The organism is Pseudomonas sp. TE3899 (assembly GCF_056279105.1).
The window spans coordinates 1,534,728-1,765,413 of sequence record NZ_JBWBQR010000001.1 but is presented as its reverse complement, the minus strand read 5'-3'; the positions used below and the strand labels follow the sequence as shown (position 1 = coordinate 1,765,413).

Below are 230,686 nucleotides of genomic sequence, written 5' to 3'. Positions count from 1 at the left end.
GGCCATATCATCACCATCGAAGACCCGGTGGAGTATATCCATCGGCACAAAAAGTCGATCATCAACCAGCGGGAGGTCGGCGTTGATACCCGAAGTTTTCATGCCGCGTTGAAAAACACCCTGCGCCAGGCGCCGGATGTGGTGCTGATCGGCGAAATTCGTGACCGCGAGACCATGGAGCACGCCCTGGCCTTTGCCGATACCGGCCATCTGGTCATCTCCACCTTGCATGCCCACAACGCCAACCAGGCGCTGGACCGCATCATCAACTTCTTCCCGCAAGAGCGCCGGGAACAACTGCTGCATGACCTGGGCAACAACCTCAAGGCGTTCGTGTCCCAACGGCTGGTGCGCACCCTGGATGGGCAGCGGCGGGCGGCGGTGGAGGTGATGCTGGGGACGCCGACCATTGGCGACCTGATCCGGCGCAATGAGTTTGATGAGGCGAAAGGGATCATGGAGAAGTCGGCGGAACTTGGGATGCAGACGTTCGACGGTGCGCTGTATGGGTTGGTCGTGGAGGGGGCGATCAGCGAGGATGAGGCGTTGAAGCATGCCGACTCGGTGAATAATTTGCGGTTGCGGCTGAAGCTGCACGCCGATACATCGCCCAAAACCCAGCCACCGCCCGGTGAATGGGGCCTCATGGATTAACACCAGCCCCTACGGGGGCTTGGGTTCAGTCATTGAGTTCGGGGCGATTGCGAAATTGCTCCAACGCCTCGGGATTGGCCAGTGCATCAGTGTTTTTCACGGGTTGTCCGTGCACCACATTCCTCACCGCCAACTCCACAATCTTGCCGCTGATCGTCCGAGGAATATCGCTGACCGCGACGATCTTCGCCGGCACATGCCGGGGCGTGGTGTTGGCGCGGATGACCTGGCGGATCTGCTGTTGCAGGGTCTCATCGAGCGTGACGCCGTCCTGGAGGCGCACAAACAGCACCACCCGCACGTCATCCTGCCATTGCTGGCCGATGGCGACGCTGTCCAGCACCTGCGGCACTTTCTCCACCTGGCGATAAATCTCCGCCGTGCCAATGCGCACGCCGCCGGGGTTGAGCACCGCGTCGGAGCGACCGTGAATCATCATCGCGCCGTGGTGCAGCTGTTCGGCGTAGTCGCCCTGGGCCCAGACCCCGGGAAAAAGGCTGAAATAGGATTTGCGCAGCTGTTCGCCGTCCGGGTCATGCCACAGGCCGACGGGCATCGCCGGGAAGTGGCGAGTGCAGACCAGCTCACCTTTCTCGCCGATCACCGGTTGGCCGGCGTCATTCCAGACCTCGACCGCCATGCCCAGGCTTTTGCCCATGATCTCGCCACGGCGGACCGGCGACAGCGGATTGCCATTGACGAAGCACGAAACGATATCAGTGCCGCCGGACATCGAGGCCAGGCACACGTCCGCCTTGAGGTCGCGATAGACAAAATCGTAGCTCTGCGGTGACAGCGCCGAGCCGGTGCAGAGCAGGGTTTGCAGGCTGCTCAGATCGTGACTCTGCCGCGGTTTCAATCCACTGCTTTCCAGGGTCGCGAGGAACTTGGGGCTGGTGCCGAAGACGTTGATGCGCTCGTCGTCGATCAGGTCGATCAAGCGCTCCGGGCCGGGGTGGAACGGTGAGCCGTCGTACAACACCACGGCACTGCCGACCGCCAGGGCCGAGACCAGCCAGTTCCACATCATCCAGCCGCAGGTGGTGTAGTAGAACAAACGGCTGCCGGGGCCGAGATCGCCATGCAGCCCATGCTCCTTGGCGTGTTGCAACAACACGCCGCCGGTGCTGTGGATGATGCATTTGGGCACGCCGGTGGTGCCGCTGGAGTAGAGGATGTACAGCGGATGGGCGAACGGCACGGGGACAAAATCCGGTTCGCCGCCGATGTCGTAGAAATCGTCCCAGAGCGAGATGTTGGCCTGGGTGTGGAATTCGTCGATGTGCGTATGGGGTCGGGCGTAAGGCACGACGATCAACTGCTCCAGGGTGGGCAACCGTGCAAGGATCTCGTTGACCTTGGCGCGCTGGTCGATCTCCTTGCCGGCGTAGCGATAACCGGCGCAGGTAATCAGCACTTTGGGTTCGATCTGGCCGAAACGGTCGATCACCCCTTGGGTGCCGAAGTCCGGCGAGGAACAGGACCAGATCGCCCCGAGGCTGGTGGTCGCGAGCATCGCCACCAGGGTTTGCCAGGTGTTGGGCATGCACGCCGCCACCCGGTCACCCACGCCGACTCCGGCGGCTTTCAAGCTGTTCTGGAGGCCGGCGACATGGCTGGCCAGTTCGGCCCAGGTCAGTTGTTCACGCTGACCGTTTTCAGCCACGGCGACCACTGCCACGGCATCGTCGCGACGGCGCAGCAGGTGCTCGGCAAAGTTCAGGGTCGCGCCGGGGAACCACTCGGCACTGGACATGTGCGGGCCTTCGCGCAGCACGGCGTCGGGCTGGTCGTGGAAGCGGACATCGAAGCAATCGACGATCGCCTGCCAGAAGGCTTCCCGCTGATCGATGGACCATTGGTGCAGGGCAGGGTAGTCGTCGATCTTGAGGTGATGGCGCTGATTGACGAAGCGCCGAAAGGCCTCCATGCGGGTCTTGCCGATGCGCTGGGCGCTGGGTTGCCAGAGGATGTCGGACATGGCTTGCCTCTCTTTTAGTCAGATCGTTCCCACGCTCTGCGTGGGAATGCAGCCCGGGACGCTCCGCGTCCCAAAATCGGACGCAGGGCGTCCATTGAGGCATTCCCACGCAGAGCGTGGGAACGATCCGGGTGGCGGATTACTGCGCCAACCACCCACCATCAATATTCCACGCCGCGCCCCGCACCTGACTGCCGGCCTCGCTGCACAAGAACAGCACCAGCTCACCCAGTTGCGGCGGGGTCACGAATTCCAGGGACGGCTGCTTCTCGGCCAACAAATCATGCTGCGCCTGTTGCGGGTCAATCCCGGTGGCGGCGCGATCGTCAATCTGCTTCTGCACCAGCGGCGTCAACACCCAGCCCGGGCAAATGGCGTTGCAGGTCACCTGGGTGGTCGCAGTTTCCAGACCGACTACCTTGGTCAAGCCGATCACTCCATGCTTGGCCGCCACATAAGCGGCTTTGCCTACCGACCCCACCTGGCCATGAACCGAGGCGATGTTGATGATCCGCCCCCAATTCTTTGCACGCATACGCGGCAGGCACAGCCGGGTGCTGTGAAACACCGAGGACAAATTGATCGCGATAATCGAATCCCAGCGCTCCAGCGGAAAGTCTTCCACCGCCGCCACATGCTGGATCCCGGCGTTGTTCACTAGAATGTCGACGCCGCCGAACTCGCGCTCGGCGTAGGCGATCATCTCGGCGATGTCCTCGGGTTTGCTGACGTCCGCCGGGTGATGCCCGACCTTGCCGCCAAATTGCTGGACTTCGGCAATCACCTTCGCGGCATCGCCGAAGCCGTTGAGCACCACGTTGGCGCCGGACTTGGCCAGGCTCAGGGCGATGCCCAGGCCGATGCCGCTGGTGGAGCCGGTGACCAATGCGGTCTTGCCAGTCAGATTCGTCATGAATACCTCACACAATGCCAGTGGCGTAGAAAGTGCCGATCACCACAAAAACCGCCAGGGTCTTGATCAGCGTAATACAGAAAATGTCTTTGTAGGCTTCGCGGTGGGTCAGGCCGGTGACCGCGAGCAGGGTAATCACCGCGCCGTTGTGCGGCAGGGTGTCCATGCCGCCGCTGGCCATCGCCGCCACCCGGTGCAGCACTTCCAGCGGAATGTTTGCGGCGTGGGCGGCGGCGATGAAGTCATTGGCCATCGCCGCGAGAGCGATGCTCATGCCGCCCGAGGCGGAACCGGTGATACCGGCCAGCAGCGTCACGGTAATCGCTTCGTTGACCAGCGGGTTGGGAATGCTTTTCAGCCAGTCGGCCAGCACCAGGAAGCCCGGCAACGAGGCAATCACCGCGCCGAAACCGTATTCCGATGCGGTGTTCATCGCCGCCAGCAGTGCGCCGCTGACCGCACTTTTGCTGCCTTCGGCCAGTTTGCTTTTGATCGCGCGGAAACCGAACGCCAGCACCATGAGGATGCCGATCAGCAGTGCCGCTTGAACCGCCCAGATGGCGGTGAGCTTGGCGATTTCGGTGGTCACCGGCGTGGCCATGCCTGGCAGCGCGAGGCTGTGGGTCTTGCCGTACCACTGCGGGATCCACTGGGTGAACAGCAGGTTCATGATGCCCACCGCCAGCAGTGGCGACAGGGCGATCCACGGGTTCGGCAGCTTGATGTCTTCGGCGGTTTCCGGCTCGTTGCGCAGTTCGGTGCCGTAACCTTCACCGGCGCGCTGAGCCTTGTTGCGTTGGCGCTGGAGGAACAGCATGCCGGTGCAGAATACGAAAATCGTCCCGATCAAACCCAGCCACGGCGCCGCCCAGGCGGTGGTGTTGAAGAAGGTGCTGGGGATGATGTTCTGGATTTGCGGGGTGCCGGGCAGGGCGTCCATGGTGAAGGAAAACGCGCCGAGGGCGATGGTCGCCGGGATCAGGCGTTTTGGGATATTGCTCTGGCGGAACATCTCGGCGGCAAACGGATACACCGCGAACACCACCACAAACAGCGACACGCCGCCGTAGGTCAGCAACGCGCAGACCAGCACGATCACCAGCATCGCCTGGCGGGTGCCGAGCAGTTTGATCGCGGCCGCCACAATGGAGCGCGAAAAGCCCGACAACTCAATCAGCTTGCCGAACACCGCACCAAGCAGGAACACCGGGAAATACAGTTTGATGAAGCCGACCATTTTCTCCATGAACACCCCGGTAAACGCAGGGGCGACGGCGGAAGGGTCGGTGAGCAGGACGGCGCCGAGGGCGGCAATCGGGGCAAAGAGGATAACGCTGTAGCCACGGTAAGCAGCCAGCATCAACAGCGCGAGGGCTGCCAAGGCAATGATCACACTCATGGGTGTGTCTCTCCTGAATTGTTATTTTTGTAAGGTGGATCTTTTGTAGAGGAGGGCTTTAGCGGGAATCGTGCCAGGTGGTTAAGGTGTTGAAATATAAGGGGATATTGGTTTTACCTGGTGATTTTTTCAGACTTTTGTCTCTGTTTTGAGATGGATGGTGATCTGGCGGGCGCTTTCGCGGGCAAGCCTCGCTCCTACAAGTGCGAGGTGTAGGCATAATCCGCGAACGCCACAAAGCCCTGTAGGAGCAAGGCTTGCCCGCGATGGCGTACTTTCTACCAACAGAGATCAATGTCTCGTTATTGAGACTCTGCAATCCCCAACGCCACCATCTTCTTGTACAACGTCGACCGCCCAAGCCCCAACCGCGCCGCCGCTTCAATCACCTTGCCGCCACAGTGCGCGAGCGCCGATTCAATCAACTGCCGATCAAACCGCTCCCGAGCCTCACTGAACGTCTCATGGCCGACGGATTCAATCGCCTGCGCCGACACCCGCGTCACCGGGGTCAATGTGCCGATCGCCGCCCGAATATCCGTCGCAGTCAACATCAAGTCATCGCTAAGCAACGCCGCGCGTTCCAACACATTGCGCAGTTCGCGGATGTTCCCCGGCCAGGCGTGTTGGCCCAGCAGGTCCAGTGCCTCGCGGTTCAACTCGTGCTGACTGCGCAGCTCTTCGAGAATCGCTTCGCTCAGGGCCGGGATGTCGTCGAGGCGGTCACGCAATGGCGGGACCTGGATGGGCAGCACGTTGAGGCGGTAATACAGATCGGCACGAAACTCGCCGCGCTTGATCGCCGCTTCCAGATCCGTGGAGGTCGCCGCAATCACCCGCACATCGCTCTGGATCACTTCGTTGGAGCCTACAGGCTCGAATTCTTTTTCCTGCAACACCCGCAGCAATTTGCTTTGCAGAGGCAAGGGCATGTCGCCGATCTCATCGAGGAACAGGGTGCCGCCCTGGGCGATCTGTAACTTGCCGACCCGGCCCTTGCGGTCCGCGCCGGTAAACGCGCCGGGGGCGGTGCCGAAGAACTCGGCTTCCAGCAATGCCTCGGGAATTGCCGCGCTGTTGATGCTGACAAACGCCTTGTGCGCCCGGGGCGATGCCCCGTGGATGGCTTGGGCCAGCAACTCCTTGCCGGTGCCGGTTTCGCCGAGCAGCAACACCGGCGACTCGGCGCTGGCACTGCGCCGGGCACGGCGTTTGACTTCCAGGCTGGCGGCGCTGGTGCCGATGAAATGGGCGAAGTTGTACTTGGTTTGCCGCGCCCGTAGCAGCGAGCGGGTGGAAGCCAGTTCTTCCTGCATGCTCAGGTAGCGCTTGAGCATCGGCGACAGGCTGCGCAATTCGTCGAACAGCGCAAAGCCGATGGCGCCGATGACCGCGCCGGCATCGTCGTGAATTGGCAGGCGCATCACCACCAGCGGTTCCTTGGGCGTGTCCTGCATGTCCAGCAGGATCGGGCGGCCGGTGCGCACCACGTCACGCAGCAAACTGCCGGGGATCACGCTTTCACAGGCTTTGCCGATCGCGACCTCCGCTGATTCCAGGCCGAAGCGCCGGGCGTAGCGTTCGTTCATCCAGACGATATTGGCGTCGCGATCGACAATCACCGTGCCTTCGCTCGATTGCTCGATGATCTCGAACAGCGAGCGGATCGCCAGCAGGCGCACGCGCTGGTAGTCCTTGAGGCTTTCGGTGGTGTTCATGTTTGTCATGTCCGGAATGTGTGTTGTTTGTCAGGGCCTCTTCGCGGGCAAGCCTCGCTCCTACAGGGGAGGTGGCGTTCACGGGTGGCGCGTTTACCTCGTACCTGTAGGAGCGAGGCTTGCCCGCGAAGGCCGCGCCGCAGTTTCGAGATTCAGCCCGGATGCGCCGCCGCCAACAGCTCTTTGGTATACGGATGCTGCGGTGAATCGAACACGTCATGGCTGGCACCGCTTTCCACAACCTTGCCGTCCTTGATCACGATCATGTCATGGGCCAAAGCGCGCACCACCGCCAGGTCATGGCTGATAAACAGATAGGTCAGGCCATGCTTTTTCTGCAGGTCGCGCAGCAGGGCGACCACCTGCTTTTGCACGGTGCGGTCCAGGGCCGAGGTCGGTTCGTCCAGCAGGATCAGCGCTGGCTTGAGCACCAGCGCCCGGGCGATGGCAATGCGTTGCCGCTGACCACCGGAAAACTCGTGGGGATATCGATCACGGCTTTGCGGGTCGAGGCCAACTTCTTCCAGGGTCCGAATCACTTCGGCCTTACATTGCTCGGCGGTCAACTGGCTATGCACTTCCAGGCCTTCGCTGATGATCTGCGCCACCGACATCCGCGGGCTCAAACTGCCAAACGGGTCCTGGAACACCACCTGCATTTTCTTGCGCCACGGTCGCAGCTGCTTTTGCGTCAAGCCGTCCAGTGCCTCGCCCTGAAAGCGAATGCTGCCTTCGGAGTCGAGCAAACGCAGGATCGCCTGGCCGAGGGTGGACTTGCCCGAGCCGGACTCGCCCACAATGCCCAGGGTCTTGCCACGCTGGATGTTGAGGCTGATGCCATCCACTGCGTGCAACCAGGTCTTGCGCTGGAACAGACCGCCGCCGAGAGCGAATTTGACCCGCAGGTTGTCGACCTCCAGCACGTTCTCGCGTTCGTCCCGGGGCAGGGCTTCGCCTTCCGGTTCGGCGTTCAGCAACACGCAGCTGTAAGGGTGCTTCGGTTCGTTAAACAACGTCTCGCAAGGGGCTTGCTCGACGATTTCCCCGGCCTTCATCACGCACACGCGCTGGGCGATGCTGCGCACCAGATTCAGGTCATGGCTGATCAGCAACAGCGACATGCCGAGCCGTTGTTGCAGGGATTTGAGCAGCAGCAGGATTTTGCGTTGCACCGTCACATCCAGGGCGGTGGTCGGCTCGTCGGCGATCAGCAACTCGGGCTCGCAGGCCAGGGCCATCGCGATCATCACCCGTTGCCGCTGGCCACCGGACAGTTGATGTGGATACGCTTTGAGGCGTTCCTTGGGGTGCTTGATGCCGACCAGTTCCAGCAATTCGAGAATCCGCGCCTGCGCCGCTTTGCCGGCCAGGCCTTTGTGCACCAGCAGGGTTTCGCCGATCTGCTTTTCGATGCTGTGCAGCGGGTTCAGCGAGGTCATCGGCTCCTGGAAAATCATCGCGATCCGGTCGCCGCGCAGCTTGCGCAGGGCCTTGGTATCGGCGCCGACCAGTTCCTGGCCGCGATAGCGAATACTGCCGGTCGTTTCAGTGCCGATTTCCGGCAGCAATTGCAGGATCGAATGGGCCGTCACCGATTTGCCCGAACCCGACTCGCCCACCAGTGCCAGGCATTCGCCGGGGCGGATATCCAGGCACAGGTTGCGCACCACGGTCTGGCCACTGAAGGTCACGCTCAGGTCACGGATTTCGATCAGGTTGTCGCTCATGTCATCGGTCCGCTTCATGATCTGGGGTCAAAGGCATCACGCAACGCCTCGCCAATGAACACCAGCAAAGAAAGAATCAGCGCCAGGGTGAAAAACGCCGTCAACCCCAGCCACGGTGCTTGCAGATTCTGCTTGCCCTGGCCGATCAGCTCGCCCAGTGAGGCGCTGCCGGCCGGCATGCCGAAGCCGAGAAAGTCCAGGGCCGTGAGGGTCGAGATCGCGCCGGTCAGAATGAACGGCAAGTAACTCAAGGTCGCGTTCATCGCATTGGGCAGGATGTGCCGCACGATCACTTTGCGGTCGGTCAGGCCCAGCGCCCGGGCAGCCTTGACGTATTCCAGGTTGCGCCCGCGCAGGAATTCGGCGCGCACCACGTCCACCAGGGCCAGCCAGGAAAACAGCGCCATGATCCCCAGTAGCCACCAGAAATTGGGCTCGACGAACCCCGACAGGATGATCAGCAGGTACAGCACCGGCAGCCCCGACCAGACTTCCAGCAAACGTTGCCCCAACAAATCGACCCAGCCGCCGTAATAGCCTTGCAGCGCACCGGCGGCAATGCCGATCAGCGCACTGACAAAGGTCAGCATCAGGGCAAACAGAATCGACACCCGGGCGCCGAAAATCACCCGGGCCAGCACATCCCGCGCCTGGTCGTCAGTGCCCAGCCAGTTGACCTTCGACGGTGGGCTCGGCGCCGGTTTGTTCAGGTCGTAATTGGGCGTGTCATCGCTGAACGGGATCGGCGGGAACAACAGCCAGCCGCCATCCTGCTTGATCAGCTTCTGCACATAGTCGCTGCGGTAGTCGGCCTGGAACGGCAGTTGCCCGCCGAATTCCTGCTCGGTGTGGCGCTTGAACGCCGGGAAATACAACGAGCCCTGGTAACTGACGATCAGCGGCTTGTCGTTGGCGATCAGTTCGCCACCGAGGGTCAGCAAAAACAAGCCGATAAACAGCCACAGCGACCACCAGCCCCGGCGATTTTTCTTGAAGCGTTCGAAACGACGACGGCCCAAGGGCGAGAGCTTGAACATCAGGCGTTCCTCGCGGCGAAGTCGATACGCGGGTCGACCAGGGTGTAGCACAGGTCGCCGACCAGTTTTATCAAGAGGCCGAACAGGGTGAAGATGAACAGCGAACCGAAGACCACCGGATAGTCCCGTGATACGGCAGCTTCGTAGCTCATGCGGCCCAGGCCATCGAGGGAGAAAATCACCTCGATCAGCAACGAACCGGCAAAAAACACGCTGATGAAGGCCTGGGGGATCCCCGATACCACCAGCAGCATGGCGTTGCGAAACACGTGGCCGTACAGCACCCGGCGCTCGCTCAAGCCTTTGGCGCGGGCAGTCACCACGTATTGGCGCGTGATTTCATTGAGGAAGGAGTTCTTGGTCAGGATCGTCAGCGTGGCGAAGCCGCCGATCACCAGCGCGGTAACCGGCAACACCAGGTGCCAGAAGTAATCGGCGATCTTGCCCACGGTGGACAGCGACTCGAAGTTGTCCGAGACCAGGCCGCGCACCGGGAACCAGTTCAACGATGTGCCGCCGGCAAACACCACGATCAGGAACATAGCGAACAGGAACGCCGGCATGGCGTAGCCGATGATGATGGCGGTGCTGCTCCAGATATCGAAGTGGCTGCCGTGATGCACCGCTTTGCGGATGCCCAAGGGGATCGACACCAGGTAAGTGATCAGCGTCGCCCAGAGCCCGAGGGAAATGGTCACTGGCATTTTTTCGAGGATCAGGTCGGTCACCGTGGCGCCGCGGAAGAAACTCTTGCCAAAATCCAGCCGCGCGTAGCTTTTGAGCATCAGCCACAGGCGTTCCGGGGCCGGCTTGTCGAAACCGTATTGTTTTTCGATCTCTTTGATCAGTTGCGGGTCGAGGCCTCGGCTGGCTCGGGAGCTGTTGTGCATCGTCTCGCTGGAACCGCCGCCGACCTGGGCGCCGCCGATGCCTTGCAGGTGCGCGATGGCCTGTTCCACCGGACCACCGGGCGCGGCCTGGACGATCACGAAGTTAACCAGAAGAATGATCACCAGCGTCGGGATGATCAGCAGCAAACGCCGTACTATGTACGCCCACATCAGCGCGGCCCTCCGGATTTGCCGCGCTTGATCAGTTCGGCGGTCATCTGTTCGTTGGTCAGCGGGGTGGAACTCACTTCCCACCAGCTCTCGATGGCTTCGTCATTGCTCGCTTGCACGCTGGGAATGCCGAAGCGATTCCACCACACCGTCGAACTGCCGGGCGGGTAATAGTTGGGAATCCAGTAGTAATTCCATTGCAGCACCCGATCCAGGGCGTGGGCATAGTGCAACATGTCGGCCTGGGTGTTGGCGCGGATCAGGCCGCTGATCAACGTATCCACCGCCGGGTTCTTCAGCACCATGTAATTGTTGGCGCCGGGATCGTTGGCGGAGGCCGAGCCGAAGTAGTTGACCAGTTCGCCGCCGGGGGAGGTGGTCACCGGGTAGCCGGTGATGATCATGTCGTAGTCCCTGGACATCAGGCGGTTGACGTATTGGGACGAGTCGATGCGACGGATGTTGAGGTCGATACCGATCTGTTTCAGCGTGCGCTTGTAAGGCAGCAGCAACCGGTCGATACCGTTCTGGCTGGTGAGGAAGGTAAAGCTCAGCGGCTCGCCCTGGGCATTCACCAGCTGATCGCCATCGGGTTTCCAGCCGGCCTGTTCGAGCAGCTCCAGGGCCTGCAATTGCTTGTCGCGGATCACGCCGCTGCCATCGGTCTTGGGCGCTTCGAAGACCTGGGTGAACACTTCATCGGGAATCTGCCCGCGCAAGGGCTCGAGAATCGCCAGCTCAGCGGCATCCGGGAGCTTGCGCGCCGCCAGGTCGGTGTTGGAAAAGAAGCTCTGCTGGCGGATGTAAAGGCCGCGCATCATCTGCCGGTTGCTCCATTCGAAATCCCAGAGCATGGCCAGGGCCTGGCGCACACGGCGGTCCTGGAATATCGGGTTTTGCAGGTTGAAGACGAATCCCTGGGCTGTTTGCGGTGCGTCGGTGGCCAGGTGGGCCTTGCGCAGGCGACCGTCGCTCAGGGCCGGACCTTCGTAGCCGATGGAGTAACCGGTGGCGGAGAACTCGCGGTTGTAGTCGTAGGCGCCGCCGCGCAGCACCTGGCGGGCGACGTCGGTGTCGCCGAAGTACTCGATGCTGAAATGGTCGAAGTTATAGAGGCCGCGGCTGACTGGCAGGTCCTTGCCCCACCAGTCGGCGTTGCGCTCGAAGGTAATGCTGCGCCCGGAGTCGACCTTGCTGACCCGATACGGGCCACTGCCCAGCGGGGGTTCGTAACCGCCGCCGCTGGCGAAATCGCGGGTCTTCCACCAATGCTCGGGGAATACCGGCAAGGTTGCGATGTCCAGGGGCAGGGTGCGGTTTTCGTTGCTTTTGAAGTCGAACCGGACGGTCAGCGGTGACTCGACTTCAACGCCTTTGACGTCGGCGAACTGGGTGCGGTAGCGCAGGCTGCCCTGGGTCATCAGCAGATCGAAGGTGTAGCGCACATCTTCGGCAGTGATGGGCTGGCCATCGGTGAAGCGTGCCTTGGGGTTCAGGTAGAAACGCAGGGACAGACCGTCCTCGGAACGCTCCATCTTCTGCGCCACCAGACCGTACACCGTATAGGGCTCATCCTGCGAACGCTGGGCCAGGGGTGAGTAGAGCAGGCCATCGATCTGGTTCACGCCGATGCCCTTGTCGATGTAGGGCAGCACATGGTCGAAGTGACCGATCTCAATGGCCGAACGGCGCATCGTGCCGCCCTTGGGTGCTTGCGGGTTGGTGTAGGCGAAATGACTGAAGCCCGGGGGATATTTCGCCGGTTCGCCATACACGGTCAACGCGTGTTGCGGTGCTGCATTCACACCAGCGGCACTCAGCAGCAGGGCCACGGCAGTGAATATCAAAGTGGGGAAAGCCAGTCGCATTGTCAGCCTTAGAGCCGGGTGATCGATAACCACAATTTGTACGCTAGCAGCGCGTCACTCGCCAGTCGAAACACGTAACCAAAACACAACGGCCCACCAAAAGGCGGGCCGTTGCGCAGAAAACACAGGCGTCAGATCAATCCTGGCGGCTGGTCACTTCCAGCAGGTGATAACCGAACTGGGTTTTGACCGGGCCTTGCACCACGTTGATCGGTGCGCTGAAGACCACGGTGTCGAATTCCTTGACCATCTGGCCTGGACCGAACGAACCCAGGTCACCGCCCTGGCGGCTGGACGGGCAAGTGGAGTTAGCCTTGGCAACTTCGGCGAAATCAGCGCCGCCTTCAATCTGGGCCTTGAGTTCGTTGCACTTGGCTTCGCTGGCAACAAGGATGTGACGGGCAGTGGCTTTAGCCATGGGAAAATTCTCCTTTCAATGTTCAGTAAAGTGCTGAGCCTACCGGATTCAGTGGCCTATTTCTTCTCAAAGTTCCATCTGAAGCCGGTCGGGCATTGGGGCATTAATATAAGGAAGGGTTTACAGGCCGGCATTTCTCAAGCGCTCGGCGTGCTGCACGTACAGCTCGATCGGGTTGACACCTTTGCGACCTCGTCCGGCTGTCTGACCTAGGCTGTCCATGTGATCCATTGGATAGTCGGAGCGGATCACTTTGCCCAAGTGAGAGCTGTAGCGTCCGACCAGTCCGTCGTTTTGTCCGGCCTCGGTGATGAAGTACTCGGAAAACGCCCGGCAAAAAGCGTGTGCCGGATCGAAACCACTGAGCCCTTCATCAAGGATGCTGCCTTGCAGGGTGCCGCTCCAGGAGTAATACCGCACGCCGTTGACCAACTCTCGACCCTTGCCGCCCCAGGTTTTCGGCAGCCCCTGTGGGTACTTGTCATTGAAGGCACCCACGCCTTCGGTGGTCAGTGCGTTAAGCGCGGCGATTGCGTTTTGAGGCAACTGCTGGTTACCGCTCAGCAACGACAGGAAGTCTGCAAACGCGGTGGCGACTTTTCTCGCCACATGCTCCGGCAAGCGTCCTGGCGTAAGGGCCTTGCGCAGAAAGTCAGCCAGTTCCGAGCCGTGATTCGGGCCGCTGACGGACGTCACCGAGGCTACCCGCTCCGGAGCGATGGCGGCGGCGTAACGTGCGGCCAGTGCGCCCTGGCTGTGACCGATCAGGTTGACCTGGCTTGCGCCGGTCCCTTCCAGTACCCGTTCGATCTGTGCCAAAAGCTGGTCGCCGCGCAGTTCGTTGCTATGGGTAGCCGACAGGTGGGGAACGAAGACTCTGGCGCCATAGCTTCTCAGTGCCTGCTTGACGTCATGGAACAGTTCGAACTGACCGATGCGATCGAAACCGAAGAGCCCATGTACCAGCAGGATTGGATGCTGAGTTGTTGCATTCCGTTGCATGTTCGTACCTTTTTCGCGGAAGTTCGTAGATGTGGCAGGGGCTCCACTCTAAAACACTCCCGTAGCCGGGCGATGTATGAAAAATCCGCTGTGCTCGAAGGAAAGCGGTATAGGAAAGGTATGAAAATTCGGAACAGGACGAAGCCTACGTCGGAACATTTCGACATCTTTTTAAGCAGCCAAGAGAAATTCTCATCAACGGCCTACTAGGTAATCAGCATTTGCCCCGGTCCTCTGACGTGATCGCCTGACATCGCCGAACGCAGCGATGGGTTTCAATAGGCTTCGTTCGACGCCGGCCTGCGGGTCGGTTCATATGTCCAAGGACTGGAGTAAATGAATGAGCCTATTTGAAGTAGAAGCAGCGAAGCTGGCGTTGTCCGCCCCGCAGTTGGTGCAGGCCGACAATGCCGTTCTCGACCCTTCGAGCAAAAAAGCGGTCGTCAATGTCTTGCCTTATTCAGGCATGGCGAGCGGAGACAGGCTGGTGTTGCACTGGTCCGGGATTGACGCCGAGGGGTTGGTCTATCGGCACGAGGTCACGCACTTTGTCAGCCAGAGGCAGGTTGGCAAGGACGTTGTGTTTGTCGTCGCCAGTCCTCATATCGTTGCGCTGGATGGCGGTTACCTGGAGATCTACTACACGCTCACCAGCCGTTGTTTGCCCGAGCCCGTGCAGTCCCGACGTTTGCAATTGAATGTTGGTGATACATCTTCCGGAGTGTTGCCGTTGTTCGTGAATGATGCCGTGGGCGGCAAGCTTGATCCGGCCCGGGTGGGTGAGGGCGCACGCATCACGATTCGACCTTACGCCCGGATGGCGGCCGGCGATCGGGTTGTGCTGTTCTGGGAAGGTGCTACAGCGGAAACGAGCTTCAACGACAGGTTGAGTATCGAATCCTTCGCGGTAGGGCACGAAGTATCGTTCTGGGTAAATCCGGAGTTCATCGTCTCAGGCCTCGGATCGTCGGTGATCCTGCGTTACTGCATTGAACAGCATGGGCAGGCGCCGCTTTATTCGGACCCGATGCCGTTGTCCATCGGGCCTCTGGAACGAGCGCCGCTGTTGGCCCCCATCGTCCTGGAGGCCGATGAAGGCTGGCTGGATCTGCAGGACTCGATCGATGGCGTCACTGTCGTGATTGATGGTGCACGAACCGAGGAAGGCGAACTGGTGTACCTGAAGTGTGACGGCACTGAATTCAGTCATCGGGACGAGCGTGAAATCTCCCAGGAGATGGCCGGTGAACCACTGGTGTTCATTGTTCCTTACCGGTTCTGGAGAGAGCATCAAGGCTCGACGGTTCGGGTCGGTTATTCGGTCGAACGGCTCGATGATGTGAGCCAGCAATCAGAAGTGGTACTGGTTCAGGTGCAGGAGTAAGTCGTTCGCGACTTTCCAGTCTTCGCTTGAAGACTGGAAGGAAGCCATGAGTCATGCCGGTTGACGTGCGTGGTGCTGTGTCCGCAGACGGTCGGCAGCCTGGCGCAGCAAGTGTTCCGTGCCAGTCCAGCCGAGGCAGCCGTCTGTTATCGAGACCCCGTATTGCAAGGATGAACCCAGCGCTTGGCAGCCTTCGAAGAGATGACTCTCAATCATCATGCCAATTAGCGAGCGATCACCTTGCAGGCGTTGTTCGAGCACATCGTTGAATACGGCGGGTTGGCGCAACGGGTCTTTACCGCTGTTGGCGTGACTGCAATCGACCATGATCCGCGCGGGGATCTTAAGCCTGCTCAAGTCGTGGTTGATCCGGGAAACGCTATCGCGGTCGTAGTTGGGCCCGTGATGTCCTCCGCGCAATACCAGGTGGGTATCCGGATTGCCGGGGGTTTGAATGATTGCGGGATGCCCTTGGCTATCGACACCGAAATGTCGGTGGGGATGAGCTGCCGAGCGCATGGCGTCACTGGCGACCGTGACGCCGCCATCGGTGCCGTTCTTGAAACCTACTGGCATGCTCAGGCCACTGGCCATTTCCCGGTGGATCTGCGATTCGGTGGTGCGCGCACCGATGGCGACCCAACTGAGCAAGTCGTCGAAGTATCCGGCCGCCATCGGTTGCAGCAGTTCGGTAGCAATCGGCAAGCCGAGGCGGAGCATTTCACGCATCAGCTCCCGGGACAGGGTCAGGCCACCGGCCATGTCATCGCTGCCATCCAGTTGCGGGTCGTAGGCCAGGCCTTTCCAGCCGATGGTGGTGCGGGGTTTTTCGACGTAGGCGCGCATCACCAGGAGCATTTCATCGCTGACTTCAGCGGCCAGGCGAGCAAGGTTGCCGGCATATTCGAGTGCTGACTTCGGATCATGGAGGGAGCAGGGACCGACGATAACCAACAGGCGGGAGTCTTCACCGTTGAGGATCGATCGGACCGCGTGGCGGTGGGCGGCGACTTGCTGGGTCAGGGCATTGTTGAGCGGCAGTTGCTGTTTGAGTTGCAACGAGCTGGGCAGGCGCAGGCTCAGCGCTTCATTGGCCGGGCTCAAGGTGGACAGTGGCAAGGCAGAGACGGACGAGTTCATATTCGGGCTTCCTGGGCTGGCAGCGGGTTCGTTCCCGCGTACTCGGCCCTACTGGGGTGTTCGACAATTGGCCGGATTGGCTGCGTGTGTGTGCTTGCCACCTGTGGGTGACCGATCGGAGGCGGCAGGCTGTCCCGAGCGGAGGCTGGTAAATCGCCAGGCGGTAAAGCTGTCGTGACGGTAATAAGTGGCGTAGTTCATGTCGTGAATCCTCAAGTTGTCTGGGGTGTTGCTAAAAATGTAGGTAGCTGATGGCAGGACGCTGAAAAAACAAAACCCCCGGTCGGGGAGCCGACCGGGGGTTGAGAATTCTCTGGTGGCGACCCGTTTAAAGTGGGCGCCGTGTGGGTATCAGGCGCGCCAGTGGCTAAACCAATACCCAAAATAAAAGCTGACCGGAGCACAAACGTCATTCACCCGGGCAGCCGCCACCGAGCGCAGGGCGCTGACGGTAAGAAGCTGAGAAGGGGTGTTGAACATGGTCTGTCTCCGATGAATGCGCCGAGCTTACTAGAGGGCGGTAGGCGGATTCAATCAGAAAATGCTATCGGGCACCGGCGGCGTTTTCTATCGCTTGAGTGCCGGGAGGGTTGTGACACACTCGATGCTTCGCTACATGCAGTCATCATCGCGGGGCTTGAATGATTTACCAATTACGTCCGGCGACATCCCGGGATCTGGATTTCGCTCGGGGCCTGACCTGTCAAAACATGTTGCCTTACTACATCCAGTACGAACTGCCCTGGCTGGATGAGGCCTTTGATGTGGCGTGGGCGGGAAGAGAAAACTGGTTGATTGTGCGGGGCGACGTTTCGCTGGGTTATGTCAGCCTGAGCCGTGATGCCAGGGCCTTGTACATTCGCGAACTGCACATATCCGACGCCTTCCGGGGGCAGGGAGCCGGTTCCTGGGCGATCGATCAGGTATTGGCAATGGTCCGGACGGAACGACGGCCGGCCTTGCGCCTGACGGTCTTTAAAAATAATCCGGCGCAGGCGCTGTATCGGCGAATGGGGCTGGAGGTGGTCGGCGAGGATGAGTGTTTCCTGAGAATGCAGCGTGAAGTCGATGCCCCTCGTCGCTGAAACACACAGAGGGCAAGCCTCGAAAGATGAATTGAAACTTTTTATATGATGCTTGCCGCTAGGTCTGCCAGTCGCTTTTTGCTAAGGTGTCGGCAACCCAATACGACCATATCGCGAGGTGTCTGCTTGATTAGGGTGCTAGTAGTCGATGACCATGATCTCGTTCGTACAGGCATTACACGAATGCTGGCTGACATCGATGGCCTGCAAGTAGTCGGCCAGGCCGAGTCAGGGGAGGAATCCCTGCTCAAGGCGCGTGAGTTGAAACCTGATGTGGTACTGATGGACGTCAAGATGCCCGGGATCGGCGGTCTTGAGGCCACGCGAAAACTGCTGCGCAGTCATCCGGACATCAAAGTCGTCGCGGTCACTGTGTGCGAGGAGGATCCGTTTCCTACACGGCTGTTGCAGGCCGGGGCGGCGGGTTATCTGACCAAGGGCGCAGGCTTGCCGGAAATGGTCCAGGCCATCCGCCTGGTATTTGCCGGGCAACGCTACATCAGCCCGCAGATCGCCCAGCAATTGGCAATCAAGTCGTTCCAGCCGACCAACGATTCGCCTTTCGACGCGTTGTCGGAGCGGGAAATCCAGATCGCCTTGATGATTGTCGGCTGCCAGAAGGTCCAGATCATTTCCGACAAACTCTGCCTGTCGCCGAAAACCGTGAATACCTACCGTTACCGCATTTTCGAAAAGCTTTCGATCAGCAGCGACGTTGAACTGACGCTGTTGGCGGTTCGTCACGGCATGGTCGATGCCAATCTCTGAAAATGAATGAAGTCTTCGATCCGAGTGCATTTCTGTCGACGGTGAGTGGGCGCCCTGGCGTCTATCGCATGTTCGACAGCGACGCGCGCCTGCTTTACGTCGGCAAGGCCAAGAATCTCAAGAAACGCCTGGCGAGCTATTTCCGCAAAACCGGCCTGGCACCCAAGACGGCTGCGCTGGTGGGTCGTATCGCTCAGGTCGAAACCACGATCACGTCCAACGAAACCGAAGCCCTGTTGCTTGAGCAGACGCTGATCAAGGAATGGCGTCCGCCCTACAACATCCTGCTGCGCGACGACAAATCCTACCCGTATGTCTTCCTCTCCGATGGCCAGTTCCCTCGGCTGAGCATCCACCGTGGCGCGAAAAAGGCCAAGGGCAAGTATTTCGGTCCCTATCCCAGTGCCGGCGCCATCCGTGAAAGCTTGAGCCTGCTGCAAAAAACCTTCTTCGTTCGTCAGTGCGAAGACAGCTACTACAAGAACCGCACGCGACCTTGCCTGCAATACCAGATCAAACGCTGCAAGGCGCCGTGTGTCGGGCTCGTGGAGCCGCAAGTGTATGCCGAGGACGTTCGTCACTCGGTGATGTTCCTTGAAGGGCGCAGCAATGCACTGACGGACGAGCTGTCTGCTGGAATGGAGGAGGCGGCAATCAACCTCGAATTTGAGCGCGCAGCCGAATTGCGCGATCAAATTTCATTGCTGCGTCGGGTCCAGGACCAGCAAAGCATGGAAGGCGGGACGGGCGACATCGATGTGATCGCCGCGTTCATCAATCCGGGCGGTGCCTGTGTTCATTTGATCAGCGTGCGTGGCGGTCGGGTGCTGGGCAGCAAGAACTTCTTCCCGCAAGTGGGGATTGAAGAGGACGTTTCCGAAGTCATGGCGGCGTTTCTGGGCCAGTACTACATCAGCAGTCCCGAACGGGATTTACCGAGCGAGTTGATCGTCAACGTGGTTCACGATGATTTCCCGGTCCTGATCTCGGCCATCGACGAGTTGCGCGGTCGCGAATTGTCCATCAGTCACCGGGTCCGCGGTACGCGTGCGCGCTGGCAACAGTTGGCCGTCACTAATGCCGAGCAGGCGTTGAGTGCGCGACTGGCCAATCGTCAGCACGTCGCGGCCCGTTTCGACGCACTGGCCGAGGTCCTGAACCTGGATGAACCACCGCAGCGCCTGGAGTGCTATGACATCAGTCACTCCAGCGGTGAAGCCACCGTGGCATCCTGCGTGGTGTTCGGTCCGGAAGGCCCGATCAAGTCCGACTACCGTCGTTACAACATCGAAGGCGTGACGCCGGGCGATGACTATGCTGCGATGCACCAGGCCCTGACCCGGCGCTTCAGCAAGCTGAAGGACGGCGAGGGCAAGCTTCCGGACATCCTGCTGGTGGACGGCGGTAAAGGTCAGCTGTCCATGGCCCGCGACGTGCTCAATGAACTGGCAGTGCCCGACCTGATTCTGTTGGGCGTGGCCAAAGGCGCGACGCGCAAGGCCGGTTTTGAAACCTTGTACCTGAATGACGCTGCACACGAATTCACATTGCGCGGTGATTCCCCCGCGCTGCATTTGATCCAGCAGATTCGCGACGAAGCCCACCGTTTTGCCATCACCGGGCACCGGGCACGGCGGGGCAAAACCCGCCGCACCTCCACGCTTGAAGGCGTTGCAGGTGTCGGGCCGACACGTCGGCGCGATTTGTTGAAACATTTTGGTGGATTGCAGGAGCTGTCTCGTGCCAGCATCGAAGAGATCGCCAAAGCACCCGGGATCAGTAAAAAGCTCGCAGAGTCGATTTATGCAAATCTGCACAGCGAGTAGAATGCCAACTCACCTCGTAGCCAGTTGTGCCGATGAATATCCCTAATCTGATTACCGTTCTACGCGTCCTGCTCATCCCTATCTTCATTTTGCTGTTTTACCTGCCTTACCAATGGAGCTACCTGGCCTCCAGTTCGGTCTTCGCGTTCGCCGCCGCCACTGACTGGCTCGACGGATACCTGGCCCGCCGCCTGGAACAAAGCACACCATTCGGGGCTTTCCTCGATCCGGTGGCCGACAAATTGATGGTAGCCGTCGCGCTGGTGTTGCTGGTGCAAGAACACGGCAACCTGTGGCTTACGCTGCCGGCTGCGGTCATTATCGGTCGCGAGATTGTCGTCTCGGCGCTGCGAGAGTGGATGGCCGAACTCGGCGCCCGCGCTCACGTCGCAGTGTCGAACCTGGGCAAATGGAAAACCGCCGCGCAAATGCTCGCGTTGGTCATCCTGCTGGCCAATCCGTCGGACTTCTCGTTCTGGGTGCTGTTCGGCTACGCTTTGTTGCTGGTATCTGCAGGCCTGACATTGTGGTCCATGGTCCAGTATCTACGGGCTGCCTGGCCGCATCTGAAGACCGACGTTGAAAAGAAATAAAACTTTTTTGAATCAAAGGGTTGACGGGGCTTCTGGATTCTATAGAATGCGCCACACCAAGACGCGGGAATAGCTCAGTTGGTAGAGCACGACCTTGCCAAGGTCGGGGTCGCGAGTTCGAGTCTCGTTTCCCGCTCCAAATATTGATCCACAGATGTCCACTGGACGCTGGGGGTTAGCGAAATAGACGCTTCGGCGTCTTTTTTCGTTCCAGTGCGATCCGCCGAAACCCGGCCCCAGCCACGTTTTTTAAGTACATTGTTGAGTACATAGAATCCGGGTAGCAGGCATAGTGGTTTTTGGGTGGAACGTCCCGGTCCGGCATCGATATACATCTCCTCGACCCTACGAGACGGGAGATGTACTCATGGCCTTGACCGATACCGCCGTTCGCCAGGCGAAACCTTCCGGTAAAAATTACACCCTCAAAGACTCGGGCGGGCTTGCGCTGTTCGTGGGCCCCAAGGGTGCCAAGCAATGGCACTTCCGCTTCTACTGGCTGGGTAAGCAATCGCGCATTTCACTGGGTGTTTACCCGGCAGTCAGCCTTAAAGAAGCGCGCACGGCGCGGGACGAGGCGAGTGCGCTGGTCGCTCAGGGCGTCGATCCACGTTCAAATCGACGCGAAGCCCGACTGGCAGCCAGTGCCTCGACGGAAAACTCTTTTCGTAGCGTTTATACAGACTGGCGCGCGTTCAGGGGCTTGAGCCTGAAGGTCGGGCGTCAGAGCACCTTGTCGCAGATAGATCGTCACTTCAACAAAGACATCCTGCCTTGGTTGGGTGATCTGCCGATCGTCCAGATTACGCGCCAGCATGTGCTGGAAGTGCTGCGCAAGATTGAACGGCGCAAAGCCATGACCACCGCAGAAAAGTGCCGCACCTGGCTCAACCAGTTGTTTCGCTATGCCATGGTTGAGAAGGGGGTTGGCGCCGTCTGCGCGCACCGATTGAGGGCGTTGTGCGGGAACTTCGAAGCGTTGCCATTGATACTGCCGAGTCGCGCCACTGGGCAGCGTGTGGCTGTCGAGGTAGCCATTCGCCGTGTAGGTGAAGCTACGCAAGACCTGGCCGGTGGTATCGAGCACGTCCTGCAGCTGGCCGCTTAGGGTGTAGCGATAGCTGGCAAGGACTTCGGTGTGTTCGATATGCGGATTATCGCCAAGCTTGATGTAGAGTCGGGCCACTTGGCTGACCCGTTTCGGGTGCTGCGTGTCATAGCTCAGCCGAACGGTGGTTTTGCTTAAATCGTCGCACATGTAGTGCAGTCGGCCCGCTTGATCGTAGAGCAAGCCCAAGGTGTTGAGATTACGGTCACCCAGCTTGATCAAGCGAGAGCGTTTCGGGTTGTGCGGGTCGGTCTGGAAGACTTGGTAGAGGCCGGTGTAGATGTCCTCGACCACGGTCTGCCCGTCTTCCAGTTGAAAGAACGCCAGTCCGTCCAGCACGCTGACGAAGGCATCACCTGCCTTTAGCCGACCCAGTTCCAGGCGGGTGCCTTCTTCGTCGACATAGATCCACAATTCGCCACCCTCGGGATGAGGCACGCGCAGGATTTCCACTTCATAGGGCACGCTCCAGCCCATGCCGAACAGGCCGTCGCGGCGCAGGTCGTTGCTGTCGTAACCTCTGGCCCATTCGATGGGAAGCAGGCCCGGCAAGGTGAAGTCGAGGTCTTCGGGGCCTCCAAGAATTTTGCCGCCGGTTGAGACAAACACAGGGTTGCCCTTGCATCCCCCAATGCGCCACCACGGTTTGGGGCTACCTTTCGGTCGCGGCCGAAGCTTGATTTTGCGCGAAATCAACATGCCGGCCAACATGCCGGTGAATTGCGCGATCTTGCTTTTGCCATTGCGGATATCCCGCATGGTCAGTGGTTCACCCCCGATGCGCACGTGGGGATGATGTTGCAGCGGCGTAAGTGGTTCGGCGCTGCCCTTACCGTCCAGCTCAGGCTCGGCCAGCGGCGCAGGAATATGGTGAATGCCGGTGACATTCCCCAATGGGTCGTACTGGTAGATACGCCCGCTGCCGTCGAGATCCTGCTGGGCCAGCAGGCGGTCCAGCGCATCCCATTCGAAGCGGTAGCGTTAGTGGTTTTCATTGCTCAGGTGCAGCAGGCGGCCATAGGCGTCGTAGCCAAATTCGACGGTATGGCCGAGGGCGTCAACCCGCTTGATCAGCCGGCCACTGCGGTCATAGCGCAAGCGGGTGATGCGCTGGGCCGGATCGGTGTAGGCGGTCAACTGGCCGGCGGCATCGACGTCGTAGCTGTCAATAAAGTGTGGCGGACGCCGTTCTACGGTTTAACTATTCAAGATTAATACGTATTTATTTCGTCCATTTTTTATATTTATCAGGGTTTGCATGGATTAGGTCCTTTATATTATTGATTGTGGTGGTAATTGCATCTGTGTCTGCGTGATTATTTTTGAAGGTTAGATGAAGCCCTTCTCCGATAAAATCAAGTGCATAATCCATTTCCTCAGTAAAATTACTGAATTTTTTGTATGGAATGTGCAGCACGAATTCTATGGATTTGTCTTTTCTGAAAATTGTGGGGCCATCAATTGTAAGAGTGTCATTTTTTTTAGTTGCTGAAACTATAAAAATTGTGGAGAAATCCCTTGTCTTGAATGCGCTTTCGTAAGTTCGGAAGCTTTGGTTGATCTTGTTTATTTTGGTTTTTAATTCTATGAGTATGGTGTTTGTGAGATTGAAATCAGTGTCGATTTCAGGATATATCTGTCCAAAGCTAATATTCATATTGGGCACCCTGTATTTGATTTTGGTTTGTAGCTTTTTTTATTTCCTTCTGGAATCTCATTGGTTTTTTTGTAGTGATCATCCAGTCGGGCGGTTTCCGCTTTTTTTGCTGCAGCTGTAGTGGGGTGGTCTATCTCAATAACTCTGCCTGCCACGTTTTCAATTCCGTGTAATTTTTGGTGCGCTCGGACTTGCTGGTGAAGGCGAGTTGGAAGACCAGAAGACTGTGTGACTCGATTCAAGTCTGCTTTGCCGTATTTGTAAAGTTCTCCATTTATTTCAATTTTATAGACGCCGAAATTTCCTGTTGAGGTGTTTGAGTTCAGGTTTGCTAAGCCCCACGGATCAATCCACCCAATCGGGTTCGGCGCATACTGATAAAGGTTCAACCCACCCGCCAACCCAATCGGATCCGGCTGGGTGAACCGCCCCACATCCGGATCAAAAAACCTGAAAGTGTTGTAGTGCAGCCCGGTTTCGCGGTCAAGGTACTGCCCCTGAAAGCGAAGGTTTTGCTCACGCCCCGGCTGTTGATCATGCCACTCATCCCGCGTCCTGCCCCATGCCTGGTACTCGCTGTGCCACACCGTGTTGCCGGCGGTGTCAGTCAACTGTTCCGGTATCCCTGCCAGGTTGGTGTGGAAGTAGAAGATCGCCTCGCTGCCGGGTTTGCCGTCAATGCGCGCCAGCGGTTCATAGCTGTTCGGGGCCGCGTAGACATAAAGGCTGGGCCGGCCATCCTGTACCTCTTCAAGCAGTCGCAAGCCTTGCCAATGGAACAGGGTGCGATGACTCGGTTCGCTGGCGCTGTCGTGATACACCTGCTTGCTGATGCGCCGGCCCAGCGGGTCGTAGCCGAACACCACGTGTTGGCGTAGCGCGCCGTTCTGTTGATGCACGCCAATCAGCCGGTGCTCGGCGTCATACTCGAAACGCTGGACGTGGTTGCTGCCACTGCGCTTCTCGCTCAGTCGCCCAAAGCGGTCATAGCGATAACGCTTGTCCTGGTACACATGCACCCGGTTGTGCTTGATCAGGCCGTTGACCCGATAGCCATCGAACAGGTTGCCGGCCGCGTCGTAATTGAGGCTCTCGATAGACGGGCCCCGATGCACGCTCTGGACTTGCTCGACCGGGTTGTAGCCGTAGCGGGCGCTGCCTTGGTAGGACTTGCCGGTTGTTGTCTGGTCGTGAAAGCGCCCAATCAGGCTGTCGTCATTGGCTGCCGTGGTCGGGCGGCTAGCGCTCGGGCGTTGGGTCTGAGTGAGTATCTCGGCCACCAGATTATCGCTGGCGTCGTACTGATAGTCCTTCTGCAACAGCGGCAGCACCTCGCGGGCGACCTGCTGGTAATGCAGCGCCTTCTGGCTAAGGCGACCGTTGCGGTCGTAGCGGGTGCGGGTGTGCAGAGCGCCTTGGGTGCGCAGCACTTCCTCGTGCAATGCGTCGCGCTCGAAGTCGCTGATCACCCGACCATTGAGGTTGAGCTGGTGCAGGTGGCCGCTGCCGTAGTACAGGTGTTTGAGTTGTTGCTGGTCGGGCAGGGTCAGGGTTTGCAGGTTGCCCAGTTCGTCGTAAGCGTATTTCAGTTCTCCGGCGCTATTGGTCTCGCAGAGCAGTTGGCCGAGGGCGTCGTAACTGTAGTCGAGCCGCTGCTGGCCACCCTGATTGTCGATAAAACTGATCGACAGCAGGTTGTCGGCATTGTCGTAGGCATACTCGGTGACGCCATCGTCGGTACGTTTGCAGATCAAGCGGCCAAGGGCATCACGCTCGAAATGATACTCCAGCGGGGTGTGCGGTTCGGCGCTGTCCTTGCCGTCCAGATCGGGCTCTGCGAGCGGCGCAGGCACATGGCAGATGCCGGTGACTTCGCCCTGCGGGTTGTACTGGTAAATACGCCCGCTGCCATCCAGATCCTGCTGGGCCAACAAGCGGTCCAGTGTGTCCCACTCTAAGCGGTAGCGTTCGTGGTTTTCATTGCTCAGGTGCTGTAAGCGACCATAGGCGTCGTAGCCAAACTCGACGCTGTGGCCGAGGGCGTCAACCCGCTGGGTCAGCCGGCCACTGCGGTCATAATGCAAGCGGGTGATGCGCTGGGCCGGGTCGGTGTAGGCGGTCAACTGGCCGGCGGCGTCGATGTCGTAGCGGTCGATGCGTCCATCGGGGCGCAGGCTTTCGATCAGATAACCACGGGCGTCGTAGCGGTAATGAGTGTGTTCGCCGCGGGCGTTGACGGTTTCGCTGAGCAGGCCACGCCGGTCATAGCGGTAGTGGGTCTCGGTGTTGGAGCAGTCGCGGTAGCTGAGCAATTGCCCGTGGGCGTTCCAGCGCAGGTATTTGTGCTTGTCCAGCGGGTCGGTGATGCATTCGACCTGGCCCTGGGCGTTATACCGGTAGTGGGTCTTTCGGCCGAGGGGGTCTTGTTCCCAAAGTAGATTGCCCTGGCGGTCGTAACCGAAGCGTTGGGTGCGTCCAGCACCATCGGTGACGCTCAGTGGCAACGCCCAGTGGCGGGTGTAGCGGATCCGTTCGCAGCGGCCCAGTGGGTCGCGGGTCTCGATCAGTCGGCCGAATTCGTCGTAGCCGTACTGCCATTCGCCGCCTTGCGGGTCGATGCTCTTGAGCAGTTGGCCACTGAGCACATCATCCTGCCAACAGTGACCCATGGGGTCGATGTGTTTGTAGATCTCATAGAAGGGCCCCCAGTAGTAGTGATCCTGGCGACCGAGGCTGTCGGTGACCCGCGTCTCGCCTTTTTCCAGGTCGTAGTCGAAACGGTAGTCCTCGCCATCGCTGCCCCAATGGCGGATGACTCGCCATTCGTGGTCAGGCTGAGGCTCGAGCAGGGGCGGAAGTTTGCAGGCGCTGCCGTCCGCACGCACTGATTGCGGACGTTGTGCGGGAACTACGAAGCGTTGCCATTGATACTGCCGAGTCGCCCCGCTGGGTAGGGTGTGGCTGTCGAGGTAGCCTTGCGCCGTGTAGGTGAAGCTACGCAAGACCTGGCCGGTGGTATCGAGCACGTCCTGCAGCTGGCCGCTTAGGGTGTAGCGATAGCTGGCAAGGACTTCGGTGTGTTCGATCTGCGGATTATCGCCAAGCTTGATGTAGAGTCGGGCCACTTGGCTGACCCGTTTCGGGTGCTGGGTGTCATAGCTCAGCCGAACGGTGGTTTTGCTCAAATCGTCGCACACGTAGTGCAGCCGCCCTATTTGATCGTAGAGAAGCCCCAACGTATTCAGGTTGCGATCACCGAGCCTGGTCAGGCGTGAACGTTTCGCATTGTGCGGGTCGGTCTGGAAGACCTGGTAAAGACCGGTGTAGATGTCCTCGACCACGGTCTGCCCGTCTTCCAACTGAAAGAACGCCAGCCCGTCCAGCACGCTGACGAAGGCATCACCTGCCTTTAGCCGACCTAGTTCCAGGCGGGTACCTTCTTCGTCGACATAGATCCACAACTCGCCGCCCTCGGGATGAGGCACGCGCAGGATCTCCACTTCATAGGGCACGCTCCAGCCCATGCCGAACAGGCCGTCATTGCGTAGATCGTTACTGTCGTAGCCTCTGGCCCATTCAATGGGAAGCAAGCCAGGCAATGTGAAATCTTGATCCTCTGGACCCCCCAGGACTTTACTTCCGGTTGAAACAATAACCGGATTACCTTTGCACGGGCGTATGCGCGGCAGCGGTTTTGGACTGCCCTTCGGTCGCGGCCGAAGCTTGATTTTGCGCGAAATCAACATGCCGGCCACCATGCCGGTGAATTGCGCGATCTTGCTTTTGCCATTGCGGATTTCCCGCACGGTCAGCGGTTCACCACCAATGCGAACGTTCGGAGACACATTGGCATCGCTGTCGATAGTGGCATCGCAGGTGGTCTTGTCACCGGCTCGTGCTGCGGGCTGCCCGTTGATGAACACCTTCCCGGACCCTTGCGCGACATAGGCTTCAGGCAGGGGAGGATGGCGTTCGCAGGTGACTTTATCCTGGTCTGCTGGTTCCGTTCCCGGGGCTGCTGGTGTTGTGACCGGTGGGTTGAAAATATCGTAGATCGCCATGCCCAGCCCGAGCACAGGTAAGAGCATGGGCGCGGCGGACATCGCCATTGCGCCGACATTGTCCAGAAATGACGGCTCTGCCTCTTCTTCGGCAGCGTCCGCGCTGCCACCTCCTGAGCTACGCCCTGCGGCCCGAGCAGCGGCCTTTCCGTTGACGTGGGTATTTTTCGAGCCGCTTTCAATTTTCCCAAAAGGCTCAGCCGGGAACACACTATTGGCGAGGGAATCACACCCGTCGGTGATGGCTTCACCGATGCTCTTATCACCTATGGGAATCATGCTGGCACCGCCTACCAGTGCGCCAGCAATCACAGGGACAAGCACTGCCGCCGCACCACCCGTGCCCACAACCGCGACAACGGTGCCGGCGATAGCTGCCGCAACGAGAGCGGTAGCGGCGGCGTAGACAACTGCTTCCGCCACTGCGCTCATCAGTTCGGCAGCCAGTGGTGGGTGAAGGATTGCGTCTCCTTCCCTGGCAGCATGTACGTTCTGCGCCATCTGTATGTGCTCCTTGCTGAACGGGCGTGTATGCAAATGGTTGAGTGCCTGGTCAGGCAAAGTGCAGGCTGTCTTTGATCGCGCGCCAATGGCTGATATCTGCTTCGGTAAGTGCGCCGTGTTTGCTGTAGTTCAGGACCAGCAAGCGTTGTTGGCCAGGCAGCTGGCAGGCCAACTGGATCTGGTACATCGGCTGATTTCCATGCGTGAACTGGAGTGCAGCTTCACGACCTTCGACTTGCTCGTCTTTCCCAATGAAAACGGTTACGGGGTCAGTGCAGGTCAACGCGGTGAGCCGCTTGTGCAGCAAGTCCAGTTGCATTGTGTAAGCGTCATCCAAGGTCTGGTGGTCTGGTAGCACGCTACGAGCTATGACCAAGGTGGTTTGGCGCCCGCGAAACTGGAGCATGTTCAGTGTTGTGTCTTCGGGCATCTCATCGCCGAGATCGGCATTGAGTTCCTGAGTCAGGTATCTGGCCATCAGGTGTTCCTTATTTAGGGAAATACAGGTCCTTCATCAACAGTCTCAGTCCTGCTGAAAATGACCGTTGGCGTCGTTTTGAAGCGCGCTGGCATCTCGCCCGTCAGCGGTAACGGCGGCAGTACCACCCTCCACATTGAGGTCGAGCATGCCATCGGGGGTGTTGATTTGGCCGGACTTCAGCCCGGTGATATTGAAGTTTTCGCAAGTGATGTTCAGCGTGCCGTTGGCATGCAACTCGATTGCCGTCTTGCCGCATTTCAGGCGTAAGGTATTGCCCACTTCGACGGTGTACTCGTTGGCTACTGAATCACTCTTTCTGCCCCCCACCTTCAAGGTGTCATTGGCCTTCACCACCCGCATGCGGGTGCGGCCGACGGTGATGGTTTCGTCCTGGCCGACCTGGCTGCTTCGGTCCGCGCCAATCGATTGGGTCTGGTTGTTTTTGACCACGGTGTTCTGGTCTTTCTGGGCATGGATGAATACTTCCTCCTGGCCCCGTTCATCCTCAAAGCGCAGTTCATTGAAGCCCGAGCCCTTATGGGTTCGGCTTTTGATGGTCATGCGCGTTTTGTGCTTGGGCAGCTCATACGGCGGCAGGTTGGTCTCGCGGTAAGTGCGGCCCGTGGCGATGGGTTGGTCAGGGTCGCCGTCCAGATAGCTGATGATCAGCTCCTGGCCGACTCGCGGTACGGCCATCGAACCCCAGGTCGCGCCGGCCCAGCCCTGCGCCACACGAATCCAGCACGAACTCTGATCGTTGTTTTTATCAGCGCGATCCCACGGGAACTGCATCTTGACCCGGCCCCATTCATCGCAATAGATCTCCTCACCGGGCGGGCCGACCACCGTGGCGATCTGCGGGCCGTCGATGCAGGGTTTGTCGCGCAGCGGGGCTTTCCAGTCGGAGGTCCAGCGGATGGCGCTGGCCTTCAACGTGTAAGAGGTGCCGAGGCCGCTACCAAACGATTCTTCCTGAAGACTGGTGTGCTGTTTGCCTTCGTGGGTGAGGGCGATGGTGCGCCAGCGGTCATTGAAGTCCTCGCGCGGGTGGTCGTTGAGGTCGAACGCCAACCCCGGTTGCAGGCGTGCATCGTCCCCCTCCAGATGCGCCAGCTTGGCGTCGTTGCGCAGGGCGGCCAGGCGGGTTTTGGTGAAGGGCTTGCCGGCGATGTCACGTTTGTAGCGGCCAGGGTAGTCGTAGCGTTCGTAATCTTTATGTTGATTGTTCAGGTCCTGATCGCCAGTGGCGGTGTGCTGCTGGTTGTAGCGCGGGTGGGTGAAGGTGTAGTCGCGCTGCACCTGTACGGCGGTGCGCACTTGCTCGGTGTAGTGGAAGCGGTTCAAGGCCGGCTCTTTGGAATCACCGCCACCCATGGGCTGGTAAATCACCGGGCAATCGCTGTGGGTGCCGATGGTGCCCAGGCCGCCGACGCGGTCGGTGAGGACGAGGGTGTGGCCGTCGGCGCGGTGTTCGAAGGTGTAGAGCAGGCCTTCCTCGGCGGCGAGGCGGGCGATGAAATCGAGGTCGGTTTCGCCGGCCTGTACGCAGTATTCGCGGGGTTGGTGTTCGAAGCAGATTTCGCTGCGCAGGTCGGTCAGCTTTTGCTCGGTGAGGACGCTAGTGATGATGTCGGGCACAGTCTGGCCCTGGAAGATGCGCCAGTTGGAGCGCAGATCGAAACGCGCCAGGGTCGGCTCGACCACGGCGGTGTAGCGGGTGCGGCGAAAGCCGGTGTCGCCCTGCTGGAACAGACTTACCAGACCGTGGACATAACGCACCGGAGTCTCGCCGCGCCAGAGGGTGAACAGCGCAGCCAGGTCGAGCAGGCGATTGAAGTCGATGGCGGCGTTGTGGCTGACCAGCTCCAGCTCAAGCTTGAAGGGTTGAGAGAGACCTTCTTCGAGGGTGAACGAGACCACTTCGAAGGGATCGCCCTTCAAGGGCTCAAAGGTGAAACGCAGGTCGCTTTGGCGGGGCATGGAGCCTCCCAGTCGAGTGTGTGGGTGTCAGTCGATCAACCAACTGCTATCACCGTTTTCCAGTTCGCCATCGTGGTCGGTGGTGTCGCCGACGCGGGCTACAGGTTGTCCGTTGATGGTCATGGAGGGCGCGCCGCTGGTGATCACAGCACCGCAGCCGAGGGTGTCGCCGACACGGGCGACGGCGCTGCCGTTGACGTTGAAACTCGGCGATCCACTGTCCACGGTGGTCGGTCCACACAAGGGGCAATCATGGTCGTGTCCGACCAGAACGACGGCGGGCATAGCGCCTCCTGATTCAATTCAAATGAGTAAACATTCCGCCGCGCAGCGACCTGCACGGCGGAACGTCCCGGTTGCTGGTTAAGCCGGTTTACGCCAGTCATCCGAAGCTTCGGTGCCGGCCACTACATGGCTCCAGCTGACCTTGCGATAAGCCAGGCTGGTCTTGATCAACTGGGTGTAGTTGGCGTTGTCGCTGTCCTGAGAGTGGGGCAGCACGGTGTGGATATCGACGACGGTGGCGTCCTCAAGCTTGGTGGTGAAGAAGTGCTCCTGCTTGCCGTCGCCCGAGGTACGGAACCACTTGACCTCGACGGTCGGCAGCATCTCGCCGGTGGCCAGGGCCTGGTAGAGCATGGGCGAGGCTTTGCTCAGGGCGCTGGTGAAGGTCAGCGGTTTATGCACGCGCTGACCGGCCGGCTGGCCACTTTGCGGGTCAGTGGGCGTGGTGATCTGATGATCGATTTCCTGTGCAAGGATTTCGTCCTCGTGGCCTTCCACATAGACGTTGCCCACCGAATCAGAGGTGAATGCACCCTTGGTGATATGGCCCTGGTTTTGGCCGTGGATGCTGATGTACGCAGGTGTTGGCATGACATGCTCCTTGTCGTGAGTGTTTGAGCGACCCGTGGGGGCGCGGGTTATGGCCGACATAGCCATGGCTTTGCAGGTGCTCGGGATGAGCACGCTGAAAATCGGTTACAGGTTGAGAATCCGCTCCAGGGACACCAGCACTTCCTGAGTGATGGCGTTCAGGCGGATCGAGTAGATCGTGTAGGCGCAGGCCAGCACAGCGGCGGCCAATGCCCAAGGCGTCCATAACGGCCAGGCGCGTTTGATCCGGTAGTTGCGCGGCGCGACGTTGCTCAGCGGGTCGGTCAGGCGTTTGGGCGTTTCACCGCGTAGCGGGCGAAGCACGCTGTGCAGTTGGTTGATGATCTTTTGTATTTCGTCATCGCCCTTGGCCTGGTTACCGTACTTGCCCCTGAGGCCGGAGATCAGGCATTGGTACATGAACTCCAACGCGTGCTGGTATTTGGCGGCTTCAGTGCTCATGCGGGTCAGCACCGTGAAGAATTTTTCGCCACCCCAGGTTTCTTCATGAAATTGGCTAAGTAATGAGCGCGCACTCCAGGTTGAGGATTTGCCCCAGGAGGTGCTCATGACCACCTCATCCAACAACAGGCACAGGCTGTAGGAGTAGGCCTTGAGCGTGCCGGGGTCGTAGTCGAGCTGACTGACTTCTTCCATGATCGTGGTGATCTGGTTGCTGACGCTTTGGTACAGCGCGGGCACGTCGTTGTGTCGGTCCAAACGACGCAGGCGGATGACCAGACCAATCAGCGGGGTGGCGGCATCGCACAGAGGGTTCCAGGCGAGGCCGCGCATGTCGAATTCGGGGTCTGCGAGTAGTGTTTCGGGTTTGGGCGCGGTCTGTTCCTCAACCCCATCTGCTCCCTTGCTACTTGTGGTCTGTTGCAAATAGCTGAAGATCCGGCTGCTGTCGTCCGCTGTGGTTTGGGTGTTCAGGGGGTCACTCATCTTTCTCACTCCTGATCGCCCAGAACTGCAACTCCAGCTCGGGGAATTCACCCGCGATATGGAAGCCAAACCCGCTGCCGCTGCTCAGGCTCTCCCAGGTGGGGTGATGGCGGTCGAGTTCGAAGTAGCTGAAGCCGGCATGGAACGGCAGATGCCGTGGCGCCACCGGCAGCGGCATCAGTGGAATGCCCGGCAATTGCAGGCTGACCAGTTGCTCCAAGCCTTCGGTGGAGCTGATCTTGATCTGCTTTGGCAGTTGCTGACGCAGGCTCTCCGCTGGCAGTTCGGCCCGCACGGCGAGGATGAATTCGGCGTTGTCCAGCAGGCGTCTGTCGTTCAACGCAGCGGTGCGTACGCCGTACAGCTGCTCGACGATCGGCAGCGACACCGCACGCGGTTGCAGCACGGTGCCCAGGGCGCGGCGCAGGGTGTGCTCCAAAAGTTGGAAGGACTCGCGCAGGTTGTCGTGCTGGTAGGCCGGGTATTCCTGGGGCAGGTGACCTTCGTCGGTAAAGGTCACCAGTTCGCCGCAGGCCTGGGCCAGTGCGATGTAAAGCCGTTCCGGGTGGACTTGGCGTTGGCGGGCCAGGTGCTGGAACAACGGGAACAAACGATTGAGGGTTTGCAGCAGGTTGAAGTCGGTGACATCGGCCACGCCCGACTGCCCTGGTGAGCCAATACGCTGAGCCAGGTTCTTGGCCCGCTCGCGCATCAGCCCGGCCACTTCACCCAGGTAGCGGTGCAATGCCGGCACGGCTTGCAAGGACAGGCTGGTGGGGTAGAAATGCTCGTCCATCACCAGGCTGCCATCCGGGCGCTTGTCTTTGATCCTGCCGATGGCGATGCCGGTGAAGGCGCTGCGGTCACTGCGTTCGAGCATCAGTTGCAGGTTGGGCACGGCCAAGTCCATGCCCACTTGGTCGCCGTCATCACTGTGGGTATCACGGATTTCTTCGCGCCGGACGATGTAGCGGCTGTTGCCGTAGCGGTCGGGCCAACGCACTTCGAGGGCGCCGTTGGACCGCAACGGCAGGGCCAGGTAGACGATCTGGTTGACCGCGCTGCTGTCGGCGATCTCCAGTGGGGCGGGCGGCGCCAGGTCACGGGGAATATCAAAGACACTGCCGTCGGGCATGATTCCACACGCCTTGGTAAGGGCGACCTTGCCGAAGCTCAAATATTCGCTGTTCAACTCCAGCTCGCTGAAGCCATAGAGGGCGTCGTTCAGGCTGTGCAGGCGCTGGTGCACAGCGGCTTCGGCGGCGCGGGTCTGTTGCTGGAAGTGTTGGGGTTTGACAAACAAACCTTCATGCCAGATGACGGGGTTGCGTGAACTCATCAGTAATTACTCTGCGCAAAAGCGGCTGAAAATGACGTCATCGGGTTTCCCCTTTGAGGCTGACCTGCTCGGCGTCCAACTGGACCAGCACGGCGTACTGCCGGCCCTTGGGCTCGACGCGCAGACGCTGTTTCCACTGGCCGACGTCGGTGCTGTGGTAGTTGGCGATCACCGCGATAAATCGGGTGTCCTCGTCCAGAGGGCGCAGGTCGACGAACTTGAATTGGCCGGGCAGGAGCAGGTAGTCGTCGGCGCGGATATAGGTACTGCCCAAGGTCTTTTTCATGTCTTCAGCCATGGCCTGGGGGCTGGCGTTGACCAGCAGCGAGTCGTCGGTCAGTTGCAAGACCTTGAAGGCGATCGGCGTGGCGACGTGCTGCAGCGCCGGGTTGCCCCATGGCGTGGTCAGGCTGACGCCTTGGGCGTCGTATTGGCCCAACAGCGTGTCTTCGAGGGGTGACATCGGCACCACAGGCTCGGGTTCCAATGTCAGCGGCGACTGGGCGGGTACGTTTTCGTAAAGGTGGTTGAGCAGGGTTTGCACTTTGTCCGTCAGTGCTTGCGGGTTGCTCGCCTGAACGTTGAGGTTGTAGGGCGAGCGGCTCGCGTCTTCATCCGGTGCTGTGCCGGTGCTGATCAGGCGCGGGTTAACGTGGTCGCTGGCGTGCAGGCTCAGGGAGTAGCGGCTGGGCTGATCGTCGGGGCCGCCGACCGTGATCGATGGGTCCCAGATCACTTGGCCGACTTTGCCGAGCATGGTGCAGCCGCCGAGGGTGAGGCAGGCCAGCAATAAGGTGCCCAGGCGCAGGTTGCTGAGCAGGCTGACGGGGTTCTTGGGTGCAGCCGTGCAAATGTCGGCCAGAGGTTTTGGTGGTTCCACCTCATTCATCGCTCGCAGCGGGTCGCCTTGCTCCGTCAAATTCACGGGTTGGCAAAGGCGTTCGAACTCGGGGCAAGTGGCAGGTCGTGGTTCGGGCAGGGGCCGGCTCGGCAAAACCTCCAAATGCCAGGATTGCATACCTTCCGGGTGACCGCTGAACAGCTCATCGAGCGAACGCTGACCTGGGGCGTGTTCACCCAGCTGCACCGCGACCCGATACGCACCAATCTGCAACAGGTCGCCATCGTTCAGGCTCACCGCAACGTTGTGCCCCAACGGCAAATCATGGCCATTGGCGTAGGTGCTGCCACTGCGGTCGATCACGCAGAAGCGCCCTTCGACAACCCGGATTTCGCAGTGGTTGGGCTGCACACTATTGTGGCGATCTTCCAGGCACCAGTCCGCTGCAGCACTGCCGATGCTGCCACCCCGTGGGCCAAAGCGATGACTGGGCAGATACCCATGCAACAACTGCGCAGGATTGCTGATAACCAGAGTCAACTTCATGCGCGCCCCCGAATTCGCACCACGGCGGGATGACGTTGTTCCTGATGTTCGATAAAACTGGTCCAGCCCAAGTGGGTGCCGCTGTCGCGTTGCAAGTTGAACGGCGGTACATCCTCTTCTTGCAACCCAAGTTCCAGGTCGTAGGCGGTGACGTCGCGCAGCAAAAAATCCATCAACTGGCGCAGTCGTCCAAATTGCTCACCACTGGGCAAGAACTGCCGAAAGCGCGCTTGGCTCAGGTTGGGAATCACCAAGGTGAACTTGCTGGCGCGGGTCATGCTGCGGTCACCCACCACAAAATCGCTGCCCAAGGTGCCGTTGGCTTTGCCCAACACCATGCGATGACGCTGCGGCAAACTCACCGAACGCACCTCGAATTCACGGATGTGAACGCCGTGCAGGTCGAAGCAGTGTTCGACAATGCCGGACACCAACGAAGGCGAACGGCTGCGACTGGCGATCAACCCGGCAAAGCTCAGCAGCCGCCCCCAGGGCAGCGGCGTGGCGCCGCGCAGGTCGTTGTCATTCAACCCGATCAGGGAAAACACATGGCGCGAAAAGCGGTCGCTGGCTTCTGCCTGAAAGCGGATGTAGTAGCGGTACTTGCGCCAACTGTGGTGCAGCAGGGTCAGCAAACGATGATTGAAAAAGTCCATGAACGCCGGGCGAATCCCTCGCTCCTGGGCCTGTTCGTAGGCCAGGCGATCGAGGTAGTAGCCGGGCAGGGGCGAGTCGGTACCGTGCAGGCCAAAGAAGCTGGTCTGCAAGCGATAGCGCACTTCTTCGCGGTCCTCTTCCACACGTGCGGCCAGGACCACGTCGGAGGCAGGAAAGCCCAGCCCCGCATGGCTTTGCAGGCGCACACGGCGGCGCGCCGCCGCACTCAAGGGCTGCGCCTCCAGGTCATCGCCATGCAAAGCGTGCAGATGCTCCAGCAGACGGTGAAACGAGTAGTTCCGCGCGTCGGCCAGCAGCACGTCGGCTAGATCACGGGTTGTCTGCCGGTCAACAGTGGCCATTCGTAACGCTCGTTGTTGGTGGTATTGATCACTTCCAGGCGATGGAAGGAATTGATGCTCGCGTACAGGGCGAAGAAGTGCGAAAGCACGCTGGCGAACAGGTACAGATCGCCCTCGCAGAGGAAGGCGTTCTGGTCCAGTTGCAAACGGGTCTGCAAGCCGCGCACCGGCAGGCCTTTCATCAGCCAGTCGATGGGGGTGGTCACGGCCTCGTGGATGCCATTGAGGCGTTTGCGGGTGGCGCGTGCCTGTTGCAGGTCGTGCAAGGCGGCGAAGTCATAGGCACGGATCACCGCCTTGAGCGGCTCGGCCGACAGCAGCGACAGGTAGTTCAGTGACAGGTTGGAAATCAGCGTCCAGTGCAGGCTGCTGTCCAGCACCGGCCTGTAGCTACGAGTGGGGGCAATCAGGTTGGTGTAGGTGGCGAACGACGGCGTAACCTCGGTGGACAGCGATACATCTCCCACGCCCAGCAACTGCGGCAGGTCGCGGTTGCTGCAAGTCAATTCGATGGACGCCGCTTCATGTTCGCCGATGTACAGGCTTTCATCGCCGCGCACAAAGGCGATGCGATGGCGCAAGCCCTCACGCCCGTGTGACTCCTCGATATGCGTGCGGAAATACAGTGCTGTACGGCCTCGCGCGTGCTCGATCTCATGCTGGAACGACTCGAACGGGGTAAAGCGCCGCAACGGATCGCCCTTGCGCTCCTTGTCCGCGGCGTCCCAACCGGCCACCTGGTCGACACTGAAAATTTCGTAGGCTTCGGGGCAGTTGCCACTGGGGCTGATACGCCGTTCCAGGCTGCGCCCGTCCAGCGCGATGGGGTTGGCATCATGTCGAAACAGGTTGACTGCCGGTGCGCAATACAGGTGGAGGTCACTGGTGCGCAGGCGGATGTCGGGCGGCATGGGCCGGGTGAACTGAAATTCGAAGCGCAGCGTGGTGGCACTGATATCCGGCCAATTGTGGGCCAGACGGGTCAGGCTGAAAAAATGGAACCGCTGCGGAAATACAAAGTATTCCTGCAGGATGCGGTAGCCATCGAACACATTGCGCGGGTAGGGCAGCAACGCCTCGTCGGCGGTGAAGCCAGGGAAGCCAATATCCTTGGTCGACAGACGATGGCTTTGTCCATTGATCTGTAGGGTGATGCTGTCCAGGTAATGGGCGAGCCACAGGTACAAAGTCAGTGCGGTGGCGTTGTCGCCGCCCAGGTGAAAGTCCAGCTGGTCGCAGGCCATGCTGGTGAGGGGTTGCTCGGTCAACACCTTGAGGTCGATGCGCATCACCGACGCTTCACGGCTGTGGGCGTCGCTGACTTCCTGCAAGGCCAGCGGGTACAGGTTGACGTCAGTGCAGGTGCGAAACTGGCAGGAGATACCGTTCACCGGTTTGGCAAACAGTGGCGTGCCCTTGGGAATCACCTGCCGTTGGCTGATTGCATCGGGCAGCGGTGCAAAACGGATGATGGTCGCGCTGGGCAGGGAGCGCAGGTAGTTGGGCCAGAGCATCTGCAATAGCGGATGGGTCAGCTCCGGCAAGTCGTCGTCGATCTTCATCCCCAACTTGGCGGTGAGGAAGGCAAAGCCCTCCAGCAGCCGCTCCACGTCCGGGTCGCCGGCCTGATCGCCGAGAAATAGCGCCAGCTGCGGGTTGTCCTCGGCAAACTCGCGGCCGAGTTCGCGCAGGTAGCGCAACTCCTCGGCAAAGCGTTGTTTCAAGTCCATCGCATCCTCATTTCACGCGGGTGTAGCCGTCGCGGCCATGCATGGCCACTTCGATCTGCACCTGTTCTTCCTTGTGGTTGACCCGCACCTGGCAATCCAGGCGAAAGTTCAGTTCCAGCGGCAAGTCCGGGTTGGGTTGATAGCGCACGCCCGTCACCTGGATGCGCGGTTCAAAGGCCTCCACCGAGCGCCGGATGTCGGTGCTGATGGCGACCACCAGATCACTGCTGGCCTGGGTGACCCCGTTGAAGTCGCGCAGGCCCAGTTCAGGGCTGCTTTGCGAGCAGCCCTGACGTGAGTTGAGCACCTGTTCCAGGTGGCGTTTGATCGCCTCGACACGCTGGCGCGCCTGCTCATCCGCGCTGCTTGGGCGGTAGCGCGGTGCGTCGGGTTCGAGGCGTTCGAACAGGCTGCCGCCCACTTATTGAGTGTCCAGCCGACCAACCAATGAGATCTCGAAGTTGGCGCCCATGTACTTGAAGTGCGGACGTACCGCCAAGGACACCTGGTACCAACCCGGATTGCCGTCCACGTCCTGAACTTCAATTTTCGCGGCACGCAAAGGGCGACGGCTGCGCACGTCGGTCGACGGGTTCTCCTGATCGGCGATGTACTGCTTGAGCCACATGTTCAGCTCGCGCTCCAGGTCCTGGCGTTCCTTCCAGCTGCCGATCTGTTCGCGTTGCAGCACCTTGATGTAATGGGCCAGGCGATTGACGATAAACAGGTACGGCAACTGGGTGCCGAGCTTGTAGTTCGTCTGGGCTTCCTGGCCTTCTCGAGTCTTGGGGAAGTTCTTCGGCTTCTGCACCGAGTTGGCGGAGAAGAACGCCGCGTTGTCGCTGTCCTTGCGCATGGTCAGCGGGATGAACCCGGCTTCGGCCAGCTCAAACTCTTTGCGGTCGGAAATCAGCACTTCGGTGGGGATCTTCGCCTGCAACTGGCCGAGGGATTCGTACAGATGCACGGGCAGATCGTCCACTGCGCCGCCGGATTGTGGGCCGATAATGTTCGGACACCAGCGGTAGCGGGCGAAACTTTCGGTGATCCGCGATGCCATCAGAAAGGCAGTGTTGCCCCAAAGGAAGTTGTCGTGGTTGCCGTCGACGGTTTCGTCATAGCCGAAGCTGCGGGTGGCGTTGTCGTCGGTGCTGTACGGCGTGCGCAGCAGGAAGCGCGGCAGGGTCAGGGCCAGATGGCGGGCATCTTCGGATTCACGAAGGCTGCGCCATTTGGTGTGGCGTGGGCCGTCAAAAATATCGCTGATTTCCTTGAGATCGGGCAGGCCCTGGAAACCTTCCAGGTTGAACAACTCTGGGCCTGCCGCCGAGACGAACGGCGCGTGGGACATGGCGCCGATGGAGGCCACATAACTGAGTAACTTGATGTCTGGCGAACTAGGGCCAAAGGTGTAGTTGCCGACGATGGCGCCAACGGGCTCACCACCAAACTGGCCGTAGCCAGCGGTGTAGACGTGCTTGTACAAGCCGCTGCGGGTAATGTCGCCGGCGTTGTCGAAGTCGTCCAGCAGCTCTTCTTTGGTGACATGCAGCATTTCCAGCTTGATGTTTTCGCGAAAATCCGTGCGATCCACCAGCAGCTTCAGCCCACGCCACGATGACTCCAGTTGCTGGAACTGCGGTTGATGCAGAATCACGTCCATCTGTTTGCTAAGAGCGCGGTCGATCTCGGCGATCATCTGGTCGACCCGATGTTTGTTGACCGGCTGCTGGTGATCGCCGCTTTGCAGGATCTCGCTGATGAACGCAGCCACGCCTTGGCGAGCTACCGCGTAGCCTTCCTGAGATGGGCGCATGGTGGTGTTGGCCAGCAGTTGATCAAGTAGCGACGGCTGTTCGTCAGCCACCAACACTTGGGCGGCGGCGCTTTCCATAGGCATGGGGAGTACTCCGTTGAGAAGGGCGTTCAAGTCAGTTGTTTGGCGCGTCGAGCACCAGATTCAGCTCGCTGGCCAGGCGTTGGCGGGCGGTTTCATCGGTCAGCAGGTTTTGCAGATGTTTGCGAAAGGCCGGGACGTTGCCCATAGGGCCTTTGAGCGCAACCAGGGCTTCCCGAAGTTCCAGCAACTTGTTCAATTCAGGTACTTGCCGGGCAACGGCGTCGGGGCCGAAGTCATTGATGCTTTTGAATTGAAGCTGCACATTCAGATCGGTGTCGTGGTCGTTGTTCAGAACGGACGGTACTGCCATGTCCAAGGTAACTTCGGCTTTGGTCAGTACTTCGTTGAAAGTGTCTTTGTCGATGCGAATGGACTGTCGGTCTTCCAGGGCGGTAATTTCGCCGTGGCCTTTGAAGTCACCCGTAACCAACAGTTTCAGGGGGAGCTCTACTTCAGCTTGTTGGTCGCCCGTTGCCGGGACGTACTTGATGTTGATGCGTTCTTTGGGCGCGACAGAGCCGTGAGTTTTCGACATGGGAAGAATCCTTTTCGTAAGGTCGGCGTATTAGAAACAGCTGTTGCAACATTTGTCATGTAGGACGATGTCGACGCGATTCGTGAGTTTTAGATGTAGGAAATTGCGCTTAAAAAAATGCTGTTATTTTTCCTACGCTTGTTGTGGATGCGTCTGAAGGAAGTCTCTTTTTATTCTGGTTTAACGTCATGTCGTTCGTCTTTTACTTGCCTGTCCATTGAACTGCGGTGAAGCTCTGAAAGTTAATTAGTTGAGCTTAAAGCTGAATGGCGTTAGTTCGAAAGTTTAAGGTGGCCTATCAGGAGGCGTTGATGCGCGACGGATGGCGAGGATGGAAGTGGGGCCTTTGTGTGGCGGTCTTGGCCGTAATGGATGTGCAGGCGGCGACACAAGATTGCCCTTCCATCGTCTCGCCCTTGAAGCGCCTGGAGTGTTTTGATTTGGCCGCGGGTACGCCCATCCATCACGCACCAGCGGCGCCACGCGCCCTTGGCAGTGTCCTGCCAATTGTCGATCTGGTGCAACGCAATGAACTCAAGCGCCCACCCGAGGATCAGCGTTTCCTGCTGTCGTCGTTTCCAGAACCGGACAACGACCAGCAACAACGGCTAGTGATCTCAGCCCCGGCCTTGGGGGCGTTGCCGCCTCGGCCCTATCTGGCCATCAGTTGCGAATCGAAAATCTCTCGCCTGCAACTGGTGCTGGATGAGCCGGCCAAGCCCAACAAGATTCGCATTCAGCTGTTCAAGGACGAGCGCCCGGTTTCCGAGGCCTATCAGTGGCAAGTGCTGGACGATGCAGGCCTGGTAGTGGATGCCGGACGTGGGCTACAGGCCATTGCCTTGTTGCGCAACATGGGCGGCGGCCAGCGACTGCGACTGGAGAGCGATTACCCACGGCTGCACGGCCTGGTGTTTGACGCTGAAGGGCTGGGCGAACTGATCGAGCAGGAGCGCCAAGTATGTCGCTGGTGATCGACGTGCCGGCGGACAGTGTCAAGCTGCTGCTGACACCTATTGACCCAGAGCAACTCGCCGGCCATTTCGATGTGGAGGATGAAACCTATCAGGCCATTGATCAGGAAATGGTCAAGCTCGGCGGCCTGCGTGAAAGCGATATCGATTGGCCGTATATCGACGAAGCCTCCCGCGAATACCTGGCCACTCAGTGCAAGCACTGGCGCATCCTCGGTCATCTGCAAGTGGTGTGGCTGCGCACCCGGCAATGGGCACGCTGGGCGGATGCGTTGGGTTTGGTGGCCGGTATGGTCGAACTGTATTGGGACAGTGCCCACCCCAAGCCCGGCCCGACGGGCTATCTGAACAAGCGTCAGCAGGTGCAGCGCCTGTTGGAGAACCTGGGGCAGGAGTTGCCGTCTCTGGATCGCAGTAGCTTTACCCCGGCTTGCCAAGCGGCTGCGGAATTGGCCGTGGCTACCCTGCAACGATGCGTGGAAAACGCCAGGTTCGATCCCGCCCCGTTGGATGCACTGCAACGACAGTTGGGTAAATACAGCGAGCCGGTTGTTGCGACCGAAACCACCCGTGCAGTCACCTCTGGCAGCGTTCTGGATTCAGCGTTTTTCACCAGCCCCAAACCACAGGCGCCGGGCAATGAGCGTGAACAACGCCGCGCCGTGTTGAGCATGGCCGAGCAGATCAATCAGCAGGATCCCTACGACCCCACCGGCTATCAATTGCGACGCTTCGGCCTGTGGTCACATTTGCGCACAGCGCCTCCCATCACCCGCGACCGTCGCACTGAATTGACCGCCGTGCCCAAGGATATCGTCGACGGCTATCAGGACGCGCTGAACCACAATGCGCTGGACCCGAACCTGCTGCTGCGTCTCGAAAAAAGCGTCTGCGCTTCACCGTACTGGTTGCGCGGCAGCTACCTGGCCGCCCAGGTCGCCTCGCGCCTGGCAATGGAGGAAGTGGCCGCTGCCATCCGCCAGACCTGCGAACGTTTCGTCTGCCGCCTGCCGGCCCTGTTGGAGTTGTGTTTCAGCGACGGCACGCCGTTCGTTGATACACAAACCCAGGCATGGATCACCGGTGCCGATCAGGCGCAAACCACCGGCAGCCCGGTGCAGGAATACGCAGCCCTGCGCGATGAGCTGACCACCCAACTCAATACCGAAGGCGTCGAAGTGGTGCTGCTGCGCCTGCAGGATCTGCACGCCAACCATGACGCACCGCGCCAGCGCAGCTACGCCACGGTGATTGCCGCCGACCTGCTGGCCTCGCGTGGGTTGGCATGGCTGGCGGACGACCTGTACGCCAACGTTGCACGGCTAATGCGCGATACCACGGCGCAGGGGTGGGAGCCGGAGTTGTATCGGAAGGTGGCGCAACCCATCGACGAAAGTCATTTGATTAAAGCGGTCAAGGAGTAGGAGCGATTCATGAAGACAGTCTGGGGTTACCTCAAACGCTGGGGCCTGCCGGTACTGCGTCAGTTCAACCAGGCATTGCCGATACTGGTGCTGCTGGGCGTGTTGTTTTTATTGATCGCCATCTGGTGGCTGGGCCCGCAGTGGGTTTGGCGTGAGCATCAGCCGCTGAGCGAGTTGGCGATGCGCGTCTCGGCCAGCGTCGTGGTGTTGGTGGTGCCGTTGCTGATCTGGGCATGGCGGGTGCGTAATCGTTACCAGCGGCTGCAGCTTGAACGCCAACATGAGGCCGCGGTGCAAGCCGACCCTTGTCTGCCCTATGTCGAGGCGCAGGAACGGGCGCTGGACCGCAGCCTGGGCAATTTGCTGAACAACATGGAGCGCCGCCGTTCTCTCTACCAACTGCCGTGGTACCTGGTGTTGGGCGAGGAAAATGCCGGCAAAACCAGCCTGATCACCCGCTCCAACCAGAGCTTTGCCTTGTCCCATGTGACCAAGGCCGGTGTCAGGGCGCATCAGGAAGAGCAACTGGCCTACCCGGTGGATTGGTGGATTGGTGACGAGGCGGTGTTGATCGACCCGCCGGGTGAGTTCCTCAGTCACCCGGAGCCAACGGCAGATAACACCGAGTACCAGGGCGCGACCCAAGGCAAGGTCAAACCGGTATTGCCCGAAGGCACTCACCCACGGCTATGGCAGCACCTGCTCGACTGGCTGGCGCGCAACCGCAGCCGTCGGGCACTCAACGGGGTTGTGTTGGTGGTCGATGTGCAGGCCTTGTTGGCGCAACGTCCCGAACAACGCAAGGCCCACGCCAACCTGCTGCGCACCCGGCTGTTTGAGTTGACACGGCAATTGGGCACGCGCTTGCCGGTGTACGTGACGCTGAGCAAGTTAGACCTGCTGGAAGGCTTCGAAGAGTTCTTCGCCCGGTTGTCGCGCAGTGGGCGCGAAGACCTGCTGGGCTTCACCTTCAGCCTGGACGCGGTGGATGACTTTGATGCCTGGTTGGCGGAACTGACGCGCCAATACCAAACCTTTGTCGTCTGCCTCAACGAGCAGATTTTCGACGGTGTCAGGACGTCATCTGGTCTGACCGAACGCGATCGCTTGCAGGCGCTGGTGCATCAGATGGCAGGCCTGCGCCCGGCACTGTTCGGCTTCCTGAGCGAAATGCTCGGCAGCGATTGTTTCACCACCCCGGCGCTGGTGCGCGGGCTGTATTTCGCCTCGGTCTTGCAGCAAGGCACCCTGAGTAATGCCTTCGTCAAAGAAGCGGGGCAGGCGTATCAACTTCCGCCACCGCCGCCGGAGGTCAAGCCTACCGGTGGCTCGGCGATCTACTTTGCCCAGCAACTGTTCCAGCGAGTGATCTACCCCGAAGCGGGCCTGGCCGGCGACAACATCAAGGTGGCCCGCAACAAGCGGCGGCTGCTGATCGCGGGGTTCAGTGTCGCGTCCTTGGGCGTTTTGGTGGTCATCGGGACTTGGCAGTTTTACTTCAACATCAACCGCGACAAAGCAGCCAGCGTCCTGGCCAAGAGTCAGGAGTTCAGTGGGCGGGACATCGATGCCAAGGTCGACACCACCGGCCGTAACCTGCTGGTACCGCTGGACCAGATCCGCGATGCGGTGCTGGTGTACGGTGACTATCGCGAGGCGTGGCCGTTGCTGTCGGATATGGGGCTGTATCAGGGGAGGGCAATTGGCCCGACGGTGGATGAGGCCTATCTGAATCTACTGTCCAAACGCTTTCTGCCGGCGATTGCCAGCGGTGTGCTGGACGTCATCAACGCCGCGCCCGCCGGCAGTAATCAGCAACTGGCGGCCTTGCGCGTTTACCGCATGCTTGAAGAACGGCAAAACCGCCGCCCGGCCATCGTCGAGGAGTGGGTTGCCAAACAGTGGCAGCGGGCCTATCCGGGGCAGGGCCAATTACAGGCCGATCTGATGGGGCACCTGGGCTACGCGCTGAAATACGCCGACGCCGATTTGCCGCACTACCGTGAGCGCATTGCCCAAATGCAACAACAATTACGCCAGTTGCCTATGTCTGAACGGGTCTACATGAGCCTGAAACAGGATGCCCAAGAGCGTTTGCCCCGCCCGCTGGACCTGCGCACCGAGGTCGGTCCGGCGTTCGACATCGTCTACAGTTCGTTGAGCACCGATCAAGAGGGGAGCGGCTTGAGGGTGGCACCGCTGCTCACCGCCAAGGGCTTCAGGGACTATTTCGAGCCTGGCACCAAGGGCATCATCGAACTGGCGATGATCGACCAGTGGGTGCTCGGCGAGCGACAACGTCTGGACTACTCTGACGAAGATCGCAAAGTACTGACCCAGCGGGTCCGCGCGTTATACAGCGCCGACTACGTCGACAGCTGGCGACGTGCGCTGAATCAGTTCGCGATCACCGACTTCGACGACCTCAGCCACGGCGTGGCCGTGCTGGAGCAAATCACTGGCCCGGCCGCCCCTCTGCGGCGTCTGCTGGAAACTCTGCGCGACAATAGCGTGATCTACCCGTCGGTGCCCTTGGTCGAAGGGCAGGCACCGCTGACGTTGGACAAGGTGTCGGACGGTCAGCAACAAGCAGTTGGCATCCGGCGGGCGTTCGCCAGCCTGGCCGAGCTGATCACCGCGCGAGGCGAACAGCCGTCCTATTACGAAGAAACCCTGCGCTCGGTGAGTGCCGTCTACGACTACGCCAAAGCAGTGCACGACAATCCCGACCCCGGCAAGGCGGCGCTGAAAACCGTACTTAACCGCTTCTCCCTGGGCGGTGCCGACCCGATTGCCAACCTGCAACGTGTCGCCGTGGGCCTGCCCGAACCACTGAGCCAGCAGGTCAAAAAACTCGCCGACCAGACCTCGCAGGTACTGGTGATTGCCGCTTTGCGCGAGCTGGAAAAACGCTGGGACAGTGAAATTTATAGCTTCTATCGCGACCGCCTGGCAGGCCGTTACCCGTTCAAGGTCAGCGGCGAGGACGCCTCGCTGGAAGACTTCGAAGCCTTCTTCGGCCCGCAGGGGCGTCTGCAGCAGTTCCACGATCAATACCTGAACGTGTTTCTCAAGGACAACCTCGACGCGCTGTACTCCGACAGCCTCGGCGGCTACTTGGTACGTAGCGACGTACTGGAACAACTCAAGAAGGTCGAGCGTATCCGCGACACCTTCTTCAATCATCGCGGCCACCTGGCCGTACAACTCACCATCGAACCCTTGGCCCTGAGCGCGACCCGCCTGAGCAGCATGCTCAGCGTCGACGGCCAATTGATCCCTTACCAGCACGGCGCGCCGCAACGCACGGGACTGGTGTGGCCCAACAGCCTGAGCAACACCAATGGCAGCCAACTGACGCTGGTGCACAGCACCGGCAACACCGCCAGCCTGAGCTATCGCGGGCCGTGGTCGTTGTTCCGGCTACTTAGTCGCGGGCATCTCAATGGCAGGACCGACACCAGTGTGGACCTGACCTTTGCCGTCGCCGATGGGTTGATGCGTTATCGGATTGGGGCGGAGAAGGCTAACAACCCGATTACCCAGCGCAGTTTTGAAGGGTTTGTGTTGCCCAGGACGTTGTTAGAGGAACGTCGATCAAAGAAAACCATAAATAAGGTTGAGGGTGTTGCCGCAACAGCGTTCAGCGAAGAGCGTAACTAATTCAGCGAATGCCGGACACAAAGTAACCACCAGCAAAACAGGAGCGTTTAAATGGCAATCAAGCTACAAATGTTGACTGAAGACCCACAGGAAATTGAGTTGATTGAGCGTTACTGGGCAGTCGATGAGTTAGGGCGATACCTCGAAAAAGTGAGTGATCTTGGGGGCCTGATTGAAATGCCTCAGGGCGTTTCACTGGCCAGCTTTATAAGGCAACGTTGCAACGCGTTCGATGAAAATCAGGTCTGTCCCAAATGCGCAGAACTGATCGAAATCAGAAATCGCTCCGAGGCAAAGAAGGTCCCTCCGCGATCCCCTAAACTTTGTACCCTCTGTCAGAAAGACCAGGACGCAGTTGCGCTTGAGGCTGAAAAGACGAAAGCCGCAGAACTTGAACGGCAGTTGGCCGAATACGCCCGTAAACAGTCAACCCGAACGGTGGACTACTCAGAGATACCGGACAATCAGGTGCTCCTTCTGTTGGCGTTAGACAGGGCTATTACGCCGAGACTGACCAATGGCGGCTTCACAGTAGGTGACTGCCGAGGACTTGCGCCTCGGTACGTCGGTGATTTTGTGCTGCAATTGCGTGAGGCTGGATTGGTTCTTGAGGATCCCGGTAAAGCAAGGCCGGGCACCTACTATTGGGAGGGCGATGAGATCTGGATGTTGAGGGAACAGGTGGTCTATCGTTTGGCTCCAGATGCCGCGTCAAGGAGTGCGGACGAGATCATCCGTAGCCTGTTGGATAGGGTGTACACAGATGCTGAAGGGATTTTCAACCTGTGGCTTGATTACTCAGTCGCAGATGTCATGCGCTATCTGGGTACCCAATGCGAGCTCTACAACCATGATTTGTCGGAACAAGAACTGGAGGAAATTAAAAGTACGATGCGCTCTGCATTGGAAACCTACAGCGTTTCACAACTCTGGTCGGTGGTCTGGAAGGTCGTCAGAGACGCCGCAAGTTTAGCCAATCGCGAGTACTACAACCGTCCCAAAGCGGCTGCGACCATTCCTGGGAAGATTCGGCGGAACCTTGAGAAGGTGCAGCGCGAGTCGATTGAGCTCAAGGCATGGAGCCGCCCGGAGCAGCATCCCGCAGGTACATTGGGTATGGTGTTGGGAGAAATTTTGGGTGTTGATGAAAATACCTCAGGCCATCTGGTGTCCTCCGTTGTGACCTGGTTCACCGGACAGGCATGTTCACCAACGGTCGAAGCAGAGCTTCACGAGCCTGTGCGAGAGCTGATGACCATCGCGCTGGCGCATGACGTAGGGTCCACAGTTATGCTTCGGTTTGCGGAACTGATTCGAGCGGGTCATGACGTTGGTTTCGCTATTGAGGAAATTGGTGACGCGCTTCGGTCGTGACGGTGGTAGGGCAACTTCAGGGAATGAAGAGTTGGGGAGCAGGCGTCAGCCTACATACGGCCATGTCCAGCAGCATGGTCGGTTGGCCGGCGGCTCAAGCTGAACGAGCCTTCTTCAAGATGAGGAGGCGGGGTCGGCGTTTTGGTATCGATGGTCATCGTGGTCTTTGGGGGGGCGGGAGACGCCAAGCGTTCGGCGAACATTGTCCCCTCATCGGCAGAAGGCCGCACATTGAAACGACGATGGCTCAATCCGGCACGCTTATTCTCTCTCCCGTCGCCGGTTGTTCACTGCCCGGGTTGTCGGCCAGTTCCAGTGGAATCTCCAGGCTGAACACGGCGCCCAGGTCCGGCCCGTCGCTCTGGACATTCAGGTGTCCATTCATCTCAACCGCCGCGAGTGCGCAGCTGTGCAGGCCAAAGCCATGGCCTTCCTTGCGTGTGGTGAAACCGTGATTAAAGATGCGCGACAGGTTCTCGGCGACGATGCCTTCGCCCTGATCCTTGACGCTGAAGCGCAGTGTTGAATGCTCGGTAACACTGACGCTCAAGGTCATTTCCCGCTGCTGCTCGGTGACCGTGGACATCGCGTATTTGGCGTTGCTGATCAGGTTGATCAGGATCAACAGCAGCCGGTGTTTGTCGCCAATGATGGTCGGGACATCCTGGTAGTCCTTGATCACCGTGACATGGTGGCGGCTCAAGGCGCCGGAGTTCATGCGCAGCGCATCTTCGAACAGATTGATCACGTTCAGCGGCTCGACCACGCGGGCCGCGCCGGCGTAGGCCTGCTGGGTGGACACGATGTCCTTGATGTGATCGATGCTCTTGGTCAGTTGCTCCAGCTCTTCGACGATGTCCGATTGTTCGACCGCAATGGAATCGACCAGTTGGTTGAAATACAGGGGCAGCAGTTTGCCTTTTTCATCGTGAGTGATGAACTGTCCCAGGTCTTCGGGATGATCGTTCATCATTTTCACTGCTTTACCCAAGCCCAGTGTCTTGCTGGTCGACAGCCGGCGTGCGATCACATCGGCGGAGACGTTGACGCTGTTCAACACGTTGCCGACGTTGTGCAGCACGTTGGTGGCGATCTCCGCCATGCCGGCCATTCGGGCGGCATCCACCAGTTCGCGCTCGGCCTCGATCAGCTCTCGTGTCCGTTCCTCGACCCGTTGTTCAAGTCGCTCGTTTGCCGTTTGCAGCTCGCCGTTGATTTTATTGATCACGGTATAACTGCGAATCAAGCGCGCGGTCAGGTACACCAACAGTAAAGCCAGGATGCTGGCGCAGATGGCCAGGTAGATATGGTATTGGCGGTCCTGGGCTTCTGTTCTTCGCTGGGTTTCGTTCAGCAACTCATTGATGCTGTCTAACTGCTGGGCGACGGGGATCACATTAATTCGGTCGAGCAAGTCATTGACGATGGGTTGCTCGCGCATGATTGCGTTCACATGAGCGACGAAGGTGTTGAAAGGCGGCAGGCGTTCAGAAGGGAGCTGACTCATGTATTGGTTGAGTACGCCCAATTGGTCGTCAATTTCCTTGGCTTTATCACTGGAGGCATACAGGGCGTATTCGAGGGTGCTTAATGAGAGATTCAATATATTTGAAGAGCGGGTCAGGAATTCCAACGGTTGTTGGGCATTGATATCTTTGAGCAAGCCTTGAATGGTGTTTTCGACATCGGGCAAGGCGTCAAGGGCCGCACGCAGTACCGTATTGTGCTGTTTAAATTGATCAACCAGCAGCGTCTTGTTTTGCACCGCGTCCAGGTAGCCCTGGCGGCGTACTTTCCATAAAGCCGCCAGCGGGCCGGAATTGTTCAGTTTGTCCAGTTGGTCCCACCGGCTGCCGGATTCGGCGGGCGCTCCCAGCAGCAAGCTGCTATTGATGCCGATTTTTGCCCTGAGGATCTTGACCCCCCAATTGGCATCCAACTGCTTTAATTGACGAACGAAGTCGCGGGATTCGAAATAGGTCGACGTTTCATAGGAGTACGACTTGAACAGCAGGAATATCAACGCCGCAAACGTGGTGAGGGCGATGGCCGAAAAAGTGATCCATTTATAACTACTGCGAATTTGCATAATGTTCTTCCGCTCCCTGAAAGTTGAAACACAGACATCATGCAAATATCAACGTACCCGGATTCTAGTCGTACGCTGGAAAACTGCTTACAAAAACGCCACTCAATGGAGTGGCGTTTTTATTGGCGTGGAACCTGTGTGCAATGAGGTTCAGCCGGCAACTTGTTGCTGCAATTGCAGATTCCCGTCCACGTCCTTGACCAGCCCACTGGCCAGGAACAGCGGCTGCAAGCGTTTGTGCAGTTGCGGCTCGACAAACTCCTTGACGGTCGCCAGCGCCAGGCTGCCGTAAACCTCCAGCTCCACTTTGGTATACGACAGCCAGGCCTTCTTCAGCGCCATCAGCACATCGCTACCGGCGGTGGAGGCGAAGCGGCGGTTGAGCACTTGTCCTTCCAGGTTGAAGGTGTGTTGGTACTCATAACCGGTCTCGTCACCTTTGCTGTCGACGCAGCGGATGCAGGTGCATTGACCCTCGCCGAAGGCTGCGAGCAGATAAGCGTTGAAGTCCACGACAGGCTTGAGCCCCAGGCGTTTATCGACTTCGAACAGATCCCCGGTCATTTTTTCTTCAGTACTCAACGTTCATTCCCTCACAGTCATACGGTGTATTTCACAGCGCTGCACAATACGCGAAAAGACGATGCCAGGCTCAATTAGCGCCACTCGCGGTGAGTCCTCAACTCATCCAATTGCCGCCATCCACGTTATAGGTCTGCGCCACGATGTAGTCGCTCTCGGCCGATGCCAGAAAAATCGCCATTCCCACCAAGTCTTCCGCGGTCGCCATGCGCCCAAGCGGCACTGCCTCGCCCACCCGTCTTTTCTTTTCACCGATCGGTCGATTTTCATACTTGGCAAACAGCGCATCGACGCCGTCCCAATGCTCGCCGTCAACCACGCCGGGGGCGATGGCATTCACATTGATCTTGTGTTTGATCAGGTCAAGGCCGGCCGATTGCGTGAGGCTGATCACCGCAGCTTTGGTCGCGCAGTAAATCGCGACCAGCGCTTCACCCCGACGACCCGCCTGGCTGGCCATGTTGATGATCTTGCCGCCATGGCCCTGGGCGATCATTTGCCGCGCGGCGGCTTGCAGGGTAAACAGCGTGCCGGCCACATTGATCGAGAACAGGCGTTCGTAGCTGTCGCGGGAGATCTCGGTGATCGGCGCGAGATCGAACAGCGCCGCGTTGTTGATCAGGATATCGAGCTTGCCGACTTTCGCGACCACCGCTGCGATGGCATCGTCTATCGAGGCCTGATTGGTAACGTCCATCTCGACCGCATAGGCCTGCGGGCCCAGCTCGGCGGCCGTGGCTTGCGCCCGTTCCAGGTTGATGTCGGCAATTGCCACGGTCGCGCCTTCGTGGATATAGGCTTGGGCGAAGGCCCGGCCGATGCCTCTGGCCGAACCGGTAATGAGGGTGCTTTTTCCTTCCAGACGTTTCATTTTTTTCATCCGTTCGTTAAGGCTGAGTGTCGTGGCGTTATTTGGGATACCCGGCGCGCTTCATTTCACGCTCGGTGCTCTGCTGGGCGTTGGCCAACGCTTGCTCCACCGACATCTGCCCGGTCAGCGCCGCGGACAATTGCTTGCCGACCGAGGTGCCGATGGCCTGGAACTCGGGAATGGTCACGTACTGGATGCCGACGTAGGGCACCGGCTGCATGGACGGGTGCGCGGGGTCGGCGTTCTGCATCATTTGCAACGTGACTTTGGCGAAGGGGGCGGCCTGCAAATAGGCATCGCTGTAGGTGGACATCCGCGTACCCGGCGGCACGTTGCTGATGCCGTCCTTCTGCGCGACCAGCTGGATGTATTCCTTGGAAGTGGCCCAGGTCACAAAGGCCTTGGCGGCGTCTTTGTGTTTGGAACTGGTGGGAATCGCCAGTGACCAGGCATACAGCCAGGACGAGCCCTTGTCCGTGACTTGCGTCGGTGCTGCAACGAAGCCAACCTTGTCCGCGACATTGCTCTGGGTCTTGTCCGTGATAAAGGAGCCAGCGACGCTGGCATCGACCCACATCGCGCACTTGCCGCTGTTGAACAGCGCCAGGGTTTCGTTGAAGCCGTTGCTCGACACGCCGGGCGGGCCGTAGCGCTTGAGCGTATCGACGTAGAAATTGGCGGCGGCAGACCACTCGGGAGCGGTGAGTTGCGGTTGCCACTTCTCGTCGAACCAACGCGCGCCAAAGGCATTGGCCATGGTCGACAGCAGCGCGATGTTCTCCCCCCAACCGGCCTTGCCCCGCAGGCACATGCCGTATTGCTCTTTGTCAGGATGGTGCAGCTTGCCGGCGAACTCACCGAGCTGGGTCCAGGTCGGGTGCTCGGGCATGCTCAGCCCGGCGTCCTTGAACAGGTCGCTGCGGTAATAAGTGACGGTGCTTTCGCCATAGAACGGCAGGGCGTAGAGCGTGTCGTTGAGCGAAAGGCCCTGGCGCACCGAAGGGAAGATGTCCTCGACGTCATAGCCGGCGGGCAGGTCATTCATTGGCTCTAGCCAGTTTTTCGCGGCCCATAACGGCGTTTCGTAAGTGCCGATGGTCAGCACGTCGAACTGCCCACCTTGCGTGGCGATGTCGGTGGTCAGGCGCTGGCGCAGGACATTTTCTTCCAGCACCACCCAATTGAGCTTGATCTGCGGATGCGCAGCCTCGAAGGTTTTCGACAGCTTTTGCATGCGGATCATGTCGCTGTTGTTGACGGTGGCGATGGTGACGGTATCGGCAGCCTGGGCGAGCAGGGCGCAGGAAAAACCGGCGGACAGCAACAGCGCGTGGGGCAATAGCTTCATGGTGTTCTCCGCTCTGCGGCGTGGGCAGCAGAATCTTTTATTGTTGTAATCCGGGATGGCGCAGCGATTACACCAGCTCCCCAAGGCCCTCACAAATCAACGGCACACGCCCCACTGATACTTTTTTAACCGCACGCGCCGGCGGCAAAAAAGTATCAGTGGTCGCCGATCATTGCGCTAGGCAACCCACACGCCTTAGTGTGAATCTTGCTTGACCGACAAGAATAAGAAGGACGCGATAGTGATGAGCCAGTACGCCACCGCGGACAAACAGCCCGCGCTCGAAGTCATCCTCAACGAGCCGCAGCACAGTTTTCGCTGGTATCAGCATGACTATCCGTTCGACCTGGCGCGCTGGAACCATCATCCCGAGTTCGAGATTCACTTGATCCGCGAAGGCAGTGGTCGGCTGTTGGCGGGTGATTACATCGGCCTGTTCGAAGCCGGGCATGTGGCGCTGATCGGACCGGGCCTGCCCCACGACTGGATCAGCGATCTGGGCAAAGGCGAGGTGATCGAGGGGCGTGACGTGGTGTTGCAGTTCGATGGTCAGGCACTGATGCAACTGCGCAACCTGGTACCTGAACTCAATGAGCTGCAAGGCCTGTTCCGGCAAGCAGCCCGGGGGATCGAGTTCAGCGGCGGGACCCGCAAGAAGGCCGCCGAGCTTCTGGAACAGATCGGCCAGAGCCAGGGGTTTGAACGGTTGTGCCTGTTCCTGTCGCTACTGCAACTGCTGGCCTCGGCGCCCGACAGCCAACGAAAAAACCTCGCCAGCCTGCAATATGCGCCGATGCTTGATGCCCTGACGGCCCAGCGCATGAGCATCGTGTTCGACTACATCCTCAACGACCTCGCCGACGAACTGCGCCTGTCCGTCATCGCCCAGCGCCTGGACATGAGCGAACCGGCGTTCTCCAAATTCTTCAAACGGGCGACCGGCCACACCTTCGTCGACCTGACCCGCAAACTGCGGGTCCAGCGGGCCTGTCGCTTGCTAGCGCAGAGCAGCCTCAGCGTTGCCAACATCTGCTTCGAAGTGGGTTATGCCAACCTGTCGAATTTCAATCGGCACTTCCGCCATGAAATGCAGGAGACGCCGAGTGAGTATCGGCAGCGGTTGCAAAGGGCGGTGGTGGTTGGTTAAAAGCCCGGCATGACAACCATGCAGCACTTTTGGAACGCTTTATTTTTTCTTGCAGGATGCACGTACGACTCTCAACCAGCCGCCGCTTTGCGCCGATGCACTGGCATCCGATTCCTGCTCCACTACTTCGACGCATTCATTGGGAGGCAGTATCCCTACAGCGCCAGAAGTGCGGCTGGCATCCGTTCTGAGATAGACCTCAGAAGCCGCGACCAGAACATCGCCTTTCTTGAGATTAGCGTAGCTCGGAAGTTTAGTGGTTTTCTGCCCTAACGGTTTTAACTGCCCAGCGTTTGTTAACCAGCCATCCTTACCGACTTCGTAGTACACCGAAACGCGCATATTTTTGAGAGCTTTATCCAGACTCGACTTGAGCGTAGGGTCTTCGGTGTTCAGCTGTGCGTATTTAAGTATGTCTCGAGAAACCGACTCGTTGGTCTGCCAGCCTGAGTCTGTGTTAGCCAGACTTTCTGCGATGCCTATGTTGTATCGATAGGAGCCGGTAGGCATTGAACGTATCAATTCTGCTGTGGCGTCAGGGTTTTCATCCAGCAGGTTTGCAAGGTTTTTTCTGGCGGCTCTCCGAACAGGAGTGTTCTCTGAAGTTAATCCGATAACGACGTTGTCAATCTTTTTGTTGGTTTCGGATGATTGGTTTTTGGGTGGGGCGATGACTGATAAGTGGTTAACGTCAACTGAGAGCAGTTCATTGTTTTCATTGTTAACAACAAGTGCGGTTTTTTCGGTGGATGCAGGGGCTAGTATTCTTGCAGAAAAGTGCCACACCGCCGACTTTTCCCAAGACGAAATAGTCGCCTTGGCCGATTTACCGTTTTGGTTTAGCTCAGGGCCGGAGTTGACCATGAAGTCCGTTGAGCAGCCTTGGCAGGTTAACGTCGGCTCGGAAAGTATTGCGTCTGATGGAAGGTTGGTTGGGATTTCGATCATCAAGTCAATGATGGACGCTTTATTTTTTGGATCACATCCATCGTCACAGTTTGAAAGTGATGATGAGACGATTTGTTCAATTATGTACTCCTGGCCGACGGTGATACCGTTCTTTCCTGGTGTTCCACGAAAAATCGGGCGCAGGATAGTTTGTTGGCTACCGGGCGATGCCACGGTAATCGCTTGAGGGCGACCTGGAAGTTTAAATACAATTTCACCGAGATTGAGTTCAGCGTCCTGGATTTTTCCCATTGAGGGGTTTTGCTCTGGCACCATTAAAGGTACTGTGTTTTGTAGGAAATTAGCCAGCTCAGTGCCGGTTAAAAATCCGTCTCGGTTAGAGTCGGCTTCACTTCTAAGCCCTAAGAGTGCTTGGGTAAGAAGTACCGAAAATTGACTTTGAGCAGGAACTTCCTGATTCCCCGTTCCCGCGGTTAGAAATGCGCGGAGCGGCTTTTGTGCGATGTCTGAAAAGATAAATGTATAGGGTTGCGGCTCAGAAGATTCCGTACCACGAAGCGTCAAAATTGCGCCAGAGAAGCAACTGTCGAAGATGAATAATGCATGCTTGACTTCCAGGTCCTTGGCCCATGTTATGAATTGATTGAAACCCAGCGCTTTTGAGAAAAAAGAAGAGTCTTCAATTGAAGCTGGCGCATCTGTTGGCAGAATGTACCCTGTGTCGACACCCCTGACTTTTCTTGTTGCGCCATGTCCCGCGTAGTAAATGATAACTCTAGCGTTAGGATCTATATTTTGGACGGAGTGGACGAAACAATCGATGGTTGACCTTAGATTGGAACTATTCAGGTTGTAGTAAACCTGTGTCATGAATCCGTTTACTTCCAAGGCCGCCCGAAGATTGCGCATTTCAGGAGCAACACCGTCTAGCTTGGGAAGCTTTTCATACTCGGATTGGCCGATTATGAGGGCGTAGCTGTTGCTGTAAAGCTCGACTGCACGATCTTTATTGTCAAGTACGGATAGCTCAGATGGTTTAGGCGGTGGCGCTGTGACTTCATCGGGTGTGGGGCAGGCATGAGCAAGTGAAGCCACCACGCTTAATAGAATACCTATTGAAATTGGAATGGCATGAGGCGGATGGATGACCATTTCTATAATCCAATTAGAAGTCAGTGGTGACGTTGGGCAGTTCATAGGCGGGGCCAAGTTTCATAGTGTCAATAGTCTCGATATTTTTCTGGAACTCCTCTTTGCTTATATCTTTCGGAAAGCCGATAAAGGCGCCACCAATAGCCCGCGTTTGTTTGTAAAGTCCTTTTTCTATCGATGCAATATTTTTGTCTCGAACGTCTTTTTTCCACTTGCCTGGAGGGAGCATATAGCCAGTGTTGAGCATTTTCTGACCAGTGCTCCAGATGATTCCACAATCGCGTTTTCCTGCGGAAATTACGGGGCAGTTTTTAACTCCGCCGTATGAAAAAAAAGCATATCTATAAGCAAATCCCGAGTCGCCGGTAGTTCCTTTCCCTTGTGACGAAAAATATTTGAATCCGCGAACTTCGTCTGTGTAATGAGGCAGTATCTTCCCTTGCTCATCAATAAAGCCTAAAAACACGACTGCATGACCACTGCGATTAAGTCTGTTTATATTTACGAATGACCCTGGTTGCAAATCTTTGAACGGGACCCTTTTTCCGATTCCGAAGGTTTCAAACGCATCAGCAGTGCCATAGGAGTCAAGCTTCGGATCTACCCATATATGCGATCGAATATCCATTGGGCGCATTTTGTTCCAACCATCCACAGGGAGATAATCATATGGCGTTTTATCTTTCGTATCGTCAACGTACAGGTTGAGCGCAGTGATCATTATCTCGGCTACGGCGGCAACACACATGGTCATGGGGGCGGCAGACGCTTTGGCAAAACCATTCCCGTAAGGAATGTTATGCGTATAGGCTTTGTTGGCGTAACCCTGGCTTGGGTGCTCTTTGCTGATTTTCTCGACTGCTTTTAAGATGTAGGCATTGAAGTTTTCATCTTCTGCGTAGGCGCTCTCAAGAAAGAATAATATGCCGAGCGCGGCGGGGATGATGGCGATGGCTTTTATGTTGTTTTTCATGATATGCCTCCTGCATTTTATTCCAGATGCCGTCATGCGCTAACGTGGCTACCTTTGTGCCGGGGCTGCACATCACGACAGATTTCTGGATTGATAATAGCTTTGTGAAGCAGGTAGTATGAAAATTTTGATAATTTAATGCGATTAGCGTATCTGTTTATATAGTGTTTTATTTGTTGGGCTGCTGAGTGTTAAATTGGTAATACAATATGTGTAACTTGAGTGTTACAGCGCTTTGGCTATGGCCAGCAGTGTTAAAAATCAGAGGAGCAGGCCATGGCATCGCGGCGCGAATAATAGTCCGCGACACGCCCGTAGCCTGTCAGGTAGCTGATAGAAATATGGAAAAGCACTCTCAAGTATCAGTTGATGCTCGCCACCCTATGGGTTTGATTCCATTCGTCCAAGCACTGCTTGACGCCTTGTTTGTTTTCATAGTCTTGATCAATGGATTTACTTATTGATAAATTTTCTATTTTTGATAGCTTTCCAGTTCTGGCTTCTTTAAGGGTAAATTCCCGGTCTACTGAGGCAGTAATAAAATACGGACGTTTATCAATTATTTGCATATATCCAACTTGCTTGTAACCAACGTAGGTATGGCATATGGCCGAAGAGCTGTCTTTTAGCTTTAGATATCCCGAAACCGTCGAGACGCGAAAATCCCCATCTTGATCGTGAAAGGTTGCATTGGATGTAAGCACTTTTGATGATTGGCCTGTCGTAAGGTATCTCAAAAAATGCGTGTCCAGGTCGATAGCAGGCTGTATCTCGTCAACCAGTGACTTGAATGTCAACTGCTCTGCAGGCTTCTTCATGGCATAACCGAAACATTGTTCCAGCGTGCCTTGGCTGATTTTCCCAGGGTGGTTATTGAGTAGATAGGCTTCCTGGAGGCGCTGCATATCCGTGCCGTTGAGCTTGGATTGGTAAGAGCTTCTAAGATATGAACACTCATTTTTTATAACGCTGAAATCCCCACTGCTGAAGTTGATACCCTCTCTCGCGCGGCGATTCAAGAGGGTTTCTTGCGCACTCACCAAACTGTCCAGCTTGGTGTTCATGATGGCGCTGTAACTCTTTCCGTCGAGCAGAGAGTCCTTTACATCAAGGTATAGCTCCATGAGAACGAACCGCTTGGCGCCAATGGTCCCTTTTAGGGTAAGTTTGGTTTCCTGATTGCTGTCAGGTATCTGAAACGCCAAAGTATGATCATCATGGGTATTCATGGAAGATTCGAATACTTTATCAAAATAATCGCTTGCCTGTTTTGCAGCAGGCAAGACCAGCAGCGCACCAGTTGTAGCAGTAGCAGCAAAGAGTGACTTTCCAACCGTTAGCGCATTAGCAAGGGCGTCGACCTCGTTATCTGAGGCATATACAAGATTAAGTCTGTGTTCGTTACTTGCGCTGGCAGTCAGTTCGTAGCCTGCAATGTCTTTCTTTATAATATAGTCTTTTTTGCAGGTTCTGGTTTTTTGGTCATATTCCATTTTTAATACGGGTATGGAGTCATATGTTAAAACGACAAGTGTTTTGCCGTTCACTCCGACAACATTTCTCGCAAATGCATGTGCAAAGCTGTCTTCGCAAGCTCCTGGTAAATCTGATGTCAAAACGGTTATTTTTTGGTAGGACTCATTATTTATAGTCTGCCTGACGCTAAGTTCCGGGGTCAGCACCACTTCCTCGCGCTTATCCCAAAAAGCTGGAAATGCTATCGACGGAAAAGCGCATAAACCCATTGTTAGAGCTGCCACTGATCGCTTCATATAGCTTCCTACCTTGGAGGTTTAAAAGACAGTGATTCATCGTCCTGAATTCTATAGACGAGGGTGGCCATTTCAGCAAGTCAGCCCGCCATAAGAAGATTGGAATGCCAGCCCTCAAATTGAGTTTTTTATCGCCGGCTGATAGCACCCCTACGAATAGGGCATCTATGATTCACATAAAAACGCCACTCAATGAGTGGCGTTTTTATGCGCATTCGTTTTATTGGCCCGGCGCTGCCAACCACTCACTCACCACTTTCTGATAATTCCCAGTCACCTTGCTCAGATGCAACCACTGATCAACATACTGCTTCCACGCTACGTCATCCCGCGGCAGCAGATAAGCCTTCTCGCCATACTGGAAATACTGGCTCGGGTTCACCGCACACAACCCAGGCTTGAGTTTCTGCTGATACAGCGCCTCGGACGCATCGGTAATCATCACGTCGGCTTTCTTGTCCAGCAGCGCCTGGAACAGCGTCACATTGTCGTGCAGCAGCAACTGCGCCTTGGGCAGGAAGGCATGGACAAACGCTTCATTGGTGCCACCGGCCGGTTCAATCAGCCGCACTGCCGGCTGGTTGATCTGCTCGATGGTCTGGTAACGCGCCTGATCTTCGCAGCGCACCAACGGGACCTTGCCATCGACATCCAACGTGCTGCTGAAGAACGCTTTTTTCTGCCGCTCCAGCGTGACCGAAATCCCGCCCATCGCGATGTCGCATTTGCCCGCGAGCAGGTCGGGCATCAGGGTCTTCCAGGTGGTTTGCTCCCATTTCACCTTCGCGCCCAGGCTGTCAGCCAGCGAGCGGGCCATCGCGATGTCGATGCCTTCGTACTCGCCGTTTTCAGCCTTGTAGGTGTAGGGCTTGTAGTCCCCGGTGGTACAGACCGTCAGCACGCCTTGCTGCATGACGCTGTCCAGGTGCGAAGGGGTTTCCTGTGCCTGCGCGCCCAATGGCAAGGCGAGCAGTCCACAGAGGATCAGCGTGGTTTTTTTGTTGTTCATCGGTTCGGCGCTCACTTTCAAATCCTATGAGAGGTGCGCCGAGTATCGCTGAAAATTTCAATGGTTGGGGAGGGAAAGGCAGCCCAGACCTTGCAGGGTGGCTTCGACCGCTTGCTCCAACGGTGTGTGCGGCTCGGTTCCGAGCACCGCCAGCAAACGGCTGTTGTCCATGCGCAGCGGGGTTTGCCACAGGTAGCGCATCTCCAACAGTTCACGCAGGGTGGTCATGAACGGCGAGACCAGCCGCGCCAGCCACCACGGAAAGGGGCGCAGTTTCGCCTGCCCGCCATTACGTTCGACACAGCGCGCGATGGCGCTGGCGATCTGCGTGCCATCGGCGTCCCAATGCCCGTCCATATGGAAGGTAGAGAAGGGCGCCAATTGCCCCCGACGGTTGAGCAATTGCACGACGGTCTGCGCGACATCCGGCAAATACGACCACTGATGGCCAACGCCGGGATCGCTCGGCAAATTGATGCGTTTCACCGCTTGCCCAGGCTTGATCATCCCTTGGGAAAACCAACTGTTGCCGGCCTGCGGACCAAAGAAATCGCCAGCGCGCAGCACAATCGCCCGCGCGCCTTTTTGCGTTGCGGCGAGCAAACGTTGTTCGAGCTGGACGCGGATCTGGCCTTTGCGGGTCAGTGGGTGCTGCGGTGAATCTTCGGTCAACAGCGGGAAGGCGTCCGGGCCGAAGTTGTAGACCGTGCCGGGCAACACCACCGTGGCGCCTTCCTTCAGCGCGGCGGCGATGGTGTTGTCGATCATCGGCAGCACCCATTCATTCCAGCGACGATAGCCGGGTGGATTGACCCCGTGGATCAGCACGCTGCACCCCTGCGCGGCGCGCATCACGTCCTCGCGGTTCAGCGCATCGCCACGCAGATAGAGAATGCCCTCGCGGGTTTCGCTGCTTTGCGCGAGGCCGCGTTGCAGCGCCTGGACCTGCCATCCCGCGTCGCGCAACTGACGCGCCACTTCACCGCCGATGCCGCCCGTTGCACCCAGTACCAGAACTTTCTGCGCCATATCACGTTCTCCACAATTGAAATCCATTTTGGCGCCAGGCGCGGAATGAAAGAAATTGCGGAATATCAACCACTATCTATACATTTATGTATGACTAAAAATATCGGTTGGGAACTCTATCGAAGCTTTCTGGCGGTGCTGAGCCATGGCTCGCTGTCGGCGGCTGCGCGGGCGCTGGGCATTACCCAGCCCACGGTGGGTCGCCACGTTGCCGAACTGGAAGCCTCGTTTAAACAGACGTTATTCACGCGCTCAAGGACCGGCTTGATGCCGACCGAAGCCGCGTTGACCTTGCGCAGTTACGCCGAGGCCATGCACAGCAACGCGGCGGCGCTGGAGCGAGCAATGGCCGGGCAGGGCCAAACCACTGGCGGCACCGTGCGCATTACCGCCAGCGAAGTGATTGCCGTGGAAGTGCTGCCGCCCGCGATGGCACGACTGCGTCAGGCGCATCCGCAACTCACTATTGAACTGGTGGCCACCAACCGCGTGCAGGATTTGTTGCAACGCGAGGCCGACATCGCGGTGCGCATGACCGCGCCGAAACAGGAGCAACTCATCGCCCGCAGCGTCGGCAACGTCAAGATCGGGCTCCACGCCCGGGTCGACTATCTGCAGCAGTTCGGCACGCCGGCACTGCCGGCCGATCTGGTTGGGCACACCATGATCGGCTTCGACACGGAGACACCGTTCCTGCGCGCCGCCAGCAAACAAGTGCCCGGCTGGAGCCGTGAAGGCTTTGCCCTGCGCAGCGACAGCGACCTGGCGCAACTGGCCCTGATTCGGGCGGGCGCTGGCATTGGTTTTTGCCAGTCGGCCGTGGCCAGGCGCGACGCGAATCTGGTGCAGGTATTACCCGAACACCTGACCTTCCAGCTGGACGCCTGGGTCACCATGCACGAAGACCTGCGCAACAGCCCGCGCTGCAAGGTGGTGTTTGACGCCTTGGTCCAGTGTCTGCTGGCGCATACCGCTATTTGACCGCATATACCTTGCGCACATAGCGCGAGCTTTTCCACGCGCAGGGCGCACCTTGCGGCACGAACACGCTGTCGCCGGGGTTGACTGTCACGCTTGCGCCGTCGGGCGCGAGTAAAGTCACGCTGCCTTCGAGCAAGTGCATCAGTTCATTGAGCTTGTGCGCACGGCCATGGCGTTCGTAAGGCGTGGAGTCCCAGACGCCGACGCGCAGATCGGTCGCCTCGTCTTCAAAGGCATTGCGTGACCGGCATTGCGGTGTCGGGCCGATCAGGATTTGCGCTTGCGGTGCTGCCGAAGGCGAGAGCATTGCCAGTGGATCAAGCAGGGTCAGGCCGGGCGTCGGCACGGCGGTGGTCATGGCACAAAAGGCCCATTGCGTAGCCGCGTGCGCTTCGATCCGCAGCGTGGTCCCGCGACCGATCACCGCGCTGGCTCCCACGCCCAGTTCCAGCGTCTGGTCCGGGGTTTTCAGCTGCACATGGCCGGCGTGGACCACGAGCACTTCGGTGTGCGGAAAATCCTCGATATCCAGTACTTCGCCGGTATCCACAAGGCCCGCAGATACGCCGTCATTACCGGACCAGGCGACCCGGCGAGTCTCCATAAACGGATCGGTCGCACTCAACGGCAGCGTTTTGAACGGCGTGACAACGCGGCTGCCGTCGGCGCGCGCCAACAGCAGAACGGTAGGTTGGGACATACGAGTGACGCTCCATACAAATAAAGGTGTGGGGTGACGTGGGTTCGATCAGGCCGAGCGATCAGCCGATGGCTTGGGTGATCACGGCAAACTGGAGCACGCCGTCGGCTGCTTGCGGCGGGGTGCCACGGGCCATTTGTGCGACGGTGTCGATCTGTTTGAGGCCGGCGGTTTCCAGCCAGTCGCTCAGGCCGTTGTCCGCCGGAATGTCGATGCGTACGAAGGTGTCCGGGACCTGGGCCAACAACGTTGCGATCAGGTGTTGGGCCTGCTCCAGGTTTTCGGCAACCACCGGGCCGACGCCGCGACCACGGCCGTAGGGACGCAGCATGGCGAAGGCGCGCACCTGGCTGTCACGCTCGATGACCACGGCGTGCTCGATGACATCGAACAGGTCGCTGAGCACGGCGTGTCGATCCATTCCGGTGCTGGTGTTGGCCAGTTTCAGCACTCGGGCCTTATCGGCGTCACGCAGTGAGCGACAGGTTTCACCGTCAGCCAGCGGCGCAGGAGCGGGTGCTTGCGCCAGTCCTTGATGTTGCTGAATCCGCCCGAATTCCACAAAGCCCTGACTGACATACAGCGGCGCACCGGCGAGGGTCGCGTTCAATACTGGCGTGCGATTCTGGCAAGCATCCAGTGCCTGCTCCATCAACTGGCGACCGATGCCTTTGCCTTGATAGTCGTCGCTGACAATCACCAGGCCAATGGTGGCGAAATCCCCTTGAGGGCAGGTGAACGCCGTGCCGATCAGACGCTCGCCATCCAGCGCGACAAAGCCGTCGCTGATGCGCAGCACCATGGCCCAATCGTCCAGCCGATGGGGCCATTTCAGTTGCACGGACAAGGCATGGGCCGCCGGGAGATCGGCAGCAGTCATCGGGCGATAAACATAAGGGGCGGGCATGGCGAGTCTCCGTTAGCGGCCGGTTTCCCGGCGTGATGGTGCCTGTATCCCATCTGCGTAAACGCCTGACAAGAGGGCTCGGAACATTCGGCAGATTCCGCGAGGCTGAGGCCACAAGACCACACTTACTACTTAATTGCACGGCAAGGTCGGCAGCAAATGCTTGGGCTTTTTTTCTACGATGGAAGCCTGAATCAACGACTCGCCAGCCCTATTTTGGAGTGCTCCATGGATAGCTTCGATCCTCGTCTTATCGCTGTGCGCAGCGCTCACTTTATCGGCGGCCAATACCGCGACGCTCAACCCGGACTGGAGGTCGTGCGACCGTCAGACGGTCAGGTGTATGCCGAGTTGCCGATTGCCGATACCGACCTGGTGGATGAAGCCGTCAACAACGCGTGGCAGGCGTTCAACCGCAGCGATTGGGCCAGCCGGCCGCCCCGGGAGCGGGCGCGGGTCATGCGCCGTTGGGCTGACCTGATCGAAGCGGATGCCGAAATCCTCGCGCCACTGGAAGCCGTCGGTTCGACCCGCCCGCATAAAGATGTGATCGCCTGGGACATTCCTTATGTCGCCGAAGGCATTCGCTTTTTTGCTGAACTGGCGGACAAGCACGGCGGCCAGGTCGCGGCAACCCAGACCGACCGATTGGGCATGCAGATCGCCGAACCCTATGGCGTGATCGCAGCCATTGCGCCGTGGAATTTCCCGCTGAGCATGGCCTCCTGGAAAGTCGCCCCGGCGTTGGCCGCAGGCAATGCCGTGGTGCTCAAGCCTTCGGAACTGACACCATTCTCCAGTTTGCGCTTTGCCGAACTGGCATTGCAGGCCGGTGTTCCGGCGGGGATTTTCAACGTGGTGCAGGGCGATGGTCGCGTCACGGGTGACGCCTTGTGCCGTCATCCGCGAGTCGGCAAGGTGACCTTTACCGGGTCCACCGCGACCGGGTCGAGCATCATGTCCACGTGTGCGTTGGTGGGGCCGAAACCGGTAACGCTGGAACTCGGCGGCAAGAGTCCGCAACTGGTGTTCGCTGATGTACCGGACATCGCGAAAACCGCGCGCACCGTGGCGCTGGCCATCACCGGGAATGCCGGGCAGGTTTGCGTGTCCGGTTCGCGGCTGTTGATCCAGCGTTCGATCATGGAGCCGTTTATTGCGCAGTTGCAGGCGTACTTCGAAGCGCTGCGCCCCGGCCCGACCTGGTCGCCCGAGAGCACGCTGTCGCCGATCATTTCCCGGCTCCAGGCCAATCGCATCGACGGCATTGTCCAGCGCTCGCGCCAGGCCGGGGCCGAAGTGCTGACCGGCGGCGGATTGTTCGATGGGTTGGGCGGTGCTTACTACCAACCGACGTTGCTGGCCGGCCTCGACAACCAGAATCCGGCGGTCTGCGAAGAAATCTTCGGCCCGGTGCTGACGGTGCAGGCGTTCGATGACGAAGAGCAGGCGCTGAGCCTGGCCGCCCACGCCACCTATGGCCTGGCGGCGGGTGTGCACACCGCCGACATCAATCGCGCCTTGCGACTGGTGCGCAAGCTGGAGGCGGGGACGGTGTGGGTCAACCGTTACGGGCGCAGTAACGACTATATCCTGCCGACGGGCGGCTACAAGCGCTCGGGCATCGGCAAGGATTTGGGGCGTGAAGCGTTTGAAGCCAATTTGCGCTTCAAGAGCGTGCTGATCGATATCGTCCAATAACACCACATCCCCTGTGGCGAGGGAGCTTGCTCCCGCTGGGGTGCGAAGCGCCCCCAAAACCAGTCACCACATTTTTTCAGGTAATACGCATTCGCGGGTTTTGCGACCGCTTCGCAGTCGAACGGGAGCAAGCTCCCTCGCCACAGGTTATCGGTCAGCCATCTAACCGCATCTAAACGGGCGCCTTCTCAGGGAAGCGCCCGTTTTCATTCCGCCCGACGCAGTTTCTGCGGCCAATCGCGGCACAGGCCGGCCGCACAGGGCTATAAAGGTCCATAAGAGCGCACAAATACGGGGTTTGCCCAAGGCTGGAGCGGGCCGCAAAGTCTGCTGAGGGGGGTGGCTAAAACGGTGGTTTGTATCGAGCAGAGGTCGCTTTTAACGCCATCTGCTGATTTCACGGTGTTGTAATGACGGTGTGCTGCAGCGTTGCATCTGAGCCTTACCCACGACGCGAATGCCAGTCACGCCATGACCTCAACGAACTTCAGGACCGCACTCAATGAGCTTTCTTCGCCCCAAATTCATTACGTTCGACTGCTACGGTACGCTGACCAATTTCCACATGGGCACGATGACTCGCGAGCTTTTCGCCGATCGCGTCAAACCCGAGCAGATGGATCAGTTCGTCAAGGATTTCTCGGCCTATCGCCTGGACCAGGTCATGGGCGACTGGATGCCGTACGACGAAATTCTCAAGACCGCCCTGGCCCGGACCTGCAAGCGCTGGGGCATCGCCTACCGCGACGAAGGCCAGCTGTATTACGACGCCGTGCCGACCTGGGGTCCGCACCCGGACGTCCCGGCCGGCCTGTCGAAAATCGCCGACAAAATCCCCCTGGTGATTTTCTCCAACGCCAGCGACAGCCAGATCATGTCCAACGTCGACAAACTCGGCGCGCCGTTCCACAAGGTCTTCACCGCCGAGCAGGCCCAGGCCTACAAGCCGCGTCTGGCCGCGTTTGAGTACATGCTCGACAACCTCAACTGCGGCCCGGAAGACATCTTGCATGTGTCTTCCAGCTTCCGTTACGACCTGATGCCGGCCCATGACATGAAGATCAAGAACAAGGCCTTCGTCGCCCGTGGCCATGAAGTGCCGGGCAACGCGTTCTACGGCTACCAGCAGATCACCGATATCGGTGGGCTGGCTGCGTTGGTTGGTCTCTGAGTCTCTTAAGGCACAAGGGGTTAGACAATGGGCAGTGAATCCTACTGGCTCGACACCGCACCGGCCTTCACTGGTGCCCAGCTCGGCGGGTTGCCCGGGCAGGTCGACGTGGCCATCGTCGGTGGCGGTTTCACCGGTTTGGCGGCGGCTCGGGCGTTGGCCTTGAAGGGCGCCAGTGTGGTGGTGCTCGAAGCCGGGCGGGTGATCGGCGAAGCCTCGGGGCGCAACGGTGGCCAGTGCAACACCGGGGTGGCCCAGGATTACGCCGGGCTCAGCGCCAGCCTCGGTGCCGACAAGGCGCGAGCTTATTACCAGGCCTACGAAAGCGCGGTGCAGAGCGTGGTGTCGCTGGTGGAACAGGAGCAGATCGCCTGCGACCTGATCCGCAACGGCAAGCTCAAATTGGCCGCCAAGCCGCTGCACTACGAAGGCCTGGCGCGCACCTGCGAATTGATTCGCAAGGAAGTCGATGCCGAGGTCGAGTTGCTGTCCGCCGAGCAGACTCGTGCTGAAGTGAATTCGGCGCAGTTCCACGGTGGCTTGCTGCAACGCAACGGCGTGCAGATGCACGTCGGGCGCTTCGGTGTCGGGCTGGCCGAGGCTGCGGCGAGGCATGGCGCGCTGATCCACCAAGGCACGTCGGTGCTGGACTGGAAAGCCCGGGCGGGCGGCTATCAGGTCAACACCAGCAAGGGTTCGCTGCACGCGGGGCAGGTGTTGCTGGCGACCGGCGCCTGTCAGCACGGCGGTTTGGGCTGGTATCGGCGGCGGATCGTGCCGGTGGGCAGTTTCGTCATCGCTACCGAAGTGCTCTCAAAAGAGTTGATCGATCAACTGCTGCCAGGCCGCCGCGCCTATGTCACCAGCCGCATGATCGGCAACTACTTCCGCTTGACCCCGGACAACCGCCTGCTGTTCGGCGGCCGTGCCCGGTTTGCCATGTCCGACAGCGTCAATGACGCCAAAAGCGGCAAGGTGCTGCAAGCGGCGATGGTGCAGATGTTCCCGCAGTTGGCCAACGTGAAGATCGATTACTGCTGGGGCGGACTGGTGGACATGACCTCCGACCGACTCCCCCGGGCCGGCCAGCACGGCGGCATTTATCACTCCATGGGCTATAGCGGCCATGGGGTGCAGATGTCGGTACACATGGGCCAGGTCATGGCCCAGGTGATGGCTGGCAAGGTCGAGGCCAACCCCTGGCGCGAACTCGACTGGCCGGCGATCCCCGGGCATTTCGGCAAGCCGTGGTTCCTGCCGTTCGTGGGCGCTTATTACCGCTTCCAGGACTATTTGCATTGAGTTGATGTTGTGGCGTCACCGTCGTTTGCGTTTCAACGCCCCGGACAACCGGAGCCTTCTCCTTCTCGACAGGTACAACTGATATGACTGACAACAAGATCGACTCACCCCTGATTTCCGGCCAGGACAGCCTGCGCGTGTTCGAAGGCCTCAATCGTGGCATGTCGCGCCGTCACGCCCTGCAAATGCTCGGCGTGGCGGGTGTGGCCGCTGCGGGCGCCGGCAGCCTGTTCGGCGCGGCGGGCAAGCTGTTTGCCGAAGAGGCTGCGGCACCGGGCAAAGGCAAACCGGGCGGACGAATTCGCGTCGCCGGCATGTCCAGTTCCACCGCCGACACCCTCGACCCGGCCAAAGGCGCGCTGTCCACCGACTACGTGCGCCACTTCATGTTCTACAACGGCCTGACCCGTTTCGACACGCACCTGGTGCCGCAACTGGAACTGGCTGAACGCATCGACAACACCGACGCGACGCTGTGGACCATCACCCTGCGCAAGGACGTGACCTTCCACAACGGCAAGACCCTGAGCGCTGCGGATGTAGTGTTCTCACTGTCGCGGCACAAGGATCCGTTGACCGGCTCCAAAGTCATGCCATTGATGGAACAGTTCGCCGAGATCAAGGCCACCGGCACCAACGAAGTGCAGATCCGCCTCAGTGCGCCGAACGCCGAGCTGCCGTCGATCCTCGCTGTGTCGCACCTGCTGATCGTTCCCGAAGGCACCACCGACTTCAACGCCGGTATCGGCACCGGGCCGTTCAAGGTCAAGGAATTCAAACCGGGCGTGCGCTCGATTGCCGCGCGCAACACCGGCTACTGGAAACCGGGCCTGCCGTACCTCGACGAGATCGAGTTCATCGCCATTGGTGACGAAGCGTCGCGAGTCAACGCGCTGCTGTCCGGCGACGTGCACATGATCAACGAGGTCAACCCGCGTTCCACCACCCGGATCAAGGCCAGCGCCAAGCACCGGGTCGTCGATGCACCGTCGGGCAACTACACTGACTTGATCATTCGCCAGGATCAGATGCCGGGCAAAAGCGCGGAATTCACCCAGGCCATGAAGCACCTGATGGACCGCGAACAGATCAAATCCGCCGTATTCCGTGGCTTTGCCGTGGTCGGTAACGACCATCCGATTGCCCCCGGTTCGCGTTATTACAACGCCGACCTGCCGCAAACCGTCTACGACCCGGAAAAAGCCAAGTTCCTGCTGAAGAAGGCCGGTATGGAAAGCATCAGCATGCCGCTGGTGGCTTCCCCGGCAGCCACCGGATCGGTGGACATCGCCGTGCTGTTGCAGCAATCGGCGAAACAGGCCGGGCTCAAGCTCGACGTCAATCGCTTGCCGAGCGACGGCTACTGGTCCAACCACTGGATGAAGCACCCGCTGAGCTTCGGTAACATCAACCCGCGACCGAACGCCGACGTGATGTTCTCGCAGTTCTTCCAGTCGAAGGCGCCATGGAACGAGTCCGGTTGGCAGAACGACCAGTTCGACCAGCTGCTGATGCTCGCTCGCGGTGAAACCGACGACGCCAAGCGCAGCAAGATGTACGCGGACATGCAAACCCTGGTGCATGACCACTGCGGCATCGGCGTGCCGGTGTTCATCAGCAACATCGACGGCGTCGACCAGCGCATCAAAGGCTACGGCAGCAACCCGCTGGGCGGTTTCATGGGCTACATGTTCGCCGAACAGGTCTGGCTGGACGCTTGATGGATGGTCGAGTGGTACGTCAGGGACAGTGCAGGAGGGTAGGCGATGAATAGCAACACACTGTGGTTGATCGGCCGGCGCCTGGGCGCCGCGATCGTGACTTTGTTGATCGTGTCCATGGTCGTGTTTGCGATCACGGCGGTCTTGCCGGGGGACGCGGCGCAACAATCCCTCGGGCAGTTCGCCACGCCGGAACAGGTGGCGGCACTGCGCCTGAAACTGGGGCTCGACCAGCCCGGTGTGCTGCGTTACCTGCACTGGTTGATGAGCCTGCTCAGCGGCGACATGGGGTTGTCGGTGTCCAACGCGATGCCGGTCACCGACTTGATGGCGGGCCGGGTGCCGAACACCCTGATGCTGGCGGCCGCCACGGCGCTGGTGTCGGTGCCGGTGGCGTTGATTCTGGGCATCGGTTCGGCGATGGGCCGGGGCGGGCGCATCGACAGCTTCCTGAGCTTCTTCACCCTGGCCATGGTCGCCGTGCCGGAGTTTCTGGTGGCGACCCTGGCGGTGCTGATTTTCGCGGTGAACCTGGGCTGGTTGTCGGCGCTGTCCTACGCCAGCGACATCACCTCGCCGTGGCAATTCATGCGCACTTACGCCTTGCCGGTGATGACCCTGTGCTGCGTGATCGTCGCGCAAATGGCGCGCATGACCCGCGCCGCCGTCATCGATCAACTCGACAGCCCCTACGTGGAAATGGCCCGGCTCAAAGGCGTCAGCCCGATGCGCATCGTGCTGCGCCACGCCTTGCCCAACGCGATCGGGCCGATTGCCAACGCCATCGCCCTGAGCCTGTCGTACTTGCTGGGCGGGGTGGTGATTGTCGAGACGATCTTCAACTACCCCGGCATCGCCAGCCTGATGGTCGATGCCGTGACTAACCGCGACATGGCGCTGGTCCAGGCCTGCACCATGTTGTTTTGTACCGCGTACCTGGGGTTGGTGCTGATTGCCGACCTGTGCGCGATTCTGTCCAATCCGAGGCTGAGAAACCAATGAACAATCTCATTGTGAAATCGACGCCTGCGACCCCCGACCTGTCGGTTGGCAAGGTGTCCCATGGCCCGGCCTGGCTGGGTCTGATCGGGGCCGCGATGTGCGTGATCTGGTTGCTGGTGGCGATCTTCGGCCCGTGGCTGGCACCGCACCCGGTCGGTGAAGTGGTCTCCGACAATGTTTTCGACAGCATCAGTGCCCTTTACCCGTTTGGCACCGATTACCTTGGGCGCGACATGCTCAGCCGCGTTCTGGTCGGCGCGAAGTTTACTGTCGGCCTGGCGTTGATCGCCGCCGTGTTGGCCAGTGGTTTGGGCACCAGTTGTGCGCTGCTTTCAGTGGTGTCGCCGAAGTGGCTGGACGAAGTGATCAGTCGCTTGATGGACGCGTTTATCTCGATCCCGAGCAAGATGCTGGCGCTGATCATGGTCTCGGCCTTCGGCTCTTCGGTGACCTTGCTGATCTGCACCGCCGTGCTGAGTTTCACCCCCGGCGCCTTCCGCATCGCCCGCAGCATGGCGGTGAACATCGAAGCCCTGGAATACGTGCAAGTCGCCCGTACTCGTGGTGAACGCCGCTTGTACATCGCCTGCGTGGAAATCCTGCCGAACATGCTCAACCCGGTGCTGACCGACCTCGGCCTGCGCTTCGGTTTTATCGTGTTGCTGCTCAGCGGCATGAGCTTCCTGGGCCTGGGCGTGCAACCGCCGGACGCCGACCTCGGTTCGCTGGTGCGGGAAAACATCGGCGGCCTCAACCAGGGCGCGCCGGCCATCGTGATTCCGGCGCTGGCCATCGGCACGCTCACCATTGGTGTGAATCTGTTTATCGACAGACTGTCGTCCCGACGTAGTCGCCGTACGGGAGGTCATTGAGATGAGTGAATTGATTCGAGTCGAAGACCTGCGCGTAGTCGCCTGTGGCGAGCGTGGCGAGGTGGAAATCGTCAAGGGCGTGAGCTTCGCCCTGGAAAAAGGTGAAGTGCTGGCGTTGATCGGCGAGTCCGGTTCCGGCAAGACCACCATCGCCCTGGCACTGCTGGGCTATGCGCGGCGCGGTTGCCGGTTGTCTGGCGGCGTGGTGCAGGTGGGCGAGCACGACATGCTGGCACTCAGCGAAAAGGAATTGCAGGGCCTGCGCGGCAACCGGGTGTCGTACATCGCGCAAAGCGCGGCGGCGGCGTTCAACCCGGCGAAGAAGTTGATCGATCAAGTGGTGGAGGGCGCGTTGATCCACGGCCTCGGCAGCCGTGCGGTGCTCGAAGCCAAAGCCATTGAACTGTTTCGCGACCTGGCCTTGCCGGACCCGGACCGCATTGGCCAGCGATACCCGCACCAAGTTTCCGGCGGGCAACTGCAACGGGTGATGGCGGCCATGGCGCTGATCAGCGATCCATTGCTGGTGGTGCTCGACGAACCGACCACCGCCCTTGATGTCACCACCCAGATCGACGTGCTTCGCGCCTTTAAACGCGTGGTCCGGGAGCGTGGGGCGACGGCGGTCTACGTGTCCCATGACCTCGCCGTAGTGGCGCAGATGGCCGATCAAATCGTCGTGCTCAACGGCGGCCAGATCTTCGAGCAAAGCGCCACCGCGCCGCTGCTCAAAGGCCCGGCCCACGAATACACCCGCAGCCTGCTGGCCGCCGCGCGGCCCGACACGACGATTCGCCCACCCTGCGGCGTGGCGGAAGATACGCCGTTGCTGAACATCCAGGGCCTGACCGCCGGTTATGGCAACAAGAACATGCAAGGCATGCCGGCGATCCGCGTGCTGGAAGACATCGACCTGACCGTGCGCCGGGGCCAGGCCATCGGCGTGATTGGTGAGTCGGGTTCTGGCAAATCGACTCTGGCGCGGGTGGTGGCGGGATTGCTGACCCCGGCGTTGGGCGGACTGACCTTCGATGGTCAGCCGCTGGGCGGCAGCCTTTCCGAGCGCACCGACGAACAATTCCGCCGCATCCAGATGGTGTTCCAGAACGCCGACACCGCGCTCAACCCGATGCACAGCGTCAGCACCATTCTCAGCCGGCCGTTGAAGATGTATTTCGGCCTCAAGGGCGCTGCGTTGCGCGAGCGTATCGGCGAGTTGCTGGACCTGGTGCGCTTACCCCGAACCATGGCCGAACGTCGGCCGAATGAACTGTCCGGCGGGCAAAAGCAACGAGTCAACCTGGCCCGTGCCTTGGCGGCCAAACCGGATCTGATCCTCTGCGATGAAGTGACCTCGGCGCTGGACACGGTGGTGGGGGCGGCGATTCTCGAACTGCTACGTGACCTGCGCCAGGAGCTGGGGGTTTCCTATCTGTTTATCAGCCACGACATCTCCACGGTGCGGGCGCTGTGCGACGACATTGTGGTGATGTACAGCGGCCACAAGATCCAGGCCGGCACTCGGCAATCGTTTGCCCAGGCACCGTTCCATCCGTACACCGATTTGTTGATTCACTCGGTACCGGAGTTGCGTCAAGGCTGGCTGGAAAACTGCGGCACCACCTGCGGTGAGCTGCCGCCGATTGGTCCCAAAGCGAACGTGCCGGAACTCTGCACCTTCCTCAGCCGTTGCCCGGTGCGGGTCGATGGCCTGTGCAATCGCACCGCGCCAAACCGCCGGATCATCGACGGTGGCAGTGAAATCCTCTGCCACCACGACAGCGCCGAACTGCTGAAAACCCAGCAGGACTTGATCACCATGAGCCAGGGAGCCTATGCATGAAGGGGCGTTTTGTGAGGCTGGCCGAGCAGGGCCGGCCGACCGTCAGCTTAAAGGTGGACGGCGCCGCCATCGAGGCGTTGCAGGGCGACACCTTGATGGTGGCGTTGCTGACCCAGGGCAACGCGTTGCGCCAATCGGAGTTCGATTCCGGCCGGCGCGCCGGGTTTTGCCTGATGGGCGCGTGCCAGGATTGCTGGGTCTGGACTCGCAGCGGCGAGCGTTTGCGCGCCTGTTCGAATGAAGTCCGCGAAGGCCTGGACATCGTCACCACACAACCGGAGGCGATATGGCCACTGCACGGATAGTCATCGTTGGCGCCGGGCCGGCGGGTATTCGCTGTGCCGAGACGTTGCTGGCGGCGGGTTTCAAACCGATTTTGATCGATGAAAATCGCCGGGATGGCGGGCAGATTTATCGTCGACAGCCGCAAGGGTTTACCCGTAATTACGCCACGCTGTATGGCACCGAAGCGCATAAGGCCCGGGACCTGCACGACAGTTTTGATCGACTGCGCGGTGCTATTGATTACCGCCCGGACACGCTGGTGTGGAACCTGACGCCGGGGCAGTTGTGCTGCGTCAAGCAGGGCAAGCACACGACGGTGGATTACGACGCGCTGATCCTCTGCACCGGCGCCACTGACCGCTTGATGCCGATTGAAGGCTGGCAGTTGGCAGGCACCTACAGCCTCGGTGGGGCGCAGATTGCGCTCAAGTCCCAGGCGGTTTCCATTGGTCATCGCGTGGTGTTTATGGGCAGCGGGCCGTTGCTGTATCTGGTCGCCAGCCAGTATGTGAAGGCCGGTGCGAACGTGGCGGGGGTGCTCGATACGTCGCCGCTGAGCAAGCGCATCGGTGCCTTGCCGAAACTGTTGGCACGTCCCGGATTGTTGTTCACTGGAATGAAACTGTTGGCGCAGTTGTATCGGGCGAAGATTCCAGTGCACTTGGGTATTCAGCCTTTGCAAGTACTTGGCGACGCGAGCAGCGGCGTAAGCGGCGTGCGCGTACGAACCGCAAAAGGTGAAACGTTGAATGTGGAATGCGATGCCGTGGCGCTGGGGTATCACCTGCGCCCGGAAACCCAACTGGCGGACCTGGCCGGTTGCCGCATGCGCTTCGACGAAGCGTCCGGCCAATGGTGGCTGGCGGTGGATGAGGAAGGCCGGACCTCGGTCAGCGGTGTCTACGCCGCCGGTGACGGTTCGAAGATTCGCGGCGCGGATGCCGCTGAACACGCCGGTCGCCTGGTGGCCATGGCGCTGCTGGAAGACCTGCACCAGCCAGTGAACGCCGGATTACGCGACGAAACACGCCAGGCGTTGGCGGTGATGGACCAGTTCCGCCTCGGCCTGGCCCAGGCCTTTCCCTGGCCTGCCGAACAAGCCAAAGCCTTGCCCGACACCGCCATCGTTTGTCGTTGCGAGATGATCAGCGCCGGTGAGTTACGTGCGGTCGTCAGCGAGAAGGGCGCCTGCGAAGTCAATCGGGCCAAGGCCTTCAGCCGGGTCGGCATGGGTCGCTGCCAGGGTCGTTATTGCTCCCAGGCCGGGGCTGAAGTGATCGCGGCAGCGGCAGGTGTCAGCGTGCAACAGGTCGGCCGTCAACGCGGACAAGCACCGGTCAAACCGCTTTCGATGCTCACCGAGGAGGTGTCGCCATGACCGTACAGAAAGCCGATGTGGTGATTGTCGGTGGCGGCCTGATGGGCTCGGCGGCGGCGTTTTTCCTGCGCAAGCGCGGGCAGTCAGTGATCCTGCTGGAGCGCGACCAGATTGGTCAGTACGCCAGCGGCGTGAACTTCGGCAACGTCCGGCGTCAGGGGCGTTATCTCGGGCAACTGGAATTGGCGAATCGCTCCTGGGCGTTGTGGAAGCGCTTGCCGGAATTGATCGACGATGACCTGGAATTCATCGCCAGCGGGCACATGCGTGTGTGTTATCGCGAAGATGAAATTGCCGAGCTTGAGGCTTACGCCGCTGCTCCCGAAGCCGCGCAATTGGACCTGAAAATTTATCGCGGCGCCGAGTTGCGCCAGCGTTTCCCGTTTCTGGGGCCGGATGTGAAGGGCGGCTCCTACGCGCCTCACGATGGCCACGCGAATCCGCGTCTGGCGGCCCCGGCATTTGCCCGCGCGGCACGGCGACTCGGCGCGCAGATCGAGGAACAGACTGAAGTGGCCGAGGTGCAGAAGGTGGGGGGCGAGTTCAGCGTCACCACCACTGACGGTCGCCAGTTCAGCGCCGCACAACTATTGATTACCGCTGGAGCCTGGGGGCAGAAGCTGTCCCGACAATTCGGCGAACCGGTGCCGCTGGACACCCACGGCCCGCAAATGGCCGTGACCGAACCGGTGCCCTACGCCTTGCCGACGGTGATCGGCGTCTACACCAAGATCCCAGAAGAAGTGATCTACTTCCGCCAGATCCCCCGAGGCAACATCGTTATCGGCGGCGGCTATCGCAGCAAACCGGACATGCTCAATCGCCGGGCCTATGTCGAGCCGCGCAGCATCCTTAACCAGATGGATCAGATGCGCCGTCTGCTGCCGGGTGTCGGTAACCTCAACATCATCCGCGTCTGGAGTGGCATCGAAGGTTATCTGCCGGATTCCTTGCCGATCATGGGCCCGAGCGGTACGGTCGATGGCTTGTTCTACGCGTTCGGCTTCTGCGGCCATGGCTTCCAACTCGGCCCCGGCGTCGGCGATGTCATGGCAGAACTGATCAGCACCGGCAGCACCAGCACTTCGATTGAGCCGTTCTCCATTCGCCGGTTCGCCCATTTAGCCGAGCAACGGAGCAAGGCCTCATGAAACCCCGTGTACTGGACATTCTCAAACGCCTGATGGCCTTCGACACCGTCTCTTCGGAGTCGAACATGGCCCTCATTGAATACGTGCGCGACCTGCTGCTGAGCAAGGGCATTGAGTCGCTGATCGTCAAGGATGAAACCGGCAAGAAAGCCAACCTGTTCGCCAGCACCGGCCCGAAAGAGCTGCCGGGGATTCTGCTATCCGGGCATACCGACGTGGTGCCGGCGGCGGGGCAGGCCTGGACTGTGCCACCGTTCCAGGCGACGGTGCAGGACGGCAAGATCTACGGGCGCGGCAGTTGCGACATGAAAGGCTTCATCGCCCTGGCCATCGACGCGATGCTCGACGCCGCCGACCATTCCCTGAGCCGACCGCTGCAACTGGCGCTATCCCATGACGAAGAGACCGGTTGTGTCGGCGTGCGCCGCTTGCTCGACGTGCTGCACTTGACGCCGGTGCGGCCGTTTTTGTGCCTGATCGGCGAACCGACCAACATGCAGTTCGTGCTCGGGCACAAGGGCAAGGGCTCGTATCGCACCTATTGCCGGGGCCTGGAGGCGCATTCTTCGTTGGCGCCACGTTCGGTCAATGCAATTCACGTGGCCTGCGACTTCATCGCGGCGCTGCGGCAGAGCCAGCAGCAACTGCAAGAGCAGGGCGCCCAGGATGCCGACTACGACGTGCCTTACAGCACCGTGCATGTCGGGCAGATCGGCGGCGGCCGGGCGCTGAACATCGTGCCGAACCTCTGCACCCTGGACTTCGAAGTGCGCAATCTGCCGGCGGACAATCTGGATCAGTTCCTGGAGCAGATGCAGGAACGCGCCGAACTGATCGTGCGCGAGGCGCGGTTGTTGTCGAGCGTGGCGGCGATCGAGATTGAAACCCTCAACGTCTATCCCGGCCTCGATACCCATCCGAGTGTTGAAGCGGTGCGTTTTCTTAAAAACTTCGCTGCACCGGATACCGGCACCGCCAAGGTGTCGTTCGGCACTGAGGGCGGTTTGTTCAAGCAACGTCTGGATGTGCCGGTGGTGGTCTGCGGACCCGGCTCGATTGAACAGGCGCACAAGCCGGACGAATTTATCGAGATCAGCCAGATGGAGGCCGGGGAGCGGTTTCTTGAAGGTTTGCTCGGTTCCCTGAAGTTGTGATCATCATTCCCACGCTGCGCGTGGGAACGATCATCTGCCGTTCCACCGCCAATTTCAGCATCCGACACTGTCCTCAAATCGCTTTCAGCATCCTCCGCCGCCACACCGCCATAGACTTGAGCATGTCTCGGATCAGGACTCGACCATGCTCAAGAATCGTTTGAAAGACCCCAGCCTGTTGGCAGAACTCGCTTATGTGGACGGGCAGTGGATCGGCGCCGACAACGCCGCAACCCTGGACGTCATCGACCCCGCCAGCGGCCAATTGCTCGCCCGCGTCCCGGCCATGCAAGGGGCGCAAACCCGGCGCGCCATCGAGGCCGCCGACAAAGCCTGGCCAGCCTGGCGCGCACGTCCGGCGGCGGAACGTGCGGCGCTGCTGGAACGTTGGTATCAGGCCATGATCGACAACCTCGACGACCTGGCGCTGATCATGACTTGTGAACAGGGCAAGCCGCTGAACGAGGCCAAAGGTGAAATCCGCTACGGTGCCGGTTTCGTCAAATGGTTCGCTGAAGAAGCCCGGCGGGTCTACGGCGAAACCATGCCGGCCCCCAGTGGCGACCGCCGATTGCTGACGCTCAAACAACCGGTGGGCGTCTGCGCCGCGATCACCCCGTGGAACTTCCCCAACGCGATGATCACCCGAAAATGCGCGCCGGCATTGGCGGCGGGTTGCCCGATCATCGTCAAGCCCTCGGACCTGACGCCGCTCTCGGCCCTCGCTCTGGCGGTACTGGCGGAGCGAGTGGGTATTCCGCCCGGTGTCTTCAACGTGCTGACCGGTATGCCCGCCGGCATCGGTGAAGAGCTGACCAGCAACCCGACCGTGCGCAAGATTTCCTTCACCGGATCAACCGCTGTCGGCCGCTTGCTGATGCGCCAGAGCGCCGAGCACATCAAGCGCTTGAGCCTGGAGCTGGGTGGCAACGCGCCATTCATTGTCTTCGACGATGCAGACCTGGAGCAGGCCGTAGCCGGGATCATGCTCAGCAAATTCCGTAACGCCGGGCAAACCTGCGTCTGCGCCAACCGGATTCTGGTGCAGGACGGCATCTATGAACGCTTTGCCCAACGTTTGGTGGAGGAGGTCGGCAAGCTCAAGGTCGGCAACGGCCTCGACGCTGACGTCACCATTGGCCCGCTGATCAATCCGGCAGCGGTCAACAAAGTCGCCCGACACATCGACGATGCCCTGAGCCAGGGCGCGACACTGCTCTGTGGCGGTATTCCCGAGGGCGACAACCAGTTCGTGCAGCCCACGGTGCTCGGCGATACCCACGCCGGCATGCTGCTGGCCAACGAAGAAACCTTCGGCCCGGTCGCGCCATTGATGCGTTTTACCTCTGAGGCCGAAGCCCTCGCGCTGGCCAATGCCACGCCTTACGGTCTGGGCGCCTACTATTTCACCCAGGACCTGCGCCGCTCATGGCGTTTTGGCGAGGCGCTGGAGTTCGGCATGGTCGGCCTCAACACCGGGATCATTTCCATGGAAGTCGCGCCGTTCGGCGGTATCAAGCAATCGGGCCTGGGCCGCGAAGGCAGCAAATACGGTCTGGATGAATACCTTGAAGTCAAAGCCTTCCACATCGGCGGGCTGTAATTCACAGACATTGGGGAGGCACGATTGATGAGCAAGACATTCAGAATCGCCGCGATTGCCGGCGATGGTATTGGCAAGGAAGTGCTGCCGGAAGGCCTGCGGGTGCTGGAGCAGGCGGCGAAGAAATGGCAGCTCGATTTGCACATCGAAGTGCTCGACTGGGCGCACTGCGATTACTACCTGGAACACGGGCAGATGATGCCCGACGACTGGTTCGAACAGCTCAAGGGTTTTGATGCGATCTACTTCGGCGCCGTGGGCTGGCCGGACAAGGTGCCGGACCACATTTCCCTGTGGGGCTCGCTGCTGAAATTCCGCCGCGACTTCGACCAGTACGTGAACATCCGCCCGGTGCGGCTGTTTCCGGGTGTGCCGTGCCCGTTGGCCGGACGCAAGCCGGGAGACATCGATTTCGTGGTGATTCGCGAGAACACCGAGGGCGAGTATTCCTCGGTCGGCGGCAAAATGTTCGAAGGCACCGAACATGAGTTCGTGCTGCAAGAGTCGGTGTTCACCCGCCGTGGCGTCGACCGGATTCTAAAATTCGCCTTCGAACTGGCCCAGACCCGGCCGCGCAAACGGCTCACGGCAGCGACCAAATCCAACGGAATTTCCATCAGCATGCCGTACTGGGACGAGCGCACGGCGTTGATGGCGGCGAACTACCCGCAGATCACTTGGGACAAGCAGCACATCGACATTCTGTGCGCGCGGTTTGTGCTGCAACCGGATCGGTTTGATGTGGTGGTGGCGTCGAATCTGTTTGGCGACATTCTTTCCGACCTGGGGCCAGCGTGTGCCGGGACTATCGGGATTGCGCCTTCGGCCAACCTTGATCCGGAGCGGCGCTTTCCGTCGCTGTTTGAGCCGGTGCATGGCTCGGCGCCGGATATCTATGGGCAGAACATCGCCAACCCGATTGCGATGATCTGGTCCGGGGCGTTGATGCTCGACTTCCTCGGCAATGGCGACGAGCGCTATCGCGCGGCCCACGATGGAATTCTGCAAGCCATCGAACGTGTGATTGCCGATGGGCCGATCACACCGGATCTGGGCGGGAAGGGCTCGACCCAAGACGTCGGCAAAGCCATCGCCGAGCGCCTTTGAATGATCGTTCCCACGCGGAGCGTGGGAACGATCTATCTACCTCTAATAACCCTGGGTGCGGTCGATCTGGCCCACCATCGGCGCCCCCCGCTCAAACCGCCGAATATTCTCCAACAACACCCCAAACGCACTCTCCGGCTGAGTCATCGCGGCAATATGCGGCGTCAGCAAAATCTGCGGATGCACCCAGAACGGATGATCCGCCGGCGCCGGTTCTTCCTGCAGCACATCCAGCACCGCGCCACTAAGTTGCCCACTGTCCAACGCTTGCAGCAGATCACCTTCCACCAGATGCCCGCCACGACCCATATTGATCAATGCCGCGCCATGGGGCAGTTGCCGAAACAGCTCACGATCAAGAATCCCCTGAGTCTGTTCAGTCAGCGGCAACACGCACAACAAAATATCGCACTGGCTGAGAAACGCCGGCAGTTGCTCGCGGCCGGCAAAGCAATCCACGCCCGCCACCTGATGCGCACTGCGCGCCCAACCCTTCAGCGCAAACCCCAACGGCTGCAATGTCGCCAGAATCTGCTGCGCTTGCGCACCCAGTCCCATCACACCCACCCGACGTTTGCTCGCCGGTTGCAGCAGATGCGCCTGCCAACACCGCGCCATCTGCTGCTGCCGATAACGCAGCATGTCGCGATGCAGGCTCAGCACGGCAAAACTGGCGTACTCACACATGCCACGGGTGATGCCCGGATCGAGCAAACGCACCACCGGCAAACTTTCAGGCAAACGGCTGTGATCCAGTTGATCAACCCCGGCAGACAGCGCAAACAGCACCTTCAGATTCGGGAGCAAAGCCTCCAAATCATCCGGCGCCTGCCATGCAGCCAGGTATTCAATCTCGGACGGATCGCCTATGTCCGGCCAGGCGCGCCATTCGATATCCGGGGCGTGTTCGGCGAACAGCGCTTGCCACTGTTCGCCGCGCACAGGGTCAGCTTTATAAAGCAGGGCCATGGGCAATTCCTGAATGGGTAAAGGTACTTTCATCATCGCCCAACGCCAGCGCAGGATCTGTCGAAAGGGCCGGGTTAAACGGCTTGCGTCATGTTGTATCGGTGAAGTGGCGGCAGATTCGGCGGGCTGAAGGAATCTGCCGTTTGGCAGGGTGAAAACAGTCGATCCGAATTTCTCAGGGGCCAAGTTCGGCGTAGTTCGTTTCGCCCAAGCCTTAATCTGGACAGCATCGCAACCACCTCCCGGTTGCCGGACTCACGATGGGAAATGCCATGAATAGCAAAGTCGACGACACCCCTCATTTGCTCCGTCAGCGCGATCAATTCGTGCCGCGTGGCCTGGTTACCGCTCACCCGTTGGTGATCGATCGCGCCCAAGGTGCCGAGTTGTGGGACGTGGACGGCAAGCGTTACCTGGATTTTGTCGGCGGCATCGGTGTGTTGAACATCGGTCACAACCATCCGAAAGTGGTTGCGGCGGTGCAGGCGCAATTGCAGAAGGTTTCCCACGCCTGTTTCCAGGTGGTGGCCTACCAACCTTATCTGGATCTGGCCCAGCGCCTGTGCGAAATGATCGGCGGTAAAGAAGCCTATAAAGCGGCGTTCTTCACCTCCGGCGCCGAGGCCGTGGAGAACGCGGTGAAGATCGCCCGGGCGCACACCAATCGTTCGGCAGTGATTGCCTTTCGCGGTGGCTTCCACGGTCGTACCTTGCTTGGCACTACGCTGACCGGCATGAGCCAACCGTACAAGCAGAACTTCGGGCCGTTCGCGCCGGAGGTGTTTCACACGCCGTATCCGAATGCTTATCGCGGGGTTACCAGCGACATGGCGCTCAAGGCGCTGGACGAATTGCTCGCAACCCAAGTTGCGCCAGAGCGGGTCGCCGCGATCATTATCGAACCCGTGCAAGGCGACGGCGGTTTCCTTTCGGCACCTGTCGAGTTCCTCAAGGGCCTGCGCGTACTGACTGAGAAGCACGGCATTGTGCTGATTCTGGATGAAATCCAGACCGGCTTCGGCCGCACCGGCAAGTGGTTCGGTTTCCAGCACGCCGGCATCCAGCCTGACCTGGTGACGGTCGCCAAGAGCCTGGCCGGTGGCCTGCCGCTGTCGGGTGTGGTCGGCAAGGCCGGGATCATGGATGCACCGTTGCCCGGTGGCCTCGGCGGCACCTATGGCGGCAATGCGTTGTCTTGCGCGGCAGCACTGGCGGTCATCGATGCCTTCGAGGAAGAACAGCTGCTGGCGCGGGGCGAAGCCTTGGGCGAGCGACTGCGCCAGGGACTGTTGCGCTTGCAAGCCCGTCACCCACAAATCGGCGACGTGCGCGGCACCGGGTTCATGCTCGCCATCGAGCTGATCAAGCACGACGAAGCCCGCACCCCGGACGCAGACCTGAATCAGCGGCTGATCGACGAGGCGCGCAAGGGCGGTTTGCTGGTGATCAAGTGCGGTGTGTACCGCAACGTGTTGCGCTTCCTCGCACCGCTCGTGGCCACCGAAGCACAGGTCGACGAAGCGCTGCAGATTCTCGAAGCCGCTTTGGCACGCGTCTTGAACTGAGCTCCAGTCAGCTCGTGGCTATGCTGCAAGGCATCGTCCGTGAGCGTTTATGGAGCATGGATGGATGAAATGCATCATCGGAGGCTTTGCACACCATGGGGCTGACTGATTATCGAGCGCTGCTCATCGATTGCGATGAAGTCCTGGTCGACCGCGACTCGGGGGTCTGGGCTGCGTTGCAACCGCTGCTCGACAGCCGGGGCGGGCACCCGGATAAGGAACAGGTGCTGGGCGAATACAGCGAGGTGGTGCGCGCACTGTATCCGCGCTTCGGTGAGCTAGGCTTCAGTGGACTGCTGTGTTTCGCCCATCGGCAGTTGGCCGAACGCTGGGGCTTGAAAGCCAGTTGGGAGGAGGGCATGAGCTTCGCCCGTTCGGTGGCGAGCTGGTCGCTGTTCGAGGACGCGCCGGGGGCGATGTTGTACCTGCGCAAGTTCTATCGCTTGTTGGTGCAGGGGGATCGGGATGCTGAGGATCGCGGGTTACTCTGCGAGCGGTTGGGGATCATGGCCGACGATTTCGTCTCGCTGGCCAGCGACCCGTTGCAGGACCCGGATTGGCTGCTGGCGAACGCGCTTAAACCCGGCGAAATCCTGCAAGTGACCCGACCTTCAGCCAGTCCTCAGACGAGCAGCGATGTGTGCTTGATCTGCCGTGGTCGGGCCAAACACCCGACACCGTGCGCAGCGGATTACTGCATCAACAGCATGGCGGATCTGGTGGCACAGCATCAGCTGTCTTTACGGCGCTGATTTTGCTAGAAGATTGTCTTACAAACGGCAGTCACGAGGTACGCAATGGAAGGTTTAGTCAAACTGGACCGGATCGACATCAGTATTTTGGTCGAGCTGCAAAAGGACGGGCGCATGACCAACGTCAGCCTCGCCGATGCCGTGGGATTGTCGGCCAGCCCTTGCCTGCAACGGGTCAAGCGGCTGGAATCGGCCGGGTATATTTCCAGCTACAAGGCGCACCTGAACCTGGCGAAAATCACCGATTCGGTGACCGTCTTCACCGAAATCACCCTGAGCGACCACAAGCGCGAAGACTTCGCCAAGTTCGAGTCCAACATTCGCCTGGTGGATGAAGTGCTCGAATGCCACTTGATCAGCGGTGGCTACGACTACCTGGTGCGCTTCATGACCCGCAGCATCCAGCACTATCAGGAAGTGATCGAAAGTCTGCTGGACAAGAACATCGGCATCTCCAAGTACTTCAGCTATATCGTGATCAAATCTCCCGTGCTCAAGGACGGCGTGCCGCTGCGCAAGCTGTTGCGGCACTGAAACCTCCCCCAATACAAACCTGTGGCGAGGGGGCAAACCCCCTCGCCACAGGGTATTGATGCACCGCGTTTGGACATTCCCCCGCTGGATCCCCGCAACCCGCCTCATCCTGGCGCAAGCCGCATAAACCGCTGTTTCCCCCCACAAAAACAGTCACCGATGGCCCTGCATGCGCTGATTTCAGAGAAAAGCGCAAAAGTCTCTGCGCTGTAATGCGTACAGAGAGAGGGGCGCGGTTTGTGAAGTCGCTGGTTTCCAGGCAGCTTTTGCGAATCGCTGAAAAACACCAATCGGAGCCAAAAAAATGCGAATGAGCAACGCAAAAGCACTGTTGGGTTACGGCGCCTTCCTGCTGGCTGGCAGCAGCGAGGCGCATCAGATCTGGTACGAACAGCCACCGGGGCAACCCTTGGCGTTGTACTACGGGGAATATGACAAGAACATACTGGAAGTCACGCCGGGCGGGATGGACCGGTTCCAGCAACTCAAGGCTTGGTCGATTGGCAACAATTCGAAACCATTGAATCTGACCTTGCAGCGCCAGGCTTTTTCGGTAGCCCATCATGCGGCGGGCGATGACTCGCTTCTCGCCCAAGATCCGCATTATCCGATCTTCGACCTGCATGAAGCCGACAAATCCCTGAAAACGTATTGGACGCCAGCGACCCGTTGGGTCGGCGATTTGCGTGCCCGAACCCCGGAACTGACCCTGGACATCGTGCCGACCGGCCTCGTCGATGGCAACAAGGCGCAATTCCAAGTGTACTATTCGCAAAAACCGCTGGCGGGTCAGGACGTTATGCTGGAAACCGGTTCCGGTGAAGTCTTCACCCAGCGCACCGATGCGGCGGGCAGAGTCAGCTTCGAGTTGCCCTGGCAGGGCACGTATGTGGTGGCCGTCGAATACAAGGACCGCACGCCGGGTGAACGGGTCAGTCCGCAAGGCAAGACCGAGCCCTACGACCTGAAGAGCTTCAGCTCGACGCTGTCGTTCTATCGAGCCCAGGGCACGCCGCCATTGCCGCGGGCACCGTCGCAGCTGCCGGCCTCCGAAGTCGCCCGGTTGAAGAAACAGGCCTGATCCACCGCCCCCACAGGAGTCACCACTATGTCCCAATCTTCAGGATTGGCCGGGCAGGCGGGAAGTGTTTCCGCTGCGCTGGCCGCCCCCGCTGTAAAAGCCAACACCCGGATGCTGGCGATCGATGCCCTGCGCGGTTTCGTCATGCTGTTGATGCTGATCGACCACGTGCGCGAAACCTTTCTGCTGCACCGTCAGGTCACCGACCCCATCGACGCCTTGAGCGTCACGCCGGACCTGTACTTCACCCGCATGCTCAGCGAAATCTGTGCCCCGGTGTTCATCTTCCTCACCGGCCTGTCGGCCTGGCTCTACAGCCAGAAACACACCGCCAGCGAAACCTCGGTGTTCCTGCTCAAGCGTGGATTCTTCCTGGTGTTTCTGGAGATCACCTTCGTCTGCTTCGCCTGGAACGCCGAGTTCCCGCCCAAGACCCTGTGGCTGCAAGTGATCTGGTGCATCGGCATCTGCATGATCGTGCTCGCCGGGTTGCTGCACTTCAAACGCGGCTGGTTGATTGTGTTGGGGCTGGTCATCGTCGCCGGGCACAACCTGTTCGATAACGTCGTCGTCGGGCCGGAGTCGCCGTTCTATGTGCCGTGGTCGATCCTGCATCAGAAGGTGTTTATCGACATCACCGAGTTCACCCGGGCGCGCACGACCTATCCGGTACTGCCGTGGATTGGTGTGATTCTGCTGGGCTGGGGGATCGGGCCGTGGTTCGGCAAGGACATGGAACCGGCGGAGCGGATTTCCCGCCTGGTCAAACTCGGCGCCGGTCTGCTGGTGGCGTTCGTGTTCATCCGTTACCTGAACGTCTACGGCGAGAAGCCGTGGGTGCAGACCGGTGATTCGTTGCGCACCTTCATGAGCTTCATGAGCGCGAAAAAGTATCCGCCGTCGTTGATGTTCCTGATGCCGACCCTTGGTCTCGGGCTGCTGTTGCTGGCGTTGTTCGAGAAGCTGCAGGATCGCTGGTCCACCGCGACACTGGCGATCTACGGTGGGGCGCCGATGTTTTTCTATTTGCTGCACCTATACGTGCTCAAAGCCATGTACCTGGTGGCTGTCGCGATTTGGGGTGCCAATCAGGGCGCGTATTACGGTTTCGACAACCTGCCCACGGTGTGGCTGTGGAGCGTGATCCTCGGCGTGTTGCTGTTCTTCCCGACGCGCTGGTTCGCCAGCCTCAAACAGCGCCGTCGCGACATCGCGATCCTCAAATACCTCTGAGTTGCCCAATGGTGTCCCCCGTTTGGCGGGACACCTTGCAGACCCCGAATGCTGTGGAGTTGCCCTGTGAAAACCCTATCGACACACACCCTGCTATTGGCATTGGGTGGGCAGTCCTTGCTCGCCCTGGCTTCGGAACAAGACAACGCCAAAGGCTTTGTCGAAGACAGCCAGTGGAGCCTGCTCAACCGTAGCGTCTACGACCGCCGCGACTATGAACACGGCGCGCTGAGCAACGGCGCACGCAATGCCTACAAACCCCGCGCCCAACGTAGCGACCTCGCCGAGGAATGGGCCTACGGCCTGATGGCCGATTTCACCTCCGGCTACACCCCTGGTACCGTGGGTTTTGGCCTCGACGCCCATGTGTATTCCGGCTGGAAACTGGACAGCGGAGGCGGGCGGGCCGGCAAGGCGCGGTTGCTCGGCGTGGACAACGACGGTCACCCCAAGGATGAATTCAGTCGTGGGGGCGCCGTGGCCAAGCTGCGCTTTTCTTCCACCGAACTGCGTTACGGCGAGCAACGGGTGAAAACCCCGGTGTTCGGCTCATCCGACAGCCGCCTGCTGCCGGAAACCGCCACCGGTTGGCTGCTGACCAGCCGCGAACTGCCCGCCACCACCCTGTACGGCGGACATTTCAACGAAAGCACCGACCGCAACGCTACCAGTCATGACCAAGGATTCGTGGTCAATTATTCCAACGGCAAGCAGGGAGACAGCTTCGATCTGGTGGGGGTGCGCAACACCGCTGTCAAAGGGCTCAATGCCAGCCTGTTCAGCGCGGTCTATGCCGACACTTGGCGTCAGCATTACCTGGGTGCGGTCTACACCCAGCCGATAGCGGACGGCCAGGACCTGACCTTCGACCTCAATCTGTATCGCACCCAGGACACTGGCAAAGCCTTGTCCGGCCGGATCGACAACACCACCTGGAGTTTTCTGACGACCTACAAGGCCGGTTCCCACAGCTTCGGCCTGGGCTATCAGAAAGTCGACGGCGACACGCCCTACGACTACGTCACCCGCGGCGCGATCTACTTGAGTAACGCCGTGGCTCTGTCCGACTTCAACGCGCCGCAAGAGGCGTCCTGGCAGGCGCGCTACGACCTGAACCTGGCTGGCTACGGCATCCCCGGTCTAACCTTCGGCGCTCTGTATGTTCGCGGCAGCGGCATCGACGGCAGCCACATGGACCCGAACGGCGGTTACAAATGGCTGGGTTACGGCCAGGGCGGCAAACACTGGGAGCGCGATCTACAGGCCAAATACGTGGTGCAATCCGGCGCGGCGAAAAACCTCGCGTTCACCTTGCGCCATGCCGTGCACCGGGGGAACGCGGCCCAGGCGGAACTGGATGCCAACCAGATTCGCCTGGCGGTGGAATATCCATTGGGTGGGAAATTCTGAATCGCGAACGTGACGTAGCGTGAAACCGGGCGCGATCAACCGGGCAGAATTTTTTTTGAAATCAAGGGGTTGCCAGCCTCGGGAAATCAGTACATAATTCACGCCATCGAAAGCACTGACGGCTGAAAAAGCTCAATGTTTTCAATGAGTTAGAGAATGATTCAATTAACTCTCGAAGCTCAGCGTTTGTATGCGTTTGGTGTCGTGCTACTGACATCAGATGTTTGAGGCCGAGTAGCAAAATGGTTATGCAGTGGATTGCAAATCCACCTACGCCGGTTCGATTCCGACCTCGGCCTCCACTTTAAACGAGCTCCGTAGATCCTTGATCTACGGAGCTTTTTTATTTTCGCAGCCCTGCAAGATTTAGTCTTGAAAAGGCCATATGCGAACTTGCTTCACGGGGGAGGGATGTATATATTTCCACCTCTGCTGCATAAGCGTCAGAACGGCCAGGTTGTTACATGGCAGTATTCAGACCGCTTCACCGCGCTACCGCCCGAATGGCGAAACTGGTAGACGCATGGGACTTAAAATCCCCCGCTCGTAAGGGCGTGCCGGTTCGATTCCGGCTTCGGGCACCATTTAAAATCAAGGGTTTGCGGGCGAAAGCTGATGCAAACCCTTGTTTGTTTCTGGTCCATTCATTTGGATCATTCCCGCCTAAAGTACTCAAGAAACCAACCTGTTTGGCCGATACGCTTTGCTCCAGGCATTGATGCCAATCAAGTGAGTAACGGAGTTTCAAATGGTTTTGCATAAAATGTTCGCACGTCTAGGCATTGTGATGATTGTCGGTGGGTACGTTGTTTCAGCCGCGGCTGCCGGTGACGCTGCCAAGGACCACAACGTGGCCATTTCGCTGGTCGCTATGACCCAAGCGTGTGCGGAGCAACACCCCGACGCGGGAATATCTCTGGAAAAAAACATGCTGAAGGAGAAGGCTAGCCTGACTCCCGAGATGGAGAAAATCATCAAAGAGGCGGCGACAAACCCCGTGTACGCCAGTGAAGTGAAGGAATCCTACGACTTCTTCACTACCCCCGATGGCCTGGGCCTTCTGAAAAGCATCTGCAAAGAAATGATCGCTACGAATTAATAGTTTTTTAAGTTATATATCAAAGGCCTGCATGAGGTTTCTCATGCAGGCCTTGTTGTTTCTGCTGCATTATTTTTGACAGGCATGGAGCTTGGGTTTTGATTTCATTGATGAAAAAAACAGCCATCGTATTCAGCGTTGGGCTGGCGGGCTTGGGTAGTATTGCGGCGTCAGTGGCCCAGGAGCCGTCCAATCGCGAGGCCGCGGTGATGACCGTAGCGATGAAGAGGACGTGCTCACACTTGAACCCTGCCGGGAAATATTCCCTTCGCAACGTCATGGACGACCCAGAGTCGGGGCTGACGGAAGAGATGAAGGAAGAAATTCTCATCGCCGACACATCACCCGACTACCAACAGGAAATTCAGCTAGCCAGGGATAAAACCGAGAGCGACATTACTGGCCGGGCCGCAATTGCCCTGATCTGCAGAAATTTCGAACCGCCCAAGGGCTTTAGTTTCTGGCCCTGGTAAGGCGACGCTGCGCTAATCGCCTAGCCTCATCACGGTCTTGCATCGGATGCATTGAGCTTCGCACTCTGTGTAAACCTGATAGGCCAGAAGGCGGCGGCTGTTGAGTGATTCGTCGCCAGGCCGGTAAAGGAATTCCATGCACTTTCTGCACTTTGGGCAACGCACAAAGCAGGACAGCAGAAAGAACAAACAAACGGCGATGATTTGCAGGACAGCGAAGATTTCAAAATGACGCTTGGCTGAGTGATCGAACCAAAACCAGGCCATGTAGATAAGGCTGCCCCAGAAACTGGCGGAGCATAGCAGCGCCGCCACGAAGGCTATCCAGCGATTTTTTAGTGTTTTCAAGTAAGAGTCCATTCTGAAAGTGCCGCGCCAGTATGCGGGGACGGGCGGTACTTTTCAGCTTTGGCGTGCTCTTGGAGTTTGCCTCAGGAATAAGTTGGGCCGATCAGATCGGCCCGAGGGGAATATCTAAACGAAGGCCTGACCGCGAAATCCGCGAGGCAGTCTTTGTCGCCCAGGCATGGCCGATAGCCGCTGAACCCATTCTGCCCGCCAATCACTAGCGGTATGAGTCACCTTGGCCTTGCGCGCCGCGCGACGTGTCGCGTTGCGTTCTTCTTTGCGCGCGTCCTTGAACGCATCGGTGTTGCGGCAGCTTCTGCATTTCACCTGGTTCAGTATTTTGCTCGAAACCAGATTGGTACCGGTATGACCGCAGGCTAGATGCCCGCCAACTTTGAAGTGAGTGACCATGTGGAACGTCTCCTTCGTGACGTGTGTTCGTTGGACCTCTCGTCAGCGACGGCGTTCGTCATTGGAACCAACAGGCAAAAAAAAGCCCGCATGCGGGCGGGCCAAGGGATTCTTCAAAGGAGTGGTTCCACAGTAGGGCGTTGGTTGTGAACAGGATGTGAAAGGATTTGGGCAAAAAAAAGCCCAGCGCATGGCCGGGTTGCGGGTATTGCAGGAGGCTATCAGGCAGGCAGGGTCTCGGTGACACGGTGGTCGCCGTTCATGCTTCCTGATTCAGGCCTGTCCTTGAGTCGGATATCTATCTGAACCGTGGCAGTGGTGGTTCGACGGGGTGGAGCGACGACAGCGTGCTGCGAATCAGCGGTGCGTCTTTCTCGATGTCGTTCAGCCGGTCACGGATTTTCAGGGCCGTAGGGTGACCGCCTTGGTGATCGACCCAGTCGGCGATTTCCTTGCAGGCGGCCGCGAGGCGAGCCTGACGGGAGTCGAGTAGGGTGAGCAGGGTGGTGATGGACTCTTTTTCGGACATGACAAACACCTCCTTGAAGGAATCTGACAAGTGGCAGCAAAAAGCCCGCTGGTGCGAGCTTTCTGCCGATGGGGTCGCTGGTCCTTCAGCTTTTTTCAGTATAGACCCGGTTAGAAATCATGAACCTTTTCAGCTTTGCCGGGCTGTCACTTGTGAGCGGGCATTGAGCTGGTGGCACTCACGTCGTGCGTCTTCTTCAAGATCGAAGCCGTCACCGATGAAGCCGCGGGTGCGGGTATCGGCGATGCGGTACCAGACGGCAGCGTCAGGTGGTGCGTGGTCGACTTCTCCGGCTCGGCGGCCATGAATGATGATCTTGTTGCAACGTTTCACAACGAAAATGTCTTCCATGGCACCACCGTAGCTGATTCGTGTTCAGATCAACTATAGAAGCCCTTTGCGATCGTGCAAAAAATAGACAGGTCAGTTCGTCGGTTGTCTGCTTGATCAATCGCCGAAAGGTTGTAGCTGCCAGCCCGCCGGGCGCCATTTCAAGGTGTGGGTCGGGGCCAGCGCCCTGAGAAACGCCTGGTCGTGGGATACCGCGATGATCGCTCCCGGGAAATCTCGCAGCGCGTATTCGAATGCCTCGATGGACTCAAGGTCCAGGTGGTTGGTGGGCTCGTCGAGCAGCAACAGCTGCGCCGGTATTTTGCGCCAGAGCGCAATGGCGATGGCCGCTTTGAGGCGTTCGCCTCCGCTGAGCAAGCCACTCGGCCGAGTAACCCGGCTGACGTCCAGTTGCAGGTGAGCCAAATGACTGCGCAGCGTACCTTCGGTCAACGGCGTGTCGAGCAAGCCCAATTGCTCGACGACGGAGCGCTGGTCGTCCAGTAAGGCCAGCTGCTGATCGAGAAAGGCGCTGGGTACATGGGTGATGCACTGGCCCGTATGCGGTGGAAACTCGCCGGCGAGCATACGCAGCAAGGTGGATTTTCCACAGCCATTCGGCCCACTGACGGCGATGCGCACCGGGCCTGCCATGGATAACGTCAGTCGGGATGCAGACCAGGGCGGTTGCGCGTCTACCAGCGTCAACACCTGTCGAGTTGCCGGCACGGCGGTGCCTGGCAGGCTCACCACCACACAATCCTCGGGCAACACCTTGGCGCTGGCTTCCCGCAGTTGAGCGTCGAGTCCGCTTTTGCGAGTTTGATGCGCCTGGCGTACCGGCCCCATGGCGTCTCTGGCAGCGCCTTTCATCTTGGCTTTTTCGAAGCCGGAGACATTGGCGCTGTCAGCCTTTTTCAGTGTGCCGGCGACATGGCGCTGGATCGTATCGTGCTCCCGTTGCAAGCGGTGGCGTTCGCGATTGCGCTCGGTCCGGGCCTGATTGAGGACCCTGTGCGCGGCGGCCCGATCGATGTCCCGTTGTGCCTGGAACGCCTGGTAATGACCGCCAAAGACCTTCGCTTCGAGCGGTGTCAGTTCGACGATTCGTTGCATACGGTTCAGTAGTTGTCGGTCATGACTGATCACGATCAACCCGCCGCGCCACTGGTCAAGCTTGTGCAGCAGCCAGCGACGCCCGTCGGCGTCCAGGTGGTTGGTGGGTTCATCCAGCATCAAAAGCTGAGCCTGGCCGAGTAGGGCGCCGATCAGGGCAATACGCGCTTGTTGGCCGCCGCTTAAGTGTTGCGTCAGATCCTCGGGACCGATGTCTGCCAGCCCCGCCTCATCCAGCAGCAGGCGCAAGCGTTCGGACAGGTCCCAACGGTCGGCCAAGGTGTCGAAATCTTCGCTTGAGCCATGGCCGAGATTCAGCCGGGCAAGGGCCTGCAAGGCCGGTGCGCAACCGGTGGCGTGGGCGACGGTTTGCCCTTCAATGATTGGAAACGTTTGCGGGACATACGCAACATGTCCCTGGCAGATCAGGCTGCCAGCGGTGGGGTTGAGTTGCCCGGCAATCAATCGCCCAAGCACGCTCTTGCCGACGCCATTACGGCCGACGATAGCGGTGGGGATGCGGTCGAAACTGAGGTTCAGGGACTCGAAAATCGTCTCGCCATTGGCGAAGTGAAAACACAGTTGGTTCAGGGAAACGAGTGCAGGCAGACGCGTGACGTGAGTCATCGGCACCTCCGAAAAATGTCGAAAAACCAACAAGCGCCGTGGGCGGCTTGTCGCGCAAACATTTTGGAAGGCTTAGTTGTTCACGTTAGCGGTCGTCCAGGGGAAATGAGATTGGTCAGGCTAGACGAGGATTCGGATTCGATCAAGGCCTGCGTAGGCGCTCAGGGTTTTTCAGTGGCGGCGACCATTTGTTCGAGAAAAATCGCCAACCCGACTTCTTCGGCCCTGAGGCCTTTTCGCACCCTCGGCCGCGGCAATTGAGCCAATGCCCCCAGCATGAATCCATCCAGCACCGCCGGGTGGATGTAGCACTTGCGGCATACCGCCGGGGTGTTGCCCAACTGTTTGGCGACGTTCTTCACCATATCCACCACATGCCGCTTGGCGTCGGATTCCGGTTCCCATTGCAGCTCGCGCAACACCGCCAACGCCAACGCGCTGCCGGCCCAGGTGCGGTAATCCTTGGCGGTGAAGTCGGCGCCGGTAAGGGTTTGCAGGTAAGCGTTGACGTCGGAGGAGCTGACGGTGTGGCGCTCGCCGTTTTCATCGAGGTACTGAAACAGGTTTTGCCCCGGAATTTCCAGGCAGCGCTTGATGATCCGTGCCAGGCGCCGGTCTTTCACGGTGATCTGGTGCTCGACGCCGCTTTTGCCACGAAACTGGAAACAGGATCGCACTGCCATTGACCTCAACGTGTCGGCTGCGCAGGGTGGTCAGGCCGTAGGAGCGGTTGTCCCGGGCATATTGGGTATTGCCGACGCGGATCAGCGTCGCATCGAGCAAGGTGATGACCGTGGCCATAACCTTGTCGCGGCTGAATCCGGGCGCCGCCAACAGGGCTTCCAGTTGTTTGCGCAGTTTTGGCAGGGCCAGGCCGAAATCCCTGAGACGTGAATACTTGTCGGCGTCGCGCACTTCGCGCCAGCGCGTGTGATAACGGTATTGCTTGCGGCCCCGGGCATCGCGGCCGGTGGCTTGCAGATGGCCGCGCGGGTCGGCGCTGATCCACACGTCGACGTAGGCCGGTGGCACCGCCAGGGCGTTGATGCGCTTGATTTCGTCGGGATCGGTGATGCGCTGGCCCGCCGGATCGAAATAACAGAACTTGCCGCGCAGTTTCCTGCGGGTGATACCGGGCTGGGTGTCATCGACGTAATGCAGGTCGGGCGGCAACACATCGGTCAGCGCGGTATCGGGCATGGCGGTAGTCCTTGGCAATGAAATCGAGGGCTTGTACAGCCATTGACCGCGCGACTTCGCCGTGGTGCCAAGAGATTCAGGCCAGTACGGCCACCGCTTTGATCTGCGCCCACAGCGACTGGCCGGGATGAATGCCCAGTTGATCCCGGGAGTAGCGGGTGATCCGCGCCAGCAGCGGCGTGCCGCCGGCGTCCAGCCGGACCAGAACGTGGGCGGCATTGTCGGCACCCAATTCATGGATGACCGTGACCGGAAGGCGATTGAGTATGCTGCTTTGCTCGATGCTGTGCAGGCTCAAGCTGACATCCCGCGCCTGCACCTTGCAGCGTAAGGCCTGACCTTCGGTCATCGGCGAATGGGTCACGCGGATGCTCAGGCCGGTGTTTGGCAGTTGCAAGGTGAGCAGTTGATAGTCGGAGTCGTAGGCGCTGACATGTCCTTCAATCACCACGCCGGCATCGTCACCCAGCGCCAAAGGAAGGTCGAGACGGGCCAGAGTTTCGCCGATCGGGCCGCTCGCCAGGGCTTTGCCGTCGCTGAGCAGGACAATATGGTCGGCCAGTCGCGCCACTTCATCCTGGGAGTGACTGACGTACAACACCGGAATATCCAGTTCATCGTGCAGCCGTTGCAGGTACGGCAGGATTTCGTTTTTGCGTTGGCTGTCGAGTGCCGCCAGCGGTTCGTCCATCAGCAACAGTTTCGGGCTGGTGAGCAGGGCGCGAGCGATGCCGATGCGCTGGCGCTCACCGCCGGACAAGTGCTGCGGATGCCGGTCCAGCAGATGGCCGATGCCCAGCAGCTCGGTGGCATGGGCCATGTCGACCCGGCGCTGTTGTTTCGGGATGCGCTTGAGGCCGAACTCAAGGTTGGCCAGCACCGACAGGTGTGGAAACAGGCTCGCCTCTTGAAAGACGTAACCGATGGCGCGTTTGTGCGGCGGGACGAAGATTTTCTTGCTGCTGTCCTGCCAGACTTCATCGTTGACCTGGATGAAACCTTCTTCGGCTTGCTCCAGCCCGGCAATGCAGCGCAGGCAGGTGGTCTTGCCCGAGCCGGAATGGCCAAATAGCGCGGTGACGCCGCTACCGGGCAATTGCAGGTCGACATCCAGGGCGAACCCCGAGTAATGCAGTTTCAGACGGGTTTGAATCATCAATCAGCTCCAGCCCGCTTTGGTTTTACGGCTGGAGTACAGCGCCAGCAACACCAGGAAAGAAAACACCAGCATCGCCCCGGCCAGCCAATGGGCCTGGGCGTATTCCATGGCTTCGACGTGATCGTAGATCTGCACCGAGACCACCCGGGTCTTGTCCGGAATATTGCCGCCGATCATCAGCACCACGCCAAATTCGCCGACCGTGTGGGCGAAACCGAGTATCGCGGCGGTGATGAAACCGGGGCGGGCCAGGGGCAGAATCACGCTGAAAAACGTGTCCCAGGGATTGGCGCGCAACGTGGCGGCCACTTCCAATGGGCGAGTGCCGATGGCGGAAAAGGCGTTTTGCAGCGGCTGTACCACGAACGGCATCGAATAGAGCACCGAACCGATCACCAACCCTGCAAAACTGAATGTGAGGGTGCCCAGCCCCAGTGATTGAGTGAACTGCCCGATGAAGCCGTGAGGCCCGAGCGCCAGTAGCAAATAGAAGCCAATCACCGTGGGTGGCAGCACCAGGGGCAGGGCGACGATCGCCCCGACCGGGCCGCGCAACCAGGAACGGGTGCGCGACAGCCATAACGCAATCGGAGTGCCGATAATCAACAGGATGACAGTCGTCAGGGACGCCAGTTTCAGGGTCAGCCAGATGGCGGAAAAATCGGCACTCGTCAGCGTCATTTAGAGTTGATAACCGTAGGACTTGATGACAGCAGCGGCTTTCGGCCCTTTGAGGTATTCAACCAGTGCCTTGGCGGCCGGGTTGTCTTTGCCTTTGTTGAGGATCACCGCGTCTTGTTTGATCGTGGTCGTGCAGGCTGGCAGGAACGATCCAGGCCGAACCGCTGGTGACTTTGCCGTCTTTGTAGATCTGCGACAAGGCCACGAAGCCCAATTCCGCGTTGCCGGTGGAGACAAACTGGTAGGCCTGGGTGATGTTCTGGCCTTCAACGATCTTGTCCTTGACCTTGTCGGTCAGGCCTTCTTTGGCCAATACCTGCGTGGCCGCCAGGCCATACGGCGCGGCTTTCGGGTTGGCAATGGACAGGTGCTGGTATTCGTTCTTTTTCAGCACTTCGCCCTTGGCGTCGACATAACCTTCCTTGGCCGACCACAGCGCGAGGGTGCCGATGGCGTAGGTGAAGCGCGAGCCTTTGACGGTATCGCCTTCGGTTTCAAGTTTTTGCGGGGTAGTGTCGTCGGCCGAGAGGAACACTTCGAACGGTGCGCCGTTTTTGATCTGGGTGTAGAACTGACCGGTCGCGCCATAAGCCGCTACTAGTTTATGCCCGGTGTCTTTTTCGAAATCGGCGGCGATCGCCTGGATCGGTGCGGTGAAGTTGGCGGCGACCGCCACCTGGACTTCATCGGCCTGGGCCGAGCCGAAAGCGAAGACAGCGAGCACACTCGCCAGGCAAGTAGGGGCAAAACGTGAGGCACGAATGGTCATGGAACGGCTCCGTGGTAGGCAAGTGCAGTGGGCAGTTTTTATAGGGGGAACTGCGCCGATGCGAGGGGTGAAACGCTATATATCGGAATATATAGCGAAATGCCTGTAAACGGAACTTGTTGGGCTTTCCTCTGTGGTGAGGGAGCTATTTGTGGCGAGGGAGCTTGCTCCCGCTGGGTCGCGAAGCGGCCCCGCTTTACAGGGGACTGCTGCGCAGTCCAGCGGGAGCAAGCCCCCTCGCCACAGGGGTTTTGTAGTGTTCTGGGATTAGCGGTGAGTCAGCTTCGCCAACGCTTCTTCAGCCAATCGCCGGGTCAATTCAGCGGCTGGCATCTCGATGCCCAGCCTGAACGCCTGTCCGGCCCAAAGATTGGCGAAATCCGCCGGGTCTTTGTCCCGCAACGGCATCAGTGCACCACCGGCCAGTGGAAAGGCCGGGGCTTTGTCGCTCATGGGGCCGATTTCACGCATCACCCGATTCAGAATCCCCCGCGCCGGGCGCCCGGTGAACAGGTTGGTGAGCGCGGTTTCGCTGTCCTTGGCCGTGCGCAACGCCTTGTGGTGCGCCGCGCTGATCTTGGCTTCCGCTGTAAACAAATACGCCGTGCCCACCTGTACCGCCGAGGCGCCCAAGTGAAACGCGGCGGCAATCCCTCGTGCGTCAGCGATCCCGCCCGCGGCAATCACCGGTAGTTTCACCGCATCGACGATCTGCGGCACCAGCGCGAAAGTCCCCACCTGACTGTTCAAGTCATCGCTGAGAAACATCCCGCGATGACCACCGGCCTCGTAGCCCATGGCGATGATTGCGTCGCAGCCATGTTGTTCCAGCCAGACCGCTTCTTCTACGGTGGTGGCCGAAGACAGGATTCTTGCCCCGGTGGCTTTCACCCGATCCAGCAGCGATTTCTCCGGCAGCCCGAAGTGAAAACTCACGACCTCGGGGCGAAATGCTTCGACCAGTGCGCAGGTTGCGTCATCGAACGGCGCACGATTGGACACGGGCGTTGGCGCATCAAAATCGGCACCCAGTTCACGGTAGTAAGGCTCCAGCAAATCCTTCCAGTCCCGCGCCTTTTGCTCATCCGGCAGCGGTGGCTGGTGGCAGAAGAAATTGACGTTGAACGGACGTTGGCTGTGTTGGCGGATGGTTTTCAGTTCTTCGCGCAGTTGATCGAGGCTCAGCAACGCCGCAGGCAACGAGCCCAGGCCGCCGGCGTTGCTCGTCGCAATCACCATGGCCGAATCGTGAGCGCCGGCCATGGGCGCCTGGATGATCGGCAACTCGATGCCGAGCAGGTCAAGAATGCGGGTGTCTGGCCATTGGCTCATTTGAATGCTTCTCCGACGTCGACGGTAATGCCCGTTTTGTAACAGCAATGACAGGTGGCGGACCAGTTTGTTTTTCTGAATGACCAGCGTCGGTTTTACTGAAAGGTGTTTATGCCTGCGGCAGCCAGGGGGCCGCGAGTGCCAAGGCACCGTGGCCACCTCGGCGCACGCAGGCCAGAACCTGCAGCCAGGTCAGTTCGGTCAGGCGAACCTGGGAGGCAGGCACCACGCGAACTTCCCCCGACGTGCCGCTCGCCGGGCCGGCGTCCAGGATAAACACCGAAAACCAGGCATCCTGCTGTTCAAGCACCAGACAAAACAACCAGCCATCGTCCTCGTTGATCAACCCGACCTTGGCGCCCTGGACATTTTCCAGGCCGGTCAGACGCGCCGTCGCATCCTTGAGCAGGGCATAGCCGGGTACTTTGCCGAGCACATTGTCTTCCAGCGTATTAAATACAGCGGTCCCGAACCGGGTTTTGGCGAGCAACCCGGCGAAAAAGCAGATCAGCACCAACACCACCAGCGCCACCAGGGTGAACAGCGTCACTCCGGCGACGCTGTACTCGGCAAACATGGGCAGCAGTGTGTGGATCGGTTCGCGGAGCAGATGAACTCCTTTTTCCAGCAACATGAAGACCAACAACAACGGCAGGATGAACAGCAGCCCCCCAGCCACTGTGGTTTTGATAAAACGAAACATGGCAGCCCCTTCAACGATGATTCAGCAGTCAACTCAACGGCGATGCAGTCCGCCGCCACCTCCGCCAAATGAGCGATTCATGACCCGGGACGAATCGTGAAAATTGTTGAAGCGTTCATTGCCGAACGAACGCGCCGCCGATTCACGATTGAGGTTCTGCAGTTGGGCGGTGTTCGCCGGGTTGACCCGTGTCCCGCCGCCCTTGACCATCGACTGCCAGCCATCGTCGGTCTTCTTGTAGACATTGCCGTCATGCCCGGCGTAAACGTTGTCACCCACACGAGCGGCGCCGCTGTTGCGTCCGCGTACGCCGCCGTACTGAGTGGTGTTACCGGTGTTGGGGTTGTAGACGGCGCCACGATTGGCGGTGACCTGAGTGCCGTTGCGCACGTTGCCTGCCGTCACTTTCCCGCCTGCAATCGCGCCGCCATTGGGGCCGACAATCTCGCCGCTGCGCCCGGCGGCGTAGTTGCCGGTGTAGACGTTATGCACCGCGCCACGCTGGCCGGCCGTAGCGATGCCGGTACGCGAGTTGTAGGAATTACCCACCTGGCCGGCCCAGCGATTGCCGGTCCAGGCGTTATAGCCGGCACCGTAACGACTGACCGAAGCGCGATCACCCCATTGCCGGTAGATGTTGCCGGTACTGCCAGCCCAACCGCCGGGCCCCCAGGCCACCGCGCCGCCGTGATAACCATAGGCCGCGCCGCCCCACGGCATCGGCGCCGGGTAAAGGTGAGGACCCCAGGCGTAACCCCAGCCGTAATTGCCCCACCAAGGGTAGGCGCCCCAGCCCCAGCCCATGGCCACGGTGCTGCCGCCCCAACTCCAGCCGAAACCGAAGCCGAAGGTCCAACCGGTCCACGGTGTGTAGCGAATGGCGACGCCAAACCCATAGGTGACCGGCGGCCCGTACCAGACATTGCCGACCCACGGCGTATACGGATAACCGGTGCCATACACCACCACACCGCTGGCCGGGTCCACCGTCGAGCCTTGATAGCCCGGCGTATAACCCACCACCACCGTATCGCCGTTGGCTTCATAGACTTTCACGTAGGTGATGTAGTGCATCGGCGAGCTGGGCGGTATCGAATAAATCACCGCCGGCACCGAAGTGGCAACCGTCCACGGTCCCCGGACCGACGTGGCGCTGAACCAGATACCGTTCTCCACCGCGTACCAACTCTTGGCATCAACCATGATGATCGGCGTCGGCGTGTTCACCACGTATTGCAGCGGCGTCCCGCTGATGGCCTTGAGCTGCGGCTGGCCGTCGAACTGCGGCGCAGTCATTTTCACCTGGCTTTTCTTGATCGCCGAAGTCTGTGGGATGGTTGCCGCAATCGCCGCTTCACGGGCTTGGGGTGTGCCGGCCACCGAGGCCTTGACGTTTTCTTTGGCACTGTCATCGGGAATGTTGGCAAAGTCTGCGGGCAATTTATCTGCCGGTACGAATGTCCAGGGGCCCTTCATGTCAGTCGCTTTGAACCAGCGCCCGGAGATCAGCACGTAGCTGTCCTGGTCGCCGATTTCCTTGAAGATATGCCCGGTGGTGTTGGTCACATACAGCAGCTGCGTGCCCTGGATCGGCTGCCACTGGGGCGCACCATCGGTCACGATCAGCTCGGTGGGCGTCGTGGCGATGTGGATCTGTGGAACCGGTGGCTTGGCCAGCGTCGGGATTTTATCCTTCGGGTCGTTCTGGCCGGTCAGCAAGTCGACTTGGCGGCTCTGGATCGCGGCCTTCCTGGCTTTTTCCAGATCGGCTGAAGGCGAGGGCAGCGGGGCGTACTGGCCGCCCAGTTGATCGGCGATCATCCAGCCATCGAACACATGCAGATAGTGTTTGCCCTGGGCATCCTTGAGCAGCAACGGCCGGGTGTTGATGACCCGTTGCAATGCCGTGCCATCCACCGGCCGATAAGCCGGCTCGCCGTCGATGTACACCAGCAGCGCCGGTACGTCGGAGGTGATGATGATCGGCGGGGTGTTTTCGATCGGGTCGCTGCTGGATTTCTGCTCGGCCGCGAGCACACCAACGGCGGCTTCGAGCTGGTCCAGGGAAATGGTTTTCTTGCGGCTCGCTGCGTCTTTTTTCAGCGCGGCGACCCAGGTATCGGCCTGAGCCGCACTGGAGGGGAAATCCGCTTTGGTCAGGGTGTATTGATCCAGAGCTACCCAGCGCGTGGCCTTGTCCACGAGGGTATGGGCGCTGAATTGCACGATGCCGTAAGTGGATTTTCCGTCCGCTCCAGTGGCCTCGACCGCGGCCCGGGCTTGCAGGGTGTAGCCGTCCCAACTGTCGAGTTGCGGCTGATAGATCGTCAGTTTGGTGTCACCGGCGGTCAGCACTTGGGGCCACGTCGGGGCCGTTGCGGTTTGAACGGCGGGGGCTGTCGGCTGCGCGGCCTGGACGTTGCTGAGCGCCATCAGGCACAGCATCAGCAAAACGGTAAATGAGCGAAGCTCGGGCATTGTCAGCTCCATCGACAGGGCGGTTTTTCAGGCATTTCAGGGCCGTGAAAAAAAGCATAGCCTCCGGTCGTGGAAACGCTCGCTGGAAATCGGGATTGGATGAAAGTCGGGTAGGGCAATGTGTTGCTTTGTGTTATTTCAATGACACCCCCCCTCAGCGAACCCAATGGGAGACAGCAATGTTCAAAGGTATTTTGATCGACAAAGACGACAGCGGTTACCGGGCCACACTGCAAGAGATCAATGACGAACAACTGCCCGAGGGCGACGTGACGGTGCGCGTGGCGTACAGCACGCTGAATTTCAAGGATGGCCTGGCGATCACCGGCAGCAGCCCGGTGGTGCGAAAATTCCCCATGGTGCCGGGGATCGATCTGGCAGGCACTGTCGAAGTCAGCGGGCATCCGGACTACAAGGTCGGTGACCTTGTCGTACTGAATGGCTGGGGCGTGGGGGAAGGGCATTGGGGCGGATTGGCGCAGAAAACGCGGCTCAATGGCGACTGGCTGATTCCACTGCCCAAGGCGTTCACGACAGCTCAGGCCATGGCCATCGGCACCGCCGGTTACACGGCGATGCTGTGCATCCTGGCGCTGGAGCACAACGGTGTCACCCCGGAACAAGGCGAAGTGTTGGTCACTGGCGCTAATGGCGGGGTTGGCAGTTTTGCCATCGCACTGTTAAGCAAGCTCGGCTATCGCGTGGTGGCGTCGACCGGACGCACCTCGGAACACGACTACCTTAAACAGTTGGGTGCCAGTGAAATCATCGACCGCGCGACTCTGTCCGAGCCGGGCAAACCATTGGCCAAGGAACGTTGGGCCGCGGTGATCGACTCGGTCGGCAGCCACACCCTGGCCAACGCCTGTGCCAGCACCAAGGCCAACGGTACGGTCGCTGCCTGTGGTTTGGCCCAAGGCATGGACTTCCCGGCCTCCGTCGCACCGTTCATTTTGCGCGGTGTGACCCTCGCCGGGATTAACAGCGTGACCCAGCCCAAAGCCAAGCGTGTGCTGGCCTGGAATCGCCTGGCCGAGGATCTGGACTTCGCCCTGTTGCCGCTGATCAGCCACGAAATCGGCTTGAGCGAAGCGATCGAGGCGGCTCCGCGTTTGCTTGCCGGGCAACTGCGGGGAAGGGTTGTCGTCGACGTCAATCGCTGACAAGGTAGGCGCCGTTGCGGCTCGTCAGGGCCGCAGATCTCAATCAAGGGAATGGCGCCGCAATGGAAGTCAAACAAGTCTACGTAGCCCCGTTCATTGTGTCCGGGCTGCAAGTGCGCACTCGCAACAGCGCGGAACAAACCGCTGAAACGGCGAAGATTGGTCCGATGTGGGGGCGTTTTTTACAGCGAAGGGTTGATGGAACGGATCGCGCCGCAGCCTGCCGGCTCGCCGGTCTATGGTGTGTATTCCGGGTATGAGTCCGATGCCTCGGGGGCGTTCGACGTCACCGCCGGGATGGGGGCACAAGAGTCTGCGCCAGGTTACGAAAGCATCTCTATCGAAGACGGCCGCTATCTGGTCTTTGAGGGCAGCGGACCCATGCCGGATGCCGTGATCAGTGCCTGGCAATTCATCTGGAATTATTTCGAGTCCAACCCGCAAATCGAGCGCCGGTTTGCGACTGACTTTGAAGCCTATACCGGCCCCGAGTCAGTCTCGGTGCACATCGGCATCGTCTAAGGCTGGGTTTCGCGCTCCAGCAACTGCCGCTTGCGCTCCACGCCCCAGCGATAACCCGACAGGTTGCCGTCGCTGCGCACCACCCGGTGACAGGGAATCGCGACGGCGAGGCTGTTTGCGCCGCAGGCCTGGGCCACGGCGCGCACCGCTTTCGGCGAACCGATGCGCAGGGCGATATCGGCGTAGCTGGCCGTGCAGCCTGCCGGAATCTCCCGCAGGGCTTGCCAGACGCGCTCTTGAAACGCCGTGCCGCGCACGTCCAGGGGCAAGTCCAGGCCGATGGCCGGCGCTTCGATAAAGCCGACGACCTGGGCGATCAACTGCTCGAAGCCATGATCGGCGCCAATCAGGTTGGCGCGCCGGAATTTATCCTGCAGATCACACACCAGTTGGTGCGGATCGTCCCCCAACAGAATTGCGCAAATACCCCGTTCACTCTGCGCCACCAGAATTGCGCCCAATGAGCACTGGCCAACGGCAAAGCGAATGTCGTTGTTCTGGCCTTCGGCGCGGTAATCGCCGGGTTTCATGCCCAACAACTGATCAGCCGCTTCATAAAACCGACTGTTGGAATTGAAGCCCGCGTCATACAGCGCGTCGGTCACCGAGCCGCCATCGCTCAAACGCTCGCGAACCCGACGTGAGCGGTGGGCGCTGGCGTAACCCTTGGGCGTCAGGCCGGTCACGGCTTTGAACACGCGGTGGAAATGGAAACTGCTCAAACCCGCGGCGTCGGCCAGTTCGTTCAACGCCGGCAGAGTCTCGGCGGATTCAATTTGACGGCAGGCGGCCGCTACGGTCGCGGCATGTTGGGCGGCGACGTCGCTTTGATCCTTCGCTGCCCGTTTGCTGGGGCGGTAACCGGCGGCCTGAGCTTGTTCCGCGGTGTCGAAGAATTCGACGTTCTGCGGTTTCGGCAGGCGCGCCAGGCTGCTGGGGCGGCAATAGATGCCAGTGGTTTTCACTGCATAGACGAACTGCCCGTCAGCCTTGGGGTCGCGGGCGACGACGGCGGCCCAGCGAGGGTCGTTCTCGGTGGCGGTCTTGGTCGAAGAGAGGGTCATGGCTTCAGGTCCGTTGACGGGTTTCATGCAGATTAAGCAACTGGCCGGGCTGTGGCACTCCGGGTCTTGCGGTCAAACTAAGCCAGCCTTACGAAACGTAAAATTGATCCGCTGTTCGCCCAGTCGTGGATGCTGCCCCTCCTTGATCGGCAATACGCCGTGATAACGCAAGCGATCAACACCGCCCCAGACCACGATGTCACCATGAAACAACGGCACTCGCTGGCTCTTGTCGCTGCGTTCGAAACCACCAAACAGAAACATTGCCGGCAACCCCAAGGACACCGAAACGATAGGTGCCGCGTAGGAACCTTCGTCTTTATCCTGATGCAAAGACATCTTGGCCCCTGGGACATAGCGGTTGATCAGGCAGGAATCCGGCACGAAGTCGGCAAATCCTGCTTCCCGCGCCGCCGTTTGCGCCAGCTCGAAAAACACCTCGGGCATCGCCGGCCAGGGTTGCCCGGTTTGCGGATCGTTGCGGGTGTAGCGGTAACCGCTGCGGTCGGTGGTCCAGCCCAGCGTGCCGCAACTGCTCAGCGCCACCGACATGGTGAAACCGCCGGGTGTGACCATTTGCCGAAACGGTGCGGTCAGGAGAACAGCCTCTAATGCCGGCAACAACCGGTCGAGCAGGGGCAGGGCAAAGCCCCGGAGGACGTAGGACTGTTCGCCGAGCTGCTCGCGCCGGGGCGGTTGCTCGGGTTCGACGTCGGCGAACAGATCGAGGGTGGTCGGGGTCATGGTTTCATAACGCATCGTGAAAGATGATTCCAAGGGTATGCCGTTTTCCGCTGTGCAGGCGACTGACGCCGTGGCGCAGGGTCACGCGGTAATAGCCGCGAACGCCTTTGACCGGGCGCTGGTTGACGGCAAAAATCAGCCCATCGCCTTTCTTCAGTCCGATCACCTGGGGCCGCGACTGCATTCGCGGACGCTGTTCGGTGAGCACGAACTCGCCGCCAGTGAAGTCTTCGTTCGGTTCTGATAGCAAAATCGCCACTTGCAGTGGGAAAACGTGTTCGCCGTACAAATCCTGATGCAGGCAGTTGTAATCCTGCGGGCCGTATTGCAGCAACAACGGTGTCGGTCGCTCCTGACCGGCGGCATGGCAACGTTCAAGGAAGGCGTCGTGAGTGTCGGGGAAACGGATCGGCAGGTCCATGTGCTCATACCAGCGATTGGCGATGGGCACCAATCGCGGATAGAGCCTGGTTCGCAACCGGCCCACCACCTCTGGCAACGGGTACTTGAAGTACTTGTACTCGCCGCGCCCGAAACCATGACGGGCCATCATGACTTGTGAGCGGAAGGGCTCGGGCTGGGCGTACAACGCGCTGACTTGGTCGCACGTCTCGTGGCTCAACAACGACCGGATAATGGCGCAACCGTCCTGATCGAGCTGTTGTTCCAACAACGCCCAGTCCAACGAGCTCATGGTTGCGCCTCGCGATCGAGCAACTGCCGTTTGCGTTCCAGCCCCCAGCGATAACCACCCAGACCGCCATCCTGACGCAGCACCCGATGGCACGGCACGATCACCGCCACCGGGTTGGCGCCACACGCATTGGCCACCGCACGAAATGCATGGGGCTGATCGTGACGTCGCGCGATATCGCGATAGCTGGCGGTTTGGCCGACCGGGATTTGCCGCAGGGCTTCCCAGACCTGCCGTTGAAAGGTACTACCGGCCAGATCAAGCGGCAGATCAAAGGCCATGCGCGGATTATCGAGGTGACGCAGGGTTTGCTCCAGCCAAGGGGCCAAGCCCTCATCGCGCCGCAACGTGCCGCAAAAGCGCCGCGCCAGATCCTGCTCCAGGCTGGCCAGGTCATCACCCAGCAGCAACGCACACAGGCCCTTGTCGCTGAACGCCAGCAACAACTCGCCCAGCGCACACGTGCCATTGATATAGCGAATCGAGGAAGTAGACATGTTCTGACTCCTGAACCTAAGGTTGAGGTGGCCAGACTAGGGCGCGTTGATCGAGCGAACACTCCGGCGCTTGCGGTCAAACTTTTACAGGCGGGGGAGCTGACGTCCCTGTTGTCGCTCCCGATCGCGTTACAGCGCTTTGCTGACGGCGATGTCGCTGATCACGTCGTCGCTCTGGCCATGAATGGCGTCCAGGGCGGCCTTGGCTTCGGCTTCGGTGCCGTTTTCAAGCTGGGCGAACTCGAAACGACGTTCGCCGTTGAGTTTGTATTTGATGACGTACTTGGTCGTTTGGGCCACGGTCATGATTGCCTCTTTACGTGTAGGGCGTTGCTCAGCTCAGTTTTGTGCTGGAGCGGCGGACGATCTTGATCGAATGGGTCAGGGTCGGCTTGCGCGTAACGCTGATAGCCTTGCGGCTGTTGACCATGTCGATGGTGATGTTCCAGAAACCGGTGCTCGGTGCGGTGATGCGCGCCGGGAAGGTGTCGAATGCGCCGCCGTGGTAAGTGTGACGGCCGCCATTCTTGAAGCTGCGGAAGTTGGCGTCGTTCATCAAGCGGATGTTGCACATTTGGGAGCACTGGATGACGACAATGTCGTCCTCATTGAGGTGCTCGCGCTGGTGGATAAATTTCATGAGGCGCCTCCAGAAGGGCTTTTTCTACAAAATCAAAACGATAGCAGGGCAATTGGCAGAGTTTATCAGCCCGAACGGGTTATTATCTGGCTGTCAGCGTCGTGTTTGACAATTAAAAACAGTTATTCGGAATTCTATGAGCGATAAATGCAACGAGCCTCGGAGAAAAACAGTATTTACGCTGTCGGAGGGTCTTTATCGGAGGTTTTGTATGAAATGGGGTGTCCTGGTCCTGCCGCTAGCGCTGGCGGTGAGTGGTTGTGCCAATGTCGCAGAAATCAACGAGACACTGCCGACCATGAACGTGATCTCAGGTAAAAAACCTCATGAGTACGCGCAATGCCTGGTCGAGAAACTGGCCTCCAGCCGCGGTGCCTTGCAGCTTGAACCGCATAAGGAAGGCGTGCGGGTGATTGTTCCAGGGAAACTGTCCTCGGGGCCGGCTGCCGTATTTGATATCGAAGATCGCTCCGGCGGCAGCAGTATCAAATTGCATGAGCGCATGTCCAACGTGCCGGTACGTCCAAAGGATGTGCAGCGTGCCGCCACGGTGTGCATATCCGGCTGATAGACTGTCGACCGTCCGCCTGATGCCGCCAAAGCGATGCTTTGGCGGCATCGTCATTTCTGGAGCCGCGCATGAAGCGAGAGCAAGTTCGGGAGCGCCATGCAGAGGGCCATATCTCTGCCACCCACGTGATTCAGAACCCGGCGAATCCGGGGGAGTGGATCGTATTTTTCAAGAAAAGCGCCGGGCGCAGTTATTTCCTGGTGGATGACAACGATGAAGTCGAATCCTTCAGTCGCCTGGACGATTTGATCGAGACCGTGCGCGGTCTCGGGATCAAGTTTGCCGAAATCCACATGTAGGGCAGGGCACCTTACTTGCAGACCACCACCACGCTGCGGTTCTTGAAGTTGCCTACGTCGACGCCCAGGGTCTTGTCGCTTTCCTTGGTCGACGGTGTGCCGTCGGTGCCAACGATCCGGTAGCCGGTGCCGGCACACGAGTCATCAGCCTTTTCGTAGCAGGTGGCCCAGGAGTTGGCTTCCCCGGAGCAGTCGATGGTCAAGCCTTGCTCGCCGTTATTCAGATAGATTTTTTCAGAGGTGGCGCAGCCAGTGAGCGCCAGTACCGCAATCAGTGCCAGAAGTTTGTTCATGTCGTTGTCGTCGTCAGATGATGGGGCTAAGCCTGTGACAGCAGCGGTGTCAAAAGGTTATAGCGATTGGCCACTTTGTTGCGGGCAAACATAAAAAAGCCCTGCGCAATGGCAGGGCTGGTCGAATCAGCTGCGTGTCAGGACTTGTCCTTGCCGCGCCGTTTCGGGCCTGCGGGTTGATCTTGCAACACCGATGCCACCTCGATCGCCAACGCTTCGGTCGGGAAAGGTCCGGCGATATTCTCGCCCGCGACGCTGTCTACCCACCATTGGCCGTCTTTCGCCTGATTGATCAGGTACCCGTTGACGCTTTTTGCTACCGACATCTATCTGCCTCGTTGGCTTGGTTCAATCGCGCCATGATACCGCCAAATGCACTCAACGGGTGCTGATGGGCGTATGGTGGTGCGATTGCCGGTCGGCGCAAAGCCGGTGGTCTGTGCTATCAATAAAAGCTTATGGGAACTATCCGCCAGAATATTTCTCTATGATGGCATCGGTTAGCCAGTGCGGGGCATTGTAAGGTGCACGCCGCCTGATTAGACTGCGCCGAAACTCGTACACACAGCCCTTTCAAGGACTTATATGATCAAGAAATGCTTGTTCCCAGCAGCCGGTTACGGTACTCGCTTCCTGCCAGCGACTAAAGCCATGCCCAAAGAAATGCTGCCGGTGGTAAACAAGCCACTGATCCAGTACGGCGTCGAAGAAGCACTGGACGCTGGGTTGACCGAAATCTCCATCGTGACCGGTCGCGGCAAACGCGCTCTGGAAGACCACTTCGACATCAGCTACGAGCTGGAAAACCAGATCAAGGGCACCGACAAGGAAAAATACCTCGTCGGCATCCGTAAACTGCTCGACGAGTGCTCGTTCTCCTACACTCGCCAGACCGAAATGAAAGGCCTGGGCCATGCAATCCTGACTGGCCGTCCGCTGATCGGCGACGAACCTTTCGCCGTGGTGCTGGCGGATGACTTGTGCGTCAACCTCGACGGCGACGGCGTGCTGACCCAGATGGTCAAGCTGTACAAACAGTACCGCTGCTCGATCATCGCGATCCAGGAAGTCGATCCGCTGGAAACCAACAAGTACGGCGTGATCGCCGGTGACTTGATCGGTGACGACCTGTACCGCGTGCGCAACATGGTTGAGAAACCAGCGCCGGAAGATGCACCGTCGAACCTGGCGATCATCGGCCGTTACATCCTGACGCCGGACATCTTCGACCTGATCAAGCAAACCGAGCCAGGCAAGGGCGGCGAGATCCAGATCACCGACGCCTTGATGAAGCAGGCGCAAAACGGTTGCGTGATTGCCTACAAGTTCAAAGGCAAGCGTTTCGACTGCGGTGGCGCTGAAGGCTACATCGAAGCGACCAACTTCTGCTTCGAGAACTTCTACAAGACTGGCAAGGCTTACTAATAGCGCTTGACCCACTTGTACTGAGAAAACCACCTTCGGGTGGTTTTTTCGTTTTCCAGCCCCATATTGTTCGCAGCGCTTGCCCAATGGGCGTCTGCGGGTATGCTGATGGCCTGCCGAGGAGATAGAAATGGCCTACGATTTTGACCTTTATGTGATTGGCGCCGGTTCCGGCGGTGTGCGGGCTGCGCGATTCGCGGCCGGTTTTGGCGCGAAAGTGGCCGTGGCCGAAAGCCGCTACCTGGGCGGTACGTGCGTGAACGTCGGTTGCGTGCCGAAAAAACTGCTGGTCTACGGGGCCCACTTCGCCGAAGACTTCGAACAGTCTTCCGGTTTCGGCTGGACTCTGGGTGAGGCGAAGTTCGATTGGGCGACGCTGATCGCCAACAAGGACCGCGAGATCAATCGCCTGAACGGCATTTATCGCAACCTGCTGGTCAACAGCGGCGTGACCCTGCATGAAGGCCACGCCAAGATCGTCGACCCGCACACGGTCGAGATCAATGGCCAACGCCACAGCGCCAAAAATATTCTGATTGCTACCGGCGGCTGGCCGCAGATCCCGGAAATTCCGGGGCACGAACACGCGATCAGCTCCAACCAGGCGTTCTTCCTCAAAGAATTGCCGAAACGCGTTCTGGTGGTTGGTGGCGGTTACATCGCGGTGGAATTCGCCGGGATCTTCCACGGCCTGGGCGCCGAGACCACGTTGCTGTATCGCGGCGATCTGTTCCTGCGCGGCTTCGATGGCGCGGTGCGCAAACACTTGCAGGAAGAGCTGACCAAGCGCGGCATGGATCTGCAATTCAACGCGGACATCGAGCGTATCGAGAAACTGGCCGATGGCAGTCTGAAAGCCACCCTCAAGGATGGCCGCGAGCTGGAAGCCGATTGCGTGTTCTACGCCACCGGACGGCGTCCTATGCTGGACAACCTGGGGTTGGAAAACACCAGCGTCAAACTCGACAAGAAAGGTTTCGTCGAGGTGGATGAGCAGTACCAGACTGCCGAGCCGTCGATTCTGGCGCTGGGTGATGTAATCGGTCGGGTCCAGCTCACGCCGGTTGCATTGGCTGAAGGCATGGCTGTTGCCCGGCGCCTGTTCAAGCCCGAGCAATACCGTCCGGTGGATTACAAGATGATCCCGACCGCCGTGTTCAGCCTGCCAAATATCGGCACCGTCGGCCTGAGCGAAGAAGAGGCCCGGGAAGCCGGGCACGAAGTGGTGATCTACGAAAGCCGTTTCCGGCCGATGAAGCTGACCCTGACTGAATGCCAGGAACGCACGCTGATGAAGCTGGTGGTGGATGCCAAGACCGACAAGGTCCTGGGTTGCCACATGGTCGGCCCGGACGCCGGGGAAATCGTCCAAGGCTTGGCGATTGCCTTGAAGGCTGGCGCCACCAAGCGCGATTTCGACGACACCATCGGCGTGCACCCGACGGCCGCTGAAGAGTTCGTCACCATGCGCACACCTGTCGCGGGTTAATCGTCCTGCGCGGCGTCTGGCGCGGTTGCAACGACCGCCGCCAGGCGCACGCTTTCATCCAGGCTGGCCTGGGTCTTCGCCAATTCGATTTCCAGCGACTGATTGATCTGCGACTGTTCGTCAACGTTCTGTTTGAGCGCCTGGCTTTCCAGTAACGCAATACGCAGGCGTTCCTGGAGGAGGGTGCGTTCGCTGTCGACGCGATTGGCTTGCTCCAGCAACTGATCCTGGCGAGTGTTGGCCTGCTTGAGCTGCTCCTGTAACAGGCTCAATTCCCGCAGCGTCCCACGGTTTTCAGTCAGCAGACGTTCATTGTCGCGGTGCAATTGGGTGATTTCATCCTGGCGGACGAGGGCGCTTTGCTGGGCTTGGCGCAATTCCATCTGAATCTGTTGTACCTGGCCTTCGTGGCGGCGCTGATCCTGATCGCGCTGTTCCTTGACCGAGTTGCGGTAGTGCTCAAGGGCATCCCGGGCGTGCAGGTGCTTTTCTTCAAGGGAGCGGATCTGCTCATCCTTGTCTTTCAAGCGCAATTCGAAATCTGACAGTGCCTGGTTCAGCCCGGCGTTGCGGGTTTGCTCGGTCTGCAGCATCGAGCGGGTTTCCAGCAGTGTGTCGGACTCCTGTGTCAGTGCCAGGCTTTGAATCTCGTATTGCTGATGCAGTTCGGTGTTGGCCTCATGGGCTTCTTCGAGCTGAGATTCCAGTTCCTTGCGCTGGCGATCGAACTGCTCACGCGCCTGATCAATGGGCTCTTGCGCCTGCTCCTTGAGGCGTTGTGCCAGGCGCGCCACCAAGCCTGCCAGCTCATCATCAATCGGTTCGGCCGTTTCTTCGACGCGTGCCGGGCCGCCATCCAGCTCCTTCAAATAGCGATGAATCGTGGTTTTCGAGCCGGTATTGCCCATCTCGATCCGTACCGCATCGATGCTGGGGTTTTCGCCACGGGCGAGGATCGCCAACCGTGCCGCTTGTACGACCGCTTTATTTACGCCGCCACGAGCCATGAGTTCTCCTACGATTTCGTACTGTGGTACATATTATCAATTAGACAGTGTACCACTGCCAAATAAAAGTTAAATAATTTACGTTTTTAACACGGGATATACTGGTATTACCCCGTGTGATACGTCATAAACGCGGTTTACACCCGCCAAAGCGGTACGTTTTCGAGAGCTGAGCCCATGACCGATCTGGATCGCTACCTGCAAGCCGCCACCCGCGACAACACCCGTCGCAGCTACCGGGCGGCCATCGAGCACTTCGAAGTCAGTTGGGGAGGGTTTTTGCCGGCGACCAGCGACAGCGTTGCGCGCTATCTGGTCGCGCATGCGGGCGTGCTGTCGATCAACACCTTGAAGCTGCGCCTGTCGGCATTGGCGCAATGGCACAACAGCCAGGGCTTTGCCGATCCGACCAAAGCGCCGGTGGTGCGCCAGGTGTTCAAGGGGATTCGCGCGTTGCACCCGGCGCAGGAGAAGCAGGCTGAGCCGTTGCAACTTCAGCATTTGGAGCAAGTGGTGGCCTGGCTTGAGCAGGAAGCGCAAACCGCCCGGGCTGCGGGTGATCAGCCGGGATTATTGAGGGCGCGACGTGACACGGCGCTGATCCTGCTGGGATTCTGGCGCGGCTTTCGTAGCGATGAGTTGTGCCGCTTGCAGATCGAGCACGTGAAGGCCATCGCTCAATCGGGGATAACGCTCTATTTGCCCCGTAGCAAAAGTGACCGCGAAAACCTCGGCAAGACCTATCAGACGCCCGCATTGCAGCGCTTATGCCCGGTGCAGGCCTACATCGCCTGGATTACCGAAGCGGCATTGGTTCGCGGGCCGGTGTTCCGCGGCATCGACCGTTGGGGGCATCTGAGCGAGGAGGGCTTGCACGCCAACAGCGTAATTCCCTTGCTGCGCCAGGCGCTGGAGCGTGCCGGTATCCCGGCCGAGCAGTACACCAGTCACTCCTTGCGTCGCGGTTTTGCAACATGGGCCCATCAGAGTGGTTGGGACTTGAAGTCGTTGATGAGTTACGTGGGCTGGAAGGATATGAAATCCGCCATGCGCTATGTTGAAGCGAGCCCGTTTCTCGGGATGACGCCCCTCGAGGAAAAGGCCATTGGCGCTGCTCAGTAGGTTTTCTTCTATTAATACGTTGCGCTAATAGCGAAAACCAATGAGCAGCATGAGCTTTGCCAATGAGCCATCCGTCCATCGAGTGGGTAGGATTCACCCCATCAACTTCTTAACCAAACTTTTCAACCCTGACGGAGAGTCACCGATGCCTATCATCAACAGCCAAGTAAAACCGTTCAAAGCTACCGCTTACAAAAATGGCGACTTCGTACAAGTGTCTGACGCTGACCTGAAAGGCAAATGGTCGGTCGTGTTCTTCTACCCAGCCGACTTCACCTTCGTTTGCCCAACCGAACTGGAAGACCTGGCTGACAACTACAGCGCATTCCAGAAACTGGGCGTCGAGATCTACAGCGTTTCCACCGATACCCACTTTGCACACGCTGCCTGGCACAACACTTCGCCAGCCATCGGCAAAATCGAATACACCATGATCGGCGACCCGACCCACGCCATCTCCCGCAACTTCGACGTGCTGATCGAAGAAGTTGGCCTGGCTGACCGTGGCACCTTCGTGATCAACCCTGAAGGCCAGATCAAAATTGTTGAGCTGAACGACGGCGGTGTTGGCCGTGACGCTTCCGAGCTGCTGCGCAAAATCAAGGCTGCTCAGTACGTCGCTGCTCACCCGGGCGAAGTATGCCCAGCCAAGTGGAAAGAAGGCGAAGCCACCCTGGCTCCGTCCTTGGACCTAGTCGGCAAGATCTAAGTCTGTGACACCAGCAATATCAGGGCGGGTTTCCGCACCTCAGTAAGCTGCAACCGCCCAATAAAAACGCCCGGGCGAGATTCGCTCGGGCGTTTTTTTTCGCCTCAAATAAAGTAAAGGAAATCGCCCGTATGTTGGACGCCAATCTTAAAGCCCAGTTGAAATCGTACCTGGAACGGGTCACCCAACCGATCGAGATCGTTGCCTCCCTCGACGACGGTGCGAAATCCCAGGAAATGCTTGAACTGCTGAAAGACGTTACCAGTCTTTCCAACCAAATTACCTTGCTCGACAACGGTGATGATGCACGCAAGCCATCGTTCTCGATCAACCGCCCGGGTGCCGACATCAGCCTGCGTTTCGCCGGCATTCCCATGGGCCACGAATTCACTTCGTTGGTGCTGGCCTTGCTGCAAGTCGGCGGCCACCCTTCGAAAGCCAGCGTTGAAGTGATCGAGCAGATCCGCTCGCTCAAAGGCCAGTTCAGCTTCGAGACGTACTTCTCGCTGTCCTGCCAGAACTGCCCGGACGTGGTTCAGGCGCTGAACCTGATGGCGGTCCTGAACCCTAACATTCGCCACGTCGCCATTGACGGCGCGTTGTTCCAGGCTGAAGTCGATGACCGCAAGATCATGGCCGTGCCGAGCATCTACCTGAACGGCGAACTCTTCGGCCAAGGCCGCATGGGCCTGGAAGAAATCCTCGCCAAGATCGACACCAGCGGTGCCGAACGCCAGGCCGAGAAGATCAGCGCCAAAGAAGCCTTTGATGTGTTGATCGTCGGCGGTGGCCCGGCCGGTGCTTCGGCGGCGATCTACGCGGCTCGTAAAGGCATCCGCACCGGTGTGGCCGCTGAGCGTTTTGGTGGGCAGGTGCTGGACACCATGGCCATCGAAAACTTCATTTCCGTGCAGGAAACCGAAGGGCCGAAACTGGCCAGCGCCTTGGAAGAACACGTCAAGCAGTACGACGTTGACATCATGAACCTGCAACGCGCCACCGCGCTGATCCCTGCGAAGAATGTCGGCGAGTTGCACGAAGTTCGCTTTGAAAGCGGTGCCAGCCTGAAAACCAAGGCACTGATCCTTGCTACCGGCGCCCGCTGGCGCGAAATGGGTGTGCCGGGCGAGCAGGAATATAAAGCCAAGGGCGTGTGCTTCTGCCCGCACTGCGACGGCCCGCTGTTCAAGGGCAAGCGCGTGGCGGTGATCGGCGGCGGTAACTCCGGCGTTGAAGCGGCCATCGACCTGGCCGGTATCGTCAGCCACGTTACGTTGCTGGAATTCGACAGCAAGTTGCGCGCCGATGCCGTATTGCAGCGCAAGTTGTACAGCCTGTCGAATGTCACTGTCATCACCAGCGCGTTGACCAGCGAAGTGAAAGGCGATGAGCAGAAGGTGACCGGTCTGGTCTACAAGGATCGTGATTCGGGTGAGTTCAACACGGTCGAGCTGGAAGGGATCTTCGTGCAAATCGGTCTGTTGCCTAACACCGATTGGCTCAAAGGCACCGTCGAGCTGACGCCTCGTGGCGAGATCATTGTCGATGCGCGCGGTGAAACTTCATTGCCGGGTGTGTTCGCCGCTGGCGACGTCACCACCGTGCCGTACAAGCAGATCGTGATTGCGGTGGGCGAGGGTGCCAAGGCATCCCTGAGCGCATTCGACCACCTGATCCGGACCTCGGCTCCGGCTTAAACGCCAACGCCAACGCTGAAAACACAAAACCCCATGAGCGATCATGGGGTTTTTGTGCTTGATGCTGATCGTTACTGCGCAGCGTGGGAACGATCGGCGGTGGTGTATTTTTACATCGGTGCCGGCTGAATGATCTCGACCCAGTAAGCATCCGGGTCCTTGATAAACGCCAGGCTCTTCATGCGGCCATCGTTCAAACGCTTCTGGAAATCACAGCCCAGCGCTTCGAATCGCTCGCACGCGGCGCGGATGTCCGGCACGGAAATACAGATATGACCAAAGCCCCGCGGGTCGGTGTTGCCGTTGTGGTAGGCAAACGCCGGATCGTTTTCGGTGCCGTGGTTGTGGGTCAGTTCCAGAATACCGGGGATCGACTTCATCCACTCGGTACGCGCCGCGGCATCGGCCGGGATCTGGTTTTTGTCGACCAGCGCCAGGAAGTACAGGCTGAATTCGGCTTCCGGGAAATCGCGCTTTTCAACCAGCGAGAAACCGAGGATGCGCGTGTAGAAATCCAGGGACTTGGTGATGTCCTTGACTCGCAGCATGGTGTGGTTGAAGACGAACTTCTGGGTGCTGCTGTCAGGCTGGGCAGTGACGCCGGGAAAGTTGTTCAATTCGTGCAGGCTCATGGGCCCTCCGGAAAATATGTGGGGCTGGCGATGGTCGCAATGATACGCAAGCGACCCGGCATCGCCAAACCAAAACGCCCGGCTATTGCCTGGCGGCCGGGTGAGGCTCAGACTTTGTGGTTCAATCTATGAGTGCCTCTCGTAATGATCCGACCGTTTGCATCGCTATTCGTTTTCATGGGTTTGTTGGCGCTGGCCACGGCGGCGCAGGCCGATACCCCGAGCATTACCTGGCCCAGTGGCTGGGAGGTGGAAGTCATTGCTGCAAATGAGGCCGCGCCGCAGGTGTCCCGCCAGCGCGCAGTGAAAAACGACGCCGATGGCAACCAGGTGCTGGTGATGGAGCTGACGATGACGCCAGTGGAAAGCGACCATCAGGTGAACTTGCAGGGTGTGTTGCTGGAAATGCGCAAGTCGGTGCAAAAAGACTTTTTTCAGGGGGGATATCAAAGTGTCTGCAACCGGATTCACCCGACGACATTAAGCCGGCTGTCAGCCCTTGAAACCACTTGTACGGTCACTCAGAACGGTCGACACGTGCTGTCTCAAACATTGGTCGCGGCTGTGGAGGCGGACAGGGCCTATGTTCTTTCCTACGCGGGACAGGCCGAGGTTTATAAGGCAAGTCAGGACGAAATAGCGGCTGCCCGCAACAGCTTGAAACTTTAGATGAAGAATTGAGCGGCGATGGGTTTCGGCAACCTCGGGTTTTACTTACCCAAAGGGATTAAACACAAAGTTGCCCGCCAAGTACCGAGCGTCGGTTCAGGTGGCAGCCTCCTTTACAAGGAGTTTCCAACTTGATCGGCGGTCAATCGTTGTATTTGTTAGATATTGTCCATAAAAAAACCCTGCATTAGCAGGGCTTTTTTTGTTGCCGCGAAGGGTTAGCCGCGCAACCAGGAATCGACGGTAGCAGCGCCGTACTGTTCTTTCCAGGCTTTCAGGCCGCGGTGGTTACCGCCCTTGGTTTCAATCAGTTCACCGGTGTGCGGGTTGTGATAGACCTTGACGACGCGGGCGCGACGGGTTTTAGGCGCTGCGGCCTGTTGCAGGCCCGATTTAGCAGGGTTCGGATCGAGAATGGCGATGATGTCGCGCAGGCTTTTGCCGTAAGTTTTCATCAGCCCCTGGAGCTTTTCTTCGAATTCGATTTCTTTCTTGAGCCCGGCATCGTTCTTCAAGGATTCGAGCTGCTTGAGCTGTTCTTGAAGGGCCTTTTCAGCTGCACGAAATTCAGCGAGTCTGGACAATATCTTTACTCCAATAGTGTGTTTGGCTGATACCAACCGCAAACAAAGCTATAAGCCAAGAGCCTTGAAGCGACTCGGTGATAATGGCTCACCTGCCAATCTTGCGCAGGCAAGAAAAATTGTAGTAGTTAATCGTCCAAGAGTAAATCCTGTCTTTTTCTTCATGTAACAACAGCAGTCTTTTGATTCAATTTGGTGCAACATTTTGTTATTTGCCCAGCCAGTTAATGGTGACTTAATGCATTAATGAAGTCCGCGCCGGGCATTGGCCGACCGAACAGGTAGCCTTGCAGGAAGTTCACGTTGTGCGCTGTCAGGTAATCGCTTTGCTCTTGGGTTTCCACACCTTCGGCAACAATTCCCAGGTCCAGCTTGGCCGAGAGTTCGATGATGCTGTCCAGAATATGCCGGGAAAGCGCATCGGCACCGATCATGGCGACGAAGCTCTGATCGATTTTCAGGAAGTCCACGTTGAATTGGCGCAAGTACCCCAGACTTGAATGGCCGGTGCCGAAATCATCGATCGCGATCATCACGCCCAACCCGTGAAGTTGCTCGAACAACTGATGAGTCAGGGCCGTCGGTTCGATCAGTTCGCGCTCGGTCAGCTCCAGCACCAGGCTGATGCTATCCGGCGCAAAAGCACCGAGAAACGTTCGGCAATCCTCCACCAGTTCCAGGTCTTGGCAATGGCTGGCGGTAATGTTGATGCCAATATGAAACGGGCTGTCGAAGGAGGCCGATATCGGTGCCAACAGTGCGGCGGTCTGCTGCATCAATGAACGGGTCATGGGTACGATCAACCCCGAGTGTTCGGCAAACGGGATAAACAGATCCGGCCGCACCAAACCTTCCTTGGGATGACTCCAACGCATCAGCACCTCGGCGCCGCTCCATTTTTTAGTGTCGCCATGCACCACCGGTTGAAAATACGGAATGAACTCACCGGCCTCCAGTGCGCGCTGCAACTCAACGCTCGGCGACGAAGCACGCTTTTGCAGGATGTGCCCGATCGAGCCCGACACCACGCCAAAAAAAATCAGCAGGCTGAACAGCGGCGGGTACTCGCTGCGCATATAACGCCAGGTCTCACCCTCGGGAAAACCGGCGGCCACGGTAAACGCATACTGCTTGGAAACCCGCACGCTTTGCGCCACCGGCAAGACGGGCAGGGCGCCGTCCCGGACTTTGCCGTCGGCGGCCAACCAGTGATTGCCCACTTGCAGCAACAGCGACGTCTGGCGGCCGATCAACCGCAGCACGTTACTCAGGTGATAACCGTCGAGGGTGGTCAGCGCGCCCTTTTTTTCATCACTGAGGCGATAGACCAGCAGCGCGGTGTTGGGCGTGACCGGGTTGCCATTCATCAACCACAACTGGCCTTGGGTGTAGTCGCCGGGGTTGACCTTCTCCTGATGTTCGCCGAACAACGAACTGCAATAAAGGTTGTTGTCGTACACCAGATTCGTGGAGCGCACGAAGGGGCGGCGGGTCACCTGTTCGCGCAGCGCCAGTGTGGCGTCGTTGCAACTACTGCCAGCCAGGGGCAGCAACACCCGCGCGGCCTCGGCAGTGTTGTCGAGCATCAGATTGAATTGGCGCAAGGCTTCATCGGCGGTTTGTTCGGTGCTTTGCTGCAACGCGCGCCCGGCTTGCATATAAAGGATGGCGAAGCCCAGCAGAACCGGGAGCACCCCGCTCAACACGGTCACAGCAATCCGGGTGCTGCGCTTGCGGCGGGATTTGACGGTTAGTGGCATCTGCGAAACCTGTGGCGATGAAACTAGGAGGATAGATGGCCGTTCGCGCTTTGGCTCAGGCCGGATGCCAGCGAAATAAAAGCCAGAGTCGCCGGCGAAGACTGACGCTGGTCCAGCACCGCCAATCCGACCTGGCGCCTGACCGGTGGCGACAGCGGACGTTTCACATAGCGGCGATCGGCGTCCTGCGGCAATGAGCTTTCGGCGACGACAGTCAGTGCATCGCCACGGCCCACGGTGTCGAGGGTGCTGAGCAACTGTGAGCAGCGGTAACGGATGTTCGGCGTCAGCCTGGCGGCGTTGAACAGCCGGGAAACCAGCTCCGAAGAACCGGCCTCGGTCAACACGAAGGGGTCATGGCACAAGTCGCGCAAACTCAAGCTTTTGCGCGCCGTCAGCGGATGATCGGCGGGCAGCAGCGCGACCATCTGATCTTCCATCAGCGCAAACGTGTCGAAACGGTCCTCGGGCAATACCACGAAACCAATGTCGATGCGCCGCTCTTCAAGCCACTGAATCACCTGGCGATCCGGGCCTTCATCGACGTGCACTTCGATGCCGGGATGCGCTGCGCGGTACTGCTGCAAGATCAGCGGCAGTAACTTGATCGATGACGTCGGGCCGAACGAACCGATGCGCAACGTGCCGCGTTTCATACCACGAGCATCGGCGGCTTCCTGGCGCAGGGTGTTGGCCAACCCGAGCATGGCCCGGGCGCGCAGCAACAGTTGCTGGCCGATGTCGCTGAGTTCGACCTGGGACTGATGCCGGCGCAGCAACTCGACGCCCAGTTCCTGTTCCAGCGCCTTGAGCGCATGGGACACCGCCGATTGCGAGATGCCCAGGCGATTGGCGGCGGCGGTGAAGCCGTGCAGTTCGGCCACCAGGGAGAAGATTTCCAGTTGGGTCAGGGTCATGAGTGTTTACTCATTTTACGATGATCAGGTATTAGCCGGATCATACGGCATCTGTGCTTCGGGTGACCTATGAGTAGCTATGAGCAAAACTGGACGAAACCGTCGGACGTGCCGGTGTATCTGAAGCTGGCGGCAGTGACGATGATCTGGGGCGGGACTTTCGTGGCCGGGCGTTTCCTCGCCGACAGCCTCAGCCCGTTGTTTGCCGCGAGCCTGCGGTTTTTGCTGGCCAGCGTGGCGTTGTTGCTGTTTGTGCTACTGGCCCGGATGCCGCTGGTGCGGCCCAGCGCCAGGCAGTGGCTGCAATTGGCGATGCTGGGGTTCTTCGGGATCTTCTTCTACAACCTGTGCTTCTTTTACGGGCTGCATTACATCAACGCCTCACGGGCGTCGTTGATCGTGGCGTTGAACCCGGCGGTGATTGGCCTGGCATCCTGGCTGTTATTCAAGGAACGCCTGAAGCGGGCGAAAGTGGCAGGGATTGCGATCTGCATCGCCGGGGCAGGGCTGGTGATTGTCAGCCGCAACCCGCAACTGCTGGCGGCTAATGCCGACGCGTGGATTGGCGATCTGCTGATCTTCGGCTGCGTGCTGAGTTGGGGGGTCTACTCGTTGTTTTCCAAGGGCCTGAATCAAACGCTGGGGCCGGTGCAAACGGTGACCTATTCGATCCTGTTGGGCACGGCGATGCTTTGGCTCACCAGTGCGGTGCGCGGCGAGTTGAGTGTCGAGGCGCTCATCCGCCTGGGGCCGCAACAATGGCTGAGCCTGATGTACCAGGGCGTACTCGGCTCGGCGCTGGCCTACATCGGCTATTACGACGGCATTCGCAAAATCGGCGCGACCCGTTCCGGCGTGTTCATTGCCTTGAATCCGTTGACCGCCGTCATCCTGGGCGCATTGCTGTTGGGCGAACAACTGACCTTGCCGATGGGCCTGGGCGGCGGGCTGATCCTGGCGGGGATTTACCTGTGCAACAAACCGCTTGCGCAGCCTGTGAAAAAGGGGATTTGATACAGAAGGCGGACAAACCGTTTTACGCTGTGTAGAATCGGGTTACGCATACAATAATAAACGACTTCTGACACCAGAAGCCTCGCCCGCAAGAGCCTTGGGTCGACAATGAAGAGTTTTGGGTTTCAACTGATCTACGGTGACTTCCTCGCCCGCAGCGTGCGCGGCATCTCCTGCGCGCCGCCCGCCAGTCTCAGCATTGCTAGCAACTAACGATCCGTTAATTCTAAAAATGATGATGAGGCGCCAACCATGGCAGATTTATACGAAAACCCAATGGGCCTGATGGGCTTTGAATTCATTGAGTTCGCATCGCCGACCCCGAACACCCTGGAGCCGATCTTCGAGATCATGGGCTTCACCAAGGTCGCGACCCACCGTTCCAAAGACGTGCATCTGTATCGCCAGGGCCAGATCAACCTGATCCTCAACAACGAACCCCACAGCGTCGCTTCGTACTTCGCGGCCGAGCATGGTCCGTCGGTGTGCGGCATGGCGTTCCGCGTCAAGAACGCCCAACAAGCGTTTGCCCGTGCCCTGGAACTCGGCGCCCAGCCGATTCATATCGAAACCGGCCCGATGGAACTGAACCTGCCGGCGATCAAAGGCATCGGCGGTGCACCGCTGTACCTGATCGACCGTTTCGGCGAAGGCAGCTCGATCTACGACATCGACTTCGTGTTCATCGACGGCGTGGACCGCAATCCGGAAGGGGCGGGCCTGAAGATTATCGATCACCTGACCCACAACGTGTATCGCGGGCGTATGGCCTACTGGGCCAACTTCTACGAGAAGCTGTTCAACTTCCGCGAAATCCGTTACTTCGACATCAAGGGCGAATACACCGGCCTGACTTCCAAGGCCATGACCGCGCCGGATGGCATGATCCGCATCCCGTTGAACGAAGAATCGTCCAAGGGCGCCGGGCAGATCGAAGAGTTCCTGATGCAGTTCAATGGCGAAGGCATCCAGCACGTCGCGTTCCTCAGCGATAACCTGATCGACACCTGGGATCGCCTGAAGAAAATCGGCATGCGCTTCATGACCGCGCCACCGGAAACCTATTACGAAATGCTCGAAGGCCGTTTGCCGAACCATGGCGAGCCGGTTGATCAACTGCAATCGCGCGGGATTTTGCTGGACGGCTCGTCCGAGTCGGGCGACCGCCGCCTGCTGCTGCAGATCTTCTCGGAAACCCTGATGGGCCCGGTGTTCTTCGAATTCATCCAGCGTAAAGGCGACGATGGTTTCGGCGAGGGTAACTTCAAGGCGTTGTTCGAATCGATCGAGCGCGATCAGGTTCGTCGTGGCGTACTGTCCACCGAGTAAGCCACCGCAGATGTAAAAAAGCCCGGTCAGCAGCAATGCTGGCCGGGCTTTTCTTTGGCTGATACATCCCCCTGTAGGAGCGAGGCTTGCCCGCGAAGCTTTTTGGCGCCTTCAAGGACGCCTTCGCGGGCAAGCCTCGCTCCTACATTATTTACATAGGCTTGCGGCGCTGCCGGACCAGATGCTTGAACCCTTCAAACACCAACACCACCACCGCCAGCCAGATCGGAATGTAGGTCAGCCATTCCCCAGGCTTGATACTTTCCCCCAACAGCAACGCCACCCCCAGCAACAGCACCGGTTCGACATAGCTCAGCAAGCCGAAAAGACTGAACGGCAACAAGCGGCTGGCGATGATGTACACCACCAGCGCCGAAGCACTGATCAACCCGAGTACAGGGATCAGCAGCGATAGCCATGGGTATTGATCGAACACGACGAAACCCTGCTCACCGCCCCAGACGAACCAGAATGCCACCGGCAGCATCAAGGTCATGTCCAGCCACAAACCGCCGAGGTTGTCGGTGGTCAGCCATTTGCGCAACACGAAGTACAGGGGATAACCGACGACCACCAGCAGCGTCGCCCAGGAGAAACCGCCGACCTGATACAACTCGTTGAGCACGCCGAGGGAGGCGAAAAACACGGCGACTTTTTGCAAGTAGGACAAACGCTCGCCATAAGCGATGCGCCCGGTCAGCACCATCGCCAGCGGCAACAGGAAATAGCCCAGCGACACGTCGAGGCTGTAGCCGTTAAGCGGTGCCCACATGAACAGCCAGAGTTGCAGGCCAAGTAGCGTCGCCGAGACGACCAGACCGGCGAACAACTTGGGTTTACCGCCCAGGCGCTTGAGGATGTCGAGCGAGCGCCGCCATTCACCGGACACCAGCATGAACACTGTCATGCAGGGCACGGTCAGCAGCATCCGCCAGCCGAAGATTTCTACGCCGCTCAAGGGCGTGAGCAGCGAGGTGTAGTAATACATGACGGCAAACAGCACCGAGGCTGTGACCGATAAAGCGATACCTTTAGACAAACTGTCCTCGCGGGGTTGAACGTGAAACGGGGGGCGGAGGATACGTGGTTTTAGCTTAGAACATTGTCTGATTGATCAAGATCGTTCACAGATGATCGTTCCCACGCTCTGCGTAGGAACGATCAAACCGGGATTTGGCGAACGCCACAGTTCCCTTGTAGGAGCGAAGCTTGCTCGCGAAAGCGGACTTCCAGCCAACATCGATGTTGGATATGAAGACGTCTTCGCGAGCAAGCTTCGCTCCCACAGGGTGTGTGTCAGCTGTTGCGGGGTTTACGGCCCGAGACGAAATGGCTCACGTCATTGAAGCCCGGTGTCGAGGAGTGGCCCGGTGTCACCAGCGAGTCAATGAACGCCTCATCTTCCGCCGTGATCTTCACCGTCTGCGCCTTGGTGTAGGCGTCCCACTGTTCCTCGGTGCGCGGCCCGACGATGGCTGAGGTGACGGCGCTGTTATTGATCACCCAGGCAATGGCGAATTCGACGATGCCCACGCCACGGCCCTGGGTGTATTGCTGGATCTGCTGGGCGATGCGCAGCGACTCGACGCGCCATTCGGTTTCGAGGATGCGTTTGTCTTGGCGCCCGGCGCGGCTGTTGGCGTCCGGCGTGACGTCCGGTGCGTATTTGCCGCTGAGCACGCCGCGCGCCAATGGGCTGTAAGGCACCACGCCGAGGCCATAGGCGTGGGCGGCGGTGATCTGTTCGGTTTCAGCCTGGCGATTGACGATGTTGTACAACGGCTGGCTGATCACCGGCCGGTCGACGCCAAGCTTGTCGGCCACGCGAATGACTTCGGCGATGCGCCAGCCACGGTAGTTGGACAGGCCCCAATAGCGGATCTTGCCTTGGCGGATCAGGTCGCCGATGGCCGAGATCGTCACTTCGAGCGGCGTGTTGTGGTCTTCGCGGTGCAGGTAATAGATGTCGACATAGTCGGTGCCCAGGCGGGTCAGGCTGGCATCGATGCCGTTGAAAATGTGCTTGCGGCTGAGGCCGCTGCGGTTCGGCACGCCGTCCACCGGGCCGAAACCGACCTTGGTGGCGAGCACCCATTCGTGACGGTTGCCGGCAATCGCCTCACCGACGATCTCTTCGGAGCGGCCGCCGGTATAGACGTCCGCGGTGTCGATGAAGTTGATGCCCTGGTCCCAGGCCTTGTCGATGATCCGCAGGGAATCTTCGGTGCTGGTCTGTTCGCCGAACATCATGGTGCCCAGGGTCAATGTAGAGACTTGCAGACCCGAATGACCCAACGTGCGGTAACTCATGACGAAATCCTTTTGCCGATGGAAAGGCGTCAATCAAATACCAGAACGGTGGCCGGGAGCAACCGGATTTATCGACACAACTCCATTTTGGCCAGGGGCAATAATCGGCCATTGTGGCGAGGGAGCTCGCTCCCGCTGGGCTGCGTAGCAGCCCCAAATTCTGCAAATATTCACGATTTTGCGAGTGCTGCGCACTCGAGCGGGAGCAAGCTCCCTCGCCACAAAAGCACCTTGCTTGCTCGTTAAACCTTCAACGTACGCGTCATCCGCAACGCCAGCACACTGCCGCAGACAATCACGCCCGCCAGCAGATACAACGCCGCATCGGTCGACCCGGTGCTGTCCTTGACCCAACCCACCAGATACGGGCTGAGGAAACCGGCCATTTGGCCCATGGAGTTGATCAACGCCAAACCGCCCGCCGCCGCACCGGCACTCAGCAGCGCGGTCGGCACTGGCCAGAACATCGGCAGGCCGGTGAGGGCGCCCATGGTCGCGATGGTTAAACCAAGAATCGCAATCGCCGGCGTCGTGGCGAAGTTCACCGCGATCAGCAGACCGACCGCGCCCATCAACATCGGCACCACCAAATGCCAGCGCCGCTCTTTGCGCAAGTCCGCCGAACGACCGACCAGCAACATGAACATCGCCGCCAGCAGGTAGGGAATCGCACTCAACCAGCCAATCACCAGGTTATCGCTGAATCCCAGGTTCTTGATGATCGACGGCAGCCAGAAGTTGATCGCATAAACACCGCTCTGGATGCAGAAATAGATCAAGCCGAACGCCCAGATCGCCGGGTTCTTGAACACCGCCAGCAGCGAATCGGTGGTGGTTTTCGGCTTGTTGGCCAGGTCTTGCGCGTGGTCCGCTTCCAGTACCGAACGCTCGAACGGCGTCAACCACTTGGCATTGGCGTAACTGTCGCTGAGCAGGAAGTAGGCGAGGGCGCCGAGGATTACGGTTGGGATCCCTTGCAGTAAAAACATCCACTGCCAGCCGGCCAAACCCGCCTGGCCCGCGCCGAAGTGATTGAGGATCCAGCCGGAAAACGGGCTGCCAAGCAGACCGGACACCGGGATCGCCGACATGAACAGCGCCATGATGCGGCCACGGCGGAAGGTCGGGAACCACTGCGAGAGATAGAGCACCACGCCCGGGAAGAACCCGGCTTCGGCCGCGCCGGTGAACAGACGCAAGGTGTAGAACTCGGTGGGCGTGGTGACGAACAGCAGGCAGGTCGAGAGCGAACCCCAGACAATCATCATCAGCGCAATCCAGCGCCGTGGGCCGAATTTGGTCAGGGCCAGGTTGCTCGGTACGCCACACAATACGTAGCCGATAAAGAAGATCCCGGCGCCGAGGCCGTACACGGTTTCACTGAATTTCAGGGCGTCGAGCATCTGCAGCTTGGCGAATCCAACGTTGACCCGGTCGAGGTAGTTGAACAAGTAGCAGATGAAGATGAAGGGGATCAATCGAAGGGTAATACGTTTGTAGACGGCGTTTTTTTCGTCAGCAATGGTCTGGGTAACGGCTGCGCTCTGTGACATGGCGGGCTCTCTCTTTATTATGATTTTTTGCGATGCAAAGGGTAACGTTGATCGCCCTGTGAGTCTCGGCCACCGCTTGGGTGGTTGTCTTTGTGCCTGAGCACAGGGTTTGCCCACAAGGCCTGTGCGGGTGAACAACCCGTCCCTCCACGCTTTCAAGGATCTGCCCAATGTTTGAACTCGATCACGACCTGGCCCAGGACATCGTCGACCGGGCCATGGCCATCCTGCCGTACAACGTCAACGTCATGGACAGCCAGGGGCTGATCCTCGGCAGCGGCGAGCCCGAGCGGATCAACACCCGCCACGAAGGCGCGCAACTGGTGCTGGCCAACGGGCGCGTGGTGGAGATCGACGCGCAAACCGCGATTCACCTCAAAGGCGTGCAGCCGGGGATCAACCTGCCGTTGTTGCTCGATCAGCGGCTGATCGGCGTGCTCGGCATCACCGGCGAACCCGAGCAGTTGCGCACCTACGCCGAGCTGGTGCGCATGACCGCCGAGATGCTGGTGGGCCAGCGCAATCAGCAGGCGGAACAGCAATGGCGACGCCAGCGTTGCGATGATTTGCTCGCCTTGTTGTTGACCGACGCGGGGGATTCGCCGCGTCTGGTGGATGAGGCGCAACAATTGGGCCTCAAGCCGCAGCTATCGCGGGTGCCGTATCTGTTCGAGTTGGGCCTGGAACACGGGCCGGGGCAGACCGTCGAAGCCCTCAGCGCCTGGCTGATCAGCCGTTATCCCGACAGTTGGTGTGTCAGCTCCGCCAAGTCCTCGCTGCTGTGGTGCCGGCCGGCGAGCCAGGCGATCGAGCATGAACGGTTGCTGGAAAAACTCGATGGCCTGGGCTGGAACATTTTGCGCATCGCCGTGGGCGGGCAGGCCGATGGGTTGCCGGGGTTGCGCCGCTGCTATCGCCGGGTCGGTGATCTGCTGGCCTATGGACGCGATGTGTTGCCGCGCTCGCGGTTGCTGAGGCTGAACCGTTATCGGCTGCCAGTGATGCTCTGGCGGCATCGCAACGACGACGCGCTGGACGAGTTGCTCAAGCCGTTGCGCAAAGTCATCGCCAAGGACAATAACGGTCAATTGCTGGCGACCCTGCGTTGCTGGTGCGACCACGATGGGCAAAGCCAGGCGTGTGCGGATGCGTTGGGGATTCATCGCAACAGTCTGCGTTATCGCATGGAAAGGATTGCCGAGTTGAGTGGGGTTGATCCGTTGCGGCTGGACGGGATGCTGGCGTTGTACCTTGGGGTGCAGTTGCTGCCGCAAACGGAGTGAAAGATGTGGCGACTATATGGACGCCTTCGCGGGCAAGCCTCGCTCCTACAGGGATCGCGGCGCTCGCTCTTGTAGGAGCGAGGCTTGCCCGCGAAGAGGCCCTCCCAGCCACCACAATCTCGGGTTTGTAGAAATGAACAATAAACGCCCCCCGCGCTTGTGCAGCGGACCGGCGTCATCCCTCCGGGCAACTGGCAGCATGGATGCATTGAAAACGGAGAATTCTCATGAAAATCGTCATCGCCCCCGATTCGTTCAAGGACAGCCTGAGTGCCCAAGGCGTCGCCGATGCTATCGCGCTGGGATTGGCCGAGGTCTGGCCGCAGGCGCAGTTGGTCAAGTGCCCGATGGCCGACGGCGGGGAAGGGACGGTCGAATCGATTCTGGCGGCGTGTGCGGGTGAATTGCGCCGCACAGCCGTGCGCGGCCCGTTGGGGGCAACGGTTGACGCCGCGTGGGGCTGGCTGCCGCACAACCACATCGCGATCATCGAAATGGCCGAGGCCAGCGGTTTGCAATTGGTGCCGACGGCGCAGCGCGATGCCTGCGTCAGCAGCACTTTCGGCACCGGCGAACTGATCCGCGCCGCGCTGGATGCCGGGGCGCAGCGGGTGATCCTGGCGATTGGCGGTAGCGCCACCAACGACGCTGGCGCCGGGGCGATGCAGGCCCTGGGCGTCAAACTGTTCGATGCCCAGGGCCAAATCCTCGCGCCCGGTGGCCTGGCGCTGGCGCAACTGGCCCGCATTGACCTGAGCGACATCGATCCGCGCTTGAACGCGGTGCGCTTTGACATCGCTGCCGACGTCAACAATCCCCTGTGCGGACCCCACGGTGCCTCGGTGATTTTTGGCCCGCAGAAAGGTGCATCGCCGGCGCAGGTCCAGCAACTGGATCAGGCCCTTGGGCTGTTTGCTGATGTGTGCGCGCAAGTCTTGGACAAAGACGTGCGCGATGAACCGGGCAGCGGCGCGGCGGGTGGCCTGGGGTTCGCGGCCAAGGCGTTCCTGGGCGCGCAATTTCAGGCTGGTGTGGAAGTGGTCGCGGAACTGGTTGGCCTGGCCGAGGCGGTGGAGGGCGCGGACCTGGTGATTACCGGTGAAGGCCGATTCGATGCCCAGACCTTGCGCGGCAAGACGCCGTTTGGCGTGGCGCGGATTGCCTGCCGGCAAGGCGTGCCGGTCATCGTGATCGCAGGGACCTTGGGTGAGGGTTATCAGGAACTCTACGAGCACGGCATCGACGCCGCGTTTGCCCTGGCGAGCGGGCCGATGACGCTGGAGCAGGCGTGTGCCGAGGCGCCTCGGTTGTTGCGGGAGCGGGCGAGCGATATTGCGCGGGTTTGGCAGATCGCTTCCCAAAAGACCTGAACGCGATCCTCAGGGTAGAGCGTTTTTGTGGCGAGGGGGCTTGCCCCCGTTGGGGCGCGTAGCGGCCCCTGGCATTCTTTCAGTCATTCCGTGCAAGCAGGTTTAGCGCCTGCTTCGCAGGCGAACGGGGTAGAGCCCCCCTCGCCACAATGGACTCGCCTCTGCAGCACAGGTGTTTCGCCGCTGAAACACCCCTAACCCCCTTGAAATATTTTTCCACTTCCCCCGTAAAAATCCTCAAGCCCGGCCGATAACCCTCATAGGCGCGCACAAACCAACCATAACAGTGGCGCCAAGCTGATCCCGCCGGCCCCACGCCCGCCCGACAGCGACCACGGCACGGATGCTTCGACGCTCACCCCCCGAGAATCATCCTATGTCCCTGCGTAATCTGAATATCGCGCCTCGAGCGTTCCTCGGTTTTGCCTTCATCGCCTTGCTGGTGATCGTGCTGGGTGTGTTTGCGGTCAATCGCATGTCGATCATCCGCCAGTCCTCGGTCGACATGGGCAGCACCCAACTGCCCAGCGTCACCTTCCTGGGCAATGTCACCGAAAACATCCTGCGCATGCGCATTCTCTCGTTCCGCATTCTGGTTAACCGCGAGCCGGCCAGTCTGCAGGAAGCCGAAACGCGCATTGGCGTACTGACCGACAAGGCCCGCAAGGCGCAGGTCGCTTATGCCGCACTGCCGATGGGTCCTGACGAAGCGGCACTGTATAAAGTGTTCAGCACCACCCTCGACAATTACATGCAAGCCCAGCGGGAAATGCTCGACCTGTCGCGTCAGAACAAAGTCGATGAGATGCGCAGCCTGATCAATACGCGGATCAAGGAAGGCACCGACCTGATGGGCGAACAGCTCAATAAACTGGTGGCTTACAACATCGACGGCGCCAAAGCGGCGGGGACGGTTGCCGAAGACAACTACAACACCGCCGTGAACGGCATCATTGTCGTGTCAGTGGTGGCGGCGCTGATGACTGTGCTGCTGGCCTGGTTGTTAACCCGCAGCATCGTTACACCGTTGAACCGCGCGGTGCAGGCTGCCGAAACCATCGCCGGCGGTAACTTGACCAAAGCCATCGAAGTCGATGGCAAGGACGAACCGGCCCGCCTGCTCGGTGCCTTGTCCGTCATGCAGACCAACCTGCGCCAAACCATCGAGCAGATCGCCGGTTCCGCCACTCAATTGGGCGCCGCCGCCGAAGAGCTCAGCACCGTCACCGAAGAAGCCTCGCGCGGCCTGCAACAGCAGAACAACGAAATCGAACAAGCGGCCACCGCCGTCAATGAGATGACCGCCGCCGTGGAAGAAGTGGCGCGCAATGCGGTGTCGACTTCCGAAGCGTCGAACCAGTCGACCCAGGCCGCTCGCGAAGGCCGCAACCGCGTGGTGGAAACCGTCGACGCGATCCAGACCATGACCCACGACGTGCAAAACACCGCGACCATGATCGAAGGCCTGGCCGCACAAGGTCGCGACATCGGCAAGGTGCTGGACGTGATCCGCGCCATCGCCGAGCAAACCAACCTGCTGGCGCTCAACGCCGCCATCGAAGCCGCCCGTGCCGGTGAAGCCGGGCGTGGTTTTGCGGTGGTGGCAGACGAGGTCCGGGCCTTGGCCCATCGCACCGCGCAATCGACCCAGGAAATCGAAAAAATGGTCGCCGGCATCCAGAACGGCACCGGTGAAGCGGTGTCCTCGATGCAGCAAAGCAACCAGCGCACCCAAAGCACCCTGGAAATGGCCCGCGCCGCCGGTGTGGCCCTGGAGCAGATCACACAATCGATCCACCTGATCAACGAACGCAACCTGGTGATCGCCAGCGCCTCGGAAGAACAGGCCCAGGTGTCCCGCGAAGTCGACCGCAACCTGGTCAACATCCGCGACCTCGCCACTCAGTCCGCCGCCGGTGCCAACCAGACCAGCGCTGCCACCCACGAACTGTCGCGTCTGGCCGTGGATTTGAATGCGATGGTGGCGCGTTTTGTAATTTGAGATAGGGTTGAGTCTGGAGCACGCGCGACAGGAGACGTACATGCGCTATTCAGCCCTGACTCAACGTATTGCCGGTGACGGAGCGGCAGCCTGGAACATTCATGATCGAGCGCTGGAGATGCGCGAGCAGGGCATTGATGTGTTGCTGCTGACGGTGGGCGATCCGGATTTCGACACGCCCAGGCCCATCGTCCAGGCCGCCATCGACAGCCTCTTGGCCGGCGATACCCATTACTCGGATGTGCGTGGCACCCGGGCGTTGCGCAACAGCATCGCCAGTCGGCATCGACGCCGCAGCGGTCAGGCGGTGGATGCCGGGCATGTGATCGTGTTGCCGGGGGCGCAATGTGCGGTGTACTCGGTGGCGCAATGTTTGCTCGATCCGGGCGATGAAGTGATCGTCGCCGAACCGATGTACGTCACCTACGAAGGTGTCTTCGGCGCTTGCGGGGCGAAAGTGGTGCCGGTGGCGGTACGGCCGCAGAACGGTTTTCGCGTGGACCCGGCAGATGTCGCGGCGCTGATCACGGCCAAGACCCGGGTCATTTTGCTGAACAGTCCAAACAATCCTTCCGGCGCCAGCCTTTCATTGAAGCTCTGGCAGGAACTGGCGCTGCTCTGCGTTCGCCACGACTTGTGGCTGATCAGCGACGAGGTCTACAGCGACTTGCTGTACGAAGGCGAGCACGTCAGCCCCGCCAGTCTGCCCGGCATGGCCGAGCGCACGGCGATCATTAACAGCCTGTCCAAATCCCACGCCATGAGCGGTTGGCGCGTCGGTTGGGTGATCGGCCCCAAACCCTTGGCCGAACACTTGATGCACCTGTCGTTGTGCATGCTGTTTGGCATTCCGGATTTCGTGCAGAAAGCCGCGCAAGTGGCGCTGGATGGGGACCTGCCGGAGGTGGCGCAGATGCGCGAAGAGTATCGCCAGCGCCGGGACCTGGTGTGCGCGCGGTTGAGCGCGTGCCCGGGTATCCGGCCGATCGTGCCCGATGGCGGGATGTTCGTGATGGTCGATATACGCCCGACCGGGCTCTGCGCCCAGGGGTTTGCCGAGCGGCTGCTGGAGGGGTATGGCGTGTCGGTGCTGGCGGGCGAAGCCTTCGGGCCGAGTGCGGCGGGGCATATTCGCCTGGGGCTGGTGGTGGACCAGGTGAAACTGGCGGACGCGTGTCGGCGGATTGCGCGGTGTGCGGCGGATCTTCTGGAAGCGCGGCGGGCTTGACGGCCTCTTCGCGGGCAAGCCTCGCTCCTACAGGATCTGCGTAATTGATCGTTCCCACGCTCTGCGTGGGAATACCGCCTGGGACGCTCCGCGTTCCGCTTTTAGATGTGACGCGGAGCGTGGGAACGATCATCTTCAGCCTTTCCAGGCCAACCCATTCACAAGATTCACCGGCCGTTCTCCGGCCAACGCCATCAGCAGATTGTCCACCGCGCACTTGGCCATCGCCTCGCGCGTCTCATGGGTCGCCGAGCCAATGTGCGGCGTGGCCACCACGTTATCCAGCCGCAACAACGGCGACGCCGAATCCAGCGGCTCGCGCTCAAACACATCCAGCCCCGCCGCACGAATCTGCCCCTTGCGCAGGGCGTCAATCAGCGCAGCTTCGTCCACCACTTTGCCCCGGGAAATATTGATGAAGATCGTCTCCGGGCCCATCAAGGCAAACTGCTCAGCCCCGATCAACCCTTCGGTTTCAGCAGTCAGCGGCAAGGTCACGCACACGAAATCCGCCTCTTGCAACAGTTGCGGCAGACTGCGGTATTGCGCGTTGAAACGCTGTTCCACCGCCGGTTTCGGCGTGTGGCTGTGATAAATGACCGGCATGCCGAAGCCGAAATGCCCACGCTGGGCCAACGCCTCGCCGATGCGGCCCATGCCGATGATGCCCAAGGTCTTGCCATGCACATCGGTGCCGAACTGTGCCGGGCCAACGTTGCGCTTCCAGTGGCCGGCACGAACCATGTTCGCCAGTTCCACCACGCGGCGGGCACTGGCCAGGATCAACGCAAAACCGGTGTCAGCCGTGGTTTCGGTGAGCACGTCCGGGGTGTTGCTGAGCAGGATCCGGCGCTCGGTCAAATAATCGATGTCGTAGTTGTCGACACCCACCGAAACGCTGGCGATGGCTTCGAGATCGGGGGCCAGATCGAGTAATGCAGCGTCCAGCTTCAGACTGGCGCCGAGCAAGCCCTGGGCCTTGGGCAGGGCCTCGCGCATTTTGGCCAGGCCCTCGGCGTCGAGGCTGTCGATCAGGGTCACTTCAGTCTGCTCATGCAAGCGGGCCATCAGCAACGGCGAGAGTTTCTTGTACAGCACGACCTGCTTTTTCATCGTCATCGTCTCAACTTCAATTCAAGGGTGAGCAGGCACCGGCCGTTTCGCAACGGCCTTGGCCACGACCCGGTCACTGGCGCCGGGCTTGAGGAAAATTGTCAGTACTACCGAGAGCATCAACGCGCCGCTCATCAACAGATACGAAGCACCCGGCGAACCGGTGCTGCTGTTCAGGTAACCGACCAGATAGGAACCGCCAAACGAACCGAGGGCACCCATGCTGTTGATCAGCGCCATGGCGCCACCGGCGACGTTGGCGGGAAGGATTTCCGGGACGATCGCAAAGAACGGCCCATAAGGCGCATACATGCAGGCCCCTGCGATCACCAGCAAGGTGTAGGACCACCAGAAGTGTTCCGCACCCAAAGCGTATGAACCGTAGAACGCAATCGAGGCGATCAGCAACGGCGGCCACACAAAGCGTTTGCGCTTCTGCAACTTGTCCGAGCCCCAGGACACCGCGAGCATCCCAATCACCGCCGCCAGGTACGGCAGCGCCGAGAGCCAGCCGGCCTCGACCATGTCCATCTGCAAACCGGCCTTGAGGATCGACGGCAGCCACAGCACGAAGCCGTAGACGCCGATGCTCCAGCAGAAAAACTGCAGGGCCAGCACGATGACTTTCGGCGAGCGGAAGGCTTCGGCGTAGTTTTTCACCGCTTTGATCCCGACTTGTTCGGCCGCCAGGGCGCTTTCCAGGTCCTGTTTTTCCTGGTCGCTGAGCCACTTGGCCTGGGCTGGACGCTCGTCCGCCAGGCGCCACCAGATAAAGGCCCAGATCACCGCGGGCAAGCCTTCGATGATGAACATCCAGCGCCAGCTGAAATGCTGCACCAGATACCCCGATACCACCGACATCCACAGCATGGTCACCGGGTTGCCGAGGATCAGGAAGGTGTTGGCGCGCGAACGTTCGGCACGGGTGAACCAGTGGCACAGGTACACCAGCATCGCCGGCATCACCGCGGCTTCGACCACGCCGAGCATGAAGCGAATGACGATCAGCCAATAGGCACTGGATACGATCCCGGTCAGGGTCGCGAGGCCGCCCCAGAGGATCAGGCTGACGAAAATCAGCTTCTTCACGCTGTGTTTCTGCGCGTAGATCGCGCCCGGCACCTGGAAGAAAAAGTAGCCGAGGAAGAACAGTGCGCCGAGCATCGAGGACAGGCCCGGGGTGATCATCAGGTCTTCGGCCATCCCGGAGGCGGCGGCGAACCCGTAATTGGCGCGGTCCAGATACGCCAGGCTGTAGGTGATGAAGACGATGGGCATGATGTACCACCAGCGGCGGGTGGCGAGTGTTGCGGTTTTCATGATGGTGCTCCTGAGCTTGTTGTTTTTGTCGCAGCAGGTAACGGTGTTCGGTGATCGTTCCCACGCTCTGCGTGGGAATGCCTCTACGGACGCTCCGCGTCCACGGTGACGCAGAGCGTCACGGGCTGCATTCCCACGCAGGAGCGTGGGAACGATCAGGTATGTGGCTTGGCAATTCGGCGCGGGTCGGCAACCCCTCCATATCCCCCCGACTCTGCACCGCACGGCTGCCAATCCAGTTGGCGCGCTGCACGGCGTCGGCGAAGCTGTGGTTTTCCAGCAGGGCGCTGATCATGCCGACAGCAAAGCCATCGCCGGCGCCCACGGTGTCGACCACGTTTTGCACCGGCACACCGGCGACGAAGCCCTGGTCCAGGTGCGTGCGGTAATACGCACCGTGTGGCCCCAGTTTGATCGCCACCGCTTCAACCCCTTGGTCGAGGTAAAACGCCGCGATGTCCGCCGGATCCTCAAACCCGGTGAGCAAACGACCTTCGCTCAACCCCGGCAGTACCCAATGGGCGAGGGCGGCGAGGCGATTGATCTCGGTGATCATCTGTTGCTCGCTGGCCCACAGGCTCGGGCGCAGGTTCGGGTCGAAAGACACACTGCGCCCGGCCTCGCGCATGCGGGTCATCAATTCGAAGGACATTTCCCGAGCGCTGACGGAAAGCGCCGGAGGAATCCCGGTGGCGTGCAAGTGCCGGGCGCTCAACAGCTCAGGCTGGATCGACTGCACCGACAAGTGACTGGCCGCCGAACCACGGCGGAAATACTCGACCACCGGATCGCTGCCGTCATCAGCGCGGGACTTGAGTTGAAAACCGGTCGGCTGCGCCGGGTCGATATCGACGTGACTGCAATCCAGGCCTTCTTTGGCCAACGTATCGATCACGAAACGACCCAGCGAATCAGCACCCACCCGGCTTAGCCACGTGACGTTGAACCCCAGCCGCGACAATCCGATGGCGACGTTACTGTCCGCCCCGGCAATGCGCTTATGAAACTGGCCGACCGCCGCCAGGTCACCGCTCTGCTCGGCGACGAACATCGCCATGGTTTCGCCGAACGACAGGATATCGATCTCAGACATGGGCGCTCTCCAACCGTGATTGACCGAGGCGGGCGAGGGTGGCGACGTGTTCGGTGGTCAGTTGCACCAGGTCGTCGCCCTGCAACGGATACTCCGCCGCTCGCATGATGCCTTGGGCCATGTGCCGCAGCAGTTGTTCCCACAGATGCAGGTCGGCGGCGCTCGGTGGTATCGCCACCAGTTTGCCGTCGGCCCGGCGCGCCACAGCCTTGCAATGCACGTAGCCGACATGCCGCCCGAGCAACCGCGCGGCGCTGGCGGCGGACTGGTCCTGCCATTGCCAGTTGCCGATGTCGAAGGTCATCTTGATCGGCAGGTTGTGCTGCTCGACCTCAGTGAAAAAGCGCTGGAATGGCTCAATGCGCCCGCCGTGCAAGGTCTGGTCGTTTTCTACCAAAAGGTGCACGGGGCTTTGGCTCAACTGTCGAGCCAACGCCTGCAAGTCGTTGTTGTCGGTGAAATAGCCGAGGGACACTTTCAGCCACTTGGCGCCAAACAGCTCAGCGCGTTGCAGGGTCTTGAACAATTCAGGATTGGGCTTCGATTGACCGGCCAGCCACAGCTCCATCGGCGAGGAATAGACGCTTTCGAGGCCGCGAGCCTGGGTGTCATCCGCCAGTTGCGCGGGGTCTTCGTGGGTCAACAGTTCTTCGCGCCATTCGATGCGCGTGGCGCCGGCGGCGGCCAGTACCTCGATGAAACTGCCTTGGCCGAGCTGGCGGACAAGGTCGGCGCCGTAGCTCGACAAGCTGATGGAAACGGGTGGTTTATTCATTGTTATTTACCTCTGAAACCGGTTTCATTTTTGTTCAAAAAAAAGGTTTGGAATTTGCGTTGTTCTTTCAGGCGTCTTCGCGGGCAAGTCGGATCGCCGCACCGCTCGCTCCTACAGGTTTCGCTGCGTTTGAATAACGTGTGATTCAACGCAAATCCCCACGGGTCGACCCACGCACCTCCAACCGCGCCGCAAAATCCATCGTCCGCACTGGCCCGACATCCCCGCGCAAACGCTTGAGCAAACACTCAAACGCACTCGCGCCAATCTCCGCCGTCGGCTGGGCGAGGGCGGTAATGCCGCTGCCCACCAACGGATACCAATCCAGATCATCCAACGCAATCAGCCCGACATCCCCAAACAGGTCACAGCCAAGCTCACGCAACGCATGGGTGCCGGCCAACGCCGCAATCCCGTTGGCACAGAACAGCGCTTTTGGCCCGGGGCCGGGTGTATCAAGGAAGGTTTGCAAGCGTGAGGTCAGGTCGCTGCCGGTTTCGACCACAGCCCCTTGCAGCGTCGAACGCTGCTCAATCTGCGCCTTGAAACTGCCCACCCGTTCAATCCGCGAGCTGGTGCCGTCAAACGGTTCAGTCACCAACAGCACATCGCGATAACCGCGTTCTTCAAGGTGGGCGAGGGCCATCGCGACGGCGGCGGGATTATCCAGCCCGACCAAGTCGCTTTCGAGCTGCTCGACCTTGCGATCCACCAGCACCAGTGGCATCTCCCGGTGCAGCTCGCGCAGTTCATCGCGGTGATGGCCCAGGGTGTTCACGATCAAGCCTTCGATGTTGTACGAACGCAGCAGCGCCAGGTGCTGACGTTCCTGCTCGTCATCGCGGTCGGTGTTGCACACCACCAGGCTGTAGCCATGCTGACGGCAGGCGGTTTCCACGCCATGCATCACGGCAATCGAATAAGGGTTACGGATATCGGCCACCAGCATGCCGATCAGGCGCGTGCGCCCGCGTTTCAGGCCACGGGCCATCTGGTTCGGGCGGTAGCCCAATTCGCTGATGGCGAGTTCGATGCGTTGGGCAATGGCATCGGAGAGCAGGGCGCGGTCATCGCCGATGAAGCGCGAGACGCTGGCCTTGGACACGCCGGCGTGTTTGGCGACGTCGAGCATGGTGACGCGGCTGCGCTGGGCGGCGGAGAAATCGTTCATGCGGTGGACCTTGTTATTGGCTTTATATGAGTTCCAATGCGTATTGACCTGAAACCGGTTTCAGGAAACCTCACAAGGCGGGCCACGTCAAGCTTGCATTGGCGCGGATTCACTCAAAAACGGCGCTATACCCGACAAACGGTCGAAGAACCTGTCAGATATGACAGTAGGCAATGTCTGTGTTTGAACGTCTAATTTCCTACAAAGGAAACACGAAACAGAGACCTTCGAGATGCAATCGAAGTTCTTTGACACGGGGGGGTGATGCAAATGACTTCTGACAAACATCACGGCAAGAAGAAAAAACCATCCGCCATGGGTGTTTTAGCGCTGCCACTGACAATTGATGGCGTCAATCCTGGCGATCCGCAGCAGTTGATTCCTCCAGGAGCGTCCACCACGGGTGCGACGCTGAGAATTCCGCCATGGTTTCCCTCAATCTTTCCAGGCAGTAGCGATCTTTTGGAGGTATGGGTCCTTGAGCCTGGGGCCACGACGGAAATCCTGTTCTACAGCAACTTGTTTCCTGTGCCCGTCGTGTTTCCCCCGTCGATTACATTGCCCGCCCAATACTTGCAGCGCCCCGGTGCACTTCGCTTGAGATATCGCGTGACGTTGGGCGATAACCAGAATCCGGACACGTCCTTACCACAAACATTCACCGTCAGCCCTCCCGTTGCGATCAACCTGCTGCCACCGGAATTTACCGTGGAGTCGTCCTATAACGACGAATTTAAATACAAGGGATATCTCAACTGCAGAGTCAGACCCCGTGTGTGGGAGAGGGTGTTGTTACAGATACCCGCTCAAGCCGGACGCTTTAATGGCAATGATGAATTAATCATGGATTGGCAGGGCTTTAACAAATTGAACGGCGAAGATCCTATTGTGGGTACTGAGGGGCAGTTCACCAAAATATTGACCCAAGCAGAGGCGAACTCTCCTACTGGCTTCATTTTTGTGGTGGGCAACGACAAGTATGACAAACATATCAAACCCATTGCTTTCGGCTCGGCAAAAGCCTTTTACACCTTGTACCGAAACAACGTCCCGTTGGGCCGTTCACGAACAGATATCGTGAAAATCGATCGCAAGATATCGGGGAGTGATATGTGTGATGCGAACAACGATCCCTATCCCTGAATAACTGGACAACGCAAGTTAATAGCTGTGAATGTTTTGTACCTTGCAAACCTTGCACGACATGCATGCCGAATGTCGTACAAGGTGCTGAATCACTATTCAGCTCCGGAGTATGCAGTGTGAAGTCGCGTAGTTCTCCATGAAACAAGTGCATGTGCAGATCGGCAATAAACTCATTGATGGAGCGACTCAAATGAATCAGAAAGTAAACGACAGTGGCGTACTCGCGGTACCGGTGATCGTTATTGATAACTTGGCGGACGGCCGTCTGACGTACAAACAACTAAGGGAAGACGGGACTATAGAGGTAGAACTGTCTACCCTCGCGGACCCGGATTCGCTAAGGGTAGAAGTTCAAATGTTTCCGCCGGGAGCATTCCCTGTCCCATACAATCCTATTTTCGTCGTTGCCACCAAGGAAAAAACAACCGAACCTGGAGGCGTTTGGACCTTTCCGCTGAGATTTACGGTCAATGTCCGCGGACTCGTCGATCAGTTCGATCCAGCGGGAAACTATAAGGAATGGCAACTGGCCTTTGTCGCTTATGACCAGTACGACAACGCCGACACCTCAACTCAGAACACCCCGATTTTTATCGATCTGACAGCGCCTTGGCAGACCCAGCCGGGGCCTGGCAACCATAGAGGAATTCAACCACCCATTCTGGCTACACCGCCAACGCCAACTGTCATTGATGATGCCTGGCTCGCTGATCCGACAAACGCTGGCGGCTTGAACCTGGCTTTCAACGTTAGCTATCCAAAGTTTGAAGCAGGTCTGGACCAAGCCAGGTTCTATCTTTCTACACGTACAAATTTTCCGGCGATGCAGGACGAGACAGAGGCCTTTTCCGGGCCTATACCTGCGGGAGGTAATTTCAATGTACCGTTGACCTTCCTGCAGGGATTGCCTGAAGGCCGTTACTTTTATGCCTACGAACTCGAGGATGCTCCTGGCAACATCAGCAGAAACTCACAAATCTACCCGACGTTTCAGGTGAGGAGAGCGCCGGCCCCTCAACTCGACGTGCCAAGGATACCTATCACTGGGACAGATGGTCGTACCCCCATCACACTCGCGACCGTAGCCGGTTCCTCACTTGCAGTTATGGAAATTGATGTTCATGCCAGTTGGTTGGCAACCGATCGCATCATTCCCTACATGCAGGCCGTGGGCTCTGCCGGTGCCCCTTTAGTAGCGGTGCGTGAGCTACCGGTTGGAACCGGCAATTCGGTGCTGAGGTTCGTGTTGGACTACGTCAAAATGAACGAGGTTTTCGGCGACGAAAATGGCCAGGACGAAATTCAGTTCGAATACTGGTATGAGCTGGCGCGCGCCACCATCCCGATCAATCCCGTTTCAAGATCAGCGTTCGCGCTGGTTGACTTCTCCTACGGCGGGCCCGAGCAGCCAAACTTGCCGGACCTCGAGAACTTCAATATCCCTGCGGTCATCGTACAGGGGGGAGGCACTCCAACACCTCCCGTCAATACGCTGGCGCCAGCTCAAGCAGGCCTGGATGCAGAGATGCAGGCCCCTCTTGAGGTCATCCCACCTCGGGTGGTTACCGGGCGCGAAATCTATTCGTTCTATTATCAAGGTGCACTGGTGGACACTCGCAGCCCAACCGCCGGGCAGACCACTCCTCTGACCTGTCCGTTGCCATGGCAGAGAATCCGCGATGCAGGCAATGGCACGGTCGCGGGTGGTAATCCTAGAGAGGCCTACGTCACCATCGAGCTGCCGGGTAGCGCCAATATTATGCGGCAGTCACCGGTAACCCCTGTGAATGTCACGGCGATTGTCATCAACTTGCCGCAGCCGCAAATTATACTTTCGGCGCATGTTTTAACTGTTCCTGGCCAGCAGCCGATCCTCATACCTGAGCGTAACAGTACGACGCTGCTCAACTGCCCGGCTCTGGATCATCCGCCTGTGGCTGGTGGGCCAGTACCACCGTATCTGACGCGCCGGCTGCGGGTCAGGGTCCGTCGCGACGTCAATATCCCGACAGGGACCATGGTGTCGATGAGGTTTGTAGGGCGCACGACAAATGATGACACCGCTACGGATATTGCAGGGACGGTGATCACTCCTACGGCACTACCGATGCCGCCGACGGGTGATCTCGAGTTCTGGCTGACGGATTATGCCGCGATCAAACTGATCCAACTGCCTGTCACGACTCCTGGCGTACGCCCCCCTATTCGATACGCACGCATCTCGTATACCGCGAATGGCGTCCAGGCGGTGACCACGGTGATTGTCTCGCTGTTGAACACCAGCTTGGTGCTTTGTGACGTGGAGCGTCCGGAACCTCCGCCAGCGCCTTGATTCAACTGGCAACTCAACTTCCTGCCGACGGGAACAACGCCTGTGTGTTGTTCCCGTTGGTTGGGAATTTTACTTACGTATACAAATTAGTTTTTCTTCACCAACTTCCGGAAAAGTCATACGCAAAAAAGGATATGTCCTACAGCGTATGAAGGAGGCAGGCCTTAGTCTGGCGGCCATTTCTAAGCCCGACTCACTCACTAGTCGTTTTGGAGGTTCGTCCATCCGAAACGTATTTGCGCAGGAAGTTACTATGTCGTCGAATTTAATTGCAGTTCCGAAGCGCAGAGGCGATGTGCTTGCTGTGTCCATCACCGTCCTTCTTGGCACATCCCTTGTCCAAGCGGCTAATTTGCCGCCCAATACCTCGCAAACGATCGATGGCTCCACTCCAGTGGAGACCTGGCAACTGCAAAACAATGCCTCGCTGACGGGCGCCAATGCCAGCACATTAAATATCTCTGCTTCGGTTGGCAGTAACGTCAACCTGACCAACTCAACGGTTAATGCAGCTTCCGGAACAGGTATCTCCTTGGCCAGTGCCACCGCATTGCTGGAAAACACCACCGTGATCAGTGACGCTGGCGTCGGCATAGTGGGTGCGCGCTTTGTCCAAGGCACTACCGGTTCGAAAATCAACTTGAGCAATAACAGTACGGTGCGCGGCTTGCTCGGCGGCATTGCAGGCAACCGTTTCAGTGATATCGCCATTCAGGACTCCACCGTACAGGGCACAGGCGCGACGAGTTTTGGCGTGCGTTTGCTTGAAGGCTCTCTGACTTCCAGTGGAAGCAGCATCATCGGTGGGCAGAACGGCATTGTCGTTGGCAATGACACCGGGGCCGTCACCCCATTAACCAACAGCCTTATCCTGGACGGCACTCGAGTGGAAGGTTCGACGGGTTCGAGCATCGTCGTTGGCTTCGTCGCCCAGACAACTCCCGCGGTGGCCAACATCCAGGTGCGCAACGGTTCGACGCTGGTCAGTGGCAACAACACCGCGTTGCAAGTCAGCAACGGCGCGTCTGCGACACTGCTGGTCGACAACAGTGCCTTGACGGGCAATGTCGTCGTTGATCAGGGCAGTACCGGGATTGTGACCTTGCAAAATAACGCGTCACTTAACGGTAACTTGCAAAACGTCAACACCGCCACGCTCAACAGCCAGAGCAGCATGACCGGGAACGTCACAGCGGCTGCGGGCTCGGCCTCCAGCCTGACGCTGGACACTGGCGCGAGGCTGACCGGCCAGGTCAATAATGTTGCCGACTTTTCCATCAGCAATCAGGCTTTGTGGCAAATGACCGATAGTCAGTCGGTCAACAACCTCTCGCTCAATGGTGGCCGAGTACGGCTTGGCACCGATCAGGAATATTTTCAATTGAACGTCGCCAACCTGTCCGGCAACGGCACGTTCGAGATGAACACTGACTTCAATCAACGCATCACGGATCTGTTGAACGTCACGGGCAGCGCATCCGGCAATCATCAATTGCTGGTAGCGAGCAGTGGCGCCGACCCGGTCAGCGATGCGCCGATCAAAGTCGTACAAACCGCAGGTGGCAGCGCTCAGTTTGGACTGGTCAACGGCCCGGTCGATGTCGGCGCGTTCACCTATGGCCTGGTCAAGGAGGGTGAAGATTGGTTTTTGCAACCCAATAAAGAAGTTGTCAGCACCCCGACGCGCGCGGTTATGTCGATATTTGGTACCTCCCCGACCGTGATCTACGGCGAAATGGCCACGTTGAACAATCGTATGGGTGATCTGCGGGTGAACGGTGGGCCAACCGGTGGCTGGATTCGCAGTTTTGGCAGTCGTTACAGCATCAGTGGCAGCGCCTATGGCGCCGGTTATAGCCAAAACCAGGCTGGCATTTCCATGGGGGTTGATACGCCGGTGCAGATCGCCGGCGAGCGGGTATTGCTTGGCGCATTTGTCGGCTATAGCAAATCGGATCTGGATCTGGGCCGGGGCAGCTCAGGGGAAATCGGCAGCACATCTATGGGTCTGTACGGCACTTGGCTGGGAGACAGTGGTTACTACCTGGACACCGTGGCCAAGCTCAACCGCTTCCGCAACGAGGCGAAGATCACGATGAGTGACGGCACCCAAACCAAGGGTAACTACAACAACCTGGGCACCAGTGCCTCGGTGGAGTTTGGTAAACACATTGAGCTCAATTCCGATTACTACATTGAGCCATTCACCCAATGGCAGGCAGCCGCTGTGCAAGGCAAGGACTATGAACTCGGCAATGGCCTGAATGCGGATGCCAATACGACGCGGTCGTTGCTCGGGAAGGCAGGCATGAATGTGGGGCGCAGTATGACCCTCGCCAATGGCAGCAAACTTCGACCTCATCTCACCGCCGCTGTAGTGCGTGAGTTCGCTAAAAATAACGAAGTCAGCGTTAACGACAACAAGTTCAATAACGATTTGTCCGGTAACCGCCTTGAGTTAGGCGCGGGTGTTTCCTGGACGCTGAATGACCGGTGGCAACTCCATGCGGAAGTGGATACCAGCAAGGGTGATAGTGTGACAAAAGACTATGGCCTGAACATCGGGGCACATATTCGGTTCTAACGGACTTTAAAAAGGGAAGTGTTAACTTCCCTTTTTTTGTAACATCTATTTAGGATAGCGAAAGTTTAACGTTGAACTCCCCTTCTAATTTAAAGGTCTTCCCCGGGGTGTCACGAAGTTGAATCGTTACATGAAAGCTGCCACCCAGCTTTTCGTCGAATTGCGGATTCAGGGTGACGATACCTTCGGCGGCTTCAGAAATCTCACCGTCAACATTGATACTTAACGAAACGGAAGATCCACCGCCCACGGAATAATTCTTCGCCTCAAGTGACTCAGGAAGTGTGAGGGAGAACTCCCTGACGACCAGTGGGTGACCTTGATGTGACAGTCGAACCGGCCGCTCTACTGCCGTCAGTTGTATAAGGTGGGTCGATCCCAAACTGATAAAAAAAGCTGAAGTAGCAATGAATCGTGGAAAATCACCGCTGCTACTAGTGGTGCGAAAGAATTCACCAGGTGCGAATTCAAGAGGGGTTATAGCGATAGCATTCATGGGAGGCTCTCCGGTACTTTAAGTGGGGTATCCAAAGGCCGTATACGTTTGACCTTAATTCTGGATGAACAATGAAAGCGCCAATCAGGGTGGCTTGTAAACTGTAAGATCTAACAGTTTACATCTGGTATAAAGTATGCTGAAAAGATCGCCAGGTTAATGAATTAACTGACGCCAAGTTATAGCGTTTACTTATAGGCCGACAAGTGCGGCAACCACACACAGACAAGCAATAAAAGCCCCATGCTGTAATTGAAAATTTTTTGCGCACCGGAGGTTTTCAACAGGACGCCGGAACGCGCGCCCAATACCGCCCAAGTGGAAAGGCAGGGCAAGGAAACCAGAAAGAAGGCAAGCGACAGTGTCACCACATGCGTCCATTTTTCCTGGCCTTGCGCGGCAAACACACTGATCACCGCCAATGCCATCATCCAGGTCTTGGGGTTGATCAGTTGCAAACCGGCGGCGCCCTTGAAGCCCAGTCGTTGTGACTGCGGGGGGCCGGCCAAGGGTTCCTTGGTATTGACCGGCGCCCAAAAAATTTGCCACGCCAGATAACTCAACCACGCGACACCTGCCCACTGCAGAGTTGTTTGCAGGTAGGGGCGGGCGCTGAGCACCTGCCCCATACCGCCGCCCACGGCAAGTACAAGCAGCGCTGCGCCAGTGCAGGCACCGAAGACGATCGGCAGCGCGGCCTTGAAACCATAGCGGGCGCTATTGCTCAGCACCAGGATATTGGTCGGACCAGGGGTGATGGACGCGACGAAAGCGAATGCCAAAAACGGCAGCAGGCTGGAAAAAGTGACAAGCATGATCATGGGCTCCTTGGACAGTCAGGAGCCAATCTTCACAAAGGCCAGGTCACACGTCTGGAAGATTTGAGCAGCGCTTGCGGTACATCGCCGGGGTCAGCCCATAGGCCCGGACAAACCAGCGCCCCAAATGACTCTGATCGGCAAACCCCAACTCCATCGCCACCGCCGCCGGTTGCAAACCGCTGGCGAGCATCCGCCGGGCTTTCGACAGGCGCAGTTGCACCAGATAAGCGTGGGGCGCCAATCCGTAGGCAGCCTTGAATGCACGGGTCAGTCGGAAGCGATCAACGCCTGTGACCACAGCCAGTTGATCGAGGCCGATGTCGAGGTGGGCATTGGCGTGCAGGTATTCCCGGGCCTTTTGCGCCACCCGTGGCAGGCGCGGGTCTTCGCTGTAGCGGGTGCGCCAGTGCAGATGGCGGGTCAGGTGTTCGAGCAAACCGTCGAGGGCGGTCTGGCGCACGATCTTCAGCTCGCCACCGTGCAACGTCTGGAACGCCAGGCTGGTGGCCTGGGCCAGTTGCGGGTCGGTGGTCAGGGTATTGGCGAAACTCAGTTGGCTGTTCAGCGGGGCGTTTTCGAACAACGCGCTCAGTTCGCGTTCTAGCCATTGCGGATCGAGGTAGAGCATGCGGTAGGTAAAGCCGTCCTCGGTGGGCGCTTCGCCGTCGTGGATATCGCCGGGTTCCAGCAGAAACACCTTGCCCGGCGTGCTCTGATGCCGGGCCCGGCGGCAGTTGAATTGCTGCACGCCTTGCTCGGTGACGCCCACCAGGTAACTGTCATGCCAGTGCGGGTCGTAGGCGTGGCCCTCGAAATGCGCGCGCAAGGTTTCGATGCCGGTGTCGGCGTCCTGGGCCAGGTCGATCCAGTTGTGCGAAGTCATGCTGCACCTGTGAGACGGATTGCCGACTTATTTAACGCCCGCGACGCGGGTAACGCCTAGAACGTTTGTGCAGCCGTGTTAGCTGAACAGTCCGGCCGCGATGTTGATCGAAAACCCGAGAATCGCCGTGTTGAACACAAAGCCGATCAGCGATTGGGCCAAGACGATTTTGCGCAGCCCCCGGGTCGCCACGCCGACATCTGCGGTCTGCACCGCCACGCCGATGGTGAACGAGAAATACAGGAAGTCCCAGTAATTGGGGGTAGTCAGGCCTTCGGCAAAGCGCAGTGCCGGCTCCTTGCCGTCCCAGGTGTAGAACAGGCGGGCGTAGTGCACGCTGAAAATCACCCCGATCAGCAGCCATGAACCAATGACGGTGGCTGCGGTGAAGGCGTAATGCAGCAGCTTGCGTGAGGTTTCCAGGTCTTTGCTGCCCGCCAGTTCGAAGGTGATGGTCGCCAGGCTGGCAATCGCGGCGATGCACACCACGAACAACACCAGCCCGGCGTTTTCATCCTCGATCTCGGCAATGCGCTTCACATCCGGGGCCTTGGCCTTGGTGGCGAGCCAGATCATCAGGATCAGGTAGGTCCAGACCCCGGCGTTCCAGCCGATGAGGATTTTGCTGATGATCGAATCGGCCGGGGCCAGGATGCCCACCGCCAGGCCAAGAACCGTGGCGGACGACAAGCGAGGGTGGGTGCGGGCGAGGAGGGGCATGGAGGCTCGATGGGCGCAGGGGTTTGCAACACCTTAGCCCAGGGCGATGCGTTGTGACCACTTGAACACGCACCCTTGTAGGAGCGAGGCTTGCCCGCGAAAGCGATCTTACCGTCAACATTTCCATCGACTGTGATGACGCTTTCGCGGGCAAGCCTCGCTCCTACAGGGGATTGGTGGGTCAGGTGTCTTTGTGGCGTTTGCGCACCAGTTTCATCACCACCACGAAAAACACCGGTACAAACAGCACCGCCAGGGTCGCGGTGATCATCCCGCCGATCACCCCGGTGCCAATGGCTTGCTGGCTCGCCGAACTGGCCCCGGTGGCAATCGCCAGCGGCACCACGCCAAGGATGAACGCCAGCGACGTCATCACAATCGGCCGCAACCGCAGGCGCGCGGCTTGCAGGGTGGCGTCGATCAGGTCGTGGCCTTCGTCGTACAGGCTCTTGGCGAATTCGATGATCAGGATCGCGTTCTTCGCCGACAAGCCGATGATGGTGATCAGCCCGACCTTGAAGAACACGTCATTGGGCATCCCGCGCAAGGTCACCGCCAGCACCGCGCCGAGTACGCCGAGCGGCACCACCAGCAGCACCGAAGTCGGAATTGACCAGCTCTCATACAGCGCCGCCAGGCACAGGAACACGATCAACAGCGACAAGCCAAGCAGAATCGGTGCCTGACTGCCGGACAAACGCTCCTGCAACGACAGGCCGGTCCATTCCTGACCCAACCCCGCCGGGCCTTGCGCCACCAGCCGTTCGATTTCCGCCATGGCTTCGCCGGTGCTATGGCCCGGTTTCGGTTCGCCGGAAATACTGATGGCCGGGTAGCCGTTGTAACGGGTCAATTGCGTCGGGCCCTGGGTCCATTTGGCCTGGACGAAGGCCGACAGCGGCACCATTTTCCCGGCGCTGTTGCGCACGTGGATCTTCAGCAGGTCCTCGACCTGGCTGCGTCGATCACCTTCGGCTTGCACGACGACGCGCTGCATCCGCCCCTGATTGGGGAAGTCGTTGATGTAGGCCGAACCGACGGCCGTGGACAGCACGCTGCCGACATCGGCAAAGGACACGCCAAGGGCATTCGCCTGTTTACGGTCGACTTCCAGTTGCACTTGCGGTGCTTCGGCCAGGGCGCTTTCGCGCACATTCATCAGGATCGGACTTTTCTCCGCCGCCGCCAGTAACTGCGTGCGCGCTTGCATCAGCGTGGCATGACCGAGGCCGCCGCGATCCTGCAAGCGGAACTCGAAACCACTGGAGGTGCCGAGGCCATCCACCGGTGGCGGCAACACGGCAAACACCACCGCATCCTTGATCTGGCTCAGGGCAATGTTGGCGCGGTCGGCGATCGAACTGGCCGAGTCATCGATGCTGCGCTCGGACCAGTCCTTCAACGTGGTAAACGCCAGTGCCGCGTTCTGTCCGCTGCCGGAGAAGCTGAAACCGAGAATCACCGTGCTGTCACCGACTCCGGGCTCCGTGGCGTTATGTTTTTCGATCTGTTCGACCACCTGCACCGTGCGGTTCTTGCTCGCGCCCGGCGGCAACTGGATGTCGGTGATGGTGTAACCCTGGTCTTCCACCGGCAGGAACGAGGAGGGCAGGCGACTGAAGCACAGGCCCAGCCCGATCAGCAGCACGCCGTAGATCAGCAGGTAACGCCCGGTGCGCTTCAGTGCATAGGCCACCCAGCCCTGATAACGCACGGTCAACTGTTCGAAGCGACGATTGAACCAGCCGAAGAAGCCACGCTTTTCGTGATGCTCGCCTTTGGCAATCGGTTTGAGCAGCGTCGCGCACAGCGCCGGGGTCAAGGTCAGGGCGAGGAAGGCCGAGAACAGGATCGAAGTAGCCATGGACAGCGAGAATTGCTTATAGATGACCCCGACCGAACCCTGCATGAACGCCATCGGAATAAACACTGCCACCAGCACCAATGTGATGCCGATGATCGCGCCGGTGATCTGTTTCATCGCTTTACGCGTGGCGTCCTTGGGCGACAGGCCCTCGGTGACCATGATCCGCTCGACGTTCTCCACCACCACGATGGCATCGTCCACCAGAATGCCGATGGCCAGCACCATGCCGAACATGGTCAGCACGTTGATCGAGAACCCCAGCGCCAGCATCGTGGCAAAGGTGCCCATCAACGCCACCGGCACCACCAGCGTCGGGATCAGCGTGTAGCGAATGTTTTGCAGGAACAGGAACATCACCGCGAACACCAGCAACATCGCCTCGCCCAGGGTGTAGACCACTTTGGTGATCGAGACTTTGACGAAGGGCGAGGTGTCGTACGGGATCTTGTATTCGACGTTGGCCGGGAAGTAGCGCGCCAGGTCATCCATTTTTGCCCGCACGGCGGTGGCGGTGCTCAGGGCATTGGCCCCAGGAGAGAGTTGCACGCCGACGGCGGTGGATGGCTTGCCGTTCAAGCGGGTGCCGAACTGGTATTCCTGACTGCCGATCTCGACCCGCGCCACATCGCCGATGCGCACGGTGGAGCCGTCGGGGTTGGCCTTGAGCACGATGTCGGCAAACTCTTCCGGCGTCGACAACTGGCCCTTGACCATAATGGTCGCGGTGATTTCCTGGGTGCTGCGGGTCGGCAAGTCGCCGATGCTGCCGGCGGACACCTGGGCGTTCTGCGCGACGATCGCGGCGTTGACGTCCGCCGGGGTCAGGTTGAAACCGATCAGCTTCTGCGGGTCGATCCAGATGCGCATTGCCCGTTCGGCACCGTACAACTGGGCCTTGCCGACACCGTCGAGACGCTTGATCTCGTTCATCACGTTGCGCGCCAGGTAATCGCTGAGCGCCACGTCGTCGAGCTTGCCGTCGCTGGAGGTCAGGGTGATCAGCAACAGGAAGCCGGAGGAGACCTTCTCCACCTGCAAGCCTTGCTGGTTCACGGCCTGGGGCAGGCGCGACTCGATCACCTTGAGGCGGTTTTGCACATCGACCTGCGCCATCTCAGGGTTGGTCCCCGGTTGGAACGTCGCCTTGATGGTGGCGCTGCCGAGGCTGCTCTGGGATTCGAAATACAGCAGGTGATCGGCGCCGTTAAGCTCTTCCTCGATCAGGCTGACCACGCTTTCGTCGATGGTCTGCGCCGAGGCGCCGGGGTACGTGGCGTTGATTTCGATCTGCGGCGGCGCGACGTCGGGGTACTGCGCCACCGGCAACTGTGGAATGGCCAGGGCACCGGCCAGCAGGATGAACAACGCGACCACCCAGGCGAACACCGGGCGGTCGATAAAGAACTGCGGCATAAAAAAGCGTCCTGCTTACTGACCAGAAACCTGGGCAAGTGGAAGAGGGGTGTCGTCGATCTGCACTTTCTCGCCAGGCTTGGCGTGTTGCAGGCCTTCGGTGACGATGCGGTCGCCGGGCTTGAGGCCGCCGGTGACGATCCAGCGATCGTTCTGCACCGCGCTCAGTTGCACCGGTTGCAGACCGACCCGTTGCTCGGCGTCGAGCAACATCACCTGGGCCACCCCGGCGCTGTCGCGCTGGATCGCCCGCTGCGGCACGCTGATGCCTTGCTGGTTGACCCCTTGCTCGACGCGTACACGGACGAAGCTGCCCGGCAGCAAGTCGAGGTCCGGGTTGGGGAACTCGCTGCGCAGGATGATCTGGCCGGTGCCCGGATCGACGCTGATCTCGGCGAACAGCAGCTTGCCCGGCAGCGGGTACAGACTGCCGTCATCCTGGATCAGCGTGGCCTTGGCCTGATCCTGGCCAACCTGCTGCAGGTTTCCGGAACGGAAGGCCCGGCGCAGGTCGTTGAGTTCACGGGTCGACTGGGTAAGGTCGGCATGAATCGGGTTCAGTTGCTGGATCAACGCCAGCGGGGTGGTTTCATTCTGTCCGACCAGTGCGCCTTCGGTGACCAGGGCACGGCCGACGCGCCCGGAAATCGGCGCGGTGACGGTGGCATAACCCAGGTTCAGCTTGGCCCGGGCCACGGCGGCTTTATTGGCCGACACATCCGCGGCGGTTTGCCGGGCATTGGCCCGGGCGTTGTCGTAGTCCTGGCCGCTGATGGCGTTGCCTTCGATCAACTGCGAATAGCGCTGCTCTTGCAGCTTGGCCTGGAAGGCATTGGCCTCGGCCTTGCGCAGCGCCGCTTCGGCGCTGTCCAGGTCCGCCTTGAACGGTGCCGGGTCGATGCGGAACAGCACGTCGCCCTGTTTCACGTCGCTGCCTTCGCGGAAGGTGCGCTGCAATACAACGCCGGCCACCCGAGCGCGGACTTCGGCAATGCGCGGCGCGACAATCCGCCCGCTCAATTCGCTGCTGATCGACAGCGGCCGCGCTTCGATGGTTTCGATGCGCACAGTGGCCAGCGGCGCCGCTTCTTCAGCGGTCGAGGACTTGTCACAAGCGCTCAGGGTCAACGCCAGTGCAATCAGGCTGAGCGTGGCAAGCAGGTTCTTTGACATGTGAATACCCCAATAATGACCCCGGCATCCTACGGGGAGTCGGCGAGAGTAGCGGTGAAGCTTTGTAGGCGCTGTGTGAAATTGTGTAAGGGTTTTACTCGCGGGTGCGTGAGGGCGTATATCCTTGGGCCCTTGAATTTCTCAGCGACCGTTCGGGCGCCTTCGCGGGCAAGCTTCGCTCCTACAGGGGAATGCGATACCTGTGTAGGCGCGAAGCTTGCCCGCGAAGACGCCCGAAAGATCGCCACAGCACTTTTTCTGGAAACACCCCATGCCCAACATCCTCCTGGTCGAAGACGACACCGCGCTCTCCGAACTGATCGCCAGCTACCTGGAACGCAACGGCTATTGCGTCAGCGTGATCAGCCGCGGCGATCATGTGCGCGAACGCGCGCGGGTCAATCCGCCGGACCTGGTGATCCTCGACCTGATGCTGCCGGGCCTTGACGGGCTGCAAGTCTGCCGCTTGCTTCGCGCCGATTCGGCGACATTGCCGATCCTGATGCTCACCGCCCGGGACGACAGCCATGATCAAGTGCTGGGCCTGGAAATGGGCGCCGACGACTATGTCACCAAACCCTGCGAGCCGCGCGTCTTGCTGGCCCGGGTGCGCACCTTGCTACGGCGCAGCAGCCTCGGCGAACCGCAGACCGCCAACGACCGCATCCTGATGGGCAACCTGTGCATCGACCTGTCCGAGCGCACGGTGACCTGGCGCGAACAACTGGTGGAGCTGTCCAGCGGCGAATACAACCTGCTGGTGGTGCTGGCCCGGCATGCCGGCGAAGTGCTGAGCCGCGACCAGATCCTGCAACGCCTGCGCGGCATCGAATTCAACGGCACCGACCGCTCGGTGGATGTGGCGATTTCCAAGCTGCGGCGCAAATTCGACGATCACGCTGGCGAGGCGCGCAAGATCAAGACCGTGTGGGGCAAGGGCTACCTGTTCAGTCGCTCCGAGTGGGAATGCTGAGGCGATGTTCAGAATCCTCTTTCGCCTGTACCTGGTGACGATCGTTTCGTACAGCGCGGCGATTTACCTGGTGCCGGATGTGGTGATCAAGCTGTTCCATGAACGCTTCGTCACCTACAACCTCGATTATTCCCGTGGTTTGCAGACCCTGATCGTCAAGCAGTTCCACGCCGTGCCAAGCGAACAATGGCCGGCCCTGGCGGCGGAAATGGACAAGGAGTTCCAGCCGCTGCACATCGTGTTGAGCGGCAAGGATGACGACGACTTCACCCTGGAGGAGCGTGAACGCTTGCAGCGCGGGGAGAACGTGGTGCGGATCGGCGACTGGGGCTGGCGCACCCTGGCGGTGGCGCCGTTGAACGATCGGACCGTGGTGCAGATGGTGGTGCCGCCGGATCCGCTGGACGTCAATTTGTTGTACTGGAGTATCAACGTGCTGATCGGTGCGATGATGCTCGCGTGCCTGCTGCTGTGGCTGCGCCCGCACTGGCGCGATCTGGAGCGCTTGAAAGGCACGGCCGAACGCTTCGGCAAAGGGCACCTGAGCGAACGCACGCAGATCTCGCATAAATCCAACATCGGCAGCCTGGCCAACGTGTTCGACACCATGGCCGGCGATATCGAGAACCTGCTCAACCAGCAGCGCGACTTGCTCAACGCCGTATCCCACGAACTGCGCACGCCGCTGACACGCCTGGATTTCGGCCTGGCCCTGGCCCTTTCGGATGACATGCCGGCGCCGAGCCGCGAACGCCTGCAAGGGCTGGTCGCGCACATCCGAGAACTGGATGAGCTGGTGCTGGAATTGTTGTCCTACAGCCGCTTGCAAAATCCGGCGCGCTTGCCGGAGCGGGTTGAAGTGGCGCTGGATGAGTTTATCGACAGCATTCTGGGCAGTGTCGATGAGGAACTGGAATCACCGGATATCGTCATTGACGTGTTGCTGCACGGCCAACTCGAACGCTTCACACTCGACCCGCGCCTGACGGCGCGTGCCTTGCAAAACCTGCTGCGCAATGCCATGCGTTATTGCGAAAAGCGCATTCAGGTTGGCGTGAAGGTATGCCCCAAGGGCTGCGAGATCTGGGTCGATGACGACGGAATCGGGATTCCGGAGGATGAGCGGGAGCGGATATTCGAGCCGTTTTATCGGCTGGATCGAAGCCGGGATCGCGCGACCGGCGGCTTCGGCCTCGGCCTGGCCATCAGCCGCCGCGCCCTGGAAGCGCAGGGCGGGACGTTGACGGTTGAGCCTTCGCCGCTGAGTGGGGCGCGGTTCCGGTTGTGGCTCCCCACACCGAACTGACGGCAAGCATACCCACCTGTGGCGAGGGAGCTTGCTCCCGCTGGGCCGCGAAGCAGCCCCCAGCGTTCATTCAATTACAACGCGCTGGCATGTTTTGCGACTGCTGCGCAGCCGAGCGGGAGCAAGCTCCCTCGCCACAGGACAGGCGTCAACCCAAAATATCTTTAGTCGAAATCAACCCAACCCCAGCCACCTGCATCCGTTCAATCGCCACAGCCAGCGACCCCTGCAGATCAATCGCCCGACACGCATCCAGCACCACAAACGTATTGAACCCCGCCGCCCGCGCATCCAGCGCCGAGTACATCACACAGAAATCCAGCGCCAGCCCGACCATGTAAACCGTGTCGATGCCGCGTTCCTTCAAATACCCGGCCAGGCCCGTGGTGGTCGTGCGATCGGCCTCCAGAAACGCCGAATAACTGTCGATGTCCGGATTACAGCCCTTGCGAATGATCAGTTGCGCATGGGGCAAATCCAACTCCACGTGGAGTGCCGCCCCAGGGGTATCCCGCACACAGTGCACCGGCCATAGCGTCTGCTTGCCGTAGGGCAGTTGGATCTCGTCGTAAGGCTGGCGATTGGGGTGGCTGGACGCAAACGAGGCGTGTCCGGGCGTGTGCCAGTCCTGGGTAATGATCACCTGCTTGAATTGGCCGCCCAGTTGATTGATCAATGGCACGATCAGGTCGCCTTCGGGCACCGCCAGTTGGCCGCCGGGGATGAAGTCGTTCTGCACGTCGATCACCAGCAAAGCCGTGCGTGAAGGGTGGAGCGAGGGATGCGGCATGGGAGGGCGCCTTGGAAGTCAGGCGCCAAGCATAGTGATAATTGGCGTTATACGCTCAGCCGACTTCTCAAGACTTTGGCCATGTCCTCAAGGTCCGCCACGGGGTTGTGCCCGATCAGCATCCAGGCGTGCTCCGTGTCCGCCCAGAACACGACGTTCATGTCGTGCCGGCGTTCATGGGCAAACGGCCGGCTGCCTTTGTTGGAGCGCGTGACACACAGTGCCATCGGACCGTGGGTAGGGTCGAGATAGGTGATCTGGGCGATGGGTACGCCTTCGTACTCGAGGATTTGCGCGCGTTTGAGCTCCAGGCGTGGCAACACCAGTTTTGCAGGCGCGAGGTTCAGGCCCAAACGGCTGTCGATGGTGCGCAGTTGCGCGCGCTGAGTCGCCTCGTCGCCAGGCAAGTGTTCCAGGGTTTGCGGCACGTAGAGCGACATGTAGTCGGCCACCAGCCCGCGCCAGTTGCTTTTCTGCTGGCTCGACTGCCAGCCGAGAAACAATCGATCCGCGACTACACTGCTCAGCACCAGACCGGCCGCCGCCGCCAGAAACCAACGGCGGTTCAGCGCCGGACGGGCAGGGCTGGGCAAGGTGTCGAGCATGGCTTGCAAGCGATCTGTCGGTGCTTGCTTGCCCAGTTGGTCATACGCGTCCTTGAACGGCAGGCTGCTGCGGGCCAGCCATTGCAGGCGCAGGTTGAGCGCCGGGTCATCGTGGATGGCGGCGTCGATGCGGGTGCGCTGTTCGGTGTCGAGCTGGTCGTCGAGGTAGGCCACCAATTGTTCATCGGTCGGGATCGTCGGGCGTAGGGGGTCGGTCATCGACGTTCTCCTGTGGTGTTGCTCGGTACGGTGTGCAAGGGCGGGTACTCCGCGAGTTTCAGGCGGGCGGTGGCCAGGCGGCTCATGACCGTACCGATGGGCACTTGCAGCACCTCGGCCACTTCGCGGTAGGACAAGCCTTCGACGTAGGCCAGGTACACCGTTTCGCGCTGGGCTTCAGGCAGAGCATCGACGCGCCGGATCACCTGCGCCGCCAGCACATGGGTTTGCGCCGCGTGTTCGCCGTCGAACGACAGCGCCTCGTCGGCATTCACCAACCCCTGGCCCAGACGCACACGCCGGGCGCGCACTTCATTGAGCCAGATCGAATGCAATATGCTCAGCAGCCAGCGATCCATGCGGGTACCTGACTCATACTGCCCGGCCCGTTCCAGCGCCCGCACGCACGTGGCTTGCACCAAGTCTTCGGCCACATGCCGTTGTCGGGACAGCAGCAAGCCGTAGCGCCATAACCGCGCCAGATGCTGGCCCAACTCTGCTCGTATTGCCTGATCGCTGGCGATGGCGACCTCCGTCCGTTCGGTGTCAGGTTTTCGATGAATCGTGGATGGCTTCGGCCAGGTCCTGGTATTCCTCGCAGGTGCTGCCGCAGATTGATTTGATGTGCTGCAACTGTTCCTGGGCAAGATCCAGCCGACCCTTGATCACATACGCTTCGCCGAGGTATTCGCGCACTTGCGCATACTGCGGGTCGAGTTTGACCGATTGCAGGTAATAGCCAATGCCTTCGTCGGTGCGGCCCAGTTTACGCGTGGCGTAGCCGCGATAGTTGAGGGCTTTGGCGGTGTTGGGGTTTTTCAGCGTATCAAGCAGGGCCAGGGCTTCTTCGTAGCGACCGTCCTTGGCCAGGCGGTAGGCGTAGTCGACACGGTCGTTATCCGGCACCAGGCTGCTGGTTTGCAGCACGCATTTGTTCGACTTGTTGTCGAACACCTGGCCTTTGGGGCAGTTGGGTTTGGCCGGCTCATCCTCGTCGCCGTGGGCGAACGCCGCAGAGCTGGATAGCGCTGCGACCAGCAACAGCGGGGCGGTGAAAACAGCGAAACGGATATCCATGGGTGAAACTCCATTCACAGTGAAAACAGAATTCGAGGGCATGCATCTAAAGAACACCCGGCCCCGGTGTTTTATTCGCCTCAGTTTGTATCGCGCCCTGGCAGCATCCGGCGCAACGTGCCGTCCCGCAGGCCGAAATGATGAACCAGCGCCATCACCGCGTGCAGCCCGGCCAGAATCACGATGACCCAGGCGACATTTTCATGCAGGCCGCCGAATACCGACTTCATGCTTTTATCGAACGTCATCAGGGCCGGGACATCGAACAACCCGAAGAAGTTGAACGGTTCTGCTTGCGCCCAGCGGAACATAAAACCCAGCACAATCTGGCTCAACAACAGCAGGTACAGCGCCAAATGCGCGGTTTTCGCTGCAATGTTCATCATGCCTCGATTGAGCGGCGGCAGTCGGCGGCCACGAGACAGTCGCCAGATCAATCGACCGATAACAATCACCGCCAGCAGGATGCCGCAGGAAATGTGCACCGATTGCAGCCCTTTACGCAGCGGCGTGCCTTTAGCCAGTTGATCCCAGATCAGTGCACTGGAGAACAGGAAAATCACCAGCACGGCAGTCAGCCAGTGCAGGCTCATGGTGAGGCGGTCGTAACGGGTCGGAGTGTTCATGGGCTTTCCTTATGAGCGATGGGCAGTGAACACCGCTGTGTGAACAATTATTCATTTCGTTGTGCAGCTCTTTGCAAGGAAAGCATTAAGCCAGACGCTATGCTCGACTGCATTGATGTGTATCGGGAGAACTGCGATGAGAGAACATATTCACCCTGTCGCCGCCGATGGCTACAGGACCGGCGCCGACACCTACGTGCGCGGTCGCCCGGACTATCCGCCGCAAGTGGCCGACTGGCTGACCGGCACCCTGGGTTTGAATGCCGACAAAACCGTTATCGACCTCGGCGCCGGCACTGGCAAGTTCACCGGACGGTTGGTGGCCACCGGGGCGCAGGTGATTGCCGTGGAACCGGTGCCACAAATGCTCGAAAAATTGTCCGCCGCGTTGCCTGACGTGCTGGCGGTGAGCGGCACCGCCACCGATCTGCCGCTGCCCAATGCCTCGGTGGACGTGGTGGTGTGCGCCCAGGCCTTCCACTGGTTCGCCAGCCTCGAGGCGCTCAGCGAAATTGCCCGGGTGCTCAAGCCGGGCGGCAAGCTGGGCCTGGTGTGGAACCTGCGCGACACCCGAGTGAGTTGGGTGCCGAAACTCGACGCGATCGTCAACTCGCTGGAAGGCGATACCCCGCGTTATTACACCGGAGCCTGGCGGCTGGCCTTTCCCCACAAGGCGTTCGGGCCGTTGCAGGCTGAGCATTTCGGGCATGGGCACACGGGTTCGCCGGAAGATGTGATTTTCAATCGGGTACGGTCCACTAGCTTCATTGCGGCGTTGCCTCAGGTGCAGCGGGATAAGGTCGATGCGCAGCTGCGGGCATTGATTGAAGGCGAGCCCGAGTTGCGGGGCAGGGAGGTGATTACCGTGCCGTATGTGACGGCGGCGTTTGTGGCGGTGAAAGGCAGTTAGATCGGCGGTGTAGCCTTCGCGGGCAAGCCTCGCTCCTACAGGGGCGCGCGATCCCTGTAGGAGCGAGGCTTGCCCGCGAAGGCGTCAGACCAGACACCACAGCACCCAAAACCAGTCCCGCATTTGGCCGAACCACTGCCTTACTCCCACCCGCGATGCCTTGTTATAGTTCGGGCCTCATTTTCCGCCCGGTCAAGGATCACTGCCATGTCTCAGTACACCGCGTTCACCGTCGAACTCGCCGACAAAATCGCCCATGTGCAGATCAACCGCCCGGACAAGATCAACGCGATGAACGCCGCGTTCTGGAGCGAGATCATCGAGATTTTCCAGTGGATCGACGACACCGACGAAGTGCGGGTGGTGGTCCTGAGCGGCGCCGGCAAGCACTTTTCCTCGGGCATCGACCTGATGATGCTGGCCGGCGTGGCCAACGAACTGGGCAAGGATGTCGGGCGCAATGCGCGCCTGCTGCGGCGCAAGATCCTCGCCCTGCAAGCCTCATTCAATGCGGTCGATAATTGCCGCAAACCGGTGCTTGCCGCGATCCAGGGTTACTGCCTGGGCGGCGCCATCGACCTGATCGCCGCCTGCGACATGCGCTACGCCGCCGAAGACGCACAATTCTCGATCAAGGAAATCGACATCGGCATGGCCGCCGACGTCGGCACCTTGCAACGCTTGCCGCGGATCATCGGTGACGGCATGCTGCGTGAACTGGCTTACACTGGTCGCCACTTTGGTGCCGAGGAAGCGCGCGGCATGGGCCTGGTCAATCGGGTCTACAGCGACCGCGACGGCCTGCTCGATGGCGTGATGGGCATTGCCCGGGAGATCGCCGGCAAGTCGCCGATTGCCATCACCGGCACCAAGGAAATGATCAGCTACATGCGCGACCATCGCATCGACGACGGCCTCGAATACGTCGCCACCTGGAACGCCGCCATGCTGCAATCCACCGATTTGCGCGTGGCCATGGCCGCCCATATGAGCAAACAGAAACCCGAATTTCTGGACTGATTAACCATGATTTCACGCTGGACCACCGCAGTACTGGACACCGATCAACCCGGCGGCTGGGCCGTGGCACGCAGCCCCGAAGGCTTTCTGTTCGATGACAACGGCGCGCTGTTCCCCCGGGAATGGCTCAAGCGCCAGGACTTGTCGATCCTGGCCGAGCACGGTATCGGCCATCTCGATGGCGAACCGGTTTACCTGCTGGAGCTGCGTTGCGCCAGCGAAGTGCCGGGCTGCAACTGGAAAGGTCTGCGGGCGTTCATGCTGGAGGGCGATCACACCGTCTACAAGGTGCTCGGCTACGCGGCGCAGATTGGCACCTGGTACCGCGAACACCGCTTTTGCGGCAATTGCGGGCAAGCGACGCATCAGGTGCCGCGCGAACGGGCGATGTATTGCGAACCGTGCGATATCCGTTATTACCCACGGATTTCGCCGAGCATGATCGTGCTGGTGACCCGTGGCGATGAGGTGTTGCTGGCCCGTTCACCGCGCTTCGTCGCCGGGGTCTACAGCACGCTGGCGGGGTTTGCCGAGCCGGGAGAGTCGGCCGAGGATTGCCTGATTCGCGAGGTCCGCGAAGAAGTGCAGATCGAGGTCAAGAACATCCAGTACATGGGCAGCCAGTGCTGGCCGTTCCCGCATTCGATGATGCTGGGTTTCCACGCTGAATACGCGGGGGGCGAGATTGTCTGCCAGGAAGACGAGATCGAAGACGCCCAGTGGTTCAACATCCACGCGATGCCGCCGTTGCCGGCATCGCGCTCGATTGCCCGTTACCTGATCGACGTGTATCTGGCGCGGCGCTTAGGCCACGCTGAACCAGTGCTGCCAGGCTAACCGCACGGTCAAGCCCAGTACCACGGTGATGAACACCGGGCGAATGAACTTCGCTCCGCCGCTGATGGCGGAGCGTGCGCCGAAGAACGCGCCGAACATCACCGACAGCCCCATGCTCAGGCCGATGATCCAGTCCACCTGCCCGGAAAACACGAACACCGACAGCGCCGCAATGTTGCTGACGAAGTTCATGCTGCGGGCCACGCCGCTGGCCTTCACCAGGTCGATGGGGTACATCAGCATGCTGCTGACGGTCCAGAACGCCCCGGTGCCTGGGCCCGCCACGCCGTCATAGAAACCGAGGCTGAAGCCCTGGGTCGATTGCCACTTCTTCTTGATCGGTGCGTCGCTGTCCAGCGGCGCTTTCGGCGTGCCGCCAAACAATAGATAAACGCCGCAGGCGAAGACAATCACCGGCAGCATCTTGTTCAGCCATTCGGCAGGCAGGTAATGCGCGACCACGGCACCGGTCAGCGCACCGACCAGGGTGCCGACGATGGCATGCACCCATTGCCGCGGATGGAACAGCTTGCGCCGGTAGAAGGTGAAACTGGCGGTGGCCGAGCCGAAAGTCGAACTCAGCTTGTTGGTGCCCAGCACCAGGTGCGGCGGCAGGCCGGCGGTCAACAGCGCAGGCGTGGTCAACAGACCGCCACCGCCGGCGATGGCGTCGATGAAACCGGCAATGAAAGCGACAACGGCCAGAATGGCCAGGGTGGTGAGGTCAACGCTGAGTTCGAAAGGCATGGAATCGGCTTATTCGGCGGGGCGCAGAAAGGGCTGCGGGGAAGGCCGGTATCTTACCCATATCGAACCTTTGCGGCGACCCGTCTGGCCTCTTCGCGGGCAAGCCTCGCTCCTACAGGGGAACGCATTCCAAAATGTAGGAGCGAGGCTTGCCCGCGAAGGCGTCATCCCTGACGACACATTACTTACGCTCAGGCCCATTCCCGATCTGCCACACAAACGGCGGCTCAGTCCCGTTAATCACCCAATCCCCGACAATCCGCGCCTTGTAGATCACCGGATTGTGCGACGACACCGTCCGCGCATTGCGCCAATGCCGGTCCAGGGATTTCCCTTCACGAATGTCCGAAGCCCCCAGCGCATTGAACAGCTCGGTGGTTGCGCGCTGGATCAATTCGGTGACCACCACCTGCGCCTTGGCCGATTCGATTTCCGCCGCGACATTGGCGGCACGCTCCAAAACGTCATCGCCAGAGAAGCGTGCCTCATAAGCTTTCTGCGCCGGTTGCGCCGCCCTCAAGGTACTGGCCTCGGCGGCATACACCAACGCCGCAATCTCACCGACTACTTGCTGAATCTGCGCATCCTGACTCACATGCTGCGCATTGCCATGGCTGTAGATGCGTTTGCGCTCGCGCACCTGATGCGCCACATCACGTAAAGCGGCGCGGCCGATGCCGGCCAGGGACGCCAGCAGCACCAGTTGATAGAACGCAGTCTGGTATTTGAAGCGGGTGGCGAAGTCGATGATGTTTTCGGCGTCGACTTCGGCATCGATAAACCGCGACGTCCCGCTGCCGGTGGTGCGCTGACCGAAACCGTCCCAGTCATCGCTCTGCACAATGCCGGGCTGGCGAGTGCGCACGGCGGCGATCACGTCGCCACCGGTGTCGCTGCGCCGGGCGTAGACGTCGATCCAGTCGGAAAACAGACTGCCGGTGCTGTAGAACTTCTCGCCGTTGAGCCGCCATTGATCGCCATGGGGCGAGACTTTGGTGATCACATCGCCGATGGCCACGCTGCCGATTTCAGTCCAGGCGCAACCGACGATGTCGCCGGCCACAAAGCGCTTGAACCAGACGTCCCGTGCCGGGCCGGGGGCGGCGTTGAGGCGATCCTCGGCAAAGGCGAAATGCCCGCGCAAGGCTTGCGGGATATTGGAATCGGCTTCGGCCAGTTCGATTAACAGTTCGAACAACTGCGGCACCGAGGCACCGCCACCGCCGTACTCCACCGGCACGCGCACCGCGCCGAATCCGGCCTCCTTGAGCCATTGGATCGGTTCGTAGGGCAAGCGGCGGGTTTGTTCGCGTTCAACGGCGCCGGCGGCGATGCGCTCGAAGATTGGCCGGAATCGTGCTGCGAGGGTTTCGTAGTCGGTGCCGGTGGAGAGGGGGTTGATTACCTGGTGTTCGGTCATGGGGCTGTTCCTGGATCGGCAGTAGAGACAGGGTCGATTGCACGGTCCATGCCGAAGCGGTCGGGCCAGGTTTTATTGCGCTAAGTGGATTTCAGCGAGACGTCAGGTGTTGCTGCACCAACAGCGCAGCAGCAAATTGTCCGGGACACACCCTCTATCTATGGCAAACGGCACTCCCTGTGGCGAGGGGGCTTGCCCCCGTTGGACTGCGCAACAGGCCCCTGCTTTTCAGGGATAAGCGGGGCCGCTTCGCGACCCAACGGGGGCAAGCCCCCTCGCCACAGTTCTCGTTCGCCAAAAGAAATTCGGTGCTGGCACGGTTGCTGCTCTGTCCCAAAGACTTCTCCAACGTCCCGAGGACACGCCAATGAGTCAGCAAGCCGTCAAATTTGCCTACTGGGTGCCGAACGTCAGCGGCGGGCTGGTGGTCAGCAAGATCGAGCAACGCACCCACTGGGGCATCGACTACAACCGCAAACTGGCGCAACTGGCCGAGGCGGCGGGGTTCGAATACGCCTTGACCCAGATTCGTTTCACCGCCGGTTACGGCGCCGAGTTCCAACACGAATCGGTCGCCTTCAGCCACGCGCTGCTGGCCGCCACCACCACACTCAAAGTCATCGCGGCGATCCTGCCTGGCCCATGGCAACCGGCGCTGGCAGCCAAGCAACTGGCGACCATCGATCAACTCACCAATGGCCGGGTAGCAGTGAACATCGTCAGCGGCTGGTTCAAAGGTGAATTCCAGGCCATCGGCGAACATTGGCTGGAACACGACGAACGCTATCGCCGTTCCGAAGAATTCATCCGCTCGCTCAAGGGCATCTGGAGCCAGGACAACTTCACCTTCCGCGGCGACTTCTACCGCTTCGACAACTACAGCCTCAAGCCCAAACCCCTGGGCCAGCCGGAAATCTTCCAGGGCGGCAGCTCACGCGCAGCCCGGGACATGGCGGCGCGGGTGTCGGATTGGTACTTCACCAACGGCAATACCCCGGAAGGCATCAAGGCCCAGGTCGATGACATTCGGATCAAGGCGGCGGCGAACAATCACTCGGTCAAGGTTGGGGTGAATGCTTTCGTCATCGCCCGCGACACCGAAGAAGAAGCCCGCGCCGTCCTGGCGCAGATCATCGACCAGGCCGATCCGGAAGCGGTGAATGCCTTTGGTGATGCGGCGAAACAGGCGGGCAGGGCGTCGCCGGAAGGCGAGGGCAACTGGGCCAAGTCGACGTTCGAGGACCTGGTGCAGTACAACGACGGGTTCAAAACCAACCTGATCGGCACACCACAGCAGATTGCCGAGCGCATCGTGGCGTTGAAAGCGGTGGGCGTGGACCTGGTGCTGGCGGGGTTCCTGCATTTCCAGGAAGAGGTGGAGTATTTCGGCAATCGGGTGTTGCCGTTGGTGCGGGAGCTTGAGGCCAAGGCTGGCGTGAAAGAACAAGCGGCAGTCGCGTAATGATCGTTCCCACGCTCCGCGTGGGAATGCATCCCGTGACGCTCTGCGTCACATCGAACGCGGAGCGTCCGTGGCGGCATTCCCACGCAGGCGCGTGGGAACGATCGGTCTCGGTTTACAGACCGAGATCGGACAGGCCCGGATGATCGTCAGGACGTCGCCCCAGCGGCCAATGGAATTTACGCTCGCTTTCCTTGATCGGCATGTCGTTGATGCAGGCAAAACGGTTGGCCATCAAACCATTCTCATCGAACTCCCAGTTTTCGTTGCCGTAGGAGCGGAACCAGTTGCCCGAGTCATCGTGCCATTCGTAGGCGTAGCGCACGGCGATGCGGTTGTCGGTGAAGGCCCAGAGTTCCTTGATCAGCCGGTAGTCCAGTTCCTTGGCCCATTTGCGGGTCAGGAAGCCTTTGGCTTCTTCGCGGTTGTAGGCGAATTCGGCGCGGTTGCGCCATTTGGTGTCCAGGGTGTAGGCCAGGGACACACGCTGCGGGTCGCGGGAGTTCCAGCCGTCTTCGGCCAGACGAACTTTTTCGATGGCCGATTCACGGGTGAACGGCGGTAATGGCGGACGAACTTCGGCATTAGATGACATTTGAGTGTCTCCTTATAAAACAAAAGTTAACAACGGCTTGATTAAGCAGTTACAGGTCCAATAACTTTCGCGCCATGCATTGCGCATTATCGGCGGCACTGTGATCACCCATCACAAGCGCTACGGTAATGGCTCCATCGATCAGGATCAGCAGCTGTTTGGCCAGTGCCTGCGGATCGGTGGCGCCATGTTCGGTGCAAAGCTCGCGCACGTAGTCGAGCAGTTTCTGTTTGTGGTCCTTGGCGACCAGGCGGACCGGGTCTTGCGGGTCGCCGGTTTCGCCGCTGGTGTTAATAAAGGCGCAGCCGCGAAAGCCTTCGGAGTTGAACCAGCGGGTGAGCACGGTAAACAGGTTGAGCAGCCGGTCGGCCGGGGTCGGGGCCTTGTCGACTTCAGTCCTGAACCAGAGCATCCAGCGCTCGTCGCGGCGTTGCAGGGCGGCGACGGTCAGCTCCTCCTTGTTGGCGAAGTAGCGGTAGATACTCTTTCTGGAGACCCCGGCGGTTTTCACCAGAAGATCCATGCCGGTGGCAGCGATGCCACTTTTGTAGATCAATTTTTCGGTGACATCCAGAATGATGTCGCGTGTGTCGTTGCTAGTAATTTCGTTCATGGGGCAAACAGTAGAACGATCGTTCTCCTTGGTCAAGCGGATATTTTTGGTGCCTGTGAAATTGTCTTCGCGGGCAAGCCTCGCTCCTACAGGGGAGTGCGTTTAACTGTAGGAGCGAGGCTTGCCCGCGAAGAGGCCTTCACAGACACTCACAAGACCCAAGGCGATCCATGGTGTAAGCTCTCGGGTTCTTCGGATTCGACCTTTTTGCGAGCCCTATGCCGTCGCTTTTCAAACGCTCTCTGCTGCCCAAACTGCGCAGTTTTCCGCTGACCGCCGATGCCGTCACCATCCTTTCTGGCGCCGCCGAATACCGGCGTTGCCTGCTGGAGAAGATCGCCCAGGCGACGCAGCGCATCTATATCGTCGCGTTGTACCTGCAACAGGACGAAGCCGGCCAGGAAATCCTCGATGCCTTGCACGCCGCCAAACTGGCGCGTCCGGAGCTGGACGTGGTGGTGGTCGTTGACTGGTTGCGCGCCCAGCGTGGCTTGATCGGCGCCGGCAAGCAGCCGGGCAACTCGGCGTGGTATCAGGAAATGACCCGCACCCACGCCAGCGTTGTGCCGGTGTATGGCGTGCCGGTGCAGACCCGCGAACTGTTCGGCGTGCTGCACTTGAAGGGTTTCGTGATCGACGATTGCGTGATCTACAGCGGCGCGAGCCTGAACAACGTTTACCTGCACAAATTCGACAAGTACCGCTACGACCGCTATCACCTGCTGCAGAACAGCGCGCTGGCCGATTCCATGCAGCACCTGATCCAGCACGGCCTGATCGCCTCCAAGGCGGTGCATCGCCTCGACCTGCCGAACCTGCCGACCACCCGCAGCCTGCGCAACGACATCGGCGACCTGCGCAGCCGCCTCAAGCACGCGACGTACGACACCACACTGGGCAGCACCGCCAAAGGTGGTCTGTCGGTCAGTCCGTTGCTCGGCGTAGGCAAGAACAACCCGCTAAGCCGGGTGATCTGCGAGTTGATCGCCAGCGCCCAGCATCAGCTGACCATCTGCACGCCGTACTTCAACCTGCCGCTGCAAGTCACCCGGGAAATCAACCGGGCCCTGGCTCGTGGGGTGAAGATCGACATCATCGTCGGCGACAAGACCGCTAACGACTTCTACATCCCGCCGAGCGAGCCGTTCAAAGTCATCGCGGCGCTGCCATACCTTTACGAGATCAGCCTACGTCGCTTCGCCAAGCGCCATCAGCGCAACATCGACAGCGGCCAGTTGAACCTGCACCTGTGGCGCGACGGCGACAACACCTACCACCTCAAGGGCATGTGGATCGATCAGCGCTACACCTTGCTGACCGGCAACAACCTCAACCCACGGGCGTTCCGGCTCGATCTGGAAAACGCCTTGCTGATCGACGACCCGAAAAGCGAATTGCAGGCACCGCGCAATAAAGAACTGGCAGAGATTTTCGAGAACACCCGGCGCGTCGAGCGTTACCTGGACCTCGAAACCCTGCCGGAATACCCGGCGGCGGTGGCCAAGTTTCTCAAGCGGGTGAGTCGGGTGCGGATTGAGCGGTTGCTCTATCGGATGTTGTGAGGGGTAACACAGGCTGGTTGCTGTATTGCTTTTGAGAAGGCCTTCGCGGGCAAGCCTCGCTCCTACAGTGGTTTGGTGTCAAATCACAATAATGTGACCGACCCATAACCCCGTAGGAGCAAGGCTTGCCCGCGAAGGGGCCCAGCCAGACGCTAAAAAACTCAGTTCAGCCCCAGCTTCCCACGCAACGTCGACAAATCCTCAGCCAAGGTATTCACCGGTCCCACCAGTGCCTTACGGTCAGTTTCCTTCACCTTGTCGTAAGTCTCGAAACCACCATCCTTCGTCTTGTACTTGGCCAGGATCTTGTCCACGGTCGCAAAGTTCTTGTCGACTTTGGCGATGAACGCCGCGTCTTGCTTCTCGATCTGCGGGTGGAACAGGTCGACGATTTTCTTCGCGCCGTCGATGTTGCCCTGGAAGTCATAGAGGTCGGTGTGGCTGTAGCGGTCTTCTTCGCCGGAAATCTTGGTTGCGGCGACTTCTTCCAGCAGGGCAGCGGCACCGCCGACGACTTTCTCAGGCGGGAAGGTCAGGCCGGCGACGCGGGCTTGCAGGTCCTTGACGTCTTTGTTCAGGCCGTCGGCCAGTGCGTCCAGACCCTGGGTGCTTTTTTCCGAGAACAGCGTGTATTCGATGCGGTGGAAACCGGTGAAGTCTTCGGCTTTCACGCCTTTTTCGTGGTCGTCGACCCGGGAGTCGATGGACGCATCCAGGTCACTGAACAGCTCGGCAATCGGTTCGATTGACTCGTAGAACACGCGGGTCGGTGCGTAGAGCTTTTGCGCGGTGGCCAGGTCGCCTTTTTTCACGGCGTCGGTGAATTTCTGGGTGTGCTCGCCCAGTTGGTCCAGTTGTTCGGTGACGTAGATCTTGTAGTCCGAGACCGGTCCCACCAGATCCAGCGGCGCCGTCGCCGCAAAAGCCGAAAACGGGGTGTTGAGCAAGCCAAGGGTCAGCATTAACGCGAGTGGCGACTTTTTCATGGGACGGTTCCGTGTTGGGGGTTATGCAGTTTTTGCGGGTTGTGTCGCGGCAAGCAGCGAGCGACCGATAAAGTCCTTGTCGCCCGAGACACCCGGCAAGGTGAAGAAGTACCCGCCGCCCACTGGCTTGAGGTATTCCTCCAACGGTTCACCGTTGAGTCGGGTCTGGACGGTGATGAAGCCTTTTTCCAGGTCCGCTTGGTAGCAGATGAACAGCAGGCCCATTTCGAGCTGGCCGTTCTTGTTCACACCGTTGGAATAGTTGAACGGTCGGCGCAGGATCAGGTTGGCCTGGGTCGCGGCGGTGCGCGGGTTGGCCAGGCGGATGTGCGCGTCGAGCTTGGTCAACTTGCCTTGCGGGTCCTTGGCGTAGTCCGGGACCTGGCCTTCATGCTCGCCGCCCATCGGTGCGCCGGTGCTTTTGACCCGGCCGAGGATGCTTTCCTGTTCCTGCAGGGGCGTGCGGTCCCAGCGTTCGACGAAGTTGCGGATGATCCGCACCGCTTGATAGCTGCCATTCGCAGCCCAGGCCGGTTCGTCGCTGCCAGGCTGGACCCAGACGATGCTGTCCATGGCCTTGGCATCGTTGGAATCGGGGTTGGCCGAGCCATCACGAAAGCCCAAAAAGTTACGCGCGCTTTGCGCCGGCACACCGGGTTTGGCCGGGGCTTGCGGCGGCACGCTGCCTTCCTGTTTCCAGCGCACCAGCAGCAGGTCCGGCAGGTTTTTCACGATGTCGCGCAGGGCGTGGATGTTGGTGTCGGTGGTGTTGGCGCAGAACTGCAAGCTCAAGTCGCCATGGCAGCAATCCGCTTCCAGGGCATCGTTGGGAAAACCGACCATGCGGATCAGGCGCTTGGGTTTGGCGTTGGCCAGGCCGAAGCGCTCGTCGAACAGCGACTCGCCGACGGACACGGTGATGGTCAGGTTGTCCGGCGTGACCACTGGGCCGAGGATCCCCGAATCCACCGGCGGCAACTTCGGATCGACCTGGGTCACCGGGCCGCCCTTCATCAGGAACGCGATGCGCTCGTTGAGAGTGCGGAACAGCCGCTCCAGGTCTTCCCGGTCGCTGGCCAGTACATCGAACGACACCAACATGCCCGACGCCGGGCGCGGCGTGACGATGCCGCTCTGGTGCTGGCCGTAAAAGGCGTGGCGGTCTTCGGTCTTATCGCTGCTCGGGGCTTCGGTCACCTGGCTGGACGCGGCCATCGCCGGGCAGCTCAGGGCACTGCCGGCCAATGCGACACCGGCGGCGCCCATGCCCATCAATACGCGGCGACGCTGGGCGGAAAACTGTTCTAAGTCTTTCATCTAAAAGTCGTCTTCTGCTTACAGGCCGGAAAGGCCAAGGGCTGGATCGATTTCGTCGAGCAAGGTGGCCAGGGCCTTGGCCTTGTCGGCGATCTGTTTGCGCTGCTCGGCACTGACCGTGTCGTAGCTGGCGTAGCCATCCTTGACCTTGAAGTCGTTGAGTTCGGCGTCGAATGCGCCGATGGCGCTGTCGATCTTCGGCAGCAGCTCGGCGGCCGACTTGCTCAGCAACGGCCGCAACAGGTCGACCACTTTGCGGGTCACGTCGAGGTTGGCGACAAAGCCGTTCAGGTCGGAGTGGCTGTAGCGTTCCTCTTCACCGCTGCTGGCGCGTACTTCGGCGATGCTGTTGAGGGTGCGCACCACGATGCTCACCAACTGCTCCGGTGGCAGGGATTGGGCGAGCAATTGCTGTTTGAGCGTGGTGATGTCGATGATCAATTGCATGGCCACCGGCGTCAGGGCGTCGAGTTTGCGTTGCTGGAACAGCGCGTATTCGAGGCGATGGAAACCGGTGAAGGCCGGATCCTGTTCGCGTTTTTCGAAGTAATCGGCCCGGGCGTTGACGGCGTTGTCCAGTTCGGCCAGCCGCTGTGCCGCCGGGGCGATCCGCTGATACGCGACGCGGGCCGGCACGTAAAGCGCCTGGGCTTGCGCCAGGTCGCCGGCCTCGATGGCGTCTTTCAGCGCGGTCGTGGCTCTGATCAGCGCGCTGCTCTGGCTGCTCAGGTACACGCGAAATTCAGACAGCGGCCCGATGAACGCAGCCATCGACGGCCGGGCCTTGGCGGCAGCATCGGAGGCTGCGGTCGGCGTCACGTGCAAGGTGCCGCGCGGGTTGCTGAGCAACCCGCAAGTGATCGCATAGTCGCCGGGGGCCAGGTTGGCGTTGATCACCTGGCTCAGGCCCGGCGCGATGTTTTCCCGCTCTTCGACCACCAGCACGCCGTCGAGGATTTCCCATTCCACCGCCCGGTCGGAGCGGTTGACGATGCGGAAACTCGAATGCCCGGCCGGGACCGTCAGCGCATTCGGCTCACAACTTTTAGGGTGAATGTTCACCACCACTTCATCGTGGTTGGTCTGGCGCTTGGCCGCGGCCATTTTCGAGGCGTAGTAGAACAGGCCGCCGGCCGCGATCATCACGATCACCGAACCGGCCACCGCCCAGCGCAGCGCGCGGGGAGGGGAAGCCACGGGAGGAGTTGGCGTTGACATGAAAGCCCTTACTGGCTGGAAACGGAAGAAGGTTGCTTGGTGGGCGCGGGGGCGGGGAGGAAGAACATCACCAGCGCCACCACCAGATAAATCAGATATGCGCCGAGGGTGCTGACGGTGGGCGCGTCCTGGTAACCGAACATGCCAGCCAGCACCGAGCCCAGCGGGCCGTCCATCGGCAGCGTGGCACTGAAGTCGAAGAGCACGGTTTGCAGGTGATTCCACACGCCGGCTTCGTGCAGGGCTTGCACCGAGTTGGAGAGGATGCCGGCGGCCACCACGAGGATGAACAGGCCAGTCCAGCGGAAGAACGCGCCGAGGTTCAGGCGCATGCTGCCGGTATAGATGAGGAAGCCGACGATGATCGCCAGGACCAGACCGAGCAGGGCGCCAATCGGTGCCCCAGGGCCTTCGCTTTGCTGGAACACCGCGAGCAGGAAAAATACGGTTTCCAGGCCTTCCCGGGCCACGGCGAAAAACACCATCGCGATCAGCGCCGTGACCTGATGCTTGGAACCGGCCAGCGCGTGATCGAGGGACACGTGCAGGGAATGCTTGATCGAACGCGCCACCTTGCGCATCCAGAACACCATCGAGCTGAGGATGCCGACGGCGACCAGACCGACGATGCCTTCGAACAGTTCCTGTTGCTTCTGCGGGAACTCGGCGCTCATCAACTCCAGGCCACCGCCGACCAGCAGGGCCAGCGCAGCGGCGAGAAACACGCCAATCCACACGGCGGGCATCCACTGGCCACGACCGGTCTGCTTGAGGTAACTGGCAATGATGCCGACGATCAACGCGGCTTCAATGCCTTCGCGCAGCATGATCAAAAAGGGAACAAGCATTCAGCACCGTAGTGTTAGTTAGGTTGCTAATTTGTAACATAATGACACTCATTCTCATATGCCATCTATTGACTTTAGCTGAACCTAAGCTGAACACCTGATCAAGTGCCCCTTTAAAACAGTGGATTCACCCGGTCGTTGTACACCTCGATCAACTGATCATAGCGGCGGCCGATCCGCTCATAGTCGTCACTCAATTGTTGCGGCGGGGCTTTGGCGGCCCAGTCGTCGCGCAGTGTGTTGACCGCGTCCAGGTAATGCTTGCCGGGCAAGCGCACGTAGTTCCAGATGGTTTCCGGGTAATCGGCATTGCTGGTGGCCGGGTGGGCTTGCAGGTATTGGCTGCCGTCGTCCCAGGCTTGTTGCAGCGCAAGGGTCGCGCCGCTCAGGTCATTGGCACTAAAGCGCTGCTCACGAACACGCTCGTCGAGCTTGAGCATCAGGGTTCGCGCTTCGAGCATGTAGGTGAGGATGTGCGCGTACTTGAGTTGATCCCGGGTCTTGAGTTGTTCGAGCTGGACCTGGCGCAGAGCCTGGTCCTGTGTATCCAACGCACGGCGCAGTTGGTCAGAGGCGACGAGGTAGTCGTTGACCAGCGGGATAAACAGGGCGTCGCGCTCGGACTTGTCTGCGGGGCTGACGGAATAGAGGGGTTTGGGGCTGAAAAAATCGAAGCTCCCGGCCGCTTCGTTGGCGGCCGTCAGCATCGCTTCAAAACGATTTTGCAACGGCAGCAACTCAGGTGCCGACTTCTGCAGATTGTCTTTTTGTGCGGTGTTCAGCCGACAGCCATACGCCGCGTGAACACTCGGGTAGTCAAGCCCCTCGCGCACGCTGACCATCGGCTCGAAGTCTTCGGGGAAACGCGCTTTCAGGGTCGGATCGACGGGTCTACCGCGCTTCAAGTAGTGGCTATAGGCATGACGCCAGCGGCTGTCGACCGCGTTCAGGCAGGCAATCAACGGACGCAGGGCAGTGGCTTTTTCCTGCTCTGCGAGGCCGGGCTGTTGGAGCCAACGCTGAATCGGCGCCAGCAGGGTGTTCTGATGTTCCCGCAACATGCCAAGAAAAGTCACTGTGAGCACGGCGGTGATGACGATTGCCTTGATGCGTCTGCTCATGGCCGACCCTCCCGTGCAGGTGATTGCCCATACCATTGCGCCTGGGTGGGGGCGATCCGGCATTCCTGACGGCTGTCCAGAGATCCGTTGCAGCCACGCTTGGCAAACGGTTGCAAACCTTGATCCGGGCCCATCAACTGACTGCTGACAATGATGTAAACCAGGAACGTCGTACCGATGACCCCGATCATCAGCGCTATCGATGCTGCCGCGCTCAAGGCAGGCAGCCGCACCTCGGGCCGCTTGATGGTTAACGCTTGCGGCCAGGCCACACGACTCAATCCGCCCAGCGTCAGCAGCACCACGGTGTAGCTGGCAAAGGCTGCTGCGCCACAGCAGGCCCAGGTCAGCGCCCCCATCAACCAACAAGGCAGCAACTCACGCAGCACCAGTGGAGCAGGGCGCCTGAAACTGAGCCGGGGCGATAAAACGCTGCTCAAGCGCACATCCAATGACCAGAACCGGTCCGCCATCGGGCACCAGGCCCACAGCAACGCCGCGCTGGGCGTCGCCAGCACACAGAGCCAGAACAGCATTGCGGCGAAGCTGACACCGAGGCCGGATTGATCACTGAGGTATTCACCGGCGGCCCACGTGAGCGATGCCCCAAGCAACCCGGCGAACATCGGCCAGGCGCGGCGGGGCTGCATCAGCGCCTTCCAGAAATACGGATCGCCGTTGGGCATGGCTTGGCATCGCGCCGGGTCCAGGCGCCGCAGCTTCTCGCTGAGCGTGCGGCAGGCGTTCCAGTCCGCTTCAAAGAAACGCCGAGCGAAGGCGCTTCGCTCGGTGTCGGTCATCGGCGTCAACAACAAGCGCGATGCGCGGCTCAGGGGATCACGATCATTCAGGACCGCCAGGCGTTCCAGTGTTTCAAGAAACGCTTGCTCGTCTTGACGCTGCACCAGTGCCGACCAATAAGCGGGCGGGCAACGCCCTCCATTTTCGGCCGCATTCCACTGCTGATGGGAGCACAGCGTTTCGAACACATGCTGCGACCAGAAACTCGACTCCAACAGTAAACGGGCCAACGTTGCATTGAACCAGTCGTGGCGTTCGAACGACTGCAGCCAGTCGACTTTCTTAAGCACCCGATAGCGCTTGATGAAGGCGTCGACCTGGCCTGCGTCCATCAGCTCGCGCAAACCCTCTTCCACATGCTCGCAGTGTGCGCGAAGCACCCACTCAAGCTCGTGCGGCGATAAATCCGGGCGTTGCCAGGCGGTGAACCAGCGGAACTGCTCCATCCCCCAGGCGATCAACAATCGCCTGTCGTCGCGCGGTGACAGGCATAACGTTAGTAACTGATCTTCGAACTCCCGGCTGCAATGAGACACCCGGGCCTGGGCCAGACGCTGATCGAGTTGATCAACCGTAACGTCTTCGAGTAACTGCGCCGCCCGATGTGCGCCGTGGGTGCGCTCAACCTCCAGATGCTCCAGCTCAAAACTGAGCACCGGTTCAAGCGGCGGCGCGGCAGGCTCTGTTTCCGTGGTGACGGGGTGCTGAGTGAGCGGCGCCATCGCCGGTTCACGAGGCCTCGATTCCATCGCCGGTTCGCGGCGGCTCCATTCCAGCGCCTGTTCGTAGGCTTCGCGCAGACGCTGAAAACCGCTGGGGTCTTCATCCGGGCGGTGGGCTTTGAGCAGGATTGCGTATTGGCGCTTGATGCTGCGTGAATCGGCATCGGCTTCCAGCCCCAGAATGGCCCAGCAATTCACCGCCACACGCCTTGTTCCAGCTCATCGAGCTGTTGCGTGAGTTGCAGGCGCAGTTCGCGAATCGCGCGTTCATCCTGGGTATCGAGCACTTGCTGGAAGCGATTGGCGATTTGATCGATGCGCTGGCGCAAATCGCCGAGGCTTTCCTGATACAGCCGCTCGAGACGGGCATTGAGCAGGCTGTTGACCTGCTGCTCGCGCGGGTGAACCTTGAGGTTGGCCAGTGCGGCCAGGCGTTGCTGGATCTCATCGGGAGCGAGGACGCCGGGATTGTTTTCGATCACCAGGACCCGGCGTTCACCCGTGCGGTTGATCAGCGCCTCGGCTTCGAGCAGGCCGTTGTTATCGTAGGTGAAGCGTACATCGATGCTAATCTCGCCCGCCGGCGCCACGGGCACCTCAATGTCCATTTCCCCCAGGTAAATGTTTTCTTTTACCCAGCGACTTTCGCCCTGATAGATCTTCAACTGCACCACGCGCTGATGGTGGCGCAGGGTTGAGACCGTTTTGACCCGGCTGACCGGCACCACACAGTTACGCTCGATAATCGGCAGGTAGTGACCGGCTTGCGCATTTTCGCCGACGCTGACCGCGACTTCGATCCCGAGGGTGTACGGGCAAACGTCGGTCAACACCACCTCTTCCAGTGCCGCATCCCGGGCCTTGAGGGCCGCTTGCACCGCCGCGCCCAGGGCAATCGATTCGTCCGGGTTGAGCGCAATCGAAGGAAACCGGCCGAACAGCCCGGCGACCATGCGCCGAATCATCGGCATGCGGGTCGTACCGCCCACCAGCAGCACTTCATCCAGCTCCGACGGCCGAATGCGCGCGTCGCGCAGCGCGGTTTCGATCGGCGTGCGCAGACGCATCAGCAGCGGCGCGCAGAGGTCGGCCAGTTGCGCCTGGGTGAACGTCTGCTCCCATTGGCCGTCGCCATGGCGCAACACAAAGGTCGCGCTGTCGGCCTGGCCAAGGGCATGGCGCACACGCTCGGCTTCGCGGCGCAAACGATGGGCGATCGTCGGCTCGGTCAGCGAGGGCAGGTCGATGCGATTGGCGTGGGCGGCGGTAAAGGCCTGCACCAGCACGGTGTCGAAGTCTTCACCGCCGAGAAAGTTATCACCGGCACTGGCGCGCACTTCCATGACGCCATCGAACAGTTCGAGGATCGACACATCGAATGTGCCGCCACCGAGGTCGAACACCAGGAACGAACTGGCGCTGTCACGTTGATGCAGTCCGTAGGCGAGGGCGGCCGCCGTCGGTTCGTTGATCAGTCGCTCGACCTTGAGCCCGGCCAGTTCGCCAGCGATTTTCGTGGCTTTGCGCTGCCCGTCATTGAAATAGGCGGGGACGCTGATGACGGCTTCAGTGACCGTTTCGCCATAGTGGCGCTCGACGTCTTCCTTCAGGCTGCGCAGCACCAGTGCCGACAACTCTTCCGGGCGGAACGAGCGGGTGCCAAGGCGCAGTTCATGGGCACTGCCCATGTGGCGCTTGAACAATGCCGCCGTCAGGTGAGGATGCGTCTGCAAACGCTCTTTGGCGGCCTGACCGACCAGCACCCGACCCTCGTCATCGAGGCCCACCACGCTTGGGGTCAACAGGCTTTCCAGGGCGTTGGGGACCAGTTCGGGCGCGCCATTGCGCCACACCGCAACCAGGCTGTTGGTCGTGCCCAAATCAATGCCGACGATCATAACGTTCACAACTCCATGTCCATTACCGGAATTCCCGGCAACAGCCTATCGGCCATCCGCTGCGGTAATTGAGTCGGCTTTAGCACAAGACTGGCTTTTTACGGCGTGCTGCCTAAGATGGCCGACAGATTATTCAGTGCGCTCGAGTGACGTTCAATGTCGGAAAAGGACACCATCTCTATCCAACTGGTGCGCGAAGCGCTGCTGCAAAGCTGCGCCCCCGGCACCGCGACTGACGAGGTGTTGCATAAAGTCGGCATCGATCCGGCGTTGCTGTTGAGCCCCGGCGCCCGGGTTCCGGCCACCGCATACGCCCGTTTGTGGCGCCTGCTGGCCCGGCGCGGCGACGATGAGTTTTTCGGCATGGACCCGCGCCAGCTCAAATCCGGTAGCCTGGCGTTTCTGTGTCGCTGCGCCATGGTCCAGCCGAACCTCGCCGCAGGCCTCACTTCGGGCCTGGGCTTCTTGTCATTGATGCTCGAACACCTGCCCGCGCAACTGGTGCGCCAGCAAAGTCTGGCGGAGATCGTCTTGCTCGAAGACGACCAGGCCCCACGTCGGGCCTTCACCTATTTCACCTACTGGATGATCGTGCACGGCGTTGCCTGTTGGCTGGCGGGGCGGCGGATTCCGATCATGGCCATCGAACTGCGCTGCCCGGCGCCGGATTTTTGCGATGACTATCAGGTGATGTTTTCCGAGAACCTGCGCTTCGACCGGCCGCGCACACGGATGATTTTCGCCGCCGATTGCCTGGACCTGCCGATCAAGCGCAGCCCCGAAGAGCTCAAACGCTTTCTGGCTCACGCGCCGGCCAACATCCTGGTCAAATACCGCGACCCGGAGAGCCTGGCCAGTCGGATCAAGCATGACCTGCGGCAACTGCCCGCCGAGCAATGGCCGGAAACCGAAGCCCTGGCGCATCAGTTGTGCATGTCCGCCTCGACGCTACGCCGGCGCCTGGCCGAAGAAGGGCAGACCTGGCAGGGCCTCAAAGACAGCGTGCGCAAGGAGTTGGCCATTGTCTGGCTGGCCGAACCCTCAATCAGCTTTGTCGAGATAGCGGCGCGCTTGGGGTTTGCTGATGCGAGTTCGTTCTACAAGGCGTTTCGCAAGTGGTCGGGGACCAATCCGGGGCACTATCGGAGCCTTATCCTTAACGAAGCCAGCTAGACACCGATCATTCCCACGCTCCGCGTGGGAATGCCTCAATGGACGCTCTGCGTCCGCTGTTGGGACGCGGAGCGTCCCGGGCTGCATTCCCACGCAGAGCGTGGGAACGATCAGGGGGTGTGTACGCCCCGGTCCTGTAGGAGCGAGGCTTGCCCGCGAAGGCGGCCTTCCAGGCGCCACGCCTCTCAATCCTTGGCCAAACCAGTCACGCAACTTGATAGCTTTGACCATTGCCCCACACCCCGCGCAGCGCGAGTATTCCTCTGTTAATTACGGTTCCCCCCACCTAATAAAAATACAGAGGGATTCTGGCAATGCGCGATTACTTGTCTGCCACATCGAAGTTCGATTACCAGCACACCGTAAATGCCGCGCTCGACGGCGATTTGACGGCGCTTAATGCCTGTATTGAATGCTGCGACCGCCATGCATTGCCGGGGCGCATCGCGCTGTTCTGGGAAGGCCGCGACGGCTCCAGCGCGACCTACACCTTCAGCGATTTGCAGGACAAAGCCGCGCGTTTCGCCAATTTTCTCCTGGCCCAGGGCGTCCAGAAGGGTGACAAGGTCGCCGGCCTGCTGCCACGCAACATCGAATTGCTGATCGCCGTGTTCGCCACCTGGCGCATCGGCGCGGTCTATCAGCCGCTGTTTACCGCGTTCGGCCCGAAAGCCATCGAACACCGTTTGAGCAGTTCCTGCGCCAAAGTGGTGGTCACCGACGCGGTCAATCGGCCAAAACTCGCGGAAGTCGCCGATTGCCCGACCATCGTTACCGTCGGCGGGCCCAAAGGGCAGGGCATCGTGCGTGGCGACTACAGTTTCTGGGCCGAACTGGCCAACTATTCCTCCGAGTGCGAACCGGTACTGCTGAGCGGCGAAGACCCGTTCCTGCTGATGTTCACCTCGGGCACCACCGGCCCGTCGAAAGCCTTGTCCGTACCGCTCAAAGCCATCGTCGCGTTCCAGAGCTACACCCGCGACGCCGTGGACCTGCGCCCGGAAGACGCGTTCTGGAACGTCGCCGATCCGGGTTGGGCCTACGGCATTTATTTCGGTGTGACCGGCCCGATGTCGATGGGGCATCCGATCACCTTCTACGATGGCCCGTTCACCCTCGAAAGCACCTGCCGGGTGATCAACAAATACGGGATCACCAACCTCACCGGCTCGCCGACCGCTTACCGTTTGCTGATTGCCGGCGGCGACGAGTTCGCCAAGTCGATCAAGGGCCGGCTGCGCATTGTCAGCAGCGCGGGCGAGCCGCTGAACCCGGAAGTGATCCGCTGGTTCGCCGACAACCTCGGCGTGGTGATCCACGACCATTACGGCCAGACCGAACTCGGCATGGTCCTGTGTAACCACCATGGCCTGGACCACCCGATCCACATGGGCGCCGCCGGTTTTGCCTCGCCGGGCCACCGCATCGTGGTGCTGGACGATGAGTACAAGGAACTCGGCGTCGGCCAACCCGGCATCCTGGCCATCGACCGCACCCAGTCGCCGATGTGCTGGTTCAACGGCTATGAAGGCGCGCCGACCAAGGCCTTCGTCGGCAACTATTACCTGAGCGGCGACACCGTCGAGTGGAACCCGGACGGCAGCATCAGCTTCGTCGGCCGCAGCGACGATGTCATCACCACCTCCGGCTACCGCGTCGGCCCGTTCGACGTGGAAAGTGCATTGATCGAACACCCGGCCGTGATCGAAGCCGCCGTGGTCGGCAAACCTGACCCGGAACGCACCGAGCTGGTGAAAGCCTTCGTCGTGATCTGCGAGCAGTACCGCGCCACACCCGAGCTGGCCGAAGAGTTGCGCCAACACGTGCGCAAGCGCCTGGCCGCGCACTCATACCCCCGTGAAATCGAATTTGTCAGCGAGTTGCCGAAAACCCCAAGCGGCAAATTGCAGCGCTTTATCTTGCGCAACCAGGAAATCGCCAAGGCTCAAGAGGCCGCGGCTCACAAAGCTTCTGCTTGAATCGAAGGAAAATTAGATGCAGATCGAAAACAAGGTTTTTCTCGTCACCGGCGGTGCGTCCGGCCTCGGTGCCGCCACCGCTGAAATGCTGGTGGCTGCCGGCGCCAAAGTGATGCTGGTGGACATGAATGCCGAGGCCGTTGCGGCTCAGGCTCAGCGTCTGGGCGCGCAAAGCGTGGTGGCCGATATCAGCAACGAAGCCGCCGCCGAAGCCGCTGTTGCGGCGACGGTGAAGGCCTTCGGTGGCCTGCACGGCCTGGTGAACTGCGCCGGCATCGTGCGGGGCGAGAAGATCCTCGGCAAAACCGGCCCGCACGGGTTGGCCAGTTTCAGCCAGGTGATCAACGTCAACCTGATCGGCAGCTTCAACATGCTGCGCCTGGCCGCAGCGGCCATCGCTGAAACTGAGGCGGATGCTGACGGCGAACGCGGCGTGATCATTAACACTGCATCGGCGGCCGCCTACGACGGCCAGATCGGTCAAGCCGCCTATGCCGCGTCCAAAGGCGCCATCGTCAGCCTGACCTTGCCCGCCGCCCGTGAACTGGCGCGCTTCGGCATCCGCGTGATGACCATCGCTCCCGGCATCTTCGAAACACCGATGATGGCCGGCATGACCGACGAAGTCCGCGCGTCCCTGGCCGCTGGCGTGCCGTTTCCGCCGCGCCTCGGTAAACCGGGCGAGTACGCCGCGCTGGTCAGGCATATCATTGAAAACAGCATGCTCAACGGCGAGGTGATCCGTCTCGACGGTGCCTTGCGTATGGCCGCCAAGTAAGGAGGATTTGTCATGACCCTTTCCAACGATCCGATTGTTATCGTCAGCGCCGTCCGCACCCCGATGGGCGGTTTCCAGGGCGAACTGAAAAGCCTGACCGCGCCGCAACTCGGTGCGGCGGCGATCAAGGCTGCCGTTGAGCGTGCCGGCGTCGCTGCCGACGCGGTCGATGAAGTCCTGTTCGGTTGCGTATTGCCCGCCGGCCTCGGCCAGGCGCCTGCACGTCAGGCCGCACTGGGCGCCGGGCTGGATAAGTCGACCCGTTGCACCACCGTGAACAAGATGTGCGGTTCCGGTATGGAAACCACGATCCTCGCCCACGACATGCTGGTCGCCGGCAGTGCCGAAGTGGTGATCGCCGGTGGCATGGAAAGCATGTCCAACTCGCCATACTTGCTGGACCGCGCCCGCAGCGGTTATCGCATGGGCCATGGCCGGGTGCTGGATTCGATGTTCCTCGACGGCCTCGAAGACGCCTACGACAAAGGGCGCCTGATGGGCACCTTCGCCGAAGATTGCGCCGAGACCAACGGTTTCACCCGTGAAGCCCAGGACGCGTTTGCCATCGCCTCGACCACTCGCGCACAGCAGGCGATCCAGGACGGCAGCTTCAAGGCCGAAATCGTGCCGTTGACCGTGACCGTCGGCAAAGATCAGGTGCTGATCAGCCACGACGAACAGCCGCCGAAAGCCAAACTGGACAAGATCGCCTCGCTGAAACCCGCGTTCCGCGACGGCGGCACCGTGACCGCGGCCAACTCCAGTTCGATTTCTGACGGTGCGGCGGCGTTGGTACTGATGCGTCAGTCCGAGGCGCAGAAGCGTGGGCTCAAGCCCTTGGCGGTGATTCACGGCCACGCGGCGTTTGCCGATACCCCGGGCCTGTTCCCGGTAGCGCCGGTCGGTGCGATCAAGAAACTGATGAAGAAAACCGGTTGGTCATTGGACGAAGTCGAGTTGTTCGAAATCAACGAAGCGTTCGCGGTCGTCAGTCTGGTGACCATGACCAAACTGGAAATCCCCCACGAGAAGGTCAACATCCATGGCGGCGCTTGCGCCTTGGGCCACCCGATCGGTGCGTCCGGCGCGCGGATCCTCGTGACCCTGCTCTCGGCCCTGCGCCAGAAAGGCCTGAAACGCGGCGTTGCAGCGATTTGCATCGGCGGCGGTGAAGCCACCGCCATGGCCGTGGAATGCCTCTATTGATGCGCCCCCGTTCTCTGTAGGAGCGAGGCTTGCCCGCGAAGGCGTCCGTCCAGTCGATATTGATGTTGACTGACACACCGTCTTCGCGGGCAAGCCTCGCTCCTACAATGAAAGGCGCACCAAGGCTCAAATTAAGGATCCACCATGATTCCCAATGACGAACAACTGCAGATCAGCGAAGCCGCCCGGCAATTCGCCCAGGAGCGGCTGAAACCGTTCGCCGCCGAATGGGACCGTGAGCATCGCTTCCCCAAAGAAGCCATCGGCGAGATGGCCGAGCTGGGTTTCTTCGGCATGTTGGTGCCCGAAGAGTGGGGCGGTTGCGACACCGGTTACCTGGCCTACGCCATGGCCCTGGAAGAAATCGCTGCCGGCGACGGCGCTTGCTCGACGATCATGAGCGTGCACAACTCGGTCGGTTGCGTGCCGATCCTCAAGTACGGCACCGACGAACAGAAAGAACGCTTCCTCAAGCCACTGGCGAGCGGTTCGATGCTCGGCGCCTTTGCCCTGACCGAGCCCCAGGCCGGTTCCGACGCCAGCGGTTTGAAAACCCGTGCGCGCCTGGAAGGCGATCACTACGTGCTCAACGGTTGCAAACAGTTCATCACCTCCGGGCAGAACGCCGGGGTGGTGATCGTGTTCGCCGTGACTGATCCAAGCGCCGGTAAACGCGGGATCACCGCGCTGATCGTGCCCACCGATTCACCGGGCTACAAAGTCGCCCGAGTCGAGGACAAACTCGGTCAGCACGCCTCCGACACCTGCCAGATCCTGTTCGAAGACGTGAAGGTGCCGGTCGCCAACCGTCTGGGCGAGGAGGGCGAAGGTTACCGGATCGCCCTGGCCAACCTGGAAGGCGGGCGGGTCGGCATCGCGTCGCAATCGGTGGGCATGGCTCGCGCGGCGTTTGAAGCGGCTCGCGATTACGCCCGTGAGCGCGAGAGCTTCGGCAAGCCGATCATCGAGCACCAGGCTGTCGCATTCCGCCTGGCGGACATGGCGACCCAGATCGCCGTGGCCCGGCAGATGGTGCATTACGCCGCCGCGCTGCGGGATAGCGGCAAACCGGCCCTGGTCGAAGCCTCGATGGCCAAACTGTTCGCCTCGGAAATGGCCGAGAAGGTATGCTCCGCCGCGCTGCAAACCCTGGGCGGTTACGGTTACCTGAACGACTTCCCGCTGGAGCGGATCTACCGCGACGTACGGGTGTGCCAGATCTACGAAGGCACCAGCGATATTCAGCGCATGGTTATTTCGCGCAATCTTTAAGAAGGAAATCTTTATGACCTATGAAACGATTTTGCTGGAAACCCACGGCCGCGTTGGCCTGATCACCCTCAACCGTCCGCAAGCCTTGAACGCGTTGAACGCACAGATCGTCAGCGAACTGAACCACGCCCTCGATGGCCTGGAAGCCGATTCCAACATCGGCTGCATCGTGCTGACCGGCTCGAAAAAAGCCTTCGCCGCCGGTGCCGACATCAAGGAAATGGCCGAGCTGACCTACCCGCAGATCTACCTCGATGACCTGTTCAGCGACAGCGACCGCGTGGCCAATCGCCGCAAGCCGATCATTGCCGCCGTTAACGGCTTCGCACTGGGCGGTGGCTGTGAATTGGCGCTGATGTGCGACTTCATCCTCGCCGGCGACAACGCCAAATTCGGCCAGCCGGAAATCAACCTCGGCGTACTGCCGGGCATGGGCGGCACCCAGCGCCTGACCCGCGCCGTGGGCAAGGCCAAAGCCATGGAAATGTGCCTCAGCGGCCGTTTGATCGATGCGGTGGAAGCGGAACGTTGCGGGATTGTTGCGCGGATCGTCCCGGCCGATGAGCTGCTGGACGAAGCGCTGAAAGTCGCGGCGTTGATTGCCAAGAAGTCGTTGCCGATTGCCATGATGATCAAGGAAAGCGTGAACCGCGCGTTTGAAGTCAGCCTGACGGAAGGTGTGCGCTTTGAGCGTCGAGTGTTCCATGCGGCGTTTGCGACGCAGGACCAGAAGGAAGGGATGGCGGCGTTTATTGCCAAGCGTGAAGCCGAATTCCAAGGCAAGTGATGTAGCGTTCCGATCGTTCCCACGCAGAGCGTGGGAACGATCAACGTCAACAATCTGTAGGAGCGAGGCTTGCCCGCGAAGCTTTTAAGGCTTCACACCAGATAGTTCTTCAGTTCCCGCGCAATCACCATCCGCTGTATCTCGCTCGACCCTTCATAAATCTGCGTAATCCGCGCATCCCGGTAATAACGCTCCACCGGGTAATCCTCCAGATACCCGTAACCGCCATGAATCTGCATCGCTGAGGAACACACCTTCTCGGCCATTTCCGACGCAAACAACTTGGCCTGTGACGCCTCCGACAGACACGGCTTGCCGGCACTGCGCAACCGCGCGGCGTGCAGGATCAACAACCGCGCCGCGTTCAGCCGGGTGTGCATGTCCGCCAGCATATTGGCGATGCTCTGGTGTTCGTTGATCGTCTTGCCGAATTGCACCCGCTCCCGGGAATAGGTCAGCGCCGCTTCAAACGCCGCACGGGCGATGCCCAGTGCCTGCGCGGCGATGCCGATGCGGCCGCCTTCGAGGTTGGAGAGGGCGATGGCCAGGCCTTTACCGCGATCACCCAGCAGGTTGGCTTCGGGAATCGTGCAATTGCTCAGGGTCACCGCGCAGGTGTCGGAAGCGCGGATGCCCATCTTGTGTTCGGTGCGATCCACGATGAACCCCGGCGTTTCGGTCGGCACCAGGAACGCCGAGATGCCGCGTTTGCCCAGGTCCGGATCGGTCACCGCAAACACAATCGCCAGTTTCGCCCGCTTGCCGTTGCTGACGAATTGCTTGGCGCCGTTGAGCACCCACTGGCCGTCCCGCAGCTCGGCGCGGGTGCGCAGGTTGTGGGCTTCGGACCCGGCTTGCGGTTCGGTCAGGCAGAAGCAGCCGATGGCCTGACCGCTGGCCAGGTCCGGCAGCCAGGTTTTTTTCTGTTCTTCAGTGCCGTAGTTCAAAACCGGCCCGCAACCCACGGAGTTGTGGATGCTCATCAACGCGCCGGTAGCACCGTCGCCGGCCGAAATCTCTTCCACAGCCAGGGCGTAGGCGACGTAATCAACGTAAGTGCCGCCCCATTCCTCAGGCACCACCATACCCAGCAGACCCAATTCACCCATCTTCGCCACCAGAGCGTCGTCGATCCAGCCAGCCTTTTCCCAAGCCTGGGCGTGGGGCGCGATCTCGCCACGGGCAAAGTCCCGGGCCATGTCGCGGATCATCACTTGCTCTTCGCTCAATTCGATATCGTGCATGACTCAGTTCCCGCTCTGCTCAAAACCGGTGAAGAAACTCTCGACGTGCTCGGCATGCAGCGCCTGCAAGGTCGGCGGGTTCCAGCGCGGTTTTTTGTCTTTGTCGATCAGCAAGGCGCGCACGCCTTCGATCAGGTCGCCGCGCTCGAACCACTGGCGGTCCAGGTGCAGCTCAAGGGCGAAGCATTGTTCCAGGCTCAGCTTGCGCCCGCGCCGAAGCATTTCCAGGGTTACGCCCATGGCCAGCGGCGAACGGCTTTCCAGCAGGTCGGCGGTGGTTTTCGCCCATTCGTGGCTGTCGGCGACGGTTACTTCGCGCAGTTGCTCCACCATACTCGCCACGTCCGGCAGGGCGAAGAAGTGGTCGATGGCCGGGCGCAGCGCAATCAGCGGCGCGTCGGACAGCTGTTGCACGGCGAGTTTGGCCAGCACGCCTTGCAGGTCCTTGAGCGGCGATTCGCGCCATTCAAGGTGATCGAGTTTTTCGTCCAGCGTGCCCAGCTTGACGCTTTCCAGGTACCAGTCGGCCAGGCCGCAATACAGCGCATCGGCGGCGCGGATCTGCACGCCGCTCACGCCCAGGTAAATCCCCAGTTCGCCGGGAACCCGTGGCAGGAAGTGACTGCCGCCAACATCCGGGAAATAACCAATGGCCACTTCCGGCATCGCCAGACGGCTGCGCTCGGTCACCACGCGCATGTCGGCGCCTTGCACCAGGCCCATGCCGCCGCCCAGCACATAGCCGTCCATCAAGGCCAGGACCGGTTTGCAGTAGTGGTGGATGGCGAGGTCGAGGGCGTATTCCTCGACGAAAAAGTCTTCATGCAGGGTCTCGCCGTTTTTGTAGCTGTCGTACAGCGAACGAATATCGCCGCCGGCACAGAAGGCTTTCTCGCCAGCGCCGCGCAACACCACGGCGTTGACCTGCGAATCCTCGGCCCAGGCATCGAGCTGGCGTTGCAGGCGGCGGACCATGTCCAGGGTGAGGGCGTTGAGACCGGCGGGGCGATTGAGGGTCAGATGACCAATGCGATTGCGAACCTCGGCCAGCACTTCAATTTGCGTGGCATCCATGGCAACGGCCTCCTGGGATGAAACCTGAGCAGTCATCGATAACTCCCTGCTTTTATTGTTCTTTATAGAGAAACTCGCGCGCGAGCGATGCTGGATCGTAACAGTGCAAATTTGTGATGTACAACCGGCATACGTGCAGGTTCTGTCTGCGTTTTTACCTTAGTGCAAAATCAAAAGATCGCAGCCTGAATAGTTTATTGAAGGCGCACGAACCCTGTGGCGAGGGAGCTTGCTCCCGTTGGACTGCGCAGCAGGCCCTTTCTTTGATGGGAAAAACGAGGGCCGCTTCGCAGCCCAGCGGGAGCAAGCTCCCTCGCCACAGGGGCTGGTGTTTGTTCAGGTTCTGCTGCTGAGCACTTCGCTGATACTACGCCGCTTGGCATGCAATTCACTGGCGTGAATCAACTGCTCAAGGTCTTGCGGGGTGACGTCGAAAAACGCCTCCATTTCCGCCAACGCCAGTTTCAAATCCTCGGCGGTAATCGCCTGACTGTCCGCCGACGGCATGACCGGCACAGCCTCTGCCGGGCGCTTGGGATAGCGAATCCGCGTCAGGTTGTTATACGCCAGCGCACTGAGCAGCATCGCCGAGGCACTGAGCATCACCGGGCCGAGGGCTTTCCAGTCCAGAGCGATGGTCGCCGGGTCGGCCAATACCAACAACAACGCCAAGGCGCCGGCCGGTGGGTGCAGGCAACGCAGCCAGCACATCAACATCAGTGCCATGCCCGCCGCCAGGCAAGCGCTGCCCAGGGTTCGGCCGAGCACGTGCGCCACCAGCAGTGAAACCACCCCGGCGCTCAAATAACCGCCGAGGATCGACCACGGCTGGGCGAGGGCGCCGGAGGACACGGCGAACAGCAGCACCGCCGAAGCACCCAGCGGCCCGACCAGGTGCTGCGCCACTTCAATGCCGAACACCTGGCTGCACAGCCAGACGCTGAACAGCGTGCCCAGGGACATGCCGATGGCCGCGCGGCTCCATTCCGAAGGGCGGGTGTTGATGGCGGCGGGTAACCAGCGAGCGAGCATGAGGTTGATCCGTTGACAAAAAACCTAAGCAAAAAAAAGGCTTAGCTGGGAAACCCAGAAAGCCCTTGAAGGTGTTCCAACTATTGGGGGAGGAACGGGGCACAGTGTGCCGCCCATTCCATCTGCTGACAAATTCATATTAATGCAGCTTCAGTGCATTATTTTTGCAGTATGGCCACCCGCCGACCGGCCATGAAACACAGTGATCCGCCCATGGCCGTCAACGCACAGAGGGCGTAGAACATCGTCGGCGCCGGGGTGTGCATCAGCAGGAAACCGCAAATCACCGGACTCAACGCGCCACCCAACGCCGCCAGGTTTTGCGCGCCGTAGTAACTGCCACGCAGCTCTTCCGGGGCCAGGGTGTCGACGAACAGGAACTCCGCCGGGTAAATGATCATTTCGCCGAGGGTGAAAATGAACATCGCCACGCACCAGCTCACCAGGCCATCGGCCAGGCTGAAACCGATCAACCCGAGGATGAACAGACTGGTGCCACCGGCAATCCAGTAGCGCAGTTGTTCACGCTTGAGGAAGCGGCCGATCTGGTATTGCAGCAGGATCACGCTGATGGCGTTGCAGGCGAGCAGGGCGGCCATGGTTTCCAGGGCGCGCTTGGAATCGTGGGTCACCAGCAGGTATTGCGACAGGTACAAGGTGAAACGGCCGTGAACCACGGTGCTGAACAGGCAGCCGCAGGTGAACATGATCAGTGTGCGGTCGTTCTTTAGCGTGGTCAGGGTCTTGAGAAAGCTTTGCGGCTGGCCGATGGCGGGCACCCGCGCGGGGTCTTTCGGGATCCCGCTCATCAGGAAGATGCTGAAGAACGCGATACCACCGGCAATCAGGAACGGCGCAATCGGATACACCCCGGCGATCACCACGCCGAGCATGGGACCGGTGGCGTAGCCGATATTGGTCAAGGTGTAGCGCAGGGAAAACGCCTTGGCCCGTTGGCCCATGGGCAGGTTTTCACTGAGGATCGCCTTGGAGCCGATCAGGAACAACGCCGAGGCGGTTTCGGTGATCACCAGAGTGGCGGTGGTCAGGTAGAGGTTCTCGGCGAAGGTCAGCAGCACAAAGCCAATGGCGCTGGAGAGCATGGCCAGGATCAAGAGCCGGCGCTTTTCCAGGCGATCAATGATGTATCCGCCGTAGAGCGCGAGCAGGGTGGCAATAAACACCGCGATGCCCAGCAGCAGGCCAACGTCCTGTTGGTTGAGGCCGAGTTTGTTGCTCAGGAACAGCGTAAGCAACGGGCTGGTGATGGCGCGGCTGACGACGATGGTCAGCGAGCAGATCATCAACCGGCGGATAACGAGCGAGTAAGTGGCCACGGTGGTGCACAAGTCCTTGTCTTAGTGATGATCGTTCCCACGCTCGGCGTGGGAATGCCTTACCGGACGCTCTGCGTCCGCTTCTGGAACGCGGAGCGTCCCGGGCTGCATTCCCACGCGGAGCGTGGGAACGATCGATGTTTCAATAGAGTCCAGTTCTTCCAACCGCCACAACTGCCCCAGCAACTCTTCAGCCTGCCGCCGCACCATCACCCGTCCGGCCAGACTGAAAAACTTCTCTTCCAGCGCCGCATCACTCAGCGGATTGCCCGGCGCCCCCAGCGGCACCTCGACGCACAGGCTCGCCTGCCGACCGTCCACGGTCCGCACGCTCACCACGGGCTCGCCATCCTCGGACAGTTGCGGGTCCACTTCAAGCCGGATGCGCGACATCCACTGCGCCAAACGCGGGTCGCTGCGACGGGCATCGTCATAGGCTTCCAAGCGGCAGTGGCCAAGGACCAGCCGTGCGGCGAGGGCGTAGCGCAAGCTCATTTGCGCCGCTGCCAGACTGACGATGTCCTGCCCGCCGCACATGTCCTGCAGGAACCCGCACAGCGACACCTCAATGTCCTCGACCTGATCGGCGCTGACCTGCAACTGCGTCAACAGCAAGCCGAGGGCATCGATGGCCGAATGCGTCCCGCGACACGCGGCATAGGGCTTGATCGAGCAGCGGGCGAGTTTCCACATCTTGCCCAGATCCGCATCCAGCGCTTCGGGCACGGCCGCATCGCCCGCGAGGGTCTTGAGGAAACCGCCCCAGACATCCTCGAACAACTTCGTCGGCCCGGTGATGCCGCGCTGGGCAAACCGCGTGGCCAGCAAACCACCTTCGGCAGCGCGACCGCTGTGGAGTTTTTTGCTTTGGGAACCGTCATGGATAAAGGCCCAAAGCCCACCGCTGAAACTGCCGGCAATGCCGAGGGCCGACAGGGTTTGTGCCGCATCCAGGCCGAGGATCCGCGCACTGGCCGCCGCTGCGCCGAACACGCCGCAGGTGGCCGTGGAATGCCAGCCGGCGCCGTTATGCGCCGAATAACTGCCGCAGGCTTCAAGCACCCGACGGCCAACTTCGTAGCCGATGACCACGGCGGTGATGAACTCGCGGCCATTGACCGGTTTCTCCGCCATCGACACCGCGGCCATCACCGCCGGCAACACCACCGCGCCGGAATGGTCGCAGCCACCGGTATCGTCCAGTTCCAGGGCATGGGCGGCGATGCCGTTGAGCATCGCGGCTTGCGCAGCACCGACGTGCCAATCGGTGCCCCAGACCGGCGTGTTGCCGGTTTCGCCTTCGAACACTCGGCGCGCCTGTTTCGCCACATCGCTGGCAGCCCCGGCCAGGGTCGCGCCGAAGGTGTCGAGGATGTGCCGCTTGGCTTGCTCAACCAGCGCCGGCGGCAAATCCTCAAAACGCGTATCAACGCAAAATTGCGCCAGGTGCTCCATGCGCATCACGCCTTGGTAGGCACTGCCGAACTCACTCATACCCCGTAATCCCGATAATGCCGCTCATACACCGCCGCCGGATGATCCTCCGTCACAGCCACCCCCGAATCCGCCCACCATTGCGCGACCTCGCCAGCGGTGGCGATCCATACGTCCTGATGCAGTTGAATCCCCTGCAGCAACTCGCGCAGCACGCCAATCCGCCCCGGTGTCGCGATGATCTCCGGGTGCAGGCGCAGCACGTAACACAGGCCGAACCGATAAAACCCGGCGAAGTCCATTTGCAGGTTGCCCAGGGTGTGGCTGTAGGACGCAATCCGCGATTGCGCGGGTGGCACGGCGGGGCTGAGGTTGAAGGCGAAGTAGGGTTCGTCTTCCAGTTCGTAGTGCAGTGGCAACTCGATCACCTCGGGCGCCGTCGGGTGGGCGAACGGCAAATCATCGCCGCGCCAGGACGATGACCAGCGAATGCCTTGGCTCCGCAGCGCCTCGATAAACCCCGGTGCGCCGTTGCCGGCGGGGATGCGAAATCCGGTTGGACGCATGCCGGTGAGCGCGGTCAAGGCGTCGCAACCTTTGGCGATCTCAGCGCTCTGCTCGGCGAGCGTCAGGGTGTCGTAGTTCTGATGGCGATACCCGGCGCAGGCAATCTCATGTCCACCGGCCAGGATCGCTTTTATAGGCTCGGGATTTTCTTCGGCGACGATCCCGGGAATGCACCAGCTACTGCTGACGCCCAATTCTTCGAATAAACCGAGTAAACGATCCACGCCGCGCTGGCTGCCGTAGCGCCAGACCGACAGCGTCTTGTCGCGCCCGGCGACTTCCGGGGCCTGGGTCAGGATGCCGTGGATGTCGTTGTAATCGACGGTCAGCACGACCGCGCAGCGGTGGCCGTTGGGCCAGACAGTGGAATCAGCCATGGTGATGCTCCTTGAGCCACCACTGGGCGACATCGCGGCAGGTGGCGAACCACACGTCGTCGCGCTGGCGCATGTGTTCGAAGAGGTTTTCCAGCAACAGGATGCGTCCCGGTTTGCCGGTGATCTTGGGGTGGAACAGGGTGGTCAGGCACAGCCCTTCATCCATCGCGCCGTCGAATTCACGGCGCCAATTGTCCAGGGTCAGCGCGTAGCTGGCGGTGCGATCCAGCCCGGAAGGAAAGTCCGGGGCGCGGGTGTAGGCGAGGGAGGCGTAGTCGTCCATTTCCCAGCGGCCGGGGATTTCCACCAACGGCGTGTCGAAGCCGGGGACGTTGACCAGATAAGGCCGGTCATCGCCACGCATGCTGCTGGAATAGGTCACGCCGGCTTCCACCAGCATCGCCGGGGTTTCGGCGCGCCAGTCGCCGGACGGCGTGCGGAAACCTTCGGCGCGGATGTTCAGGTGCTTCCAGAACACCTCACGGGATTTCTTCATCACGTCCTTCTGCTGGTCCAGCGTCAGGGCGTAAAAGGATTCATGTTTGTAGCCGTGGTACGCCACCTCATGCCCGCGCTCGACAATCGCCTGGCACTGTTTTGGCCAGTTCTCCACGACCCAGGCCGGGACGAAGAAGGTCGTCGGGATCTGGAAGGCGTCGAGCAAGTCGAGGATTCGTGGCAGCGCGCGATAAGGGCCATAACCGCCGAAGCCGAAGTACTCGGGCTTGCGCCAGATCGAGCCGTTGAGCATGGCATCGCCGGTCGGGCCGTCGAGGTCGAAAGCCAGGGCCAGGCAAGCCTTGTGCGGGGCGGGCCAGGTGGGTTGTAGCGAGGAGGACATCAGGTGGCTCTCCATTGATGTTCAGGTAAAACACAATCCCCGTAGGGGCGAGGCTTGCTCGCGAAGAGGCCGGCACATTCAACATCGTCGGTGACTGACACACTGCCTTCGCGGGCAAGCCTCGCTCCTACATTGGATTTGGGTTGTTTGTGAACCTGTAGGAGCGAAGCTTGCTCGCGAAGAGGCCGGCACATTCAACATCGTCGGTGACTGACACACTGCCTTCGCGGGCAAGCCTCGCTCCTACAGGGCAAGCATTACTTGCCGGCGTTGACTGTCACTGTCTTGATCGCACCCAACTCCAGGTCCCACTTCTTGAGGATGGTCTGGTAGCTGCCGTCATCGATCATGCTCTGCAACGCCACTTTCACCGCCTCGCTCAACTCAGGCTTTTTCTTGCTCACGCCCAGGCCGGTGAATTGCACGGAGATCGGCAGGCCCACGGTCTTGTACATGTCCTTTTCCTGAGTCTTCAGGTAGGACAAGGTCTCGCTGCCCTGCATCGCCGCGTCGATCCGGCTCTGGCGCAGTTGCGCACGGGCGTCCGCCGAGCCTTCGGTGCCGATCACCACAATGGCCGGTTTGCCCGCCGCTTCACAGTTGGCCTTGCTGTATTCAGCAATTTCCGCCGGGAAGGTCGTGCGGCGGCTGGTGCCGACTTTCTTGCCGCACAGGTCGGTGATTTCGTTGAAGTCCTTGTTCTTCTGCAAGGTGTAGAACTGCGGACCGCTGGTGAAGTAGTCGACGAAGGTCACGCTGGCCTGGCGCTCGGCGGTGTCGGTCATGCCCGACAGCACCATGTCCACGCGGTCAGTGGTCAGCGCGTTGATCATTTGCTCGAAGCCGGTTTCCTGCCATTTGATCTTCACGCCCAGCCGCTCGGCCAGGGCGTTACCCAGGTCATAGTCCAGGCCCGTGAGGGTGTTGGTGGCCGGGTCCTTGAAATCCATCGGCGGATAGTTAGGCATGATCGCCACAACGATCTCGCCCTTGGCCTTGATGCTGGCCGGCAATTCGGCGGCGAAGCTGACGCTGGAAGCCATCAGGCCGGCGAGTACTGCTGGAATTACGAAATTCTTCATGGTCGTTCTCTTATGAGTGTTTTGACGCAGCTCTTGGTTTGCGAGGCTGGCGCTTAGGTTCGAACGGCAGAAATGAAGCTTTGGGTGCGCGGGTTTTGTGGGCTTATTAGTATTTCTTCGGGGCTTCCAGCCTCCACGATCTGTCCGCCGTCCATAAACACCATGCGGTTGGAAACCTCGCGAGCGAAGCCCAGTTCATGGGTGACGACGATCATGGTCATGCCGGTTTGCGCCAGATCGCGCATCACCGACAGCACCTCACCGACCAGTTCCGGGTCGAGTGCCGAAGTGGGTTCATCGAACAGCATCAGCTTGGGCCGCATGGCCAACGCGCGGGCAATCGCCACCCGTTGCTGCTGGCCGCCCGAGAGTTCAATCGGGTAGCTGTTGCGTTTGTCGGCCAGGCCGACCCGGGCCAGCAGCTCCACGGCTTCTTCGTGCGCCTCTTTGGGCGAACGCTTGAGCACCTGGCACGGGCCTTCGATGATGTTTTGCAGCACAGTCATGTGCGGGAACAGGTTGAAACGCTGGAACACCATGCCGGTGGACAGGCGCTGCCGAGCGATTTGCGACTCGTTGAGTTCGTGCAGTTTGTTGCCGACCACGCGGTAACCCACCAGTTCGCCGTCGACCCAGAGGCCGCCCTTGTCGATCTTTTCCAACTGGTTGACGCAGCGCAGCAAGGTGCTTTTGCCCGAGCCGGACGGGCCGATGATGCACAGCACTTCGCCTTGCTCGACTTCGATGTTGATGTCCTTGAGCGCGTGGTACTGGTCGTAATACTTGTTCAGGCTCACGGCCTTGACGATGTTTCTCATGTCCTACTCCTCAAGAACGCTTGCCGGCGCCGCGAGCGAAACGACGCTCCAGACGGCTTTGACCAAAGGACAGCACAGTGACGGCAACCAGGTACCAGATACCGGCGACGATCAGCAGCTCCATCACGCGGGCGTTGGCGTAGTAGATGTTCTGGGCGTTGTAGAGCAGTTCCGAGTATTGGATGACGCTCGCCAGGGAGGTCATTTTCACCATGCCGATGAATTCGTTGCCGACTGGCGGAATGATGATGCGCATGGCTTGCGGCAGGATGATCCGGCGCAGGGCTTGCAGGCGCGGCATGCCAATCGACTTGGCGGCTTCGTACTGCCCGGTGTCCACCGAGAGCAAACCGGCACGCACCACTTCGGCGGTGTAGGCACCCTGGTTGATGCTCAAGCCGAGCAGGGCGGCCACGAACGGCGTCATCAGGCTCACGGTGTCCATTTCGAACAGGCCGGGGATGCCGATAGTGGGAAAAATCAGCGCCAGGTTGAACCACAACAACAGTTGAAGGATCAGTGGCGTACCGCGGAACAGCCAGGTGTAGGTGATCGCTACGTAGCGCAGGATCGGGTTGGCCGACATGCGCATGATTGCTGTGATCACCCCGAAGATTATGCCCAGCGCCATCGCCAGCACCGCCATGACGATGGTGTTGAACAAGCCCCACAAGATCGCCTGTGAAGTGACGAACTGGCCGATGTAGGACCATTCGATCTTGCCTTCGGCGAAGGCGCGCACCAGGCCGAGAATGGCGATGACAATCACGGTGGCAAAGAAAATCCTCCCGTAATAACGCCGTGGCACGTGGTGGTACTGGGTGATATCGAACTGGTTTTCCGCCAGTTTGCGCTCCGACTGGAGACGTTCTGCCTGAGTCTGGCTCATGATGTTTCTCCGTACGCCGCCCAGTGACTGCGGCGCGTGCTGCTGTGGTTCAAAACGGCGTCGACGGCCCACCGCTGATCTTCGTGTTAAACGCGACCCCCTGTAGGAGCGAGGCTTGCCCGCGAAAGCGCTGGGTCAGATGTCATAAATGTTGCCTGACACACCGCCTTCGCGGGCAAGCCTCGCTCCTACAAGGTTTTCGCTCTGATTCAGAGACGGAAGCCTTGATAGTTTTCAGTCCACTCATGCTGGGCGGCGAGGGCGGTTTTCAGGCGACCGATTTGCTCGCGCACCCGTTCTGGCGCGGTGCCGCCCCAACCGCTGCGGGCAGCGATGGCGGCTTCCAGGGTCAGGCTGTCGCGCACTTCCGGGGTCAGGCGTGGATCGATCTCGGCCAGCAACGCCGGGGAGGCTTCCCACAACTCGATGTCATGTTTCTCACAGGCCTGGACCAGCGCACCGGTGATTTCATGGGCTTCCTTGAATGGCACGCCGCGCATCGCCAGCCAATCCGCGACTTCAGTGGCCAGGGTGAAGCCCAATGGCGCCTGGCGACGCAGCTCTTCGACATTGACCTTCATCGTCGCAACCATCCCGGCCATGGCCGGCAGCACCAGCAACAGGGTGTCGACACTGTCGAGCACACCGTTTTTGTCTTCACTCAAGTCGCGGTTATAGGACAGCGGCAGGGATTTGAGGGTGGAGAGCAATCCGGTCAGGTTACCGATCAAGCGACCCGCCTTGCCCCGAGCCAGTTCGGCGATGTCCGGGTTTTTCTTCTGCGGCATGATCGAGCTGCCAGTGGCGTAGGCATCGTCCAGCGCGACCCAGCGAAATTGCCGCGACGACCACAGGCAAAACTCTTCAGCGAGGCGGGAAATGTTGATCCCGAGCATGCTGGCGATAAACAGGAATTCGGCCACGTGGTCGCGGCTGGCGACCGCGTCGATGGAGTTTTCGCACACGCCGCTGTAGCCCATTTCCTTGGCCGACTGCTGGGGCAGGCGCGCGATGGCGGAACCGGCCATCGCTGCGGCGCCCAGTGGTGACAGCGAGGTGCGGGCGTCCCAATCCACCAGGCGTTGTACGTCACGCAGCATCGATTGGGCGTGGGCCAGCAAGTGATGGGCGAAAACGATCGGCTGCGCTTGCTGCAAGTGAGTGAAGCCGGGGCAGATGCTTTCGATGTGCTGCTCGGCCTGATCCACCAGCGCTTGTTGCAGGGCCAGCACTTCAACGGCCAGGGTGCGCACGTGGTCACGCAGAAACAGACGCAGGTCGTTGGCAGTCTGGTCGTTACGCGAGCGACCGGCGCGCAGCTTGCCGCCCAGAGCGCCGAGGCGTTCGGTCAGCAGGCGTTCGATAAAGGTGTGGACGTCTTCGTCGTCCAGGGTCGGGGCAATGCTGCCGGCCTTGAAGTCAGCCCCGATCTGATCCAGGGCACCGAGCATGGTGCGGGTTTCTTCTTCGGTCAAAAGACCGGCGCGGTGCAGTTCACCGGCATGGGCCTTGGACCCGGCGAGGTCGTACGGCGTGAGGCGGAAATAGCGCTCAGGGCAACGGGACAGGGCCGCCAGGGCTTCGGATGGGCCGCTTTTGAAGCGTGCACCCCAGAGACGGTCGGTGGTTTGAGACATTGTTGTTTTCCTCGTCGGTAAAGCGAACTGAATACGATCTGCCAAGCCCTGGCACTCGCCGAAAATCATTCGGACGCAGTGGGGCTCAAGCAGTTTTCAAATGGGCAGTTGCGAAAGGGCGAGAGCTGATCGAAGTGTCAGCTTTTAACAGTGCAAAATCAGTGAGTTGGCACTCAGGTACGGAATTTATTAGCGGTTGCCAAGCCTTGTTTTCTGTGTTCATTATTATTGGCCAGCTATGTTTTTGTTGTTGGGCACAGATTGTTTGCTAGGGCGCTAGAGGTAAATAAGCATTATGGAAACCCCACTTTCCAATTCCGGAAACCCCGCGCCGAAACCGACTCAGCGAGCGCCATTGGCACTCAGTGGCCTGGACTTCAAACTGCTCAAAGTGTTCAAGGCAGTGGTCGAAGCTGGGGGTTTCAGTGCTGCGCAGAACGAGCTGAATGTGGGCCTGGCGGCCATCAGCAAACAGATCTCGGACCTTGAGATTCGCATCGGCATGCGCCTTTGCACCCGAGGGCGCGAGGGGTTTCACCTGACCGAAGAAGGGCGTCTGGTGTATCAGGCGTCGATTGATTTGTTTGCTTCGGTTGACAACTTTCGTGATCGGCTTAGTTCTGCGCAGAATGAACTAATTGGTGATCTGGGTGTGGGAGTTATTGATAACACGATAACCGATCCCGGTTCGCCGTTAGTTGCAGCGCTAAGACTGATTAATGAAGAGTCGCCAAAGGTCCGGTTTCAACTTCAAGCTTCGCAACTGGATGAAGTAGAAAGAGGGGTGGTGGAAGGTCGACTGGTGGCAGGTATCGTGCCGGTCTATCAACGGCGGGAAGAGTTTGATTACTTCGTCCTTTACGAGGAGCGCTCCGAAGCTTACTGCGCCGTCGGACACCCTCTGTTTGAGGTGCCTGATGAGCAAATCGGCGGGGAGGTGCTCAAGCAATATGAGTGGGTCAATCACCGTTACGCGATCCACCGGGACAAGCTGAATTTTGCTGCCTACGACAGCTTTTCGGCCTCTGCCACTCAAGTGGAAGCCGTGGCGTTGTTGGTCAAGACCGGACGCTTTCTCGGGTTTCTTCCCAAACATTACGCCAGCGCCATGGTTGACCAAGGGCAACTGCGCGCCCTATGCCCGGCATCGATTTATTTCGATACGCCTTTCCATTTGATCTTGCGGCATAACACTGTGCGCAGTCCGTTGGTGAAGGCGTTTGCTCAGGCATTGAAGGTTGATTTGAGGGTGGGTGGGTGAGGTCCAGTAATTTTATCTCCCTTCAAGCTTTCGGAGTTCTTTGGGTGCGACTTTTAGGGCATATATAAGCACAACAACAAAGCAAATAATGATCGTCGCCCTAGTTGCAAAAACATCCAACTCAAAAGAATGAGCTATCAGCAGAGAAATCCATACAGTATGGAAGCCGGAGCAGGCAACTATTAAACAGTACATTCTCGCTTCGGAAATTATTTTTTTGAGGGTAAGCACTTTACCATCCGTATAATCATCAGCAGGTTGCAGTCTAGGCATTGGTATCGCAAAAAAAAAGCCAACTATTTTTTCACCTCGTCATACACTTGGCTCCCTGTTTGATGAATGATATGCCCTTCAAGCAATAGTGCTTTAGGGGTCATAGTTCTGTACGCACGCACATAATCCGTCCTGACATATCTAAATAATCGCCAAGCATCCGGTCTAAGCACAAGTCGATTAAGACCATACACAGACATACCAATATCCAACGAGCCATAAGCAATATTGCCTTCTCGTTCAGACTTTCCAGCTATTTTGGCTAACCCGTGGTAGGCCTTTCGGGTAGGCCCGGTCGTATCATTTCGTCCCTCTAGCAAATTGCGCCCACCCTCATAAACGTTATTCGCGCCATGAAGCATCATAGGTCCACCGACGAGAAGGCAAAATGTCCCGGCTGAACCGTAGCAAATGCCAGCACCTGTCAGAAATTGCATCCCTCCAGCGATCGTAGCCGCCCCTTTCTTGGCAATTCCCCACGATTGACTCAGCAAACTACTCTGTTCGCTCTTTATCTCCTTCAACCCCTGATCAGCACTCTTCCTTCCCTGCGCCACATCATTAACAATCCCTCTCGCGTAATAAGAAACCTCGCGATTGAATTGCAATCGCAACGTCCCATCCTTGATATGTCGCGCAGACAGCGTACACGCCTGGCTCGTCAAATTACCCGCCGCCTTACTGACCGCCCAATAATCACAACTGCCAGGTTCGCAGCGATCCTTTAGCTGTCCCATTCGTTATTTCCCCAAGAGCCGTGCCCACTTGTTCCCGCGAGGTGGTGGCGCCATGTGATTTCGCGATAACGAATGGCGACGTGCTCTTGTGGCTCGGCGTCGTTCTGTAAAACAACGTGAGGCATGTCGAGTGTCAGGTCCGCAATGATGCCGCCTTCAATTTCAATGGTGAAAAACTTCTCTTGAAGGCCATAGGCGGACACTCGATAAAAGCTGATTGCACAGCTGATTTCTTCTCTGCTTGAGAGTGCTTGAGCGAGTAACGGAGAGGATTTATCGACATTCTTCGTAATGATGAGTGGGCTGTGTGTTGGCTTATTGATATTTCCAACATTGGCCATGTTATGGCTGTATGAAAGCACCATGATCTCGTCGGTGTGTCCCGACTGACATTTATTGCCAATAGAATCTTGTGTCGAACAACCCGCTGATATCAATCCCTGAGATTTTCCCTGGATGATCATGTAACCGTGATTCGCCATCGCTGCCACTCCTGTTTGCTGGCGAAGCACTTTATGGCAAACGTCTTAGGGCTAATGTAGGGAGATTCCCTATAGCTTGTAGGAAGGGTGCATTTTTACTGATCTGCCTAGAGCAGGGGCAGACACATCGCACAACGCCGCTCACCGGGCAAACCGTGAGCGACTTCTTGACGCAGAATTGCCAATAAACGTGGGCTGGTTTCAGCCAGGCTCAATGTTTCAAAGCCCAACCGTCGATAAAACGGTTCATTCCACGGCACGTCGCGAAACGTGGTCAGGGTCAGGCTGACGAGTTCTCGTTGGCGAGAATGTTCAATCGCCGCTAACAGTAACTTTCGACCAATGCCTCGGCCCTGGAAGTGTTGGCTAACCGACAGTTCCTGAATATGCAGTTGATCGTCGACTTGTTCGGCGCTGAGAAACCCCGCAAGTGCGCCATCGGCGGATTGCGCGACCCACACGTCAGCGGTTTCTATGGTGCGCAGATGTTGTTGTGCGTCGGCCACGGGCGAGTCAGCGAGCCAGGCGAGGGAAGGGTCGTTGCGAAACAACGCCGCTGCGGAACGCTCGATGGCGGGGAGGGCGGCAGCGTCAGCGAGTTGGGCACGGCGAAGGGTAATGGTCATGATGATCGTGTAGGAGCGGCCGAAGGCTGCGATCTTTTGATCATAACGGCAACGTCAGAAGATCGCAGCCTTCGGCAGCTCCAGGGTTATGCGTCAAGGTTTGAGATGGAGCAGGACGTAATCGTTTTTGTCGAAACGCCCGGTCAACGCGGGCTCCAGCGAACCCAGCGAAGTGCCTTGCATGGCTTTGTAGTCACCCTGATCCATGATCACCCACATTGGCGGCTTGATGGTTTCCAGTTCCTGGACCGATTCGGTGAACACCGGTTGCAGATCCTGCTCGATATTGACCATGAACTTGATCGCCTTCGCGTCCTTGCCCATGCCGAACAGTACCAGCGGCGCGGGTTCCTGCTGGACTTGCGCAAAAGCTGCACGGCTGAAGCTGCGGGTGTCGTAGAGCTGTCGCTCCACCGGTTCGAACACCAGGATGTAGACCGACCACAATCCCAGCACCGCACAAAACGCCAGGATCGGCGCTCGTCGGGCCGGCTTGAAAAACGCAGCCAAAGCGATCGCTTGCAACACGCCCAGCACGATCAAGATCGGTACCGGGGAGGTCAATACCCCGGGGAAGCGCCGCTGGCCGACCATCAATGCCACGATCAGTAGCCCCGGAATCACTAGCCACACGCCCTGCATCAGCCCCCGCAATACGGCGAACAACCGCCCTTGCATCACCTGAAACGGATACGCCGCGATAATCGCCGCCATCGGCAACATCGGCAGCAGGTAACGGGCTTTTTTCGCCTGGGGAATCGACAATCCGACCATCACGATCAACCCGGCCGCCGCGCAGTACTGCACCAGACGCAACGCCGGTCCGGCCTCGCGCGGATTGCTCAGGACGATCGCCGCGAGCGCCAATAACCCCAATGGATACGCCAGCGCATAGTTGCCCATGGAACTGGTGAAGTAATACAGCGAACCGCTGACGCCTTCACTGCCGTCCATGCGCCCCATGAACTGCATGCGAATCACGTCCTGCATAAACGCCGGGCCACCGCTGAGTTTGGCCAGCAACAACAGCAATCCGACGCAGCCTGCCAGCAGCATGGCGGCAAGCAGGCCGAAGGCGAGTAATCGTTGCCACTGCCGGTTGAGCAGGAAATAACTGCACAACATGCCGGTTGGGACGACGAGGCCGATCGGTCCGCGAATCCCGAAACCCAGCAACAACAGGGCAAAGATCAGCGCCCAGCGCCGGGGGGCCTCGAAATGGTCGGCGGCATAACCCAGGTAGAACACCGAAAACGCCACCGCTGCCAGCATCACGTCCAAGGACACGGCGCGGGTTTCAGTGACGAAGGTGTTGGTCAGCAGGAGCAGGGCGATACTCAGTAATGCCCAGCGCGTGGAGTAGGGCGCCAGCAAGCGGTACATCAGCGTGACGATGACCGCCGCGGCAATTGCACTCGGCAGCCAGGCACTGAAGGCATTCACCTGGCCGAATGGCAGCGACAGCAACCAGACGAACAGCGTGCTCAGGGCCGAATAGTCTGCATAGGGCTGGCCATAAGTCGTCGGGAACACCGTAGGCCCGTGGCGCAGCATTTCCTGGGCGAACAGCACGAACCGCGAGTCGAAGCCGATTGCAGTCTGCTGATAAACCCCGGCCATGAACAGCAGCAGCGCCAACAGCCCCGCGCCGAGGGACTGTCTACGAATGGTGGCATTCACGGTCAGGCAACCGACGAAATGGCAGACCATTGCTGGTATGGAATCGGCAGATTGCGCGAATCCCCACGGCCCATCGGGAAGTACAGGAAACCGGCGCGGGACAGCCGCTCGGCGTCATACAGGTTGCGTCCGTCAAAGATCACCGGCGCGGCCAGGCGCTGACGGATCAGATCGAAATCAGGGGCCTTGAACTGCTGCCACTCGGTGCAGATGATCAGCGCATCGGCGCCGGCCAGTACCGATTCCGGCGTGCCCATTAGCATCAGCTTCGATTCGTCCGGGTACAAATGCTGGGTTTCCTGCATCGCCTCCGGGTCGAACGCTCGCACATTGGCCCCGGCCGCCCACAAGGACTCCAGCAGCACCCGGCTTGGCGCGTCGCGCATGTCATCGGTATTGGGTTTGAACGCCAGGCCCCACACGGCGAAGGTCTTGCCGGCCAGATTGCCCTTGTAGAACGCATTCACCCGTTCGAACAGCTTGTGTTTCTGCCGTTGGTTGATCGCTTCCACTGCTTGCAGCAAATCGCTGGAGCAGTGCGCCTGTTCGGCGCTGTGGATCAGCGCGCGCATGTCCTTGGGAAAGCACGAGCCGCCATAACCGCAGCCCGGATAGATGAAGTGGTAGCCAATGCGCGAATCCGCGCCGATGCCCAGGCGCACGGATTCGATGTCGGCCCCCAGGTGTTCGGCCAGTTCGGCGATCTGGTTGATGAAGCTGATTTTGGTCGCCAGCATGCAGTTGGCGGCGTACTTGGTCAGCTCGGCGCTGCGCAGGTCCATGAACATGATGCGATCGTGGTTGCGGTTGAACGGTGAATAGAGCTCGCGCATGACTTCGCGCACTTCGTCACGTTCGCAACCGATGATGATGCGGTCCGGGCGTCGGCAGTCGGCGACCGCCGAACCTTCCTTGAGAAACTCGGGGTTGGAGACGATATCGAATTGCAACTGGCGGCTGGCCTCTTCCAATCGGCCCTCGATGTGTGCGCGCAGGGTGTCGCCGGTGCCGACCGGCACAGTGGACTTTTCCACTAAAATCACCGGTTGCTCACGATGACGGGCCACGGCATCGCCCACCGACAGCACGTATTTCAGATCGGCCGAGCCGTCCTCGCTGGAAGGCGTGCCCACCGCAATGAACAACACTTCACCATGCTGCACCGCCAGTTTCTCGTCGGTGGTGAACTGCAGACGCTTGGCTTCCAGGCTTTCCCTGACCAGACTGGCCAGCCCCGGCTCGAAAATGCTGACATGGCCCTGTTGGAGCAATTCGACCTTTTTGGCATCGATGTCCATACAGATCACATCGTGGCCGACTTCAGCCAGAACGGCGGCCTGTACCAGGCCAACGTAACCACTACCAAATACACTGATTTTCATGGGTCATTCCTGAGAACGGAGACGCGAGCAGGTCGAGAGTTGATGGTGATGACACCCAAAACGACGAGGGCCACCCCAAGGCTTTTTGCAAGACTGAAATGTTCGTTGAACACCGGCAGGCTTGCGGCCAGCAGGTACACCAGCGCATAGCTGATGCTCAGCAGTGAATAGGCCCGGCCCAGCGGCACGTCACGCAGGGCCAGCAACCAGCTGAGCATCGACAATCCATAGGCGAAAATTGCCGCCAGCACCACGCCGATAGCGGCCGGATCGACGCTGCCATTGCCCAGGGCGGTCAGCCATTGATCCGGTTGCGGCAATCGGCTCATGCTCCAGCGCATACCCAACTGCGCGGCGCTGGCGAGCATCACGCTGCCCAGGGCGAAGGTGATTCCACGGCGCAGGCTCATGTGTGCTGCCCCAGCAAAACCACACCGCCGATCACCAGCGCGACACCGAGCCAATGGCGCCGGTCGATGGATTCATGAAAGACGAAGCGGGCGACCAACGTGATCAAAACGAAATTGAGGCTGAGCATCGGATAAGCGACGCCGACTTCCAGGCGTTGCAACACCAGCAGCCAGACCAGCAGCCCCAAACCGAGGGAGAACAACGCCAGCCACAGCCACGGCGAGCGCAGTTTGTCGCCCCAACCGGAATCCTTGCCGCGCCAGCTCTCCACGGCGTATTTCTGGGCCACCTGGCCCAGGCACGTCAGCAGGCATGCGGTCAGCAACAGAAACAGGCTCATGCCGCGTCCTTGGGGATAATCAGAATCACCAGGTTGCCTTGCTCATAACGCTTGCCCTCTTTTGGCAGCAGTTCCACTTCTGAAAGTTCGTCGTCACCCTTGACCCGCATGACCACGCCCACAGAACCGTGCTTGCGAGCATCGCGCATCCACTGTTGCACTTTGTCGACAGTGATCCGCCGATTACGCGCTTCGGGGTAATTAAGGCCGTATTTCAGCTCACCGACGGTGTTGTACAGCGCCACTTGCGGGCGTTGCAGGCGCCAGGCCAGGGCTGATGCGGCGCCCAGGTCGTTGCTCATCAATTGGGTGGTCTGGCTCAGTTCCTGGGCGTGTTCGAGGATGAATTGGTCAGGGGTTTTGTTCGACACCACCGCATTGGGTAGCGCGGCCGGGATCAGGCCGATGAACAGCAAGCTGCCAAACGCCGGCGCCGCCCAGCATTGCAACGGCCGGAAGGCTTGCAGCAGGTTGGCCATGATCCAGCCCATCAGTGCGATAAACACCAGCACCAGGTTGTGCAGTTCCAACTCGTACAGCGGCTTTTTCAGTTGCAGGTAAACCAGGGCCAACAGGACCGTCAGGCCCAGCAGCAGGTTCAGCAAACCGTTGAGCCCCAGCGCCCGGCCTTGCTCAAGCCGCAAGCGGTCGGCCAGCGCATGGCCCAGCAGCAACGCCAGGGGCAGCAGGCACGGCAGAATGTAAGTCGGCAGTTTGCCGTTGCTCAGGCTGAAGAACACCAGAGGCATAACCAGCCACAGCAACAGGTAGGCAATGTGCGCCTGGCCCCGGGTCTGCCAGGCCTGTTTCAGCGCCGGCGCCAGCAACACCGCCCACGGCAGGCTGAACGCTACCAGCAGCGGCAGGTAAAACCACCACGGCGCGTCGTGCTGCGCATCGTCGCCGGCAAAGCGCCGAATGTGTTCGTGCCAGAAGAAGAACCGCCAGTAATCAGGCTCCTGGGCGTGCACGGCCAAGGCCCACGGTAGGCTGACGGCGATGGCGATGATGATCGCGAGTGGGCCGTAGATCAGCAGTTCACGCCAGCGTTTTTGCCAGAGCATCCACGGCAGGGCGATCAGCACCGGCAGCAACCAGGCCAGAAAACCCTTGGTCATGAAACCCATGCCGCAGGCCAGTCCCAACACGGCCCAGCCCAACAGTCGTTGGCCAGTGCTTTTGCTGTCTAGCGCAAACCACAGTGCCACCAGACTCAGATTGACCCAAAAGGTGAATTGCGGATCGAGGTTGGCGTACCCGGCCTGGCCGGCCACCACGGTGAAACTCATGTACAGCAAGGCGCAGGCAAAGCTTTTGCGCGGGTCGTTCCACAAACGGCGAGCGATCAGGAAGCACAGCAACACACTCAGCCCGGTGCTCAGGGCCGAAGCGAAGCGCACGCCGAACAGGTTGTCGCCAAACAGCGCCTGACCGAGGGCGATCATCCAATAACCGGCTACCGGTTTCTCGAAATAGCGCAAACCCATAAAGTGCGGTGACACCCAGTTACCATCCAGCAGCATGTCTTGGCTGATCTGGGCATAGCGGGTTTCGTCGGGAATCCACAGGCCATGGGTGCCCAGCGGCAACAGGTAAGCGAGCAGCATAATTGCCAGCAACACTGGCAAGGCCCAGCGTTTAGTCATGCGCCTTGCACTCCCAGCCAGCCTTCACGGCCTTCGAGGGCTCCACGCACCACGCGCCCGACCGGCAGGCTGGCGAATGACTCGGGCAACAGTTCGCCCAAGGGTTTGAAACGGATGTCACGCTGGCGCGCATCGGCCAGCAGTTGACGAAAATCGTTAGCCATCAGAATCCCTTCTACCTCGGCATGGATTGTGTAGACGTTGAGCTTTTCGGGGGTGAAGCGGTCAAGGATGAACCCGTTGAAATCCTTGGCGGCCATGCTCGGCCCGACCACCTCGTCGAAGGTAGGCAAGTCCACCGGGATTTGCGGCGCACCCAACAGGCCATTGGCCAAGGTCGGCTGGAACACGCTCTGGCCCCGGCAATCGCTGTTGTAGCGAAAGCCGAACGCCTGCTTGGCTTCGATCACGCGCTCGTCCGCGCGCCAACCAGCGGAGGCCGAGCAGTCGACTTTTGCCCCGAGGATGTCGCTGAGGCTGTCGACGCCCCGGCGAATCTGCTCGATCAGTTGTGCATCGCTCCAGCGCCCGGCATTCGCTTGCCAGCCATGGTGATCCCAGGCGTGCAGGCCGACTTCATGCCCGGCGTCCCGGGCCTGACGCATCAGGTGCCCGAGATCACGACCAATCGGTTTGCCCGGCCACGCCGTGCCGGCCAGCAAAATGTCCCAGCCATACAGGCCGGCGGCGTTGGAACGCAGCATTTTCCAGAGGAATTGCGGGCGGATCAGGCGCCACAAGTGGCGCCCCATGTTGTCCGGCCCGACGCTGAAGAAAAACGTCGCCTTGACCTGGGCCTCATCGAGGATTTCCAGTAACCGGGGCACCCCTTCGCGGGTGCCTCGGTAGGTGTCGACATCGATTCGAAGGCCTGCCTGCATCAGCGCTTGTCCGCGATTTCAAGCATGGCTTCACGCAGGAAGAAATCCAGCGTATTGCCGATGGTTTCGCTCATCTCGACGGTCGGCGTCCAGTCCAACAGGCGCTTGGCGTTGTCGATGCTCGGTTTACGGTGCGACACGTCCTGATAACCGGTGCCGTAGAACGCCTTGCTTTCCACGTCGCGGAAACCGGCAAACGGCGGGAAGTTACTGCGCAGCGGGTGCGCTTCGAACTGGCGCAGCAACTCTTCGCCCAACTGGCGGATGCTGGCTTCGTTGTCCGGGTTGCCGATGTTGATGATCTGGCCGTTACACACGTCATTGTCGTTGTCGATGATCCGCGCCAGTGCCTCGACGCCGTCAGCGATGTCAGTAAAGCAGCGTTTTTGCTCGCCGCCATCGAACAGTCGAATCGGCGTGCCTTCCACCAGGTTCAGGATCAGTTGGGTGATTGCCCGGGAACTGCCGATCCGTGCCGAATCCAGACGATCCAGACGCGGGCCCATCCAGTTGAAAGGACGGAACAGCGTGAAATTCAGGCCTTTCTGGCCGTAGGCCCAGATCACGCGGTCGAGCAGTTGCTTGGAGACCGAGTAGATCCAGCGTTGTTTGTTGATCGGGCCGAGCACCAGATTGGAGGTGTCTTCGTTGAAGCGCTCGTCCTGGCACATGCCATAGACTTCCGAGGTCGACGGGAAGATCACGCGCTTGTTGTACTTGACGCAGTAACGCACCAGTTTCAGGTTTTCTTCGAAGTCGAGTTCGAACACACGCAGCGGGTTGCGGGTGTATTCGATCGGCGTGGCGATGGCCACCAGCGGCAGGACCACGTCGCACTTCTTGATGTGGTACTCGATCCACTCGGAGTGGATGCTGATGTCGCCTTCCACAAAGTGGAAATTCGGATGGCTGCGCAGGCGGTCGATGGCGTCGGAACCGATGTCCAGGCCATAGACTTCATAACGGTCGTCACGCAGCAGGCGCTCGGACAAGTGATTGCCGATGAAGCCGTTGACGCCGAGGATCAGCACTCGGGTGCGACGGGGTTTGCGCCCGGACTCAGCGCCCCGCAGCACCGAACCGTCGACCAGGCCCAGCTCGTTGGCCAGTTGCGGGCCGCTCAGGTACAGGCCGTTGTCGTTGCGCTGGCCGGCGGTGATCACCAGCGAGTCTTCGCCGCAGGCAATACGCAGCGGGTCAACACTGATGACGCGGCCCGGTGCCTGACCTTCATTGCCCTTGGCGACCTGTGCGCCCCAGACAATCAGCTTGTGTTCGCCGACGTCGCAGAACGCGCCCGGATACGGTTGGGTCACGGCGCGAACCAGGTTGAACAGTTCTTCGGCCGGTTTTTTCCAGATCAGCTTGCCGTCCGCCGGGGTGCGACGACCAAACACGGTGGCTTTGGATTCGTCCTGCGCGGTTTCGGTGATTTTGCCTTGCAGCAGCGCCGGCAGGGTGTCGCGCAGCAGCGTACTGGCGGCGTCACGCAGTTTTGCGTGCAGGGTCAGCGCGGTATCGCTGCGCTCTATCCCGACCTTTTGCTGGGCGAGGATGGCGCCGGCATCGGCGCGCTTGACCATGCGGTGCAGGGTCACGCCGGTTTCGGTTTCGCCGTTGACCAACACCCAGTTGGCCGGCGCGCGACCGCGATAAAGGGGCAGCAACGAACCGTGCAGGTTGAACGCGCCTTGACTGGCGGTGGCCAGCAGTGGCTCGCTCAGCAGATGGCGGTAGTAGAACGAAAAGATGTAGTCCGGGTTGAGCTTGGCAATGCGCTCGATCCACAGTGGATGGTTGGCATCCTCCGGGGCGTGCACGGGGATGCCTTGATTGGCACACAGTTGCGCCACGGAGCCATAGAAGGCGTTTTCCTTTGGGTCATCGGCGTGGGTGAACACCGCCGCAATCTCAAAACCTGCGCCAAGCAGGGCGTCGATGCCGGCACAGCCGATATCGTGATAGGCGAAGACAACAGCTTTTTTGCTCATGAGAGAACCTGATCTGAAGGAGTTGAAGAGAGACCGTCGACAGTGACAACGGGAGCAGGGGAGGCGGGTTGGCTACGCAAGACTTTTTCGATGAAGAACCGTGGGCGGGCCCGAACGTCGCTGTACATGCGGCCCAGGTATTCACCCAACAGGCCCATGCCAATGAATTGCCCGCCGGTGAAGACGAACAACACGGCGAACAGGACGAACGTACCGTCGCCAGCCCAGCCAGCGCCAAAGGCCAGGCGCAGGACAATCAGCGCGATGGCAAACAGAACGCCAAGACCGGCCATGCAGAAACCGACGATGCTGAGCAGGCGCAGCGGGGTGGTGGTCATGCAGGTGATCAGGTCGAACATCAGGTTGACCAGGCGCATCGGGCTGTACTTCGATTCGCCGTGTTCACGCTCGGCGTGGGTCACGAGGATTTCCGTGGTGGTGGCGGGCGAAGCTGTTGGCCAGGATCGGGATGAAGGTGCTGCGTTCGCGGCAGGCGAGCATCGCGTCGACGATGGTCCGGCGGTAAGCCCGGAGCATGCAGCCGTAGTCGCTCATGGCCACGCCGGTGGAGCGTTGCACCGCCAGGTTGATCAACTTCGACGGCCAGCGCCGCAGGGCCGAGTCCTGACGGTTGTTGCGCACGGTGGCAACCACGTCGTAGCCGAGTTCGGCCTGGGCCACCAATCGGGGGATTTCTTCCGGCGGGTTTTGCAGGTCGGCGTCGAGGGTGATCACCACGTCGCCCTTGCACTGTTCGAACCCGGCCATGATCGCCGCGTGCTGCCCGTAGTTGCGGTTGAGGATGACCGCCACCACCGGGCTGCACTCGTGGCTCGCGGCCTCTTCCAGGATCTGCGCCGAGTTGTCGCGGCTGCCGTCGTCCACCAAGACGATTTCGTAGTCGTGGTGCAATTGCTGGCACGCGGCTTCGGTGCGCCTGAGCAACTCGGGAAGGCTGTCTTGCTCGTTATAGACCGGGATGACGATCGATACGCAACGGATCGGATAAGGTTTCACAGGCGGGCGTCCATAATGTTTTCGATGGCACCGACGACACGTTCAACGTCGTCAGTGGTCATGTCGGGGAACAACGGGATCGAACACAGCCGCGCCGAGTTCCATTCGGTATTGGGCAGGTAGATGTCCGGGAAGCGCTGGCGGTAGTAGGTGTGCAAGTGGGTGGCGATGAAATGGATGCCGGTGCCGATGTTCTGCTCCTGCAAGGCCTTCATGAAGGCTTCGCGGTCGAGGCCGCAGCGTTCGGCGTCGATGCGCAGGATGAACAGGTGCCAGGCGTGCTGCTGCGGATACGCCGGGATGGCCAGCGGTTGTACCGGCAGGCCTTCGAGGCGTTGCAGATAGGTCTGGGCCAGTTGCGTGCGCTTGGCGTTGATCTCGTCCAGTCGTTCCAGTTGCACCAGGGCGATGGCGGCATTGATGTCGGCCAGGTTGTATTTGAACCCGGGCTCGATCACCTGGGCCTGGGGTTTGCGGCCACCGGTCAGGCGGTCGTAGGCGTCAACGCCCAGGCCGTGGAACTTGAGCATGCGCACGCGACTGGCCAGGGCTTCGTCGTCGCTGACAAACATCGCGCCTTCGGCGCAGGTCATGTTCTTGATGGCGTGGAACGAGAAGATCGCCGTGCCCTGTGAGCCAACGTGGCGACCTTTGTAAAAGGTGCCGGCCGCGTGGGCCGCGTCTTCGATGACGGGAATGCCGTGTTTGTCCGCCAGGGCGTAAAGCGGATCGAGGTCGAACGCCGCGCCAGCGTAATGCACCGGGATGATTGCCTTGGTCCGTGGCGTGATCGCCGCTTCGATGCTCTGCAAATCAGTCATCAGGGTGTCGCGATCGACATCGACAAACACCGGCGTCGCACCCAACAGACAGATCATGTTGGCGGTGGACACCCAGGTCTGGGACGGCGTAATCACTTCATCCCCGGGACCAATACCCAAGGCCAGCAACGTGATGTGCATGCCCCCGGTGGCCGATGACAATGCCACGGCATGCTTGCAGCCGACGTAGTTGGCGAAGTGTTCTTCCAGTGCCTGGTTTTTTGGCCCGGTGGTAATCCAGCCCGAGCGCAATACTTGCTCTACGGCGGCAATTTCTTCATCGCCGATACTGGGGCGTGAGAAGGGGAGAAAAGCCTGACTCATGGAGACCTCGGGGGTATAAGCAGCAACGAAATTTCAGGTGCAGTGATTCGGATCCAATTTAAGCGTAGACGCTAAAATGAAAGCTGCATCAATTAGTTACTAGAGAAATGTGACAGATTGTCTAGGTTGACTTTTGACTGCCGGCTCGTCAGGTTGTGCTGGCTGACTACCGGTGGCCCGACTCATTAAGGTTAAGCGCGAAAATGTGAAAGGGACATGAAAAACCGGTCGGCGAATCGTTTATCTGAAGTCCAGACAGCTAGAGTTCAGACTTCTACCGTTTATCGCGTTAATCCACCGTTGAGTACTCCTTACAGCAAGTAACCAAACTCTTTAGTTGTTGTGTTGAACAGTTTTCATTCAAGGCTTTTTGTGTGACTGACTTATCCGTTAATGAACCAAGGGTGGCCAAAGCCAACCCATTGACCGTGTATCTGGCGCGCCTGGCGTCGTCCAGCCAACTGACCATGCGTTATGTGCTGCAAGACGCGGCTGATCGTCTGGGCTTCGAAGACATGAACATCGAGGAGATTCCCTGGCACGAACTCCAGCCCGAGGATGTCATCGCCTTGGTCGCCGCCTTACGCACTGATGGTTATGCGCCGAATACCTCTTCGCTGTATGTGAACGCCGTACGCGGGGTGATGAACGAAGCCTGGCGCATGAGCCTGATCAGCCAGGAACACTTGCTGAAGATGCGCTCGGTCAAAGGCATTGCAGGCACGCGGCTGTCCCAGGGGCGCAACCTCAAGCGCACACTGATTCAGGAATTGATGGCAGTCTGCGCGGCGGATCCGCGGCCACAAGGCCTGCGGGACGCGGCGATCATTGCGGTGCTGTACGGCTCGGGCATGCGCAAGTCGGAATCGGTGAACCTCGACCTGAACCAGGTCGACTTCAGCGAGCGCAGCCTGCGGGTCACGGCCAAGGGCAACAAGCAGTTGATCAAGTACGCACCGGCCTGGGCCTTCGCCAAACTGGAGGCGTGGCTGGAATTGCGCCGCTCGCAACTGGGCGAAGGCCTGGAGGACGACCCGTTCCTGTTCAACCGCATCCGCCGTGGCAGCCACATCACCCGCGAGCGCATCACCAAACATGCGATCTATTACATCGCCCGCCAGCGCGGCGCCCAGGTCGGGGTGAAGATCATGCCCCACGACTTCCGTCGTTCGTTCATCACCCGGGTGATTGAGGAACACGACCTGTCGATTGCGCAGAAACTGGCGCATCACAGCAATATCCAGACCACCGCCAACTACGATGTGCGTGATGACAATGAGCGGCGGCGGGCGGTGGATCGCTTCGATTTGTGAGTCGGCAAGCTATCTCTGCCGGGGTGGTGTGGGTCAGGGCTGCGGGATAAACGCCACGCTCTGGTCCTCCCGACCATGGAACATCCGCTCACCGTTAGTGGGCGTGGTGGTGATGACCTGATGGTCGACACTCAGATAGCCCAACGGCAAGGCATCACCATTGCGGTATTGCGCCACGATGATGGTGCGCTGCGGGTCCCAGTGTTGGCCGCTGGTGGCATCAAGCCAGGTCATCAAAGCGGCGCTGTCGCCCGTGCGTGGGTAGTTCTGGTTTTCCTGCACGTAATAGAAGGGCGCACCGCCGGTTTGCAGGTACATCGGCACTTTGTTGTCGACTTCGATCATGACCAGGCGCCAGTCCTTGAGGGGCGCACGCTTGCTCGCCTCAAACTTGACCGTCTCACCGAATTGAACCACGCCGCCACCACCGTTGGTCCACGGATAGAGCACGCCCAGCACCGCGAGCAATAACACGGTGGCCGCACCGAAACCGATCTTCCAGCCACGACTCACCGGGTTGCGTTGGGTGATCCACCAAGCCCCAAGCAATTGCGCAAATGGCACCAGGGGCAACACGTAGTAACTGCGCCGACTGCCGCTGGCGGTGAAGAACAACATCAACAACCCCAGGCCCCAGATCAGCCAGCGGGTATTGGGTTCGATGCTGCGCCAGTGCCGCACGGCGACCCACAACGCGATCAACCAGCACGGCGCCCAGGGCAGGGTGTAGACCGGCAGGTAAATCAGGTAGGTGTAAATCGGCCCGATGTTGTCGAACGGCTGGAAAAACCGCACGACGTTTTCCCGCAGCACCAGGCCCAGGCCACTTTCGCCATAGGTTGGCGCGCCGTAGACGTGGGACAGGACAAACGGCGTCATGTAGAACGCGCCAGCGATCATCAAGGCCAGGCACAGCCGCAGATTGAGATGGCGTTTCCAGCGCCCGTCCTGCAGCACATGGGGCAACAGCAGCAAGCCCGGCAGAATGAAGCCGATCAGGCCTTTGAACAGCGAGGTCAGTGACAGCAGCAGAAAAAATCCCAGGTAGCGCGACAGGCGAGTGTCTTGCGGCCCGCGCCAGTACCACCACACCGCCGCCAGTACACCGCACACGGTCAGGATGTCAGCCGTGGCCACCCGCGCCCAAAACACGAAGTAGAACGTGGTCGCCAGCATCCACCCGGCAATCAGCCCGGTGCCTTTGCGAAACAATTGCTCGCCCAGCAGGTACACCAGCCACACGCTTAACCACGCCGAAATCACCGAGGACAGGCGCAGCGACCAGTGTCCCAGGCCGCCGGTCAACCACGCCGTGGCGGTGATCAGCCAATAGGACGGCAGTGGCTTGTCGTAATACGGCCCGCCCTTGAGGTACGGATCAAAATAGTCACCGCTCTGGAGCATCTGCAAGGCGATGTTGGCCCAGCGGGTTTCCGCGCCCCAGAGCTCGCGCGAACCTAAACCCAACAACAACATCAAGGCAGTCGCGCCCAGCAGGAGCCACAGCGCGGCCCTGTCACTTGCGTGGAACTTCATGGAGGGTTTCCTAAAACTTGAATGAGCACCGCAGTCTCTTGTGGGAGCGGGCTTGTTCGCGAAGACGTCGTGTCAGTCGCCACCTGCTTTGACTGATGCACCGCATTCGCGAGCAAGCCCGCTCCCACAGGTTTGGTGTTTGTCGTTACGGACTTTGCGGGAAAATCAGAATTTCAAGATTGCCACGCTCATAGCGCTTGCCATCCACCGGCAACAACTCGACTTCCTGGACCTCTTGCACACTGTTGACCCGCATCACCACCCCTACCGAGCCTTTCTTGCGTGCTTCAGTCATCCATTGACCAACGCTGTCCTTGGTGACTTTGCGCGAATCCATGGCCGGATCGTCCAGACCATATTTCAGCTCGCCAATGGTGTTGAACAGGTCAACCTGAGGTCGCTTCAGTCGCCAGGACAAGGCCGATGCCGCACCCAGGTCGTTACTGAGCAGGGAGGAGGTCTGGCTCAGCGCTTCCAGGTGTTCGGCAATGAACTGGTCAGGCATCTTGCTGTTGACGATCGTCGCCGGCATCGCCGCTGGCAGCAGCGCCACCAGTAGCCAGCTGCCCAAAGCCGGCGCAGCCCAGAACTGCAAGGGTCGTGAGACTTGCAACGCATTGGCGATGATCCAGCCGGCCAACACGATATAGGCCAGGGACAGGCTGAACATCTCGGTGTTTTCGAAGATTTCCTTGGTTGCCTGGATGTATATCAAGGCGATCAGGCCAACGCAGCCCAACACCACATTGATGGCACCGTTGAAACGAATGGCCCGGTCTTGCGCCTGATCGATAAGGCCCGTCAGGGCATGCCCCATCAGCAACGCCAGCGGCAGCAGGCACGGCATGATGTAGGTCGGCAACTTGCCGCTGCTCAGGCTGAAAAAGGTCAGGGGCAACAGCAGCCACAACAGCAGGAAACCCATGGCCGGTTCACGCTTGTTTTTCCAGGCCTGGATAAAGGTCGACGGCAACAACGCCGCCCAAGGCAGGCTCGAAGCCACCAGCAACGGCAGGTAGAACCACCACGGCCGGGCGTGTTGCGCGTCGTCAGCGGCAAACCGGCGAATGTGCTCATTCCAGAAGAAAAACCGCCAGAAGTCCGGTTCCTGATGGTGAATGGCAAGCACCCACGGCAGGCAGGTCACGGCAGCCACAACCAGCGCTATCGGCCCGTAGCGCAGCAACTCGCCCAAGCGACGTTGCCAGAGCATGTAGGGCAGGGCGATCAGCACCGGCAACAGCCAGGCGAGGAAACCCTTGGTCATAAAGCCCATGCCGCAGGCAACCCCCAACAAGGTCCAGGCACCGAGGCGTTGTTTACCTGAAGGGTTATCGAGGGCGAACCACAACGCCACCAGACTCAAGTTCACCCAGAACGTGAATTGCGGATCGAGGTTCGCATAACCGGCTTGCCCGGCAATCAGCCCGAAACTCATGTAGAGCAACGCGCACGCGCCACTTTTGCGCGGGTCGTTCCACAGTCGGCGGGCAATCAGGTAGGTCAGCCACACGCTCAGCCCGGTGCTCAACGCCGAGGCGATCCGCACACCGAACAGGTTATCGCCGAACACCGCCTGGGCGATGGCGATCATCCAGTAGCCGGCGATGGGTTTTTCGAAATAACGGATACCCATGAAATGCGGGGCGATCCAGTCACCGCTCAGGCGCATTTCCTGGCTGATCTGGCCATAGCGGGTTTCGTCGGGAATCCACAAGCCGTGGCTCATCAACGGCAGCAGATAGAACAGCACGAAGGCCAGGAGCAAACCGGGAACGATCCAGCGTTCGACGGCGGTGGGTGCAGGGGCGGGGCGTCTGTGCAGCTTCGCCGCCGGGTGTTGCAACAGATTGTGATGGGACGTCATGAGAAATCCTTAACGCGAGGACGCTGTGGATCCAGCGCACTATCAGCCATCCTCGCTGAACAGCGCCTGAAGGAATTCAAGCCAGAGAGATGTTTATTGATGAGTAGCGAACTAACAGTCTCAACTTTAAATAACTAACGACCGCAGCCTTACTTCAACGATTTATCGTTCAACAGCGAACGCCAATCAGCGTCATTCAGTACGCCCAGTACTTGAAGTTGCCCATCGCTGCCAATACTGGCAAACAATGAACTGCTGTATTCGGCGGTGGCCGCGTGCTTGAAACCGGTCTGGACCTCGAAATCGCTGATGCAACCGCTGTGGGTGACCAGCACTGTATTGCGATGGGCCACCTTGTGCGCGATCACATCGTCGCGCAGGGTGTCGCCACAACTGGCCAGCCAGGCCTGGGTCAGCGCTTCCTTGCCGAACATATAGTGCGCGGTTTGTTGGGTGCGCGTGACCGGGCTGGTAAAAACGTCGGCCTGAGCCATGCCCAGGCGCATAAAGCCTTGGCCCACCGAGGCTGCAGACTGACTGCCGAGTTCGGTAATGCCGTCCGCCGGACCCAGGCAAGGGTTGCTGGAGCGGTCGCAGCGCTCGGCATGACGCACCAATACCACCACGTCGCCGGCGCGCCAGTGCCGGAGCAGTTCGGCGCGAGCCTGGGCATTCGCATTGCCCAGGTTGACCGGGGATCGATGCCACACGACGAAACCGGTGACCAGCGCTGCCACTGTCAACAAGACTGACACGCTGATAATCCTGACGAGTTTCGACGGTCGCCAGCGGCGCGACGGCATGGCGGATGACACTGATTCGATCACGGTGCTGCCCCTTATACGACAGTATTGAAACCTGCTTAGTCAAACTTTCAGGAATGCTCGGCACACTAAGGGGCGGCGCGTATGAGCACGGTGAAACGAATGTGAAAAATTTGCGGAGAAAGGCTCTGTTATTCACGAAACTGTTTCCTTTTAGTTTCAGTGGTCGGAGCGTAGTCGATTAAGTCGAATGGCGTGGGTGTGTTTGAAAACCAATGTCAAATACGACGAGAGAAACAGTTAAAGTTATTCCGGCATTACGAATAGGAAATAACAACTCAACGGCAGGTATTTCGCCGTTGAGCGGGTTCATTGCAGAGCAGGTACTTTCAGAGAGGCGCCGGGCAACCCCGTTGCGTGGCCGCCGCTTGACTGATCACCGCAGCCAGGCGTTTGACGTTGTTCTGCTGCGCCGTCACCAAATCCTCAATGGAAGGCCCGGACGGTGTCTGCAACGTACTGCGGCACGTCACCAGCGAGTTATCGCCTGCACCCAGCGGCCGCAGGCGCCATTTGACATCGATCAAGCCGTACTGGCCGGGAATCGAGTCGAAACGCTGCACATCCACCCGCAACGACACCTTGCGTTGGGAATTGGCGTTGGACAGTTGATCCACCAGCGCACTGCGCAACTCGTCCGACAGGCTCGCGCCCCACCAATCGGTTTCAAGGATCGCCAGACCGCTGTTGCCCTGGCGAATGACGATCTGCGGCCGATCGACCTGGGGCGGCACGCTGATGCCTTCGATCTTGATTTCGTCGCCATTGCCCCTAGCCAGTTGCGCCGGGGTCAGGGTATGAAAGTGAATCGGATCGCTGCGACACGCCGCGAGCAGCAGCAACGCAGCGACCAGGGTGATCTTCGGCGAAAAAGCCATGGGTGTTGCTCCTGTGGTCAGTTACGCGGTGGCCCTTGCAGGTCGGCCGGCGCTGCATTGTCGGGGCGCCCGCGAATCAGCGATTCCGGGTGCCGTCCCAGGTAATCCGAGAGTTCCCGCAGGGAACGCGACATGCGTTTGAGTTCGTCCAGGGTCTGGGTCAGTTGTTCCCGTTGCGGCGAATCTTCGGCGAGGGTCGAACTGGCCGAATTCAGGGTCTTGCTGACGTCCGCCAGGGTCGTCTGCACGCCGGGCAGGGTCTTGGCGTTGAATTGCGCCAGGCCTTTGCGCAACTCGACGAGGTTGCTGTCGAGGTTGCTGGCAATCCGTTCCACCGGCAGTTGGTTGATCTTGTTGACCATGGCCTCGAGTTTTTCCTGCAATTGCTCGAGGCTGCCGGGGATGGTCGGGATGCTGACCGGCCGCGCGTCCGGATCGAACTTGACCTTCTCCGCCTTGGGGTAGAAATCCAGCGAGATGTACAGCTGACCGGTCAGCAGATTGCCGCTGCGGGCCTGTGCGCGAAGGCCGTTTTCGATAAACGTGCCCATCAGGCGTACGCCGGCGGCTTCGTCATTGGGGTCATGCATCAACGCCTTGATCATTTTGGTATGAGCCTGGCCGAGGCGTTGCGGGTAAATCACGATGCCGACGTTGACCGGGAAGCTGCGTTTCTTCTCGTCGAAATCCAGATTGATCGCCACCACCTTGCCGATTTCCATGCCGAGGAATTCCACCGGAGCATCGACCTTGAGCCCGCGCAGGGCCTGGTCGAAACGCAGGCTCAGGTACTGCGCCTTGCCATTGGGCGGGGCGAGGGCGGTGGTCTGGTCGTCGAACAGCTCGAAGGTCTTATCCTCGGCGGCGGGTTGATCGTTGGGGCTGTACTGCGGGGCGATGAAGGCAATACCGCCCACCAACAGCGAGGACAGCGATTCGGTCTTCACCGCGAACCCGTTGGCGCCGATGTTCAGGTCGATGCCGCTGGCGTTCCAGAACCGGGTGTTTTCGGTGACGTAGGCGTCGTTGGGCGAGTGCACGAAGACTTCAAGATTGACCCCTTTGCCGTCCGCATCCAGCGCATACGCCACCACTTGGCCGACCGGGATCTTGCGGTAGTAGACCGGCGAGCCGATATCCAGCGAACCGAGATCCTGGGAGTGCAGGGTAAAGCGCTTGCCCGGTTCGCCGTAGGTGATCGGCGGCGGGTTCTCCAGGCCGGTGAAGTTTTTCGCACGACCGTTGGCGTGACCGATATCGGCGCCGATGTAGTCGCCGGACAACAGCGTATCGATGCCCGAGACCCCACCCGCGCCGATGCGCGGGCGCACCACCCAGAACTGCGAGTCTTCGCGGGTGAAGGTTTCTGCCTGTTTGGCGAGTTTGATGGTGGCATCGACACTCTTCTGGTCTTTGCTCAACTCCACGTCAGAGACATGCCCGATTACCACGTTGCGGTACTTGACCTCGGTCTTGTTGGCGGTCAGGCCGTTGCCGGTCTTGAAGGTCACGACAATGGTCGGGCCTTCTTGCATGAGGCTGTGCACCACCAGGGAAATCCCCACCAGCACGGCCACGATCGGCACGATCCACACCAGCGAAACGCTGAAACGGCGAGTCTTGATACTGGCCTGTCCCGGGGCTTGCGGCCCGTCAGTGGCTTGCGACTTCATCCGTGACCTCCTCGTTATGGGGCGCTTTATCCCAAATCAATCGTGGGTCGAAACTCATCGCCGAGAGCATGGTGAAGACCACCACCAGGCCAAAAAACAGAATGCCGGGCCGCGGTTCGATGTCAGCCAGGGCCTGGAATTTCACCAGCGAAGCGACCAGCGCGACCACGATGACATCGAGCATCGACCAATAACCGATGACCTCGACGAAACGGAACAGCTTCGAGCGCTCCTTGCGCGCCCACAGGCTGTCGCGCTGAACGGTGATCAGCAGCAGCGTCAGGGCGACGAATTTGATGCCGGGCACGGCGATACTGGCGATAAAAATGATCAGGGCAATGTCCCAGGCTCCGGCCTCCCAGAACTCCAGCACGCCGCTCATGATGGTGCTGTCGGCACCGGCACCGACCATTTTGGTGTTCATCACTGGCAACAGATTGGCCGGGACATAGAACGCCAGCGCGGCGAACAGGTAGGCCCAGGTCCGGGCCAGAGAGTTGACCTTGCGCCGATGCAACGGGGCGCCGCAGCGTTCGCATTCCTGAGGATCGTTGGTCATGTCGCAGGCCATGCCGCAGCTGTGACACAGGCACAGGCCCAGTTCGCTGGCGACCGGGGGCGTTGTCATAGCTCGTCCCACAGTTCACGGATATCGCGCCCGGCAATGCGGATCATCATCAAGCTGAGAATGGCCAGGGCGAACAGGCCGATGCCGGGCAGCACATCGAGCAACCCGGCGAGCTTGATCACCGCGACCATCGCTCCCAGCAGGCAAACTTCCAGCATGCTCCAGGGCCGCAGGGTTTCCAGCCAGCGCATGCTGAAGCGAAACCCTGGCGAGCGCTGACGGGCGAGGGCGAAGCTCAGGACCCAGATCAACAGGACCAGTTGAATGATCGGCGCGATGATCATGGCGATTGCCGCCACCATGGCAATGAAGGTGATCGGGCCAAGGCTCAGGGCCAGTACCGAATCCCACAGTGTGGCGCTGTTTTTCAGGCCTTTGAGGCTGATGCTCATGACCGGGAAAAAGTTGGCGAAAATCCACAACACCAGCGCCGTGAAGGTCAAGGCCAGGCGCTGCTCCAGCGTCAGGCCGTTATACCGCTGGAGCACGCCACCACAGCGGGTGCACAGGGTTTTCTGATGTTTGGCGAGCGTGACTTTTTCATACACGCAGTCGCAGTGCTCGCAGATGATCAACGGGTCAGTCGTGGCCATGGGTCGCATTCGCAAGGAAGTCAGAGCACCTCCTCAATATAGAAGTGCCTTGCGATAGAGCAAATCGAAAGGCGGTTCAAAGGGATGCGACGACCCAATGTAGGAGCGAGGGTTTTCACCAAGAAGAAGGTGTCAGCCAAGCATCTCGCGCAAGCGATACCAGAACATGCCCAGCGCCAGCAGCGGTGAGCGCAAGGCGCGGCCGCCGGGGAAGGTCATGTGCGGCACGGCGCTGAACACATCGAAGCCTTTGCTGTGGCCGGCGTGGATCGCTTCACCCAGCAGCTTGGCGCACCAGTGGGTCACATTCAGGCCATGGCCGGAATAACCCTGAGCGTAGAACACGTTCGGGTACTGGCTCAAGCGGCCGACCTGGGGAAAACGGTTGGCCGAGATGCCGATCTTGCCGCCCCATTGATAGTCAATGCGCACGCTGGCCAGTTGCGGGAACACCTTGAGCATGGCCGGGCGCATGTAAGCGGCGATGTCCGAAGGATCGCGCCCGGAGTAGTGACAGGCGCCGCCGAACAGCAAGCGCCGGTCCGCCGAGAGCCGGTAGTAATCCAGGCCGACCTTCTGGTCGCACAGCGCCAGGTTCTGCGGGATCAACTGTGCGGCGACTTCTTCTGACAACGGTTCGGTGGCGATGATGTAGCTGCCCGCCGGCAGCACCTTGCCGCTGAGTTTCGGTTCCAATTCTTCAAGATGCGCGTTGCAACCCAGCACCACGCTGCCGGCGCGGATCGTGCCGCCGGCACAACGAACCTGCACGGTGCTGCCATGGATCAACTCCAGCACCGGACTTTGCTCGAAGATCCGCACGCCGAGGGACACGGCCAGACTCGCTTCGCCCAATACCAGGTTGAGCGGGTGCAGATGCCCGGAGCCCATGTCGATCAAGCCACCGGCATACACCCCGGAATTCACCACTTGCTGGCGAATCTGTTCCGGCCCGATCAGTCGGGTCTCATGGGCGTAACCCTGTTCGATGAGACCTTCTTGCTCAACCTTGAACGCCGCAAACTGCGCCGCCGTGTTCGCCAGTTCACAGAAGCCCCAGCGCAGGTCGCAGTCGATCCCGTGTTCGCGGATGCGGTTGCCCACGAGCGCCACGGATTCAACCCCGGCCTGCTCCATGTAACGCACGCCTTCTGCACCGACATAGCGGGCAAACCCGCTGACATCATGGCCGATGCCGCGAATCAACTGCCCGCCGTTGCGCCCGCTGGCGCCCCAGCCAATGCGCCGGGCCTCCAGCAGGATCACCGACAGCCCGCGTTGCGCCAGTTCGATGGCGGTGTTGACACCCGTGAACCCGCCGCCGATCACGCAGACATCGGCGTCAAGGTCCGAGGCCAACGTGGGGTAGGGCGCCAGGCGCTTCGCCGTGGCGGCGTAATAGGAATGGGCGTGTTCGTGGCTGTACTGATTCATTTGTTGGACTTCACTTTGCTCCAGGAACGGGTCATCAAACGCATGATCGCCTGGGGCGGGGTGGTAGAAATGTAGAGCTTGTCGAGCACCGCCTGGGAAGGATAGACCTCAGGGTTGTTCACCAACGCCTCGTCCATGTACTGCTTGGCGGCCGGGTTCGGGTTGGCGTAACCCACCGAGGCGCTGACCTTGGCGATCACTTGCGGGTCCAGCAGGTAATTGATGAAGGCGAGGGCTTCTTTGGTGTTGGCGGCGTCGGCGGGAATCGCCAGCAGGTCAAACCACAAGTTGCTGCCTTCCTTTGGAATGGCATAGGCGATGTTCACGCCGTTCTTCGCTTCCTTGGCCCGATTGGCGGCCTGGAACACGTCGCCGGAGTAACCGAACGCCACGCAGATGTCGCCGTTGGCCAGGTCAGAAACGTATTTCGACGAATGGAAATAGGTGATGTACGGCCGAATGCTCATGAGCTTGGCTTCAGCTTTTTTGAAGTCCTCGGGGTTTTCGCTGCGCGGGTCCATGCCCATGTAGTTGAGCACCGCCGGGAACACTTCATCCGCCGAGTCCATCATCGATACGCCGCACTGGCTGAGTTTCTTGATGTTCTCCGGCTCGAACAGCACGGCCCAGGAATCGATATGGTCGATGCCCAGCACTTGCTTGACCTTGTCGACGTTGTAGCCGATGCCGTTGGTGCCCCACAGGTACGGCACCGAATGCGCGTTCTCGGGATCGTTTTTCTCCAACAGCGTCAGCAGTTTCGGGTCGAGGTTCTTGAAGTTGGGCAGTTGCGAGCGGTCCAGTTTGAGGAACGCCCCGGCCTTCACCTGGCGCGCGAGGAAGTGGTTGGACGGCACCACCACGTCATACCCGGTGCGGCCGGCGAGCAATTTGCCTTCCAGGGTTTCGTTGGAGTCGAATACGTCGTAGATCACCTTGATCCCGGTTTTGCCCTGGAAGTCGGCGAGGGTGGTTTCGCCGATGTAATCGGTCCAGTTGTAGACGCTGACCTGTGGCTGAGCCTGGGCACCGGCACTGAACATGATCGCCAGCGCGACCGGAACCACGGATTTCAATAGACGCATTCGACACCTCTTTTTGTTGTTGGATGATCGTTCCCACGCTCTGCGTGGGAATGCAGCCCGGGACGCTCTGCGTCCCTTTGCCGGATTAGACGCTCAGCAGCAGAAACTCCCGCTCCCAGGAACTGATCACGCGCTTGAAGTTTTCATGTTCGGCGCGTTTCACGGCGACATACCCGCGCACGAATTTGCTGCCCAGGTAACGCCCGACGGTTTCGCATTCTTCCATCTGGCTCAGGGCGTCTTCGATGGTGATCGGCAGGCGCAGGTTGCGTCGTTCATAGGCGCGGCCCTGCACCGCGGCGCTCGGCTCGATCTTCTCGACCATGCCGAGGTAACCGCACAACAGGCTCGCGGCAATCGCCAGGTACGGGTTGGCATCGGCGCCCGGCAAACGGTTTTCCACGCGCATGGCGTCCGGGGTGGAGGTCGGCACACGCAGGCCGACGGTGCGGTTTTCTTCGCCCCATTCAACGTTCACCGGTGCCGAGGTGTCCGGCAGAAAGCGGCGGAACGAGTTCACGTTGGGCGCGAACATCGGCAGCACTTTCGGGATGTACTTTTGCAGGCCGCCGATGTGGTGCAGGAACAACTCGCTCATCTTGCCGTCGGCATCAGCGAAGATCGGCTGACCGGTGACGATGTCGACCACGCTCTGGTGCAAATGCATGGCGCTGCCCGGCTCGTCGCCAATCGGCTTGGCCATGAAGGTCGCGGTCACGTTGTGCTTGAGCGCCGCTTCGCGCAGGGTGCGTTTGAACACGGTGATCTGGTCGGCCAGGTCGAGGGCATCGCCGTGGCGGAAGTTGATTTCCATCTGCGCCGGGCCGTCTTCGTGGATCAGCGTGTCGAGGTCCAGGCCCTGGAGTTCGCACCAGTCGTAGACGTCTTCGAACAACGGATCGAATTCGTTGGCGGCATCGATGGAGAACGATTGCCGGCCACTTTCCGCTCGGCCGGAACGGCCCAGGGGTGCCTTGAGCGGCAAGTCCGGATCTTCACAGCGCTGGGTCAGGTAGAACTCCATTTCCGGCGCGACAATTGGCTTCCAGCCCTTGTCGGTGTACAGCTGCAAGACTTTCTTCAGCACGTTGCGCGGCGACAGTTCGATCGGGTTGCCGAACTTGTCGAAGGTGTCGTGGATCACGATGGCGGTCGGCTCGATGGCCCATGGAATCACATACACCGCGTCGGCCACGGGTTTGCAGACCATGTCGATATCGGCCGGGTCGAGCAGGTCGTAGTAGATGTCGTCGTCGACAAAATCCCCGGTTACTGTTTGCAGAAGCACACTTTCCGGCAGGCGCATGCCTCGCTCATGCAGGAACTTGTTGGTGGGTGCAATCTTGCCGCGAGCGATGCCGGTCAAGTCGCTGACCACACACTCGACCTCAGTAATCTTGTGATCTTTCAGCCACGTGAACAGCTGATCGAAAGGGACATTCATAAAGACCTCGTTATTGGTTTTGGTAACGCCGGGGAGGGCGGTCGCATCCGACAGACACTTCCCCTGAAGCGCGTTGACGACTATCTTGGGCGAGCCTTGCGGTTCCATCTATCCACTTTAAGCAGCACCAAAACGCACCAAACGAGTGCGTAAGGTCACCCATGACAGTGTGCAATCCGTTACAAGTCCAAGCGTTCAATACCGCCGATGTCGCCGAGCAAATCCGCGCCACACCGGGTTGGGTGCAGCATTACCAGCAGATGTCGCCGGGGCATTTCGCCGGGCTGGTGCGTTATCTGGACCTGCAAGGCGTAGAGATTTACGAAGAACACATGAACACCCGGGTCGAGCAGAATTTCAGTGCGCCGCAGGGATCACTGGCGTTCTGTTTTGATCGCAGTGACAACTCGCTGTACGTGCTGAATGGCGAAAGTCGCAACATCTGGATCACCCCGGAGAACTATCAGGAGATCGCCGTGGTGTTCGGTCCTGAGTTCGTGCAGCGCCATGGCTTGAATGTGACACGGCTGGAAGGGCTGTTCATGTCGCCGCTCAATTGCCAGCAGAACGCGCTGTTCAGCCGCTGGTTAAGCGGGACCTTGACCCGATTGGCACAAACCCTGGACCCGCCCAGTCGCGAAGCCTTGACCCTGCAACTGCTGGAAGACTGCCTGTACATCCTCGACAACGCCTGCGTGCGCCTGGATCAGGGCGGGTTGCAGCGGCGGACCGAGGAGCGAACGATCATGAAGCGCGTCGGCGAATGGGCCGCCGATGCGCCAGAAGAAACCCTCAATCTGCTCGAGCTTTCCCAAGTCGCGGGGGTTTCGCTGCGTCAGTTACAGCATGCGTTCAAGGCCTTTACCGGCATGACACCGACCCATTGGTTGCGCTTGCGCCGGCTCAATAGTGCGCATCGCGAATTACTCAGCCGCACAGCGATGCAGACCACGGTCGCCGAAGTGGCGATGCATTGGTCGTTCTGGCATTTGGGGAGGTTTTCCAGCAGTTATTACGCGCTGTTCAAAGAGTTGCCGAGTGAGACGCTCAAGCGTGGCAGTCGAGTGTAACTAAGCCGGCAACTAGTAATTGCCTGTAGGACGCATCCTGCATATGTAGCTCGATGTTTCGGGGCCGATCGACTTTCGAATCTATTTCTTTGCACATCAAGTAGTTAGAGATTCCGCCAAGCATTCCTTTTATTTGACGAGGCACCACGGTCATCTAGCTTCTGTTCGTCGCTATCGACATCAATGAACCGAGGCAAACGTATGTCTGTTGTGTTGAAAGATTCAGAAAGCAGTAATGATCTTCCCAAAGCTGTACTGCATCTGATCTCGGGTGAATATCCGGGTGTGGCTCGCAGTGCCGGGGTATTTACCAAAGAAGATGTCATCAAAATAAAACAGTATGTGAAGAAAGGTTTGTCACTGCCGAGCGAACTGCCGGAAGTCGAGTCGTACCTGAAATACACCAGGCTCGATATCCCCGGGCTGGAACCCAGTGATATCCAGGTGTTATTCAAGAAAATCCGCATACACGCCGCCAGTTGGGATGCGGTCGAAAACAAGATCATCCAGCAAAGCATCGACTTGAGTTCGGCGGCTAAAAACATTGTCAGCAGTGGTGGCGAGATCATTTCCGTGATCAAGGAAATGCCGATCATGGACCGGGTCCGGACCACCTTGGGTCAACGGAGCAAAGATGAACTGGAAGGTATCCGATATACCTCGGATGACGGTGAAGTCGCGTCCGCGGTGACTGAAATCATCGAGCTGATGAAGGCCGATATCAAACGCCAGCAGGGCGCAACCAAAGAGCTTAAAAACCGTATTTCCAACTTCAAGATCGAACTGGCCGGTGGCGAATTGTCCACCGGCAAGCGAGCCTTTGGCTTGCAGTCCGAGGTCAAGGCCAAGTACGACCTGATGGAACGCAACAGTCTGCTCGAATCCATCGCCAGTTCCAAAGAAGCCATCCGGACCAAAAAAGACCGGATCACCCAGTTGGATAAGGACTACGACTATTACGTCGGTATGTCGTTTTCCGGTGGCTTGCCAATTTTCTGGCCGATTTCCGGTTCGATCTTTGGTCCGAAAGCCGAAGCCGCCCGCAAAGAGCGCAATGCGCTGAAAAGCGAAGTTGATGAGTTGGAACTGTCCGTCAGTGGCAAGGAAGGATTGCAAAGCGCCATGGAGAGCTCCCTGTCGAACTTTGGCGATATCGGCATCCGCATGGCCGGCGCTGAAGCGGCACTCAATATCCTCAACACGATGTGGCAAACCATTCTGAGCAAGATCGATGCATCCGCCGAACAATTCGCACGGATCAACGATGCCTTGCGCCTGACCTCATTTGTCGCGGAGTTCGCGATGGTCATCGACCCGTGGCGTGATGTGAAAAACACCGCAGGTGAGTTGGTGGCTGTATTTAATGAAGCCCTGGAAGAATACAAAAAGAACTTTAATTGATTGCCCGGCGACCAAAGGATGACTGCCATGACTAATGTGACACCGATCGATAATCCGCGTATTCCCGACATCGACGTTAAAAAAATCATTCAAACCATTCGCGATATTTCGAGGCTGGCCAGCTTCCGACAGAACCGGTCCGACGTATTGCAGGAGAGGGCGCTGCGGGTTTCCGCGTATCTGAACAACATCGATAAAACCATGCGTGAATCTTTCCCGGTATTGCTGACCGCGCTGAATGGCGCCACCGGCCAGAGCTACTTTGATGCCCTCGCCGAGTTGAACGACGCTTTGGCCAGGAATGATCTGACGGCGCAAGATCGAGAAATGGTCGGCGAGGAAGTCGTGAACATCAAACGCAACATCGAGGCGATGCTGGAAGGCGTTGAAGCCAAGTTTACCGACCGCTCCCGGTTTCTCGAGAACGAAGTACGCAGCCTTTACAGGGTTGAAATAGATGAGCGTGCGGATGAACCGCTGAAAGTGGCCAGGGCGCGCAAAACCAGAATCCTGGTGGAGTTAAATGATCACAGCCTGAGCAAAGCGAAAGCCGAGCAGCAGCGAGACACGCTGATCAAGGCGCAGGACGTGATTCGCGAGTTCAACCTGGCGGACATGTATAAAAACTACATCCCAGACGGTGAAGCGCTTGACGGCCTGGACATGGAGAATCCGAAAAAAGAAGCGGTGAAGCAGGGGATTGAACTGGTCAGAAAGGTGCTGGGCGTTGTGTCTGACGGCATCAAGTACAGTGAACTGGCGACCTCACGGAACAATCTGGACAAGGAGATTCAGAGCCTCTCTCAGTTGAAGGATGGGTTGAACAGAGAGCTTCAGACGGCCGAGGATGCCTTATCCGACATCAACGCCATCGTGGAAGTAAGCCGTCAACGCAGAACAGTCGGTGAGGAAATCATTACTGTGGCGGGTGTATGGTTGGGGTTTTCGCTGAATCTGGATAATCTGAAACGTATGGATTACACCCAGGCTGAGTTGTCGAGATTCCTGAATCGATACAAATCTCATCTAGCGACGTTAAGCACTGACTACAACAGCATCATGATTCATTGATACAGACGTGCGGTTTATCCTACGGATTGACCGCACTTTAATTGGCGCTGTGTAGAGCAGGGTGTTCGCGCGTATATGCTATAAAATAATAACTATGCTAAATGACCGTTTAGTTTAGTTATAAAAAATACTTTTATATCAGCACCATTATGGAAGAAGGACACAGGAAGATGCACAGCCAACCCAATGCCAAGGAACTGATCAACGCTCTCGAATTGGAAGAACACGTTGAAGGCGGTTATTACCGCAGAACCTTTCAATCGGATCGCCACCCCATGGTCGAGACCGAGCGCGGCCAGCGCTATTTGATGACCTCCATCTATTACTTGCTGACTCGGAATTCGCCCATTGGCTATTTTCACTTCAACCAATCCGACATCGTGCATTACTACCATCTGGGCGATGCAATCCAGTACAGCCTGATTTTCCCGGACGGCACATTGCAAACTGTGGTGATGGGCGGCGACGTTGTTGCGGGTCAGTGTTTGCAGTTGCACGTACCCGGCGGTATCTGGAAGGCTTCGCGGATTATCGACGGACCTGCGGGTTACGGTCTGATCAGTGAAGCGGTTTCGCCTGGATTCGATTACGCGGATATGGAAATGAGCGACCGCCAGAAACTCACGGCGCAGTTTCCCGAGCATACGGCGCTGATCGAGAAAATGACGCAGGGGTAATGCGGTGCAGGTGATCGAGATCGAGATCGAGTGCTTCAAGTCGTTCAGAAGTATTTACACGTGAAGGACCTGGCGTGGTCAGGCCCAATCTTCGGGCAACCAGGCTAATCCTGAAACATCTTGTTACGTGTAATGTATATTATGTTAAATGATGTGTCTGAACGGACCCTCTCGGTAACCGTGCCTTACATTTGAACAATTAAGCGCTATACGGTGAATCGAAGGACTTTGTAGATCTCGCAAACCACCTGCATCGTTGCGTCTTCGATCGTTCCTTCATTACGGCATAACACCCAGCCGTGATCGGCGATCGCTCGTTCGAACGCCTGGGTACAAGCGACATGATCTTCCAGCTTGTACATCACCGTACTGCTCAACCCACGCCGTCGTGCCGCAGCTCTCGCCCATGACAGTTCAGGGTCGGTGACAACCCCGACATGCAGGTCTGGCACTTGCACGTTTCGATCAATGTTCAACTGCAGAATCTCTGCAAACGGGATCATTCGGCGAAACGCTGCATCAGACGGGTACCAGCGGTCGATCAGGATGAGGCTGTCGGGCGGCTGTTTAGTCAGCACGTGCTGCGAAATCCAGGCACGACTATCAGCAAAGCGTTCACAAACCCTCAACTCCAAATCCCGGGTAGGATTTCTGACGAGTTTGTTCACGAGGGCCATAGTTTCACCCCTGTAGGGATCGCTTTTACTCTCGCAAAGCCGGATCACCTTTTTGTTGTCGGCCCTCAGTACTTTCGTAACGGCCTCCAACAGTGTGGTTTTACCGGCGCCCTTGGGGCCATCCAGAGAAACAAACAGCGGACGATTCATTCTTCACATAACGGTTGATATACGGTTTTTTAGCCCGGTTCGTTCCCTGGAACCGCTTGGCGCGACGACACGAAGAAGGACCGGATGAGCAGATGTCGACGAGCACTCTAACCCGGTTCCCGGCTAACGGGCTTCAAAATCCAGGTTTTCAGCCTTATTCATATCCGCTATTGAACCTCCGTCGCGTTGCACCCTCTGCATCCTTTGCTATATCTAAATTCCACAACGCAATCTAATGAGGCAACGGAATGTCAGTCGCGAAGAAAATGAGTGTGGGGCAACTGACGATGTTGACGGCCGTCAACATGTTGGGCTCGGGCATTGTGTTGTTACCCACCAAACTCGCCGAAGTCGGCGCCATTTCCATTCTTTCCTGGCTGATCACTGCAACTGGCTCACTGGCTCTGGCGTATGCCTTTGCCCGGTGCGGGATGCTCAGTCGCAAGACCGGCGGCATGGGTGGCTATGCCGAATATACGTTCGGCAAGGCCGGGAACTACCTGACCAACTACACCTACGGCGCGTCGCTGCTGATTGCCAATGTGGCGATCAGCATTACGGCGGTTGGCTACATCCAGGTGCTGTTCGACGTGAAGCTGGACTCGCTGCAAGTGGGTCTGGCGACCATTGCCTTGCTGTGGATCACCACCTTCGCCAACTTCGGTGGCGCGCGGATTACCGGGCGCATCGGTGCGGTGACGGTTTGGGGGGTTATTGCGCCAGTGGTGCTGGTGTCGACCATCGGCTGGTTCTGGTTCGACAGCAGCACGTACGCCGCTGGCTGGAACCCGCACAACAAGGGCTGGATGGAAGCTGCGGGCGCTTCCGTGGCGATCACCTTGTGGGCGTTCCTGGGGCTGGAATCGGCGTGCGCCAACACCGATGCCGTGGAGAACCCCGAGAAGAACGTGCCGATTGCGGTCCTAGGCGGCACCCTGGGGGCGGCGGTGATCTACATCGTTTCCACCAACGTCATTGCCGGCATCGTCTCCAACCCCGAGCTGGCCTCCTCCACCGCCCCGTTCGGGCTGGTGTTCGCCAAAATGTTCACGCCGCTGATCGGCGATATCGTGATGGCCGCGATGATTATGGCCTGCATCGGCTCGCTGCTCGGTTGGCAATTCACCATTGCCCAGGTGTTCAAGAGCTCGGCGGACACCGGCTATTTCCTGCCGATATTCGCCAAGGCCAACAAGGCCGGCACGCCGATTGTCGGCATGCTGATCCTGCTCGCCGGGCAGACCGCGTTGGGCCTGCTCACCATCAGCCCGGACCTGAGCAAACAGTTCGACACCCTCGTCAACCTGGCGGTGGTGACCAACCTGGTGCCGTACATCCTGTCCATGGCCGCGCTGGCGACCATGCAGAAAGTGTCCAACGTGCCCGCTGGCAAGGCGCTGGTGACCAACATCATCGCCTGGGTCGCGGCGGCCTACAGCTACCTGGCGCTCTACAGTTCGGGCGAGCAGGCACTGATGCTCGGCGGCGTAGCGACGATCTTTGGTTACACGCTGTTCGGCTTCGTCAATAACCGCCTGATCCGCCTCGAAGCCCTCAATAACAGCGTGCCGACCCAAACCGTCAGCGCGCAGCACATCACGGGCGAGCCGGTGCCGGTCAACCGCTTGCAATCCGCCACTTTGGAGCCTCAGTCATGACGCAATATCGACAAACCCTCGGGATGCTCACGCTGCTGGTGAGCAACCCGCCGGACAAACGCACCGTCTTCGGTCGCGCCCTGGATCAATTGATCCACGATGTGGAAGAACGCGCCGTCCACGTCATCGCCTCGGAAACCCTCAGCGATGCGACGTCGATCCTGTGCACCGATCCTGCCGTGCAATGCGTGTTGCTCAGCTGGGAAATGGACAAGAGCGAAAACCACGAAGAATGCATCAAATTGCTGGTTAGCCTGCGCGAACGCAATACCCGCGTGCCGGTGTTCCTGATCAGTGACCGCAGCACCGCGTCGAACATTCCGCTGGTGGTGATGCAGCACGCCGACGACTTTATCTGGCTGCCCGAGGACACCAGTCGTTTCCTCAGCGGGCGCATCCTCGCCGCCATCGAACGCTATCGCCAGGCCGCGCTGCCGCCGATGTTCGGCGCGCTGGTGAAGTTCGCCCGTACTTATGAATATTCCTGGCACACCCCCGGCCATGCCGGCGGCACCGCGTTTCTGAAAAGCACGGCGGGCCGGGCGTTTTATGAGTTCTTCGGGGAAAACCTCCTGCGTTCCGACCTGTCGATTTCAGTCGGTGAACTCGGTTCGCTGCTCGATCACAGCGGCCCGATCGGCCAGGGCGAACGCTACGCCGCCAAAGTCTTCGGCGCCCACCGCACCTATTACGTGACCAACGGTTCATCGACGTCCAACCGCGTCATCCTCATGGCCAGCGTCACACGTAATCAGATTGCCCTGTGCGATCGCAACTGCCACAAGTCCGCCGAACACGCGATGACCCTGTCCGGGGCGATCCCGACCTACCTGGTGCCGACCCGCAACCGCTTCGGCATCATCGGCCCGATCCTGCCGCAAACCCTGAGTGCCGAAGGCGTGAAAGCGGCCATCGCCAACAACCCGTTGGTCAGGGACGGCATCGACCCGACGCCGGTCCACGCGATCATCACCAACTCGACCTACGACGGCCTGACCTACAACGTCACCCGGGTTGAAGAGCTGTTGGGCCAGAGCGTGGATCGCCTGCATTTCGACGAGGCCTGGTACGGTTACGCGCGGTTCAATCCGTTGTATCGCGAGCGCTTCGCGATGCACGGCAGCCCGGACGATCACGACGCGTCCAAGCCCACCGTGTTCGCCACCCAATCGACCCACAAACTGCTGGCCGCCCTCTCCCAGGCCTCGATGATTCACGTGCGCAACGGTCGCAATCCCATCGACCACGGGCGTTTCAACGAGTCGTTCATGATGCACGCCTCCACCTCGCCCAACTACGCGATCATGGCCTCCTGTGATGTCAGCTCGGCGATGATGGAAGCCCCGAGTGGGCAGATCCTCACCACCGAGTCCATCGAAGAAGCCGTGTCGTTCCGCCAGGTCATCTCGCGCATGCACAACGAGATGCTGAGCAAGGACGACTGGTTTTTCACCTGCTGGCAGCCGCCGTCGGTACACGTTGGCGGCACGACCGTTCCATTCCATGAAGTCGATCCAGTGCTGCTGAAAACCGAGCCGAACTGCTGGGTCCTGCACCCGAACGAGGTGTGGCACGGTTTCGGTGACATTGAGGACGGCTACTGCATGCTGGACCCGATCAAGGTCTCGGTGCTCAGCCCCGGCATGGGCGACGACGGCAATTTGCTCGACTCAGGTATTCCGGCCTGTGTGCTCACGGCGTACCTCGGTCGCCAGGGCATCGTGGTCGAGAAAACCACCGATTTCACCATCCTGTTCCTGTTCTCCATCGGCATCACCAAAGGCAAGTGGGGCACCCTGGTCAACGCCCTCCTCGACTTCAAGCGCGACTATGACAACAACGTCGAGCTGGAGCTGTGCCTGCCGGACCTGCTGGCCGCCAACCAGACGCGATACGCCGGCATGGGCCTCAAGGACCTGGCCGACGACATCTTCGCCGCCATGAAGAAACACAAGACCACCGCCAACATGGCCCAGGCTTTCGGCATGCTGCCCAAAGCCGAATTCAGCCCGGTGCAAGCCTACGAGAAACTGGTGCGCAACGACATCGAACGGGTCACCCTGGAAGAAGCCGCCGGACGCATCGTCGCTACCGGCATCGTGCCGTATCCGCCAGGCATTCCATTGCTGATGCCAGGCGAAAACGCCGGGCCTGCGGACGGGCCGCTGCTGGCGTATCTCAAGGCGCTGGAAGCCTTCGACAAATCCTTCCCCGGGTTCACCCATGACACCCACGGGATCGAAAGCGAGGCCGGGGTTTATACCTTGCTGGTGCTGAAATGAGGTAGGCGGTTCGCCGGAACATAAAAACGCCCTGACGACCTGTCGGGGCGTTTTTGTATCTGCAAGAAGTGCGTGAGCGTATGGCCCTGTTCGCCCCGGCTCGTTGGCCGCCGCCGGGCGGAGTGGCAAGTTCCAAGCGCTGACGTACACTGCGTACACCCACTGCGAACGAATGACGGTTCATGGATCGACAGGTCCCACGGCAATCCGGGCATCACGTAACGATCTGGGTGAAGCCAGCATGAAAACGCTCACGACCCTTTTCACCCGTCTGTTTGCTGCCAGTCTTTGGGTGGCGACCAGCACCTGTGCCCAGGCGGCCGACCCGCCCCCCCCGCTCAAGACCACCTTCGACTGTGCCCAAGCCAAAGCCTCCCTCGAAAAGCTGATCTGCCGTGATCCACAACTGTTGCAGATGGACATGGAACTGACGCGTCTCTATCGCCTCGCGCTCACCGATGAACGTTCAGTACCGGCGCCGGACAAAATCATCGTCGACCAGAAATTCTGGGCTTTGGAACGCAATCAGTGCGCCACCGATCCAGAGCCCAAGGTATGCGCGATCCGCCGCTACGCCGAGCGCGCCCATCAGTTGCGCCAAGGCTCGGCGATTGTGCGGACCAAGGACCCGGACCGACTGACCGAAGGCCCGCAAACGATTCGATGTCCCGGACTTGATACGCCGATTGCCGCGACCTTTTTCAGCACCCAGCCGGCGGTGGTGTACCTGAAATGGGCGAACACCTCGGTCACCCTGAGCCAGGTGCCGAGTGATGCCGGCGCCCGGTACTCCGGCAAGGATCGCCAGGGGATTTACAGCTTCTGGCAAGACGGCAACACCGTCCTTTTCCAGAAGCCAGTCTCAGGGCAAATGAGTTGTACGGCTGAACCTGAGGGTTGATTCAACCCAGGCAAACGTCGTCATCCACCGCAAACGCATCACGCAAATAGTCGGTAAACGCCCGCACCCGCGCCGATTGGCGGCGATCCGGAGCAAACAGCGCATGGATCGGCAACGACGGCGGTGTGTAGCCGTCCAGCAACGCCACCACGCGCCCGGCCTGCAAGTCCTCACGAAACAACCACGAGGGCGACAGTGACAGGCCCAAGCCACTCAGCACCATCTGCCGAATCGCTTCGCTGTTGTTGCTGCGCACATTGCCTTTGACCTGGACGCTGCGCCATTGGCCGTCGTGCTCGAAGCGCCAACTGTCGAAGTGCTCCAGTTGATTGAAGGCCAGGCAATTGTGGTCGCTCAAATCATCCGGTGCCGCCGGCACGCCGTGCTGTTCAAGATAGCTGGGGGCCGCGAACACCCGGCGTCGCGTCAGACCAATGGGCCGGGCGATCAGGCTGCTGTCCTTCAACTCGCCAATGCGCACGGCGACATCAATCCCCTCGCTGATCAAATCAACGTTCTCGTCGCTCAATTGCAAATCGATCGACACGTCGGGGTGTTGCTGGAGAAAACCGTGCAGCCGAGGCGCGATCTGGATCCGTCCGAAACTGCCTGAAGAAGCGATGCGCAATGGCCCGGCCACCCGCTCCTGGCCGGTCTGGAAGCTGTGTTCGGCATTGTCCACCGCCGCCAGAATCTGCCGACAATGCTCGTAATAACGCTGACCTTCGTCCGTCAGACTGAGGTTGCGCGTGCTGCGGGCGAACAGCCGACCGCCCAGCCTGTTTTCCAGGGCGCCGATCTGCTTGCTGATGGTCGGCTGGCTGAGCCCGAGCTCCCGGGCCACGGCCGAGAAACTGCCCCGCTCC

Annotated in this window: 200 protein-coding genes, 3 tRNA genes and 5 pseudogenes (2 of these 208 only partly in view); 79 read left to right on the top strand and 129 right to left on the bottom strand. The window is 59.7% G+C overall.

All coding sequences use genetic code 11. The annotated features are described in order from the left end of the window. Positions 1–654 carry the 3' portion of a PilT/PilU family type 4a pilus ATPase gene (locus ACZ89E_RS07915; RefSeq protein WP_149661229.1) on the top strand. Its footprint begins 456 nt before the window's first position, so the window shows 654 of its 1,110 coding nt (coding positions 457–1,110); its start codon lies off the left edge, out of view; it ends in the stop codon at positions 652–654. Between the two features lie 25 nt (positions 655–679). Here the strand turns inward: ACZ89E_RS07915 and ACZ89E_RS07910 are convergent, their stop codons facing one another. The 10 genes from ACZ89E_RS07910 to ACZ89E_RS07865 form a co-directional block, all read right to left on the bottom strand. Beyond that, complete coding sequence (locus ACZ89E_RS07910) at positions 680–2,635, bottom strand: acetoacetate--CoA ligase (protein WP_476255294.1); 1,956 nt, start codon at positions 2,633–2,635, stop codon at positions 680–682. A gap of 139 nt (positions 2,636–2,774) precedes the next feature. Next, positions 2,775–3,548: a 3-hydroxybutyrate dehydrogenase gene (locus ACZ89E_RS07905; RefSeq protein ID WP_476255293.1), complete on the bottom strand. Its 774-nt coding sequence runs from the start codon at positions 3,546–3,548 to the stop codon at positions 2,775–2,777. Between the two features lie 7 nt (positions 3,549–3,555). Next, on the bottom strand, positions 3,556–4,947 hold the full coding sequence (locus ACZ89E_RS07900; protein WP_123407737.1) for a GntP family permease: 1,392 nt from the start codon (positions 4,945–4,947) through the stop codon (positions 3,556–3,558). A 302-nt stretch (positions 4,948–5,249) separates the two neighbouring features. Beyond that, positions 5,250–6,665 carry a sigma-54 interaction domain-containing protein gene (locus ACZ89E_RS07895; RefSeq protein ID WP_476255292.1) on the bottom strand — a complete coding sequence of 472 codons (1,416 nt, stop codon included), beginning with the start codon at positions 6,663–6,665 and terminating at the stop codon, positions 5,250–5,252. Positions 6,666–6,817: 152 nt separating this feature from the next. After that, positions 6,818–8,392 carry an ABC transporter ATP-binding protein gene (locus tag ACZ89E_RS07890; protein ID WP_476257029.1) on the bottom strand — a complete coding sequence of 525 codons (1,575 nt, stop codon included), beginning with the start codon at positions 8,390–8,392 and terminating at the stop codon, positions 6,818–6,820. Positions 8,393–8,406: 14 nt separating this feature from the next. Next, complete coding sequence (locus ACZ89E_RS07885) at positions 8,407–9,429, bottom strand: ABC transporter permease (protein ID WP_149661224.1); 1,023 nt, start codon at positions 9,427–9,429, stop codon at positions 8,407–8,409. Beyond that, the gene (locus ACZ89E_RS07880) at positions 9,429–10,490 is read right to left on the bottom strand and encodes a microcin C ABC transporter permease YejB (RefSeq protein WP_149661223.1); all 1,062 of its coding nucleotides are present in this window, start codon (positions 10,488–10,490) and stop codon (positions 9,429–9,431) included. Before ACZ89E_RS07880 ends, ACZ89E_RS07885 begins: the two co-directional genes overlap by 1 nt. Beyond that, positions 10,490–12,358 (bottom strand): extracellular solute-binding protein, encoded by a 1,869-nt coding sequence (locus ACZ89E_RS07875; protein ID WP_476255291.1) that lies wholly within the window; start codon positions 12,356–12,358, stop codon positions 10,490–10,492. The genes ACZ89E_RS07880 and ACZ89E_RS07875 overlap by 1 nt, the downstream gene beginning before the upstream one ends. Positions 12,359–12,494: 136 nt before the next feature. After that, complete coding sequence (locus ACZ89E_RS07870; protein ID WP_008150918.1) at positions 12,495–12,776, bottom strand: peptidylprolyl isomerase; 282 nt, start codon at positions 12,774–12,776, stop codon at positions 12,495–12,497. Between the two features lie 120 nt (positions 12,777–12,896). Next, positions 12,897–13,778, bottom strand: coding sequence for an esterase/lipase family protein (locus ACZ89E_RS07865; RefSeq protein ID WP_476255290.1), 882 nt, complete (start codon positions 13,776–13,778; stop codon positions 12,897–12,899). Between the two features lie 340 nt (positions 13,779–14,118). On the opposite strand from ACZ89E_RS07865, the gene ACZ89E_RS07860 reads away from it, so the two are divergent. Next, complete coding sequence (locus tag ACZ89E_RS07860) at positions 14,119–15,162, top strand: hypothetical protein (protein WP_476255289.1); 1,044 nt, start codon at positions 14,119–14,121, stop codon at positions 15,160–15,162. Positions 15,163–15,213: 51 nt separating this feature from the next. Here the strand turns inward: ACZ89E_RS07860 and ACZ89E_RS07855 are convergent, their stop codons facing one another. Beyond that, a complete protein-coding gene (locus ACZ89E_RS07855) occupies positions 15,214–16,302 on the bottom strand; it encodes a 3-deoxy-7-phosphoheptulonate synthase (protein ID WP_149661219.1) in 1,089 nt (362 codons plus the stop codon). A gap of 351 nt (positions 16,303–16,653) precedes the next feature. Next, positions 16,654–16,782 carry a hypothetical protein gene (locus tag ACZ89E_RS07850; RefSeq protein ID WP_256672385.1) on the bottom strand — a complete coding sequence of 43 codons (129 nt, stop codon included), beginning with the start codon at positions 16,780–16,782 and terminating at the stop codon, positions 16,654–16,656. Positions 16,783–16,943: 161 nt separating this feature from the next. On the opposite strand from ACZ89E_RS07850, the gene ACZ89E_RS07845 reads away from it, so the two are divergent. The 6 genes from ACZ89E_RS07845 (at position 16,944) to ACZ89E_RS07820 (ending at position 21,682) form a co-directional block, all read left to right on the top strand. Then, a complete protein-coding gene (locus ACZ89E_RS07845; protein ID WP_476255288.1) occupies positions 16,944–17,387 on the top strand; it encodes a GNAT family N-acetyltransferase in 444 nt (147 codons plus the stop codon). 126 nt (positions 17,388–17,513) lie between these two features. Then, positions 17,514–18,155, top strand: coding sequence for a response regulator transcription factor GacA (gene gacA, locus ACZ89E_RS07840; RefSeq protein WP_082356623.1), 642 nt, complete (start codon positions 17,514–17,516; stop codon positions 18,153–18,155). A gap of 2 nt (positions 18,156–18,157) precedes the next feature. Next, positions 18,158–19,981 (top strand): excinuclease ABC subunit UvrC, encoded by a 1,824-nt coding sequence (uvrC, locus tag ACZ89E_RS07835; protein WP_149661217.1) that lies wholly within the window; start codon positions 18,158–18,160, stop codon positions 19,979–19,981. Between the two features lie 32 nt (positions 19,982–20,013). Continuing rightward, positions 20,014–20,574 (top strand): CDP-diacylglycerol--glycerol-3-phosphate 3-phosphatidyltransferase, encoded by a 561-nt coding sequence (pgsA, locus tag ACZ89E_RS07830; protein WP_149661216.1) that lies wholly within the window; start codon positions 20,014–20,016, stop codon positions 20,572–20,574. A 63-nt stretch (positions 20,575–20,637) separates the two neighbouring features. Further along, positions 20,638–20,713, top strand: a tRNA-Gly gene (locus ACZ89E_RS07825). 228 nt (positions 20,714–20,941) lie between these two features. Beyond that, on the top strand, positions 20,942–21,682 hold the full coding sequence (locus ACZ89E_RS07820; RefSeq protein ID WP_476257028.1) for a tyrosine-type recombinase/integrase: 741 nt from the start codon (positions 20,942–20,944) through the stop codon (positions 21,680–21,682). A gap of 390 nt (positions 21,683–22,072) precedes the next feature. On the opposite strand, the pseudogene ACZ89E_RS07815 reads toward ACZ89E_RS07820, so the two are convergent. Continuing rightward, positions 22,073–22,381, bottom strand: a pseudogene (locus ACZ89E_RS07815) (DUF6531 domain-containing protein); the annotation flags it as partial. Positions 22,382–22,402: 21 nt separating this feature from the next. Here ACZ89E_RS07815 and ACZ89E_RS07810 point away from each other — a divergent pair. Beyond that, positions 22,403–22,897, top strand: a complete 495-nt coding sequence (locus ACZ89E_RS07810) for a hypothetical protein (protein ID WP_476255287.1) — start codon at positions 22,403–22,405, stop codon at positions 22,895–22,897. A gap of 7 nt (positions 22,898–22,904) precedes the next feature. Here the strand turns inward: ACZ89E_RS07810 and ACZ89E_RS07805 are convergent, their stop codons facing one another. From ACZ89E_RS07805 to tssB, 14 genes are all read right to left on the bottom strand, one after another. Continuing rightward, a complete protein-coding gene (locus tag ACZ89E_RS07805) occupies positions 22,905–23,339 on the bottom strand; it encodes a hypothetical protein (protein ID WP_476255286.1) in 435 nt (144 codons plus the stop codon). Next, a complete protein-coding gene (locus ACZ89E_RS07800) occupies positions 23,336–27,901 on the bottom strand; it encodes an RHS repeat-associated core domain-containing protein (protein WP_476255285.1) in 4,566 nt (1,521 codons plus the stop codon). The genes ACZ89E_RS07805 and ACZ89E_RS07800 overlap by 4 nt, the downstream gene beginning before the upstream one ends. A gap of 52 nt (positions 27,902–27,953) precedes the next feature. Beyond that, positions 27,954–28,382, bottom strand: a complete 429-nt coding sequence (locus ACZ89E_RS07795; protein ID WP_476255284.1) for a DcrB-related protein — start codon at positions 28,380–28,382, stop codon at positions 27,954–27,956. A 45-nt stretch (positions 28,383–28,427) separates the two neighbouring features. Beyond that, entirely contained in the window at positions 28,428–30,365 is a 1,938-nt protein-coding gene (locus ACZ89E_RS07790) for a type VI secretion system Vgr family protein (protein ID WP_476255283.1), read from the bottom strand. A 27-nt stretch (positions 30,366–30,392) separates the two neighbouring features. After that, the gene (locus ACZ89E_RS07785; RefSeq protein WP_149661211.1) at positions 30,393–30,650 is read right to left on the bottom strand and encodes a PAAR domain-containing protein; all 258 of its coding nucleotides are present in this window, start codon (positions 30,648–30,650) and stop codon (positions 30,393–30,395) included. Between the two features lie 78 nt (positions 30,651–30,728). After that, complete coding sequence (locus ACZ89E_RS07780; RefSeq protein WP_476255282.1) at positions 30,729–31,241, bottom strand: Hcp family type VI secretion system effector; 513 nt, start codon at positions 31,239–31,241, stop codon at positions 30,729–30,731. Positions 31,242–31,346: 105 nt separating this feature from the next. Further along, on the bottom strand, positions 31,347–32,189 hold the full coding sequence (gene icmH, locus ACZ89E_RS07775; protein ID WP_476255281.1) for a type IVB secretion system protein IcmH/DotU: 843 nt from the start codon (positions 32,187–32,189) through the stop codon (positions 31,347–31,349). Next, positions 32,182–33,528: a type VI secretion system baseplate subunit TssK gene (gene tssK, locus ACZ89E_RS07770; protein WP_476255280.1), complete on the bottom strand. Its 1,347-nt coding sequence runs from the start codon at positions 33,526–33,528 to the stop codon at positions 32,182–32,184. The genes icmH and tssK overlap by 8 nt, the downstream gene beginning before the upstream one ends. Positions 33,529–33,565: 37 nt before the next feature. Then, entirely contained in the window at positions 33,566–34,915 is a 1,350-nt protein-coding gene (gene tssJ / locus ACZ89E_RS07765) for a type VI secretion system lipoprotein TssJ (RefSeq protein ID WP_476255279.1), read from the bottom strand. Continuing rightward, positions 34,912–35,934, bottom strand: coding sequence for a type VI secretion system baseplate subunit TssG (tssG, locus tag ACZ89E_RS07760; protein WP_476255278.1), 1,023 nt, complete (start codon positions 35,932–35,934; stop codon positions 34,912–34,914). The genes tssJ and tssG overlap by 4 nt, the downstream gene beginning before the upstream one ends. Beyond that, entirely contained in the window at positions 35,898–37,664 is a 1,767-nt protein-coding gene (gene tssF / locus ACZ89E_RS07755) for a type VI secretion system baseplate subunit TssF (protein WP_476255277.1), read from the bottom strand. The genes tssG and tssF overlap by 37 nt, the downstream gene beginning before the upstream one ends. A 7-nt stretch (positions 37,665–37,671) precedes the next feature. Next, a complete protein-coding gene (gene tssE, locus ACZ89E_RS07750) occupies positions 37,672–38,085 on the bottom strand; it encodes a type VI secretion system baseplate subunit TssE (RefSeq protein ID WP_476255276.1) in 414 nt (137 codons plus the stop codon). After that, positions 38,086–39,558 carry a type VI secretion system contractile sheath large subunit gene (gene tssC, locus ACZ89E_RS07745; RefSeq protein WP_476257027.1) on the bottom strand — a complete coding sequence of 491 codons (1,473 nt, stop codon included), beginning with the start codon at positions 39,556–39,558 and terminating at the stop codon, positions 38,086–38,088. A gap of 37 nt (positions 39,559–39,595) precedes the next feature. Further along, positions 39,596–40,099, bottom strand: a complete 504-nt coding sequence (tssB, locus tag ACZ89E_RS07740) for a type VI secretion system contractile sheath small subunit (RefSeq protein ID WP_463257177.1) — start codon at positions 40,097–40,099, stop codon at positions 39,596–39,598. A gap of 311 nt (positions 40,100–40,410) precedes the next feature. Between tssB and vasI the strand changes: the two genes are divergently transcribed. The 4 genes from vasI to ACZ89E_RS07720 are packed head-to-tail and all read left to right on the top strand — an operon-like array spanning position 40,411 to position 47,534. Next, positions 40,411–41,073, top strand: a complete 663-nt coding sequence (gene vasI, locus ACZ89E_RS07735; RefSeq protein WP_463257178.1) for a type VI secretion system-associated protein VasI — start codon at positions 40,411–40,413, stop codon at positions 41,071–41,073. After that, positions 41,061–42,497, top strand: a complete 1,437-nt coding sequence (gene tssA, locus ACZ89E_RS07730; protein WP_476255275.1) for a type VI secretion system protein TssA — start codon at positions 41,061–41,063, stop codon at positions 42,495–42,497. Before vasI ends, tssA begins: the two co-directional genes overlap by 13 nt. 9 nt (positions 42,498–42,506) lie before the next feature. Then, positions 42,507–46,160, top strand: coding sequence for a type VI secretion system membrane subunit TssM (gene tssM / locus ACZ89E_RS07725; RefSeq protein ID WP_476255274.1), 3,654 nt, complete (start codon positions 42,507–42,509; stop codon positions 46,158–46,160). A gap of 51 nt (positions 46,161–46,211) precedes the next feature. Beyond that, complete coding sequence (locus ACZ89E_RS07720; protein WP_476255273.1) at positions 46,212–47,534, top strand: hypothetical protein; 1,323 nt, start codon at positions 46,212–46,214, stop codon at positions 47,532–47,534. A gap of 247 nt (positions 47,535–47,781) precedes the next feature. Here ACZ89E_RS07720 and ACZ89E_RS07715 read toward each other — a convergent pair whose 3' ends face one another. From ACZ89E_RS07715 to ACZ89E_RS07700, 4 genes are all read right to left on the bottom strand, one after another. Continuing rightward, on the bottom strand, positions 47,782–49,623 hold the full coding sequence (locus ACZ89E_RS07715; protein ID WP_476255272.1) for a DAHL domain-containing protein: 1,842 nt from the start codon (positions 49,621–49,623) through the stop codon (positions 47,782–47,784). A 150-nt stretch (positions 49,624–49,773) separates the two neighbouring features. Next, positions 49,774–50,205: a hypothetical protein gene (locus ACZ89E_RS07710; protein WP_178129251.1), complete on the bottom strand. Its 432-nt coding sequence runs from the start codon at positions 50,203–50,205 to the stop codon at positions 49,774–49,776. Between the two features lie 97 nt (positions 50,206–50,302). After that, on the bottom strand, positions 50,303–51,076 hold the full coding sequence (locus tag ACZ89E_RS07705; RefSeq protein ID WP_149661206.1) for an L-iditol 2-dehydrogenase: 774 nt from the start codon (positions 51,074–51,076) through the stop codon (positions 50,303–50,305). Positions 51,077–51,113: 37 nt separating this feature from the next. Beyond that, positions 51,114–52,424, bottom strand: a complete 1,311-nt coding sequence (locus ACZ89E_RS07700; protein WP_476255271.1) for an ABC transporter substrate-binding protein — start codon at positions 52,422–52,424, stop codon at positions 51,114–51,116. 244 nt (positions 52,425–52,668) lie between these two features. Between ACZ89E_RS07700 and ACZ89E_RS07695 the strand changes: the two genes are divergently transcribed. Beyond that, positions 52,669–53,571 carry a helix-turn-helix domain-containing protein gene (locus ACZ89E_RS07695; protein WP_476255270.1) on the top strand — a complete coding sequence of 301 codons (903 nt, stop codon included), beginning with the start codon at positions 52,669–52,671 and terminating at the stop codon, positions 53,569–53,571. A gap of 39 nt (positions 53,572–53,610) precedes the next feature. Here ACZ89E_RS07695 and ACZ89E_RS07690 read toward each other — a convergent pair whose 3' ends face one another. The 5 genes from ACZ89E_RS07690 to ACZ89E_RS07670 form a co-directional block, all read right to left on the bottom strand. Then, on the bottom strand, positions 53,611–55,632 hold the full coding sequence (locus tag ACZ89E_RS07690; protein ID WP_476255269.1) for a caspase family protein: 2,022 nt from the start codon (positions 55,630–55,632) through the stop codon (positions 53,611–53,613). Between the two features lie 13 nt (positions 55,633–55,645). After that, entirely contained in the window at positions 55,646–56,605 is a 960-nt protein-coding gene (locus tag ACZ89E_RS07685; protein WP_476255268.1) for a hypothetical protein, read from the bottom strand. A gap of 362 nt (positions 56,606–56,967) precedes the next feature. Then, positions 56,968–58,377, bottom strand: a complete 1,410-nt coding sequence (locus tag ACZ89E_RS07680) for a hypothetical protein (protein WP_476255267.1) — start codon at positions 58,375–58,377, stop codon at positions 56,968–56,970. A 220-nt stretch (positions 58,378–58,597) separates the two neighbouring features. Further along, complete coding sequence (locus ACZ89E_RS07675; RefSeq protein ID WP_476257026.1) at positions 58,598–59,386, bottom strand: transporter substrate-binding domain-containing protein; 789 nt, start codon at positions 59,384–59,386, stop codon at positions 58,598–58,600. 57 nt (positions 59,387–59,443) lie between these two features. Beyond that, the gene (locus tag ACZ89E_RS07670; RefSeq protein WP_476255266.1) at positions 59,444–60,415 is read right to left on the bottom strand and encodes an NAD-dependent epimerase/dehydratase family protein; all 972 of its coding nucleotides are present in this window, start codon (positions 60,413–60,415) and stop codon (positions 59,444–59,446) included. A 90-nt stretch (positions 60,416–60,505) separates the two neighbouring features. On the opposite strand from ACZ89E_RS07670, the gene ACZ89E_RS07665 reads away from it, so the two are divergent. Next, a complete protein-coding gene (locus tag ACZ89E_RS07665) occupies positions 60,506–61,396 on the top strand; it encodes a LysR family transcriptional regulator (protein ID WP_476255265.1) in 891 nt (296 codons plus the stop codon). Here ACZ89E_RS07665 and ACZ89E_RS07660 read toward each other — a convergent pair. Continuing rightward, positions 61,389–62,096 (bottom strand): cupin domain-containing protein, encoded by a 708-nt coding sequence (locus tag ACZ89E_RS07660; RefSeq protein WP_476255264.1) that lies wholly within the window; start codon positions 62,094–62,096, stop codon positions 61,389–61,391. The genes ACZ89E_RS07665 and ACZ89E_RS07660 overlap by 8 nt on opposite strands. A 61-nt stretch (positions 62,097–62,157) precedes the next feature. Next, entirely contained in the window at positions 62,158–63,003 is an 846-nt protein-coding gene (locus ACZ89E_RS07655) for a GNAT family N-acetyltransferase (protein ID WP_476255263.1), read from the bottom strand. A gap of 228 nt (positions 63,004–63,231) precedes the next feature. Here ACZ89E_RS07655 and ACZ89E_RS07650 point away from each other — a divergent pair, with 228 nt between their 5' ends. The 13 genes from ACZ89E_RS07650 to ACZ89E_RS07590 all read left to right on the top strand — a co-directional run bounded on the left by ACZ89E_RS07650 (position 63,232) and on the right by ACZ89E_RS07590 (position 79,293). Then, entirely contained in the window at positions 63,232–64,704 is a 1,473-nt protein-coding gene (locus ACZ89E_RS07650) for an aldehyde dehydrogenase family protein (protein ID WP_476255262.1), read from the top strand. 502 nt (positions 64,705–65,206) lie between these two features. After that, positions 65,207–65,875: a haloacid dehalogenase type II gene (locus tag ACZ89E_RS07645; RefSeq protein WP_149661198.1), complete on the top strand. Its 669-nt coding sequence runs from the start codon at positions 65,207–65,209 to the stop codon at positions 65,873–65,875. 27 nt (positions 65,876–65,902) lie between these two features. Continuing rightward, entirely contained in the window at positions 65,903–67,177 is a 1,275-nt protein-coding gene (locus ACZ89E_RS07640) for an NAD(P)/FAD-dependent oxidoreductase (protein WP_476255261.1), read from the top strand. Positions 67,178–67,260: 83 nt separating this feature from the next. Further along, the gene (locus ACZ89E_RS07635) at positions 67,261–68,898 is read left to right on the top strand and encodes an ABC transporter substrate-binding protein (protein ID WP_149661196.1); all 1,638 of its coding nucleotides are present in this window, start codon (positions 67,261–67,263) and stop codon (positions 68,896–68,898) included. A 45-nt stretch (positions 68,899–68,943) separates the two neighbouring features. Further along, positions 68,944–69,900, top strand: coding sequence for an ABC transporter permease (locus ACZ89E_RS07630; RefSeq protein WP_463257197.1), 957 nt, complete (start codon positions 68,944–68,946; stop codon positions 69,898–69,900). Next, positions 69,897–70,772, top strand: coding sequence for an ABC transporter permease (locus ACZ89E_RS07625; RefSeq protein ID WP_123597926.1), 876 nt, complete (start codon positions 69,897–69,899; stop codon positions 70,770–70,772). The genes ACZ89E_RS07630 and ACZ89E_RS07625 overlap by 4 nt, the downstream gene beginning before the upstream one ends. A gap of 1 nt (position 70,773) precedes the next feature. Continuing rightward, a complete protein-coding gene (locus ACZ89E_RS07620; protein ID WP_476255260.1) occupies positions 70,774–72,615 on the top strand; it encodes an ABC transporter ATP-binding protein in 1,842 nt (613 codons plus the stop codon). Then, entirely contained in the window at positions 72,612–72,920 is a 309-nt protein-coding gene (locus tag ACZ89E_RS07615) for a (2Fe-2S)-binding protein (protein WP_149661193.1), read from the top strand. The genes ACZ89E_RS07620 and ACZ89E_RS07615 overlap by 4 nt, the downstream gene beginning before the upstream one ends. Continuing rightward, positions 72,902–74,278, top strand: a complete 1,377-nt coding sequence (locus tag ACZ89E_RS07610; protein ID WP_476255259.1) for an FAD/NAD(P)-dependent oxidoreductase — start codon at positions 72,902–72,904, stop codon at positions 74,276–74,278. The genes ACZ89E_RS07615 and ACZ89E_RS07610 overlap by 19 nt, the downstream gene beginning before the upstream one ends. Continuing rightward, on the top strand, positions 74,275–75,429 hold the full coding sequence (locus ACZ89E_RS07605; RefSeq protein WP_476255258.1) for an NAD(P)/FAD-dependent oxidoreductase: 1,155 nt from the start codon (positions 74,275–74,277) through the stop codon (positions 75,427–75,429). Before ACZ89E_RS07610 ends, ACZ89E_RS07605 begins: the two co-directional genes overlap by 4 nt. Continuing rightward, positions 75,426–76,583: an acetylornithine deacetylase gene (argE, locus tag ACZ89E_RS07600; protein WP_149661190.1), complete on the top strand. Its 1,158-nt coding sequence runs from the start codon at positions 75,426–75,428 to the stop codon at positions 76,581–76,583. Before ACZ89E_RS07605 ends, argE begins: the two co-directional genes overlap by 4 nt. 145 nt (positions 76,584–76,728) lie before the next feature. After that, positions 76,729–78,186, top strand: coding sequence for an NAD-dependent succinate-semialdehyde dehydrogenase (locus ACZ89E_RS07595; protein WP_476255257.1), 1,458 nt, complete (start codon positions 76,729–76,731; stop codon positions 78,184–78,186). A gap of 27 nt (positions 78,187–78,213) precedes the next feature. After that, complete coding sequence (locus tag ACZ89E_RS07590; protein ID WP_476255256.1) at positions 78,214–79,293, top strand: tartrate dehydrogenase; 1,080 nt, start codon at positions 78,214–78,216, stop codon at positions 79,291–79,293. A 42-nt stretch (positions 79,294–79,335) separates the two neighbouring features. Here the strand turns inward: ACZ89E_RS07590 and ACZ89E_RS07585 are convergent, their stop codons facing one another. Continuing rightward, positions 79,336–80,262: a 2-hydroxyacid dehydrogenase gene (locus ACZ89E_RS07585; protein ID WP_476255255.1), complete on the bottom strand. Its 927-nt coding sequence runs from the start codon at positions 80,260–80,262 to the stop codon at positions 79,336–79,338. Positions 80,263–80,534: 272 nt separating this feature from the next. Between ACZ89E_RS07585 and gabT the strand changes: the two genes are divergently transcribed. From gabT to ACZ89E_RS07535, 10 genes are all read left to right on the top strand, one after another. Next, positions 80,535–81,827, top strand: a complete 1,293-nt coding sequence (gene gabT, locus ACZ89E_RS07580; protein ID WP_149661186.1) for a 4-aminobutyrate--2-oxoglutarate transaminase — start codon at positions 80,535–80,537, stop codon at positions 81,825–81,827. A 95-nt stretch (positions 81,828–81,922) separates the two neighbouring features. Beyond that, complete coding sequence (locus ACZ89E_RS07575) at positions 81,923–82,579, top strand: HAD family hydrolase (RefSeq protein WP_476255254.1); 657 nt, start codon at positions 81,923–81,925, stop codon at positions 82,577–82,579. A 45-nt stretch (positions 82,580–82,624) separates the two neighbouring features. After that, positions 82,625–83,113, top strand: a complete 489-nt coding sequence (locus ACZ89E_RS07570) for an Lrp/AsnC family transcriptional regulator (RefSeq protein WP_008055821.1) — start codon at positions 82,625–82,627, stop codon at positions 83,111–83,113. 310 nt (positions 83,114–83,423) lie between these two features. Beyond that, entirely contained in the window at positions 83,424–84,194 is a 771-nt protein-coding gene (locus ACZ89E_RS07565) for a DUF4198 domain-containing protein (protein WP_476255253.1), read from the top strand. Between the two features lie 27 nt (positions 84,195–84,221). Next, a complete protein-coding gene (locus ACZ89E_RS07560; protein ID WP_476255252.1) occupies positions 84,222–85,427 on the top strand; it encodes an acetyltransferase domain-containing protein in 1,206 nt (401 codons plus the stop codon). Between the two features lie 66 nt (positions 85,428–85,493). Further along, complete coding sequence (locus ACZ89E_RS07555; RefSeq protein ID WP_463257208.1) at positions 85,494–86,837, top strand: OprD family porin; 1,344 nt, start codon at positions 85,494–85,496, stop codon at positions 86,835–86,837. Between the two features lie 228 nt (positions 86,838–87,065). Beyond that, positions 87,066–87,139: transfer RNA gene (locus ACZ89E_RS07550), tRNA-Cys, on the top strand. A gap of 195 nt (positions 87,140–87,334) precedes the next feature. Then, positions 87,335–87,421 (top strand) — tRNA-Leu (locus ACZ89E_RS07545). 164 nt (positions 87,422–87,585) lie between these two features. Next, positions 87,586–87,936 carry a hypothetical protein gene (locus ACZ89E_RS07540; RefSeq protein ID WP_149661703.1) on the top strand — a complete coding sequence of 117 codons (351 nt, stop codon included), beginning with the start codon at positions 87,586–87,588 and terminating at the stop codon, positions 87,934–87,936. 98 nt (positions 87,937–88,034) lie between these two features. Beyond that, positions 88,035–88,409: a hypothetical protein gene (locus ACZ89E_RS07535; protein ID WP_476255251.1), complete on the top strand. Its 375-nt coding sequence runs from the start codon at positions 88,035–88,037 to the stop codon at positions 88,407–88,409. A gap of 12 nt (positions 88,410–88,421) precedes the next feature. Here ACZ89E_RS07535 and ACZ89E_RS07530 read toward each other — a convergent pair whose 3' ends face one another. The 12 genes and pseudogenes from ACZ89E_RS07530 to ACZ89E_RS07475 all read right to left on the bottom strand — a co-directional run bounded on the left by ACZ89E_RS07530 (position 88,422) and on the right by ACZ89E_RS07475 (position 100,092). Further along, positions 88,422–88,757, bottom strand: coding sequence for a hypothetical protein (locus tag ACZ89E_RS07530; protein ID WP_149661705.1), 336 nt, complete (start codon positions 88,755–88,757; stop codon positions 88,422–88,424). 126 nt (positions 88,758–88,883) lie between these two features. Next, the gene (locus tag ACZ89E_RS07525) at positions 88,884–89,168 is read right to left on the bottom strand and encodes a hypothetical protein (RefSeq protein ID WP_149661706.1); all 285 of its coding nucleotides are present in this window, start codon (positions 89,166–89,168) and stop codon (positions 88,884–88,886) included. Positions 89,169–89,466: 298 nt separating this feature from the next. Further along, positions 89,467–89,697 carry a hypothetical protein gene (locus tag ACZ89E_RS07520; protein WP_133836423.1) on the bottom strand — a complete coding sequence of 77 codons (231 nt, stop codon included), beginning with the start codon at positions 89,695–89,697 and terminating at the stop codon, positions 89,467–89,469. 129 nt (positions 89,698–89,826) lie between these two features. Next, entirely contained in the window at positions 89,827–90,048 is a 222-nt protein-coding gene (locus ACZ89E_RS07515; RefSeq protein ID WP_149661707.1) for a hypothetical protein, read from the bottom strand. A 96-nt stretch (positions 90,049–90,144) separates the two neighbouring features. Then, positions 90,145–91,770, bottom strand: coding sequence for an ABC-F family ATP-binding cassette domain-containing protein (locus tag ACZ89E_RS07510; protein ID WP_463257275.1), 1,626 nt, complete (start codon positions 91,768–91,770; stop codon positions 90,145–90,147). A 161-nt stretch (positions 91,771–91,931) separates the two neighbouring features. Further along, positions 91,932–92,970, bottom strand: a pseudogene (locus tag ACZ89E_RS07505) (DNA topoisomerase IB). A 76-nt stretch (positions 92,971–93,046) separates the two neighbouring features. After that, entirely contained in the window at positions 93,047–94,126 is a 1,080-nt protein-coding gene (modC, locus tag ACZ89E_RS07500; RefSeq protein ID WP_476255250.1) for a molybdenum ABC transporter ATP-binding protein, read from the bottom strand. A gap of 3 nt (positions 94,127–94,129) precedes the next feature. After that, positions 94,130–94,810: a molybdate ABC transporter permease subunit gene (modB, locus tag ACZ89E_RS07495; protein ID WP_476255249.1), complete on the bottom strand. Its 681-nt coding sequence runs from the start codon at positions 94,808–94,810 to the stop codon at positions 94,130–94,132. Next, positions 94,811–95,579, bottom strand: a pseudogene (modA, locus tag ACZ89E_RS07490) (molybdate ABC transporter substrate-binding protein). A 267-nt stretch (positions 95,580–95,846) separates the two neighbouring features. Then, entirely contained in the window at positions 95,847–96,911 is a 1,065-nt protein-coding gene (locus ACZ89E_RS07485; protein WP_476255248.1) for an NAD(P)H-dependent flavin oxidoreductase, read from the bottom strand. A 109-nt stretch (positions 96,912–97,020) separates the two neighbouring features. Then, positions 97,021–97,614 carry a hypothetical protein gene (locus tag ACZ89E_RS07480; RefSeq protein WP_476255247.1) on the bottom strand — a complete coding sequence of 198 codons (594 nt, stop codon included), beginning with the start codon at positions 97,612–97,614 and terminating at the stop codon, positions 97,021–97,023. A 33-nt stretch (positions 97,615–97,647) separates the two neighbouring features. After that, entirely contained in the window at positions 97,648–100,092 is a 2,445-nt protein-coding gene (locus ACZ89E_RS07475; protein ID WP_149661715.1) for an autotransporter, read from the bottom strand. A gap of 179 nt (positions 100,093–100,271) precedes the next feature. On the opposite strand from ACZ89E_RS07475, the gene acuI reads away from it, so the two are divergent. Together acuI and ACZ89E_RS07465 are read left to right on the top strand one after the other, a co-directional pair. Then, a complete protein-coding gene (gene acuI, locus ACZ89E_RS07470) occupies positions 100,272–101,255 on the top strand; it encodes an acrylyl-CoA reductase (NADPH) (RefSeq protein WP_476255246.1) in 984 nt (327 codons plus the stop codon). A gap of 62 nt (positions 101,256–101,317) precedes the next feature. Next, positions 101,318–101,777: pseudogene (locus tag ACZ89E_RS07465) on the top strand (GyrI-like domain-containing protein). Here the strand turns inward: ACZ89E_RS07465 and ada are convergent. The 6 genes from ada to ACZ89E_RS07435 form a co-directional block, all read right to left on the bottom strand. Then, positions 101,774–102,841 carry a bifunctional DNA-binding transcriptional regulator/O6-methylguanine-DNA methyltransferase Ada gene (gene ada / locus ACZ89E_RS07460; protein ID WP_149661718.1) on the bottom strand — a complete coding sequence of 356 codons (1,068 nt, stop codon included), beginning with the start codon at positions 102,839–102,841 and terminating at the stop codon, positions 101,774–101,776. The pseudogene ACZ89E_RS07465 and the gene ada overlap by 4 nt on opposite strands. Before the next feature lie 72 nt (positions 102,842–102,913). Further along, the gene (alkB, locus tag ACZ89E_RS07455; RefSeq protein WP_476255245.1) at positions 102,914–103,600 is read right to left on the bottom strand and encodes a DNA oxidative demethylase AlkB; all 687 of its coding nucleotides are present in this window, start codon (positions 103,598–103,600) and stop codon (positions 102,914–102,916) included. Next, positions 103,590–104,279: a 2OG-Fe(II) oxygenase gene (locus tag ACZ89E_RS07450; RefSeq protein WP_463257287.1), complete on the bottom strand. Its 690-nt coding sequence runs from the start codon at positions 104,277–104,279 to the stop codon at positions 103,590–103,592. Before ACZ89E_RS07450 ends, alkB begins: the two co-directional genes overlap by 11 nt. Then, the gene (locus tag ACZ89E_RS07445) at positions 104,276–104,776 is read right to left on the bottom strand and encodes a methylated-DNA--[protein]-cysteine S-methyltransferase (RefSeq protein ID WP_476255244.1); all 501 of its coding nucleotides are present in this window, start codon (positions 104,774–104,776) and stop codon (positions 104,276–104,278) included. The genes ACZ89E_RS07450 and ACZ89E_RS07445 overlap by 4 nt, the downstream gene beginning before the upstream one ends. Positions 104,777–104,905: 129 nt before the next feature. Further along, positions 104,906–105,082 (bottom strand): hypothetical protein, encoded by a 177-nt coding sequence (locus tag ACZ89E_RS07440; RefSeq protein ID WP_169368737.1) that lies wholly within the window; start codon positions 105,080–105,082, stop codon positions 104,906–104,908. A gap of 28 nt (positions 105,083–105,110) precedes the next feature. Then, positions 105,111–105,416: a DUF1883 domain-containing protein gene (locus ACZ89E_RS07435; RefSeq protein ID WP_054050556.1), complete on the bottom strand. Its 306-nt coding sequence runs from the start codon at positions 105,414–105,416 to the stop codon at positions 105,111–105,113. Between the two features lie 211 nt (positions 105,417–105,627). On the opposite strand from ACZ89E_RS07435, the gene ACZ89E_RS07430 reads away from it, so the two are divergent. Together ACZ89E_RS07430 and ACZ89E_RS07425 are read left to right on the top strand one after the other, a co-directional pair. Then, entirely contained in the window at positions 105,628–105,984 is a 357-nt protein-coding gene (locus ACZ89E_RS07430; RefSeq protein ID WP_149661722.1) for a hypothetical protein, read from the top strand. 71 nt (positions 105,985–106,055) lie between these two features. Then, positions 106,056–106,286: a hypothetical protein gene (locus ACZ89E_RS07425; protein WP_027922990.1), complete on the top strand. Its 231-nt coding sequence runs from the start codon at positions 106,056–106,058 to the stop codon at positions 106,284–106,286. 11 nt (positions 106,287–106,297) lie between these two features. Here the strand turns inward: ACZ89E_RS07425 and ACZ89E_RS07420 are convergent, their stop codons facing one another. Together ACZ89E_RS07420 and ACZ89E_RS07415 are read right to left on the bottom strand one after the other, a co-directional pair. After that, complete coding sequence (locus ACZ89E_RS07420; protein ID WP_149661723.1) at positions 106,298–106,579, bottom strand: hypothetical protein; 282 nt, start codon at positions 106,577–106,579, stop codon at positions 106,298–106,300. Between the two features lie 137 nt (positions 106,580–106,716). Continuing rightward, the gene (locus ACZ89E_RS07415; protein ID WP_054050563.1) at positions 106,717–106,905 is read right to left on the bottom strand and encodes a hypothetical protein; all 189 of its coding nucleotides are present in this window, start codon (positions 106,903–106,905) and stop codon (positions 106,717–106,719) included. Positions 106,906–107,164: 259 nt separating this feature from the next. Between ACZ89E_RS07415 and galU the strand changes: the two genes are divergently transcribed. Next, on the top strand, positions 107,165–108,004 hold the full coding sequence (galU, locus tag ACZ89E_RS07410) for a UTP--glucose-1-phosphate uridylyltransferase GalU (RefSeq protein ID WP_054050566.1): 840 nt from the start codon (positions 107,165–107,167) through the stop codon (positions 108,002–108,004). 130 nt (positions 108,005–108,134) lie between these two features. Next, positions 108,135–109,493: a glutathione-disulfide reductase gene (gene gorA / locus ACZ89E_RS07405; RefSeq protein WP_476255243.1), complete on the top strand. Its 1,359-nt coding sequence runs from the start codon at positions 108,135–108,137 to the stop codon at positions 109,491–109,493. Here gorA and ACZ89E_RS07400 read toward each other — a convergent pair. Beyond that, on the bottom strand, positions 109,490–110,500 hold the full coding sequence (locus ACZ89E_RS07400; protein ID WP_476255242.1) for a DNA-binding protein: 1,011 nt from the start codon (positions 110,498–110,500) through the stop codon (positions 109,490–109,492). The genes gorA and ACZ89E_RS07400 overlap by 4 nt on opposite strands. Before the next feature lie 177 nt (positions 110,501–110,677). Here ACZ89E_RS07400 and ACZ89E_RS07395 point away from each other — a divergent pair, with 177 nt between their 5' ends. The 3 genes from ACZ89E_RS07395 (at position 110,678) to ahpF (ending at position 114,028) form a co-directional block, all read left to right on the top strand. After that, positions 110,678–111,622, top strand: coding sequence for a site-specific integrase (locus ACZ89E_RS07395; RefSeq protein ID WP_149661726.1), 945 nt, complete (start codon positions 110,678–110,680; stop codon positions 111,620–111,622). Positions 111,623–111,767: 145 nt separating this feature from the next. Then, positions 111,768–112,331, top strand: coding sequence for an alkyl hydroperoxide reductase subunit C (ahpC, locus tag ACZ89E_RS07390; protein ID WP_149661727.1), 564 nt, complete (start codon positions 111,768–111,770; stop codon positions 112,329–112,331). A gap of 131 nt (positions 112,332–112,462) precedes the next feature. Then, positions 112,463–114,028, top strand: coding sequence for an alkyl hydroperoxide reductase subunit F (gene ahpF, locus ACZ89E_RS07385; protein ID WP_476255241.1), 1,566 nt, complete (start codon positions 112,463–112,465; stop codon positions 114,026–114,028). 110 nt (positions 114,029–114,138) lie between these two features. Here the strand turns inward: ahpF and gloA are convergent, their stop codons facing one another. Continuing rightward, positions 114,139–114,660 (bottom strand): lactoylglutathione lyase, encoded by a 522-nt coding sequence (gloA, locus tag ACZ89E_RS07380; RefSeq protein ID WP_463257293.1) that lies wholly within the window; start codon positions 114,658–114,660, stop codon positions 114,139–114,141. A gap of 144 nt (positions 114,661–114,804) precedes the next feature. Between gloA and ACZ89E_RS07375 the strand changes: the two genes are divergently transcribed. Further along, on the top strand, positions 114,805–115,329 hold the full coding sequence (locus ACZ89E_RS07375; RefSeq protein WP_463257294.1) for a DUF4946 domain-containing protein: 525 nt from the start codon (positions 114,805–114,807) through the stop codon (positions 115,327–115,329). A gap of 218 nt (positions 115,330–115,547) precedes the next feature. Here ACZ89E_RS07375 and ACZ89E_RS07370 read toward each other — a convergent pair whose 3' ends face one another. The 3 genes from ACZ89E_RS07370 to ACZ89E_RS07360 all read right to left on the bottom strand — a co-directional run bounded on the left by ACZ89E_RS07370 (position 115,548) and on the right by ACZ89E_RS07360 (position 118,590). Beyond that, positions 115,548–115,913 (bottom strand): histone-like nucleoid-structuring protein, MvaT/MvaU family, encoded by a 366-nt coding sequence (locus ACZ89E_RS07370; protein ID WP_123408041.1) that lies wholly within the window; start codon positions 115,911–115,913, stop codon positions 115,548–115,550. A 224-nt stretch (positions 115,914–116,137) separates the two neighbouring features. Next, the gene (locus tag ACZ89E_RS07365; RefSeq protein ID WP_476255240.1) at positions 116,138–117,673 is read right to left on the bottom strand and encodes an EAL domain-containing protein; all 1,536 of its coding nucleotides are present in this window, start codon (positions 117,671–117,673) and stop codon (positions 116,138–116,140) included. A 23-nt stretch (positions 117,674–117,696) separates the two neighbouring features. After that, on the bottom strand, positions 117,697–118,590 hold the full coding sequence (locus ACZ89E_RS07360; protein ID WP_476255239.1) for a LysR family transcriptional regulator: 894 nt from the start codon (positions 118,588–118,590) through the stop codon (positions 117,697–117,699). A gap of 69 nt (positions 118,591–118,659) precedes the next feature. On the opposite strand from ACZ89E_RS07360, the gene ACZ89E_RS07355 reads away from it, so the two are divergent. Both ACZ89E_RS07355 and hppD read left to right on the top strand, forming a co-directional pair. Further along, positions 118,660–119,604 (top strand): DMT family transporter, encoded by a 945-nt coding sequence (locus ACZ89E_RS07355; RefSeq protein ID WP_476255238.1) that lies wholly within the window; start codon positions 118,660–118,662, stop codon positions 119,602–119,604. A 252-nt stretch (positions 119,605–119,856) separates the two neighbouring features. Continuing rightward, complete coding sequence (hppD, locus tag ACZ89E_RS07350; RefSeq protein ID WP_463257298.1) at positions 119,857–120,933, top strand: 4-hydroxyphenylpyruvate dioxygenase; 1,077 nt, start codon at positions 119,857–119,859, stop codon at positions 120,931–120,933. A gap of 151 nt (positions 120,934–121,084) precedes the next feature. On the opposite strand, the gene rarD is transcribed toward hppD, so the two are convergent. From rarD to ACZ89E_RS07335, 3 genes are all read right to left on the bottom strand, one after another. Continuing rightward, positions 121,085–121,972: an EamA family transporter RarD gene (gene rarD / locus ACZ89E_RS07345; RefSeq protein WP_463257299.1), complete on the bottom strand. Its 888-nt coding sequence runs from the start codon at positions 121,970–121,972 to the stop codon at positions 121,085–121,087. 257 nt (positions 121,973–122,229) lie between these two features. Continuing rightward, a complete protein-coding gene (locus tag ACZ89E_RS07340) occupies positions 122,230–123,243 on the bottom strand; it encodes an aldo/keto reductase (RefSeq protein ID WP_149661736.1) in 1,014 nt (337 codons plus the stop codon). A 242-nt stretch (positions 123,244–123,485) separates the two neighbouring features. Next, positions 123,486–124,796, bottom strand: coding sequence for an MFS transporter (locus ACZ89E_RS07335; protein ID WP_463257300.1), 1,311 nt, complete (start codon positions 124,794–124,796; stop codon positions 123,486–123,488). A 170-nt stretch (positions 124,797–124,966) separates the two neighbouring features. On the opposite strand from ACZ89E_RS07335, the gene ACZ89E_RS07330 reads away from it, so the two are divergent. From ACZ89E_RS07330 to ACZ89E_RS07315, 4 genes are all read left to right on the top strand, one after another. Continuing rightward, complete coding sequence (locus ACZ89E_RS07330; RefSeq protein WP_149661739.1) at positions 124,967–126,079, top strand: sugar diacid recognition domain-containing protein; 1,113 nt, start codon at positions 124,967–124,969, stop codon at positions 126,077–126,079. A 227-nt stretch (positions 126,080–126,306) separates the two neighbouring features. Then, a complete protein-coding gene (locus tag ACZ89E_RS07325) occupies positions 126,307–127,449 on the top strand; it encodes a glycerate kinase (RefSeq protein WP_476255237.1) in 1,143 nt (380 codons plus the stop codon). A gap of 376 nt (positions 127,450–127,825) precedes the next feature. Continuing rightward, positions 127,826–129,451 carry a methyl-accepting chemotaxis protein gene (locus ACZ89E_RS07320; protein WP_476255236.1) on the top strand — a complete coding sequence of 542 codons (1,626 nt, stop codon included), beginning with the start codon at positions 127,826–127,828 and terminating at the stop codon, positions 129,449–129,451. A gap of 40 nt (positions 129,452–129,491) precedes the next feature. Further along, complete coding sequence (locus tag ACZ89E_RS07315) at positions 129,492–130,679, top strand: pyridoxal phosphate-dependent aminotransferase (RefSeq protein WP_476255235.1); 1,188 nt, start codon at positions 129,492–129,494, stop codon at positions 130,677–130,679. A 135-nt stretch (positions 130,680–130,814) separates the two neighbouring features. Here the strand turns inward: ACZ89E_RS07315 and ACZ89E_RS07310 are convergent, their stop codons facing one another. From ACZ89E_RS07310 to ACZ89E_RS07290, 5 genes are all read right to left on the bottom strand, one after another. After that, positions 130,815–131,792 (bottom strand): NAD(P)-dependent oxidoreductase, encoded by a 978-nt coding sequence (locus ACZ89E_RS07310; RefSeq protein WP_476255234.1) that lies wholly within the window; start codon positions 131,790–131,792, stop codon positions 130,815–130,817. Between the two features lie 21 nt (positions 131,793–131,813). Beyond that, on the bottom strand, positions 131,814–133,112 hold the full coding sequence (locus ACZ89E_RS07305; RefSeq protein ID WP_149661744.1) for an MFS transporter: 1,299 nt from the start codon (positions 133,110–133,112) through the stop codon (positions 131,814–131,816). Between the two features lie 118 nt (positions 133,113–133,230). Beyond that, positions 133,231–134,205 (bottom strand): sugar kinase, encoded by a 975-nt coding sequence (locus tag ACZ89E_RS07300; protein ID WP_476255233.1) that lies wholly within the window; start codon positions 134,203–134,205, stop codon positions 133,231–133,233. Further along, on the bottom strand, positions 134,198–134,980 hold the full coding sequence (locus ACZ89E_RS07295; protein WP_476255232.1) for a sugar phosphate isomerase/epimerase family protein: 783 nt from the start codon (positions 134,978–134,980) through the stop codon (positions 134,198–134,200). Before ACZ89E_RS07295 ends, ACZ89E_RS07300 begins: the two co-directional genes overlap by 8 nt. 145 nt (positions 134,981–135,125) lie before the next feature. Further along, the gene (locus ACZ89E_RS07290; RefSeq protein ID WP_476255231.1) at positions 135,126–136,151 is read right to left on the bottom strand and encodes a LacI family DNA-binding transcriptional regulator; all 1,026 of its coding nucleotides are present in this window, start codon (positions 136,149–136,151) and stop codon (positions 135,126–135,128) included. A gap of 270 nt (positions 136,152–136,421) precedes the next feature. Between ACZ89E_RS07290 and ACZ89E_RS07285 the strand changes: the two genes are divergently transcribed. The 3 genes from ACZ89E_RS07285 to ACZ89E_RS07275 all read left to right on the top strand — a co-directional run bounded on the left by ACZ89E_RS07285 (position 136,422) and on the right by ACZ89E_RS07275 (position 142,213). Beyond that, positions 136,422–137,294: a hypothetical protein gene (locus tag ACZ89E_RS07285; protein ID WP_476255230.1), complete on the top strand. Its 873-nt coding sequence runs from the start codon at positions 136,422–136,424 to the stop codon at positions 137,292–137,294. Positions 137,295–137,487: 193 nt separating this feature from the next. Further along, positions 137,488–139,629 (top strand): hypothetical protein, encoded by a 2,142-nt coding sequence (locus ACZ89E_RS07280; protein WP_476255229.1) that lies wholly within the window; start codon positions 137,488–137,490, stop codon positions 139,627–139,629. Positions 139,630–139,882: 253 nt separating this feature from the next. Next, positions 139,883–142,213: an autotransporter outer membrane beta-barrel domain-containing protein gene (locus ACZ89E_RS07275; protein WP_476255228.1), complete on the top strand. Its 2,331-nt coding sequence runs from the start codon at positions 139,883–139,885 to the stop codon at positions 142,211–142,213. 49 nt (positions 142,214–142,262) lie between these two features. Here the strand turns inward: ACZ89E_RS07275 and ACZ89E_RS07270 are convergent, their stop codons facing one another. The 6 genes from ACZ89E_RS07270 to ACZ89E_RS07245 form a co-directional block, all read right to left on the bottom strand. Next, on the bottom strand, positions 142,263–142,709 hold the full coding sequence (locus ACZ89E_RS07270; RefSeq protein WP_476255227.1) for a hypothetical protein: 447 nt from the start codon (positions 142,707–142,709) through the stop codon (positions 142,263–142,265). Positions 142,710–142,897: 188 nt separating this feature from the next. Next, positions 142,898–143,524: a LysE family translocator gene (locus ACZ89E_RS07265; RefSeq protein WP_476257025.1), complete on the bottom strand. Its 627-nt coding sequence runs from the start codon at positions 143,522–143,524 to the stop codon at positions 142,898–142,900. A 49-nt stretch (positions 143,525–143,573) separates the two neighbouring features. After that, complete coding sequence (locus ACZ89E_RS07260) at positions 143,574–144,413, bottom strand: AraC family transcriptional regulator (protein ID WP_476255226.1); 840 nt, start codon at positions 144,411–144,413, stop codon at positions 143,574–143,576. 78 nt (positions 144,414–144,491) lie between these two features. Next, the gene (locus ACZ89E_RS07255; RefSeq protein ID WP_149661755.1) at positions 144,492–145,133 is read right to left on the bottom strand and encodes a DUF1345 domain-containing protein; all 642 of its coding nucleotides are present in this window, start codon (positions 145,131–145,133) and stop codon (positions 144,492–144,494) included. A 181-nt stretch (positions 145,134–145,314) separates the two neighbouring features. Next, the gene (locus ACZ89E_RS07250) at positions 145,315–148,413 is read right to left on the bottom strand and encodes a multidrug efflux RND transporter permease subunit (RefSeq protein WP_476255225.1); all 3,099 of its coding nucleotides are present in this window, start codon (positions 148,411–148,413) and stop codon (positions 145,315–145,317) included. A 15-nt stretch (positions 148,414–148,428) separates the two neighbouring features. After that, positions 148,429–149,586 (bottom strand): efflux RND transporter periplasmic adaptor subunit, encoded by a 1,158-nt coding sequence (locus ACZ89E_RS07245; RefSeq protein WP_149661757.1) that lies wholly within the window; start codon positions 149,584–149,586, stop codon positions 148,429–148,431. A gap of 271 nt (positions 149,587–149,857) precedes the next feature. Here ACZ89E_RS07245 and ACZ89E_RS07240 point away from each other — a divergent pair, with 271 nt between their 5' ends. Together ACZ89E_RS07240 and ACZ89E_RS07235 are read left to right on the top strand one after the other, a co-directional pair. After that, positions 149,858–150,559, top strand: a complete 702-nt coding sequence (locus tag ACZ89E_RS07240) for a response regulator (RefSeq protein WP_149661758.1) — start codon at positions 149,858–149,860, stop codon at positions 150,557–150,559. 4 nt (positions 150,560–150,563) lie between these two features. Further along, the gene (locus ACZ89E_RS07235) at positions 150,564–151,865 is read left to right on the top strand and encodes an ATP-binding protein (protein WP_476255224.1); all 1,302 of its coding nucleotides are present in this window, start codon (positions 150,564–150,566) and stop codon (positions 151,863–151,865) included. 148 nt (positions 151,866–152,013) lie between these two features. Here ACZ89E_RS07235 and pncA read toward each other — a convergent pair whose 3' ends face one another. The 5 genes from pncA to ACZ89E_RS07210 form a co-directional block, all read right to left on the bottom strand. Continuing rightward, entirely contained in the window at positions 152,014–152,655 is a 642-nt protein-coding gene (pncA, locus tag ACZ89E_RS07230) for a bifunctional nicotinamidase/pyrazinamidase (protein WP_476255223.1), read from the bottom strand. Between the two features lie 47 nt (positions 152,656–152,702). Beyond that, on the bottom strand, positions 152,703–153,479 hold the full coding sequence (locus tag ACZ89E_RS07225; RefSeq protein ID WP_149661762.1) for an anti-sigma factor family protein: 777 nt from the start codon (positions 153,477–153,479) through the stop codon (positions 152,703–152,705). Further along, positions 153,476–153,973, bottom strand: coding sequence for an RNA polymerase sigma factor (locus ACZ89E_RS07220; RefSeq protein ID WP_218585806.1), 498 nt, complete (start codon positions 153,971–153,973; stop codon positions 153,476–153,478). Before ACZ89E_RS07220 ends, ACZ89E_RS07225 begins: the two co-directional genes overlap by 4 nt. Positions 153,974–154,025: 52 nt before the next feature. Then, the gene (locus ACZ89E_RS07215) at positions 154,026–154,556 is read right to left on the bottom strand and encodes a tetratricopeptide repeat protein (protein ID WP_149661763.1); all 531 of its coding nucleotides are present in this window, start codon (positions 154,554–154,556) and stop codon (positions 154,026–154,028) included. A gap of 80 nt (positions 154,557–154,636) precedes the next feature. Beyond that, on the bottom strand, positions 154,637–155,182 hold the full coding sequence (locus ACZ89E_RS07210) for a cytochrome b (protein WP_149661764.1): 546 nt from the start codon (positions 155,180–155,182) through the stop codon (positions 154,637–154,639). Positions 155,183–155,318: 136 nt separating this feature from the next. On the opposite strand from ACZ89E_RS07210, the gene ACZ89E_RS07205 reads away from it, so the two are divergent. The 3 genes from ACZ89E_RS07205 to nudC all read left to right on the top strand — a co-directional run bounded on the left by ACZ89E_RS07205 (position 155,319) and on the right by nudC (position 157,949). After that, positions 155,319–156,092 carry a class I SAM-dependent methyltransferase gene (locus ACZ89E_RS07205; protein WP_476255222.1) on the top strand — a complete coding sequence of 258 codons (774 nt, stop codon included), beginning with the start codon at positions 155,319–155,321 and terminating at the stop codon, positions 156,090–156,092. 207 nt (positions 156,093–156,299) lie between these two features. Further along, positions 156,300–157,112: a crotonase/enoyl-CoA hydratase family protein gene (locus ACZ89E_RS07200; RefSeq protein WP_476255221.1), complete on the top strand. Its 813-nt coding sequence runs from the start codon at positions 156,300–156,302 to the stop codon at positions 157,110–157,112. A gap of 6 nt (positions 157,113–157,118) precedes the next feature. Continuing rightward, positions 157,119–157,949 (top strand): NAD(+) diphosphatase, encoded by an 831-nt coding sequence (gene nudC / locus ACZ89E_RS07195; RefSeq protein WP_476255220.1) that lies wholly within the window; start codon positions 157,119–157,121, stop codon positions 157,947–157,949. On the opposite strand, the gene ACZ89E_RS07190 is transcribed toward nudC, so the two are convergent. Further along, positions 157,917–158,696: a TSUP family transporter gene (locus tag ACZ89E_RS07190; protein ID WP_476255219.1), complete on the bottom strand. Its 780-nt coding sequence runs from the start codon at positions 158,694–158,696 to the stop codon at positions 157,917–157,919. The genes nudC and ACZ89E_RS07190 overlap by 33 nt on opposite strands. Before the next feature lie 181 nt (positions 158,697–158,877). Then, a complete protein-coding gene (locus tag ACZ89E_RS07185; protein WP_476255218.1) occupies positions 158,878–160,116 on the bottom strand; it encodes an acyl-CoA dehydrogenase family protein in 1,239 nt (412 codons plus the stop codon). Positions 160,117–160,483: 367 nt separating this feature from the next. Between ACZ89E_RS07185 and sfnG the strand changes: the two genes are divergently transcribed. Beyond that, positions 160,484–161,578, top strand: coding sequence for a dimethylsulfone monooxygenase SfnG (gene sfnG / locus ACZ89E_RS07180; RefSeq protein WP_476255217.1), 1,095 nt, complete (start codon positions 160,484–160,486; stop codon positions 161,576–161,578). Positions 161,579–161,693: 115 nt separating this feature from the next. On the opposite strand, the gene ACZ89E_RS07175 is transcribed toward sfnG, so the two are convergent. Together ACZ89E_RS07175 and ACZ89E_RS07170 are read right to left on the bottom strand one after the other, a co-directional pair. Next, positions 161,694–162,173 carry a nuclear transport factor 2 family protein gene (locus ACZ89E_RS07175; RefSeq protein WP_133836485.1) on the bottom strand — a complete coding sequence of 160 codons (480 nt, stop codon included), beginning with the start codon at positions 162,171–162,173 and terminating at the stop codon, positions 161,694–161,696. Between the two features lie 49 nt (positions 162,174–162,222). Beyond that, positions 162,223–162,786, bottom strand: a complete 564-nt coding sequence (locus tag ACZ89E_RS07170; protein ID WP_476255216.1) for a TetR/AcrR family transcriptional regulator — start codon at positions 162,784–162,786, stop codon at positions 162,223–162,225. Positions 162,787–163,004: 218 nt separating this feature from the next. Here ACZ89E_RS07170 and pssA point away from each other — a divergent pair, with 218 nt between their 5' ends. Then, on the top strand, positions 163,005–164,348 hold the full coding sequence (gene pssA / locus ACZ89E_RS07165) for a CDP-diacylglycerol--serine O-phosphatidyltransferase (protein WP_463257321.1): 1,344 nt from the start codon (positions 163,005–163,007) through the stop codon (positions 164,346–164,348). A gap of 161 nt (positions 164,349–164,509) precedes the next feature. Here pssA and efeO (ACZ89E_RS07160) read toward each other — a convergent pair whose 3' ends face one another. The 7 genes from efeO (ACZ89E_RS07160) to ACZ89E_RS07130 form a co-directional block, all read right to left on the bottom strand. After that, the gene (gene efeO, locus ACZ89E_RS07160) at positions 164,510–165,334 is read right to left on the bottom strand and encodes an iron uptake system protein EfeO (RefSeq protein ID WP_463257322.1); all 825 of its coding nucleotides are present in this window, start codon (positions 165,332–165,334) and stop codon (positions 164,510–164,512) included. A 21-nt stretch (positions 165,335–165,355) separates the two neighbouring features. Then, entirely contained in the window at positions 165,356–166,651 is a 1,296-nt protein-coding gene (efeB, locus tag ACZ89E_RS07155) for an iron uptake transporter deferrochelatase/peroxidase subunit (protein WP_476255215.1), read from the bottom strand. Between the two features lie 18 nt (positions 166,652–166,669). Beyond that, positions 166,670–167,869: an iron uptake system protein EfeO gene (gene efeO, locus ACZ89E_RS07150; RefSeq protein WP_476255214.1), complete on the bottom strand. Its 1,200-nt coding sequence runs from the start codon at positions 167,867–167,869 to the stop codon at positions 166,670–166,672. Between the two features lie 8 nt (positions 167,870–167,877). Beyond that, positions 167,878–168,717 carry an iron uptake transporter permease EfeU gene (gene efeU, locus ACZ89E_RS07145; RefSeq protein WP_149662023.1) on the bottom strand — a complete coding sequence of 280 codons (840 nt, stop codon included), beginning with the start codon at positions 168,715–168,717 and terminating at the stop codon, positions 167,878–167,880. A gap of 113 nt (positions 168,718–168,830) precedes the next feature. Continuing rightward, positions 168,831–169,838 (bottom strand): DUF3829 domain-containing protein, encoded by a 1,008-nt coding sequence (locus ACZ89E_RS07140; RefSeq protein ID WP_476255213.1) that lies wholly within the window; start codon positions 169,836–169,838, stop codon positions 168,831–168,833. Then, positions 169,835–171,559, bottom strand: coding sequence for a hypothetical protein (locus ACZ89E_RS07135; RefSeq protein ID WP_476255212.1), 1,725 nt, complete (start codon positions 171,557–171,559; stop codon positions 169,835–169,837). The genes ACZ89E_RS07140 and ACZ89E_RS07135 overlap by 4 nt, the downstream gene beginning before the upstream one ends. Then, the gene (locus ACZ89E_RS07130) at positions 171,556–173,259 is read right to left on the bottom strand and encodes a molecular chaperone HscC (RefSeq protein WP_149662037.1); all 1,704 of its coding nucleotides are present in this window, start codon (positions 173,257–173,259) and stop codon (positions 171,556–171,558) included. The genes ACZ89E_RS07135 and ACZ89E_RS07130 overlap by 4 nt, the downstream gene beginning before the upstream one ends. A 156-nt stretch (positions 173,260–173,415) precedes the next feature. Between ACZ89E_RS07130 and ACZ89E_RS07125 the strand changes: the two genes are divergently transcribed. From ACZ89E_RS07125 to ACZ89E_RS07100, 6 genes are all read left to right on the top strand, one after another. Next, positions 173,416–174,432: an AraC family transcriptional regulator gene (locus tag ACZ89E_RS07125; RefSeq protein ID WP_149662020.1), complete on the top strand. Its 1,017-nt coding sequence runs from the start codon at positions 173,416–173,418 to the stop codon at positions 174,430–174,432. A gap of 314 nt (positions 174,433–174,746) precedes the next feature. Beyond that, complete coding sequence (locus ACZ89E_RS07120) at positions 174,747–176,411, top strand: AMP-binding protein (protein WP_463257328.1); 1,665 nt, start codon at positions 174,747–174,749, stop codon at positions 176,409–176,411. 16 nt (positions 176,412–176,427) lie between these two features. Then, on the top strand, positions 176,428–177,189 hold the full coding sequence (locus tag ACZ89E_RS07115) for an SDR family NAD(P)-dependent oxidoreductase (RefSeq protein WP_476255211.1): 762 nt from the start codon (positions 176,428–176,430) through the stop codon (positions 177,187–177,189). Between the two features lie 12 nt (positions 177,190–177,201). Beyond that, complete coding sequence (locus tag ACZ89E_RS07110; RefSeq protein WP_476255210.1) at positions 177,202–178,395, top strand: acetyl-CoA C-acyltransferase; 1,194 nt, start codon at positions 177,202–177,204, stop codon at positions 178,393–178,395. Between the two features lie 144 nt (positions 178,396–178,539). Next, the gene (locus tag ACZ89E_RS07105) at positions 178,540–179,667 is read left to right on the top strand and encodes an acyl-CoA dehydrogenase (protein ID WP_476255209.1); all 1,128 of its coding nucleotides are present in this window, start codon (positions 178,540–178,542) and stop codon (positions 179,665–179,667) included. 13 nt (positions 179,668–179,680) lie between these two features. Next, on the top strand, positions 179,681–180,454 hold the full coding sequence (locus ACZ89E_RS07100) for an enoyl-CoA hydratase (protein WP_476255208.1): 774 nt from the start codon (positions 179,681–179,683) through the stop codon (positions 180,452–180,454). Positions 180,455–180,546: 92 nt separating this feature from the next. Here ACZ89E_RS07100 and ACZ89E_RS07095 read toward each other — a convergent pair whose 3' ends face one another. The 11 genes from ACZ89E_RS07095 to argH form a co-directional block, all read right to left on the bottom strand. Then, positions 180,547–181,698 carry an acyl-CoA dehydrogenase family protein gene (locus tag ACZ89E_RS07095; protein ID WP_149662014.1) on the bottom strand — a complete coding sequence of 384 codons (1,152 nt, stop codon included), beginning with the start codon at positions 181,696–181,698 and terminating at the stop codon, positions 180,547–180,549. 3 nt (positions 181,699–181,701) lie between these two features. After that, entirely contained in the window at positions 181,702–182,808 is a 1,107-nt protein-coding gene (locus ACZ89E_RS07090; RefSeq protein WP_476255207.1) for an enoyl-CoA hydratase/isomerase family protein, read from the bottom strand. Positions 182,809–183,108: 300 nt separating this feature from the next. Further along, entirely contained in the window at positions 183,109–183,804 is a 696-nt protein-coding gene (locus ACZ89E_RS07085; RefSeq protein WP_476255206.1) for an HPP family protein, read from the bottom strand. Between the two features lie 158 nt (positions 183,805–183,962). Further along, the gene (locus ACZ89E_RS07080; RefSeq protein WP_149662011.1) at positions 183,963–185,141 is read right to left on the bottom strand and encodes an MFS transporter; all 1,179 of its coding nucleotides are present in this window, start codon (positions 185,139–185,141) and stop codon (positions 183,963–183,965) included. A 21-nt stretch (positions 185,142–185,162) separates the two neighbouring features. Beyond that, positions 185,163–186,602 (bottom strand): MmgE/PrpD family protein, encoded by a 1,440-nt coding sequence (locus ACZ89E_RS07075; RefSeq protein WP_476257024.1) that lies wholly within the window; start codon positions 186,600–186,602, stop codon positions 185,163–185,165. A gap of 29 nt (positions 186,603–186,631) precedes the next feature. Continuing rightward, the gene (locus tag ACZ89E_RS07070) at positions 186,632–187,519 is read right to left on the bottom strand and encodes a polysaccharide deacetylase family protein (RefSeq protein WP_463257335.1); all 888 of its coding nucleotides are present in this window, start codon (positions 187,517–187,519) and stop codon (positions 186,632–186,634) included. Further along, positions 187,512–188,360: a polysaccharide deacetylase family protein gene (locus tag ACZ89E_RS07065; protein ID WP_476255205.1), complete on the bottom strand. Its 849-nt coding sequence runs from the start codon at positions 188,358–188,360 to the stop codon at positions 187,512–187,514. Before ACZ89E_RS07065 ends, ACZ89E_RS07070 begins: the two co-directional genes overlap by 8 nt. Before the next feature lie 257 nt (positions 188,361–188,617). Beyond that, the gene (locus tag ACZ89E_RS07060) at positions 188,618–189,442 is read right to left on the bottom strand and encodes an ABC transporter substrate-binding protein (protein ID WP_149662008.1); all 825 of its coding nucleotides are present in this window, start codon (positions 189,440–189,442) and stop codon (positions 188,618–188,620) included. 53 nt (positions 189,443–189,495) lie between these two features. Further along, positions 189,496–190,260 carry an amino acid ABC transporter ATP-binding protein gene (locus ACZ89E_RS07055; protein ID WP_149662007.1) on the bottom strand — a complete coding sequence of 255 codons (765 nt, stop codon included), beginning with the start codon at positions 190,258–190,260 and terminating at the stop codon, positions 189,496–189,498. A 10-nt stretch (positions 190,261–190,270) separates the two neighbouring features. Continuing rightward, positions 190,271–191,149 (bottom strand): amino acid ABC transporter permease, encoded by an 879-nt coding sequence (locus ACZ89E_RS07050; protein WP_476255204.1) that lies wholly within the window; start codon positions 191,147–191,149, stop codon positions 190,271–190,273. Positions 191,150–191,358: 209 nt separating this feature from the next. Beyond that, positions 191,359–192,786, bottom strand: a complete 1,428-nt coding sequence (gene argH, locus ACZ89E_RS07045; protein ID WP_149662006.1) for an argininosuccinate lyase — start codon at positions 192,784–192,786, stop codon at positions 191,359–191,361. Positions 192,787–193,081: 295 nt separating this feature from the next. Between argH and ACZ89E_RS07040 the strand changes: the two genes are divergently transcribed. Then, the gene (locus ACZ89E_RS07040) at positions 193,082–194,047 is read left to right on the top strand and encodes a LysR family transcriptional regulator (RefSeq protein WP_476255203.1); all 966 of its coding nucleotides are present in this window, start codon (positions 193,082–193,084) and stop codon (positions 194,045–194,047) included. A gap of 296 nt (positions 194,048–194,343) precedes the next feature. Here ACZ89E_RS07040 and ACZ89E_RS07035 read toward each other — a convergent pair whose 3' ends face one another. From ACZ89E_RS07035 to arnB, 12 genes and pseudogenes are all read right to left on the bottom strand, one after another. Further along, entirely contained in the window at positions 194,344–195,057 is a 714-nt protein-coding gene (locus tag ACZ89E_RS07035; protein WP_476255202.1) for a DUF4225 domain-containing protein, read from the bottom strand. Further along, on the bottom strand, positions 195,045–195,539 hold the full coding sequence (locus ACZ89E_RS07030) for an Hcp family type VI secretion system effector (RefSeq protein ID WP_476255201.1): 495 nt from the start codon (positions 195,537–195,539) through the stop codon (positions 195,045–195,047). The genes ACZ89E_RS07035 and ACZ89E_RS07030 overlap by 13 nt, the downstream gene beginning before the upstream one ends. A gap of 107 nt (positions 195,540–195,646) precedes the next feature. Continuing rightward, a complete protein-coding gene (locus tag ACZ89E_RS07025; protein ID WP_476255200.1) occupies positions 195,647–196,165 on the bottom strand; it encodes a GNAT family N-acetyltransferase in 519 nt (172 codons plus the stop codon). Positions 196,166–196,258: 93 nt separating this feature from the next. Then, on the bottom strand, positions 196,259–197,875 hold the full coding sequence (locus ACZ89E_RS07020; protein ID WP_463257344.1) for an ArnT family glycosyltransferase: 1,617 nt from the start codon (positions 197,873–197,875) through the stop codon (positions 196,259–196,261). After that, complete coding sequence (locus ACZ89E_RS07015) at positions 197,848–199,227, bottom strand: UDP-glucose dehydrogenase family protein (RefSeq protein WP_476255199.1); 1,380 nt, start codon at positions 199,225–199,227, stop codon at positions 197,848–197,850. Before ACZ89E_RS07015 ends, ACZ89E_RS07020 begins: the two co-directional genes overlap by 28 nt. Further along, complete coding sequence (gene arnF / locus ACZ89E_RS07010; RefSeq protein ID WP_476255198.1) at positions 199,224–199,637, bottom strand: 4-amino-4-deoxy-L-arabinose-phosphoundecaprenol flippase subunit ArnF; 414 nt, start codon at positions 199,635–199,637, stop codon at positions 199,224–199,226. The genes ACZ89E_RS07015 and arnF overlap by 4 nt, the downstream gene beginning before the upstream one ends. Then, positions 199,634–199,978 (bottom strand): 4-amino-4-deoxy-L-arabinose-phosphoundecaprenol flippase subunit ArnE, encoded by a 345-nt coding sequence (gene arnE, locus ACZ89E_RS07005; protein WP_149661999.1) that lies wholly within the window; start codon positions 199,976–199,978, stop codon positions 199,634–199,636. Before arnE ends, arnF begins: the two co-directional genes overlap by 4 nt. Beyond that, positions 199,975–201,624 carry a lipid IV(A) 4-amino-4-deoxy-L-arabinosyltransferase gene (arnT, locus tag ACZ89E_RS07000; RefSeq protein ID WP_476255197.1) on the bottom strand — a complete coding sequence of 550 codons (1,650 nt, stop codon included), beginning with the start codon at positions 201,622–201,624 and terminating at the stop codon, positions 199,975–199,977. The genes arnE and arnT (ACZ89E_RS07000) overlap by 4 nt, the downstream gene beginning before the upstream one ends. Beyond that, on the bottom strand, positions 201,621–202,505 hold the full coding sequence (gene arnD, locus ACZ89E_RS06995; RefSeq protein ID WP_149661997.1) for a 4-deoxy-4-formamido-L-arabinose-phosphoundecaprenol deformylase: 885 nt from the start codon (positions 202,503–202,505) through the stop codon (positions 201,621–201,623). Before arnD ends, arnT (ACZ89E_RS07000) begins: the two co-directional genes overlap by 4 nt. Next, positions 202,505–204,496, bottom strand: coding sequence for a bifunctional UDP-4-amino-4-deoxy-L-arabinose formyltransferase/UDP-glucuronic acid oxidase ArnA (gene arnA / locus ACZ89E_RS06990; protein WP_476255196.1), 1,992 nt, complete (start codon positions 204,494–204,496; stop codon positions 202,505–202,507). The genes arnD and arnA overlap by 1 nt, the downstream gene beginning before the upstream one ends. After that, positions 204,493–205,513 (bottom strand): annotated as a pseudogene (arnC, locus tag ACZ89E_RS06985) (undecaprenyl-phosphate 4-deoxy-4-formamido-L-arabinose transferase). The gene arnA and the pseudogene arnC overlap by 4 nt, the downstream one beginning before the upstream one ends. Then, positions 205,510–206,658, bottom strand: coding sequence for a UDP-4-amino-4-deoxy-L-arabinose aminotransferase (gene arnB, locus ACZ89E_RS06980; RefSeq protein ID WP_476255195.1), 1,149 nt, complete (start codon positions 206,656–206,658; stop codon positions 205,510–205,512). The pseudogene arnC and the gene arnB overlap by 4 nt, the downstream one beginning before the upstream one ends. A gap of 374 nt (positions 206,659–207,032) precedes the next feature. On the opposite strand from arnB, the gene ACZ89E_RS06975 reads away from it, so the two are divergent. Then, entirely contained in the window at positions 207,033–207,971 is a 939-nt protein-coding gene (locus ACZ89E_RS06975; RefSeq protein WP_372242378.1) for a site-specific integrase, read from the top strand. A 33-nt stretch (positions 207,972–208,004) separates the two neighbouring features. Here ACZ89E_RS06975 and ACZ89E_RS06970 read toward each other — a convergent pair whose 3' ends face one another. From ACZ89E_RS06970 to ACZ89E_RS06925, 10 genes are all read right to left on the bottom strand, one after another. After that, positions 208,005–209,507, bottom strand: a complete 1,503-nt coding sequence (locus ACZ89E_RS06970) for an ArnT family glycosyltransferase (protein WP_476255194.1) — start codon at positions 209,505–209,507, stop codon at positions 208,005–208,007. 145 nt (positions 209,508–209,652) lie between these two features. Then, positions 209,653–211,374, bottom strand: a complete 1,722-nt coding sequence (gene arnT, locus ACZ89E_RS06965; RefSeq protein ID WP_476255193.1) for a lipid IV(A) 4-amino-4-deoxy-L-arabinosyltransferase — start codon at positions 211,372–211,374, stop codon at positions 209,653–209,655. A gap of 149 nt (positions 211,375–211,523) precedes the next feature. Then, a complete protein-coding gene (gene pmrG, locus ACZ89E_RS06960; protein WP_476255192.1) occupies positions 211,524–212,201 on the bottom strand; it encodes a lipopolysaccharide core heptose(II)-phosphate phosphatase PmrG in 678 nt (225 codons plus the stop codon). 326 nt (positions 212,202–212,527) lie between these two features. Then, entirely contained in the window at positions 212,528–213,076 is a 549-nt protein-coding gene (locus ACZ89E_RS06955; RefSeq protein WP_463257352.1) for a PqiC family protein, read from the bottom strand. Between the two features lie 17 nt (positions 213,077–213,093). Then, positions 213,094–214,749, bottom strand: coding sequence for a PqiB family protein (locus tag ACZ89E_RS06950; protein WP_149661990.1), 1,656 nt, complete (start codon positions 214,747–214,749; stop codon positions 213,094–213,096). Beyond that, complete coding sequence (locus ACZ89E_RS06945) at positions 214,730–215,377, bottom strand: paraquat-inducible protein A (RefSeq protein WP_149661989.1); 648 nt, start codon at positions 215,375–215,377, stop codon at positions 214,730–214,732. Before ACZ89E_RS06945 ends, ACZ89E_RS06950 begins: the two co-directional genes overlap by 20 nt. Next, positions 215,374–215,970, bottom strand: a complete 597-nt coding sequence (locus ACZ89E_RS06940) for a paraquat-inducible protein A (protein WP_476255191.1) — start codon at positions 215,968–215,970, stop codon at positions 215,374–215,376. The genes ACZ89E_RS06945 and ACZ89E_RS06940 overlap by 4 nt, the downstream gene beginning before the upstream one ends. 132 nt (positions 215,971–216,102) lie before the next feature. Further along, positions 216,103–217,404 (bottom strand): NAD(P)/FAD-dependent oxidoreductase, encoded by a 1,302-nt coding sequence (locus tag ACZ89E_RS06935; protein ID WP_476255190.1) that lies wholly within the window; start codon positions 217,402–217,404, stop codon positions 216,103–216,105. Continuing rightward, positions 217,401–218,489, bottom strand: a complete 1,089-nt coding sequence (locus tag ACZ89E_RS06930; protein WP_476255189.1) for a polyamine ABC transporter substrate-binding protein — start codon at positions 218,487–218,489, stop codon at positions 217,401–217,403. Before ACZ89E_RS06930 ends, ACZ89E_RS06935 begins: the two co-directional genes overlap by 4 nt. Positions 218,490–218,574: 85 nt before the next feature. Next, positions 218,575–219,933, bottom strand: coding sequence for a glutamine synthetase family protein (locus ACZ89E_RS06925; protein ID WP_149660741.1), 1,359 nt, complete (start codon positions 219,931–219,933; stop codon positions 218,575–218,577). A 161-nt stretch (positions 219,934–220,094) separates the two neighbouring features. On the opposite strand from ACZ89E_RS06925, the gene ACZ89E_RS06920 reads away from it, so the two are divergent. The 4 genes from ACZ89E_RS06920 (at position 220,095) to ACZ89E_RS06905 (ending at position 224,152) form a co-directional block, all read left to right on the top strand. After that, positions 220,095–221,003: a helix-turn-helix domain-containing protein gene (locus ACZ89E_RS06920; RefSeq protein ID WP_149660742.1), complete on the top strand. Its 909-nt coding sequence runs from the start codon at positions 220,095–220,097 to the stop codon at positions 221,001–221,003. 201 nt (positions 221,004–221,204) lie between these two features. Further along, complete coding sequence (locus ACZ89E_RS06915) at positions 221,205–222,404, top strand: alpha-xenorhabdolysin family binary toxin subunit A (protein ID WP_476255188.1); 1,200 nt, start codon at positions 221,205–221,207, stop codon at positions 222,402–222,404. Positions 222,405–222,431: 27 nt separating this feature from the next. Next, complete coding sequence (locus ACZ89E_RS06910; protein ID WP_476255187.1) at positions 222,432–223,475, top strand: alpha-xenorhabdolysin family binary toxin subunit B; 1,044 nt, start codon at positions 222,432–222,434, stop codon at positions 223,473–223,475. A 170-nt stretch (positions 223,476–223,645) separates the two neighbouring features. Then, complete coding sequence (locus ACZ89E_RS06905) at positions 223,646–224,152, top strand: cupin domain-containing protein (RefSeq protein ID WP_178129209.1); 507 nt, start codon at positions 223,646–223,648, stop codon at positions 224,150–224,152. Between the two features lie 206 nt (positions 224,153–224,358). Here ACZ89E_RS06905 and ACZ89E_RS06900 read toward each other — a convergent pair whose 3' ends face one another. Further along, complete coding sequence (locus ACZ89E_RS06900; RefSeq protein ID WP_149660415.1) at positions 224,359–224,979, bottom strand: dTMP kinase; 621 nt, start codon at positions 224,977–224,979, stop codon at positions 224,359–224,361. A gap of 248 nt (positions 224,980–225,227) precedes the next feature. On the opposite strand from ACZ89E_RS06900, the gene potE reads away from it, so the two are divergent. The 3 genes from potE to ACZ89E_RS06885 all read left to right on the top strand — a co-directional run bounded on the left by potE (position 225,228) and on the right by ACZ89E_RS06885 (position 229,820). Then, positions 225,228–226,637: a putrescine-ornithine antiporter gene (gene potE / locus ACZ89E_RS06895; RefSeq protein ID WP_149660414.1), complete on the top strand. Its 1,410-nt coding sequence runs from the start codon at positions 225,228–225,230 to the stop codon at positions 226,635–226,637. Then, entirely contained in the window at positions 226,634–228,919 is a 2,286-nt protein-coding gene (locus ACZ89E_RS06890; RefSeq protein WP_463257382.1) for an Orn/Lys/Arg family decarboxylase, read from the top strand. The genes potE and ACZ89E_RS06890 overlap by 4 nt, the downstream gene beginning before the upstream one ends. A 241-nt stretch (positions 228,920–229,160) precedes the next feature. Continuing rightward, positions 229,161–229,820 (top strand): MliC family protein, encoded by a 660-nt coding sequence (locus ACZ89E_RS06885; protein ID WP_476255186.1) that lies wholly within the window; start codon positions 229,161–229,163, stop codon positions 229,818–229,820. A gap of 1 nt (position 229,821) precedes the next feature. Here the strand turns inward: ACZ89E_RS06885 and ACZ89E_RS06880 are convergent, their stop codons facing one another. Then, positions 229,822–230,686: the 3' portion of a LysR family transcriptional regulator gene (locus tag ACZ89E_RS06880; RefSeq protein WP_476255185.1), read on the bottom strand. 41 nt of this gene lie beyond the right edge of the window; the window shows 865 of its 906 coding nt (coding positions 42–906); its start codon lies off the right edge, out of view; its stop codon occupies positions 229,822–229,824.

Coding starts and splice junctions, on each gene's coding strand:
- ACZ89E_RS07880 (WP_149661223.1), bottom strand. CDS start 10,490: ATGTGGGCGTACATAGTACGGCGTTTGCTGCTGATCATCCCGACGCTG.
- arnE (WP_149661999.1), bottom strand. CDS start 199,978: ATGAGCCTGTTTCTGTTGCTGACCGCATGCCTGCTGACGTGCCTGGGC.
- tssK (WP_476255280.1), bottom strand. CDS start 33,528: ATGAGTTCACGCAACCCCGTCATCTGGCATGAAGGTTTGTTTGTCAAA.
- ACZ89E_RS07720 (WP_476255273.1), top strand. CDS start 46,212: ATGGCAATCAAGCTACAAATGTTGACTGAAGACCCACAGGAAATTGAG.
- ACZ89E_RS07365 (WP_476255240.1), bottom strand. CDS start 117,673: ATGCCACTAACCGTCAAATCCCGCCGCAAGCGCAGCACCCGGATTGCT.
- ahpC (WP_149661727.1), top strand. CDS start 111,768: ATGCCTATCATCAACAGCCAAGTAAAACCGTTCAAAGCTACCGCTTAC.
- ACZ89E_RS07870 (WP_008150918.1), bottom strand. CDS start 12,776: ATGGCTAAAGCCACTGCCCGTCACATCCTTGTTGCCAGCGAAGCCAAG.
- ACZ89E_RS07790 (WP_476255283.1), bottom strand. CDS start 30,365: ATGCCCCGCCAAAGCGACCTGCGTTTCACCTTTGAGCCCTTGAAGGGC.
- ACZ89E_RS07640 (WP_476255261.1), top strand. CDS start 65,903: ATGGGCAGTGAATCCTACTGGCTCGACACCGCACCGGCCTTCACTGGT.
- ACZ89E_RS07525 (WP_149661706.1), bottom strand. CDS start 89,168: ATGGTCACTCACTTCAAAGTTGGCGGGCATCTAGCCTGCGGTCATACC.
- ACZ89E_RS07680 (WP_476255267.1), bottom strand. CDS start 58,377: ATGAAGCGATCAGTGGCAGCTCTAACAATGGGTTTATGCGCTTTTCCG.
- ACZ89E_RS06945 (WP_149661989.1), bottom strand. CDS start 215,377: ATGACAACGCCCCCGGTCGCCAGCGAACTGGGCCTGTGCCTGTGTCAC.
- ACZ89E_RS07420 (WP_149661723.1), bottom strand. CDS start 106,579: ATGAACAAACTTCTGGCACTGATTGCGGTACTGGCGCTCACTGGCTGC.
- ACZ89E_RS07650 (WP_476255262.1), top strand. CDS start 63,232: ATGGATAGCTTCGATCCTCGTCTTATCGCTGTGCGCAGCGCTCACTTT.
- ACZ89E_RS07335 (WP_463257300.1), bottom strand. CDS start 124,796: ATGTCACAGAGCGCAGCCGTTACCCAGACCATTGCTGACGAAAAAAAC.
- ACZ89E_RS06910 (WP_476255187.1), top strand. CDS start 222,432: ATGACTAATGTGACACCGATCGATAATCCGCGTATTCCCGACATCGAC.
- ACZ89E_RS06935 (WP_476255190.1), bottom strand. CDS start 217,404: ATGAATCAGTACAGCCACGAACACGCCCATTCCTATTACGCCGCCACG.
- potE (WP_149660414.1), top strand. CDS start 225,228: ATGTCAGTCGCGAAGAAAATGAGTGTGGGGCAACTGACGATGTTGACG.
- ACZ89E_RS07400 (WP_476255242.1), bottom strand. CDS start 110,500: ATGGCTCGTGGCGGCGTAAATAAAGCGGTCGTACAAGCGGCACGGTTG.
- ACZ89E_RS07900 (WP_123407737.1), bottom strand. CDS start 4,947: ATGAGTGTGATCATTGCCTTGGCAGCCCTCGCGCTGTTGATGCTGGCT.
- ACZ89E_RS07625 (WP_123597926.1), top strand. CDS start 69,897: ATGAACAATCTCATTGTGAAATCGACGCCTGCGACCCCCGACCTGTCG.
- ACZ89E_RS07100 (WP_476255208.1), top strand. CDS start 179,681: ATGACCTATGAAACGATTTTGCTGGAAACCCACGGCCGCGTTGGCCTG.
- ACZ89E_RS07095 (WP_149662014.1), bottom strand. CDS start 181,698: ATGCACGATATCGAATTGAGCGAAGAGCAAGTGATGATCCGCGACATG.
- efeO (WP_463257322.1), bottom strand. CDS start 165,334: ATGAAAAAGTCGCCACTCGCGTTAATGCTGACCCTTGGCTTGCTCAAC.
- ACZ89E_RS07845 (WP_476255288.1), top strand. CDS start 16,944: ATGATTTACCAATTACGTCCGGCGACATCCCGGGATCTGGATTTCGCT.
- ACZ89E_RS07850 (WP_256672385.1), bottom strand. CDS start 16,782: ATGTTCAACACCCCTTCTCAGCTTCTTACCGTCAGCGCCCTGCGCTCG.
- modC (WP_476255250.1), bottom strand. CDS start 94,126: ATGATTCAAACCCGTCTGAAACTGCATTACTCGGGGTTCGCCCTGGAT.
- ACZ89E_RS07300 (WP_476255233.1), bottom strand. CDS start 134,205: ATGTCTGAGATCGATATCCTGTCGTTCGGCGAAACCATGGCGATGTTC.
- ACZ89E_RS07515 (WP_149661707.1), bottom strand. CDS start 90,048: ATGGAAGACATTTTCGTTGTGAAACGTTGCAACAAGATCATCATTCAT.
- ACZ89E_RS06885 (WP_476255186.1), top strand. CDS start 229,161: ATGAAAACGCTCACGACCCTTTTCACCCGTCTGTTTGCTGCCAGTCTT.
- gorA (WP_476255243.1), top strand. CDS start 108,135: ATGGCCTACGATTTTGACCTTTATGTGATTGGCGCCGGTTCCGGCGGT.
- galU (WP_054050566.1), top strand. CDS start 107,165: ATGATCAAGAAATGCTTGTTCCCAGCAGCCGGTTACGGTACTCGCTTC.
- ACZ89E_RS06955 (WP_463257352.1), bottom strand. CDS start 213,076: ATGGCTTTTTCGCCGAAGATCACCCTGGTCGCTGCGTTGCTGCTGCTC.
- ACZ89E_RS07520 (WP_133836423.1), bottom strand. CDS start 89,697: ATGTCCGAAAAAGAGTCCATCACCACCCTGCTCACCCTACTCGACTCC.
- ACZ89E_RS07065 (WP_476255205.1), bottom strand. CDS start 188,360: ATGTCCTCCTCGCTACAACCCACCTGGCCCGCCCCGCACAAGGCTTGC.
- ACZ89E_RS07215 (WP_149661763.1), bottom strand. CDS start 154,556: ATGGATATCCGTTTCGCTGTTTTCACCGCCCCGCTGTTGCTGGTCGCA.
- ACZ89E_RS07295 (WP_476255232.1), bottom strand. CDS start 134,980: ATGAATAAACCACCCGTTTCCATCAGCTTGTCGAGCTACGGCGCCGAC.
- ACZ89E_RS07805 (WP_476255286.1), bottom strand. CDS start 23,339: ATGAATATTAGCTTTGGACAGATATATCCTGAAATCGACACTGATTTC.
- ACZ89E_RS07595 (WP_476255257.1), top strand. CDS start 76,729: ATGCTCAAGAATCGTTTGAAAGACCCCAGCCTGTTGGCAGAACTCGCT.
- ACZ89E_RS07200 (WP_476255221.1), top strand. CDS start 156,300: ATGTCTCAGTACACCGCGTTCACCGTCGAACTCGCCGACAAAATCGCC.
- acuI (WP_476255246.1), top strand. CDS start 100,272: ATGTTCAAAGGTATTTTGATCGACAAAGACGACAGCGGTTACCGGGCC.
- ACZ89E_RS06900 (WP_149660415.1), bottom strand. CDS start 224,979: ATGAATCGTCCGCTGTTTGTTTCTCTGGATGGCCCCAAGGGCGCCGGT.
- ACZ89E_RS07620 (WP_476255260.1), top strand. CDS start 70,774: ATGAGTGAATTGATTCGAGTCGAAGACCTGCGCGTAGTCGCCTGTGGC.
- ACZ89E_RS07885 (WP_149661224.1), bottom strand. CDS start 9,429: ATGTTCAAGCTCTCGCCCTTGGGCCGTCGTCGTTTCGAACGCTTCAAG.
- ACZ89E_RS07715 (WP_476255272.1), bottom strand. CDS start 49,623: ATGCAAATTCGCAGTAGTTATAAATGGATCACTTTTTCGGCCATCGCC.
- ACZ89E_RS07430 (WP_149661722.1), top strand. CDS start 105,628: ATGAAATGGGGTGTCCTGGTCCTGCCGCTAGCGCTGGCGGTGAGTGGT.
- ACZ89E_RS07895 (WP_476255292.1), bottom strand. CDS start 6,665: ATGAACACCACCGAAAGCCTCAAGGACTACCAGCGCGTGCGCCTGCTG.
- ACZ89E_RS07245 (WP_149661757.1), bottom strand. CDS start 149,586: ATGTCAAAGAACCTGCTTGCCACGCTCAGCCTGATTGCACTGGCGTTG.
- ACZ89E_RS07320 (WP_476255236.1), top strand. CDS start 127,826: ATGTCCCTGCGTAATCTGAATATCGCGCCTCGAGCGTTCCTCGGTTTT.
- pncA (WP_476255223.1), bottom strand. CDS start 152,655: ATGCCGCATCCCTCGCTCCACCCTTCACGCACGGCTTTGCTGGTGATC.
- ACZ89E_RS07210 (WP_149661764.1), bottom strand. CDS start 155,182: ATGAACACTCCGACCCGTTACGACCGCCTCACCATGAGCCTGCACTGG.
- ACZ89E_RS07445 (WP_476255244.1), bottom strand. CDS start 104,776: ATGTCTACTTCCTCGATTCGCTATATCAATGGCACGTGTGCGCTGGGC.
- ACZ89E_RS07185 (WP_476255218.1), bottom strand. CDS start 160,116: ATGACCGAACACCAGGTAATCAACCCCCTCTCCACCGGCACCGACTAC.
- ACZ89E_RS07290 (WP_476255231.1), bottom strand. CDS start 136,151: ATGAACGATTTCTCCGCCGCCCAGCGCAGCCGCGTCACCATGCTCGAC.
- ACZ89E_RS07485 (WP_476255248.1), bottom strand. CDS start 96,911: ATGAGCCAATGGCCAGACACCCGCATTCTTGACCTGCTCGGCATCGAG.
- ACZ89E_RS07655 (WP_476255263.1), bottom strand. CDS start 63,003: ATGCCCGCCCCTTATGTTTATCGCCCGATGACTGCTGCCGATCTCCCG.
- tssA (WP_476255275.1), top strand. CDS start 41,061: ATGTCGCTGGTGATCGACGTGCCGGCGGACAGTGTCAAGCTGCTGCTG.
- arnD (WP_149661997.1), bottom strand. CDS start 202,505: ATGCAGGCAGGCCTTCGAATCGATGTCGACACCTACCGAGGCACCCGC.
- argE (WP_149661190.1), top strand. CDS start 75,426: ATGAAACCCCGTGTACTGGACATTCTCAAACGCCTGATGGCCTTCGAC.
- ACZ89E_RS06940 (WP_476255191.1), bottom strand. CDS start 215,970: ATGGCCACGACTGACCCGTTGATCATCTGCGAGCACTGCGACTGCGTG.
- ACZ89E_RS07305 (WP_149661744.1), bottom strand. CDS start 133,112: ATGAAAACCGCAACACTCGCCACCCGCCGCTGGTGGTACATCATGCCC.
- ACZ89E_RS07060 (WP_149662008.1), bottom strand. CDS start 189,442: ATGAAGAATTTCGTAATTCCAGCAGTACTCGCCGGCCTGATGGCTTCC.
- ACZ89E_RS07175 (WP_133836485.1), bottom strand. CDS start 162,173: ATGTCATCTAATGCCGAAGTTCGTCCGCCATTACCGCCGTTCACCCGT.
- ACZ89E_RS07375 (WP_463257294.1), top strand. CDS start 114,805: ATGATCCGACCGTTTGCATCGCTATTCGTTTTCATGGGTTTGTTGGCG.
- icmH (WP_476255281.1), bottom strand. CDS start 32,189: ATGAGTGACCCCCTGAACACCCAAACCACAGCGGACGACAGCAGCCGG.
- tssM (WP_476255274.1), top strand. CDS start 42,507: ATGAAGACAGTCTGGGGTTACCTCAAACGCTGGGGCCTGCCGGTACTG.
- ACZ89E_RS07780 (WP_476255282.1), bottom strand. CDS start 31,241: ATGCCAACACCTGCGTACATCAGCATCCACGGCCAAAACCAGGGCCAT.
- ACZ89E_RS07605 (WP_476255258.1), top strand. CDS start 74,275: ATGACCGTACAGAAAGCCGATGTGGTGATTGTCGGTGGCGGCCTGATG.
- ACZ89E_RS07140 (WP_476255213.1), bottom strand. CDS start 169,838: ATGAGCAGACGCATCAAGGCAATCGTCATCACCGCCGTGCTCACAGTG.
- ACZ89E_RS07340 (WP_149661736.1), bottom strand. CDS start 123,243: ATGAGTTACCGCACGTTGGGTCATTCGGGTCTGCAAGTCTCTACATTG.
- ACZ89E_RS07190 (WP_476255219.1), bottom strand. CDS start 158,696: ATGCCTTTCGAACTCAGCGTTGACCTCACCACCCTGGCCATTCTGGCC.
- ACZ89E_RS07225 (WP_149661762.1), bottom strand. CDS start 153,479: ATGACCGACCCCCTACGCCCGACGATCCCGACCGATGAACAATTGGTG.
- arnT (WP_476255193.1), bottom strand. CDS start 211,374: ATGACGTCCCATCACAATCTGTTGCAACACCCGGCGGCGAAGCTGCAC.
- ACZ89E_RS06930 (WP_476255189.1), bottom strand. CDS start 218,489: ATGCGTCTATTGAAATCCGTGGTTCCGGTCGCGCTGGCGATCATGTTC.
- ACZ89E_RS07270 (WP_476255227.1), bottom strand. CDS start 142,709: ATGAATGCTATCGCTATAACCCCTCTTGAATTCGCACCTGGTGAATTC.
- tssG (WP_476255278.1), bottom strand. CDS start 35,934: ATGGCCACTGTTGACCGGCAGACAACCCGTGATCTAGCCGACGTGCTG.
- ACZ89E_RS07800 (WP_476255285.1), bottom strand. CDS start 27,901: ATGGCGCAGAACGTACATGCTGCCAGGGAAGGAGACGCAATCCTTCAC.
- uvrC (WP_149661217.1), top strand. CDS start 18,158: ATGAATGAAGTCTTCGATCCGAGTGCATTTCTGTCGACGGTGAGTGGG.
- ACZ89E_RS07275 (WP_476255228.1), top strand. CDS start 139,883: ATGTCGTCGAATTTAATTGCAGTTCCGAAGCGCAGAGGCGATGTGCTT.
- ACZ89E_RS07570 (WP_008055821.1), top strand. CDS start 82,625: ATGGAAGGTTTAGTCAAACTGGACCGGATCGACATCAGTATTTTGGTC.
- ACZ89E_RS07040 (WP_476255203.1), top strand. CDS start 193,082: ATGGAAACCCCACTTTCCAATTCCGGAAACCCCGCGCCGAAACCGACT.
- gabT (WP_149661186.1), top strand. CDS start 80,535: ATGAATAGCAAAGTCGACGACACCCCTCATTTGCTCCGTCAGCGCGAT.
- ACZ89E_RS07575 (WP_476255254.1), top strand. CDS start 81,923: ATGGGGCTGACTGATTATCGAGCGCTGCTCATCGATTGCGATGAAGTC.
- tssJ (WP_476255279.1), bottom strand. CDS start 34,915: ATGAAGTTGACTCTGGTTATCAGCAATCCTGCGCAGTTGTTGCATGGG.
- alkB (WP_476255245.1), bottom strand. CDS start 103,600: ATGCGTTATGAAACCATGACCCCGACCACCCTCGATCTGTTCGCCGAC.
- ACZ89E_RS07050 (WP_476255204.1), bottom strand. CDS start 191,149: ATGAGCCAGACTCAGGCAGAACGTCTCCAGTCGGAGCGCAAACTGGCG.
- ACZ89E_RS07795 (WP_476255284.1), bottom strand. CDS start 28,382: ATGGCCAGATACCTGACTCAGGAACTCAATGCCGATCTCGGCGATGAG.
- ahpF (WP_476255241.1), top strand. CDS start 112,463: ATGTTGGACGCCAATCTTAAAGCCCAGTTGAAATCGTACCTGGAACGG.
- arnA (WP_476255196.1), bottom strand. CDS start 204,496: ATGAGCAAAAAAGCTGTTGTCTTCGCCTATCACGATATCGGCTGTGCC.
- ACZ89E_RS07170 (WP_476255216.1), bottom strand. CDS start 162,786: ATGAACGAAATTACTAGCAACGACACACGCGACATCATTCTGGATGTC.
- ACZ89E_RS07125 (WP_149662020.1), top strand. CDS start 173,416: ATGTCGGAAAAGGACACCATCTCTATCCAACTGGTGCGCGAAGCGCTG.
- ACZ89E_RS07480 (WP_476255247.1), bottom strand. CDS start 97,614: ATGTTTCGTTTTATCAAAACCACAGTGGCTGGGGGGCTGCTGTTCATC.
- ACZ89E_RS07540 (WP_149661703.1), top strand. CDS start 87,586: ATGGTTTTGCATAAAATGTTCGCACGTCTAGGCATTGTGATGATTGTC.
- ACZ89E_RS07565 (WP_476255253.1), top strand. CDS start 83,424: ATGAGCAACGCAAAAGCACTGTTGGGTTACGGCGCCTTCCTGCTGGCT.
- ACZ89E_RS07325 (WP_476255237.1), top strand. CDS start 126,307: ATGAAAATCGTCATCGCCCCCGATTCGTTCAAGGACAGCCTGAGTGCC.
- ACZ89E_RS07695 (WP_476255270.1), top strand. CDS start 52,669: ATGAGCCAGTACGCCACCGCGGACAAACAGCCCGCGCTCGAAGTCATC.
- ACZ89E_RS07645 (WP_149661198.1), top strand. CDS start 65,207: ATGAGCTTTCTTCGCCCCAAATTCATTACGTTCGACTGCTACGGTACG.
- ACZ89E_RS07855 (WP_149661219.1), bottom strand. CDS start 16,302: ATGAACTCGTCCGTCTCTGCCTTGCCACTGTCCACCTTGAGCCCGGCC.
- arnF (WP_476255198.1), bottom strand. CDS start 199,637: ATGAGCCTGCGCCGTGGAATCACCTTCGCCCTGGGCAGCGTGATGCTC.
- ACZ89E_RS07330 (WP_149661739.1), top strand. CDS start 124,967: ATGTTTGAACTCGATCACGACCTGGCCCAGGACATCGTCGACCGGGCC.
- tssC (WP_476257027.1), bottom strand. CDS start 39,558: ATGGAAAGCGCCGCCGCCCAAGTGTTGGTGGCTGACGAACAGCCGTCG.
- ACZ89E_RS07235 (WP_476255224.1), top strand. CDS start 150,564: ATGTTCAGAATCCTCTTTCGCCTGTACCTGGTGACGATCGTTTCGTAC.
- efeU (WP_149662023.1), bottom strand. CDS start 168,717: ATGCTTGTTCCCTTTTTGATCATGCTGCGCGAAGGCATTGAAGCCGCG.
- ACZ89E_RS07665 (WP_476255265.1), top strand. CDS start 60,506: ATGACTAAAAATATCGGTTGGGAACTCTATCGAAGCTTTCTGGCGGTG.
- ACZ89E_RS07075 (WP_476257024.1), bottom strand. CDS start 186,602: ATGCGCATGGAGCACCTGGCGCAATTTTGCGTTGATACGCGTTTTGAG.
- ACZ89E_RS07510 (WP_463257275.1), bottom strand. CDS start 91,770: ATGACTCACGTCACGCGTCTGCCTGCACTCGTTTCCCTGAACCAACTG.
- ACZ89E_RS07435 (WP_054050556.1), bottom strand. CDS start 105,416: ATGAAATTTATCCACCAGCGCGAGCACCTCAATGAGGACGACATTGTC.
- ACZ89E_RS07630 (WP_463257197.1), top strand. CDS start 68,944: ATGAATAGCAACACACTGTGGTTGATCGGCCGGCGCCTGGGCGCCGCG.
- ACZ89E_RS06970 (WP_476255194.1), bottom strand. CDS start 209,507: ATGAAGTTCCACGCAAGTGACAGGGCCGCGCTGTGGCTCCTGCTGGGC.
- nudC (WP_476255220.1), top strand. CDS start 157,119: ATGATTTCACGCTGGACCACCGCAGTACTGGACACCGATCAACCCGGC.
- ACZ89E_RS07250 (WP_476255225.1), bottom strand. CDS start 148,413: ATGCCGCAGTTCTTTATCGACCGCCCGGTGTTCGCCTGGGTGGTCGCG.
- ACZ89E_RS07785 (WP_149661211.1), bottom strand. CDS start 30,650: ATGCCCGCCGTCGTTCTGGTCGGACACGACCATGATTGCCCCTTGTGT.
- ACZ89E_RS06915 (WP_476255188.1), top strand. CDS start 221,205: ATGTCTGTTGTGTTGAAAGATTCAGAAAGCAGTAATGATCTTCCCAAA.
- ACZ89E_RS07260 (WP_476255226.1), bottom strand. CDS start 144,413: ATGACTTCGCACAACTGGATCGACCTGGCCCAGGACGCCGACACCGGC.
- hppD (WP_463257298.1), top strand. CDS start 119,857: ATGGCAGATTTATACGAAAACCCAATGGGCCTGATGGGCTTTGAATTC.
- ACZ89E_RS07115 (WP_476255211.1), top strand. CDS start 176,428: ATGCAGATCGAAAACAAGGTTTTTCTCGTCACCGGCGGTGCGTCCGGC.
- ACZ89E_RS07090 (WP_476255207.1), bottom strand. CDS start 182,808: ATGACTGCTCAGGTTTCATCCCAGGAGGCCGTTGCCATGGATGCCACG.
- ACZ89E_RS07700 (WP_476255271.1), bottom strand. CDS start 52,424: ATGAAGCTATTGCCCCACGCGCTGTTGCTGTCCGCCGGTTTTTCCTGC.
- ACZ89E_RS07035 (WP_476255202.1), bottom strand. CDS start 195,057: ATGGGACAGCTAAAGGATCGCTGCGAACCTGGCAGTTGTGATTATTGG.
- pgsA (WP_149661216.1), top strand. CDS start 20,014: ATGAATATCCCTAATCTGATTACCGTTCTACGCGTCCTGCTCATCCCT.
- pssA (WP_463257321.1), top strand. CDS start 163,005: ATGCCGTCGCTTTTCAAACGCTCTCTGCTGCCCAAACTGCGCAGTTTT.
- ACZ89E_RS07020 (WP_463257344.1), bottom strand. CDS start 197,875: ATGGTCTGCCATTTCGTCGGTTGCCTGACCGTGAATGCCACCATTCGT.
- ACZ89E_RS07860 (WP_476255289.1), top strand. CDS start 14,119: ATGAGCCTATTTGAAGTAGAAGCAGCGAAGCTGGCGTTGTCCGCCCCG.
- tssB (WP_463257177.1), bottom strand. CDS start 40,099: ATGTCGAAAACTCACGGCTCTGTCGCGCCCAAAGAACGCATCAACATC.
- efeB (WP_476255215.1), bottom strand. CDS start 166,651: ATGAAAGACTTAGAACAGTTTTCCGCCCAGCGTCGCCGCGTATTGATG.
- ACZ89E_RS07315 (WP_476255235.1), top strand. CDS start 129,492: ATGCGCTATTCAGCCCTGACTCAACGTATTGCCGGTGACGGAGCGGCA.
- ACZ89E_RS07475 (WP_149661715.1), bottom strand. CDS start 100,092: ATGCCCGAGCTTCGCTCATTTACCGTTTTGCTGATGCTGTGCCTGATG.
- ACZ89E_RS07360 (WP_476255239.1), bottom strand. CDS start 118,590: ATGACCCTGACCCAACTGGAAATCTTCTCCCTGGTGGCCGAACTGCAC.
- ACZ89E_RS07130 (WP_149662037.1), bottom strand. CDS start 173,259: ATGATCGTCGGCATTGATTTGGGCACGACCAACAGCCTGGTTGCGGTG.
- ACZ89E_RS07875 (WP_476255291.1), bottom strand. CDS start 12,358: ATGCGACTGGCTTTCCCCACTTTGATATTCACTGCCGTGGCCCTGCTG.
- ACZ89E_RS07450 (WP_463257287.1), bottom strand. CDS start 104,279: ATGAGCTCGTTGGACTGGGCGTTGTTGGAACAACAGCTCGATCAGGAC.
- argH (WP_149662006.1), bottom strand. CDS start 192,786: ATGTCTCAAACCACCGACCGTCTCTGGGGTGCACGCTTCAAAAGCGGC.
- ACZ89E_RS06890 (WP_463257382.1), top strand. CDS start 226,634: ATGACGCAATATCGACAAACCCTCGGGATGCTCACGCTGCTGGTGAGC.
- ACZ89E_RS07110 (WP_476255210.1), top strand. CDS start 177,202: ATGACCCTTTCCAACGATCCGATTGTTATCGTCAGCGCCGTCCGCACC.
- ACZ89E_RS07415 (WP_054050563.1), bottom strand. CDS start 106,905: ATGTCGGTAGCAAAAAGCGTCAACGGGTACCTGATCAATCAGGCGAAA.
- ACZ89E_RS07820 (WP_476257028.1), top strand. CDS start 20,942: ATGGCCTTGACCGATACCGCCGTTCGCCAGGCGAAACCTTCCGGTAAA.
- vasI (WP_463257178.1), top strand. CDS start 40,411: ATGCGCGACGGATGGCGAGGATGGAAGTGGGGCCTTTGTGTGGCGGTC.
- ACZ89E_RS07660 (WP_476255264.1), bottom strand. CDS start 62,096: ATGTCCCAACCTACCGTTCTGCTGTTGGCGCGCGCCGACGGCAGCCGC.
- ACZ89E_RS07355 (WP_476255238.1), top strand. CDS start 118,660: ATGAGTAGCTATGAGCAAAACTGGACGAAACCGTCGGACGTGCCGGTG.
- ACZ89E_RS06905 (WP_178129209.1), top strand. CDS start 223,646: ATGCACAGCCAACCCAATGCCAAGGAACTGATCAACGCTCTCGAATTG.
- ACZ89E_RS07015 (WP_476255199.1), bottom strand. CDS start 199,227: ATGAAAATCAGTGTATTTGGTAGTGGTTACGTTGGCCTGGTACAGGCC.
- ACZ89E_RS07265 (WP_476257025.1), bottom strand. CDS start 143,524: ATGCTTGTCACTTTTTCCAGCCTGCTGCCGTTTTTGGCATTCGCTTTC.
- ACZ89E_RS07240 (WP_149661758.1), top strand. CDS start 149,858: ATGCCCAACATCCTCCTGGTCGAAGACGACACCGCGCTCTCCGAACTG.
- ACZ89E_RS07105 (WP_476255209.1), top strand. CDS start 178,540: ATGATTCCCAATGACGAACAACTGCAGATCAGCGAAGCCGCCCGGCAA.
- ACZ89E_RS07030 (WP_476255201.1), bottom strand. CDS start 195,539: ATGGCGAATCACGGTTACATGATCATCCAGGGAAAATCTCAGGGATTG.
- ACZ89E_RS07055 (WP_149662007.1), bottom strand. CDS start 190,260: ATGAGAAACATCGTCAAGGCCGTGAGCCTGAACAAGTATTACGACCAG.
- ACZ89E_RS07705 (WP_149661206.1), bottom strand. CDS start 51,076: ATGAAACGTCTGGAAGGAAAAAGCACCCTCATTACCGGTTCGGCCAGA.
- ACZ89E_RS07590 (WP_476255256.1), top strand. CDS start 78,214: ATGAGCAAGACATTCAGAATCGCCGCGATTGCCGGCGATGGTATTGGC.
- ACZ89E_RS07560 (WP_476255252.1), top strand. CDS start 84,222: ATGTCCCAATCTTCAGGATTGGCCGGGCAGGCGGGAAGTGTTTCCGCT.
- ACZ89E_RS07635 (WP_149661196.1), top strand. CDS start 67,261: ATGACTGACAACAAGATCGACTCACCCCTGATTTCCGGCCAGGACAGC.
- ACZ89E_RS07285 (WP_476255230.1), top strand. CDS start 136,422: ATGACTTCTGACAAACATCACGGCAAGAAGAAAAAACCATCCGCCATG.
- modB (WP_476255249.1), bottom strand. CDS start 94,810: ATGACGCTGACGAGTGCCGATTTTTCCGCCATCTGGCTGACCCTGAAA.
- ACZ89E_RS07395 (WP_149661726.1), top strand. CDS start 110,678: ATGACCGATCTGGATCGCTACCTGCAAGCCGCCACCCGCGACAACACC.
- ada (WP_149661718.1), bottom strand. CDS start 102,841: ATGACCCTCTCTTCGACCAAGACCGCCACCGAGAACGACCCTCGCTGG.
- tssF (WP_476255277.1), bottom strand. CDS start 37,664: ATGGACTTGAAACAACGCTTTGCCGAGGAGTTGCGCTACCTGCGCGAA.
- ACZ89E_RS07120 (WP_463257328.1), top strand. CDS start 174,747: ATGCGCGATTACTTGTCTGCCACATCGAAGTTCGATTACCAGCACACC.
- ACZ89E_RS06920 (WP_149660742.1), top strand. CDS start 220,095: ATGACAGTGTGCAATCCGTTACAAGTCCAAGCGTTCAATACCGCCGAT.
- ACZ89E_RS07310 (WP_476255234.1), bottom strand. CDS start 131,792: ATGAAAAAGCAGGTCGTGCTGTACAAGAAACTCTCGCCGTTGCTGATG.
- ACZ89E_RS06950 (WP_149661990.1), bottom strand. CDS start 214,749: ATGAAGTCGCAAGCCACTGACGGGCCGCAAGCCCCGGGACAGGCCAGT.
- ACZ89E_RS07615 (WP_149661193.1), top strand. CDS start 72,612: ATGAAGGGGCGTTTTGTGAGGCTGGCCGAGCAGGGCCGGCCGACCGTC.
- ACZ89E_RS07585 (WP_476255255.1), bottom strand. CDS start 80,262: ATGGCCCTGCTTTATAAAGCTGACCCTGTGCGCGGCGAACAGTGGCAA.
- ACZ89E_RS07905 (WP_476255293.1), bottom strand. CDS start 3,548: ATGACGAATCTGACTGGCAAGACCGCATTGGTCACCGGCTCCACCAGC.
- ACZ89E_RS07670 (WP_476255266.1), bottom strand. CDS start 60,415: ATGGCGCAGAAAGTTCTGGTACTGGGTGCAACGGGCGGCATCGGCGGT.
- efeO (WP_476255214.1), bottom strand. CDS start 167,869: ATGTCAACGCCAACTCCTCCCGTGGCTTCCCCTCCCCGCGCGCTGCGC.
- ACZ89E_RS07610 (WP_476255259.1), top strand. CDS start 72,902: ATGGCCACTGCACGGATAGTCATCGTTGGCGCCGGGCCGGCGGGTATT.
- ACZ89E_RS07685 (WP_476255268.1), bottom strand. CDS start 56,605: ATGAAAAACAACATAAAAGCCATCGCCATCATCCCCGCCGCGCTCGGC.
- ACZ89E_RS07440 (WP_169368737.1), bottom strand. CDS start 105,082: ATGACCGTGGCCCAAACGACCAAGTACGTCATCAAATACAAACTCAAC.
- ACZ89E_RS07890 (WP_476257029.1), bottom strand. CDS start 8,392: ATGAGCGACAACCTGATCGAAATCCGTGACCTGAGCGTGACCTTCAGT.
- ACZ89E_RS06925 (WP_149660741.1), bottom strand. CDS start 219,933: ATGAATGTCCCTTTCGATCAGCTGTTCACGTGGCTGAAAGATCACAAG.
- ACZ89E_RS07425 (WP_027922990.1), top strand. CDS start 106,056: ATGAAGCGAGAGCAAGTTCGGGAGCGCCATGCAGAGGGCCATATCTCT.
- ACZ89E_RS07280 (WP_476255229.1), top strand. CDS start 137,488: ATGAATCAGAAAGTAAACGACAGTGGCGTACTCGCGGTACCGGTGATC.
- ACZ89E_RS07690 (WP_476255269.1), bottom strand. CDS start 55,632: ATGGTCATCCATCCGCCTCATGCCATTCCAATTTCAATAGGTATTCTA.
- ACZ89E_RS07675 (WP_476257026.1), bottom strand. CDS start 59,386: ATGAACAACAAAAAAACCACGCTGATCCTCTGTGGACTGCTCGCCTTG.
- ACZ89E_RS07865 (WP_476255290.1), bottom strand. CDS start 13,778: ATGCAACGGAATGCAACAACTCAGCATCCAATCCTGCTGGTACATGGG.
- arnT (WP_476255197.1), bottom strand. CDS start 201,624: ATGACTAAACGCTGGGCCTTGCCAGTGTTGCTGGCAATTATGCTGCTC.
- sfnG (WP_476255217.1), top strand. CDS start 160,484: ATGAGTCAGCAAGCCGTCAAATTTGCCTACTGGGTGCCGAACGTCAGC.
- ACZ89E_RS07085 (WP_476255206.1), bottom strand. CDS start 183,804: ATGCTCGCTCGCTGGTTACCCGCCGCCATCAACACCCGCCCTTCGGAA.
- ACZ89E_RS07025 (WP_476255200.1), bottom strand. CDS start 196,165: ATGACCATTACCCTTCGCCGTGCCCAACTCGCTGACGCTGCCGCCCTC.
- arnB (WP_476255195.1), bottom strand. CDS start 206,658: ATGAGTCAGGCTTTTCTCCCCTTCTCACGCCCCAGTATCGGCGATGAA.
- ACZ89E_RS07205 (WP_476255222.1), top strand. CDS start 155,319: ATGAGAGAACATATTCACCCTGTCGCCGCCGATGGCTACAGGACCGGC.
- ACZ89E_RS07910 (WP_476255294.1), bottom strand. CDS start 2,635: ATGTCCGACATCCTCTGGCAACCCAGCGCCCAGCGCATCGGCAAGACC.
- gloA (WP_463257293.1), bottom strand. CDS start 114,660: ATGAGCCTGCACGAATTGAACAACTTTCCCGGCGTCACTGCCCAGCCT.
- ACZ89E_RS07070 (WP_463257335.1), bottom strand. CDS start 187,519: ATGGCTGATTCCACTGTCTGGCCCAACGGCCACCGCTGCGCGGTCGTG.
- ACZ89E_RS07255 (WP_149661755.1), bottom strand. CDS start 145,133: ATGCCCCTCCTCGCCCGCACCCACCCTCGCTTGTCGTCCGCCACGGTT.